This is a genomic window from Shewanella sp. Koi 1, assembly GCF_052907445.1.
Genome location: NZ_JBREJM010000001.1, coordinates 1,899,466 through 2,130,151 on the forward strand (window position 1 = coordinate 1,899,466; position 230,686 = coordinate 2,130,151).

The window sequence follows — 230,686 nt, forward strand, 5'->3', positions numbered from 1 at the left end:
TTTTGGTGAGCTTTGACCTTATCGATTTGGTTAAAGCGCAAAACCAAGCGCTAAAAGGGCCTACCAGTGCGACAGAGTTTTTGATGGATAGTCGCCAAACGGTGATTTCTGCGGCGCAGTTCCGTCAATATGGCCACCGTATCAGCGATATCGTCTATGAGAAACTGACGGGTATTCGTGGTGCTTTCTTAACCCGTATTTCCTACGTGGTGGTTAACCACAGCCAGAAAGCGGCTTATTCACTGATGATCGCCGACTATGACGGTTACAACGAGCAGATGTTACTGCGCTCTCCAGAGCCGCTGATGTCTCCTTCTTGGTCTCCCGATGGCCGTCGTTTAGCTTATGTGAGCTTTGAAAACAAAAAGGCTGAGATTTTTGTTCAGGATCTTTACACCCAAGTACGTACTAAGGTGAGTAGCTTCCCTGGCATTAACGGTGCACCGACATTCTCGCCCGATGGTAAATCCTTAGCAGTGACCCTCTCAAAGGATGGTCAACCTGAGATTTACGTTATCGATATCGCCACTAAGGCAGCAAAACGTATTACCAACCACTATTCCATCGATACTGAGCCATCTTGGTATCCCGATGGCAAGTCATTGTTGTTTACCTCCGAGCGCGGTGGTAGACCACAGTTATATCGTGTAGATTTAAATTCAGGCAAAGTGACCCGTGAAACCTTTGAAGGTGAATGGAATTTAGGTGGTTCAATTACCCCTGATGGTCGCAGCATGATTTTTGTGAATCGCACAAACGGTAAATTTAATATTGCACGTATGGATTTAAGTACGCGCTTTATGCAGGTGCTGACATCGACACGTTTGGACGAATCTCCAAGTGTGGCCCCTAATGGTACTATGGTGATTTATGGCACTACGTATCAAGGCAAGCAAGTTTTAGCAGCTGTTTCTACGGACGGACGCTTTAAAGCGAGATTACCGGTAGGTCAGGGCGAGGTGAAATCACCTTCTTGGTCTCCGTTTCTCTAATGTATTAGCTAGATTTATTCACATTTAATTTTATAAGGAACAGATAATGGATCTGAACAAGTTGTTAAAAGCTATGTTGGTAGCACTTCCAATTATGGCTATTAGTGCGTGTAGCTCAACTTCTGAATCAGAAACTGATGCAATGGGCTCTACAAACGGTTCTGGTAGCGAACTGAATGGTGGTGGCGTTCAAACTGGCGGTATTGGTGGAATGTTGTCACCTGAAGAGCAACAACGTCAGCAACTCGAGCAGTTGAGAAAAGAACACATCATTTACTTCGACTTCGACCGCAGTGAAGTTCAAACTGAATATGCCGCTGTACTCGAAGCACACGGTACTTATTTAGTTGAGCACCCAAGCGTACGCGTATTGATTGAAGGTCATGCCGACGAACGTGGCACGCCAGAATACAACATCGCATTGGGTGAGCGTCGTGCTAAAGCTGTTGCTAAATACTTACAAGGCATGGGTGTACAACCTAGCCAAATGAGCATCGTAAGCTATGGCGAAGAGAAGCCACTTGACTTCACTCGTACCGATGAAGGTTTTGCTAAAAACCGTCGTGCAGTTTTAGTTTACTAAGATTGAATTACGGAGAGTAACTAGATGAAACGTGCCGTCTTAATTACGGCAATGTTCTTCGGCGCAGGAGCTGCAGTGGCAGCTCCTGCTCCTGTTGAAGATATTGCTGGTGGTTCAGGTGATGACAGACTTGCTCGTTTAGAGCGCATTGTAAAATCGAGACAACAAAGCGAAATTGATATGCAGCGCCGTCTGGATACTTTGCAGCAAGAAGTTCTCGACTTACGTGGTTTGACCGAACAACAGAATTATCAAATAGAGCAGATGCAACAACGTCAGCGTCAGCTTTACGATGAAATTGCCAATTTATCCTCCAAAGCCGCTGCCGCGCCAGCAGCTTCTACTCCTGCAACGCCCGCTGCTGCCGCAGCAAGTGCCAATGCTGCCGCCAGTAGCTTAAGTGAAACGGCCAGCTACGAAGGTGCGGTGAACTTAGTGCTGAAAGAGCGCAAGTATGACGATGCTATCCCAGCGTTTCGCGCCTTCATTAAACAGTATCCAGATTCCGTTTATGCTGCCAATGCCAACTATTGGTTAGGACAGTTACTGTTTAACAAGAGTGAATTTGCTGAAGCCAAACAAGCCTTCAATACCGTCGTGACCCGTTTTAGTGATTCTAACAAACGCGGTGACAGTCTAGTGAAGCTTGGCATGATCGCAGAGAAAACCGGTGATAAAGCCGGTGCGACTCAATACTACCAACAAGTAGTAAAAGACTACGCGAACAGCGCTGCAGCACGCATTGCCCAACAACAATTGGCTGCAATTAAAGCATAATTAACTAAAAAACATACTCTTAGTCTGTTTTTCATGCAAACGACAAAAAATTGGGAATTTACGCTTGCATGGGAAAATGAAAAAGGTATTATAGGCGCCCTCGGAACGGCGAGGTCGTTCGGGGCGCAAAATACCAGTAAATGGGTCGTTAGCTCAGTCGGTAGAGCAGTTGGCTTTTAACCAATTGGTCGAAGGTTCGAATCCTTCACGACCCACCACTTACTCTAGTAAATAGAATAAGTTAGCGGTATTTGAAGTGTTGTAAATAAGATGGGTCGTTAGCTCAGTCGGTAGAGCAGTTGGCTTTTAACCAATTGGTCGAAGGTTCGAATCCTTCACGACCCACCACTTTTCTGACAGTGTAAAATTCAGAATCCTTAGATGGGTCGTTAGCTCAGTCGGTAGAGCAGTTGGCTTTTAACCAATTGGTCGAAGGTTCGAATCCTTCACGACCCACCACTTTACTGAAAGTGAATAAATCAGCGCAAAAACAGATGGGTCGTTAGCTCAGTCGGTAGAGCAGTTGGCTTTTAACCAATTGGTCGAAGGTTCGAATCCTTCACGACCCACCACTTTACTGAAAGTGAATAAATCAGCGCCAAAATAGACGGGTCGTTAGCTCAGTCGCTTTTTTTATAAAGCTAGGGCAGTTGGCATTTAACCAATCAGTCGAATGGTTTAAATCCTTCACGATTCGCCACTTTTCTGAGAGTGTAAAATTCAGAGTCCTAGATGGGTCGTTAGCTCAGTCGGTAGAGCAGTTGGCTTTTAACCAATTGGTCGAAGGTTCGAATCCTTCACGACCCACCACTTTACTGAAAGTGAATAAATCAGTGCAAAAACAGATGGGTCGTTAGCTCACTCGCTTTTTTTATAAAGCTAGGGCAGTTGGCTTTTAACCAATCAGTCGAATGGTTTAAATCCTTCACGATTCGCCACTTTTCTGGAAGTGTAAAATTCAGAGTCCTAGATGGGTCGTTAGCTCAGTCGGTAGAGCAGTTGGCTTTTAACCAATTGGTCGAAGGTTCGAATCCTTCACGACCCACCACTTTTCTGAGAGTGTAAAATTCAGAGTCCTTAAATGGGTCGTTAGCTCAGTCGGTAGAGCAGTTGGCTTTTAACCAATTGGTCGAAGGTTCGAATCCTTCACGACCCACCACTCTTAAATTCCCCTAGTAAACTCTTCCTCATCTTGTAATCACAAAGTATTTTCGCTTTATTTTTAGCATTTTCTACTTTTGTCTCATAGACTTATTGCCAATGTTGCTCGCTTGTTAAATTGTCCATATTGGCTGCGGACAAATAATAACAACTGGGGAAACATAAAATGAAACAAGCAAAACTTAGCTTGCTTTACTCTGCAACCTTATTGGCATTTATGGGCTCTGCCAATGCGGCTTCTTTAAAAAATACTGACGTTGAATTTGGTGGCTATATCAAGGCGGACGTAATGTTCAGCGATTATGGCAATGGGGCACCAGATTCGGGGGATTTATCCCGTCAGTTTTATGTACCGGGTACCATTTACGGTAAAGAAGGCAATGGTAACCAAGTGGTGGATTTCCAAGCCCGTGAGACGCGATTCAATTTCAAAGCGGCAACGGATCTTGATGGCCATAGCTTATCGGGCTTTATTGAGCTGGATTTTATGACCCACACAGATGGTAATGAGCGGGTGTCTAACAGCTATTCACCACGTATCCGCCATGCCTATGTGTCCTATGATAATTGGACCGTAGGTCAAACCTGGACCACATTTCAAAACCCTGCTGCCTTGCCTGAAAACCTCGACTTTGTGGGTGCTGCAGATGGTACGCCCTTTGTGCGCCAATCGTTACTGCGTTATACCCATGGTAATTTCCAATTTGCGATAGAAAACCCTGAAACAACGGTAACACCGAACCAAGGTGGTGCACGCATCACCAGTGGTAATGGTGTCGTGCCTGATGTGGTGGCGAGATACAATCTCAAGACGGACGGTGGTGCTTCATTCTCGTTTGCGGGTATTGCTCGTCAACTCAATTTAGAAACCAAAATCGGTACGACCCAAATCGATAGTTCGAGCTTCGGTTACGGCGCCAGTGTGGCGGGGATTATTCCCATTGGTAAAGATGATCTGCGCTTTACCGCAACCTATGGTGACGGTTTAGGGCGTTATATGGCGCTTAACTATATTAATGCCGGCGTGTTAGACGCGAGCGGTGATATTGAATCCATTCGTACCTTCGGTGGCTTTGTGTCCTACCGTCATTGGTGGAACGAACAGTGGCGCACCAGTGTGACATTCTCTGGCATGCAAGCGGATAATGATGTGGCTTTAACAGGCACAGGGGTGAATAAGGATGCCTATTCTGGCTATATCAACCTGTTGTATTCCCCGAGCAAACCACTGACCTTTGGCGTGGAATATATGTACGCCCAGAATAGTAAAGAGAATGGTGATGATGGTGATTTAAGCCGGATCATCTTCTCGGCGAAGTATGTGCTCTAAGGTTTTATATAGATAAATAAAAGGAGACCTCAGGTCTCCTTTTACATCACATTAGGATTAACCTAACAGATTGTTATCGCGAACATATTGTTCGAAATCGGTGCAACCACCTACGTGTTTTTCATCAACGAAGATCTGTGGCACAGTTTCGACTGGCTTGCCGACAGTCTTCTCGAGATCCGCTTTAGAAATCCCTTCGGCGTGGATATCCACGTATCTAAATTTAAAGTCATCACGTTTTTCAACGAGTTGCTCTGACAGTTGTACTGCTCGCACGCAATAAGGACAGCCAGGACGGCCAAAAATAACAACGTACATAATAGCTCCTTAGGATTACTTTAAGCGTTTTATACCATAGCGCTAACCGAATTGATAATGTCAGATGTGTTTATTTTCAGTTTGATAGCGCCCTTGGTAATCGAAATAGCTTTCGAGCAGATCCCAGCCTTTTTTATGCTTTTTCAGCAGTAACAGATCTGGCATCCGAAAGGCGGCACTATCGGCAATCACCTCAGACACTTTTTTGTATTGCTTAGGTTTTAGGCCCGGCGTGCGGCTATGGGGGAAAATAAATAGCGCATACAAGGCTCGCCATTGGGCGGGTGTTTGCAGTTTAAAGCGCCGATTAAACTCGTTTCCTTCAATATCCAGATATTGCACCTTAAGATCGCCCGCATCATCCATTAACGTCATATGCTGGCAGCGGAACAGATGATGGTGTTGCTTATTCAATACTTGCTTAAGGCGTTTATCGGGATCGATTAAGGTCGACTGGCAATGCTGGCAAATACGCGCTGCTATGTCGTTCTCTTGTCCGCAATCGGGACAGGATTTAGATCTAAATCGAAAGTCACATTGCTGCTTTTGCCCATGATGCTCGACTATGCCCTGACAGCGACGGCCAAAGTGTTCGATAATATCGCCATCATTGTCAGTTAATCCCCAAAAGATATTAGCAAACTGGCAGAGAGGGCAGTGCACTTGTACCGGAACCGACTTGCTATTGGGTTTGGCTTGACCTACTTCTGGAAAATACAAATCATAGCCATTGGCAGCGTAATCAATCACTAAACAATCTTTTTTACCTTCACAGATCCTAAGACCGCGGCCAATCATTTGTTGAAACAAACTCACCGATGCGGTGGGGCGTAAAATCGCAATCAAATCCACATGGGGCGCATCGAATCCGGTGGTCAATACCGCGACGTTGACAAGGAACTTAAGTTCTCTGGCTTTAAAGCGCTCGATAAGTTCATCACGTTCATTATCTGGCGTTTGCGCCGTGACGATTGCCGTTTCCTCGCTGTGCTCCTTGTTAAGCTGGCTGACAATTTCTTCTGCATGGCGCACTGTTGCCGCAAAAATAATGATCCCCTGGCGATGGTGACTCAGTTCAATCAGTTGTTTCACAATCGCCGTTGTCGCACGCCCAGCGTGATTCAGCAGCGCATTGACTTGGGCCTCGGGATATTCGCCATTTTCATTGGGCTTGATTTGGCTGAAGTCATATTGGGCGCTTAAACCATCAAATAAAGTGGGCGCGGTTAAATAGCCTTGTTTAATCAGCGGACGGATGGGGAGCTCGAAAATACACTGATCGAAGATCCCAAGTTCAGGCGAGCCGACTTTGCCGTGGTAGTGGCGTTTGTAAATCCAACCAGTCCCTAGCCGATAGGGAGTGGCCGTCAGGCCTAATAATTTGAGCTTGGGGTTACGCTCTTGTAAATGACTTAAGAGTTGCTGATATTGGCTGGTTTTTTCGAGGCTGACTCTGTGGCACTCATCGATAATCACTAACGAGAAGAGCTCATCGAATTGAGTTAAGGCGCGCGCGGCGGATTGGATACTGGCCACGACGGTTTTGCCGTCAGTCGATTTTTGATTTAACCCAGCGGAGTAAATGCTGGCCTCAGTCGTCAGTAATCCGACCTTTTGTGCGTTTTGGGCAACCAGTTCCTTCACATGGGTTAAAACCAGCACTCGTCCTCTGGCGATGCGGGCCAGCTCGGCAATAACGATACTTTTTCCGGCACCCGTTGGTAGCACTAACACGGCGGAATCGGTGCTTTTTTTAAAATGCGCGATGGCGGCATCGACGGCTTGTTGCTGATAATCCCTGAGGGTAACGCTTGGGCTGGAATTAACTGACACGCTGCTAGATATTCTTGGTCGACTGAGTTTGGCGCCAAGCTTAACACAGAACCAAAAAAATGCCCCTTGGTTGGAGGGGCAACTAAGAGAAAGGGGCAATCAGGCACTTTCTCAACAGGGTTTGCTTCATTTAAAGGAACCAGTACTCGACGGAGTCAGGTTCAAACGTACAGGAGCTAAAGCAGCGCTTAACCGCGATAAATCACGATTAAGCGCGGGATAACGATTACTCGTTACGATTCAAGCGAGTTTCAATCAAGGTCTCAATCACGGCTGGATCGGCCAGTGTTGACGCATCACCTAAGTTGGTCACTTCGTTTGCGGCAATCTTACGCAGGAAGCGGCGCATGATTTTGCCAGAACGGGTCTTAGGTAATCCTGTTGCCCACTGGATAAGATCCGGTGTGGCTAGGGCGCCAATTTCTTTGCGAACCCATTGGCGCAGCTCTTGGCGAAGTTCTTCACTCTCTTCTGTGCCACGGGTTAAGGTCACATAAGCGTAAATACCTTGGCCTTTAATATCATGGGGATAGCCCACAACTGCGGCTTCAGCGACCAGTTCGTGTGATACCAGTGCACTTTCTACTTCAGCGGTACCTAATCTGTGGCCGGAGACGTTAATCACATCGTCCACACGGCCAGTGATCCAGTAGTAACCGTCTTCATCCCGGCGCGCGCCGTCACCGGTAAAGTACATGCCACGGAAGGTTTTGAAGTAGGTCAGTACGAAGCGTTCATGGTCGCCATAAACGGTACGCATTTGGCCTGGCCATGAGTCGAGCAGCACTAAGTTACCTTCGGTTGCGCCTTCTAAAATGTTACCCATGTTGTCCACGAGCGCCGGTTGTACCCCAAAGAAAGGGCGAGTTGCCGAGCCGGGTTTGGTATCGGTTGCGCCGGGTAATGGCGTAATCAAAATGCCGCCAGTTTCGGTTTGCCACCAGGTATCGACAATCGGGCAATGTTCATGGCCGATGACCTCGTGGTACCAGCGCCAAGCTTCTGGGTTGATAGGTTCACCCACTGAGCCCATGATGCGCAGCGAGCTGCCATCATACTTGTCAAAATGCTGTTTACCTTCGGCCATCAGTGCACGGATAAGTGTCGGCGCGGTATAGAGAATATTCACCTTGTGACGGTCAATCATCTCGCCTAAACGCGCAGGGCTTGGGTAATTAGGGATCCCCTCGTGGATAAGCACGGTCGCACCGTTCGCGAGTGGGCCGTACACCATGTAGGAATGACCCGTGATCCAACCCACGTCTGCGGTACACCAGTAAATCTCACCGGGTTTGTAATCAAACACATACTCGTGGGTCATAGAGGCATACACCATATAACCGCCGGTGGTGTGTAATACGCCCTTGGGATTACCGGTTGAGCCTGAGGTATAAAGTAAGAAGAGTGGATCTTCGGCGCCCATTTCTTCAATGGCGCAGTGCTCGGATGCGGTTTCAACTAGTGAGTGCCACCACACATCGCGGCCTTCTACCCAATCAACCTTGCCGCCAGTACGTTTAAGTACGATTACCTTCTCAACGCTAGTGACATCGGGATGCTTGAGCGCATCGTCGATGTTGCGCTTGAGTGGGATCGCACGACCACCACGCATACCTTCGTCGGCGGTGATAACCACTTTAGATTTACCGTCGATGACCCGTGAAGCGATAGAATCGGGTGAGAAGCCACCAAAGACCACCGAGTGCACGGCACCGATGCGGGCACAGGCCAACATAGCCACCGCCGCTTCTGGCACCATTGGCATATAAATGGTCACAATATCGCCACGACGCACGCCTTGGCTGCGTAGGGCGTTGGCAAACTTACACACTTGAGTGTGCAGCTCACCGTAAGTGATTTTACGTTGTTCGCTGGCGTTATCGCCTTCCCAAATGATGGCAACGCGGTCGCTGTGTTCTGCTAGATGGCGATCTAAGCAGTTGGCCGAGGCGTTTAGGGTGCCGTCGTAGAACCAGTTAATCGATAAGTTATGATCGTCAAAAGTGGTTTTTTTGATTTTAGTGTATGGCTTTATCCAATCGATCCGTTTGCCGTGCTCTCTCCAGAAACCCTCTGGATTGACAATCGACTCTTGGTACATTTTTTTATATTGATCGTTATTTACAAGTGCATTGGCAGCGATATTGCCGGAGACTTTGTAGAGAGACTGCGAGCTCATAGGGCTTCCCTTTCTAAAAATTGCGTAGTCTGAGTATGGTATGCAAGGGGCTGGCAACTCCATTAGACCTTGGTCTAGTTTTAAAATTTCCTTTATATTTAGGCTGTTGCACTCGAAAATCTGGCTAGATTTCAGCCATTATTTATCGCACAATAATGGAAAAAAAGAGCAAAATATGAATCTAACCTTAGTCGTCGCCGTTATTGCTATTTGTTATGTCTCACTTTTATTCCTTTTAGCCTGGGGCGCGGAGCGTTGGTTTAGCGGCGTGACCAAGAAGCTGCAGGTCGGCATTTATGGTTTAAGTCTGGCGGTTTATTGTTCTTCCTGGAGCTTTTTAGGCACGGTTGGGCAGTCGGCTAATGATTTTTGGTCCTTCATCCCGATTTTTATCGGCCCAATTATTATTTTCACCTTAGGTTTTGGCATGCTGCGCAAGATGGTCCTCGTGTCCAAGGCGCAAAATATTACCTCGGTCGCCGACTTTATCGCCGCCCGTTACGGTAAGTCACAAACCTTAGCGGCCATTGTTACCCTCATCGCGCTATTTGGCATCATGCCCTACATTGCCCTGCAACTTAAGGCGATGGTGTTTAGCCTTAACTTGTTTCAGCCAGCAGACGATCCTTTAAACGGCATTACTATTCCTTTACTTATCACAGCATTGCTGGCGATTTTTGCCATTCTATTTGGAACGCGTAAGCTCGACGCCACCGAGCATAACCCCGGCATGATGCTGGCGATTGCCTTTGAATCGTTAGTCAAACTGGCGGCGTTTTTGCTGGTGGGGATTGTGATTAGCTTTGGCGTGTTCGACGGTTTTGGTGATATCTGGCAGCAGGCTAGCGAAAAGGCATTAATTAATTACCCAAATCCTCGAATCGAAGCCTTAATGCCTGAGCTGCTCGTCGGCATGGCGGCGTTTTTATGTATGCCGCGGCAATTCCACGTGATGGTGGTGGAGTGTGCCGATGAGTCGGTGTTGTCCAAGGGGCGCTGGTTATTTCCGCTGTATTTAGCCTTATTTGGCTTATTCGTTGGGCCACTGGCTTTGGCGGGAAAAGTAATCCTCGGTGATAGCGTTGCCGCCGATACTTATGTGATCAATTTACCGCTTGCCTTAGATCATCCATTGCTCGCCGTCATTGCGCTGTTAGGCACTTTATCTGCGGCAACCGGCATGGTGATTGTGGCGGTAGTGACGATAAGCGTGATGGTGAGTAACGAGTGGTTGGTGCCAGTGATGCTGCGCACGGGTAATATCCGTGAGAAAAACTTTAGCCAGTTTTCACAGATGCTGTTAAATGCGCGCCGCCTTGCCATCGTCATTATCCTTGGTTTGGGGTATGGCAGTTATCTGGCGCTCGCCGACAGTGACTCGCTATCACACCTTGGGATGTTATCCTTCGGGGCGTTTGCCCAATTAGCGCCAGCGCTGGTGGGTGGGCTCTATTGGAAACACGGTAATCGCGCCGGGGTGTTTTTAGGCTTGAGTGTGGGTTTTGGCCTGTGGTTTTACATCATGCTAAGCGGCATGAATGACGGCCAAAATGTGGCGACCTTATTGTCGAGTAATATCGATCTGTTAGATGCCATTACCCCCAATGTGCGCGATGCCCTCACTGCCTTGTTCGCCAATATTGCCTGCTATATCTTAGGCTCGATTTGGTTTAGGGCAGGAGTGGCCGAGCGTATTCAAGCCAGTGCCTTTGTCAGCCCGGGTAAGCTTAAAAATAATGCCAATAAGAAAAATGGCCCTATCTCCCAGCAGGATCTGCTGATCTTAGCCAGCCGCTTTGTTAGCCCAACCCGCGCCTATGAAAGCTTTAGCCGATTCTCCACCGAGGCGGTTAAGAGTGACAGCTGGCACAAGGCTGCGACACCTGAGCTTATCGCCCACACCGAACGTTTACTCGCCGGTGTGCTTGGCGCTTCCAGTGCCTCCTTGGTGATGGACTCGGTGTTACAGGGGCGCGACTTGGCCTTGGATGAAGTCTTTAGCCTAGTGGATGAAGCCTCATCCAAAATCATGCTCAGCCAAGATATGCTGCGCGGGGCTATCGAGCATGCCTATGAAGGGATGAGCGTTATCGACAGCGACCTCAACTTGGTGGCATGGAACTACAAATACGTCGAGCTGTATCAATATCCTGAAGGATTTTTACAGCAAGGCATGCCGATTGGCGAAGTGATCCGCTTTAACGCGGCGCGGGGATATTGCGGCGAGGGGGATATTGAGTCGCAGGTCGAAAAACGCGTGCAGCATATGCGTAACGGCACGCCGCATACCTCAGAGCGGCAACGTAAAGACGGCAAAGTGATTAAAATTCAAGGTAATCCTATGCCCGATGGCGGCTTTGTGATGACCTTTACCGACATTACTCAATACCGTGAGCAGGAGCGCGCTTTGCTTGAGGCCAATGAAACCCTCGAATCACGCGTCAAAGAGCGTACCTACGAGTTAGCCATGCTAAACAGTGAGTTACTTGAGGCCAAGGCGCAGGAAGAAATGGCGAACGCTTCTAAGAGTCGTTTCTTAGCGGCGGTAGGGCACGACTTAATGCAACCCTTGAATGCGGCGAGATTGTTTACCGCATCTTTGTCCCAGTATCCTAATTTGGACCGCGAGGCGCGCACCACCTTATCCCATGTGAATAGCTCGCTCAAAACCGCAGGTGAGTTACTTACTGACTTATTGGATATTTCGAAGCTGGATTCCGGCATGGTGGAAGTCAATCGCCGCGATTTTGCCATATCCGAGCTGCTCAATGGTCTGTCAGTCGAATTTGAGGCGATGGCGGCGGACAATCAAATTCGCTTTAAGATGATCCCCTGTAGCGCGACGGTTAACTCCGATCCTTCGCTACTGCGGCGCGTGCTGCAAAACTTCTTAACCAATGCTTACCGTTATGCCCGTGGTGGACGGGTGCTGTTTGGCTGTCGCCATCGTGGCAGTGAGTTAGAGATCCAAGTATTGGACACGGGCTGCGGGATTGATGAGCACGAAACCCGCGAAATTTTCAAAGAGTTTAAGCGCTTAAATAATCCACGTAGTAAAAGCGTCAGCGGCCTCGGCCTAGGGCTGGCGATTGCCGATAGGATCAGCCGGGTGCTGAATCACGGGATCCAAGTGTCGTCGCAATTGGGACGAGGCTCAGTGTTTTCTATCTGCGTGCCCCTAGGGGAAACCGTGCGTCAGCCGCAGGTGAAGGCTTTGCCATCTCTATTGCAACCTTTGTCAGGGATTAAAGTCCTGTGTATCGACAACGAAGAAGCTATTTTAGCGGGGCTTGAGAGTCTACTCAGCCGCTGGCAGTGCGAGGTGATATGCGCCAAAGACTTGTCCGATGCGCGAATAAAACTAGGCCTGAAAGGGGTGGCGCCAGACATAGTGTTAGCGGATTTCCACTTGGACGATGGCCAAAACGGCGTCGATGCGATGGATGGGATCCGGGCGCTCTATGGCAAAGAGTTACCAGGGATTTTAATCACCGCCAATACTCGTAAAGAGTTGGTGGAGGATGTGCAGCGCCGCGGTTATCACTACATGGCGAAAATGATTAAACCGGCGGCGCTGCGAGCCTTGATCTCAAGCCTTGTCAAAAAGGCTTAATGACCAATGTGTTAGCCACATTTAACCGTGGCTGATGGTGATGCTTTCATTCGCAAGTACCTCGGTTTGAGCGGCCTGTGGCGGCGTAATCGTCGCTGCCACTTGCTTCATCGCCCGAGTCAGTTGTGTCAGCTGCTCGGGGCTTATCACATAGGGCGGCATAATATAAATTAGGTTGGCAAAGGGGCGCACCCATACGCCTAAGTCAACAAATTGCTGCTGCAGCGCCGCGGTATTGACCGCTTGGTGCATTTCGAGCACGCCGACCGCGCCGAGCACGCGCACCTCTTTCACGCTGGGAATATCGATGGCATCGGCAAGCTCGCGCTGCATTTGCTGCTCGATGGCGGCAACCAGCGCTGGCCACTCCTGCTGATTGATCAGATCTAAGCTTGCGCAGGCGGCAGCGCAGGCGAGGGGATTGCCCATAAATGTCGGGCCATGCATAAAGACACCTGCGGGCGATTGGCTAATGCCTTGGGCGACGTTATCTGTGCATAAGGTGGCGGCAAGGCTGATATAACCCCCCGTTAAGGCTTTGCCTAGGCAGAGAATGTCGGGCATGATATCGGCATGTTCATAGGCAAATAACTTACCGGTTCGGCCAAAACCCGTGGCGATTTCATCGAGGATAAGCAGCACATTATATTCATCACACAGGGCACGCAGGCCGCGTAAATATTCGCTGCTGTAGAATCGCATTCCCCCTGCGCCCTGCATAATCGGCTCGATAATCACGGCGGCAATCTCTTGATGTTGCTCGCGTAAAATACGCTGCATTGGCGCTAAATCATCTTGGCCTAATGGCTCGCCGAAGGGCGTTTGCGGCGCGTCGACAAAACACTGTTTCGTTACAGCCTCGCCAAACATGGTATGCATGCCCCCTTCGGGATCGCAGACACTCATGGCGGCAAAGGTATCGCCATGGTATCCCTTTTTCACCGTGAGAATGCGCTGTTTTTGGGCCTTTTGCGCTAAAGGCAAATCTTGCCCCTGCCAATATTGCAGCGCCATTTTGATGGCAACTTCAACGGCAATTGAGCCCGAGTCGCACAGAAAGACTTTAGTAAGGGGCTCGCAGGTCATCGCCAGCAGTTTTTTACAGAGTGTAATGGCGGGCTTGTGGGTAATGCCGCCAAACATGACATGGCTGAGTTGCTGCAGTTGCTGCTCCATCGCCGCTAATATCGCCGGGTGTCCATAACCATGTACGCAGGCCCACCATGAGCTGGTGCCATCGATAAGCTTACGGCCATCGACCAATTCCAGCTCGCAGCCTTGGGCACTGTGTACCCCAAAAACAGGAAGTGCGTGGGTCATTGAAGTATAAGGATGCCAAATATGGGCGCTATCAAAATCAAAATCGAGTAAATTGCGCATAAAAGCTCACAGTGTTGATTAAAAAATAATCAGTGGTAAACCTGTATCACTGGTTGGCGTTGACAGTTTAAGGGCTGAGGTTATCCTAGCCAAGGTAAAATACAAAAATAAAAGGGTGTTCAATGTCGCAGTTGCAAGTTCGTCATGATTGGAAGCGGGAAGAAATCGAAGCCTTATTTGCGCTGCCGATGAATGACTTATTATTTAAAGCACACAGTATCCACCGTGAAGTGTACGATCCTAACGAAGTGCAGATCAGCCGCTTATTGTCGATCAAAACCGGTGCTTGTCCTGAGGATTGTAAATATTGTCCGCAGAGTGCGCGTTACGACACTGGCCTTGAAAAAGAGCGCCTATTGGCGATGGAAACCGTATTGACCGAAGCGCGCAGTGCTAAAGCCGCGGGCGCTTCTCGTTTCTGTATGGGCGCCGCTTGGCGTAACCCGAAAGATAAAGACATGCCATACCTCAAGCAAATGGTGCAAGAGGTGAAAGCCCTCGGCATGGAAACCTGCATGACCTTAGGCATGCTTAGTGCCGAGCAAGCCAATGAGCTGGCCGATGCCGGCCTTGATTATTACAACCACAATTTAGATACCTCGCCTGAATATTACGGCGATGTGATCACCACCCGTACCTATCAAAACCGTTTAGATACCTTAAGCCACGTGCGCGCATCGGGCATGAAAGTCTGCTCTGGCGGTATTGTTGGCATGGGCGAAAAGGCCACAGACAGAGCGGGTTTATTGCAACAACTGGCGAATTTGCCTCAGCATCCTGATTCTGTGCCCATTAACATGTTGGTCAAAGTGGCGGGCACTCCCTTCGAAAAACTCGATGATTTAGATCCGCTGGAGTTTGTCCGTACCATCGCCGTGGCGCGTATTTTAATGCCTAAGTCCCGAGTGCGTTTATCGGCGGGCCGTGAAAACATGACTGACGAACTGCAGGCCATGTGTTTCTTTGCGGGGGCGAACTCGATTTTCTACGGCTGCAAGTTACTGACGACGCCAAACCCTGAAGAAAGTGATGATATGGGCCTGTTCCGCCGTCTGGGCTTACGCCCTGAGCAGGGCGCTGCTGCAACTATCGATGATGAACAAGCGGTCTTAGCCAAAGCTGCGGCCCACCAAGATAAAGCCTCGGCACCTTTTTATGATGCGGCGGCGCTGTAACTAAGACTTATCGCTTCAGTAAAACTCGCTCTTTGGACTTGTGCTTCGTTAAGCGGCGAAGCGCAGGCCCCAAAGAGGATGTGGGCGGCGAGACTCTGCGAGAATTTAGCCGTCGTTATGCCAGAGGCTAAGCGAATAACGAGTCAAGACGCCGAGTAAACCTGCAAAGTAAAATGCACAGCAAGACAAGTTGAGCAAGATAAAGTTGAGTAAGAAAAATGAGTTCACCACTCACCTCTAAACTGGAGGCAAAAATCCTCGCCCGTCAGCAGGCGTTAGCCGAGCAAGGCTTACTTAGGCAGCGTCAGGCACTGTCGTGCGCGGCAGCACTCAGTGAGGATGGCCCTCAGTTTGACTTAGCGGATCGGCACTATCTTAACTTCAGCAGCAATGATTACTTAGGGCTATCCCGTGCTCCCGAATTGGCCGAGGCGCTGCACCTTGGCGCTAAGCAATATGGCGTTGGTAGCGGCGCATCACCGCTGGTGACGGGCTACAGCGAGGCGCATTTGGCGCTAGAAACTAAGCTGTGCCAGATGACGGGATTTGAGGCGGCACTACTCTTTAGCTCAGGGTTTAGCGCCAATACCACCTTGTGTAAGACCTTATTCGATAAGCAGGATGTGGTGCTGGCCGATAAACTGGTCCATGCATCGATTATCGATGGATTGCGCGACAGCGGTGCGGATTTTAAGCGTTTTTTGCATAACGCCACCGATAGCGCCGAGCGCCTATTAGCGAAAAACGCCGTTTCAGCCTTGATCACTGAGAGTGTGTTCAGCATGGATGGCGATATCGCGCCGATTCCGGCGTTATCCGCACTTTGCCGAGCACATAAGGCTTGGTTAATTGTCGATGATGCCCATGGTTTTGGCGTGGTGGATGCTGTGAGTGCTCAAGTTGAGTCGACTTTAGCTTCCAACCTTATCGATATCCAGATAGTGACCTTTGGTAAGGCGTTAGGTTGTCAGGGAGCCGCGATCCTCGGGAGTCGGCAGTTGATTGAATTTCTCGTAAGCAATGCGCGGGAATATATCTATTCCACCGCCTTGTCGCCCGCCAATGCGGCCCTTGCCTTGGCCGCTGTTGAATACGCAGAGGCCCATCCTGAGCTTAAGCAAAAATTGCAGAGCAATATCTTATTGTTCAAGCAGTTGTGCCAAGATGCTGACATTCCACTCTTAGGTAGCGACACTGCGATTCAACCTTTGATAATTGGGGATGCGGCGCAAACCTTGCTGGTGGCGGAAAAGCTTAAAGCATTAGGCATTTGGGTCGGCGCCATTCGTCCACCCACAGTGCCCGTCGGCTCGGCAAGATTGCGCATTACCTTAAGTGCATCCCATAGCGAGGCGGCAATACGGCGCTGCGTCAATGGGATTGCCACTGTGCTGGCCGAGTGCGTACTGCCGAGGGTTTCTGAGCGGCCTGAACGGTAAGCCAGTGTTTGATTCAGAATATCCGGTGAATGGCAGGGCACTTCAATGCTCGAGTATTGAGAGCTTGAAGATAAGAGCTTGATGATAAGAGTCTGAAAGTAAGAGCTTGAACGTAAAAGCTTATAAGTAAAAGTTTGATGTTAAAGTGAGAATAATCTGTGATGTCTATGCCGCTTGGCGTGAGTGTTAATTCCCATCAATCTGCCAGTCAGGTCGAGCATATTGCCGATAGGTTTTCTGCTGCGGCTAAGCACTATCAAGAGCATGACTGTTTACAGCGTTTAAGCGGCGCGAGTTTGTTGCAGGGATTTGCTGCCAAAGGCGCAATTCTTGATATTGGCGCAGGGCCGGGAACCGATTTCGCTAACCGAGCAATTGGCGAGGAGATGAGGGTTTATGCCCTCGATATCGCCCTGGGGATGCTGCAACAACTTCAAGCGACTTTTGCTAGCTACCTATGCGTGTGCGGTAATGCCGAGCAACTCCCCTTTGCCGATGGCAGTATCGATAGTATTTACTCCAATTTAGCCCTGCAGTGGTGCCAGGATTTTCCGGCTGCGACCCGCGAAATGGCTAGAGTCTTAAAATCCGGTGGAGAAGCGCATCTGAGTATCGTGGCCGAAGGCAGTCTGGCGCAGTTATCCCATCTTGGTTTGAGGGTGAACGGTTTTCTCTCCCTTGAAAGCTTAAAAGCGGCCTTTGATACCTCTGAGTGGCAGTTGTTTGATGTCCAACTTGTGCCAATGACCGTCTATTTTCACGACCTTAAAACCTTGCTCTATTCCATTAAAGGTGTGGGCGCATCGGTACAATCCTTTGCCCAATCATCTATAGAGCCATCAATGTCAGCAGAGCAGGGGAGTGATATATCAGTATCTGGCTCCCACTCCCACTTAGGCAAATTGCGTGGCCGTCGCGATTGGCAGGCTTTACAGCAACGTGCTGAGCAGTTTCGTGAAACACAGGGCCTGCCTTTAACTTATCAAATTGCCCAATTTCGTGTACGTCGCCAAGGCGGCTCGGTATAAGACGCTAGGCCATGACTTGGCGCGTTATTGGTACAGCTTTACAAGGAAAAATCATGTTTTTTGTAACGGGAACAGATACCGACAGCGGTAAAACCTTAGTGTCGACGACGCTTTTAACCGCATTCAATCGTGAAGCTGCTCGTACAGGTGCTGCACACTTAAGCCTTGGGGTAAAACCTGTTGCATCGGGTTGTGAAACCACAGAGCTGGGTTTACGTAACAGTGATGCGTTGAAACTGATGTCGGCCTCATCTTTAAAGCTTAACTATGAGCAGGTCAACCCAGTGAGTTTTGAGCCTGCCATCGCACCGCATATAGCGGCAAAACAGCTGGGGATTAACATATCGCCAGAGGCGATTTTGGCAAAACTCGACAGACAAGCCTTTGAACAGGCTGATTTTTGCTTGATAGAAGGTGCGGGCGGCTGGCGTTTACCCTTAGGGGACGGACGCTATTTATCGGAATTAGTGCAGCAGCTTAATTTAGAGGTGATCTTGGTCGTGGGGATGAAACTTGGCTGCCTAAATCATGCCTTATTAACCCAAGAGGCGATAATAGCCGATGGCTTAACCGTTGCGGGTTGGGTGGCAAACTGTGTCGATCCCAATATGAGCGTGTTCGATGAAAACTTAGCATCGCTCAAAGAGATGATGACAGCACCATTTCTTGGTTGTATTCCTCATCTTACACAAGCGGATGCGGAACATGCCGCCAACTTTATCGATATCCAGCCCTTATTGCTGAAATAAGCTTATTCAACTAATAAGTTTGATATAAAAACAGAGGCTATATCGCCTCTGTTTTTGTTAGCATAGCTTTAAAATATTGTGATTATAATTTAACGCGATACCCAATATTAAAGGCAATGTCAGTGCTGTTATCCATATTGAAATAATTTTCAACGATGGCGAACTCTATTGCACTATTGTCTAAGTAATAGCGGTAGCCGAGTAATATCTCATTTGAGGCTTTTGAAAAATCATTTTCGGTTTCGAGTAACCCTTGGTAATGATGCAGTTCAATTAACCAACCATGGCGCCCCGTGATATATTCATAGCCTAAATTAACAGTATAAGCATGATTATCGTAGCGGATCCCTGAAAGCACCTCATTCCCCTGCCTAAAACTGACGGCAGCGGTGGAGTGAAAATAATGATTGGCATAGCGGAAACTGTAATTAAGCTGCAGTGCTTGTTCAAAGGCCTCATTTTCAAAGGGGCCAGTGTCGACATAGTTATAATATAAACTGCCGCCAAGAGATAAGCCGTGGTGTGAGTTCTCAAATAATTGATAGCCAAGATAAAGCGTTATCGCATTATTTAAGGTTTCCCCCGAAATGTTTTGCTGATTAATTCCATCCTTGGAGAAGATTTGATTCTGATGTTTAGCGGCATCTTCGCGGCCATTTTGGCTAAATCCAAATGCATCATGGAACCACATAGTCACTGAGTCTAAGTGATTATCACCACTAAAGCGCCAGTGATAGCTTGTGTCTAACAGCCATTTATCGTTGATTTGCCAGGAGAGCCCGCCTTCGAGGGTGTTATGGTAATAATCGGCAAAGTAATCATCGGTTTCAGCCCAGACGCTGGCGGCACTGGCGGAGAGGTGTAACTCTTTTTGTCCTTCGGGTAAGGAGAATCCCGAGCGTAACATTGGGGTCAAACTGCCCGCTTGGGTCGGAGATTGCGCATAGCTGCGTAGTGGGCCGTAATCGTGATAATCGACAGTGTTAGCAAAGGCATTAGGCACCAGCAGCAACGAAAGCGCGAGTGTTGGTTTTAGAGGTAACAATGGCATAGCGTAAATATCCACCCACTTTATTAAAAATAGAGTCGGTTCGATGGTTGATGAAACTGAATATTGCGAGCAAAGAAAGTGCGCACGCAATAGAAATTAAAATGTTAATTATTGTGGCGAAATTAACATTTTAATTTCATTTAGAGCAGTGTGTAGCAAAGTAATACGATCGCAAGCCAAATAACACGCCCCAGCATGGGGAGTGAATACAGGGCGAGTAATACACTCATAATTAACAATATTGTTGTTGGCTTACGCAAATATGCAGCCGTTAATATGGGTAACTTCATTTTATCTCTGACATATTCATGATGCGAAATATAACAAAAACTGAATATGGTGAGCGCAATAGATAGATATCTTATAAAAACGTGATTTGTGCAAGTATTCAGTTGCTTTGAGGGGCTAATATAACGCCGTAGGATTGGGGAGTAAATCTTATGAGCCGTGAAATAGGATTCAAAAACTGGAACTGAAAATCCCTATTTTTGTTAGATAAAAATAATCCTATTTATTCCGCAAAATACTGTGATAAGTCAGCGGAAATATTAAACCGCTTAACTGTAAGGTTATTAACTGAGTATTGCAATATCAATTTTCCCCATAAAAAACGCCGGACTTCCGGCGTTTTTTATGGTGTTAAGTAAAGCGATAATCGAGTGTTAGCTTATTAGCCTAGGGCCAATCATCACTGTTCCAGCGATACAACCAAGTAGCGGCAAGGGGCTTTTCATCTTTACGCAGTTGAATTCTGAGCTCTGCCACATTGGTGCTTTCAGGTTCAAAGGTCACGAAAACGCGAGCACCATTGATATCGGGATGAGCCACTATGCGGGAAGACAGAATTTTGCCTTTGCTGATACTGGCATCAATGGCAATTTTTTCAATCTCTTGCGGCTTGATATTGCTGTAATCGATCAGCAACTCTTTACCTTTCGCTTGTTTTTGTCCCTTAGAGCTGCGAACCACTCGAGCCTTAGTGTTGGCACTAGGGCTATCGTTAGACGCCGTGATGCGATAGGAATAGCGATAGGGCTCGCCTTGCTTTAAGCCGCCCTGAGGCTCCCAGTAGGTGACGATATTGTCGTTGGTTTCGGCGCTCGATGGGATTTCCAGCAGCACTAACTGGCCTTTACCCCAATCGTTTAGCGGTTCAATCCAAGCGGAAGGACGTTGCTGATAGTTTGCGCTCAGATCTTCATAGTAATCGAAGTTACGATGACGTTGGATTAAGCCAAAACCTTTGATGTCCTCGTCGCCAAAGGCGCTGATCTGCAATTTATTTGGGTTATTAAGTGGGCGCCATAAGCGCTCGCCATTTCCGCGATCGATTTGTAATCCTTCGGAGTTATGTACCGCAGGACGATAGTCTGGCTTATCTGAAGTATCTAACCCGCCATAGAGGAACATCGAGGTCAGCGGTGCGAGGCCCACATGGGCGATGTCTCTGCGTGGGAATAGCGTGACATCCACTTCGACCCGCGTTGGCGCGCCAGGGTAAATACCAAAGCGGTAGGCCCCAGTAACGCTCTGACTGTCTAACAGCGCATGCACCACAATGGCGGTTTGATACTTAGAGGGGCGCTCTACCCAAAAACGCTTGAATAATGGATATTCTTCACCTTTGGGCTGGGCCACATCGATAGCCAGCCCACGGTTAGATAAGCCATAAATTTGTCCTTTAGACAGCGCTCTAAAATAGCTCGCGCCTTGGAACATGATGAACTCGTCTTTTACCTCATCGTCATTGATAGGGTAGTGCAGACGCACGCCCGCATATTGGCCAACCTGAGTGAGTAATTTTTCAATGGCGCCATTAGGGACACTAAAGGAATACTCAGTTAGCTCGATGGGCAAGGCTTGGCTGTTTTCAACTACATCGATATCCACGAGGTTTTTGTATAAAAAACCGGGGGCAAAGAGTTGTACCGAAAACTTAGTGGGAGTGCCGCCCCAAATCGCGGCGTTTTCTTGATAATTAATTTTGCCGTAGGTGGCGTAATCAAGATCAATGAGCTCTTTGGGGGCTTTTCTTGCTTCTTTAAACGGTTTTTGTGCCAGTTGCTGAGCCAGTTCAATGACAGTGTCATGGGAGAAGGCCTTGGCTTTTTTCTCTGGGGTCGAGTCGGCACCATAGGCAGGGATTAAACTGCTGATGCCCACCATACAAGCGAGTAAAGAACCGAGAAAAAACCGCGGTTGGCTCGTTTTTCGCTGTGTGATAGGGGCTAAATGATTGATTGTTGAATGCAGTCGCAAAATAGGAACTCCTCACTTCAATGGGCTAAGGTGCAAGATTGGCACCCGTAACGTGCCCAAAACTCCCGATTTATAAATCACTTAGAATGCATTAGTTCGGGAAGTGCTTAGGGGTGGATAAAAATTTAATCTTGTTAATCAAAGTGTTCGACAACGAAATTAGAGCAGTTACTTAAGTGGTGCAAGTATTTTCTCCCGCAGGATAAGTGCTGACCTTATCGGTTAAAGCATCAGGTAGCTTGGGTGTTAACTTGGGATATTACTGCTATCCGGTTTCACCGCACGAGGTATAGAGGCCTCTTTTATATGATATTTTGCGGCATTTTATCGGCCAGCAAGTCTGATGACAAACTCACACTCGGTGGCCGATATTAGCAGATTAGCTGAGGCAATGCCGCCGAATAGATCTTATTTCAGTAAATGGGATAAATCGCTTCCTACAGGGATAGGGATCTCTTGCTGCTCACCACTGAATAAATAGGCTGGGTTGTCACCGAGCAGGGATAAAGTGTCTCCTTGACGCCAGAGTGCGCTGCCTTCGACGATACCAACAACTGGGGTGATAGGATCGACACGGGTGAATTCGAGTAAGCGCTGGGCGCGGGTTTCGCCGTTATGTCCCGGAGCGCGGTAGTTCGAATAATGTGGATTTAACTGAAACGGCACAATATTTAACGCGGTAAACGACGGCGGCTCGATAATCGGCATATCGTTGGTGGTGCGAATGCTCAATCCAGAGACGTTAGAGCCCGCGCTCCAACCAATATAAGGTTTACCATTCAGAACTTCTTCACGGATAAGATGCACTAAATCGTACTTATAGAGCTCGTGTAATAAATGGAAGGTGTTGCCGCCACCGATCAAAATGCCGTCGGCATCTTTAATCGCTTGGCGCGGATCAGGATGTTGATGAATGCCGCTGATATCGAGCCTGAGTTCGCTTAATCCCGCCACGACTGAGGCCAAATAAGTGTCGTAACTCATGCTGACACCGGCATAGGGGATAAAGATCCATTTTTGGGCGTTAGCGGTGAGCGGTTTGATAAAGGGAATCGCATGGGAAAGGTAAGGCGTATCACCGACGCGAGAACTGCTCAGTAGTAGGGCATTGACTGTCATTTTTTTATCCTGAAATCTCGGAATGTGCTGGCATGTTAACAAAGTTTAATCGCGATAAACATAGATAAACACACATGAATTTGGCTGTAATGCTGACAGAGCCTAGATTTAAGCTTGGATTAATATACTGTCCCTAGACTCACGAGCCATGAAAGGCAATGTCTAAATTGAGAGAAAAATTAGCGAGTAGAAAAACTCTTATCTTTACCCCTTGAATTTCGATTAATTGGACATATTATGTCTTTGAGCAAAGTTAAATGGCATGTGTTTGCCGTAAAGGAGCTGAAATGAAGCGTATTTTTTTATTGATTGCGACTAACCTAGCCGTGTTGCTGGTAGCCTCAATTGTGATGTCTATTCTGGGCGTGAATACGTCTACTATGGGTGGACTACTTGTGTTCGCTGCGATTTTTGGATTCGGCGGAGCCTTCATCAGCTTAGCCATTTCAAAATGGATGGCGAAAAAGACTATGGGTTGTGAAGTGATCACCACGCCACGTGATAGCACTGAGCGTTGGTTATTAGACACTGTTGCCCGCCAAGCGCAGCAAGCTGGAATTAAAATGCCAGAAGTGGCAATTTACCAATCGCCAGAGATGAACGCTTTTGCCACAGGCCCAAGTAAAGACAACTCATTAGTTGCCGTGAGTACCGGTCTGTTGTACGGCATGAGCCAAGATGAAGTTGAAGGGGTACTTGCCCACGAAGTGAGCCACGTTGCTAACGGCGATATGGTGACACTGACCTTAATTCAAGGCGTGGTGAACACCTTTGTTATCTTTGCTGCGCGTGTTGTTGCGGGCATTATCAATAACTTCGTCTCGAGCAACGACGAAGAAGGTGAAGGTTTAGGCATGTTCGCTTATATGGCGGTCGTGTTTGTCCTCGACATGTTGTTTGGTATCTTGGCCTCGATTATCGTGGCTTACTTCTCACGCATCCGTGAATACCGCGCAGACGAAGGTGCAGCACGTTTAGCGGGTAAGCATAAGATGATTGCAGCGCTTGAGCGTTTACGCCAAGGCCCTGAAAGCTCAGCAATGCCTGCGCAAATGTCTGCCTTCGGTATTAACGGCAAGCGTTCAATGGCAGAGCTGATGATGAGCCACCCGCCATTAGAGAAGCGTATCGCCGCTTTACAGACCCGTTAATTGAGGCTGTAAGATCAAAAAAGGAGACCTAGCGTCTCCTTTTTTATTGGGGCTTTTCTTTTTCTACGGATTAGGCTAGGGCCGTTTTTAGTTGTGAGCGATAGGTTAAGTCAATGTAAAACTCTTATATAAGCATGTGGTTACATGATGCAGCGCACATTTTACCCCTTGGTATATTGATAAAGTTACTTTGCATTAAGATTGGGTTGCTTATTGCTCAATCCTTAGCTAAGTTAAATCGAGTCGTGCTATTTACATTGGTTGCGAGATGGAAGTCACCCTGACAAGAATTTCCACTGTCAATCGCCATTGGAGGATACAATTGTGAGCAAAAAACTATTAAGTGCGCTTTTCGGGGCAAGTCTTGCAGCGCTGGCGCTGTCACCAACCGCATTTGCCGCGGATCAAAAATTATCAGACTTCCATGCTGAGTCAGGTGGTTGTGAAAGCTGTCATAAGGATGGTACGCCTTCTGCTGATGGTGCTTTCGAATTTGAACAATGTCAAAGCTGCCACGGCTCTTTGGCTGAAATGGACGCAGTACATAAGCCACACGATGGCAACTTAGTTTGTGCTGACTGCCACGCTCCTCATGATATGAACGTAGGTCAAAAACCTACCTGTGAAAGCTGCCATGATGATGGTCGTACTCCAGACTCTATCCTGAAGAAGTAATCACTACTTCGGTATAAGCTTGATAAAAAACGCCAGCAATTGCTGGCGTTTTTTTATATGCATGATTTATCTCACTCGTCCTTGGGTTGCCCTTGGATCAGTTTTTTGCCGGAAAACATGGCCGAAATGATCCCAGGTTGACGTTTGATTTCGGTATAGACCACCGCAAATACATGCAGCACGATCAGGAGCATTAATAAATACACTGCGTATACGTGGACTTCACCGGCCAGCCCCTTCATGGGCTTGATGGCATTGGCTTTATCGGTATCTACGCCCGTGGCATCGTAGGGTTTTAAACTACTCGGGTCGACATTCGCTGCCGCTAAATACTGTTGTACTGTGCTGCCGAGCGGTGGATAGTAAATATCAGTGCCAGCGCGGATCAGGCCAGTAAACATTATAGTGACCAATAAGAGCATGATGGCGAGCACGGCAAATTTTCCCTTAGGATTGTGGCCTAGGTATTGGGGATTTTTACCCGCAGCAAGCTCTGTTTTATAGGTTTGTAACTCGGCCTTGCTATTGGCATTGGGGAACATATGGCTAAAGCGGGCGTATTTATTGCCCATAAACCCCCACACTAAGCGGATAAGTAAATTAATCGCAAAGCCATAGCCAATGATGACATGCAGGGTTTTAAGCCCGATTTTGCCGGAGAGTTCGGTTATGCCTAAATCGCTGCGAAACATCATCATGCCACCCACAATCAGTAGGGCGAGCACGAGGAGCAGATTGATCCAATGAAACAGGCGGGTCGGTCTGTCCCATACCCGATATGATTTCATTTCGACTGGGATTGGTTGTTGATTTGACATAATATTTCCTTATTATTTATGTTGATTTATCTTACGCCTTTCAATCATGAATAGCGCATTATTTTCAGTTTAGATTCAGCCTTCTGATTGACAATACTCAATGCTAAAGTTGCAGAAGTTTTTGATTTGCGTACGGTAAATATTTTTATCGTAAGTCTTTTGAATCTGTTTTATCTAATGCTAATATCGTGTGCACGGTAGACTTGGAAGTCTATTGAACGGATGTTGAAGTGGTATTGAGAGATGTTTCTCCTCTCAAAATGAATAATCGTTAACCAGACAGGGAGTGAGCAGGATGTTCAAAATATTACATTGGATTGTAGTGTCAAGATCGCAAGTTCTGATGGAATTACTGGCCGGACGCTGGCCGCAGGAGTTTCTCGTTAAGCTGTCCCAAGTCAGCCCAGACGAGATGTGCGATCAAATCAAAGATAACCAAGCTTCCATGGTGGTGATTGACCTTTCCACCGTCGATCTTCAAAAAGCCTATCAATTTCAACGCTTGCTTGCCCGCGAACACCCGAGTGTGCGAGTCGTTTATATCCAGTTCCCTAAACAGGTTGATGCCCGTTTCTTAATGCAAGCCTCGACTACGGCAGGGGTGTTTTATCTGGATGCAGGACTGACTGAAATCAGCCTTGGCCTCTCCAACATCCTGCGTGGACACAGAGTGATCCCTATCCAATTGGTGAATGGGGTGAATGATGACTTTGGACTGTTCGAAGATACCGAGCCATTAACTATCCGTGAGCGCGAAGTGTTACAAGCCCTGCTGTCTGGCAGCACTAACCTCGATATCGCCAATCAATTGTTTGTGAGTGAAAGCACCATTAAGACTCACTTGTACCGTGTCTTCCGTAAGATTGGTGTGTCGAGCCGTGGTCAAGCCATCGCTTGGGCGCAAACCTATTTACACGATGTGGTGGTGTAACCCATTGTTGATGGGTCGCTAAGCTAATATTCAATTGCACAAACAAAGAAACAAATAGAAAGGGGCAATCGTCGATACGATTGCCCCTTTTGTGCTTTATGGATTAAGACTAATGCACTAAAAACTAGTGCATTAAAGACTATTGCATTAAATATAAATGCATTAAAAATTAGCGACCTAACCAAGCCTGCAGTTTGTCTTTATCTGTGATGCTTAAGGCAACCGTATCCTTTGGCGCCTCGGCAATAATCAGTTCTCCCGTCATCAATTCATCGCGTCTAAACCAATGCAGGGTTAAGTGTTGTCCGAGTGGGTATTGCTGAAGCTGCGCTTCAAATTGACCTGTCACCTGCAGATTATCCGCCGCAATTAAGATATCTCCGGCGCTTAAGCCCGCAAGGTGCGCAGGGCTGCCTTGGGCGACCGTGGTTACTTTAAGGCCGATTGGTGCGGCTTGCGTCTTAGCGCCAAAGGCAATCTCATACCCTTTGGCCGAGCCACCGCCGACATCCTGCGCGCCTTGGCTCGCTCTCAGGGTCAATTCAACGCCAAACTCGGCCAGTAGCGGTGCCAGCGGGATATCGTCGGTGTTGTCTAAATAGGCGAAGAGATCTTGGCAATCGCGCCCCAATAAGCGTTCAACAATCCTTTGATGACATTCATCTGTGGTGCCGCGATTTTGCAGGGCATATTCCTGCCACAGAATGGTCATTAGATCGTCGAGGTTGTATTTTCCTTGAGTCTCGCTTCTGAGGGTTAAATCGAGATACAGAGCAAACAGTGCGCCCTTAGTGTAATAACTGATAATGGCGTTTTGGGCGTTTTCATCCTGTTTGTAGAACTTAGTCCAAGCGTTAAAGCTCGAGTCCTTAATGCTTTGTTTAAAGCGGCCTTGACTGCGATACACCCTTGTAAAGGTTTCGCTCAGCATATCTAGGTAGCTTTGCTCATCGACTAAGCCTGCGCGATAGGTAAGGAAATCATCATAATAGGAGGTGATGCCCTCATAGGCCCACAGTTGCGGAGTATAGGTTTCCGCCTCGAGTTGATAGGGTAAGAAGCATTCTGGCTTGATGCGCTTGACATTCCAGCTGTGGAAATATTCATGGCTGCAGAGCGATAAATAGGTGCGGTAGTCGTTATTAATCGGTGCATCCATCGACAGCGGCAAATCTTTGCGCGAGCACATGAGTGCTGTCGATGCCCTATGTTCTAAACCACCAAAGCCATTGTCGAGCACTGTTGTCATAAACAGATAACGTTCAAAGGGCGCTGGTGTGCCAAACAGCTTGATTTGATATTCGCAAATCGCCTTTAAATCTTGGCAGAGTCTCGGCATATGGGCGCGGTGGCGACCGTTTAATACAATATCGTGTCTCACGCCACAGGCTTCAAAACTGGCGTGGGTGAATAGCCCCATCTCAACTGGATGATCGATAAGTTCGTCATAGCTTTGTGCGCAAAATTCACCAAAGGCAAATTCATCACCGCTTTGACGTGTCATGCGAGTCGCGAGTCGCCATTCGCTTAGGCTCGGCTCGGTCGGCGCCGCCATCGTTACTGTGTGTAAGCCTGCCTCAAAGCCGTGGGCGGCTAAAAATACACTGCTGCCGTTAAAGAAACCGTGGGTCATATCGAGGTGCGCGGTGCGTACCGACAAGTCCCAAGCATACACTTGATAGGTTAAGGTGAGTTGGGTGCTTTGATGTTCGACCGACCAGGTTTGTTTATCCAGCTGAGTGAGCTTAAGCGGCTCGCCGTTATCGCCCGTGGCTTTAAGATCGATAATATTCTTGGCAAAATCCCGCACCATATAACTGCCGGGAAGCCACGCGGGAAGGCTAAAAACTTGTTTAGGGTGAGGCTTTTGTACCGTCATGGTGACGGCGAACAAGTGCGCCTTGGGATCGACGGGAATGATGTGATAGTGGATCATAATTTATCCTGTAAAACCGATGCGTTTTAATGGGCGTCATGCTGCCAAAAATGCGCACAACAGGCAAATGAAACGCAAAATATCTGGAGACACAAAGCGTTGAATTGCTAGTATACTATCCCAATTAACCCAAGGAGGACTCCCCATGGCCGAAGAAACCATTTTCAGCAAAATTATCCGCCGCGAAATTCCCGCCGACATTCTGTATCAAGACGAGCTGGTGACCGCATTTAGAGACATCTCACCAAAGGCGCCAACCCATATTCTGATTGTGCCGAATCATTTGATCCCAACTGCAAATGATATGAAAGCTTCGGATGAGCCTGCACTCGGCCGGATGATGACAGTGGCGGCCAAATTGGCGGCAGAGGCGGGGATTGCCAAAGATGGTTATCGTTTGATCATGAACTGCAACAAACATGGCGGACAGGAAGTGTACCATATCCATATTCATCTCGTTGGCGGAGAGCCATTGGGACCCATGCTGAGCCAAGGTCAATGAAGGTAAATCCTGATTTTTTTCCGCTGACTCAAATGGCGCAGCGATTTGTCGATCAGCTCGCCCAGTGCCGTCGCTTAGGGTTAACCGTGCTCGAAGCCAGTGAGCACCATGTACTGATTGAGTTGCCCTATAGCACTGAGTTAATTGGTTATCCCGATACGGGGGTTATCCACGGCGGGGTGATCACCACCTTGATGGACACCGCCTGTGGCAGCGCGGTAGTGAGTGCGATTTTTCAAAAATATCAATCCTTAGAAATTTCGCCGACCCTCGACTTACGGGTCGATTATATGAAGCCCGCGCAGCCCCATAAGCCAGTTTATGGCTTCGCCGAGTGCTATAAGTTGTCATCTAATATTGCCTTTACCCGCGCCATCGCCTATCAGGACAGCATTGATGATCCTATCGCCCATGCGGTGGGCTCTTTTATGCGGATCAGCCCCGAAATGGTGGGCGATGCCTTTAGACAAGCCTTGATGGGAGAAGCCGTGCCGCCCTTAGGAGAGACAGATGAACTCAAATAAGCCGACCGAGCAGAAAACCCTCGATGTGCAGGGAATTGTAAAACGCGCCACCGAGCTGAACGACTTTGGTCATCTACTCGAACATGTACCTTATGCTAAGTTTATTGGCATGAAGGTCGAGCGTTTTGGCGACGAGCTGATTTTTAAACTCCCCGCTAAGGACGACAATATCGGTAATCCCATCCTGCCCGCGATTCATGGTGGAGTGATTGCTGGTTTTATGGAAATGTCAGCCATAGTGCAGTTAATGGTGTTTATGCAAACGGCAAAAGTACCAAAAGTAGTTGATTTCTCGATTGATTACCTGCGTGCTGGCCTACATAAGGACAGCTTCGCCGAATGTCGTATCACCCGTCAGGGTCGACGGGTCGCCAATGTGAATATCAATTGTTGGCAAACCAATCGTAAGCAGTTGATCGCTACCGCAAGGGCGCACTTTTTAATCGATTAATCGCGAGGCTAGGGCAGGATGAGTACGTTAAGCATAAGTTCAGCTGGCGTAGTGTCATTGCCCATCCGTTGTTCGGCACCTAGGTTTTTGTGAGTGAGGGAAAACAAAATGAAAGCAATTTACAGTGGATTAATCTTGGCTGCAGCACTGACACTCGGTGCCTGTACTAATACGGCGGGCATTTCGGTGAACTCACTGGGAGAAACCCGCGTCGATAGCAAAAGTTTTGCCCGTGATATCAGTGTTGAAGGGGTTGAGGCGCGCCGTGTTGGCGATCTTATCCAAGGTTCGGCGTTGATTGTCAGCAAGTCCTCAAGCGATATGCGAGTGCAATATAAGTTTACTTGGTACGACGCCAGCGGCTTTACCATCGAAGATGAAGCCACCAGTTGGAAATCGGTGAAATTACACGGTAAACAACAGCTGCAAGTATCGGCCGTGGCCCCAAATGCACAAGTGGCGAAATTCGATGTCTATGTGCGCGAGACTTATTCAAACTAACGTTTTGCGAGTGTTAGTGTGAATGTGAGTGTGGGCTAAAGAATACAGCGGTATTTCGTTACGCTAACACCCAGTCGATATCGATTAAACGGCCATTAAGCCAAAAAATGCCAGCAATGCTGGCATTTTTCATTTCAAAGTGTCGTTCTTTCCTGCTTGTCATGTATACTTAGCGCCGCCAAGGGGTGTTTGCCAATAAAGTGGCAGACTGAGATGTCATCAGACGAACCCTTAGAACCTGATCCGGCTAATACCGGCGTAGGAATGGGCCAATCAACAGCACACTTCTGAATCGCTTATTCGTTGCCGGATCTCAAACATGTATTTGAGGTCCTATGTCTAACAAAAAGTCTACCAAGAGTTCCACCTTCTCCTTATCGTTAACGCGTGCGCCATTGGCGCTGGCCATTTCGGCGGCGTTAAGCACGGCCGCATGGGCGCAAACCGATGCTATCGATAAACCTGAGCCTAGCAATGATATGGAAATCATGGTGGTGACTGCAGATTTTCGCAGTGCCAGCTTAGAAAAAATGCCATCGAGCATTACCGTTATCGATGCCCAGCAAATTCAAGATGAAAGTGCCCAGCACTTTGAAGATGTGATGAATTCCATCGCCAACTTTAACTGGTCGGGTGGCAGCTCACGTCCTAAGTATTTCCAGATCCGCGGTGTGGGTGAACAGGAACAATATCAAGGCGCGCCTAACTCATCTGTAGGTTATATCATTGATGATATAGATTTATCTGGTATCGGCATGGTGTCGAGTATGTACGATCTGCAGCAGGTCGAAGTGTTACGCGGCCCGCAGGGTACCCGCTATGGCGCCAATGCGTTAGCGGGCTTGATTTACCTTAAGAGTAATGACCCGACCGATGTGTTTGAACATGGCGCCGAGGTCTCTTTAGGCAATGACGATTTGCAAACCTTCAGCGGTTTTAGCTCAGGGCCGTTAACCGATTCGGGTAAATTGTTGTACCGCGTGTCGCTGCAGCAACATCAACAAAACGGTTATCGCGATAATCTGTATTTAAATAAAGAAGATACCAATGGTCGTGATGAATTTACTGGTCGCGCTAAATTACGCTGGTATGCCACCGACAATCTGCAACTCGATTTAACTCTGCTGCATGCCGATTTTGATAACGGCTACGATGCCTGGAGCTTAACCAACGATCCTAAACATACTATTTCGGATCAGCCGGGTGTCGATAGCCAGCGCACCACGGGCGCAGGATTTAAAGCAACTTACTCGGGCGCTGAGTCGTTTGAGTTAACCTCGCTGACTTCATTTGCCAATACCGATCACCATTATAGTTACGATGGCGATTGGGCGAACCCTGAATATTGGGCCTCCAAGCAATGTGAGGATGAGGGCAATCTCGCCCCTTGTCAGTACGATTACTTCTGGGACAAAACCGGTCAGCGTAAGACCTTATCCCAAGAGTTCCGCTTAAGCTCGACCGACCAAGGCCGTATTTTTGCCGGCTCAACCGACTGGTTACTTGGGGTTTATGCAATGAACCTTAAAGAAGATAACCAACTGTATTCTGAATATAATACTTGGCCCGATGAGGTATTAGATTCTGAATATGAAGCAACCAATTACGCCGTATTTGGTCAGCTGGATACGGATTTAGGTGCCGATTATGCCTTGTCTGTGGGACTGCGTGTCGAGCGTCGCAATAGCCATTACTCAGACACCAACAATGATAATTTTGACCCGAGCGAAACCATGTGGGGCGGCCATATTGCGCTGAGCAAAGTGCTGAATGAGTCCCATAATGTGTACGCCCGTGTGGCGCGCGGTTACAAGGCGGGCGGTTTTAACATGACTTTGCCAGTCGAACTCAATGATAAAAAAGAGTTTGATACCGAAACCCTATACAACTACGAAATCGGTCTTAAATCCCATTGGTTTGAAGGGCTTATCGATACGAATCTGGCGCTGTTCTATATGGACAGACAGGATCAGCAAGTGGCCGCATCCCAGCAAGATCCTAACAAGCCACAACGCTTTATCCTCTACACTGAAAATGCGGGTAGCTCACACAACTACGGTGCCGAGTTGGACGCCACTTGGTATGCCACCGATAATCTCCAGTTTTACTCAAGCCTAGGTTGGTTAGAGACGGCGTACGGCGATTACCAGTACCAAGATAAATACGGTAGCGATGTGGACTTAACGGGTCGCGATTTGGCCCATTCACCACACTTGACCTACAGCTTAGGCGGTACGTATCGTGCGAACTCGGGTTGGTTTGCCAACGTCAACATGAGTGGTAAGAGTGAGTTTTACTACTCAGACAGCAACGACTCGCGCTCTGAGCCATACACCATTGTGAATGCGCGCTTAGGTTACGAGGCGAGTGCTTGGTCGGCGTATTTATGGGGCCGCAACCTGTTCGATGAAGAATATGGCGTGCGTGGTTTCTATTTTGGTAATGAGCCGGATAACGGCTGGGCGGAAAAGCAATATATCCGTTACGGCGACCCTCGCCAAATTGGGGTGACACTAAACGTTAAGTTTATGTAATCCCAGAAGAATGAGACATCAGATGTCAGGCTGTGCTCGCTCATTGCGTCACCGCCTGACGATTGCATTATTAGCATTTGACCCAAGGAGTGAAGATGAAACTCACCGCCGAAATTAGCATGTATCCCTTTAATGAAAATTATCTTGACCCGATCAAATGGTTTATCCATCGCTTGGATAATTACCCAAGGATTCAACGTGTTACCAATGCCATGGCGACGCAAGTGTGCGGCGACTATCAAGACGTGATGGCAATGCTCGCGACCGAGATGCAAGCCGCCCATGAAAAATGGGGCAAAGCCGTGTTTGTATGTAAGTTTATTGGTGGTGAGCTGAATTTAGCCCACAGCGAGTAACGCCCTAAGTTAACTTGAACGCTAAAGCGAAGTGATTCAAGCAAGCGATATTGAATGAGAGTAAGGCAATGACAGAATTATGGTTAACGCTGGTCAATAGTGTTAATGCGGCCCTAGGGGAAGTCCATGTGATGACAGCATGGGAAGCCTTAGCCGTGGTATTGGCCATGGCCTATTTGCTTCTGGCCATGAAGGCAAGCGTTTGGTGCTGGGCGGCGGCATTTACCAGCACGGCCATTTACACTGTCTTGTTTTGGAAAGTAGCACTGCTGATGGAGTCGGTGCTGAATATCTATTATATGGCCATGGCCCTCTATGGTTACTGGCTCTGGACCCAAGGTGGCGATAAACATCAAGGGGTGAAAGTGACTACTTGGCCGCTGAAAACCCATTTAAAGTTGATTGTTGCGACGGGTATTGTTTCCCTTGGTGTTGGCCATGGGATGGCAACTTTTACCCAGGCTTCCTTTCCCTATCTCGATGCGGCCACTACTTGTTTTGCGGTGATGACGACCTATTTAGTCGCTAAAAAAGTGTTGGAGAATTGGCTGTATTGGGTGGTTATCGATCTGGTGTCGATTTACCTTTATCTCAGTAAGGGACTGATGCTGACTTCATTATTATTTGTGCTCTATGTTGGCCTGGCGGTTGTAGGCTATTTCCTGTGGCGCGCTGCCCTTGCCGATAGCCGCAATCCCCATCTGGAGTCGAGCGCCGCAAAACTACTCGGCTAACGGTGGCAGATATCAACAGATGATGGCCAATACACAAGGGCTGCGAATGCCTAATACGCTATTTAACATGATTGTTCTGGTAAGCCACTAATGCCGCCCATTGTTGATCAGGACAAAGATACGCTGCTTGCGGTATTAGCGCAGGCAGGGCTTACTGATATCCGCCAAATCCAGCCGTTAGCGGATGGATTAAGTAACCACAACTATCATATCGAGACACCGATGGCGCATTATGTCTTGCGTGAAAACGCCGATGCCGCCGACAGCTTTTGTTCGCGGGAGCAAGAGTTGTTCTATTGGCGCCATCTTGCCAAGGCAAAGCTTGCCCCCGAGTTACTGTGGGTGAGTGGCGATCAGCGTTATTACCTAAGCGAGTTTATCTTTGCGCAATCTCTCCCAAGCCTTCCTATAGCATCTCAGTTTGCGCCGCTGATGGAGGATATTGAGGGCAGGGCAAATCTGCTTACCGAAGAGCCTATTGCGGCAAGTGGTATTGATCGACTTGATAACCTAGTGCCACGCGAGCCAAGTATGGCATCAGGTTATCAAGAACAGAGCCTGCCAAACTTAAGCCTGCCAAACTTAAGCTCGAAAGAACTAAGCTCGAAAGAATTTAGCTGGAAAGAATTAGAGTCTCAATGCTGTGCGGCGACCTTTTGCCAAGGTGAAGCGCATATTGAGGCTTGGTTGCAATCTCATGCCGATATCAAGGGCGCAGCAGACAAGCTGGCTTGGTATCCGTCCGAACGGCTCGCCCTATTGGAAGCCATAACGCCGAATTGCGCCCACAGCCTGTTACTGCAATTGCTGCAACAGCTTCGCGAGCAAGCGACTGGGCCGTACCACATCAGTATCACTGAGCAATGGCAGGAATATCACACGCAGTTGTTAGCCTTTGCCGCAGCGGATAAGGGTGAGGCGTGGCAGAGCCGATTGGCGCAATTGCTCAGCATTCAAAGGCCGATCCATGGCTGGACGGCAACCTTAGCCGATTGTTTAGTCAAACCGCAGTTTTGCCATCGCGACTTAAATCCCCATAATCTGCTGCTTAAAGATAACCAGTTGTATTGCATCGATTTTGAGTATACAACCGCTTCCCATCCACTGTGTGAACTGGCCGTTGTGCTCGCCACGCACCTATTAACACCTGCGCAGCGGCATCTGTTAGTGCGACAGTATCTGGCAGGACACCCCGGTTTAACCTCGGATGCCATCAAGGCGATACCCGCTGCCATCGAGATGTATTGGGTGTTTGCCGTGTATTGGGCATTATTAATGGCGGCGCACACCCATGGCGAGCGGCAGCAGGAATACTTCAACTGGTTCGATCATTTTTGGCCACTTATCAGCCAAGCATCTTAAGTATTTTGTTTCTCACCGCCTCGGCTTGGTAAAGGTTGCTGTGTTAAAAAAATAAACTTTCTATTAACCTCAGTGTCATAGGATGACCAAGGCTGAACGGATGCAAATTGATGAAAAAAGGTGTGTTGTTACTGGTGTTGCTGTTTGGCTTAACGGCCTGCTCGACCAAATTTAGTTATCATTTTCTCGACTGGGCCATAGGTTGGGAGCTGGATGACTATGTCAGCCTTGATAAAAACCAGCAAAAGGTCGTTGATGGGCTTATCGACAAGTTTGTACTTTGGCACCAATCCGAAGAACTCGGCTATTATGTGGCGCAGCTAACCGAAGTTGAGCAGCAGATCCAAACCAATACCTTAACACCCGCATTGTGGGCCGAGCAGGTCACACTCGCCAAACGGCATTGGTTTCGGTTATTTGAGTTTGCGCTGCCGGAAATGTTGCCGATCATCTCATCGTTAACCGATGAACAGGTGAAGCAAATTCTTGCCCAGTCGCGAAAAGACGAGCAGGAATTGATTAAGGAATTTGCCGGTAAAACCCCCGAGCAGTTACAGCAAGAGGCCGATGAGAATCTTATTGAGCAATTTGATGACTGGCTGGGTAGCGTAACGGATGAGCAAAAAACGCTTATTCATCAATATAATCAGCAGCGACTGTCGACTTTAGATATGTGGCTCGATTACCGCCACGAATGGCTGCGCCAATTTGAAGTTGCCCTTGGGCAGCGCAGCGATATTCCGCTGCTGACCGAACGATTGACCCTGCTGATGACGCGCCCTGACGAGCTTAAGTCGGAAAAACATCGCGCCATTTTAAGGCAAAACACCGAAGCCTTCGGCGGCTTGTTACTCACGATCAATGCCAGTCTGTCATCGAAGCAGTCCAAGCATTTTTATAAAAAGCTGAATAAGCTTATTCAAGATCTTCGTGAATTAAATCAAGAGGGGATCGAAAAAGTGGCAGAAGTCACGAAAGATTAATCCCTAAGCCAAGGTCTATTGGGCAACTCCATCTAATGTTGAGATTGCCCATGTCCCTTGTGAAAATTTATCAAAAATTCCTCAATGCGAGCCGTTATGCTGAGGGGCTTGCTCCCTTAGCCCTTAGGCTTTATCTCGCGCCAGTGCTAATGCAAGCTGGCTATAACAAACTTGCGCACTTTGAAGACACTGTGACTTGGTTTGCTAATCCCGATTGGGGATTGGGTTTACCTATGCCGACGTTAATGGCGGCGCTGGCAGCGGGCACTGAGTTTTTTGGCGCGTTTTTGTTACTCGTTGGCTTAGCGACGCGGCTGATTTCTATCCCTTTGATGATAACCATGCTGGTGGCGGCGTTTACTGTGCATTGGCCTAATGGTTGGCTGGCGATTGCCGATGGCAGTTCATGGCTCGCCAATGAGCGGGTGCTTGAGGCGGGTGATAAGCTGGATAAGGCCAAATCCCTGTTGCAGGAATACGGCAATTACGATTGGTTGACCAGCTCGGGTAACTTGGTGGTGCTGAATAATGGTATTGAGTTCGCAGCGACCTATTTTATTATGTTGCTGGCACTCTTAAGCCTAGGAGGCGGGCGTTATGCCAGTCTCGATTACTTTATTGCGAAGCGTTATAGCGTAAAGTAATCCAAGTGACTTTGCTTGTAACACTTTCAATCCCACTTTTGCGTGGGATTTTTTGTACCTCTTTAGCCGCAATTTGCTATGCTTGAGCCAATTTACACGCACCTATTTTTCAGAACAGGGATAATCACTTGGACGCTATCGAACTTTTACTCACCCGCCAATCCACTCCAAGATTAACCGCGCCAGCGCCCAACGATCATGAGCTTAAAATCATTTTAGATGCGGCGATTCGAGTGCCAGATCATGGTGCCTTAGCACCGTGGGAATTTATTATTGCCACAGGCCAAGGGTTAGACACCTTAGCAGATATCTATGTTAACGCGGCCAAAGCCAGCGGCGCCGATGAAGATTTTATCAATAAAGCCAAAGGGATGCCGATGCGCGCTCCTATGGTGATTACCGTTGTGGCGAAAACCCAACAACACCCTAAAGTGCCAGTGCTTGAGCAGCAAATCGCGGCGGGCTGCGCCACGATGGCGATGCAGCAAGCGGCATTCGCGCTAGGATTAGGCGCTGTGTGGCGCACCGGGGATTTTGCCTTCGACGCCAACGTGAATGCGGCATTAGGCTTAGCGCCAGAGGATCAAATCGTTGGCTTTTTATACGTGGGCACCCCAGCGGTAGCCGCACCGAAAAAACCGCAAAAGGATGGCAGCCAGTACGCCCGCTACCTATAACCTAGTTTATCCCCTCTGAATGGGAGTCCTTAGTATGCAAGTTGCCCACACCCCAAGATTGCTGCTTCGGCAGTTAACGCCCGATGATGCGTCATTTATTTTGGTCTTACTCAACACCCAAGGATTTATCGACAATATCGGTGATAAGGGTGTACGTAGTTTGCAAGATGCCAAGGACTATATCGCCAATGGACCCGCGATTAGCTATCGCGAGCATGGTTTTGGCTTGTTTGCCGTGGTGCTGGCCGAAAATGGTTTTCCGATTGGCATTTGCGGCCTGATTAAACGGCCAACGCTGGCGGATGTGGACTTAGGCTATGCCTTTTTGCCGCAGTATTGGGGTAAAGGTTATGCGTTTGAAGCCGCTAAGGCCTCACTGGAGTTTGCTAAAACCTTAGGGATTGAACGGATTGTCGCGATCGTCAGCCCGCATAATCAGGCCTCTAAGTCGCTGCTGAATAAATTAGGCATGTCGTTTGAAACCCAGTTGCAGCTTACCCCTAACGATGCGCCGGTGGAGCTGTTTAGCTAAGCAGTGGTTTTATGTGCGAGTGAGTGCGTCTACGCGCAATAAAATGGGGAGCTTAGCTCCCCATTTTTATCTCTTTTGCTTTTCCCTTAGGGGATGAGATTAATCCGCTAACAGACCACGGCTACGCAGCAACGGCTCAATGCCAGCTTCTTTACCACGGAAGTTTTTATACATCAGCATAGGGTCGTCACTGCCACCCTTAGACAAGATGTTGTTACGGAAGGCATCGGCCGTCGCTTTATCGAAAATGCCATTTTCTTTAAAGGCTTCGAAGGCATCGGCACCTAAAATATCTGACCAGAGGTAGCTGTAGTAACCTGCTGAATAACCGCCCGCGAAGATATGCGAGAAGTAAGTGCTGCGGTAACGTGGGCTGATCTCATTAATCAATCCCATGGCAGCTAAGGAGTCGGCCTCAAACTTGGCGGCATCCTTAGGCGTGGTATCGGTCAGGGTGTGCCAATCTAAATCGAGCTTAGTGGCGGCCATATATTCAACGGTCGCAAAGCCTTGGTTGAATTTGCTGGCGGCTTGGATTTTTTTGACCAGTTCCTGCGGGATTACTTCACCAGTTTTGTAGTGCTTAGCAAATTGCGCGAGCACTTCAGGCTGAGTCATCCAGTTTTCGTTGACCTGTGAAGGGAACTCTACATAGTCGCGAGGTACTGCCGTTCCGCCTTGAGAGCGATATTCGACATTGGATAACATGCCGTGGAGCGCATGGCCAAACTCATGGAACAGGGTGCTGGCTTCATCGAAGGTGAGTAACGCAGGCTCATTACCCGCTGGGCGAGGGTAGTTCAACACGTTAACAATAATGGGTTTAGAATCGACACCGTTCATATGGTATTGCTTGCGGAACGAGTTCATCCAAGCGCCGCCGCGTTTGCTATCACGGGTAAAATAGTCACCCATAAAGATGGCCATAAGCTTGCCGTCTTTATCGTACACTTCCCAAGTACGCACTTCTGGGTTGTATTTGGGTAAGTCGGTGCGTTCTTTAAAGGTTAAGCCATAGAGGCGATTGGCTGTGTAGAACACGCCTTTTAGGGTGCTGTCGAGGGAGAAGTAAGGGCGAGTTTGCTGCTCGTTAAAGCTGTACTTCGCGACACGGATTTTGTCGGCATAGTAATCCCAATCCCAAGCTTGCAGCTTAAACTTACCGCCTTGGCTGTCGATTAATGCCTGCATATCCGCAACTTCGGCCTTGGCTTGAGCAAGGGCTGCTGGCCAGACTTTATTGAGTAAGCCATAGACATTTTCTGGTGTCTTGGCGGTGCGCTCTTCTAACACAAAATCCGCATGGGTTTTATAGCCCATGAGCTGTGCACGTTCGGCGCGCAACGCGGCAATTTTTGCCAGAATGACTTTGTTATCATTGGCATTATTGTTGTTACCGCGCTCGATATAACCCTTATAGAGCTTTTCGCGTAGTTCGCGATTATCGGCATACGTTAAAAACGGCGTGATAGATGGGCGTGAGGTGGTAAATACCCATTTGCCTTCATGACCACGCTTTTTCGCGGTTTCGGCGGCAGTGGCAATCACATCAGCGGGTAAACCAGACAGGTCAGCTTGCTTATCAATCACCAGCTCGAAGGCATTGGTTTCTGCTAACAGATTGTCACCAAAGGCTAAGTTAAGCTTGCCGATTTCTTCATTCAGGGCGCGCAGCTTGGTTTTATCCTGCTCGCTGAGGTTAGCACCGCCACGGGTGAACGACTTATAGGTGTCTTCCAATAATTTGGCCTGCGCCGTGTTGAGCTTTAGGCTGTCTTTGCTGTTATAGACGGCTTTAACACGTTGAAACAGTTTATCGTTCAATAAGATATCGTCTTCGGCGGACGATAACATTGGCGAGATTTCCTTGGAAATTGCTTGCAGCTCAGGAGTGGTATCAGCGCCAGTTAAGTTAAAGAAGACGTTGGATACGCGGGTGACGAGATCGCCTGAAAACTCCATCGCTTCGATGGTATTGGCAAAGGTAGGCTTGTCTTTGTTATCGACAATCGCTTGAATTTCTTCGTGTTGCTGGGCGATACCCGCCTTAAATGCAGGGAGGAAATGCTCTGGCTTAATCTTGTCGAAGGCCGGAATTTCCATAAATGTATCATAGGGTTTAAAGAATGGGTTGCTGGCATTTTGGCTGATGATTTGCGCCGACATCGCATTCGGTGCGACTGTCGCCTGCGCCGCAGTATCGCTGTGCTGTGCGCTGCAGCCACTTAAGGCGAGGGCGAGTGTGATGGCGCTAAAGGTCAGTTTAATAGCGCGTGGTTTGAGTGTGCGCGCGTTAAGGGCCTGTGATTTTAGGCTTAGTCCCTTCATGTCAATTCCCCGTTAGGTGATTATTATTCTGTTGGATTAATGGTACTGCAGACCATTAATGTTATTTTAAGGTGACTGTTTAGCATGTATCCGACTAAGGGTTCCATCGATTTTGTGTTTTGTTTGTAACAAATGGTTAGTCTGCGGTTTTTAACGGAAGAACTATGGCAAACTGAGGCCCGCACTAAAGCAATATTAGGTAAAGGATAAAGCCATTGCTTGGGTGCGTTTTAATGTAAGTCCCTAATCATACAAATAATAAATAGGACCTCTATGGAATTGCCTCAGTTTAACTATACGAGCCTTTGTCGTCGTTTTTCTTATTCCCTATTAGCCGCTGCGCTGTGGACATCGACGCAAGCTGCAGCGTCGCCAATCACGCTTAGCCAAGATGCGCTTAAGGTGGCCGATTATGCGGTGAGCACCTATGACGCGCAGATGGTCGAGAGTCTGGCGCATTTAATCAGTTTTAATACCCAAGCGGTGGAAGGGCAGACACCCGATACCAACCCTGCCTTTATTGGTTTTAAGTCGAGTTTAAAAAGCTTGAGCCAAGAACTCGGGCTCGATTATGCAGACCACGGTTATGTGGTGCTGATTGGCCTCGATGCCAATGTTGTCGATGCCCAACGCTCACAGGTTGAGAAATTGGGCATCGTCACCCACGGCGATGTGCAACCCGCCAATCCCGCGCTCTGGGCCAAGAGCCCCTATGTGCTGGATACCGAGTCTGAACCTGGCAAGCTGATAGGTCGTGGCACCGAAGATGATAAAGGCGCTATTGTCACCGCCATGTATGCGATGAAGGCCATCAAAGATAAACAACTCAAACGGGAAAAACGCATTGAGCTGTTGGTGTATTTAGCCGAAGAGTCCGATTGGGATCCGCTAAAGGCCTTTTAGCCCATTACACCCCAGCGCAGATGAATATCACCATAGATGCTGAGTATCCTGTGGTTACCGCCGAAAAGGGTTGGAGTAAGATTGGGTTTACTGTACCGAATCTCGAGCCAACGCAGGAGCAGGGGACTGCTGCGAATGTCCCTAGCCTAACGGCATTCTCAGGCGGCTATTTTGCTAGCCAAGTGCCACAGCAAGCCGAGGCGAAAATTCATGCCATCACCCCAAGCTTATTGGCACAGTTACAGGCGAGCGCTGCCAACCAACAGGGGATGAAGTATCGATTCGAGCGAACTTGCGAGCAGGCCGTGTGCGACTTGCATATTTTTGCCGACGGTAAGGCGGCCCATTCCTCCACACCAGAAGATGGGGTGAATGCTGTGACGCATTTGGCCGCGTTACTGCAGCCATATACTTGGCCTAAAACTACGGCGGCACTCACTGTGGCTGCTATGAATGAGTTAGTGGGGTTAGGGATTTATGCCGAACAGTTTGGCGAGCTGGCCTATAAAGATGATTTCATGGGCGCGTTAACGCTGGCTCCCACAGTCGTTGCGCAAACGAGTAAAGGGACGGAAGTCACCATTAATCTACGTCGCCCAGTGGGCAAAACGCCTGAGTTACTCTCCGCCCAAGCCAAGGATGCACTGAACAAATGGCAAGCTGATCATCAAGTGACACTCATCGACGTAGAAAGTTATTGGGGCGAACCTATGGTGATGAAAGATGCACCGCATCAGCAGACCTTACTCGATGTATTTGCCCACTTTACTGGCATAGCATCACCCAAACCTGTGGCCATTGGCGGCTCAACCAACAGTAAGTTATTCCCCAACGCCTTAAGTTTTGGTCCAGCCATGCCGGGCGTGGAATACACTGGCCACACGGAGAAAGAATTTATTACCCATAAACAGTTTATGCTGAATCTGAAAATGTACACCGCCGCCTTTATTGAGTTAACTGCGGCAAAATAGTGCGTTTTTAGCCAAGCCTTTTACACCGATTCACAAAGCGTTATATTTTTATTCACTCAACAATTATAGAGTCTGCCATGCGTACCTTAATCACTTGTGTTTTACTATTTTTTACAGCGGTTCCAGTTCTCGCAGTCGATGATGGTGAACCGGTCGTCATTGCAAAATCCTATACATTAAACTCAAAAATTCTTAAAGAGACTCGTCGCTTTAACGTCATGTTACCGCCGGGATATGAGGAAGGTAAGGAGCTATACCCGCTGCTGATTTTGCTTGATGGTGGGGCCAATGAGGACTTCCATCATTTATCCGGCATAGTACAAGTGTCTATCGGTAATGGCTCAATGCACCCCTTTATTGTTGTTGGGATCGAAAATACACAACGTCGCCGTGATTTTACGCCGCCAACAGATGACCCACGAGATCGACAAGTTGCACCCATCGTTGGTGGTGCTAACGAGTTTCGCCGATTTCTTGCAGAAGAACTGTTGCCGAAAATCAGTCACGACTACCGTACGTCAAAAGAAGTTGCTATTGCCGGTGAGTCATTTGCAGGTCTATTTATCATCGATACTCTGTTGCACCAGCCGGAGCTTTTCGATGACTACATTGCGGTGAGTCCTAGTCTCTGGTGGAATAATGAGTATTTGATCCGCGAAGGCGCCAACCTTCTGGCGGGGAAATCACTGAAAGGAAAGAAAGTTTTTCTGACCATGGCTGATAAAACAGAAGGTATGCAAGAATCCGTTGCTCAAATGGCCACTTTACTTAAAGACCAAACGACGCTGTTTTATTATCCCATGCCGGAGGAAAGTCATGCCACGATTCTGCATGGTGCCGCGTTGAAAGCATTCAGGCTATTGTTGGCACCTGATGCGAAATAAGCACAGAATCGGCCATCGTAATAGACATGCAAAATATAACGATTCGTTCAAGAGGACTGCCTTGATGCGCCTTCATTTGCTGTGCAATCTAATCGCATCAGGCTAAGCCTCGCTTGTACGGGGAGCGACTCATACGTTACCCACAGAAACTTGAATTTAAAATCTTTTCAGAGTATTTGCCTCTGTATTTCTGCTTAATACCTTTACCTAATGCCTAAGGTATTGTTTCTTTTTATCCCTTTATTTCTACTGAAAGCTGAATATTCGCTGTCAATCGACATATTCGAGTTACAGGACTGCATTTTTTGCTGCTATTGTTATCACCAATAGTTCATTTTTCTGTATGAAAAAAGCGTGTTAGGTTGGGTTAATAAAGACCACTCCATGCCAACTAAAGGAAGTTATATGGTTGAAAAAATCACTGGGATGTTAGCACTTATCGGGGTGCTTTCGTTATTTTGTCAATGGGTTGGTTGGAAGCTTAGGTTACCTGCAATTTTACCGTTATTACTCTGTGGTTTGATGTTAGGCCCAGCATTTGGGGTACTCAATCCCGATGAAATCTTTGGGGATTTATTGTTTCCTATCATTTCACTCGGTGTCGCCGTGATCCTGTTTGAGGGGGCATTGACCCTCAATTTTAAAGAGATTAAAGACCATGGCCGCATGGTGACCCACTTAGTGAGCATCGGCATGGTGATCACCTGGGGCTGTATCAGTGTCGCGACCTTTTATTTGCTCAATTTTAGCTGGGAGGTCGCATTGTTATTTGGCGCCCTCGTTGTGGTCACGGGGCCGACCGTGATTGTCCCTATGCTGCGCAGCGTACGGCCAAAGTCGCAACTGGCGAGTATTTTACGCTGGGAAGGGATTGTGATTGACCCCATTGGTGCGCTACTTGCTGTATTAGTATTTGAATACATTACGGTATCCGGTGACCCCACTAGCCATGTGCTCTATGCACTAGGCTCCATGCTCACGCTTGGCTTAGGCTTAGGCGCGGCGTCAGGTTACCTCATTGGCCAAGTCATCCGCCGCAATTTATTGCCGCATTATTTACGTAATACCGCAGTATTAACCCTTATGCTGGGGATTTTTGTCGGCTCCAACCTACTGCAGGAAGAGTCTGGATTACTCACAGTGACTGTGATGGGGATTTGGCTGGCGAATATGCGCGGTGTGGATATTGCTGAAATCCTTGAATTTAAAGAAACGCTAACAGTGCTGTTGATTTCAGCATTGTTTATCTTGTTAGCCGCAAGACTCGATTCGAGTGCGATGATGGATTTAGGCTGGGGCGGCGTAGGAGTGCTCGCCGTGACTATGCTGATTGCACGGCCGCTCAGTATTTGGGTGTCAGGCATTGGGACGTCACTCTCAAGAGCCGATAAATGGTTCCTATGTTGGATTGCCCCGCGGGGGATTGTGGCGGCGGCCGTATCTTCCTTATTCGCCATTAAGTTAGAGGCAACCAATGTGCAGGGCGCCGATGCCATAGTGCCCTTGGTATTTTTAATCATTATCGGCACTGTCGTTATTCAAAGTTTAACCGCGGGCCGCTGGGCGAAATACCTTGGAGTGACATCGGGTTCGGCGCAAGGATTATTAATTTTCGGAGCCTCGAAGTTTTCCCGCGAACTGGCAAAAATCTTAAAAAGCAAAGATGTCAAAGTGCTGTTGGCCGACAGCAACTGGGATAACATTCGCCTTGCGCGGATGGATAATATTCCGGTCTATTTTGGTAACCCTGCCTCAGAACATGCTGAAACCTATATGGATTTAACTGGGATTGGTCGAGTGCTGATCATGTCGCCTTATAAGCAGTTAAACCCGCTGGTGACTTTTTATTTTCAAGATGTGTTAGGTTCTAAAAAGGTCTTCGGCCTTAATAATGCCGAGCAAGGCAGCGCGCGCCATCAATTATCTGAGACTTACAAACAGCGATTATGTTTGTTTGGTGATGCGGTGTCCTACGCCAAAATTGCCAGTCAAATGGCGAAAGGGGCGCAGCTTAAAGTCACTAACTTAACTGAAAACTTCACCTTCGAGCATTTCCGTAAACGTTATGGCGAAACGGCATTGCCGTTAGTGTATCTGACCAAAGAGGGCAAAGTGGTGATTGTTTCAGGCAATGATACCCAATTCCCCAATGGCATAGAGTTAATCAGCCTATTGCCCGTTGAGGCGCTTGAAGAAGCAAAAATCCAGCAGGCGATTGCCGAGCAAGAGGCGATAGCTGCACAGGCCAAAGCGGCGGAAGAAGCGGCCCTTGCGAAAGCCAAGGCCGAGGAGGAAGCTGAAGCTGAGCGCCAACAGCTTGAGCAGCAAGCGAAAATCAATGCTGATGAACCATCACAAGCTGAGGTTGACGAACAAGATAACATCAACACCGCGGATGAAACGTTGGCGAAGGGATAATGGCGAGGCCAAGGTTAGCTAAGATGAGCTTGGCATTTGCGAAGAGATAAGCCTGTTAAGTGAGACGAAAGTAAACATGTGATGAACTTCTGTAATCGCCCATGTTTCTCGTTTCCTCTTACTTGTGGTGAATAAGAAGGTCTCTTTTAACATGGGCGTTATTCAGGCTATAGCCTTAAGGGACAATCACCACCGCCAGAGGCGGTGGTTTTGGGATGACAATAAAAAAGGCACTACTATGTAGTGCCTTTTTGTTTATTAAGAGGGGCTTAGCAGTACAGCTTAGCGATTAAGCGGCGCGTTCCTGTGATGTCGTTGCGACGACTTCAGGGCGCAGCTCTGCTGGGTCAAAGTCATCCACATTGATAGACTTCATACGGCCGATTTCGGCACGTTCCAACAGTTGTACTTCGCTGTCACTCAATACACCTAAGGCTTTACCTTCAGCGGCGACTTTATCTAACCACATGAAAGGTAAACGCTTGCCACTGGCCTTACAGACTTTATCGAATAAAGGTTCGGCAGCCAGAATATCCTTCAACGTTTGCTCTTGGATACCCACAGCATTGTGCTCAGAGTTAGTCCAGAATTGGCCTTTACCTAAACGATCACGGCTTTCACAAGGGGTTTGCATGATCTTAGCTACTTTATGGTCTAACACATCGCTTGGACGTTTTAGTGGACGGCCGAATGGGAACATGATGGCGCGTAGTACGCCGCCTAGACCCATAGGGAAATTATCCAGTAAATCGTCTAATGAAGCCTGTAACTTGTACAGTGCATCTTCAACCGCCCATTGTACCAGTGGCAGATCGTCGGTTTGACGGCCTTCATCTTGGTAACGTTTTAAAGTCGCAGAAGCGAGGTATAACTGGCTTAACAGATCGCCTAAGCGGGCAGAAATACGCTCTTTACGTTTTAAGTTACCGCCTAAGGTTGCCATGGCTAAGTCTGAAAGCAGGGCTAAGTTGGCACTGAAACGGTTCATATGTTGATAATAACGCTTGGTTTTATCTGAGTAAGGCGCGTTAGAGAAACGGCTTGATGTCAGACCTAACCAGAAGCTACGGACAAAGTTACTGGTCGCAAAACCAATGTGACCGAAGATGGCCGCATCGAAGTTGGCTAAACCTTGGCCAGACTCAGTGTCAAACGCTGACTCCATTTCGGCCAATACATAAGGATGACAACGGATTGCACCTTGACCATAGATGATCATCGAACGTGTCAGGATGTTTGCGCCTTCAACGGTAATCGCAATCGGAGCCGCTTGATAGCCACGGCCTAAGTAGTTGTTAGGGCCTAAACACACACCTTTACCACCGTGGATATCCATGGCGTCGATAACGCATTTCTGCATACGATCGGTCAGGTGATATTTCACGATAGCCGAGATAACCGAAGGTTTTTCACCTAAGTCGATACCTGTGGTAGTTAATGAGGTCACTGCATCCATCAGGTAGGCGTTACCACCGATGCGTGCCATTGGCTCTTCAATCCCTTCTAACTTACCAATCGGCAGTTTGAATTGACGACGAATACGTGCATAGGCACCCGTTGCAAGCGCGGCTGTTTTCACGCCACCGGCAGAGTTTGATGGTAGCGTGATACCACGGCCAACAGACAAACACTCAACCAACATACGCCAGCCTTGGCCAGCCATTTTCGGACCACCGATGATAAAGCTTAAAGGTACGAATACGTCTTTACCGCGAGTAGGACCGTTTTGGAACATACAGTTCAGCGGGAAGTGACGACGACCCGTTTCAACGCCTTCAACGTCAGTTGGGATCAGCGCACAGGTAATGCCCAGCTCTTCTTTATCGCCTAACAGGTGATCAGGGTCACGCAGTTTAAACGCCAGACCTAATACAGTCGCAACTGGCGCTAGGGTGATATAACGCTTGTTCCAGGTTAAGCGCATACCTAAGACTTCTTCGCCTTCCCATTGACCTTTACACACGATACCAAAGTCAGGGATAGAACCCGCGTCGCTACCAGCCTCTGGGCTAGTTAATGCGAAACAAGGGACTTCTAAACCTTTGGCTAAACGCGGCAGGTAATGGTTTTGCTGCTCAGGCGTACCATAGTGTTGTAACAGTTCGCCAGGGCCTAAGGAGTTAGGCACACCTACAGTAGATGCCAGCTCGCTGCTTAAACCAGCAAGCTTTTGTAGCACGCGTGATTGGGCGTAGGCTGAGTACTCTAAACCGCCGTATTTTTTCTTGATGATCATGGCGAAGAAGCCGTGATCTTTCAGGTATTGCCATACTTCAGCAGGCAAATCAGCCAGTTGATGTGATACTTGGTGTTGGTTCACCATGCGGCACACTTCTTCAACTGGACCGTCTAAGAAGGCTTGCTCATCGGCACTTAAACGAGCGACAGGGTAATTGTGGAGTTTTTTCCAGTTTGGGTTACCCGCAAACAGATCGGCTTCCCACCAAGTGGTACCTGCTTCAATCGCTTCTTTTTCGGTAGAAGACATTTCGGGCATGATGCCTCGGTACATCTTCATCAGTGGGCGACTGATAACATTTTGTCTAAATGCACTGATATTGAGGGGCAGCGCGATCACGAGGAAGATAATCCAAGAGATAGGGCCAACAACATCGAGTGTCCATCCGGCTGTCATCACAACAGCGGCTGCAATAGTGGCAGTGAGCAAAGATACCCGAAGGTAAGCTAGGGCTCCTAGCACTAAGATCATGGCGATGATCCAAAGTAGGGTAGTCACTGTATTTCTCCTTAAGTATGACCGAGTGCCAATCACAGGTCATAACGAGTTTTGTTGATTGCGATCACAATTATAGTTTGTGGTCTGACCTGTGTCGCATAAAAGTTAAACCTAAGGCAGTTTTAATACAAGTATTTTTCAAACAATTGTTTAAATTTTTTGTCACCTTTGATCATTCCACAAATGTCATCAACTAGTTACAATGCAAAACCGTGGATATTTGGATTGAGAAAGGCGAGAAATATGTGTGAGTTACTGGCGATGAGCGCCAATGTGCCGACCGATATAGTGTTTAGTTTTACGGGTTTAGCACAGCGTGGTGGCGTCACTGGGCCCCATGTCGACGGTTGGGGGATCACTTTCTATGAGGGCCGTGGTAGCCGTACGTTTAAAGATGCCTGCCCAAGTAGTGAGTCGCACATTGCAAAATTAATCAAATCCTATCCGATTAAAAGCGAAGTGGTGATAAGCCATATTCGTCAGGCCAATCGTGGTTGTGTTTCCCTTGAAAATACTCATCCTTTTACCCGTGAGTTGTGGGGCCGTTATTGGACCTATGCCCATAATGGTCAGTTAAGCGACTATCAGGCGAAGTTTCAGGTGTCCCGTTATCAGAGTGTTGGTGATACCGACAGCGAGCTAGCTTTTTGCTGGATATTGGAGCAAGTCGCGGCCAAGTTTGGCGACCGCCGCCCAGAGGATATGCAAGCGGTGTTTCGATTTGTGGCTACGCTTGCCGAACAAATCCGCGCCCTTGGGGTGTTTAATATGATCCTCAGCGATGGTGAATACTTGATAAGCTATTGCAGTAATAATCTGTGTTACATCACCCGCAGGGCGCCGTTTGGCAAGGCAAAATTAATTGATACCGATGTCGTGATTGATTTTGATAAAGAAACCACGCCACACGATGTAGTGACTGTCATTGCCACTCGGCCGCTTACCGAAAACGAAGACTGGCAGGTGATGCAGCCTGGCAATTGGAAGTTGTTCCGCTTAGGTGAGCTGCTTATCGATTTGTAATTGGGGTGCTGTCGTAGTCATTCCACTTTGACGGAATTAAATCAGAAACAAAAAGGCCAAACGGAGTCACTCACGTTCGGCCTTTTGTGTTATGTGCTGCGCTGTTACGGCATCTTAGCAACAGCACTCAATCCGTCTTACACCAGCGATAACGGTATATCAGACTTAATTCGCGCCTGTGCCGAGGAGTTTAGGTACTTTCTGCTCCGTCGCAACATCTTTTTCAACGGTAGCGGCTTCAACGGCTGCGGGTACGGCTTCAACTGGCACATCGTCGAAATGATAATTCAGCAGTTTGATATCCAACTGTTTACTGCCTTTTTCAAAGTGCGTTAGACGAACGGGGAGGTAGGCTAAATCCGGCGCCATCCAGAAGAAGGTTTGGCGTTTATTATTGTCCCGCACGACCTCAATTTTGACTGTATCGTAACTGCCGCTCTCAATTGTCATCCGTTCCTTACCTATCACATGGAACTTATACTCATCGAGTTCGTTAGATTTAATCATCTTATAATCAAGAACTTCTTTACCAGCGCTGATATCTAGACGAAACTGCAGCTGCACCATTAACGGATCGAAAATATCGCCTTCGAAGGGGAATTTACCTTTTTCATCCTTATAACGGGTGTGGATCATCCCTTGTCCCTTGGCAAAGGCGGTTTGCTCGATAAAATTCGGGCCGACACCTTGGCGCTCATGCAAATAGCGTAGGGGTAATAATTGATTGCCATCCTGAGCAAATTCACTCAGCACATGGCGCACATCGGTGAGTAATAACAGGCTAAGATCGCTGTCGAAGCGATATTTGTAGATCCCATCCTCCATGGCGGGCAGTTGATACTTGGCCTTACCCAACTCAATATCACCATAATTAACTTGATATTCAGCAGTTTGAGGCGTTAAAGGCGTTGGCGCCGCCATCGCAAATACGCTGTGGGTGAGTGCGAGACTCACGAATAACGTTGGAATTGTGCGCAATTAATGCTCCTTTATATCGCAAACAGATTTCGGCTAACACCGCTTATCTCATTGGCTGAACTGCCAAGCTTAATTGTTTATAGCTGAGGCCATATCGGGTGTAAACAGTTTATAGATCAATATATTAAACTAGAAGGGGATTGACATCACTAAGGTTGCCATATCCGGTTGCCACTCAAACTCAGACAAGTCTACTTTGCCACAGTTCACTGTAACGCCTTCAATACGCAATAATTCCATCTGTTCCTGAAAGGAGACTGAATGCTTTTCGAAGGAAATTTTCCCTTGGCTGTTGAGTACTCTATGCCAAGGAAGTGACAAATGTTCGGGGGCTGATTTGAGCGCCTTTGACACATAGCGGGCGCGCCCGGGTAAACCGGCAAAATCGGCCACTTTGCCATAACTGCTGACTTTGCCTGGTGGGATCATCGCGACAATATGCCAAATCTTCGCCATCGGCGAGAGGGTGTTTTGTGTCTCTTGTGTGCTGTTTGTTTCGTCTGGCGTAATGGCCTTATCTTGCTCTAAGTAGCGATAAAGTGGGGATTTATCTTTTGCAAACCGCATGATGATGCCAAATAAAACCATGAAAGAGGTGAGCCAGTGTAGCGTTAATTTCCGCTTAAGTGAAACAGAGGACGGTTGATACTGCTGCAATTTAAATCTAAAAAATCGATTGTAATGATTTTTATTAAACTATTTAGTTTTGAATATTGAGAAAACACAGGAATAGTTCATAATAGCGCCAAATTTTTTGACTCACTAAGAGATGAAACAGGCATGGCTGTACTCGATATTCTGACAATTCCCGATGAGCGTCTAAAGCGCAAAGCACAACCCGTAAAAGACATTGAAGCGATTCAGGGATTTATCGACGATTTAATCGAAACCATGTACCACACCGACGATGGTATCGGTCTGGCCTCGACCCAAGTGGGCAGCACAGATGCGGTGATTGTGATCGATTTATCCGAAAATCGCGATCAACCCTTAGTGCTGATTAATCCAGAGATTGTTGAGAAGTCAGGTGAATACGTGGGTGAAGAAGGCTGTCTTTCTATCCCAGGTTACCGCGCCAAAGTGAGCCGTTTTGAAAAGGTTAAAGTCACCGCCTTAGACAGACAGGGCAAAGCGATTGAAATCGAAACCGATGACTTTTTAGCCATTGTTTTACAACATGAAATCGACCATTTACATGGTAAAGTGTTTATCGAACATTTATCGACCTTAAAGCAGCAAATCGCGTTGAAAAAAGTGCGTAAATACGCCTAAGTAGATGAATTTGCGCGACTGATTGTCGTCTTTATCTAAGTCAAAGCCGCATTCCGATGCGGCTTTGTTGTTTCTAAGCATTTAAAAAGCCAAACAAAAGCGCGATATGTGAAGTTAACGGCTTGTTTTTACAGCAGTGACTCGCTAAGGTAGCGGCAATATGCACGGGTTGCATGGCCTGTGCGCAGTAAGGATACGGTAGGGAAACAAATGAAGACAAAATTCATAGCGCTTGTGGGTGCGCTGGCATCGATTAGCATCTTGCTTGGTGGTTGCAGTGCTTTTTTTAACGGTAACACCACTGAAAAAAACGTAGTTTCCAGCAGTCTGGTTGAATATATCTATCCCGATGATAAACAACGCGAGGCTCAGCAACCCAGTATTCCGGTTTTGCGTCTTCCCATCACGGTTGGCATCGCCTTTTTACCTTCCACCCATTGGCAATTCGAAGCCCTCGATAGCAGCTCGCAAATCGCATTGCTGGATAAAGTGAAACAATCCTTTGTTAAATATGACTTTATTGATCGTATCGAATTAATCCCCAGCACTTACCTTAAAAATGGCAAAGGTTTTAGTACCTTGCAGCAGGTCGCCCGCTTACACGATGTCGATGTGATGGCACTGGTGTCTTACGATCAACTGTTACAAAGCAGCGAGAATAAGGCGTCACTGCTGTATTGGACCATAGTCGGCATGTATATGGTTCCCGGCAATGAAAACGCGATCCAAACCTTTGTCGATACCGCCGTATTTGATATGCGCAGCCAAAAGATGCTGTTTAGGGCGCCCGGCATCAACCAACTTACTGATACTTCAACCGCGGTGAGCGTCACAAACGTGTTACGTGAAAAATCCGCCGAAGGCTTTGAACTAGCGGTAAACGATATGATCACTAACTTAGACGCCGAATTAGCCCGCTTTAAAACCCGCGTAAAAGAAGAACATATTGCGACCATTGAACATAAACAAGGTTATAGCGGCGGTGGCAGTTTATCCCTATTAATCCTTTCGCTACTGGGCATATTTGCGCTTCGCCGTTTAACTATCTGCAGAGAATAATTGAGTTGATTGGGTTTAGGCTTATTTACTGAGATAGGGAAGGTGATTTAGGATAACTCTATTAATTGAGCGTATATGCTCTGGTTGGCAAGGATAACTAGCGCATGTTGTCGGATTGGTTTTCCGTTGCGCTTCAAACTAAGCGCAAATGCAAGCATTAATAGGCACATTATGAATCGAGTAGGCCTTTTACTCTCCACTATATTTCTCATATTTGGATGTTCAAATGAGCCTCAATAATTGACATCAGAAATGCGAGAGCAAGCTATGGCTACCGTGGTTAAATATCTAAATGGTCACAACCTTCCGAATGAAAATCTAGAAGTTTCAATCTCTCAAAATAGAGATATTGCTGACTTCTCTTTTATGTATAAAGGCGGTGGCCGATGCATAAACTTTATTGTTAAGTGTTATGGTAGCACTTGCTCCGAACTCCAGTCTTATCCCTATGATAGACATGGCGAAAAGTGCCTATAACAAGTGTTTTTATCTTCGCAAACAAAGCTTGCCGGATTCACTGCGTTCAAACATAAACAAGCATTAAGAGGCCTATAATGTATCAAGCGTTTCGAGAAATGCCGACGCTGCTAAAATTCATAACTGTCCATGCCCTGATCTGCTTTGTCTTCTTTTTGGCTGTTGTAATCCCTGATATGCCGATAATGGTTAATGGTGAGGTAATGGAGTCATCCGAGCTCTGGTCAAGAGGGTTAGGTATGCTGCCAGCTGTTGGCCTAGCTCTGCCTGTAGTTGGTGTGCAAATTCTTAAGCGCTGGCCATATTCACGGCAACTTTATACTCTAATTCTAGTATCGGTGCTGGTTGCGCCCTACCTCGTACGGCTGCAGCTAGTACTAGCGCTGTTTGGGGTTGTACTATCATGTGCAATCATTAGCTACCTTTTCATTAATGAGAAGGCTCGTGCGTACTTCAGCTCTTAACATCGCAGGTTCCGCGATGGTTTTGCGTTGCGACTTAGCTTTCTCTACAAAACCGCACGTGCTGCGGGCGTTAAATTAACCAATTATCATCGGAGAGACCTATCATCAAAAAGGTAATCTATTTAGTAGTTTTGACTCTATTGTTTGGGTGCTCTGATACAGAGCAATGGCAGCCAAAAATAGAGAGGATGGTTGCAGATTCTCCGACCAAAGCACAAGTTGTACCTTTCAGCCGTGGTGCTTGTTACGGCACTTGTCCAATTTATGATTTTTATATTTTTCCTGATGATAACTTTGTGTTTATTGGTAGGGCTCACGTAAAAAAAATGGGAGCTTATAGGGGCGCTCTTGAGGCAGGTACATTCAAAAGTTTAATCAACTTGGTTGATAACAATAACTTTCTCAAATTGTCTCGAATTGGATATTACGGAAAATCCAATTCAGAGGGGGCAACATTCAAGTGTGGTTCATATGAAACAGACCATCCGACAGTATCTATTGGTGTTCAGCTTCAAGAGACGGAGTTAACAGTAGCCCATAATTTGGGATGCTCAAATTTCCCCGATGAACAGGTATTACTAAAAATGTTTGCCACATTTGAGCAAGTAGTTGTGTTAAACAGCAAGGGGTTAATATAACAAGCGGCTAAATTTCGTTCCGGCAATAAAAAGAGCAGCCTACATGGTGTTTTGGCAGCCCATTAGCAAGGCATTATCTCCATAGAGGTTATAATCCGAAACTCAAAAATTAGAGATTCAAAATCTACCATGTTTTTGTCCCAAAGCGAGTCAAGTATCTTCTTTAGAATCGACATCTGAAAATGACAGTTGAAACTAACACAATCCCAACAGTCTCCTGATGAGTGCTACTGACTAAAAGCGTATTGCGGCTATATGTTCGCTCTAAATTAACTGTTGAAATAAATCTAGGTCGGTTAACCGCATTTTAGCTAGAGCAGGCTATTATCCTTGGGGCATGCTTGGGGTTGTGATGTCGGCTTTTAGCACTAAGACAATCAAAAAAATAACACCTAATAACGGAAACAATCCCAATACTGCGCCTAGCATCCCTGTGAGCTTAGGGTTCGTGGTCTTTTTGCGACCGAGCGAATAACTCAACATACCGAAAAACATCATGCTAGCTAAGAGCAATAGCAAAATCAGCGATACTATTGACACAATAAATTCCTTTTCAATTTGTATGTTAGAGCTGGATACTATAGAGCGAGTTAATGCTGAGTCAATCCATTCCCCTCCAGAAAGACATTCAGTTACATTTTATCTTTTTCATTGAGTAAACCACGTTAAAGCTAAACTCACTTTACCTGTTTGATAGCTTAGCATCTGTTCTGCTTACAGTTTCGTGTTGGGATAGCGGTATTATCATCTTGATATCTCGACCGTAGCGCGGTCGAAGATGGTAAAGACTGAATGGTGTGACTGGGCTAGGCTTTTATCTCAAAGAGTAAAAAGCCCTGCGTATACAGTGGTGTATAGCAGGGCTTGTTGAACCGGCTAACTCTTCCTGAACGATTCTATATCGCGGCTTAGCTTGAATGCTCAATATCGAGCTGCTTGGCAATTAGCCTTATCACTCCTATCCATACCATTTACATAGCGCTTGTATGCCAATCAGTGATTAGTAACCGACGGCTTCGCTACCCGAATGACGGGGATCGGTGGCACCAAAAATCCCTTGGTCAGTCACCATAATGGATTGAGTGCTGCCCATGGCCGATTGTACTTTCACCTTATGCCCTTTGGCTTCGAGTAACGAAATAGTATCGCGGTTCAGGCTGGTTTCGACCCTAAGCTCATCGGGGAGCCATTGGTGGTGTACCCGCGCGGCATTGCTGGCTTCGGCAATGTTTAAGCCGTGATCAATCACATTCATAATGATTTGCAGCGTGGTGGTAATGATGCGTGAACCGCCTGGGCTGCCCGTCACTAAGAAAGGTTTGCCGTCTTTCATCACTATGGTGGGGCTCATTGAACTCAACGGGCGTTTATTACCTTCCACCGCGTTGGCATCGCCACCCACTAGGCCATAACCGTTAGGTGTGCCGGGTTTAGCGGAAAAATCATCCATTTCGTTATTGAGTAAAATCCCCGTGCCTTTGGCAACTAAACCCGAGCCGTAGCTAAAGTTTAAGGTGTAAGTGTTAGACACCGCATTGCCCCATTTATCGACCACCGAGAAGTGGGTGGTTTGGTCACTCTCATAGGGTGCTAGATTACCGGGTTTGATTTCGGTACTAGGCGTGGTTTTGTTTAGCGCAATTTGGCTGGCAATCTTTTGGGCGTAATGCTTATCGGTTAACTGCTGGGCGGGCACCTTATAAAAATCGGGATCGCCTAAATACTCGCTGCGATCGGCGTAGGCATGCTTCATGGTTTCGGCCATCACATGAATGGTTTGCGCCGTATTGTGGCCAAATTGATCTATAGGGAACTGCTGCAACACATTAAGCATTTCGATAATGTGCACGCCACCTGAGGACGGCGGTGGCATAGAAACCACCTCATATCCACGGTATTGACCGCGAACGGGTTCACGCTCGACGGCTTTGTAGTGTTTTAGATCTTCTAAGGTCATGATACCGCCAGCGTCTTGCACGGCCTTAACTAGCTTTTCTGCGGTTTCACCTTCATAGAACCCTTTGGTGCCTTTCTCGGCGATGAGTTGCAGGGAGTGGGCAAGTTCTGGCTGCTTTAAAATATCATCTACTTGGTAGTCGCTACCGTCGGCCTTATAGAAGATAGCCGCCGTGCTTGGCCATTGGCTCATGCGGCGTTTTAAACCTGCAAGGGATACCGCCAAATCTGGGCTAACGCTAATCCCTTCCTGCGCCATTTTGATGGCGGGCGCAGTGACTTGCGCCATGGTCATAGTGCCATATTTTTCAAGGGCTAAACTCATGCCCATTACCGTGCCGGGTACGCCGACAGCCAGGCCATGCTCACGGCTTAATTTAGTCACCGCATCGCCATTCTCATCGAGGAAAATATCTTTTTTCGCTTTCGAAGGTGCCATTTCGCGGTAATCGATGGCAATGGTTTTATTTTCTTTGGCTAGATGGACAAGCATAAATCCGCCGCCGCCAATATTGCCCGCGCGGGGTAGAGTGACGGCTAAACTGAATGCGACCGCCACCGCAGCATCGACGGCATTACCGCCTTGTTTCAAGATCTCAACCCCTGTGCGACTGGCCAACATTTCTTGGCTGGCGACCATACCATGTTTTGCCCATACGGGTTGTGCCGTGGCCATTTGGCTAAAAATCGAAGGCTCATCAGCATGGAGAGTGGGCGATGACAACAAAGGCAGTGCCATGGCGATGGCGAGAATAAGAGGTCTAAAAGGTACTGCGCGGCGCATATTCAATCCTGAATTTATTTTCATTTTGACTATGCAATGTGCCGAGAATTAGGCTTAATTGCAACCTTGGATCTTGGCTTAGTGTGTTTAACGGATAAGAATTCAACGAATGAGACAACTGATATTGGCCTTTGCCAGCGCAGCGCAGAGTATTGACGCTAACAGCTGGGATCGATTGATGGGGAAGGACAATCCCTTTTGCCAGCATGCTTATTTCCTCAGCTTAGAGCAGAGTTTGTCGGCCTGTGCCGCGACGGGCTGGCGGCCACATCATTTGTGTGTTTACGACGCCACTGGCAGTGAATTTGCGCAAGAGTTTGAGGCCGATATCATCATTAGTCCAAAAGATGCTGCAGATTTTATGGCTTTACCGCTACTGGCTTTGATGCCGCTCTATCAAAAATCCCACTCCTATGGTGAATATGTGTTTGATTGGGCATGGGGGCAGGCCTATGAGCGCCATGGCCTTGAATATTATCCTAAATTGTTAAATGCCATTCCGTTTACGCCGGTGCAGGGGCGGCGGTTGGGGTTATCGCCTACGCTTTTGGCAGAGGAAGCGCAGCAGCTAAGTCGCGTCGTATTTACGTGTTTAAATGAGCAATTAGCCAATGCGGATGCGCCTATGTCTTCTTGGCATAGTTTATTTGTCTCGTCTTCGCAGCAAGCGCTATTTGCAGAGGCATCTAATCACACTTCCCTTAAGCGTTTAAGTACCCAGTTCCATTGGCATAATCGTGGCTATAAAGATTTTGAAGCGTTTTTAGCGGCGCTCACCTCCCGTAAGCGTAAAAACATCCTTAAGGAGCGCGCCCAGCTACAGCCCTATGGTTTTCAATATGAGTTTGTCGCGGGAGCGGATATTAGCCGTGAGCAATGGCAGCATTTTATTGAATGTTATCAATTAACCTACCTTAAACGCTCCGGCCATCGTGGCTATTTAACCCCAACATTTTTTAACATGATTGCCGAACGGTTGGCTGAGCAAATTGTCTTGCTCGTCGTAAGTGACGCGAAAGGGCAGATGTTAGCGGGCGCGCTGTATTTTACGGGCCGCAACGAGCAAGGGCAGACATGTCTGTTTGGTCGTTACTGGGGCAGTACTGTCGAGCTTGAGGGATTACACTTTGAGGCCTGTTATTATCAGGGGATTGAATACTGTATCGCCCACGGAATTGATATCTTTGATGCAGGCGCTCAGGGCGAACATAAAGTACTGCGCGGCTTCGAGCCTGTGGCGCTTTATTCTTACCACAATATTGCTCATCCCGACTTTAAGCGAGCCATAGCGCATTTTACCGAGGAGGAAGCTGCACAAATGCAAGTGTATATGCAGCAGATGCGCGAGGTGTTGCCCTATAAAAAGGGCTAATAACCACCATAAACGTAGAGCGTCGCGTCAACAAATACGTTGGCTCGACGCGAATGGGTTTACACAAAAGAGTGATGTACTAAGCACATATCACTCAAGACAGCATGTTTAACTAGCTCACCGCTAACCAGATGCCAACGCCAATCATAAGGCTGCCGGCGATACGATTTAGCCAACGAATATTATCGCCACGACTTAAAAATATTCTCAGACTCTTACCGCCACTGGCGTAGGCCAACATAGAAGTAAACTCTGTCACCATAATAATGCTAAGTAGGGCTAGGAGTTGCGGCGCAACCTCGCGCTCGGCATTAATAAATGGCGGTAATAGCGACACCATAAACGCCCAACCCTTAGGGTTAGCAATGGCGGTAATAAACCCCTGTGAAATCAGCGTAAAGTTACTGGCTCTTGGGTTAGTGTCATCATCGCTGAGCATGGCCATCTTGCCTCGTGCGCGCCACATCTGCACGCCGATATAGCCTAAGTAAATGCCACCAACCCATTTAAATACCTGAAAAACCTCAGGGTAGTTAAGCATAATGCTGGCCACTCCCATGACCGCAGCGGTCGCGACCAAGGCTACCCCAACAAGCTCGCCGAGCATCATCCACAGGGTACGGCGCACACCAATGCTCATCCCAAGCGTCATGGCAAGTGTCATACACATACCGGGGGTGATAGAAACAAAGAAAAAAGTCGGAATAAAAACAGCAAGTAAGGCAAAGTCTGGCATGTTTTTGGCGCTCGGTGTGAAATAACTGGAACGCTAGTGTAATCAAAATGACTGATTTAGCAACGGATCAGTGCTCAGGCTTTCTTTCGATTATGTTACTTACTGTTACAAACGGCTGTAAGCATAAGGGTAATATGCTGAAATTGATCAAAGCAATGATAGTTAAATCAATAACTGAGTAATTACAGGTTCGCATTCTGTATCAATTAAATAAACTGTCTCTTGGCCAATAATATAATAACTATATAAATTTTGATAAATATGCTCACCTAACTGCCCATAACAATGTAGCCTTGCATTTTTTACCGACTTCCATGCTGGCCAAGGCAAACTAAAGTCATCACGCTTGATAAAATCAATATTTAACTCTTGCTCTAAAGGGAATGCTGTTTCGTTATTATTGAGTTGATGACAATAGGTTTGATAGCTGGACTCATCAATGATTTGAAGCCCTGCGATAGTTGGAAAATAAATTTCCATGGCTAGAGGCATGCCGCTTTGTCCTTGCCAACTAAGTGTTAACGATAAGTTATTGAGTTGGCAGTTAATCAGAGGATAAGGGCTTAGGCTGCGCTCAAGGGGAAACCAAGGTTGGTAGCGGGTTGATACCATAGATTTATCCTCCATTAATTATAAAGGTTTTTGATAAAAACTGTTTATATTCCCAGATAACATTAGGCCGAATACGTTAAATAGTGCCTCTGATAAAGCAGCATAACCTATTTTTTAAGGATTCATCCATGGCGATTATCTAATAATTTTTGAAACTCATATCAGTAAAGCGTGGCTTATCAAAATTTTGAGCCAGGTTATGCTTAATCATCATGACACTTTTTACTGTGAGTTGATCTTATTATGCAAAAATTTTCAATTGGTTATTCGATTAAATATTCACTAGTGGCAACAGTGATTATTTTTAATATGGCCAGTATTAATGCGGAAGCTAACGCGACTGAAACAACCTTATTAGAGAGTTCGCAAACCCCGTTTAACTTAAAAAGTAATTTAACAGCTAACGAGTTAATTCCTGCCGATTATTATTGGAATAACTTTGGCTGTTCAGGCGCAAATATCGCACCTTCTTTAACTTGGGAAAATGCCCCTAAGGGCACCCAAAGTTTTGCGATGACTTTTTATGATAAAGATGCCCCAACGGGCAGTGGTTTTTGGCATCGTGTGGTCTACAACATTCCAAAACAAATCAATATATTAGCCGGTGGTGTCAATGGCGGTGAATTGCCTGCTGGTGCTGTTGAAGCTAATACGGATTTAGGTAAGCCGGGATTTTTTGGACCTTGCCCACCTAAAGGTCGTGAGCATAGATATGTGTGGACTGTTCATGCTTTAGATGTGGCCAAATTACCGATAGATGCCAATGCTACTCCCGCTTTAGTTGGGTTTTATCTGTGGCAGCATAGACTAGGTGAAGCCAGTTTGACCTTCTTAGCTGGTTCGAAAGAGGGTTAAACCAATGAACAAATATGCATTACGTTCTTACAATAAAACCTTTGTGCTTAATCTGTTATTAGTAAGCCAAGTGTTGGTTGCATCACAAGTAATAGCACAGCAGCCTGATCAACAGGCCATTGCTCAAGTTCAACCTGAGGTTTATGCCAGCCTCGATGGTGCCGTAGGTGGCATTAGTTTTACCTCAACCGATAGGCTTATCTTTAGTTACCATCCTTTCTATCAACCTAATATCAAGGTGGGGGAATTGCTGGCTAACGGTAAGGTCACTCCCTTTCCGAACTCAGATTGGCAGCAATGTCATGATCCTCAAGGTAAACCCAAAGATCCCGATACCTGCTTGAATTGGGTTTTAGGGCTGCGCACCGACAATCAAGATAAAGTATGGCTGCTTGACTCGGGTCAAGCAGAGCCTCGAATCGAACCTAAGTTGGTGGCGTGGGATACCCGTAAAAATCAGTTAGATCGGATTATTCATCTGCCTTTTCCCGTATCGATCCCTGAGTCACAGCACAATGACTTTGTGATTTCATCTCGCCATCAAGCCATCATCATCGCGGACGAAGGCATTGCGACGGGTCCTATTGGTGATAAAGCTGCGTTAGTCGTAGTCGATCTCACCACGGGTAAGAGTCGCCGGGTATTGCAAGGTGATAACAGTGTGATGCCTGATTTGCAGCGGCCACTTATTATCGATAGCCACAGCGCCAAACCTAAACAAATTGACGTATATGTTGGCGCTGATGGTATCGCTTTAGATAGCGCTCAGCATTGGCTTTACTTTGCACCAATGAACAAGGACAAAGTTTACCGAGTCGCAATGGAGGATTTGCTCAATCCGGATTTAAGCACTCAAGCTTTATCTGCCAAGGTGGAAGCCTACGCCGACAAACCCAACAACGGTGGCCTCAGCATTGATGCTGCTAATAATCTTTACCTTACCGAAGTGGGTGAGCGTGCTATTGGCATCATCCCCGCGAACACGCGCCAGTATCAAACCTATGCCTATGACGAGCGTATGGTTTGGCCCGATGGCGTGAGCTTTGGCAAAGACGGCTACCTGTATTCGGGCGCAGCACAATTACCTCTATCCGCGGCGTTGAATCATGGCAAAGCAGAAAACTACCCGCCGTATTATATCTTTCGTTTTAAACCCTTAGCTGCTGGTGTGCCTGGCAATTAACACTCACAGGGAGAAAGTCATATGAACATTGTTGGATTAGATCATTTTACCATCCGTACCCCGAAGTTGGCCGAAACCGTCGCGTTTTTTCAAGATGTGTTGGGTTTAACACTGGGATGGCGACCTCGGTTTGGCTTTCCTGGACATTGGCTCTATGCGGCAGATAAACCCGTGCTGCATTTAGTGGAGGTTGGTAGCCGTGCCTTGGATGCCTATTTAGGAGAAAGTCTAGTCCAGTTTGGTTCTGGTCGAGTCGATCATTTATCGTTTCGAGGGACAGATCTTGCGCAAATGCAGCAGCATTTATGCCAACTAAAATACCCGTTTAGGGAGCGAATTGTTCCAGAAATTTTTGAGCATCAATTATTTATCGAAGATCCAAACGGTATCACTGTGGAAATGATTTTTCTTTACTCTAGGGATAATGCTGTGGTCGGGATTGCAATGGAAAGGCTCGCGATTCTACCTGAGGATGAAGTCTAATACCAATCGTATTAAATATCTGTTCATTCAGCGGGAGTTAAACGGGCTTTAGACAAGGCGAAGGGTTGAAGGCATAGTGGTGCTCTGTCGAAAGCCTTAAACGCAGTATAAAGCCCGTTCAACCCCGCCCTGCGGGAGCCTCACAGGCATCTCACTCCCGTGTTACATTGACTTAAAAGGGAATAACCATTTCTTCGTCAATGCGCCTTGGATTGAGATGCCTGTGAGGCTCTGAACTGATTAGATATTTAATGTGATTGGTATAAATGACAGCAATCGACCCAAAGCGTCGACAATTATTACAGGCACTAAGTGTCGGCAGCATGGCCTCATCTAGTTTATTAAGCCTCGGAGCGATAGCGATGAATTTACCGAATATCAATCAAGAAAATCAATATGAACATGGTCAAAAGCCTCAGATGCAGGCCTCAGGGCAACTGATCCAGTTAGGCGTTACAGATCTAAGTTTTCATCGAGTAACGGCGGCAGTTGTTGCCCACGTAATGCGGTTAATGGGCAAACAAGTTGAAATAAGTTATGCGTTGCACGAGGCAAATTTTCATCGGCTCAAGCTTGGGCAGATAGATTTGTTGAGCTCAGCTTGGTTGCCTCACAGTCATGGCGTTTATCAGCAGGATGTTGAGACCCAGGTCGCAACGCGAGAATTGGGACTACATTATGAGCCGTACGCACTCTGGGGAGTACCAGATTATGTACCAGAGGATGCGATTTCTCGCATCGAAGATCTGCTAAAACCTGAGGTAAAACAACGGATGCGGCCGATGATTCAAGGTATTGGTGAGGGGGCGGGTATTACCCGTTTCTCTAAAAATATCATGCGTGAATACCAATTAACCGCAGCGGGCTATCAGTTTAGAACGGGTACTCAAGCTGATTGCGTCGCGGCATTTGAGTCAGCTGTGTCGGTAAAAGAGTGGGTCGTTGTGCCACTCTGGCATCCACAATTTTTACATCACCAATATGCAATTCGTGAGCTTAAGGATGTTAAGGGATTGCTTGGGGGCAAAGACAGAGCCGTATTGCTCGCAAGGGAGGATAAGTTAATCGAGCACTTTACTCCTGAACAAATTACCGTGTTAGATAACATAACACTGTCTAATCAAATTGTTGCCGAGTTAGATTATGGTGTGAACCGTTTAGGATTAAGCGAAGATCAAGTTGCATCACAGTTTTTAACGAACAATCCCGCAGTATTGACGGCTTGGCTTACGCCACTGTTAACGCAGATGATAAAGAAGGCCACACTATGAGCAAGCCTAATCATTGTACACCAGAGACTAGGCTTGCAGAGGCTGGGATTGCTTTGCCCGAAGTCGCCAATGCCCTGGGGCATTATGAACCCTATGTGATTGTTGGCTCGCAACTGATGACCTCTGGGCAGTTTCCTTACTTAAATGGTGAGCTGATGTATAAAGGGCAGCTTGGGCGCGACCATACCTTGCTTGAAGGTTATGCGGCCTGCCGGCTTGCGGCGCTCAATGCTATTGCTCAGCTTAAACAGGCGTGCGGTGAGTTGTCGCGGATCAAGCAAATTTATCGTTTGGAGGGGGTATTAAGTGTCCACGAATTCTGTGGTGAGCATCCACAAGCATTAGATGGTGCTTCTGATTTGCTACTGCAAGTGTTTGGCGAGGCTGGGCGACATAGCCGGATGATTTGGACTAATCCTGTGATGCCCTTAAACAGCTTATGTTTAGTCTATTTATTTGCTGAGTTGTATGCCGACTAACGCTTTACGCTGGGCGGCGCTTTCAGTCGCCTTTGACTCATTTTTGTCCGCAGTTGTTATGTTTCTTGAATTTTTGCTGGTCGATTGTTAGGGTTGCGTCATTATTACAAGCAGTTAGTGTTGAAACTTGATAACAGAAAAGCAAAAAATGTTGGCGGGCCAACCCTATATCGCCTCAGATGAAACCTTATTAGCTGAAAGAATGCAGGCTAAATTGATGTGTCATCGATTCAATCATGCCGATCCTACGCAGCTTGAGGCACGCATGGCCTATTTACGGGAATTGTTGCTCATCCCGAATTGCGGCCATATCGAACCTAACTTCTTTTGTGATTACGGTTATAACATTCAAATCGGTAAGCAATTTTACGCTAACCATAACTTAACCATACTCGATGTTTGCCAAGTGACCATTGGCGACCATGTGATGTTTGGTCCCAATGTGTTGCTCTCTACCGCAACACATCCTATTGAACCCAGTGCACGCCTCACAACTGAATACGGTAAGCCTGTTCAGATTGGCCACCATGTATGGCTAGGAGGTAATGTCTGCGTGTTGCCCGGCGTGACCATTGGTGATAATTGTGTGATCGGTGCGGGGAGTGTGGTGAATAAAGATATTCCCGCTAACAGTGTCGCCGTAGGTAATCCTTGTAAAGTGATTAAACAGATCCACGATACGGTTTAAGTGCGCCTTCAGCGGTAAATCGGGGTGGCGAATAGGCGTGTTAAAGCAAAAAGCCTTTTATCTATTACACTTAGCCTAGACTGTTGCGCCTAATACATTTTATGGTGTCGCGCATTTGCGTTTAGTTAGCTCTATTCAGATTAATAGCCTTATCACTTTGCAGGGTTGATGACGGATTGAAGACACTTTTTACGCCATTTTTTCCACTTCGACAGAGCAATGCTGCGCTGCTATTGGCGTCGGTGATCTATTGGATGACGGGCGCTTGGGGGCAAACTTTATTTAGTTTACAGCCCGCGAATATCACCTTGATTTGGCTACCATCGGGCGTGGCATTAGTCATGCTGTTAATCTGGGGGCGTAAGGCGTTGGCGCTTATCTTCCTGGCAAGCTTTATGCTGAATTATCAAGGAATGACGCAGGATACTTCGCTGATTCTCTCGATAGCCCATACGGCGATAGCGGCGTTGATTGATATGCTTTCTCCCGCTATGTCTATGTATTTGCTACGACGTTTCTTACCCCTTGGGACTCGCAGTGCAAACGATTTGATGAAGTTTGTGGTTGTAGCGTGCATAGTGCCTATTTTAGGCTCGAGCGCCCTGTTATCGGGAAATTTAGTATTAGGCGGCTATATTCCCTCGAGTGCATTTTGGCGGATGGGACAAATGTTCTTATTTGCCGATATTCTAGGCATAGTGTTGGTGTATCAGCTTTATGCAGGTTGGGTAGAACCGAATGCACTGAATATTACTAAAAAGCGTCATCTCCTTTTGCCTTTGATTGGTCTGCCACTATTTTGTTTGATTGGCGTAAATTTTGACTTAGGTTGGTTGTTTTACATTATCCCACCGTTATTAATCGTCCTGTCCTTTGAGGTGACGCGCTTTTACCTTGCACTCTTTAGTAGCGCCTCCATGCTGTTTATGATTATAGCGACGGCGCAGGGGTATGGTCCTTTTATTAATCCCACACCATTTCAAACCAATACCGAAATGATGGCCTTTGTATTGTCATCTGCATTGACCATTTTTGGGGTGTCACTACAAAGAGCGCAGTTGCGCCGCACCGAGCAGGACAAACAAACGGCAGAGCAAGAAGCCCTGTATGATCCACTCTCTGGTTTATTAAATCGTCGTGGTTTTATGCCACAACTAGTGGATCTGGATACATCAACGACGTCTTATTCGGTCGCAATGTTGGATCTCGATAACTTTAAGATGATTAATGACACCTATGGTCACAGCGTGGGCGATAGGGTCATCCAGCTGTTGGCGCAGTTGATACACAATCACAGCCGCAGCCAAGATATTGCTGCGCGTCTAGGCGGTGAAGAGTTCGCCCTTGTACTTAGGGATATCGATGCAGCGCAGGTGCAGCCTGTACTTGAGCGTATTAGAAAATCCTTTGCAGAGATGTCGATAGCGGCCGAGGAGCACACGATTTACTGCACTGTCAGCATTGGTTGGGTGGAGTATCAGCAAGGCATCGCTGGCGAGTCGTTGCTGCATTTGGCGGACAAGGCCTTGTATCAAGCCAAGGCAAAGGGCAAAAACACGATTGTAAAGTATCAAGCTTAAGCGCAATGCCAATAGGTGTTGTTCGAATTGGTGATGCTCAAGCGGTTTATAGCCAAGGGGGCAAGGGGCGATACTCAAAAGGCCGTGAGCGAAAGACAATAATTGAAAGGCCATCCGACAAGAGTGACAAACAAGGGATGACAATAGGACATAAAAAAACGGTACGCAGAGCGTACCGTTTTTGTTTCTTATGTATTAAAGGCTGCGATTACAGCACGCCGCGGCGCATTTGATCCCGCTCAATCGATTGGAACAGGGCGGTAAAGTTACCTTCACCAAAACCTAAGTTGTTCTTACGTTGAATGATTTCGATAAAGATCGGGCCGAACAGGTTCTTAGTGAAGATCTGTAATAAATAGCCTGATTCGTCGCCATCCACCAAAATTTGGTGATGCTTGATACGCTCACGGTTTTCAGTCACTTGCGGGACTTTATCGAAAATGGTGTCGTAATATTCGGGAATAATATCCAAGCATTGAATAGAGCTGCCTTCCATCGCATCCAAGGATTTTACGATATCACGGCTTCTAAAGGCTAAGTGTTGTACGCCAGGACCATTGTATTCCTTCAGGTATTCATCGATTTGGTTCTTATCGTTGCCTTTACCTTCGTTAATCGGAATGCAGAAGCTGCCATCGGGTGAGCGCAGGGCGTAAGACACCAATGCGGTTTGTACGCCGCTGATGTCGAAGTAGCGGACTTCGGTAAAACCAAAGATGTTTTTGTAGAAGTTGGCCCAATGTTCCATGGTGCCTTTATAGACGTTATTGGTTAAGTGGTCGACTTCGATAAAGCCTTTCTCTTGGGTGATAACTTGTTCACTTAAGTCTTCAAAGTCAGTGGCATAGATATTGTTGTCGGCACCGAAGGTGTCGATAAAATAAATTAAGCTATCGCCAATACCATAAATTGCAGGATAGGGCAGATCCTTGGCCGAATCGGCTACGGCTTTGGCGCCGCGCTCTACCGCCACACGGTGAGCAAAGCCGGCATCTTCTACACGCCAGCCCATAGAGCAAATTGCAGGACCGTGGGATTTGGCAAATTCTGCCGAAAACCCTTCGCGCTCGTTGTTGAGCAGGAAGTTAATATCATTTTGTTTGTAGTACAAAATGTCTTTATTCTTGGCTTTTTTCAGCAGTGAAAAACCAAAGTCGATAAACACTTTGTGCATAAAATCGCTGTCGGGGCTGGCGAATTCGGTGAATTCGATACCGAGTAAGCCCAGTGGATTGAGTTCGCTTGCCATGATCTGTTCCTCTTGATTAATTCAACACGCAGTCACTCTTGTTGCTTTGTACACTGTGGTGACTTACGGCTAGTCGGTTTAGTAAAGCCATTTACTCATGCTGCTGTGCAGCGTTAGTTTTCTAGCCAAGAGCGGTTGTAGTCTTTACTCATGCAATTTTGCACATGTTCGGTTAGTTTCAGTGGGGCGAAGGTGTCCACCATCACTGCATATTCATAGGTTTCTTTTTTGCCAATCGAGGCTTCGGTGCGGCCAGGTTGTGGGCCGTGTGCCACCCCTTTTTGGTGTAGGGTGATGTAGCCTGCTTCAATCCCGGTGCGACTCATAAAGTCACCATCAACGTAGTACAGCACTTCGTCACTATCGATATTGTTGTGATAGTAAGGTGCAGGAATGGCGCGCTCGTGGAAGTCGTAAGGACGCGGTACAAAGTTACACACCACAAAGTTGTGGGCGGTAAACACTAAGTGATCCGAAGGCGGTAAGTGAATTTTGCCGACTTTCGGCGCGTATTCGGTGATGTTAAATGCCCAAGGGTAAACACAGCCGTCCCAACCCACAAGGTCAAAGGGATGCCACTCTAAGGTGGTCAGTTGGTACTTATCACCAAATTTACATACCAGCGGGAAGGCGCCGCGTTGAACTACGGCATCTTGCAATACGGGCGTGCGTAGATCGCGTTCACAATAGGGCGCTGACTCGAGTAATTGACCGTATTCATTACGGAAATGCTTTGGCACTTCCACCATTGAAAAGGCTTCAATCACAAATAAGCGCACATTACTGTAATCGTTAAATTTGAGCTGATGTGTGGTGCCGCGTGGGATCACTAAGTAGTCCCATTTTTTAATCTCTAGGGTGCCATATTCACTGTAGAGCGTGCCTTCACCTTCGTGCACAAATACCACTTCATCAGCGTATGCATTGCGGTAAAACTCAGCGGTGTCTTGGGTGACTTTTGCGGTGTAAATGGCCACATCATTGTTATAGAAGATTTTGTTGCGGGCGCTAAAAAAGTTGCCTTCACGATCGGCCGTGCGAGAGTCCAATTTATAGTTTTGAACTAAAGAATCTTCCCATTGGGCACCGTGACCGAGGTGGTAGGGCGCCACTTCCAGCGCCTTCGTCGGCATATTGTGATGATATTTATTGGAATAAATATTGGAAAAACCATGGGTTGAAAACAGCTCTTCACGATATAGTTCGCCGTTTTCCTTCTCAAATGCGATATGGCGCTTATGGGGGACTTGGCCTTGTTTCACATAAAATGGCATGGTGGATCCTTGAGTTTTATGCGCTGTGAGTGGGGCTCTACAGGGCTTATTGTTATGTTGCAAGTTGCATTACTGTGATCTTCTTATCAATTTAGTTGCTTAGATGAACAAAAAAAAGAATAATAAATCTGTCATCTCAATCTAAAAAATAGATGGTATTAGCTGCTTTACGCTTCGTAGCGTTTGCGTGACATTTATATTCGCGCCAAGGAGTCCCCATGCGCATCGATATTGATGCTTTTAATGTGTTGCAAGTGTTAGTGGAAGAGGGCAGTTTTGCTAAGGCTGCCGAGCGTTTACATAAGGCGCAATCGGCGGTCAGCTATCAGGTCAAAAAGCTAGAGGAACATTTAGGTGTGCAACTTTTTAGCCGTGACCAATACCGCGCCGAGCTGACGAGTGAAGGGCGGGTGATCTTGGCCGAGGGGCAAAGACTGTTACAACACCTTGCCAATATTGAACATCTTGCCAGTCGTTTTAGTGAAGGTTGGGAACCAAAACTGGAGTTAGTGATCGATGGCGCCTTGCCGATGGAGCCGATTATGACGGCGCTTAAACGAATGGCTGAGCATCAAATCCCGACGAAAATTCAGCTCAACATGGAGTTTCTCGGCGGTGTGCAGCACAGATTTGAACGTGATAATGCGGATCTGATGTTGGTTAAAGACTACCGCACCGGCCCCTATTATCACCCACAGCCGCTGCCAGCGATTACTAGCGTGCTGGTGACGAGTGCTTCACATCCGCTGGCACTATTAAAAAAAATCAGTCTGCCTGAGTTACAGCAGCATGTTGAGCTGACCATCGAAGATTCCTCCCCCAATAAAACCTATCGAGATGAGCTGCAATTCGGTGGCGATAAAGTGTTTTATCTTTCTGGTTTTATTATGAAAAAAAACGCGTTATTAAAAGGATTGGGCTTTGGCTGGTTGCCAGATTTTTTAGTGCAGGAGGAGTTATTGAGAGGTGAGCTTGTGGAGGTCGATTTTGTCGGTGGCAGTCGTTATACCTTTATTCCCCAATTAGTGTCGACCCTTGAGCGCCCCCTGGGCCGTGCGGGTAAGCTGTTTACTGAGTTGATCCTAGAGGAATTTGCTAAAGCAGAGCAGTTTAATGGAGTGGGTTTAGGTTAATCCGCTGCTACTTGTCATGTTTTGAAACAATTTTCTGCTGCAACATTGAGATAAAAATAATCGCATTCTGACATTTTATGTCATAGAGTAAGTCCTAAATCGAACTATGTTTTACGACTTATCAAATCAATAAGGACTGACAGAGTAAAGGGGAATTGTATGTCTAGACGTTGCCATGAAGTGGACTATGAAATTATCGGCCACAGTATGCAGTTGGTTGAAGTGGAGCTCGACCCTAATGAGACTGTGATCGCTGAAGCTGGTGCTATGAATTATTTGGAGCAGGACATCAGCTTTGAGGCCAAAATGGGTGATGGCTCCGAGCCGGAGTCAGGCTTTTTTGGCAAGTTGATGGGGGCCGGTAAACGTGTGCTGACGGGTGAGAGCATCTTTATGACGCACTTTACGAACCTCGGGCATCAAAAACGCAAAGTCGCCTTTGCAGCGCCTTATCCCGGTACGATTTTGGCGATAGATCTTGCCCAATATGGTGGCGAGCTGATTTGCCAGAAAGACAGTTTTCTCGCTGCAGCCCTTGGAACTCGCGTTAGCATGAAGTTTAATCGCCGTTTAGGTACAGGCTTTTTTGGCGGTGAAGGGTTTATTCTGCAGAGTTTACAAGGCGATGGCATGGCGTTTATCCATGCGGGAGGCACTTTAGTTAAGAAAGAACTAAAAGGTGAAACCTTGCGTGTCGACACAGGTTGTTTGGTCGGTTTTACCCCTGGTATTGATTACGATATCGAGCGCGCTGGTTCATTGAAGTCGATGGTGTTTGGCGGAGAAGGGCTGTTTTTAGCGACCTTAAAAGGCCATGGCACTGTGTGGCTGCAGAGTCTACCCTTCTCGCGGATGGCGGATCGCATTATTGCTCACGCTCCTTCTGCTGGTGGTAGCGACCGCGGCGAAGGTTCAGTCCTCGGCGGGCTTGGCCGTATGCTTGATGGGCGCTAAGTGTGTGCAGGTTTATGCTATAACATCAAGGTAAAAAAAGTGACATATCGAAATTGAAGATATGTCACTTTGAATGGGAGATCTTAATTAAAGCTAATTAAAACTTATAGTTAACACCAACGGTAATACGTTGACCTAGGATGTCATAGTATGCACCTTGGTTGTAAACACTTGGTTGACGTGGTGGGGTTTCATCAAACATGTTTAGGATACCTGCACGTACTTGTAGTGCATCAGTAATGTTGTAACGTGTCGTTAAATCAAACGTCATATACGATGGAATATCGTTGTAATTGTTTTGATTCGGTGACCAGTCATTACTGAGGACTGTGCTGCTACGGTAGTTTGCGGTTAACACTGCAGAAAAATCTTCATAGGTATAGTCTGTAGTGAAACGATGACGCCAACGTGGTCTTTCCTGCTCACCCGTTTCTTTGACTTCGTCTTCAGCAAAACCTGTAGAGTTGAACGAGCGTTCTTCTAGGTAAGTACTGAATAAACGGAAGCCCCAATCACCAAAGCTCGTTTCTAAGGTGTAGTTAGCTTCGATATCAAAACCTGAAGTTTTGCTGGTGGCTGAGTTAACTGGTTTCTCGTAGTAGTTAACGATCTCATGAGTATTAGGATCACGTTCAAGCAGAGGACAGAATGGGTTGTTCAATGTACTTGATTGATAACAATATTTTACTACTTCCTGACCTGTGAAACTGTTGATGACATTTTTCATGTCAAACGTCCAGTAGTCCACTGTAAAGCTAAGATTTTCAATATAGCTTGGGGTGTAAACGAAGCCGATTGTGATGTCATCTGCTACTTCGTTCTTCAGATCTTCGTTACCTACAATGAATCCAGGACGTGTAGAGCCATACCAATCCTGTGAAGGTTCGAAATCAGCAGGGATACCCTGAGCCGCACAGTTTGCTAGCACATTATCTAAATAGTCAGGATTGATTTGATTACGGTAACTTGCAGCACAGTAATCTCTCATCGTTCTGAATGTTTGCCCTGGTGGGTTATACAACTCACCAATATTCGGAGCTCTAACAGACTTAGAACGGTTGAAACGCAGTCTTAAATCATCATAAACAGCCCAGTTCAAACCAACTTTCCAAGCTGTATCAGAGCCTGAGGTAGAGTAATCCATGTAGCGGTATGCTGTTTCTAACGTTAAGTCTTGCACTAAAGTCACATCACTTAACAATGGAATAGAAAACTCTGCAGAAGCTTCTGTTACGTCAAACTCACCTTCTAATGGTTGAGATTGGTTGTTGAATAGCAAACCTTCTCGCATTGCTGGATCGGGTAACGTGTCAGCTTTCTCTTTTCTATATTCAACACTGAATGCACTTGATACAAAACCAGCGGGTAATTCGAATAAGTCACCACTTACTGATGCGCCTAATGCAGATTGAGTGATTGACGAACGACGAATTGCGTCAGTGCTAACCCAGTCGTAGGCATCTTGGTCGAAAATACCTCGGCCAAAGACGTTTAAAGGCAAGCAGCCATTATCTCTGGCGCTTTCGCTACGACAAACAACATTACCATTAGCATCTTTTACAGTATCAACAGCATCGTAGAAGCGTTGTTCAAACATTTCACCATACCATTCGGTATCCGCTTGGACATGACCAATGGTAGCGTAGGTATCATATGACCAGTGTTCAGATAAAGAACCCTCGAATCCTAATGCTATTCGGGCTGTTGTTCGTTCTTGACTATATTTGCGGTTACCGAAGTCAGATGCTAAGTAACCAACATTCACACCTTTGCCTGGACCCGATTGACCAGCACTAACAAGTGCTGACGCCTCTGGAGATAAGAAGCCGTTATCTTCGTATAATCTGAAGTTTAAAAACGCAGGAGAGCTTTCACCATAAGCGTCTGATTTGCTTAAAGTCGCTTCCATTGTCATTTTATGGTTGTCATTGATGTCGTAGCTCATTACTGAGAAGAAGTTGATACGATCCAATGGGGTTTTGATGAATGAGTTTTCGGCAAAGTTATAACCCTCACCGCCCAAATAATCCACGCGGCCAGAAGTTAGCGGTGGTAAAGGCTCACCGAGTTGCATTGGACGAACATTGCCATTTTCATCAAATGTATAGCGCGTACCGTTAGAAACAAAAGTACCCGTTTTGCTATATGAAGCAAGTACTTGCTGACCATATCCCCAAACAACCGCTTGTGGATCATCTGGACCTGTTGCATTTTGGTTTCTGACAACAATAGGAGCGTCACGTAAGAACTCTCTGTCCATATAAGACAATTGGCCTTGACGTGCCCAGCTCAAGTTTGTCACAAAGCTTGCTTTGCCAATCTCCGAACCGAATGTGATCGAGGCGTATTCTTCTTCGCCACCATCTTCTGTCGGCTGAGTGGTTGACACGTCTACAGCAATGCCATCAAAACTCTTCTTCGTGATAATGTTTACTACACCCGCAATAGCATCGGAACCATAGACTGCTGAGGCGCCACCTGTGGTAATTTCGATACGCTCGACCATCGCAGTTGGAATATTGTTAAGGTCTACGGCGCCTGAACCTGGTGCACCTGCAACAAATCGACGTCCGTTAACGAGCACGAGGGTACGGTCAGAACCTAAACCCCTAAGGTCAGTGTTATTTAAACCGCTAGCAAATACGGTATTGTTGGTCGTTTCAGGTGATAAACCAACTAAGGTATTTGGCATTTTGTGTAATAAGTCGGCAACGTTTACAACGCCTGCATCAACTAAGCCATCACCAGTAATGACGGTAACTGGAGTCGGTGCAAGTTCACCAATACGCTTAATTTTTGAGCCAGTGACTTCAATACGTTCAATTGTTTCAGCTTGTTCTTCAGCTTGAGCATAAACTAAGTTTGAAGCTGTTAAGCTTGCTGCGGCAAATATGCCGTAGCGAACTGCTTTTGCCGTCAGAGACAACGAGTTCATACATTTCTCCTTTATATTTATATTTCTAATTGGTTAATTGTTTTTCTTTTGTGAAATCGGTTGTTAACAATTTCATCAATATATTTATTTGTTGATTACATTAATGTCAATACGGAGAAGATAAACGGAGTGGAACATAGTCAATAATTAAGATTAAATTAAGCTATAAGTTACAAATTAAACAAAAAAATAACTATATTTTAACAAAATTTGATAGGTTATGTTTTTGTTGTTTATCTAACCTATTGTTATTAAGTGAATATTTTTAATGTAATTGATTTTGATTTTTTTGTGTCTTTAATTTGTAACTTATTGTTATTGGCGTTTGTTAGGAGTGATCTTATGGGGCGCCGTTCTGCATATACTTTTATAAAGTAGAGCAAAAGTTGTATTTACTTTTCATTTTTAAATAGAATTTATGCTGTGTGTTTGTTTCTAATTGTTGCGGCTTGAGTGACTTTACCCTTCGTTATGTTGATCGTTAGATGAGCCTCATCAGTGAGTAGTGCTTAGGGTGTTTTTTGTGTTTTTTAAATAACGCTGAATTTCTGATTTATCAATTTGGATGTTTGGATGTGAGAAACGGAGGGAAATTGAGTTAAATTATGCTATTGGTATGATTTTAAAAAAGGTTAAAAATGGTGGAAAGCTTAAGTATTCTTGGTTTTACTAAAGCGCACATAATACAATTTAAATGTGCGCTTTTATTTCATCTTAATCTGTAATGATATTTACAATATCAAGGATCTTGCGGCTTTTTTCATCGAGTTTGATGATAGAACCTTCAATTTGAATACTTATCTCACCGTCTTTATCTAGCGAAACTACCACGCGACCACGGTTGTAAATATCGTAATCTAGGATATCGCCACGGTGCAGTTTTTTCTGCCATCCAGGCGGGAGAGGTTGGCCGTTATCGACTTTCTTCTGTAAGCCTGGAGGTAAGTCTTTGTCCTTTTTATCATTATCGTGTTTTGCCAAAGCGTTTATCGGGGCGATTAAGCTGAAAACGACTCCGCCAATCAGTGAAGTGGTGAATTTATTCATACTTGCGCTCTGTTAAATTCAACCTCGTATGGATGAATTTTGAGCTCAACATAAGCTGTTATCGAATGAGCATCAGTACGGCTTGCCATTGCTCGGCGGTAACGGGTTGAATACTCAGCCTTGAACCTTTGGATACTAAGTACATATCAGCTAATTGTGGCAAGCTTTTAATCAAACTCAATGGAATGATTTGCTTAAATTGTTCCACAAAGCGAATATCGACCCTGAGCCATCTTGGGTTGCTAGGATCTGACTTAGGATCAAAATAGGTTGATTCGGGATCAAAGGCAGTGCTGTCAGGATAAGCATTTGTTACCACTTCAGCAATGCCGACAATACCAGGGACTTTGCAGCTTGAATGGTAAAAAAATATCTTATCACCAATTTGCATCGCGTCGCGCATATAGTTACGCGCTTGGTAGTTACGGATCCCAAACCAAGCTTCGGTTTGATTGGGGCAAGCCTTAAGATCGTCGATACTAAATTCGTCGGGCTCTGATTTCATCAGCCAGTAGTTCATCTTTTATCCTTCACAAAAACAGCCAGTCTCTTCGAGTTAATGCATTGAGTTTATCTTACTTTTTGTTTGCCCCACAATTAACCGTACTCTGAGCAGATTATTGAGAGCGTTAAGTCAGCGTTCAGTTAACACCGCTTACCCTGTCATCTCTATCGAGTCTGGTATGCCTCATGCACTGGTGCTATGACGCCGCAAATAGATGCAATGTAGGCAGATTTAGGTCCCAATCCAAGCCTTATTTCAATACCCGACTTATATGAGTGATGTTGAGACAGTGAGGTGTGCTATGGAAACTTCAGCAATGACCACAGACAGTGGCCTATTCACTAAATACCTTAAAGATTTCACCGCGGGTGATGTGAGCCTGCACCGCGATCGCATGTTGGAATTTGTCAGCGATTTAACTACTCAGGGCTGGTTACTTGCTAATTTCACTTGGGATTACTGGTATAACAACAGTTACTTAGTTGATAAACCTGCTTATATCCGTGATGCCAGTGTCGCTCAATGCCGTCTGTTATTAACTGCGATGACTCGCCTCGAAGTGTTCAGTCCTGGGGTGTTAGAGAATATGCGCCGCCAAGGGGTATTGCTGGCGATTATGGAGCGTTTGCAGCGTTTAGAGGTGTTAACCACTGATAAACAGGTGGCGTTTATTACCCGTTAATCAAGATGTTCGAGTAATAGAACATCCTTACTCTTTAGTCTAATACCGTGCTTTTTTACTTGTGAGATGTTCCGAGGTTTGGTTAGTTTTAATCCCGCTAACCATAATAAAAAAGCACGGAGGCCTTAATGTCTGTTTCAACGACTCAAGCAACAAACCCACTTAAGTACAGTGAGTTCCGGGGACCAAATTCCCCGGAGCTTGTTGAAAAAACGATAGGACAGTACCTTAACGATATCGCTAACACTTATCCCGAACAGTTAGCCGTTGTCGTGAATCATCAAGATATCCGCTGGAATTATCGCCAATACCTTGCGCAAATTGATGCCTTGGCCACAGGCTTACTTAAACTGGGCATAGGTCCTGGAGATCGCGTCGGCATTTGGTCGCCCAATAATATTGAGTGGTGTCTAACCCAATTCGCCACCGCCAAAATTGGCGCCATTATGGTGTGTATCAACCCCGCTTATCGACCTGAAGAATTACAATATGCCCTGACTAACGTGGGCTGTAGAGCGGTGATCTGCGCCGATAAATTCAAGTCCAGTAATTACTTGCAGATGCTCTACGAGTTAGCGCCAGAGCTTAAGGTGTGCGCCGCAGGGCAATTACAGGCCAAGGCGTTGCCCGAGTTACAATTTGTGATCCGCATGGGGGCTGAAAAGTCTCCCGGCATGTTGAACTTTGATGATTTATTGGTTGAAGTGACGGCCGATGACAAGACTGCGCTCGAGCAAATCGCCGAATCACTTAGCCCTTTTGATGCGATTAATATTCAATTTACCTCTGGCACTACGGGTAGCCCAAAGGGTGCGACCTTATCGCACCACAACATCCTGAATAATGGCTACTTAGTGGCCGAGGCGATGAAGTTTACCTGTGAAGATAAGCTCTGCATTCCAGTACCTTTATACCATTGTTTTGGGATGGTGCTCGGTAACCTTGTGTGCCTCGCTAAGGGGGCCGCGGCGGTCTTTCCAGGAGATTCCTTCGATCCGCTGACCACCTTAGAGGTGGTTGAGCGTGAACGCTGCACCGCATTGCACGGTGTACCCACTATGTTTATCGCCGAGTTAGAGCACCCCGAATTTAAACGCTTTGACTTAAGCTCGCTGCGTACCGGTGTTATGGCGGGAGCGACTTGTCCTGAAGAAGTGATGCGCCGGGTACAAAACCTGATGTATATGCAGGAAGTGTTAATTGGGTATGGGCAAACCGAGTGTAGCCCGCTGAACCACATTACTGAAATCGACTCACCAGTTGAGAAACGTGTGCTTACCGTTGGCCGTGCTTTACCTCATACCGAAGTGAAAATCGTCGATGAATTTGGTGAAGTGCTGCCTATCAATACGCCCGGTGAAGTCTGTAGCCGTGGCTATTGCATCATGCAGTGTTATTGGAATGATCCTGAAAAAACGGCGGCAACTATCGACAGTGAAGGCTGGCTACATTCTGGCGATATTGGGCAAATGGATGAGCAAGGTTATGTGCAAATCGTTGGCCGTATTAAAGATATGATTATTCGCGGTGGCGAGAATATCTATCCCCGTGAAATTGAAGAGAAACTCTATACCCATAAAGATGTGCAAGATGCAGCAGTGTTTGGGGTTCATAGTGATAAATACGGCGAAGAAGTGTGCGCGTGGATCAAGATTCGCAGTGGCGCCACGATTTCAGAGGAGGATATTCGGCATTTCCTCACCGAAAAGTTCGCCTACTTTAAAGTGCCTCGCTACATCAAGTTTGTGGAGCAATACCCCATGACAGTCACGGGCAAAATCCAAAAATTTAAAATGCGTGAGCTGATGTATCAAGAGCTATATGAGGATATTAATGCCTAAGGCATGATGACGTTTTGAGATGAAATCCTTCGGGCAGCGTTTAGCTAGCGTTTCTGCTGCGTTATCGTCCGTTTATGTGGAATCACTACACAGCACGGACTCTGCCTTGCATAAATGTCAGCCATATCGCTGCAAAAATTCCCCTAAAACGTCATTACGCCCAAGGGCATATTAAGATAAATCAACCCAAGTTCGAGTGCTTGGGTTGATATTTAGGTGGAGACTCAAGATTATCGGCGGAGACGCCGAATTTGATTGTCGAGCCAAGCCGCACTCTTACTTAATTGTCGCTGGCTTAGGCGCAGCCAACGCTTTGCCCAAGGATACTGAGTACTCAAGAGGGTTAGTCCTATCAGGATAAAGAGCAGTCCCGGTCCGGGTAAGAGTAAAAATATCCCTCCGACTAAGGTAAAACATGCACCTATCACGGTAATGACGGTTCGAGTCATCGCGGGGTGCATAAAATTCAACTTACTGTCTTTGAAAGAAATTGGCATATCGCGTCCCCCATGTTGACCTCATCAGGTTGGCCTCATCTTCCACTTTAGCCGCAAGAATGACGAACAGTGAATATCGATGCAAATTCAGTCTACTCCTATCATTTCTGCTTAAGCTAGGTTCCCGCCGGTTAAATATGTAACAAATATTCACTGTACCTTGAGGGATGGCTGATTATACTGAAAAGAGTTTAACCGCTGAGCATGTGATGAATTGTTTGTTTTTCAATCCATTAAAACAGATGATCCTTTGAGGGAGGTGTTATGATCCGCTGGTGCCCACTGATGCTCTGTTGCCTTTTCACTATGGCCAATAGCGCATTTGCCGACACGCTCAAGCTTACCTCATTACTCTGGCCGCCTTATTCCGGTCAGCAGTTGGCACAACAGGGGGCCAGTGTCGCGGTCGCTCAAGCCGCCTTCGAGCGCATGGAGCAACAACTTGTTGTCGATTTTTATCCGTGGAGCCGAGCGATAAAATTGGCAGCCATGCCCAGCTCCGATTACATCGGCTATTTTCCAGAATATTATTTTGAAACAGACAAATTTGTTTTTTCAAAACCAATAGGGATCAGTACATTAGGTATTGTTGAGCAAAAATCTCATCCCATTAGTTGGCATTATTTAGCCGATTTGAACCGCTATACCTTAGGGGTTGTAAAGGACTATGTGAATACCGACTCGCTGGATTTGATGATTGCTTCTGGTTCGCAGCCCGTCGAGGCCGTGACCTCCGATGAACAAAATATCAAGAAGGTGGCAGCTGGTCGCATCGATGGCGCAGTGATTGATGTCAACGTACTTTATTTCCTGTTAAAGCAACCTCATTTGCAGCCATTGGCGGATAAATTACAGGTGAATAAACAACTGCTTGCCAATAAACAGCTCTATGTTGCGTTTCGTAATACTGAGGAGGGGCGCCATTGGCGGGATGTTTTCGACCAGGGCTTAGCTCAACTGGATATTGAAAGCATTATGGGGGAGTTGCTGTTTCAGGAGGAAGTCACACGCCACTAAAGTGAGCTTGGCTGTGGCTTAATCTGTTGTCATAAATTTGTCGTGGTTCGCCATTAATATCGTCCTAAGGCTATGAGTCGATGCTCATTTCACTTTCTAGGATGATATGAATAACATTCCATTCGAGTTAGATACACTATCACAACTCATTGATACTCATCATCTTAAACTCAAATATCAGGTTCTTGCGGACATTCCATTTCGGCACCAACATTTTCCGCTCTACAGTGTCGAGTTAGGCGTGACCGAACGTCCATGTCCGACCGTATTATTCGTTGGTGGTGTGCATGGGGTGGAGCGGATTGGCTCCCAGGTGATTTTAGCTTTGCTTAACAGCCTGTTGCAGCGCCTTGCGTGGGACAAACACCTACAACAGTTGTTAACGGACATCCGCTTAGCCTTTGTCCCGGTGGTGAATCCTGTCGGGTTACTGCTGGGCAGTCGCGGTAATGGCAATCAGGTCGACTTGATGCGCAACGCGCCGATAGAGTCCCGGGAAAAAGTGTCTTTTATGGTTGGAGGGCAGCGGCTCTCTTCCAAGCTGCCTTGGTTTCGTGGCCTTGGCGGCATGGAGCTTGAAACAGCGGGACTGGTGGCCTATGTGCAACAACTGCTTAGACAAAGCACCAGTCTTATTTCCCTCGATGCGCATTCTGGCTTTGGTTTGACGGATCATATCTGGTTTCCCTATGCCCACACGCGCGCGTCCTTTGAAAATGCCCACTTCATTTATCACCTAAAACAGTTATTTGAAGCGAGCTATCCCCATCATGGTCATTATCGGCTTGCGCCCCAGAGCCAGTTTTATCGCACCCATGGTGATATTTGGGATTACTTGTACCGCCAGCATCATACCCATGATCCTCAAGCCAATATTCCATTCTTACCTTTGACCTTAGAGATGGGCTCATGGGCATGGATTAAGAAAAATCCAAGGCAAATATTTAATTTTGCGGGCTTCTTTAATCCGCAAAAAACACACAGGCACCACAGGATTTTACGCCGGCACACAGTACTGATGCAGTTCTTGATGGAGGCGGCGTACGCACGGGAGTTAGAGGGGCTGACGCCCGAACATCTCATACAACTGGCGCAGAGTGCGCAGCAGTTTTGGTATCGGGAGCGTTTTTGATGACAACGTGGGTATTACTCAGAGGCTTGATGCGCGATCAACGCCATTGGAATGGCTTTGATCAGAGATTAAGGCAAAGGGGCTGCACCGTTTTTACCCCAGACTTGCCCGGTAATGGGATCCTCACTCACCAAGTCAGCCCTTTAACTATCCCTGAATATGCCAGCTCGATATGGCAACAATTGGATGAGCATTTAGCGGGACAAGCCTTTTATCTGCTGGGCTTATCGATGGGCGGTATGCTCGCCATGGAAATGGCTAAGCAGCGCCCCGAGCAGATAAAACACGTTTTTGTGCTGAATAGTAGCGCGGCTAACTTATCACCTTGGTATCAGCGATTTAATGGATTGAATGCCCTGAGTGCTTGGGTCAAACGTTGCCGTGGTCGACAGCTTAATTCTATTGAATCGACGATTGTGCGCTTAACCAGCTATCGCCATCGGCGCGATGTCGCCTTGATTGCACGTTGGAGCCACTATCGCCACGAGTCGACACCGCATATTAGTAATGCGTGTCGTCAGTTGTGGGCGGCGTTTCGTTATCGCTGCCCAGCGTCTTTGCCTGTTCCAGTCAGTATTTTATCGGGTGATCGTGATGCCTTAGTGAATATTCAAACCAGCAGGGCATTAGCACAACATTTTAATGTCGACTTAGTTGTCTTGGCCTATTGTGGTCATGACATCACCATAGATGCGCCAGCCAAACTGGCGCATTATCTATTCGAAATGATAAGTCTAGAACAAGGGGAAGTGAGTGAGCCATTTGCTGATTACACTGATTTACTCGATGAAGAAAGGGACTATCACGAAGCAAGATTAGTGCAATCACTGCCTAACTATACATCAGCACTACCCAGTGATGCAGAGTAGTGCTGAGTGATCCGACTTAGGCTTTAGCGACTATGTTTATTACGCTTTAGCTACTGTGATTATTACGCTTTAGCTACTATGGTTTGCCCAATCGGTGTCAGGCTTAATAGCGCCAGCTTGATATGTTGGATCCCAAAGGGGATACCAATAATCGTCACAAAGCAGGCGAGGGCATGGGCCAAATGGCCTATGGCCAACCAAATCCCAAACAGCAAGAACCAAATAATATTGCCCACCATACCAAAGGCGCCTGTGCCTAAATCTTCACGTCCGGTTAAATGGCGACGATTCATTTGCTCTTGTCCAAAGGGCCAGAAGGTCAATTCGCCAATGACAAAGCAGGCGCGGCCGAAGGGAATACCGATAATACTGATAAAACACAAAATCCCCGCGAGCCACCAGGCGAGTCCCATCACAAATCCACCAAGGACAAACCAAGCAATATTGAAAATTAACCGTAAAAGTGACATTGAATACTCCTTAACTCATTTTAAATCTGTGTTGGCATTACCTTGGCCAACACACAGAATCATTAATTGATACTTAAATGGAGTAAGCGAGAATTGTGCCAAAATATTTTTCCTTATTTATCAGTGGAATATTTATCTTGGCGACGGTATGACGTTGTAAAAAAGGCTAGATTTTCGCGAAAATGCTTAATAATTACGGACGATGTAGGCAAGCTCGCGGTACACTAACGGCCTTGTTTCCTTCGAGTGTATCCATGTTAGCCAAAAGCCTGCTCTCTGACAGTCCTGTAGAGTCTTTTTCCTTTGCCGGACGCAAGATATTTCTCAAACGAGACGATTTATTGCATCCTGCGTTTAGTGGCAATAAAGCGCGTAAGTTTGCCTATTTTCTAGACCATGATTTTGCTGAGGTGACTAAGCTGATTGGTTATGGCTCCGCGCAGGCTAACTCGTTGTATTCACTGTCGGCGCTCGCCAAGCTGAAGGGCTGGCAGTGCGATTTTTATGTGGATCATATTGCCAGCCATATCCGCACCTTGCCGACGGGTAATTATGCCGCTGCCATCGGCAATGGTACGCGTGTCATTGATTTATCTAGCCTGATTACAAGCAATCCTTCTCTCCACCGTGAGCCTAATTGGACTTGCCAGGATTATATTGAGCAACAAGTCTTGCCGGCTGAACCTAACGCTTTGTTTATTCCTGAAGGCGGGCGCTGCCAGTATGCGCAATATGGTGTTAGTCAGTTAGCCGCTGAAATAGTTGCTTGGGCCGAGTCACAGCAAATTTCCGATCTCAAGGTGTTTTTACCTGCAGGTACAGGAACAACGGCACTCTTTTTAAATCAATATTTTGTGCGTCAGCAATTGAATATTCGAGTGCTTACCTGCGCCGTTGTCGGCGGCGATGAGTATTTAATGCAGCAGTTTTATGAGTTAAATCCCAACTCTGCTGAACATCCGCAGATTTTGAATGTGGGGAAGAAATACCATTTTGGGAAACTCTATCCTGAGTTTTATGCCATGTGGCAACGACTCAGTGCCAGCGGTGTGCAATTTGAATTACTCTACGATCCCTTAGGCTTTATTGTGTTAGAGGATTATTTACAGTGCGAGCAACATGCCTCCATCCTCTATATTCATCAGGGGGGGCTATTAGGAAATCAAACCATGTTGCCAAGATATAGACGAAAATACGGTGAGGGCGACGCAGGATAGCGTTTAGCCAACTAACTTATTACGCTTTAATATTTTGTGGGTGCGTGTGGCTATCTTTTCAAGATGTTTAAGATCTTTCAATCCCGGCGTATCGGTTGAATATTGCCAATAGCTTATTTCACCATCCAACATTTCCAGCATTTTTTTAGAACAGCCTAAACACTCACCTTGGCACATTTGTGCTTCATCTAAGTTAAGCGGAATAACCTGTTTAATCTGGGTTATTAAGGTCAGCATAGCCGTTTTAGTATCGGGTTTTGACATAGAAAATACATTCACAAATTGAGTGAGTGATTATATTAGCAGGGACAAATACAGATTAATTTGATCTAGGTTAGTGGAATACACATTTGGTTCGGCACGTATCTGTGTGAGCTAGATACCGCCTGAACCAAACGAGTTCGTCATTCGACGTAAGGGGATAGCAAATCGTGATATTGGGCTATCTATTTCGGTCATTAGGTTTCGGTATGGCGAGGAAAATGGGAACCGAATAAACCTAAACACCGTTTTTAGTACTCTAAGGAGTACACAATCAGACTTATTTATTTGCCGACAATAGCCATTTCATAAAGTTTAAGGCTTCGGTACGCTTTGAAAAAGTCTGCTTGTTTTTACCTTGTCTATCGGTAAAAGCAATGGATGTTTTGTTAACTGAAATAGAGTCTACAGGGAAGTTCACTGTGATTTCATGTCCGTTAATTTTGTATGACATAGGCCACACTCCTTTTAATTCAATTCACCCTTAGGTGAGTAAGTTGTAACAATAAAATATCCTTAGCATAATTGCGAAAGATGATACCAATGAGTCTTGAGGTTACCCATTCCATGATCATTAATCAAGAGATGCCTTATTGATAACTAATGCATATCAGCGATTATGTCAATGGAATATCTCAATTAGCCCAGTTGACCATAGCAAAGTGACAATACTATGACATGGGTTTAATTAAATAGTTCACTGTTTTTGAGTCGATGCAGAAAATCACTAACTCATTATTTTTGTGGGACTTACTTGTAGTAGGCTTTCTTCGTGAGGATCGTGTTTGTCATTGCTTGCGCGAATGTACAAATCGATATAAAAAGGATAACGACAAGATACTTCTCAAAACGGCGGGCAGTATAACAGCAAAATTCCCGCTGGCAAGTTTATTTTTTACTCAGCGGGAAAAAGGCTTGTTGGTATTTTGTTGTAAATTTGCGTTTATCGGTTATTCACTCTGCCAGCTTATTTTAAATGTCAGCGAGATTAATAAATCAGCTCACCAATGGGATTCAATAATTTACTGAGCCCTTTGGTAAAATATAACGGCGCATCTAAAACTGTGTAGCAGAGGCAGCCTGACTGGGTCTTAGGTGAATGATGTGTGTTGCCATCTAAGATGATGAAATCGCCGGGAACATACTGCCCGTTGAGGTCCGAAAATTCCCCCGCCAATAATAGGGTCAGCTCGTATCCCTTATGGGTGTGCTGCGGGATTTCACCTAAGGCGTCGATATGTAATAGGCTGGCGCGGGTATGGCTTTCATCCACATCGAAACGCATTCGGCTGACTTTACCAATCTGCTGCCATGGATGAGCAATATGTTGGCGAAATACTGTCGGGATCTCATAGCGAACATGCTTATGATTAAGGGAAACCGTCGCTTTGGCGGGATAGTCGCTTTCAGCTGGCGTTGCTTCGGGCAAGTCCATAATATGCGACAACATTTGCTGCCAAGCGTCGTCTTGTGCTGAATCGGTTTCGTTGATTAAAGCTTGTTCAGTGATGTTGCTCGGCGCTAAAAAGGCCTGTTCTGCAGCTTGTTCAGTAAAGCGGCTAACTTGCGATTGGCATTCGTGGCAAAGGGCACAATGGGCCGCAATGGCAATTGACATAGACAACGGCAGCTCGCCTTGAGCATGGGCTAACAGCAAATCGGTATGGGGATGATGTTTAATCATGTTGCGTCTCCAAAAAGCTTTTCAGCTTTTCTAACCCCAATCTGAGTCGCGATTTTATCGTACCAATCGGGACTTTTAAGGCATCGGCTAATTCTTGTTGCGTGAGTTCTTGCATATAGATCCCTTGAACCACTTGGCGTTGAGGCAGGGGCAAAGCATCTAAGTGCGCGAGTAGCTTGGCGGTGAGTTTATGATCTGGGCCGCCTTCTTGACTGACGGCCACATCGTAAATAGGCCAAATATCATCTCCGAAGGCATCTTCACGGTTATGTTGGATGCGCCTAAGCATGTCGAAACACTGGTTGCGCATAATGGTAAATACCCAAGTCGCCACCGAGCCTTTGTCGGCATTGTACAAATGGGCTTTGGTCCACACTAAGGACATGGTTTCTTGCACCAGATCCATGGCCAGCCCTTGCTGATTTAAGCGTTGCAGACCGAATGCACGAATTTTGGGCATAAAATGGCTGAACAATTCTGCAAAGGCGGCTTTATCCCGTTGATTTGCGACTCTGATAATGGCGCGCGTCAAAGGATCCGCATCTGTGATTGGCTCATTAGCAGTTGAAATAGTGCTATCGTTTTCCATAGCCATATCGATAGGGGATGATAACTGCCTATCATAGCGATTTTGCGCTAAATGTGATTGAAAATTTTCCATTATTGAGCTCTTTACTTAAGGTTCAATCCAGTCTGAACATCACAAAAGATGGTACGTCAGGGCTGACAGTCGATAAGCATACAGAGCAATACGTAGTGCGCGGGAAGTTGGATCACTCAAGCGGATTGAATGACAGTATGTAATAAGTCCTGTGTCAGTTGATGATCTAACGCATTGATGCAAGAGTATTTCTCTGCTGCTTGCACTGGCAGAATTTCTAACCAGCGTTGGCACACCCAAGCGATATCTTCAAATTGTTCCACCTGATAATGTTGCAGGTGCTGGGGGAACTCCTTGAGTATGTTTTGCAGCATCTCACTCAAGTAACGCTCATTGTCTTCAATCGGTGTACTCGGCCAATTATCGATAAGCTTCACCTCGGCGCGTTTTAATCCGTCCGACTCTATGCTGATATCGCCGAATGTGAAGCGTTGTTTTCCTTGAATGCTGATTCCGAGCATTCCATCGGGTAAGGTTTCAAAATCGATGATATGCACCAGCGTTCCGATGGGATAAAGGGTTTTGCCATCTTCCGATGTCATACACAGGCCAAAGCCATCCGCCGATTTTAGGGATTCAGCGACTAAGCGTTTATACCTAGGTTCAAAAATGCGCAACTGAGTATATCCCTCTGGTAATAAACAGATTGGCAAAGGAAAAAGAGGTAATTTCATAGTGGCCTCAAGTGAACTTATGTCTATATCATTACGTACCATATACAGAATTTGATCAGTGTACCAAGCAATAACCGATTCATTTAAGGGGATGAGATGAAGTTAAATCCATTCGAGAAAAAGTTAGTCCAGCATCCGCTGCGTTTTTGGTTGCAAAACCATGTTGAAGCGCCATTACTGACATCTATGATGCCCAAACCTCTTCCTTATCTACGTCACGCCCTCGAAATTGGTTGTGGTTTTGGTAACGGAGTTCAGCTGATCCGCGATCATTTTGGGGCCGAGCAAGTGACGGCCGTCGATCTTGATCCTGAGATGGTCGCAGCCGCTAAAGCGCGCTGGCATGATTCACCCCATGGGTTAAGCCAATTGGCATTCAGTGTTGCCGATGCTACTGCATTGCCTTTTGCAAATGCCCAGTTTGATGTGGTGTTCAATTTCGCCGTGTTTCACCATATTCCCGATTGGCAAGCGGCGGTTGCCGAGGTGGCAAGGGTGCTAAAACCCAACGGTTACTTTGTGGTGGAAGATTTATACCGCGCCGCCATTTGCAATCCCTTGAGTCGACGGTTGTTTGAGCATCCACAACAGAATCGATTTAACCATCAAGAATGGTTAACAGGACTGAGCCAAGGGGGATTTGAGATCCTCTGCGAGAGAAATCTTCTCAATCTTTCGGGCATGCTGTTGGCCCAAAAACGCATGGCATAAAGGGGATAAATTGCGGCGATAGCCGTAAGCGAATCATTTATTTATTGGGGCGCTTGCGAAGGATAAAGGATTGCCGAGTGATTGTAATTTTTAGATAAAATCGACTTATCGCATGGTTCTCATGGTGAGTTTACCGCTATAATTTAGCTTAATCCGTCACTGGTGAGGAAAGCTGTTCCTCCAAAGTAGAGAAGTCGCATTATGGCAAACGTGCTTGCAACCGTAGATCAACGAACCAAACTCGTCGGTGAAAATCGGCTCGAACTGCTGCTGTTTCGAATTAACTCTACCCAGTTATTTGCGATTAACGTCTTTAAAGTCAAAGAAGTCGTCAAGTTACCGCCATTAAATTCTATGCCCGGTAGTCATCCCCATATTTTTGGGGTGGCGAATATTCGCGGCATGTCGATTCCCGTGATTGATTTGCGTTCGGCTATCGGTTTTAAACCCGTGCCTCCGGGAGATGATGCCAATATGATCATCACCGAATATAACCGCAGTGTGCAGGGCTTCTTAGTCGGTAAGGTAGAGCACATTATCAACATGACCTGGAGCGATATTATGCCGCCGCCTAAAACGGCTGGGCGTAATAATTACCTCACGGCCATCACCCGCATTGAATACCAAGGTCAGTCGCAACTGGTGTCGATTATCGATGTCGAGAAGGTATTAGCGGAAATCGTCCATTACGATATTCGTCTCTCCGAAGGGGTGTTAGATGAGAGCCTGTTAGACAAGATGCCCGGTAAGAAGGTGTTGATTGTCGATGACTCTTCAACCGCAAGGCGCCAAGTGCGCGAGACCTTAGGCCAACTCGGGATTGAAATTATCGAAGCCTCCGATGGCTTGCAGGCATTGCATTTACTGCAAAAATGGCGCGATGAAGGCAAGAATGTCGCCCAAGAGCTTTTGATGATGATAACCGATGCCGAAATGCCGGAGATGGACGGCTACAAACTGACCTATGAAGTGCGTAACGATAAGGCCATGTCGGACTTATTTATCACCTTAAATACTTCACTCAGTGGCAGCTTTAATAATGCAATGGTCGAAAAGGTAGGCTGCGACAGGTTTATTTCTAAGTTCCAGCCCGACTTGTTGGTAGAAGTGGTGCAGGACAGATTAAAACAAGTTATTGGCAAATAACGCCACTGATTTAACCGATTATTCAATAACAGGTTTGAACCCCATAGGCCGCCCTAGCAACCTGCGATTGGCGGCCTTGTTATTTTCAGTACTCGATTTGAGTATTTCACTTGTGACTCGTACTATTGTCGTAACTCGGGTTATTTGCAGTGATGTAGACGACTTACCGCGATACGGTTTATTGGCTGAGTTCGGCTTTAACATCGGCAAGGACTTGGCGCTTCATCTCTTTGGCTGCGGCGATATGGATCCGCGCAAGCCTTAGGGCATAGTTAAATCTCTGCCTACCGACTAATCGGATAAGCTCGGCAAAAAATACTGGATCCAAGCAGAATTGTTGGCTGTAGTAGTGAATAGCCGCGGGTAAAGAGGTGTAAGTCACCCCATCAAACTCAAAGCGGGTACTGTCTAACTGGCATTCGAGTTCGACCCCTTCAAGCTGTATCGGCCAGCCCGGAAAGTTAATCCTGTCGCGGGCGATTTGATACATCATCCAAGCGCTTTTTTTAAAACCTTCAAACACTTTGCAGGAAAATTCAGACTCGGCTAGCTCTTCCTCTGTCCAATTAATCCCAATGGCTAAGTGCTTGGCATAAATGCTCATAAGGGCATCTTTAACCGCCACACGGCAATCCCAGATAGAGGTTAAGGTATGTTTTTGGGCCAATTTTAAGCATTCAGCGCAGCAAGGGACGGCCAATGCTGGGTGGGGCGTGTGTGACTCGGCTTGATAATCCAATCGGTCTTTGCAGGGCTCGCCGCAAAACCAACAGAGGTGACGTTTATCGAAGGGAATGTCGATACAAGGGAAAGCGGACATCAAGAGCTAAATACCTCAGCCCTTGATGCCTTAAACTTGCTGTTTGGGTTGATGGAATTAAACCTCTTCAACATCAACTAAATCTTTCGCCAGAACGATAGGATCTAACTCTAAGCAGTCTTCATCGCTCTGCCAATCAACACCAATCAACACACCATCATCGTTAAGATCCGATACCCAGTACTCGAGGAATTCTTCGAGGCTAATGGCCACCGCTTGGTAGTCTTTCCATTCTTCGGTGCAGTGAGATTTCGCCTGCGCTTCACTCGACCATAAAGGCATAACATCAGTATCTTCGAACTCGCCCGAGTCACAAACGACCCAGCCTTCGCCAGTTTCATCCATCAAACCCCAGAGTGTTTGATGTTCTTTTACGTTTTCGATAAAGCCAGCCAACGCCGCGTTGATTTCAGTCATGATAGGTCTCTTTGAAGTATGCTGTTAACTTGTCCATTATACGGCAACGGATAGATAGTCCAAGGGATTCTTTGCTAAGATTTTTTCGCTGTTGGTTAACTGAGCAATAAGTGAATTTATCTGGCGATTTGTGGTGATAAGCATTGTGTTAGCGGGCGCTATGGGTCAGGATGTGCCGAGCAGAGGCACCGATAATGATGAGTGATTGTTGGTGAGTATCTGGCTCGATTTTCTGGGGGAGAAAATAATTTCGTGGATGTTTGGCCGTTGCCCTGTTTGTTGTCCCATCAACACAGCGGCAACCTGTTTATGGCTAAATATCGTATCTCTCTTGGCTTGGGGTTATTCACCTCTTGCCTCGCTCAGCTAAGATAAACTCTTAGCACTGACTGTAGGAGTAATTGATTTGATCAAACTGAAAGGAATGTCCTATCTTGCCGCCAGTATCGCCGCGTGTGTGAGCTTAAGTGCGTGCTCGAGCGCGCCAACCTCGAGCGGTAATAGTCAAACCGCGATCGCCGAGACGCAGGCCGCCGTGCAAGAAATGCCACTCAGTGACACCATCGCCGCCCATGCCGCGGCATTTCCGACCTGTGTGGCTAACCTACAGGAGCGCGCACGTACCGAAGGCTTATCCGAAGCCACCATCCAAGACACAGTTGCTAGTTTGCAGTTTGTGCCTAAAGTGATTGAGCTTGACCAAGCTCAGCCCGAGTTTAGTCAAACCTTCAACAACTATTTTACCAAGCGGGCGACCGATTGGCGGGTGAATGAAGGCCGCCGTTTACTGAAAAAACACCGCGCGCTGCTCGATAAATTGGCGCAGGAATACGGTGTACCACCACAATATATTCTGTCTTTCTGGGGACTTGAGACTAACTACGGTTCCTACAAAGGCAAAATGTCCGTGTTAGATTCCCTTGCTACCTTGGCCTGTGAGCCGCGTCGCAGTGGCTATTTTACGACTGAGCTGATGCAAGCGCTTAAGTTAAAAGAAAAATACGGCTTTGATAAGAGCACTATGGTGGGCTCTTGGGCCGGCGCCATGGGGCACACCCAGTTTATGCCCTCGGCCTATGCAAAATATGCCATCGATGGGGATGGCGACGGTAAGGCCGATTTGTGGAATAGCACCGAAGATGCACTCACTTCGGCGGCGAATTTTTTGCAGCACTTAGGCTGGCAACGCAATGAGCGTTGGGGGCGTGAAGTGATATTGCCGCGCAATTTCAACTATGAAAACCTTGGCGCTAAACAGGCGCAGCCGCTATCCCAATGGGCGGCGCAATCCGTAGTGCAAAGTAATGGACTGCCTTTACCCGCTATCGATATGAAGGCGGCGCTGTATTTGCCCTCGGGTCATACTGGTCCCGCGTTTTAGGCTATGAAAACTTCAATGTGATCATGCGTTGGAACCGCTCTGAGTTTTACGCCATTACCGTTGGTCATTTGGCCGATAGAATTAATGGTGGCGAACCATTAAAAGTGGCACCGCCCGAGCAGCCACGTTTGAGTCGTGAGCAAATCAAACAGTTACAAACCAAGTTGAATGAATCAGGCTTCGATGTCGGTAAACCCGACGGCGTACTTGGGCGTAACTCTTCGGCGGGGATCCAAGCATTCCAGCGCAGTAAGAATATGATTGCCGACGGTTTCCCAAGCCATGAAGTCTTTAGCGCATTGGGGATTTCGCTCTAAAGTCTTTACGTAGTGTCGTACTGCCTGCGAATATTGCCGCAAGTGGCCTATGGTTTACTCAACCTATGCCACTTTAGACGCTGTGCTTGCTGATCCGCAGCCGCTTAAGCGTTGGTGATGTATCGCAGGGATAAAACAGTGGAGTGCAAAGGCCAGTTTTGTTAAGCTCGGCCGACATTTGAAATCGAAGCAAATCAAAGGATATTCGATGAGCATTAAAGACGATATGGTTGTGCAGTTTAACTACACCCTGCGCGACGAAAAAGGCGAAGTGATCGAGACGAACGAAGGTCGCGAGCCGATTGCTTACTTACACGGCCATGACAACATGATGCCAGGTGTTGAGAATGCGATTAATGGTAAAGCAATTGGTGAAAAGTTCACTGTTACTCTGCCATGCACTGAAACCTATGGTCAACGTATCGAAGGTGAAGCGGCGCAGCAACGTGTGTCTGTGAAGCACCTGTTAGGCGCTAGCGTGTGGAAGCCAGGCATGACGGCTGTGGTTCACACTGATCAGGGTCAACGTCAAGTGACTATCGTCAAAGTGGGTAAGTTTATGGCGACTGTGGATGTTAACCATCCATTAGCGGGCCGTGACTTAACCTTCGATATCGAAGTGGTTGGTGCCCGTGATGCGACCGATGAAGAAATCGCCCACGGTCATGCCCACGGTGTAGGCGGTCACCACCACTAATCTGTGTGGTTCTCCCATCAATATTCTGCTACAGCAGGGGTGCTCGGGAGTAATGACCAGATAAGTAAACAAAAGCCCAAACCTAGGTTTGGGCTTTTTTGTGCGCTAATGCTTTGTTTTGCAAGCCATGTTTTGTAATCAAAGTCTCGTACTCAACATCGTGGTTTTTGGTGCAAAGGATTCACCGCTAAACTTATGCCCTCTTTTCAGGGAGAGGCTTGAGCACAGGCTATCCTGCGCCAATCCCAAACATGCACACCGCTTAATGAACATGCTCCATCGGTTTATCACTAAACATCATATCGAGACTCGCTTGGGTCTGAGGGTGGTAACCACTGCGAGCCGCCAAGTAAACGGTTTTTGCCCAGTCATAGTGCTCGCTGCTCGCCAGTTTTTGATATAAAGGCACAATCAGTCTGCGCCGGCCAATCTCGGTTAAATGTTGTTTCAGTGCCGGCAAGACACTGTAGTAACCGTTATCGAGGGCGAGGGCATACCAAGCAAAGGCGATTTCATTATTGTGGGTGCCAGTAAAATGAAAGGCCTTATCTAACTCGGCTAATTGCTGCTCAGTGAGATTTAGCCTTGGCATTTCATTAATAAAGCGTAGCCATTGATGCACTGTCCAGCCCTGAGTGTTTAGGGCGCTGGCGGCACGTTTGCCTTCTAACCACGCTTGGCGCTGGGCATCAATATCATCGAAGGCGTGTGAGTTGGGTGGCACTAAAAAGCTGGGTAAACCTTGTCCCTTCACCCAAGTATCCACTTCGGACTCGCTGACGATATTGGGATATTTTTGCAATAACTGCTGCGTGAGGTAATTGCGGAACTGCTCCGTGGTAATGCTTTGAAACGCAAAGTGATCGAAGTAGCTTTTCACAAAGGTGTCGAACCGCTCGCGGCCAAATTTTTGCTCGAGGAAGCGCAAAAATAATTGTCCTTTCACATAGGGGACGCCGCTAAAGGCATCGTCGGGATCGCGCTCGCCTAAGTCAATATGCAGTACAGAATCACCGGCGGGCAACTCGGCTAATTCGGCCAATAGCTCAGAGTAACCAATGGTTTGCTCCATCAGGGCGCGGTCGCGGCCATAGAGATCTTCCATAATGCGGTTTTCCACATAAGTGGTAAAACCTTCGTTAAGCCAGAGATCGCGCCAGGTGGCGTTAGTGACTAAATTGCCCGACCAAGAATGGGCCAGCTCGTGGGCGATTAAGCTCACTAGGCTTTTATCTCCTGCGATCACCGTGGGGGTAATAAAGGATAATCGCGGGTTTTCCATCCCGCCGAAGGGAAAACTCGGCGGAAGGATCAGTAAATCGTATCGACCCCAACGGTAATCGCCGTAGCGTTTGGCGGCGATGGCAATCATCTCCGGCGTATCGGCAAATTCTTTGCTGGCCTTGTCGAGCATTTCGGGCTCGGCCCAAATGCCTGAGGTGTCGTCTAAGGCGGCAAATTGCAGGTGTCCTGCGGCAATGGCAATCAAGTAAGCAGGAATCGCCTGCCGCATAGTGAATTGGGTTTGCGTCGCAGACACGCTCTCTCGGTCGGCACTCATCACGACACTAATGCCTTGCTTGGCTGTGACGGTGGCGCTGTAGGTTTGGCGCACTGCGGGCGTATCTTGCAGAGGGATCCAGCTTCTGGCATGGATGGCTTGGCTCTGGCTAAACATAAATGGCCATTGCTTACCTTGGGTTTGCTCTGGGGTGAGCCATTGAATGCCTGATGGATTCTTGGATGTATGATAATTAATTTTGACCTTGGCGACTCGTTCTTGAGGCAGATTGATGGTGAGTGCGGCGCCTTTGACCTTATCGGTCGCACCTAAACTAAAGGGCACGGATTGCCATTGGCCATTTGCATTTAACATGCTGACACTGTTAATCGTCAGGTCACGGGTATCGAGCACGAGTAGTTTTCCGGCCTGATGCCAATCCAGCTCGAGAATCGCATCCCCCGCGAGTTGCTGCTGCGCAAAATCTACCTTTAATGCCAATGCGATGTGATGAATGCTCACTTGCTGGTAATTGGCAAAGGTCAGCTCATCGGTGACAGAGTGCATTTGGCTTGCAGTGGTGCTTGCCAGGTTGGTATTCGGTAAGGTATTGGCCGCATTGGCATACTGTACTAATGGCAGCAGCATTAAGAGTGCGCTGCTAATGAGGGTACGACGGGATAAAAACATATAACCACCCAGTGTTGTGATTCTTGTTATGGTGTAAAACGCGTTAGCCGTGAGCGGGCTGTCATCGCTGATGCGGGATTTTACTCGAACTGCTCTGGTTTGGGGCAATTTAGCTGACACTAAAATGTAATTAAACTTTATCTAGACTCTCGGATTGCCTTGCTAAAACGCAGGGTTAACAGCCTATGCCGAGTGCGCAGGACTTGAGGTAAGCGCACTCAATACCGAGCGATGTAGATTTGCTGTCGATGTGTAAATCTAAGCTTTTTCAACCTATGGCGTGTCTGTCATCAGCGGTAATGCGAGTTTAAAAGTTCATCCTTAGCGATATAACTTTGCTATTATGGCGCGTTTTAAGAGTGGTTCATCACGAGAGCGGAATTGCTATGCTAGTGGAATTTTCTCAGGGTAAGTTGATTGCCACTGAATTTGAAGTGCAGATCCGGCTGAACATGGCCAATGTGGTGCTTCAAGCTGCGGCCGAAGACATCAGCCTTAGGCTGGAGCCGCCAATGATCATCGCCAATGGCGGTGGCGTGCGTTGGAGCATTAAATTAGATAACACCAACCAGCTCGACGCATTGCAAGCTCTCCTTGGTATTGATTATCTGTAAAACGCTCGCAGGGCGAGCATAATAACTTTTGATTTATAAGGGATTTGTCAGTATGACACTTGAACGTATTGTGATTGAGCCTCAAGTTAAGGCGACGGCTGCGGTGATTTGGTTACACGGTTTAGGGGACTCGGGCGCAGGATTTGCACCTGTGGTTCCAGCATTAGGCTTGCCAGCGGGACACTGCATTCGCTTTATCTTCCCCCATGCGCCAGAGCAAGCGGTGACCATCAACGGCGGTTACATTATGCGCGCTTGGTATGACATTAAAAGCATGGATTTGCACGATAGAGCCGATATGCAGGGCGTGATGGCCTCGGAGCTGAGTGTACAGGCCTTGATTGACGAACAAATCGCCGCGGGGATCCCCAGTGAGCGCATCGTCTTAGCCGGATTTAGCCAAGGTGGGGTGATGAGTTTATTTACCGGATTACGTTATCCCAAAAAACTCGCAGGCATTATGGCGCTGTCCTGTTATTTACCGACGGGTGATGTATTACCCAGCCAATTAAGTGCAGCCAATGCGAAAACGCCTATTTTACATCAGCACGGTGAACAGGATGATGTAGTGCCATTATCCGCAGGTTTATTAGCGAAAGACGCGTTAATGGCCGGAGGATATTCGGTGCAATGGCAAACCTACCCGATGCCGCATTCGGTTATCCCGGTACAATTAAAAGCAATAAGCACTTGGTTACAACAGTGTTTTGAAATGTAGAAAAATCTAAATGCTGATAAAAACACCATGCGGTAAATTAAATTTTGGCTGCATGGTGTTTTATATAGAGAACAATCCATTATATTGCCAGCGCTATCTAAGTTGCTTAAATTAAAGCGTTAAATCTTTTCTTTTTAAATGCCTTCCCCATTTAATTGTGAAATACAAAATAAGTCGTTTAGCTTATTTTTTATTTGAAACAAATCTGTCTTAAAACTCATTAAAGATCCCACATTAAAGTCACGTTTATTAATAAAAATGACACAATTCGTCTTTACTCTTTGTTATTATGCGTGGCGCGAGAGTCGATGGTACTCGCACAATCTATCTATGATAAAATAATTAAAATCAAGGGGTTGATGTAATGACAAATAAGCTTATTAAAGGATTAATTGCGACTGCAGTGCTTGCTGCGCTAGCAGGTTGTAATAGTGATGATGATAATACTAAAGTACCAACAACCTGTGCCGAAGCGGGCAGCGCTTGTAAAACATTTACCGTATTACACACCAACGATAACCATGGCCGTTTCTGGGAAAACAGTGATGGCGAATATGGTATGGCGGCTCGTAAAGCCCTAGTCGATCAAATTCGTGCTGAAGTCAGCAAGAATGGCGGCCAAACATTATTATTGTCTGGCGGTGATATTAACACCGGCGTACCAGAATCTGATTTACAAGATGCGATTCCTGACTTTACTGGTATGAACAAAATTGGTTACGACGCAATGGCAGTTGGTAACCATGAATTCGATAACCCATTATCTGTTTTAGATATGCAGCGTCGTTTAGCCGAATTCCCAATGCTGGCGGCAAACATTTACCGTAAAAACGCTGAGGGTGGTCAAGGTGAGCGTTATTTCGAGCCTTACAAAGTGTTCGATATTAACGGTCTTAAAGTGGCTGTGATTGGTTTAACCACCGAAGACACTGCAAAAATTGGTAACCCAGAATTTATCAGCGATTTGATTTTCACCGATCCTAAAGTGGAAGTGGCGAAAGTTATCAAAGAAATTAAAGACGCCAAAGCGGCTGATGTGATCTTCGCAACGACTCACATGGGTCACTATGCCGATGGTCAAAACGGTAGCAACGCTCCTGGCGACGTCGCAATGGCGCGTGCGTTAACTAAAGGCGACTTACAAGTTGTTATCGGTGGTCACTCACAAAACCCAGTGTGTATGGAACCGGGTACTGACAACAAGTCTTACGCCGACTTCAAACCTGGTGATGATTGCGCGCCAGACCAACAAAACGGCACTTGGATCATGCAAGCCCACGAATGGGGTAAGTATGTTGGCCGTGCGGATTTCGAATACTTCAATGGCGAACTGCACTTAGCTAGCTACAAGCTGATCCCTGTGAACATGCGTAAGCTGGACGAAGCAGGCAAGAAAACCACTGAGCTGGCTGGCACTAAGATTGAGCCAGATGCTGAGTTAAAAGAGCTGCTGTCTTACTACCAAGAGAAAGGCCAAGCTAAGTTAGACGAAGTGATTGCGACTACCGATGCGTTGCTCGACGGTGAACGTGCAAACGTACGTAACAAGCAAACCAACTTAGGCCGTATGTTAGCCATGGCGCAAAGCGGTAAAGTGTCTGCTGACTTTGGTGTAATGAACTCAGGTGGTGTGCGCGCTTCTATCCAAGCGGGCGACATTACTTACCGTGACGTGCTGACGGTTCAACCTTTCGGCAACATGGTGACCCTGAACGAAATGACAGGTACTGAAGTCGCGGCTTACTTAGGCGCTGTGGGCAGTATCCAAATCGGTTCGGGTGGTTATGCGCAGATCACTGGCGTGAAAATGACCATCGACTGTGTGGCTAAGACGGCTAATATCAGTGAAATCAACGGCAAAGAGTTCAGCGCAACGGCAAACTATAAGTTCACCGTACCTAGCTTTAACGCTGCAGGTGGTGACGGTTATCCAAAACTGGCTAGCCCAATCCAAACAGGTTATGTGGATGCGGACTTACTCTATTCATTCCTGAAAGAGAAACAAGCTATCGTTGCTGCAGACTACAACCCAGTGGGCGACATTGTTTACGAAAACTCAAACAGTGTTGAAGGCTGTCAGCTGTAATCACACGCGATAAATTATCGTAAAAAATGCCACTCATTTGAGTGGCATTTTTATTGGTGAACTGACTGAGTGAACAGATAAAGTCTTAAGCTGTTAATGGCTTAGTCTAAGCTCATGGCGATGCTCATGCTGATAATGCTCGGCGCAGCTGCTGCAACGTTGCTCGGTGGGATCTTGAGTTAAACGCTCGGCTTCGATTTCGGTTTCGCAATCTGAGCATAGGCCATATAAGCCTAAGTCGAGTTGACAGAAGGCGGCATCGAGGCGGTTTAAACGACAAAATAGCGGATGTTCTGCGAGGTGACTCTGTGCCAGGCGGTCAATTAACTCGCCTAAGCTGAGATTGGCATAATGCGCCCCAAGTATTTCAATAAACTGAGGGAGCGCGCCGATTTCCTTCCTTAGATTAGCTTCAAGCTCTGACAATTCTTGTCTGATATGGGTGGTGCTCACGTAAAATCGCCTGTTTTATCTGACTCTGGACATTCAGTCTAATAGTTCCACTATCAACGACTATGATAAAGATCAAGTATCTGTCCGATTTGCAGGGATTTAGTGGTGTTTTAAATAAAAATTCACCACTTTCTCATGGGATTATCCTATGCGCTTTACGTGGCTATTCGCCAAGGCGTTGCTGCGCCTCTTCCAGCACTCGCACAATTTCCTCTGTGGTCTTATAGATGCGTAGCTCCCTAAACAGGGTGTCTGCCTCGGGGTATTGGCGATTCAAATAACTAAACCACTGCTTAATTCGCGCCGGATAATAATCACTTTTACGGCCGCTTAGCTCGCGTTGGGTGTAGCTTAGCATCAAGCCTAAGGTATCAGCCCAGCTGTAAGGCGCCGCGCCAGCCTTAATCGTGTCGGCAAGATTGGGTAGCGAAATGGCGCCGCGACCTATCATAATACTGTCGCAGCCCGTCACCGCCATACAACGCTCGGCATCTTCGCGGTTCCAAATCTCACCATTAGCAATCACTGGAATGGGCAAACGCTCGCGCACTTCGGTGATGTATTCCCAGTAGGCGGGCGGTTTGTAACCATCGACCTTACTGCGGGCATGGATAGCCAGCTCAGTCGCGCCTGCTTCATAAACGGCCAGCGCATTTTCCATAAACAGGGATTTGTCTTCGTAGCCTAACCGAATTTTCGCCGTCACTGGATGCTCGGCGGGCACGGCTTGGCGCATGGCGCGCACAATGTCGTGAATCGTATTAGGGTATTGCAGCAACACCGCGCCGCCATTACTGCGGTTCACCATCTTAGCGGGGCAACCAAAGTTTGCATCAACGCCGTGGGAGCCAAGCTCAATCGCGCGCATCGCGTTTTCGGCCATGCAGTTGGGCTCTTGCCCTAAAAGCTGTACACGAACCGGCGTGCCCGAGGGGGTAAAGCCGCCTTTGAGCAGTTCTGGGCAGAGTTTGAGAAACACTTTTTCGGGTAAGAGTTGGTCAACCACGCGCACAAATTCGGTGACGAGCAAATCGTAGGGATTAATTGAAGACAAAATATCTCGCATTAAGTCGTCAACCACGCCTTCCATCGGAGCCAAAATTACGCGCACTGCAACAAACCCATATCCAGTTTCAAAGGGCGTGCATTCTATCCTATTGGACTGTGGTTACAAAGCATTGCGAGGGAAGGGTAAGAGCTGTTTTTGGGGATTTTTACGACTAAATTCTGTTTCCTATCAGCATATTTTGATTATTTCTGTGATTTGGTGATATTTTTTGAAATGAAACCGAGATGGGGCGGGTCTTTTGCAGTAAGCCAGCTACAACACTGTTGTTGGCCACCATTCATCAAATAAAAGGAAGAAATATATGAAGTCTGTTAAGCAAACAGCCGTTGCAGTTGCGTTAGGTACAGTGGTGGTCGGTTCTGCGTTCGCCGTGAATGCGCAAACCAACCCATTCGGATTTGAAACCATGGAAGCGGGTTATCAAATCGTCGGTTCAGAAGGTAAATGCGGCGAAGGCAAATGTGGTGGCGATATGAAAAAAGCCGCAGCCGAAAAAGCCAAAGAAGGTAAATGTGGCGAAGCCAAATGTGGCGCTGATATGAAAAAAGCCGCAGCCGATAAAGCCCACGAAGGCAAATGCGGTGAAGCTAAATGTGGCGCCGACATGAAAAAAGCCGCAGCCGATAAAGCCCACGAAGGTAAATGTGGTGAAGCTAAATGCGGTGGCGATATGAAGAAAACCGCTGAAAAAGTCGAAGCTAAGGCCGATGCAGTCAAAAAAGAAATGAAATAAGCGCGAGTCGATACTATCGAGCTTCAGCTCTACACTTGGCCAGCCTCAGCTGGCCTTTGTTTAGCAGCATTCGAGTGTGGGCTTGCCAGAACGAAAAGGTAATCTCGACACGTCAACACGCCCTAGGTAAGAGGTGAAAGCAATGCAAGAGAGTGGATTGGTTGGATTAGGCTTACGGCGTGAAATGCTCAGTGAGTTTTGCCAAGCGCTGCCAACGGCTATCGATTTTTTAGAGGTCGCCCCTGAAAACTGGATGACGCTCGGTGGAAAATACGGCAAGCAATTTAGGCAGCTTACTGAGCAACATACTTTTTTCTGCCATGGTCTATCACTCTCTATCGGCAGTCCAGCCCCCTTAGATTTGGAATTTGTCCGCCAAGTGAAGGCGTTTATGGATCTGCACCAAATCGACGTCTATTCGGAGCATTTAAGTTATTGCTCGGGTGGTGGTCATTTATACGATCTCATGCCCATTCCCTTTACCTATGACGCCGTTAAGCATGTGGCGAGGCGGGTAAAACAGGTAGAGGATATTTTAGAGCGGCCTTTGATCCTCGAGAATATTTCCTTTTATGCCGCGCCGAGCGCGCAGATGAGTGAGCAGGCGTTTTTGACCGCAGTGTTAGAAGAGGCCGACTGTAAGCTGCTGTTAGATGTGAATAATATCTATGTGAACTCGGTAAATCATCAATACGATGCCGAGGCTTATTTAAAGGCCATGCCAACGGAGCGCATCGCCTATTTGCATATCGCAGGGCATTACCAACAGTCTGAAACCTTGCTGATCGACACCCATGGCCGCGACATCAACGATCCGGTTTGGGCACTGTTGGATAAGTGCTATGCCCAGCATGGCGTCTTGCCGACACTGCTCGAGCGTGACTTTAATCTGCCTGAAACGGTGCAGTTATTGGATGAGATTAATCAAATCCATGCCTATCAAGCGCGGGCGAAAAATCGTTTAGACAAGAGGATTGCCTGATGGATTTTACGCAAGTACAACAGTCTTTTATCGATTATATTCGCGATCCCCAAAATCCTGTGCCGAGCGGTGTGCCCTTTGAGCGGATGCAGGTTTATCGAGAGCTATTCTTTAATAATGTGATGGGCTTTGTGTCTAATGCCTTTCCCGTTCTTAAAAGTCTTTATAGCCATGCACAGTGGCAAGCCTTAGTGCAGGCTTTTTTCAGTCAACATGATTGTAAGTCCCCAATTTTTATTGATATTGCAGGAGAATTTTTACAATTCCTGCAATTTGAATATTCACCAGCAGAAAGTGATCCGCCCTTTATGTTGGAGCTGGCGCACTATGAATGGCTCGAGCTGCGAGTGGCAACGGCGCAACAAGTTGACCAGCAAGAGAGACTGTCCAGCGCAGATATTTTGCAGCGTAATTTGTGTTTAGCGGCAACGGCGAGTGTGGCCCAGTACCAATATCCTGTGCAGCAGATCCGCCAAGATTATCGCCCGACAGCGCCGCTGCCGCAGCCAGTGTTTTTTTGCCTCTATCAGGATGAGGCGGGCGAGGTGGGTTTCTTGCAATTAACACCGTTAAGTGCGCAAGTGCTGGGATATTTGGTAGAACAAGGGCAGAGTCGCCTCGATGACATACTGAACTGGTTGCAAGGGATTTATCCGCAAATGCAACCGGAGATCTTAACCCAAGGCTGTATTCAGTTACTCGAACAGCTCGCCGTTAAAGGGATAGTGCGCGGAATTTAAGCTGCATGTTGCTAAAATCAGCAAAATAAATGCAATAACCTTACATAAAAAGGGTTTTTGTTGATTTGACAAACCGCTACAATGGCGCCCGTTTTGTGATCTTAATCACTGTACGATTCCTGCGCACTTATCTTTGCACACATTTGAGGAGCTGTAATGAGCAGTCAGCCATTTAAAGACCCATTTAACTTTATGTATTTTATTGGTTTTATTTTAGTCTTACTGTTGCCGACGCTACCAGCAAGCCTGACTTGGTTAAAGCAATTAGGCTTAATTTAAGCAGGTTTTAATCTCAAATTGAGTATACTACTGGCCACTCTTTGAGTGGCTTTTGTTTTTCAGGTTTGAGGCATCTACATACTATGATCATTTACAAACTATGATATTGAAACGCGGTTTGTTTTTATTGATAGGTTGCTTGGCGTTGGGCCTTGGACTGCTGGGTATCGTATTGCCTCTACTACCGACTGTGCCGTTTATTCTATTGGCGGCTTTTTGTTTTGCCCGCTCAAGCGAGCGCTTACACCAGTGGTTGATGACACACCCTTGGTTTGCCGATGCGCTGACCCAATGGCAACAACACAGGGCGATGCGCCCCGGCCTTAAACGCCGAGCGATGTTGCTCACGGGACTCAGTTTTAGCGTTAGCATTCTGGTGGTCCCGATAGTATGGGTGAAGTTGCTGCTGCTCACCATGGCTTGCGGATTACTTTGGTATCTTAAAACCATTCCTGAAATCGAATCCTAAGCACATTTGATCTAAGGCACAAATTGGTAACCAATTCGTCACTTGAATACGCTGCTTATTGCAACTCAAACCAAAGCGGCATAAGCTTTGTGCGAATTATTAAAGCTCGTCCACACTCGCTGTGGACGTTTTGTTTTTACCGCCAGCAGTTACGCGTGGCGAAACGATTAAGTTAAATTAAATGGCTATGAATACAGAAACCTTATCCTTGATAAAGCAAAGCATTAAAACGATTCCTAATTATCCTAAGGAAGGGATTCTATTTCGCGATGTGACCAGTCTGCTGGAAAATGCCGCAGCCTATAAAGCGACTATCGATTTATTAGTTGAGCAATATCGCAATAAAGGCTTTACCAAGATTGTGGGCACCGAAGCCCGTGGTTTCTTGTTTGGTGCGCCTTTAGCACTGGAATTAGGCATTGGTTTTGTGCCTGTTCGTAAGCCAGGTAAGTTGCCACGTGCGACCATTAGCCAAAGCTATGAGCTGGAATATGGCCACGATAGCCTTGAAATCCATACCGATGCGATTACCGCGAATGACAAAGTATTGGTGGTTGACGATTTGCTGGCCACTGGCGGCACTATCGAAGCCACAGTCAAACTTATCCGCCAACTGGGTGGTGAAGTGCAAGATGCGGCCTTTGTGATTTCATTACCCGATCTCGGTGGCGAAGCCCGTTTAACGGCCTTAGGTCTTGAGTTGGTTAAACTTTGTGAGTTTGAAGGCGAATAATTCTTCAGCCAAAGGCGCCTAGGGATAGTTTAATGGCATGTCGTTAATTGACATGTTATCTTGCAACTATCTCGGGGCGCGATCCCCTTTTTTGTACCAACATTCTTGTCATGCGCATTGGGGAGTTCCATGTCATATCAGGTGTTAGCCAGAAAATGGCGCCCTGCCACATTCGAACAGATGGTCGGCCAAAGCCACGTGTTGCACGCGCTCACGAATGCGTTAACGCAACAACGTTTACACCATGCTTATCTTTTTACGGGTACACGCGGTGTGGGCAAGACCAGTTTGGCGCGCCTGTTCGCCAAAGGCCTCAACTGTGAAAAGGGCGTAACGGCTTCCCCCTGTGGTGTGTGTGGCAGCTGTGTCGAAATTGCCCAAGGCCGCTTTGTTGACTTGATCGAAGTCGATGCCGCCTCGCGCACTAAAGTCGATGACACCCGTGAACTCTTAGATAATGTGCAATATCGCCCGACCCGTGGCCGTTTTAAGGTCTACCTGATTGACGAAGTGCACATGCTCTCCCGCAGCAGTTTTAATGCGCTGCTAAAAACCCTCGAAGAACCGCCAGAGCATGTGAAATTTTTACTGGCGACGACCGATCCGCAAAAGCTGCCGGTGACTGTGTTATCCCGCTGTCTGCAATTTAATTTAAAGAGCTTAACCCAGCAGGAAATTGGCACTCAGCTTCAGCATATTTTAACCCAAGAGCAATTACCCTTTGAGCACGAAGCCTTAACTCTGCTCGCCAAAGCGGCCAATGGCAGTATGCGCGATGCCTTAAGTTTGACCGATCAGGCCATTGCCTTTGGTGGTGGCACGGTAATGCTCAACCAAGTGCAATCTATGCTGGGCAGCATCGATGAGCAGCATGTGCTGCACTTACTCAAAGCCTTAACTGATGCCGATATTGGGGCTTTAATGCAAAGCTGCGCACAGGTGCTCGCCTATGGCGCGGACGCCCAAGAAGTGCTGCGCAGTTTACTGGAATTATTGCATCAAATTACCCTGACGCAATTTGCACCTGCCGCCGCGCAGCAATCCCTTTATAGCGCACAAATCCAGGCCTTTGCCGAGCAGTTAGCACCGGAACAAGTGCAGCTGTATTACCAGATTTTACTGACTGGCCGTAAAGACTTACCCCATGCGCCGGATCCTAAATCGGGCCTCGAAATGGCGTTGCTCCGAGCGGTGGCATTTGTTCCCGAAAAGCCCGTGAAACGTTGGCAGGTTGAAGACGCTGCTAAGGTGAGTTTGCCAGCTCAGCAGCCAATGTCAGCGACGCCCGCACCAAATATGCCCGCGGCGGAACTAGCAGTAAATCAAGCAGTGGCTGAAAAAAAAACTCCGCTAACCGCAGAGCGTGACTCACAGGCTCTGCCACAAGCTGCAATCTCTGAGTCTATGGCTCAATCTCAGGAATCTTCAGCTTTTCAAGCCGAAGCCGCGCAGCAAGCTGTATCCGAGGATGCTTTAGTTGACGAGGATGCACTTGATGAAGAATCTACACTCAACGCCGCATTGATTGCCGAGCAGCAAGTGATCTTAAGTCAAGCCCAAAGCCAAGGCTTTGGCGCAAGTACCGAGACGGTATCGCGTACTGAGGCCGTCTTAATTTCAGAATCAAGCCCTGAATCGAACTCAGTATCTACGCCTGCATCGAATCTTTATGCTGAGCATAATCAAGCGGCGATGGTGGATCCCGAAAGCTCTGGCCAGAAACCTTCTCCTGCGGTGTTAACAGAACCCGTTGCCTTATCTCATGATGATATCGAGGACGATACTCAAGCGAGTGTTAATCAGAGTGCAGATGCGCTAGCGCCAGATGAATATTCTGCAGAGGATTTCGGACAATACGATTATGCCGCCGCGCCGCTCGATGCCTATCAGGATGATTATTCGCAATTTATAGCTGAGGAGCAGGGCGGGTTCTCTGGCATGGAAGATAGCTCCTTGATGAGCGACAGTGCTCAGTCTATCGACCACACGGATGTTGTGCATGAGTCCGCCGCTGACCCCAAATCGCCGTCTTTTGCCGACAATTCAGCTTCAACAACACCTCCGGTTTCAACAGCTACAGTGTCCCTCGAGGATGACGATATTTTATCGGCGGTATTAGCAGCGCGCGACTCCTTACTCTCCGATCTCGATGCGCTCAGCACCAAGGATGGTGATGGAAAAAAGCAGGCAGCGGAAGTTAAGCTTAAAACTCCGAGCCAGAGTGCGCATTCCGCGCCAGTCTCTAACACGACTTCACATAACACGTCCTCAGTTGATGCATCTATCGAGCCGCAAGTCGCTAAAAACGCGTCTGATAACGACTTTGAGCTGCCCTTTGATGATGATTTCGAGGCCGAGCTCCTTCTTGAGTCACAGTCAAATGTTACGCCAACTCAGCCGCTTGATCCGAACGATCGCCCGCCATGGGAAGAGGCGCCCGTCGCGGCGATGGATGATGCCAATGCGTCGGCTGCAAGTGTTAACCTACAGACTGAAACCCCTGTCGCGCCGCAAACAGCTGTTGAGGATTTAGGCGCTGCGCCCGTCGCCGCTCAAACATCGCCAACGGATAACGAGCCGACACGGGTTGTGCAAGCGTTAGAGCAAGCGGCAGTACAAGACAGCGAGCCTGCTGCGCAAAGCCTTGAGCTGAATTCGACGCCGCAGCCTCAGGCGCAGGAACTTACACAACCAAAAACTCAACCACAAACTCAGCAGCTAATTCAGCAACCGATTCAGCAGTTAACTCAGCAACCAGCATCGGTGCAGTCACAGCCAAATAAGACGGTACAACCAACGTCATCCACCGCATTAACGCTGGCGCAATCGATTACCGGTCATCCCTTAGACTTGCACTGGTATAAGCTTATGGCGAGCCTAGAGATTGGCGGCCGTGTGCGTCAGTTGGCGGTAAACTCGATTTGTCAGCTGCAGGCTAACCCCTTGCCGTTGCTGCTTAAACCCGACCAAAAACACTTGGCGGCGCCCGTGGCGATTGAGCAGCTCGAGCAGGCATTGACAGCCGCATTGGGGAACCCGAGGCAGGTTGAGGTGGTCATAGGAAGCGATCCTTCGCGCGAAACGCCCTTAGAGATGCGCAAACGTTTTCACCAAGAGTTACTGCAACAGGCACGTCAATCGCTAATGATGGACGATAATGTGCAATGGTTGATTAACCGTTTTGGTGCCGAGCTGGATCAGGATACCTTACTTTATCCACCAGAGTTGTTAGCTCAGCGTAGTGGGCTCATTCCCGCACTGCCTGAGCCCGAGTAATATTTCCTCTGTGCATATGCTGCGTGGAGTGGCAGAGTTTGTTAAAAACTCGCTATCAAGATCATAAGTTTAGCGATGGGATATCGGCATTGATTGCCAATCCCATTTATTTCAGTAAGATTAGCCAGCTTAAAAGCTTGCGACTAACCCTAATAGAAGAGAAATGACTATGTTTGGAAAAGGCGGTATGGGCAATCTGATGAAACAAGCCCAGATGATGCAAGAAAGAATGGCAAAAATGCAGGAAGAAATTGCCCGCATGGAAATGGTCGGTGAATCGGGTGCAGGTCTGGTTAAAGTGACCATGACTGGCTCACACACAGTACGTAAAGTCGAAATCGATCCAAGCTTGATGGAAGACGATAAAGAGATGTTAGAAGATTTGATTGCAGCAGCGTGTAACGATGCCGCGCGTCGTATCGAAGAAAACCAAAAAGCCAAAATGGCCGAAGTGACTGGCGGTATGCAATTACCACCAGGCATGAAAATGCCATTTTAATTGAGATAGACAATGAAATTTAGTCCCCTGCTTGACGAGTTAATTCAGTCTCTGCGTTGTTTGCCAGGGGTTGGGCCTAAATCGGCTCAACGTATGGCGTTTCAATTGCTTGAGCGCGATAGAAAAGCCGGGCTTAAATTAGCCTCAGCGCTGTCGAGTGCCATGAGCGATATCGGTCATTGTCAGTCTTGCCGAACCTACACTGAAGAAAGCCTCTGTCCGATTTGTGCTAGCCATAAACGCGGGTCTTCGTCGACGATTTGTGTGGTCGAAACGCCGGCCGATGTGTTAGCCATTGAAGCGGGTGGACATTTTACCGGTCGCTACTTTGTATTGCTGGGCCATTTATCACCGCTCGATGGGGTGGGACCTGAGGAGTTAGGTTTGGCGCTATTAGAGCGTCACTTAGCCTCGGGCGATGTTGCCGAGCTTATCCTCGCGACCAATCCAACGGTAGAAGGTGAGGCCACCGCCCACTTTATTGCCGATATGGCACGGCGCCATAAGGTGGTGATCAGCCGTATCGCCCACGGCGTCCCCGTGGGTGGTGAGCTGGAATATGTCGACAGCACCACCTTAGCGCTGTCCTTCAATGGGCGTATCCCGCTGTAGCGTGTGATGGTCTAAAGAGAAAACCCGCCAGCCCAGTGCTCGCGGGTTTTTCTTTTATAGGTGCAGGATGATGTGAATAAAGAGTATTGAGCAGTGCTCTTACGTGTTGTTGTTCGCCGCGTTAGCCTCCCTCGTTCACGACTGACTTCCCAAATATCTCGGCCATTGACCGTGTTTTCGCCTCAGATTGCCTTATTTTTCGCCATTTGATCTGTGATTTTATCTCCCCCCTTGAAAAGTGGATTTACAGCCCCATTTTATTAATCACTAAGCGTTTGCTTTAACCAAATTGCGTAACAAATAAGGAAAATTTCATGTCACAACAAGAAACTCATGGTTTTCAAACTGAAGTCAAACAGCTGTTGCATTTGATGATCCATTCTTTGTATTCCAACAAAGAAATTTTCTTGCGTGAACTGGTCTCCAACGCTGCGGATGCGGCCGATAAGCTGCGTTACCTTGCGTTGACCAACGACGCACTATACGAAGGTGACGGTGAGCTCCGTGTGCGTATCAGCGCAGACAAAGAAAAAGGCACTGTGACCATCGAAGACAACGGTGTGGGTATGACCCGCGATGGCGTGATTGAGCATTTAGGCACGATCGCCAAATCGGGCACCGCCGAATTCTTTAAAAACCTCTCAGGCGAAGCCTCAAAGGATTCGCAGCTGATTGGTCAATTCGGTGTGGGCTTCTATTCCGCCTTTATCGTGGCGAAAAAAGTCACAGTACGCACCCGTGCCGCAGGCCATAAGGCCAATGAAGCCGTATTGTGGGAATCGGAAGGTGAGGGCAGTTTCACCGTCGATACCATCACTAAGGCGAGCCGTGGTACTGAGATCACCCTGCACCTGCGTGATGAAGAGAAAGAGTTTGCCGATGAGTGGCGCCTGCGTTCCATCATCACTAAATACTCAGATCATATCTCCGTACCCGTTGAAATGTGGCAGGAAGGCACCCCTGAGCGCGATGGCCCAGACGGTGAAAAAATCCCCGCTACCGAAGGTTACTGGAAGGTCATGAACAAGGCGACTGCGCTGTGGATGCGCAATAAGTCTGAGATCAGTGACGAAGAGTACCAAGAATTTTATAAGCACATTTCCCACGACTACACAGACGCACTGCTGTGGAGCCATAACCGCGTAGAAGGTAAACAGGAATACACTAACCTGTTGTATATCCCTTCAAAAGCGCCTTGGGATCTGTGGAACCGCGACCGTAAGCATGGCCTGAAACTCTTTGTTCAGCGCGTGTTTATTATGGATGATGCTGAGCAGTTTATGCCATCTTACCTGCGCTTTGTACAGGGTTTGATTGACTCTAACGATCTGCCGCTGAACGTGTCTCGCGAGATTTTGCAGGACAACCACATCACCAAGGCGATGCGCACTGGTATCACTAAGCGCGTGCTGGGTATGTTGGAAAAATTGGCAAAAGACGATGCGGAAAAATACCAACAATTCTGGGCCGAATTTGGTCAAGTGTTGAAGGAAGGCCCTGCGGAAGACTTTGCAAATCGTGAACGTATTGCTGGCTTACTGCGTTTTGCGTCTACCCATACTGGCAGCGCGGCCCCAACTGTGTCACTCGATGATTACATTAGCCGCATGAAGGAAGGCCAAAACAAGATTTACTATATCGTTGCCGACAGCCACGAAGCCGCGGCTAACAGCCCACACTTAGAACTGCTGCGTAAGAAAGGCATCGAAGTGTTGCTGATGTCAGAACGTATCGACGAGTGGTTAATCAATCACTTAACCGAATACAAAGAGAAGCAGCTGCACTCAGTGACCCGTGGCGAGCTGGAATTAGGTGAGCTGGAAGATGCGGCCGAGAAGGAAGCGCAGGAGAAACTCGCCGAAGAGTCTGCACCTTTGGTTGAACGCATTAAAGCGGCATTAGGCGCTAGCGTGGCAGATGTGAAAGTCACTTCACGCTTAACCGATACCCCAGCCTGTGTGGTGACGGGTGAAGGTGAGATGTCGAGCCAGATGATCAAACTGATGCAGGCTGCGGGTCAGCCAGTGCCAGAGGTCAAGCCGACGTTTGAGGTAAACCCAGCGCACCCATTAGTGTCGCGCTTAAACGATCTACAAGATGAAGCCGCCTTCGCCGATTGGTCGAATCTGTTATTGCAACAGGCGCAATTGTCGGAGAAGGGCAGCCTAGCGGATCCATCGGCCTTTATTAAGCTGATGAACCAAATGCTATTGGCGAGCCTGAAGTAAGACATTCGGGGCACTTGAGTCGAGACTCAAGTGCCCCGATTCCGTTTTAGGCACCGCAAAGAGCATTATCCTAGGGCATTTCCCCGTAGAGGTGCCAGTTTGGGAGTAAGGAAAACCATGGACAATATCCTCGATCTAACGAAAGACAATATTCAGCAAGTGGTTGATGCTTCGATGCAGCAACTGGTGGTGATGGTGTTTTGGGCCCAGCCACAGCCGCAGAGTGTTGCCATGGTGCAAACACTCGAGCAACTTGCCGCGCAACATGCTGGCCGTTTTGTGCTGGCGAAAGTGAACTGCGAAACCGAGCTGGAAATCGCTAACTATTTCCGCATTCAAGCACTGCCGACCACCTTAGTGCTTGATAAGGGCCAGCCAATAGATGGCTTTGCGGGCATGCAAGAGGTAGCGCAGGTCAACGCTATGCTGGAGAAACACTTGCCACCCTTATGGCAATTACAGCTTGAGCAAGCCAAAGCCCTGTTAGCCTTAAGCCAAGTATCGGCGGAAGATTTATCCACGGCGGCCGTGTTACTGAAAGACGCCTACAGCGCCTCCAATCAGGCGGCCGAGGTGAGTTTAGTGCTTGCCGATGTGTATTTGATGCAAGGTGAACTCGCCCAAGCGCAGCTGCTACTCGAGCAGATTGGCCTTGCCGACCAAGATGGTTATTACCAGAGCTTAAAGGCGAAATTAACCCTTGCCTTGGATGCGGCGGACACGCCAGAAATTCGTGATTTGCAGCAGAAGTTCGAGCATAATCCGCAGGATTTAGTGTTATTACTCGAACTTTGTAAGGCCTTGCATTCGGCCCACAGAGACGAAGAAGCGCTCGCACATTTATACAGTGTCTTATCTAAAGACTTAACCGCTGAAAATGGCAAAGTAAAACAAGTCTTTATGGAGATTTTAACGGCGCTTGGGCAAGGCAATAGTCTGGCGAATCAGTATCGCCGTAAGCTCTATACCTTGCTCTATTAAGGATTAAATTGGCCGCAAAACTGCGATTTATTTGCGGTTTCTGAGGCTAAAGTCGAAGCTAAAAGCCTTCTCAATGGCGGCCAGATGTGCGAAGATCGCCGCCCTAAGAAGAATATCAATGCGAAAAAGAGGACTCTTGAGATGCGCATTATCCTATTGGGCGCCCCAGGTGCCGGTAAAGGTACCCAGGCCCAGTTCATTATGGAACAGTATGGTATCCCACAAATTTCTACTGGCGACATGTTACGTGCTGCCGTTAAAGCCGGTACTCCGCTGGGTTTAGAAGCGAAGAAAGTGATGGATGCAGGCCAACTGGTTTCTGATGATCTGATCATTGGACTGGTTAAAGAGCGTATCGCACAGGACGACTGTGTTAAAGGTTTCCTGTTAGACGGTTTCCCACGCACTATCCCACAAGCGGATGCGATGGCGGCAAACGGTATCAGCATTGATCACGTGATCGAAATCGATGTGCCAGACGAAGAAATTGTTAAGCGCATGAGCGGTCGTCGCGTTCACCCAGGTTCTGGCCGTGTTTACCACGTGGTATTCAATCCACCTAAAGTGGAAGGCAAGGACGATGTAACAGGCGAAGACTTAGCGATTCGTCCAGATGACGAAGAAGCCACAGTGCGTAAGCGTTTAGGCATTTACCACGAGCAAACTAAGCCATTGGTTGAATACTATGGCAAAGTGGCTGCGGCGGGTAACACTCAATACCACAAGTTTGATGGTACTCAGTCGGTAGCGGCTGTGAGTGCACAATTAGCCAGCGTGCTGAAATAAGCATCATTGCTAAATTCGAGAACAAGTTCTCATATTAAGAAAAAGCCTGCTATTGCAGGCTTTTTTTATTGGCGATCGAATGTTAGCCTGCCGAGGTATTTGGCTGATAAAAGGTACCACATTGACTTCTCCCTCTCCTGCATTTGGCGTGTTATTGGTCAATCTCGGCACGCCCGATGAACCCACTCCCAAAGCGGTTAAGCGATTCCTCAAACAGTTTTTAAGTGATCCTCGGGTCGTCGATTTGTCCCCTTGGCTGTGGCAGCCGATTTTGCAGGGGATAATCCTTAACACCCGACCCGCCAAGGTGGCCAAGCTTTATCAGAGCGTGTGGACGGAGCAGGGCTCGCCGCTGATGGTGATAAGCGAGCAGCAGGCGCAAAAGTTAGCTACGGATCTGAGCGCGACCTTTAATCAAACCATTCCGGTGGAACTGGGCATGAGCTATGGCAATCCTTCGATTGAGAGCGGCTTTGCCAAACTTAAGGCCCAAGGCGCCGAACGTATCGTGGTACTGCCGCTGTATCCGCAATATTCCTGCTCGACCGTCGCCAGTGTGTTCGATGCGGTGGCGCAGTATTTTACCCAAGTGCGTGACATTCCTGAGCTGCGTTTCAGCAAACAGTATTTTGACCATGACGCCTATATCGAGGCTTTAGCGCATTCGGTTAAGCGCCATTGGAAAACCCATGGGCAGGCCGACAAGTTGATTTTATCCTTCCACGGTATTCCGCTGCGTTATGCCACCGAAGGCGATCCCTATCCTGAGCAGTGCCGTACGACGGCTAAGTTATTGGCGCAGGCGCTGGAGTTAACCGAAGGACAATGGCAGGTGTGTTTCCAATCCCGTTTCGGTAAAGAAGAGTGGTTAACCCCCTATGCCGATGAGCTGCTGGCCGATTTACCCCGCCAAGGCGTGAAAAGTGTCGATGTCATTTGCCCAGCCTTTGCCACCGATTGCCTTGAAACCTTAGAAGAAATTTCCATTGGCGGTAAAGAGACTTTCCTGCATGCGGGCGGCGAGGCCTATCACTTTATTCCCTGTTTAAATGATGATGAGCTCCATATCGAGCTGCTCAGGCAACTGGTGCAAGAACAAGCTCAACCTTGGATACGCGCAGAGTGACGGTAAATTTCTCCCGTTGAAACCGAAAGACGGCCTAGTTTCATGCTGATTTTATGGTAGAATCTGCGCCCTTTGTGGCTCGGGAGTGGATTTTTTATCTCTCTAGCCTAGACTCATTATTTTTAGGACACGATGAGCGCAGGCTCATTGTAATGCCCATTAGCATGGACGCCAGGAAAAGAGAGCCACTATGAAGTTTCCCGGTCAGCGCAAATCGAAACATTATTTTCCGGTCAAAACCCGTGACCCATTGCTTGAGCAATTAACGCAGCAACCTCAACCCTTTTCGACTTATGTCAGCGGTATCGATCAAACCCTAGTGGATATCGAAGCCAAGGTAGAGGATGAGTTGCTCGGCCGTTATGGTTTACCTAAGGGCAATTCGACGCTTATCAATGACGAGCAAGCGCATGCTCTGTATACCGAGCTGAAACAAAACGGTTTGATCAGCGATGAGTTTGCGGGCGGCACTATTGGTAACACAGTGCACAATTATTCTATTTTGGCCGATGACCGCTCAGTGTTGTTTGGGGTGATGAGCCAAAATATCGAAGTCGGCAGTTACGCCTACCGTTATCTTTGCAACACCTCCTCTAAGGTTGACCTTAACTTCCTGCAACCCGTCGATGGTCCTATCGGCCGTTGTTTCACTCTGATTTCGGATTGCGGTGAGCGTACCTTTGCGATCAGTAAAGGCGCGATGGACAAGTTAACCCCAGAATACATTGATAAAGACGTAGTGCAGGGCAGCTCTGCCTTGGTATTAACCGCCTATTTAATGCGTGCCAGCGGTGGCGACAGGATCACCGATGCGGCCATGTGCGCGATTGAATATGCCAAAGCGGCCGAAGTCCCCGTGGTATTGACCTTAGGCACACGCTTCTTAATCGAAGAAGATCCGGTCTGGTGGCAAAACTTTATCCAAGAGCATGTGACCATTTTGGCGATGAACGAAGATGAAGGTGAGGCCTTAACCGGATTTCGCGATCCGCTGCTGGCCAGCGAAAAAGCCCTCGAGTGGTGTGATATGGTGTTAACTACTGCTGGCCCAATCGGGCTTTACACCGCAGGTTATACCGATGATGCCGAAAAGCGCGAAACCACCCATACACTGTTGCCCGGTGCTATCCCCGAATTTAACCGTTATGAGTTCTCGCGTCCAAAGCTTAAGCGTGACTGCGAAAACCCAATTAAAGTGTTTGCGCATATTTCGCCTTACATGGGCGGCCCAGAGAAAATCGGTAACACCAATGGTGCAGGTGATGGCGCGTTGTCGGCGTTGTTGCACGACTTGGCGGCCAATACCTTCCACAAGACCAATGTGCCTGGCTCAAGCAAGCACAAGCGTGATGGTCTGTGTTATTCGTCATTCTCCCAAATTTGTAAGTATGCTAACCGCGTGGCTTACGAGGTGTTGGCGCAGCACAGTCCGCGTCTCTCCCGCGGTTTGCCTGAGCGTGAAGACAGCTTAGAAGAATCCTACTGGGAAAGATAAGCCTACATAGGTTTAAGTATATAAGGGCAATAGCGGCAAACCGTTATTGCCCTTATTGTTTTTGGAACAGACGAAAACTTGAGCCAATGACGTTTTCTCAACAATTAACCCTGTGGATGTTAATTTTTGCTACAGGCAGACCCGAATAAATGATAACGTTAGCCGAATCACTGCTCCCAATAACAGCGAATATTAAGGTGGAATTTTCGGTGAAAGCGCAGATCTTAACAGAAATGAAGGTACTCAAGACAATCGATCCTGAGTTCGAAGTGCAGCGCCGTGTGGCGTTTATAAAATCTAAACTGCAAGCAGCCCGCAGCAAAGCCTTGGTCCTTGGGATCAGCGGTGGTGTGGATTCGTCCACGGCAGGGCGTTTATGCCAGTTGGCCGTTGATAGCCTCAATAGCGAGCATCCAGACGGCGGCTATCAGTTTATTGCGGTGCGCTTACCCTATCAAATTCAAAAAGATGAGCACGAAGCTCAGCAGGCTTGCCAATTTATTCAGCCGACCAAATTAGTTACCATCAATGTGCATCAAGGGGTTGATGGTGTGCATCAAGCCACCTTAACGGCCTTTGTCGAAGCGGGATTGCACTCACCGGATGCGGCGAAAGTCGATTTTATTAAAGGTAACGTGAAAGCGCGGATGCGCATGATTGCCCAGTATGAGTTAGCCGGTTTAGTGGGTGGCTTAGTGGTGGGTACAGATCATAGCGCCGAGAATATCACGGGTTTTTATACTAAATGGGGCGATGGCGCCTGCGATCTGGCGCCTTTATTTGGCCTCAACAAACGCCAAGTGCGTCAGATAGCGGCGTATTTGGGCGCACCAGAGTCCTTAGTCTATAAAGCACCAACCGCGGATTTGGAAGACAATCAACCGCTACTCGAAGATGAAGTGGCGCTCGGACTGACCTACGAGCAAATCGATGATTTCCTTGAAGGAAAAGCCGTCGATAAAGCCGTGGAAGAGAAACTTATCAATATCTACAAGGCTACGCAGCATAAGCGTCAACCTATCCCCACTATTTACGATTGATTTAAAATGTTTACCGTCTAAAAATTAATGAAAAAGCACCCTAGTTGGGTGCTTTTTTATGTGCGAATGCTTAATGCTATCTCGCTAAGTGTCTCGATTCGAACTTAATCACATTGTGCTTAACCGCATTCCTTTAGCTGTGCTTCGCTTGAAGGTGGCAACGCGTCAGGGCAATCAAAGCGTTTGAGTATTGGCGATAGTCTAAATAGGGCGTGAGCAGTATACAGCTTGAGTGTGGGGATTGTGCATGCAGCATCGCTGTGACGTCTTGCAGTTTAGCTTGCGAGTCTTGCATCAATTGTAGCTCGGTTGTTTGCTGCGCGTTTGTTTGCTGTGAGTGAGTGGCGATGTGGCTATCGGCTGCAATCTCTAATGCCGTGGCGGCGGCTTGCCCACAGACAATATGAATATTGGCATGTGGCGAGAGGGCATTGGCACCTATCAATAATATTTGCTGCTGTTTGAGTAACTGGTTGTCGCGATAATTGCGCCAATCCTCACTGGGGGCGCAAATTTTTGCCATAATTGTGAATATCTTACGCCAATGATTACCATTTAAGGCGATAAGCTCTGCTATCGCATTATCCTGCGACCAATGCCAATCTTCGGGGAAGAGTGGGGGATTGGGGAGATAAAACGCATAGGTGGCTGCGGGTGGGCCAATGTGCATAAAAGTCGAAAATGAGTGGCAAAGTGGGGCGGATCTTACCCTAACTTAGGCGCGCTGCCGAAACTAAATGGCTGCGAGATCAAATCTTAAACATGAAAGTTGAGGTTTTTTTTTATCTAACCTTATAATCTGATTGCGCATTTTATGGGATCCAAGGGACGAGAATGAAAGCCATCATCATAGGCTCAACCAAGCATTTATTTTTCGCGGCATTTTATGCCTGTTTGGGGATTGCCGTCGCCCTGTTGGTGACAGGCATCCACTTTCTCAATGCTAGGCCCGATCTCTCCCTCTGGCACACTACAGAACTTAAAAACGAATTTCGCTACAACACCAAATTAGACAAATTCAGTGATTACATCGCCTTAGAAGATAAGTTATTTGCCGAAGTGGAGAATAAAGTCCTCAGAAAAGTCTCGGCGACGGATGCATCACCCGTGAATCGTTATGTTAAAAATAGCCTGTCGGATCCCGCCCGTTGGCCCCATAACTGGAATCGCACCTTCGAGTGGCCTAAGGCCAATGCGCCCTTTGGCGTGCTTCTTCTCCATGGTATGTCGGATTCGCCCTATGCCATGTCAAATGTGGCGGCACATTTTAAGGGTAAAGCCCATGTGCTCGGATTAAGACTCCCTGGCCATGGCACTATTCCGAGTGGTTTGACAAGCCTGTACTGGCAGGACTTAGCCGCCGCGATGAATTTGGCGACGGCGCATATGAAACAAGAGCTTAAAGGTAAGCCGCTGTTTGTGATTGGCTTTTCAACGGGCGCCGCAGTAGCGCTTAACCATGAACTTGAGCTCATCAATCAAGAAAAAGCGCCCGATTACGCAGGGATGATTTTTATGTCGCCCGCCATCGGGCTTGCACCGATTGCGGCTGCGGCCCGTTGGCAAAGCTGGATTGGCCGTTTACTCGACTTAGATAAGTTGCAGTGGAACAGTATTCAAATGGAATACGATCCCTTTAAATACACTTCTTTTGCGGTAAACGCGGGTGATGTGGTTTACCAATTAGCGCTGCGTAATCAGAGCCTATTGAGTGGCTTAACGCCTTCGCAGCGTGGGCAGATCCCTGACATTTTAACCTTTCAATCCGTCGCCGATGCAACTGTCTCAAGTGCCGCCGTGGTGGATTTGCTTTACCAAGTTCTGCCCGAGAAGGGCCATGAATTAGTACTGTTTGATATGAACCGAACCGTGATTAACAGTAAGTTGATGGTCAATGATCCGCTGCCGAGCTTATTACCGACGTCGCGCGATAGTATCCATTACCGTGGCACCTTGATTGAAAATCAAGACAGCGAGACTACGCAGGTTCAAGCGCGGGAGTTTGGGGTTATGCCGCAGGATAACAGCGAGCCAGAGGTGGAGTCGTTATCCTTGCACTGGCCTGCGGGCGTGTATTCCTTGTCCCATGTGGCCTTGCCATTCGATGAGGATGATGGGCTGTATGGCATTAAAAATAATGAAAAATTACTCAGGATCCAAATTGGCGCGGCTGCATCCCGTGGCGAGCGTGGGGTGTATAGCGTGCCCGCCTCGGAAATGTTACGCCAAAAATGGAATCCGTTTTTCCCCTACATGTTAACGCGGATTGACCAGTATCGCGCCGCGCACATGCCGAACTAAGCACTCATAAGGGTGCAAACCACGCAGTTGCGCCCTTGCTCCTTAGCCTTATACAGGTTCTCATCCGCCTGCTTTAACCAGACTTCAAGCGTTGAGCTGTAGGCTGCATCGGCAATGATGGCGCCTATGCTTACGGTGACGCTAAAGGTTACTTGATCGGCCGGGTTAGTAATCACCACGCTAGCGAGTTTCTCACGGAAATCATTAAGATGTTGCTCAACTTTTAAGGTATTACACATAGGTAATATCAACACGAACTCTTCACCACCGTAACGGCAGAGCAAATCGACATCGCGCTTAAAGTGACTCGATAATACTTCCGCCATCACCCGCAGGCATTCATCGCCGGCAAGGTGGCCGTAGGTATCATTCACTTTTTTGAAGAAGTCGAGATCCAGTAGCACCACGGCAATCGCATCTTGGCCACGCTCGCACAGATCTTGGATATGCAGGAACTGTTTCTCGGTATAACGGCGGTTATACAGATTGGTGAGTGAATCGCGCTCCGCCATGTCTTTGAGTTTGCGATTCGCGATTTCCAAGTCCATGGTGCGCTGTTTGACTTTATCCTCTAACTCGAGTTGATAACTGAGCAGTGCTTGTTGATTGGCTTCTAAGCTCTCGTACAGGCTGTAGATTTCTTTAGGGGTACTATTATCTAACAGCTCATGCTCAAACTTTTCTTCATTAAAACTGCCATCTTTGGTCTGGCTAAAGTGCTGTGCGAGTAAGGCGAGGGGCGTCGTGGTTAAGCGACTGATCGCCTTAGCGATAATCACGGCACCTAACATACTAAGCAAGAGCAGTACTATGGTCTTGGTATACTGTTCCTGAGCCAAGGTGAGTAGCGGGACAAACGGCTCAACCACATACAGATGCCAGCCATTATTTAGTTGATGGTGAGCATAAATATACTCAGGGGTATCCGCCTCGGTTTGATTGATATCCATCAGTTTTAATCGCGTGCGGTATTCAGTGCTGCCGGTGACGAAATTAAAGGGGGCTAATGGGGTGAGTCCGAGCCTTTCTGAGGCATAAACGATATTTTTCTTCTCATCTAATAAGATGATGGACTGCGTCTCATGGTGTTGATTTTGTTTATCAATACTCGAGAAAAAGCTTAAGTCGAGACTGCCTTGCACTATGCCTACGGTGTCGTTTGTGCCTTCTTTGAAAATCGGTGCACTGATGGCAATGATAATTTCTTTGCCAATAAATCGCCCCACAAATACTGGCGACACAAAGGTGTTGTGATGATTAAAGGATTGGATAAAGTAGTCCCTATCCTTCACTGTAAACATTTTTCCCATTTGCTTTAATTGCTGAAACTTTTCGATTGGGCTACCTGCGACTATCTCACCCCGTTCATTGGCAATAAACATGGTGGTAAAGCTTTGCGTGAGTCCTTGCACACTGCTAAGTGTGGTTTGCCACTGTTCAAAGGGAATGCCAGAATCACTGATAAATTTACCGACACTGGCAATGGTTCGGGTGTTGACCGCGATATAGCTCTCGGTGGCATGCCCGAGAGATATGCCTGTGTCATCGAGATTCCGATTAATTAACACCTGTTGTTTATCCATAAAATAATGGTTAAACACTAAAGATGAGGTCAGTAAGCTGATGGTAGTGATCAAAATAAACAGATAGCTAAGCTGCGCACTCATAGTGCGGCGAGTGTGATTCACTAACTTATCTTTTAAATGCCACAAACTGGGAAGCGCCACCACGCAAAGCTCGCCGAGAGTGGTGTAAAAAATCCCATTAAAGGCTTGTTTTATCGTGGTGAAGGGGATGTGGTAACTCGGCATGCCGGTAATTAACCACAGGTACAAACTCATCAATGGCAAGCCGAGCAGTAACCAATAACCTATGCTGGCATACAAGATAGGCACATCTTTGCGCCGAGCAAACCCTAACCACAGCGCTTCGAGCAAAAACACCAGATACACGTGGGCACTGGACCAGGCCAACATCAAGCCCGTTGCCGTAAATAAGGCGGTAAACAGGGCATACCAAGGCCCAAGCAGAATGGCCACTATCACCACCGCCGCATTACCTAAAATAAGCTGGACGTTGGCAAAGAGCGGAATAGGGTAGATGTTAAGTACTAAACCCAGTAGGCCGAGGAAGGTGGCTAACTTTAAATGGGCGCTATTCACAGCAGGTAGACGCAATGATAATTCCTTTTCATCAAAAATTTATGCTTAAAAAGCAATCTATTGCACTGAAACGATTAATGATAACTAGCTTAGCAGATGTTTCTTAATTTGATATTGAATGCGAAAACTTAAGTTTCGCCTCAGGTCACAGTCTGGGCCTCTCCGCCGCATTTAGGGGCAAAAGAGGCGATGGTTCTTGTAAAAACTCACCATTCAGACCAGAAACTAAGCAGTTGGTCAAACTCATTTCACTAAGCACTTGCGTTGATGCAATCCACTTGATAAAGTCTGCGTCACTTAAGGTGAACCCCACTCGATAGCATCTTAAGTAACAAGTGCTTAAGCTTAACCAAGTCAGTTTATTTAAGCACGAAAATTTTCGGTATGTAGCGCAGCCCGGTAGCGCACTGTCATGGGGTGTCAGGGGTCGGAGGTTCGAATCCTCTCATACCGACCAAATTAAACGCTTGATTACTAAGGTTATTAAGCTAAGTCAAAGGCCCGTTATTTAGCACAGCTAGAACGGGCTTTTACTTTTTTATAGCACATTTGTAGCTCCAGATTTAAAGCCTGTGGGTTTGTGAATTTACTTCGTAACAGCCTGCCGTATTGGCAAGACTTATGGATAACTTTGGGATCGACAAGCAGCCCGCGCAGTTAGTTCACAGCAGTTGGCAACTCTCGTGACCTGATCCACTAAGTCCATATGTCCAAGACTATAATCAATTTGGATCTCTGCTCTTACAACGGACAGCTTTAGAGATGGGGGATATATAGAAAGACAGCGATTGTCCTCTTGTAGACAAAATGGTTCTAATTGCGTTTGTCTAGTTGACGTTATTAATTCTTGCCAGTAACGCCTAACTGTTCTTACACTGTACTTAACCGCTTCAGCTAATGTTTTCTGCGTGACCTTTTCGCTAGTCTGTTTCAGAGATACATAGCCATTGTATAGCTTTTTAAATGTACCTGTTTTACGTGTATTAGCGGTATGCTTTGCAGCTTCAGATTGACGCCGCTTGATTTCATCTTTCTCCAATGGAATACGTACAGCTTGATAGAGAAAGCTGCTATCCATCTGCAAGTTATCTTCTAAATAGTCAGCAATCGTCTTTTTTAGATATTTGTATTGTGTTTTTGACGCCATTTCTAGGCCGCGTAGTTCTGCAGCACTCCATCCAACTAACTCGTTATTTAGCTTTTTTAATCGCTCGAAAGCTTTCTGTGGACATTTATTGATATATCTTAAAGCAACATAGTTGATGTATAAAAAGTGATTTCGCATGCCTACAGGTACGAAACCTTGCCGCCGAAAATGACTACAAATATGTAAGTGGATTTTGAACCACCATTGACCAATAGTGTGTTTTCCGGAGTAATTATGTTGGGGCTGATGGGTATGGTACTTTTCAGATTTTTTGGGTTTCAAGCGGTTTTTACTGGCGGGTTCCAGCATGCCGTCACGAATTCCAAGTGATGCTGCAAGTTGCTCGAATCGATATAGTTGACCACCTGTGTAAGCTAGGACTGAACAACTGGTTTGGCTGTGCCAGGTGCCAGGCAAACGTAGTAATCCTGCAGGGCGTTTACTTGCATTAGCGTCAAGTTGCCAAATTCTCTTTTGCTGTTTTTTTAACGGGCGACATAAAGCCTCGGCAACCATTCGCCATATACGGACAGTTTGTGGGTAAGCGTTAACCGCCGTATATACCCAATAAAGGTGAATACCGCCTGAACCTGAGGATACATAGCCTGTGGGGGGAGGTATTTGAGCGTCAATAAGCAGCTCGCTTACTTCAGAGAACACCTTTTTAGCAATATTTGTTATAACTTCCCGAGTTACCTTTTTCTGGTCACCCTTTGTCGATTTGATGATATCAACTTCGATCCAATTTGCGTGCAGTGACGCTAGATTGGATGTTTTTCTCCATACAAAAAATTCGTTTGGCGTGAAATAGCAATCTGTTGAACTTCGAGTTTCACCTGAGATTGTATGCTTAACTTGTGATTTGAGTTTGAAGTCGTACCAGTCACCAAGTTGCTTAGTTGGGGGCGACGATTTCAAATGCTTAAAGCCGAGTAAGCAGTGTGTTTTAAGTTTGAATTTACCGTTCTTACTACTTGCATTCCACCACAGCACCCGTGTATAGGTTTCCTTGTTGAAATCAAGTAGTGATAAAAAATGATTTGGAGCTGCGAGTGTATAGCTAGGCCAACGATCGCAGCCTGATTCTAAATATGGCTTAAGCATATTTTGCACTTAAATTTAGATGGTTATGTGATTTGACTGGGGCTCTGAGTTATTGAACGTTATTGCTGAAACTGGCTAACCACTGCTCAAATTGCCGTGCAGGAAATAGCCTAATCTTACCAATCTTAAAAGATGGAGGGACGAGTTTAGCCGCGGCCTCGATAGCTTCGGGGTTTGCGGACAACATGGCTCTATTTTGTGCGGAAATGCGGTTCTGAAGTGTTCTTTTTTCGATGTGTAGCAGAGATGCGACTTCTTGGGCGTTGTAGTTTTTGATCATAGTAGTTGCCTTTTACAGTACGTGAGGAATCGTTGAAATAGATATTGGGACTCAACTTAATCAACCCGTTAGGGGTTCCTCGTTACGTGTAAAAGGCAGCTCGTGAGCGCCTGTTTTAAAATTACCTCACAGGATTAATGCTAGAGTTTATTATCGAGTGCGTCAATGCATGATTGTGATTTATCATGTTGTTTTATAAGTTTTATTACCAATAAAAAAATTTTTTTACGAATAAAAATTTTTTTGCAAAAAAAATCAGATCTAAATTCACTCAGATAACTGTCATTTCACTGATGTACATTAGTTTCATTAGGTATAGTTCTAATCAAAAAAAGCTTAAATTTCTGTGGTTCTCCACAAAGCCCCAAAAATTGGCTTGAGTAATTTCATAGCGCTTAATTTTGTTATATAAACCCCAGCGATAAACCCTTCATTTTTTTTTAAATTGATTGTAAGAACTAATTGGACGAAGAGGTTTTTCGCTGTTTTTTGCAAAAATCGTTATTCTAGGTGGGGAAAGGCATTTAATTTTGGCATGCCAAAAAATAAATGCCTTAAGAGAGGCTAACAGCTATTCCACTATTTTTTTCTACGGAAGAGGGCTGTGACGCTGAGTAAAAGTATCCCTAAGCTGTCCAGATTTCCGCCGCTACTTTCGTTAGAGTCATTGCCATTCTGACCGTTGTTAGCTGAATCATCATCGGTGATTGTGAGCGTTATTGATGGTGTGCTGATGGTGGCTTCACCTACAAGATTAATCGTGAATGTACGACTACCATCAACAGATGAATTGCCGATAATGCCGACGGATAGTGTTTTACTGGTTTCACCATCAGCAAAACTTACGTCTTGAGCCAGAGCTTGATAATCGGTTCCAGCCTTAGCTGTGCCGTCTTGTGTCAAAACACGCATTAAAACTGCGCCGCTAATTCCGTCTGTCCGTGTGATAGTCAGGGTGATACTGCCAGCAGATTCTGAAATGGATGATGTACTAATTGATAGTGTAAATATGCCTTGAGCTGTGGGGGCAGGATCATTATCAATGATAGTGATAGGTAACTCTTGAACATCGTATTCAGCGTTATCGCTAGCGGCAGTGATAATGAGTTTTAACGCTTTAAAAGATTTGTATTCTATATCATCAATGGTGTTGAGTGTCACCGTGGCGCTGGTTTGGCCTTCTGCAAACAGTACGTTTTGATTTAGGTCGACATAATCGTTGCCAGCAGTAGCTGTACCACTCACAGCTTTAATGTTTACTGCTACTTCGCCAGTGCCGCCAACACGAGTGATCACAAATTGGGCGCTTTCGCCTTCATTTATTACAGATGCACCATCAATTGAGAATAAACCTGCATAACCGGTTTGATTTCCATCTTGGAGCTTTACTTGTGCGGTCGCTGTATCTGCGGTCAGTTTGTAGGGAAACTGTAAGTTAAGGGTAAAATCCTCTATACCTTCGCTCAGTGTGTCCTTCACAATAGGGTATGTAACTGTGCTGGTATCTGAGCCAACAGCAAAGTGAGCAATAATATGAGACTCCAAAAAATCGCTGCCCCAGATAGCGCTACCATTTTCGGCAAATATCTTAACAGAAGCAGCTTGAGTTAAATCACCATCTCGAATTAGCGTGACGTTGATGCCATCTGTTTCATTTCCAGAAAATACCGTATTAGCAAATCTGACTTTACCAATAGATGCCACTCCTTCTCGGCGAGTGGTAATTGAAGGAAAGTTTTCTTTTAAGATCCGAGCATTATCGGCTAGTTTGCCATCTCCACATGCCATGCCGCCATTAAAGAGTTCTGGTGAAGAGTAGTGAAGTAAGGTCGTTGACGCGGATGAGGAAGAGTACATGATAGTTTGCTTGCCTCCACACTTCCAAGCTCGGGCATAGTCAGGACCTATATTAGCTTTAGCTGCCTCATGGTTCATCCCGATATTGTGCCCAATCTCGTGCGCTAGTGCAGTGAATTGTTGCGGCAATCGTCCATCATCAAGTACGCTAGACATCTCCCCACCAATGCTTGCTCGGCCAAGTACAGTGTCATTGGGGCGCATCTCTCGGACATACACGACCAAATCACCCTTCCATTTTGTTTGATAGGCGGCATATTCCGCAGAGCCCGCATTTAATACTGCTAAGGAAAATAAATACTCTGCGCCATCTTGGATGATCTTACCATTAGCATCAGTGACATCATCAAAGGGGATATCATCCCCAATAGATTCAACGGGAAGCACATCGGCGATGTTGAGTCTAAAGTTTGTACCGTGGGCCTTATAGCTTTCATTGGCGATATCAAACCAAGCCTCAATTCGTTTTAATGCTGCATATTCACCATACTTTGCATAAAACGAGGGTTGGTAAAACACGACAACATCGGCAACGGTATCTGCGTTGTTGCTAGTTGCAATAGGAGACAAGATTTGGTTATGGACTTCATTGACGGCAAGAGGGCGAATATCAGTAGCTTTTGCGGATAACACGACAAAGGGTAAAGCTAATGCGATATAACGTTGATTCATTTTATTTCTCCATAGTTATCATCAACTAAATACTGGAACTGCCGAACTTCAGACAAAAGACTCCCTTTGCGCTTTGCCTAAGCAAAACACATGCATAAATATTTTCAGGCTTTAAAGTGGTAAGTATTTTGGCATGCCAAAATACTTACTTAATCACGCTGACTTGCTTTAAAAAATGCATAATGCGAATGCTTGTATTCGTGATTAACCAACCACATATAACAATCGAAAATATGCTAAATGTCGTCATGACTTCCTCCTGTTTTGGCATGCCAAAATTCAATGTTGTTGAGTGGACGCTAAAGCGGTACTTTCCCAATCACATAGCGTGATAACCCACATGCTAAACGAGGCCAAGACAGCATTATTGTTATTAAGTGGTTGAATAATAGCCTCTGTATTTCTTGCACAAAAATCCAGATATGACTCCCGCTGAATATCCCAAAACTCACCATTTACAGCTTGATATTGGTGTTTTAGAAAATCCATTTGAAGAAGTGCAACCAATAATTCTTCCTCTTTCATTCCTGGCAATTCAGATAAAAAGGCAAGCTGAGTATCATGTGGCGGAATAAGCCCTTCAAGCCTAGAAAGGATGATATGGAGTGCAGGAAGGAATGGTCGAATTTCAGAAGGAAGCGATTTATTTGCACTGAAATAACTGTCCAAGTTCATCATTAGTAAAATTCCCCACGGTCATAGGCATCACTGGCTTCACTACCTGTATAGCTTTTACCATAGTGATTAATGTTACCTAGTCCATCGCCATGTTCTTCCATAAAGCGTTTTTTATCACCTTCTTTATCTTCATGAAGCAACACTTCAGCCGCAACCCATCCGACAACTTTTAGTGCTTTAAGCAGCATAGCGACTCTCTCTAAAATAAAGCTACGAAATACGTAGTATCTGAAAGTCATTAAAACGAACAATATCCTTGTTTTCAAGTAAATTTTTGGTTTTGAATGAAAACGAGTGGCTACAGCCCCTTTCCGACACGAATGAAAGAAGCGAGACGGTTGAGTGGTTTGTCGCAAAAGCAGTTAGGTCTTCAGATTGGACTAGATGCATTTGTGGCATCGACACGAATGAATCGCTACGAGAAAGGTGTGCATTTCCCTGACTATGGCACCGCTAGAGCTATTGCAGCGGTACTTAATGTCCCCACGGCTTATCTTTTTTGTGAAGACGATGACTTAGCGCTAAAAATTTTAGAATGGAGTAAGCAGCAGTAAGCTCATTTTGGCATGCCAAAATAGTTAACTGCCAAGGTAGGTATAACTGATACTAAAGCGTTCATGTCCTAGTTCCCGGCTAATGATAAGCCTGACTTCAACATCCCTAGCTAGCTCTGTTTCAGACAAAGATTTTCGGCTTGTACCGCCATCTGCAGGGCATTTCCATCCTGTTAATGCTAAATACCGTTCTCTTGCATAATGATGCCGTAACCCGTGATTTTTGTTTAATCCTGCATTTGCGGTTTCTCGTTCATATTTCCCTAGTTGTTGTTTGTAGTTATTCTGAGCTGGGATAAGAGAACCACCTTTGGTAAACGCTCTAATATCATTGATTAGCTGCCGTTGTGCGTTTGTGGTAATTGGCACTTCTCGGTATTTGCCGCCTTTAGTCCAAGAACCTTTGAGACGAATATACTCGCCTTGGTCCGCATATGCTACGTTGAACTTGATTGCTTCTTCGCGTCTTAGGCCGAAAGCTTGTTGAAGTCTCAAGGAATGTTGTACGTAGGGGCAGGTGACGTTGTTGAGTTTTTGGAGATCTAATTCTTTTGATTTACCTACAGGGTTACTTTTGATCTTACCAATGCTATACGCTGAGTTATCTCGCGCTACAATGTTAGGTTTGCCGATAGTTCGTGACCACCACCGTAATTCTGAAAGGCGGTTTTTAAGTGTTTTGTCAGCAATACCTTCTGCTTTCCATTGGTTGACGAGGACTTCAATATGCTTTGGTTTTAAGCCTGATGGATCACGTAGTTTAAAGCCTGCCGCAAGCAGTTGTTTTGCACATAGGTTTAATATATTTTTGCGTGTACTTCTTGTTGAATAACTGTCTTGCTTAAAATCTTTGACTAACTTGCCTAATTTGAAGCCAAGCTGACTCATAGCTGTTTTCTCGCACGTAAAAAGAATGAATAGATCAAATGAGAAAAGCCGAAGGTCATAACATTAATAAATAAGCGAGATCAGGGGGCGTAAGCCGAATTTGGTGAGTTTTAAAGCCGCAATTCATAGCCTTGACTATGAATGCTGTCAGAATTAACTAACACAGGGGCTAAACTGATCTAAAGCGAATAAGCTGAGCTGCACGTTCCTGTGGGAATACATGACAGTCTACTGTGCTTATTTATTGGTCTGATATGACCCAAAGACTATTGAGGGGAATTTCGTGATAGCTGCAAACACAGCCCTCTTTACGTGTTGTAGGCAGTCAAACGACGCCTGTTTTGAATGCTCTTTAAGAGCTATTTACAGAATTTATGTTATCAAACTGATCAATTATTACAAGTCTTTTTGCAACATATCTCAAAACTCATTTAGGGGCATTTTCGAGTTAAAGCCTTAACTCTAACTCGTCAGTTTCGGATAAAAATATCTATGGGTTAACGATAAAGCTCACTGGCAGGGATGGCGCGCAGCGGAATCTCTGTCCAGTGCAGCGCCTTGTCGGGCGCATCACATTTCTATGGTCAAATCAAAGAATAGATTCTCGTAACAAGTAGCCATGTATAGAACCTCGTTCAATCATGAAATCAAGAATCGGAATAACTTTGTTTTTCAATCTTATTTCTTCCTTTATATTTTTTCTATTAATGAAAATAAATTTCCTTAAAAATTTCTCTAAGTAGTATAATGTATTTGATTCTAAATCATTAAGACTTAAAGAGCTATTGGTTGATACAATTGTATGAATCCAATCAATACCTTCATCTTTAAAGTTAGCTCCAATTGTATTCAGAACTCTTACAATAGAATACAATACTGCAGGAATGCTTCCTAATTCTTTAGAAGCATTAGTATATAGGGATAAATTCTCGCTTCTTAAGCTATGCCATGCTTCAATACCTTCGCGCCACCAAGGCCATGCTAATAAATAATTTATTATGATTTCTTTTAAATAATAGTTACGAGGATTAATGTCTAATTCCTTTATTTTCAGAAATAAGCTATCCCAAATATACCAAAATTGTTCGTATTTGTTAAGTGAATCTTCCGCAATTACAAGTTCTTCAATAAAAGAAGCTGTTTCTTCTGTTGATGAAAAAGAATTAAGAAATGGTTCAAGAAAGGTGTTAATTTCGGTTATATCTCTATGTAAGATAAAGTGAGCAAATTTTTTGAAAACATGTAAACGTAATGAATAAATATTAGATTCGTCTCCTGAATCGTCTTTGTAACTTCTTCTGTTTTTCAACAACTGTGAAGCCAAGGATGGCAATGATCTTGCGTAAATGTTTAAGTGAATTATATTTTTCGTGTCAGAAGGAATTAGCTGGAGAACTATTTCCAAACCATGAATGACAAGTGAGTCAACATCATCGATATCAAATGATATATTTTTAAAAGTGAAATCAGTATTTATCTCATATAACTTTTCTATTATTGTCCTTTTAGAAATACGCCCCCAACCTTGTTCTTTCCTTATTTCTGCAATAATTGTACTGTAAATAGGCTTGAGTTTTACATATCCGAACAAAACTGATTGAGCAACATTTTCATTTTGTTTCCACAATTTTGATTTATGAATTGATTCTATGACATAATCGCATATTCTTTTGTAATGTCCAATTGGTGTTTCATCCAGAAGGATCAAAACCATTAATGAAATATAATTTTCTGCTTCTTCAGGATATTCATTCACTAATGATGGAATCGCATGGACAGACGCCTCAACTCCGTCACTTATTTGGTAGGCGTAATCATCGTAAAAAAGATTAGATATTGTTGAAAGAACGATTTCTTTGCAAAAATCCTTATCTTCTATTGATAGTTTATCTTTGTGTTCAATCAATAATTTAGAACACGAAAACGCAGGTATGGAATAATCAAGCATACCTATTCCGTTGCGTCCCGATTTCAGGTCTTCAAGAAGTTTTTTCGTGTCTGATAAAGCTATAAGAGGATCGTTGTCATATTCCTCCTGTTTTTTGCTTTTATTTTGGATTCTATCACCAATCAAAAAATCTGACCAAACCCTTAGAGAGGAATATTTCAACATTTCTTGGTATTGATTCTGTGCTTGTTCGCTTTCTTTTCTATGCTCATCTGAAAGTTCTTTTGGACTAAATTCTATTAGAAGATGGTTTTCGTCTTGTTTCGATACTTTAGGATTAAGATTTCTTCTATCCATTCTTGCCAGCAATATTCCGAATGATTTACTTTTTGAAGCATTGGATTTGTGTTGGTCAATTATCCCATACAATTTTTCGATGAATTCCGTATTCTGTTCCTCCGTAAAACCTTTTACACCGAAAAACTGATAATTAATAAACAATGATTCTAAATTTAATTCTCTATGCTTATCTTCGCATGATTTTAATCTTTCATCTGCGTATAAAACATCTCTAATTTTATTAATGCCATATCCAATTGAATATAACGATTTAGCCTGAAACTCATTTGTGCTTCTGATAGTATCCATATGAAATAATTCAATCGTTTTAAATAGTATTAAAGCTATATCATAGAATTTATCAGGGTTTGCAAGCACAACACTGCAAACAACCGAAGTAAGAGAGGTTGATTTTGATTGAATGAGAATTTTAAGAAGTATTTTCTGAATGATTTCGGACTTTATTATTTGCGAAAACTCTAAAAGAATACTTTCTAATGCCATGTGCATGGATTGTAGTACACTTGGAACAACAGGGCTTCCATTACCACGATACATACTCCAAATAGCCCAACTCAAATGCTGTGTTATTTCTTTTTCATTTATATATAATGTGATTTTCACAACATCTTCTTTCCCATAGTTGGACTGACTATAAGATTCAACAGCTCTATTTGTAAAATCAATAATAAAATCAAGTGTTTCATGGAAGGCTATTTGCAATAACCACTTTACTGGAGTTTGATTAGCGCTTGAGGGGAAATAATTGAAGCTATGTTTTTCTGTTAAGCCATAACAGATTTCCATACTATCTCTATAATATCCAAATCTATCATGCTTTCCCGGCTGTTTTCGCCAAAACAAGTCGCACAATCGGATAACAGATAATGGAAGTGTTTTAATTAATTCCGTTGCTATGTATGGTTTCTCTAATATCTTTGAACAAAGCCCTTCGTATGGGTCTCCATGGCCTATCCATTTATTAGTAATGACCTTATCGAATATTTCCTTTAATTCTGACTGTAGTTCATTGGCAGCATTGAAAACCACTTTTAAAATATTTTCTTCTGCAACATTGTCAAAGTAAAATTTTACATCAGTTTCAGTTTTTTGTATTACACTCAATGCTAGTAAACCAGAGTATTTTGTTGTTGCTCCGTTTTTTTTGAAATCGCACCAATCTGTTAAAATGGGTAAAACTATTTTTAGATTGTTATCAAAAAAAATGGATTTGTGTTTGTAAATAACAGCAATTATTTCTTCCCAACCTTTACCTTTTGGTTTAATTACATCAATGCTTGCAATTGAAGAAATATCAGTGCATGCAATTCTTAATAAGAATAAAATGCGTTTTAATATTTTAAAATCATTTGCAATGATTTCATTCTCGAAAGACTTAAAAAACGTCTCCGAATAATCTGACAATAGAACAGAAATTAAAATCTCATCTTTCCAAAATTGTGTGGTTTCATCATTTGCAAATGCTCCCTGGATAAAAACTTTTATCTCTTTACTATCTTCAAATAAGTGGTCAGATAACCATAATCTAAACGCTCTTCGTATAGGAAGCGAATCTCCTAATTCGTCGAAAAATTGTTTTGTATTTGAATGATTTAAAAAACTGCGAGAGACAATTTTATCCAAAGTCCATTCTTCATAAATGTCATGAGTGATAAAGTATCCGTCATGGGCATCATCATAACCAATAATTTCGTCTTGTTTTAATTGAAACAATGCTGATTGTGGTAAATCATCTGCATTTATATAAAACCGCCCAGTTCTACATCTTTGTTTTGCGATATTAATAATGCACTTCTCTCTTTCAAGATGTAGGTTGTCTTTTTGAATAAAATTGTTTTGTATTCGCTTTTTCCAAAGTAGGTCAATAAACCCCTTGAAGTTTTCTTGTTTGTCAATGTTCAAATATTGCTGAATATATTCACGTAGATAAAATAGGTTTCTAAGTCTTTCTACAAACTTTTGGTTGGAGGGGAGTGAAAACTTAAATTCTGCTGATATTGACTTTAGCTCATCAACACTAATTAATGAAATGTCATTAACTTCAAATGATAAATGATAATTCTCTTTAATGTGAAATGTTAAATCATTAAGATAAGCATAGCGTGTTGTGAAGATGATATTCCAAGCATGCTCTTTTAATTTTATAATTAGTGTTGTTAGAATGTCGTTATTTGAAATTTCTGCAAGTTTTTCTGCTGAATCAATTACAAAAATTTTAATAGGTTCATCTTTAAAAATATTGAGAAATTGTTTAAATGTAAATTTTTTTTCAAATTTAAATATGTCATTAACATGATTAACTTTAAGTTCGTTTGCTTTAAAGACACAAATTGGTATTTTCTTAACGTTAGAATTATAAAATTCCTTGAGAATTGCGGTTTTACCGCAACCACCTTCGCCGGAAATAATGATATTATTTCTCTTTTCAAAAGAATTTGCTATTGCTTCAATAATAGGTATTCTGTCAATTTTAATTTTGTTATCACCAAAGGGTATTTCAGTCTGTATTGCTTGTAAAATATTTTCGTTATGTTTATAAACCTCATCAAGTAAATCTCCTTCGTTTGGGTCAAGACTGAAAAAAATGTCATTTATGTATTTATTTTCAGGCAAAGACAATTGTAGTTCAAAATGGCTTGGGACTCGCCACTCAATATCTATTCCAGTTTCCTCGGCGGATTTTTCAATGTCTAATTGGTATTGAGGTTTCTTCTTCGTTTTATAAGTGCTTTCAGAATGTTCTTGGTTGACGTATAGAAGTAATACGTCTAATTTTTTATTTTTGGATTTGGCTTTTTTTATTGAGTCTATTATGTCGTTTTTATTTACAGAAATTGAGGTTGTGTAGTATTTAGCTTGAAATCCATATAGTTTTCCGTCTTTTTCAAACGGTTCTGTCTCAATTCCAGTTTGATTCTTGTATCGAAATAGTCCAATTCTATTGTTAAACTCTGCACAAAAAAGCAAATAAGACATTTGTTCAAATGCCCATGTCTCTTGTTTATCGTATTTTAAATCAAAAATTTTCCAATTCATTTATACAACCTTACTTCTATCAAATACTATAGTAAACTGATTGGCAAATCATTCCTATTAGCGCCGAGGAGGTCCACCGCCCAACAGTTTATTAGTGCGCATGCGCGTTTATCTCATTAGACCAGTAAAAATGCACACGGTTAGCTAATTGTATTGCAAAGAAGTTATCACCTTTTTAGCAAATACACTATCCAGCGAAACGCGCATGCGTGTTTTTCAAACCCATTATCTAACCCATGAGAATTATAACAATATGATTTTATAAGTGTTTATTTGGAATAGAATGTGGAAACGCGCATAAAATTAGGATAAAATCGCCATAATTCTAATATAACTGTATGCCTGCCCAGCTATTAGACATGTCCAAGAATAAAAATATTTGAATAAAATGGATGAAAATTTGTAGGCGAGAAAGTCGGCGTTTAACTGCGCCTCAAACAACCAGCTAACTCGTTTTGGGGCATAACTGTTTTACAAATGCGTTGCCATCATCATTACGTTCGAGATTTATCTATACCGAAATCTTCGCTCGGGAACTCTTGATCTTTATCGAACATAATGGTGCTTCGTCTAAGCTCGCGTAGTGACGATACAGCGTATCTAAAGCAAGCTTCACATAAATCTAAGTGGTATGCTGTGCCATCTTCTTTCGAGCCATAACCCCAGTGAGCTTTTAGTTCGCCAACCTCTTCATACTTATGGCCGTTAACGTCAATCATGACACTGTTACCGCAGACGTCACATACCCGATCCACGACAGTATTCACTAGCTGCTTTTCGTAAAGTTTCATTCTGTTCCTAGCGGTGTCTCATCTCATACTGTAATCCAACATGATACATTGTGATTATCCCGTCAACATTATCTCGCGTCGTACGAATCAAAAGTGTAGGTATTGGCATGACGAGTAGCTAAATACGATGCGTTTTCCCCTCTTATCTAAGATCTTTTTCTCACAGATTTTATTGTTTAAAAAAATCCGTCCCTTTACTGTCCCTTAGATTTTTTCTGTGCTGGTTTGTACACAGGCATCACGAGCAATGGCCTGTGTTGGCGACTCTGCGAGTCGTCCCTACCTCTTTGAGTAGGGACGACTCGAAGCAATAATGCTGCACAGAAAACCCCCGTTAAATTTACCTGTGCTTTTCGCCGTAAAAAATTTGCTCTTTATGAGAGACTGAAACTTGGCAGCGCATGCCGCGATTGGTTGCCGATAGCAATCGGCCCACAGCTAGGCGCTCTTGGGTGATGGTGCATTCGGGGTCGCCCCGAGAGGGACGTAATCCCACCTGACGTTATGGGTTTACCGTCAGAGCCTCTGAGGATAGTCTACTGAATATACGCGCGGAGCCTTTAGTTACTCCTTTTAGTTTGCAATGGTATGCGCTGTCATTCAAAACAACTTCCACTCATTCCAATCCCATCAAATGCTAAATCGGAACCCCAAAGGGGCCCCCCGCTTTGCGCCCCATAGAGCGGGGCGATTTAGCATCTTGACCGTCTTGTTCATTCGTAGAGCCGCTGTCGTTAGCGGTAAAGCGCACCACCTCAGGCAAACAGCGCCTGAGTATCTGGCTTACCACTGAACGAGGATATTAAGAATGAATAGATCAACTACACATCAAGACACCATCACATATTACTTTGCTACAGCAAAGGATGTCGATTACAGCCTTTTAGCCAAAGCGAAGACAAAGACGGTAGATATAACACTAAAGGACTTAATCATTACAGATAAGTTTTATCGTGTGCGTTCTGGCCGTTGTTGGCAGCTATGGGTTATGCGTAATGGCTTTGCTATACCTGTAATGCAGAAGAGGGGAGGCTGCTTTGTGGTGAGTCTTGAATTAAATGATTTTTAGATCCGAAATAACATTGGTTTACTTAAGATGATCATTTAGAATCAATTATTTAATAATATGCGGATGAATTACAATAATGGAACACAGAAATTCTTTGAGAACTTTAAAATATGAAGAAATTTTCGAAAGAAGTCGGTTTTTCAAAATACTTAGTTTGATTTCAGATTTTATGTCGAAAACTTTAACAGTAATAACACCAATAATAAGTGCAACCGGAGTATTTCTTGTCCTGTTTTACTTAAAGAAAGTTGGCCTAGAAAGAGAGTTTATTTCAGTTATAAGTTCGCCTACAGTGTTGATTGCTATAGCGTTGTATTCTATTTTTATTGCAATATTTTTTGCGCTACTTTTACTCTTGCCTGGCACGCTTGTGTTTTTAGGAAGTCTGCAGTGGGAATCTGAAAAATATTCAAAATCAAAAGGGGATTTGTTAATTCTTATATCATTTTTATTTATGTTCTCGTTACTGACTTTAACCTTGTCATTATATTTTTCTGATGTAAAAACGCATGAAAGGTTAGGTTTGTTGATTATAGCTTTAGTCTTTTGTTTAGGGTTGCTTATTTCAAGCCGACAAAGCTGGCTTTATGAAAAAAGACCTCTTAAACTTAAGGGGTTGATAATTGTTAATAAATGTAATGCAAAGTCATTTTTTATATCCGCAGTATCAACATCTTTAGGAATTAGTATTTTACTATTCTCAATTTTTTTGATGTTAAAAGCAATGCATTTTTTAATTGGTAATGATGGGGTTGTTTTTTGGGTAACACTTTCAGCGGTGTATTTATTTTATAGCATACTAGTTGCATCTGTTATCAGTTTTAGAGACTCGCTTTTTTTTGCGTATTTATTTTTTTTGATATCTAGTGTCATTTCATTACTGTTTCAGTCGGAAGTGTCATCAAATGTGGTATCGCAGCTAGGACTTGGTAATTTTTCATCGTCTTACACCGTTAGAACAGAAAGTATTAGCAATATAAAAAAAGATATGTGGAAAAATAAAGACGGCGAGTATCTAATACAATCTATTGATAATGTAGCTGAGTTAAAAAATATTTGGGTCTTACTTTCGTTAAAAGACAAAGTTATTATCTCACCATCAAACTCGAGTGAAGTTTGGGTTTCAATTCCGACATCCGCTATTGTGAATGAAGGAGCATTATAATCCGCTTAAATGAATGCTCAAGCATTTCATTGCCTCTTTTCTTTTATCCATATATTGATGGCGGTTGTAGACCGCCATTACTCCCATTAATTCATGGTTAAGTATCTTTTCAACCACGATAGGATCAACACCTAATTCACTCAACATAGTTGCGGTTGTTCGGCGTAAATCGTGTGGCGTGAATGGCTCAACACCTAGCTCTTCAATATGGCGTTTCACAGCCCTTGCTACTGAACGTTTATCTATGGGCTTAATACCTGGTGCAACAGTTGTGCAAGATAGGCTTGGGAACACGTATTCAGAATTTAAGTAAGCGTAGGCCTTTTTTGCTTCATCAAGCAATGCAATTAGGTGATCGTTCAGCGGAACGTAATGCTCCTTTTCTTTGCCTTTTTTGGCTTTTACATTTTCTTTAGGGATTGTCCAAAGTTGATTATCAAAATCAAATTCCCGCCACTTTGCGGAGGCTACTTCATTGACTCGACAACCGGTTAGCAGTATGAGCTTTAAAATGGTAATAACCTGATGGGAAACACCTAATTGTGGAAGCCTTTCAAAAACCGTTTTAACCTCAGTTAAAGATAGGTGCCTATCTCTTGAGCTTTCATTCCCGCCAATCACTTGTCGTTTAGTGCCAGTCAAAGGATTATTGTCTAGCCAACCACGTTGAATACCAAAGTCAAACATTTGCTTTAAAACAGAGAGTGTCTTATTCGCTTGAACTTTAGAACCACGTTCTAAAATAGGATCTAACGTTTTAGAAATGACCAAGCGTCTGTCGAGTTGACTCAGCTTAATTTTCCCTAACGTTGGTAATATATCTGCATCCATCATGCGCTGGACTTCTTCAGGTCGTCTACGATGTTGATTAATGTAGATATCCATAAATTCTTTAGCGAGTAATGCGACTTTAGGCTCTGTTTTAGATTTTGCTATTGCAGCATGGGCGTCTTTTCTGGTTAAAAACACATCTTCACCAATAGCAACCCTACCTTTAAGCCTTGTCGCCTCTTTTCGGGCCTCTGAGGCAGTAAGCACATTGGCATTGCCAATAGGGTAACGCCGCTGAATTCCGCTACGGCCTCCGATTCGGTAGTACAGATAGTAAGTGAACGAACGAGTACCATTAGGTGAACGTTCGCCGATCTGTACGTAAAAGCCAGATAGCTCAGTGTCATTGATACGGCTCACCTCTTCAGGTACTTGCTTGACAATGGAATCAGTTATCTTTATTTTCACGCTCTTCATTTTTAGCACCATTACTCAATAGCCTGCTATTTGTAGCACCCTGTGTAGCACGGCACTTCAAATCAACACTCAAATTCACTCTGATGCATTAAGACTAACTTTTGGTATAACTATATGTCAATTATAAGTTTATTTTGATTTCATTATTGCGCATTATCATGCGTTCTTGCACATTAATACATATAAAAATATTTATGGGGTGTCAGGGGTCGGAGGTTCGAATCCTCTCATACCGACCAAATTCATAAACAATAAAGCCTGCAATCTTAATCAGTTGCGGGCTTTTTTGTGTCTGTAATTTGGCTTTTTACTGCTATCTTGAGATTGAAAGGAAGTCATAGGTTTAACCTGTAAGGCGATAAACTTAGCAACAACTTTAAGTAATCGAGTGCGACTTTCAACTTTAGCTAGGTGCTGTATCACTGAAGGTTGCTGAATACGAAGCAGCTCCTGTGTCCTGACTGTTTTTACAGGATCACCAATTCCCCAGTTTGTGTTATGCCACATGGCCACACGCCACTATTATATAATGCTAAAATTGCTACCCACTTTCCTGGCTGATTGGAAATGACCTCTTTGGCTGCGTGTTTGCAAGCGAACAGCGCGCTACCTTTCATTGCCTCAGTGTAGTTATGGGGGCCATCGACGAGTTTAGGATGAGCCTTACCAACGCTTCGCAACGATCTCAACGCGGCTTTATAAACCATTTTCTCAGCCTCTTTGTCGTAGATCTGTTCGTCTGGTTTAGTTGGATATGTTCCTTCGAAAGGATCGGATTGATCTCTGCTGCTCGGCAACCAATCCCATTCAATTTGTAATTGAGAAATCGCTAAGATGTGCTCTGCTTGGCTTAGCCAGTCAGTATTTTCTATTTGTTTAATTAGTGCTTTGATGTCCATTAGCTTTTACGCCTGAGTCGGTTCTAGGTTTGCAAAAATAAAGTCATAACACTCATTTGGATTAACCTCTGTTACCCTTGGAAAGCGATAGCAAATTTGGCGATGAGCACAAGTGGTTTTCAACTCTGTTGGGGCGTCTTGGAGCACCCAAGGGCTAAGGCTAACGGTCATTTTGAGCGCGAGATAGGGATATCGAGCTGGTAGTTTAACATGGACGTTTTTGATAGGACGAGCAGTCCTCCTAGGTCGACTCTTGATTATAAATCAGTGGGGAAGCCCCACGATTTTGATTAAAGCATTCAAACTACAAAAAAGATGGAATGTATAACTTCTAAGTTGAACCATCAACTTTTTTACAGGCAAAACGTTACTTGGCCAATACCCTTTGAACTGCAAAACACACTTTGGGGTATTCCTGATGTAAATAGAAAATATCAATGAAATACAGCAAGTTAAGTGGATGCAGTAATGCTTAGTATGAGATGTTATGGCGCTGCACTATTACTGGCTATCCGGTTGGAGCAATCGATGCCGTTATCAATGGATGAGTCCATTGCAATGACGTAGCTAATTTCAAACAAAACAATATATTATGCGACGTTACAAGACATTTAACGTCGTCTTAACTCGGTCTAACGCCACTATGGTTCTGAACCATTTAACATTCGGATTGTTGTGGAACATTTGATCACAAAGTGCTTGGAAACGTTGCATGTGCGGTACTAGCAGTACCAGCATAAAATCGGCATCCCCAGTAACGTAGTAGCATTGCTGAACTTCTGGACCAGAAAAGTCTTGTTTCAATTGCCTTAGCGCATTGATATCGGTTTTCTCAACCTGAACTTCTACAAAAATGGTTATGACTTTATTAAGTTTATCGGGGTTTAAAATAGCGACTGTAGATTGGATATAACCCTCGTCTTTCAGCTTTTGAATGCGCCGCTGAACTGAAGCCGTAGACAAGTGAACGGATTCTGCCAACTCTCGTAACGAAGTTTGACAGTTCACTTGCAGCAAGGCTAGAAGAGCATGATCGTATTTATCGAGCGACATATTGGCATCCAAGTGAGAAATTTTATCGAAAATAGCATCAATTTAGAGAAATAATCCCTAAGTTAACACAATAAAATACCACTCAATTACCCATTTTCTGTTGGACGTTATGAAATCAGCTCCCAATACTTTGCTCGGTGTCAGCTTAAATGTGGCCGCTTCGGCGCTCTTTGCGATAATGTTTGCTTACACGGCTCTGCTCGACGCGCTCAGTGGTGAAGAAATATATGGTTGGCGCATTTTATTCACCATGCCAATGTTAACCCTCTTCATTCTTGTTCGGGGCTACTGGTCGCAAGTCATCGTTATTTATCAGCGAGTCATTCACGAAAAACACTTTTGGTTAACTCGAATCGCATCCAGCTTTTTAATCGGCATTCAACTTTGGTTATTTATGTGGGCTCCTGGCAATGGGTACGGCTTAGCTGTATCACTGGGATATTTTATTATGCCTATTACCATGGTGTTGGTTGGCCGATTCGCCTTTAATGACAAGATGTCTAAAATGCAGTGGATCGCCTGCCTGTTAGCTTTACTTGGGGTTATGAATCAGGTTGGTATTTCTCAAACCTTGACTTGGCCAACACTGGCTATCTGCTTAGGATATCCAATCTATTTTTGGCTAAGGCACAAAACCGATACCAATAATATTGGTGGCGTCTGGTTTGATATGCTGCTCAGCGTACCATTCTGCATTTACTTCATCTTAAATGGCGGCTGCGTGATTGGCAGCTTTGGCGAGAGTAGCTTGCCGCTGTGGTTAGCCATAGGTTTAGGTGCCATCAGTGCTTTAGCTCTTGGATTGCAATCCTTATCTGCACCGCACTTGAATCTGAGCCTGTTCGGGTTACTTATCTATGTTGAACCCTTATTGTTACTCGTTGTTGCAATCATGCTTGGCGAGACAATTAGCCGAAGTGAATGGCCGACTTATATCGGTATTTGGTTTGCCGTTATTGTATTGATGCTAGAAGGTGGGCTTAAGATCTTTAAATCAAGAAACTTTTAGAGCTGGATCATGAGCTAAATAAGGGCTATTCCTTGCGACGACTTTAGATTTAGTTGATTACGCACCAGCGCAATGGAGACAAGCTTTTAAGCCGTTTAGCCATGCTTTGGGGTCTTAAACTGAACCCAATGGCGGCCAAAACGGCTTTATTGGTCATCAAGTGAAAGCTTTTTATCTCATCACGTGTCTTACAGCGTCTTAAATGGCTTAACTTCCTTAACTTCCTTGCAAAGGACATGTTTGCAATGGACATGTTTGCAATAGGTCAAGCCGCATCACAGACTTGATTCCTACCAGCGCGCTTGGCTTGCATCATGGCCTGATCGGCATTATTGAAAAGGGTCTCTAACAGGGTTTGTGCCTCATCGGGATGATTGACTTGAGGCAAGCTTAAGGATGCAATGCCAAAACTTGCGGTGCAGTGAATGCTGTGGCCGTCAAGCTGCAGTGGCTGCGTATCAAACCCGTGGCGAATTGACTCTGCCACTTGCCATGCTTGCTCAAGGTGAGTGTTGGGTAAAATCAGGCCAAATTCTTCGCCCCCGAGGCGGGCGAGAATATCCTGAGATCTCAGTTTGGTTTGCGTCAATTTTGCGATATGGATAAGCGCTGCATCCCCCATCGCATGGCCCCAGTGGTCGTTAATTCGCTTAAAATGGTCAATATCGAACATGATAAAGGCCAGCGGTTGTTGGGCTTGCTGCGCGATTTGACGACCGAGATTGAAAAAAGCCCGGCGATTATAGAGCTGGGTCAGTTCGTCAGTATCGGCAAGGCGTTCGGCTATGGATTTTGCCTCTATTAGCGCTTGCTCCATCTGCTTGCGTTCGGTGATATCGGTGGCGATTTCTATTCTTACTAATCGGCCATCGGTCCAACGAATGGCTTGATCGCGACATTGGTACCAACGCTTATTTTGCGTATTTTGAAACTCCCACACATGGACGCCAGCAGGATCCCCTTTGTCATCCAGCAGCTTAGGGTTAGTACAAAATTGACAAGGTGAACTTTGCCCCGATTGCAGCACTTGATAGCATTTTTTACCTTTTGCCTCACCCCAAGCTGATACACCGTAGTCATTGAGATAGAGCAGATCATAGGTCGCCAAATCAGAGACATAAACCAATGCATCGAGGCTATTCAAAATAGTATCAATGGCCTGACTATGGTTGGAATCGGGACCCGCTTCTGTGTGTTGTGGGGCATTTTTTGTCATGGATCGCAGCCGTGCAATGAATGAGTTCTAACAACATGGGGTACTCTTTATGGTTGTTAATATAACTCATTAAAATAAATCTGTCCGATATTCAATTAATTATGTTGCTCTAAAATGGCTAGTTTTTTATTGCTAGGCGTTCAGTTTGCCGGTTTAACGCCTTTCGCCGTGGCGTTTCTATCTCTCTGTTTTTGGTTAAATCTGGCTTTTTAAGTAAGCGATGGCCGTTTGTGCCCGGCGAGACAAAGGCCACTCGGCTCTGTGGATCAGCCAAATGGTGTCCACCACTGGGCTGCCACACTCAACCACATAGATTTCATCTTGTCGTTCAAAGGCTTTACGGGCATAGCGAGGGATCACGGTAAAGCCGAGCCCCTTGGCGACGGGCTCGAGAATTAAGCTGATCTGATTAATAAACCCTTTACAAGGGATCTCTTGAATGCCTGGACTCCCTGGATATTTGCGGCTTAATAAACGGGTGGCCATGGCTTCGCCATCGGGGTGGGAGATAAATCCGAGGCGCTGCAAATCTTGCCAGCTGGTAATTTTATGCCCTGCAGGCACAACCAGCTCGAGGGGTTCTTCAGTAAAATGGCTGCTGCTGATACAAGGATCCGACGGTTTAAAGGTCACCATCCCTAGCTCATGTTGATTAGCAAGAATGGCTGAGAGGATTTCATTATCGGGGGCAAAACGATGATGAATTTTTAGCTGCGAAAACTCCGTTTGTAGCTGTAATAGTAACGGGTAGAGCGTTAAGCCAATACTGCCTGGGGTGATAAGGCTTATCTCGCCAATATGGGCATCGTCTTGAATGAGTTTTTGCTGTAATCGCTTCTGTGCGCAGTTTATGTCTTTGACGTAACTCAACAAATGCTCACCAACGGGCGTGATTTCGAGTTGGCGGCTACGGCGCAAAAAGAGAGTGCCGTATTCTTCCTCTAAGCGACTGATATGTTGGCTGACCGCTGCTTGGGTGATACCTATGGCTTCGGCCGTGCGGGTAAAGTTTCCCTTTTCCACTAACACTGCAAAGGTATTGAGCCATTGTGGGTTTATCATAATGAAATCTTATAGAACCTATAATATGGTGATGCTTTTAATTATGGCACGTTCGTTTTAGTCTGTCCTCATCATAGTTAACCCATGGTTAGGACTGTCAGATGACCCAGCTATTTTCTCCTTTCAGATTAAAAGATATCACGCTTAAAAACCGCATTGCCGTGGCACCTATGTGCCAGTATCAGGCTCACGACGGGCTGAGTAACGATTGGCATCAAGTACATTACACTAGCTTAGCTCGCGGCGGCGCAGGTTTAGTGGTGGTTGAGGCGACAGCCGTATCGCCAGAGGGGCGGATCACTCCGCGCTGCTTAGGATTGTGGAACGAGGAACAAGCAGCAGGTTTAGCCAACATCGCCTCGGCGATTAAAGGGGCTGGTGCGGTGGCGGGGATCCAAATCGCCCATGCTGGTCGTAAAGCCAGTGCTAACATTCCTTGGGAAGGGGATGACCATATTGAGGGGGAGCAAGGCTGGCAAACGCTGTCGCCATCGGCCGTGGCATTTGGCGCTAACCTTGGCAAAGTACCGACAGCCATGACGATTGATGATATTCAGCGCGTGAAAGCCGATTTTGTGGCGGCGGCCAAGCGGGCGCTCGACGCTGGGTTTGAATGGTTAGAGCTGCATTTTGCCCACGGCTATTTAGCGCAAAGCTTCTTCTCTACCTATGCCAACCAAAGAACCGATGAATACGGTGGTGATGCCGAAGGACGAGGCCGTTTCCTTATCGAGACAGTGGAGGCGGTGAGGGCGGTTTGGCCTGAGCATTTGCCGTTAACGGCGCGCTTTGGTGTGATTGAATTTGATGATAAAGACGAGCAAACCCTGAGTGAATCCATCGCCTTGGTAAAGCAATTTAAGCGCGCGGGCCTCGATATGCTTAACGTCAGTATTTGTTTTTCAACCCCCATGGCCAATATTCCTTGGCGCCCGGCCTTTTTGGCGCCTATTGCCGAGCGAGTGCGTCGAGAAGTAGGTTTCCCGGTCGCAACGTCATGGGGCATGGATAATCCTCACCATGCGGAGCAAGCGATTCAAGATCAGCAAATGGATATAGTGATGATAGGTAAAGCGTTTTTAGCTAACCCTCACTGGCCTTATCAAGCGGCGCAAACCTTAAAGGTCTCGCGTCCATCTTGGGTGTTACCTTCATCCTACGCCCATTGGTTAGAACGTTATTCCACCGTGAAAGCGGAATCATCCATAGATTGAGATGAGTTGTTCGCCAAATAAAAAGCCCCACGATTAAGGTGGGGCTTTTTGTTTATTCTTGTCTAGTCCTGAAATACGTTGACATAAAGAGGACTTCTTTATGACAACATCAATTAACTCAAGCCGTAAGCGCACACAACGAGATTACACCTTAGCCTTTAAATTAGGCGTTGTAGAGCGTGTTGAAAAAGGCGAAATGACGTACAAACAAGCCCAAGCCCATTTTGGTATTCAAGGCCGTTCAACGGTACTCGTCTGGCTTAGAAAACATGGTAGACTCGATTGGTCGAAACTTTTTCAGCATCCCCTTATGACTAAGTCAAAAGAAACACCTGCCGAAACGATCAAGCGCCTTGAACGTGAGTTAGCAGAAGATAAACTGCGTAACCAAATCCTCAATGGCATGGTTGATATCATGGACAATGAATATGGAGCAGGCCTCAGAAAAAAGTACTTATCCGGTACGTCTGGCAAGCAAAAGGCAACGGAGAAATAAACCTCGCTGCCGCATGTCGTGCTGCGGGTATGTCGAGGCAAGGTATTTATCAGGCAGTTGCTCGAATGGAAAGTCGTAGAGCTGAGCTATCGGTTATCAAAGACTGGGTCCAGTACTGGCGTAAATATATGCCAAGGTTAGGGGCCCGTAAGCTCTACACGTTGATAAAATCCAAGCTGGTTGAGCACGATATTAAACTCGGGCGAGATGGGTTCTTTACCTATTTGAGAAGTGAAGGTTTACTGGTTAAACCGAAGAAAAGCTACACAAAAACCACGTTCAGCAAACACTGGATGAAGAAGCATCCTAATCTGCTGAAAGAGGAGGGACTGCACGATGCAGGGCATGTACTGGTCAGCGATATCACCTATCTTGAGTCAGACCAAGGTGTGCACTACCTGTCACTGATCACCGATGCCAGTTCTCGTAAAATAGTCGGTCATCACGTGAGTAAAGACATGAAAGCCGAGAGTGTGGTGAAAGCGTTAAAAATGGCCATCAAAGATAAGCGCTATATCGGCAACGCGGTGCATCACTCAGACAGAGGCTTACAGTACTGCTCAGCCGTTTATCAGAATGCGCTTCAGGCGAGCCAAATCCAGCCGTCAATGACGGATGGTTATGATTGCTACCAAAATGCATTAGCAGAAAGAGTAAATGGCATACTGAAGCAGGAGTTTTTACTGCACCGATGTAGGACATTTGCGGAGCTGAAGATACTTGTTAGAGAATCGATAGCAATATACAACAATATGAGACCGCATCTGAGTTTGAATATGGACTCCCCTAATCAGGTGCACAATAGAAAAGGCCAGCTACTGGAGCTGGCCTAAAAACTGTCAACCTATCTTAGGACGAGACATCTCGCTTTAACGCAAACTTTTACAGGGGCGATATCGGCCAGCAACGATTGCTCGCTTAGTGACGCTTTACTTAATGATTGTAGAGGCGACGGCCCTCTCGCATCACTTGGATAAGCTCAGGCGCACTCATCTTCTTATGCAGTCTGTGTTCAAAGTTCTCATCGTATATGCGGTATTTACCATGGCGGTCGATGACGGTGATTTCTGACTGTTGGTAAATGGCAAATATGCGACTGTCACCGATGTAAATCCAGGTCTCTTGGCTTGGTTGCAACAGGCTACGGCCCGCGCTGTAGTCCGTGGTGTTATTGGTGCACCCTAAGATATGGGTCATCAAGGTAGGCACTACGCCATAGTGGCTCGTGCGGTATTTAACCTTACTGGCGCCGACATTAGGCCAATGAATGACCATAGGCACTCTGACACTCTCGGGAGACAGATTGCGCTGGGCTTCATCGCTGTTGCTGGTGAAAATTTTGCCATTAACGCCGGTGATTACCACTAAGGTATCGCTCGGCAACTCACTCACTATCGCTTGGATTTGCTTATCAATAAAATTCAACGATTGGCGATATTGGTTAAACAGCACCTTTTGCGCTGGTTTCAAATTCGCATCGGCCTTGACGGTTTCGATGCCAAGGAAGCCGACTGGAGTGTCAAAATTCTCCGGCGCCTTTAGATTGACGAGGGCAAACCATGGGCTCTGCTGCACGCTTTGCCATTGCTTAAAGTGGCCTACGCTGCGTAAATCGGCATCGGCACTGCCATTGGTTTCTTTGGCGATGACGGGGGTAAAGTCATTAAACATGGCCTGCGCCGAGCGTAAATTCAGATTGGTTTCGGGGATAAATAAGCCAAGCTGATAACCCGCCTGTCTAAAGCTTTGGGTCATGATTGGGCTAGTGCTATTGAAGATGCGCGCATCGCCATAGCTGCCTTGTAAGCCATAGAGTAGGGAGAACATGCCGGTTCTAAATTGATTACCGCCACTGTAATGCTGAGTAAAGCTCTGATTCTGCTCAGTGTATTGATGCAAAAACGGCATGGTCTTAGCGTCCACCATGTCGGCACGTAAGCTATCGATGGTCAGCATTAACACATTGGGTTTGCTGTCGGCTTGGCATTGTAGTGGCTGTGCGGGATAACTGAGCGTGCTGGTCGCATGATTGGCTTCATCATCCGATTGCGAAGAACCATCGATCCCATGGCTTTCCATAAAAGAGCGAGCTGTGGCGGGGTATGACAACGGATAAGTATCATCGAAACGGGTAATTTCGGTGATATCGGCGGCATCGGCCCAAATGTGGATCAAATGACTGCTGACAAAACACACCCCAATCAGGGTAATAACCTTATTGCCAAGATTTAGCTTTTGGATTTTCTCAATCCGTTTCCACAGGAAGTTGGCCGCCGTTAGCTCAATCACCAAAATGGCAATCGGCGTCACAATATAAGAGGTACCGTGGAGCAGGGCATTTAAATCGGCCCAGGCTAAGTCGAAGGCGAAGGGGCTCAAGTGCATGCCATAATCGGCATACACTATGGTGTCATACAATAAGATACACAGGCTTAAGGTGGCGATAACCGCCGCTAAGCCCCTTAAAATCTTGGAATAAGGTAAGATTAAGGTCAGCGGGAATAGGCAGATCAAGTAGGCGATAAAAGCAAGAAAACTGAACTGGCCAATGGTGCTGACGGCGAGGTAGCCCCAGCCAAACCAAGTTTCGGGATAACCCACACTGCTCAGATAGCGTGTGCCGACAATCATGGCCAACAGGCCATTAAAGAAGGCGAACCAATGTCCCCAGTTGATGAGTCGTGACACGCGATCGCGGCTCATTTGCTTTTTTCGCTCGACCATAGTGATCCGCTTATTCCTAAAAGACGTTGTATCTTATGTTGTTTTAACGATTGTTACTCGACTAACTTAATTGGATTTCACCGATTGTGCGAGTGCTTTTGCAAATTGTTCAGCGACTGCTTGGCGAGATTCGCTTGGCACTTTGCGCTCGAGCAGGTGAGTGACACAGTTGCCCAGTGCCATCAGGCTTAAGTCAGTAGGGGCTTTGTGCTTGTCGAGTACCGCTAAAATCTCGGCGATTAATGATTCAACTTGTGCGTTTGAGTATTTCGATTGGATTGCCATAATCAAAAAATGTTTCACTTTGGAATGGATTAGCGGCATATAATAGCGGATTTATTCCAGCATCACTATCAGGGCTTATGAGTATTAACATCGAACAAGCAATTATTCACGAGATTTCCCAGGACAGTCAGGGGCAATTACGCTGCCGTTTACGTCCTCAACCTCTGCTGAACAGTCAGGCTGTCGAGATGATGCTGGAAGAATTGCATCAGACCTATACCAGCAAATCCGGCAAAGGATTTGGTTATTTTGGTATCCACGGTGATGACGGTGAAGCCAATCCTGCGTTTTCTAATGCGTTGCAGGAATACCGTGCAGGGGATTTAGGCTTTGTCGAATTTACCGGTCAAGCCAGTAAGTTGTTACAGGAAGAGTTGGCAAAATATGATTTTAGCCAAGGCGGATTCCTGTTGATGTCCTGCTATACCAGCATGGCGAGTGACTTTTTGTTTGTGGCGTTGCTGAGTGCCAAGTCGTCGATGACGGTTCTTGACGATATGGAGCTGTCGCAAAACAACCATTTGGATTTAAACAATATTCAATTAGCGGCGCGTATTGACCTTACCGAATGGCAGGCCGACAAGGACTCCCGCAAGTACATCTCCTTTATCCGCGGTCGAGCTGGCCGTAAGGTGGCGGACTTTTTCCTCGACTTTATGGGTTGTGTCGAAGGCGTAAATACAAAAGCGCAAAATAAGACCCTAATGAATGCGGTGGAAGATTTTGTTGCCAGCAGCGATCTGACCAAAGAAGAACGTCAGCAATGCCGTAACAAAGTGTTTGAGTATTGCTCCGAGCGTTTTGACGAAGGTGCCGACATTGAGATCAAAGATTTAGCGGATGAACTCGCCGACCAAGGTATGGAGTCTTTCTATGACTTTGCCCGTGGCGGCAGTTATGAGCTGGATGAAGAATTCCCCGCCGACAAATCGACTTTAAGACAATTGAAGAAGTTTTCAGGGACCGGTGGCGGCGTCACCATTAGCTTCGATGGCGGCCATTTAGGTCAGCGAGTGATTTACGATCCAATTTCCGACACGCTCTTGATTAAAGGCGTGCCCGCTAACTTAAAAGATCAGTTAGATAGACGTCTTAAGGGCGAATAATTCACTTTGGATTAGATCGCTTAAGCTTTAGGCGTCCGCTTTTTAAGCATCAAATATTAAACAAAAAGGCCGAGGATGAATCCTCGGCCTTTAACTTTTGCGCGTAAGCGACTTATCTGAAGTGCCGTTTAGCTCGACCTACTTGGTCGCTGCCGCAAATGGCACAGGGCGCGGTGTTGCTTTATTCGACGGTGGCAGAATTGGCAGGGTGATCTGCGGCTGTTCACCTGTTAGCGAATTTAAAAACGACACCATTTCCTTAGTTTCTTTGTCGGTGAGCTTTTGTCCTAACTGAATATCCGCCATGGTATTGACCGCTTCTTCAAGCGTCCATACGCTGCCATCGTGGAAGTAGGGATAAGTGAGCTCGATATTACGCAGCGTCGGTACTTTAAACACATATTTATCGGCTTCTTTGCCCGTCACACCTTTACGCCCTTCGGCAGGATTATTGGTGTGGAATGGTTTGATGAGGCCCATCTTCATAAACATAGTGCCACCGACCGCGGGGCCATTGTGGCAGCTGACACAACCTTTGTCCTTAAACAGTTGGTAACCGGCTTTGGCTTCGCTACTAATCGCATCCTGTTTACCTAATAAATATTGATCGAATGGACTATTCGGCGTGACTAAGGTTTTTTCGAAGGCGGCAATGGCATCGGTTAAACGATCGATATCGACTTTATCATCGCCATAAACCTTAGCGAAGCGGGCACGGTATGCGGGCATTGAGGCAATGGTTTCGGTGGCAAGTTCATGGGTAAAGCCCATTTCCTTTGGATTGGCAATCGGTCCTGCGGCTTGCTCTTTTAAGTCGCTGGCGCGGCCATCCCAGAATTGCGCCAGCATAAAGTCGGCGTTCAGCACGGTTGGGGAGTTAATTGGACCTTCTTGCCAATGGTGGCCAATCGATGTGGGCAGGGCATCCACGCCGCCAGTAGAAAGATTGTGGCAAGAATTACAGGAGATAAAGCCTGATTTCGACAGTCTGGGTTCGAAAAACAGCATCTTACCCAGCTCGACTTTTTCTGGCTCGGTGATTTTAGCTGGGGTAATTACTTCAATCGGTTCGGCAGCAACAGCGTAGTGTCCGCCTAACATGGCCATAATACTGATCGCGATAGCGGTGAGTTTTATCATCTGGTCTCTCCCTTATTAACCTTGCTTTATGTATGGTTTATAGGGCGATACTAACGGCTTAATCGCCTTAGGGATAACGCCTTGTTTCGATTGGGTCTATCGCAGTTGTGGATTAGGTTTTTGTGAGCTAATTCGCTGTTTTTGTTTGATTATCTCGGTAGGGTGAATGGTGTTTCGTTTAGCAATTCATCTGCTAATCGCGAGTATCTATTAAGCAGTCTGTATTTGTTCTTTACCCAGCTCGACTTTTTCTGGCTCGGTGATTTTAGCTGGGGTAATTACTTCAATCGGTTCGGCAGCAACAGCGTAGTGTCCGCCTAACATGGCCATAATACTGATCGCGATAGCGGTGAGTTTTATCATCTGGTCTCTCCCTTATTAACCTTGCTTTATGTATGGTTTATAGGGCGATACTAACGGCTTAATCGCCTTAGGGATAACGCCTTGTTTCGATTGGGTCTATCGCAGTTGTGGATTAGGTTTTTGTGAGCTAATTCGCTGTTTTTGTTTGATTATCTCGGTAGGGTGAATGGTGTTTCGTTTAGCAATTCATCTGCTAATCGCGAGTATCTATTAAGCAGTCTGTATTTGTTCTCGTCTATTCATCGCTATTGGCTCAGTGGTGACATCCTTGACGCCGTTATCGAGATTTTTCCGCGTTGTTGGGCGGGGCGAGTAGCATAAGTGCATTTTGCGTTTTGCTTACTCAGTCATTGAATGAGCCAGCGAATTGGCTAACTCATACGCGATGCTTGTGCATTTGTTGTGTCATCCAGATAAAAAGCGCCTAACAGCGGATTCATTTGTCGCGGGGCGAGGCAGAATTGATTAGAATCCTTATTTACTGTTTGGGTAAGCTTGGTTATGGCCAAGTGAGCGTGCTCGGCCATCGCTAAGTGGCGCAATCCCTATTAAGGCGGACTGTTTTTCTGCCGAGGAGAGTCAATGCAACTGTTTGTAAAAGATTTAACCGTGATCGATTTTTCCTATCTTTGCCCCAAGCGTGGCATGGTAGGGGAAAGCTGGATTGTCGATGTGGTATTAGAAGGCGGCCTAGACGAGCAAAATATGGTGCTCGATTTCGCTAAAGTGAAACGAACCATCAAGCAGACTATAGATGCGGTGGCCGATCATCGTTTATTGGTACCGACCGCCTACAGTGGTGTGCGTTGGCAGCAACAGGGCGATCGGGTATGGATGGATTTCGATAGCGCGCTCGGTGAGATCCACTTAGCTTGTCCTTCCCAAGCCTTTGCACTCGTTCCATCTGAACAGATTGATATTCCAAGCGTTAACGCCTTTTTACAAAAAGCACTGCGGGAAACTCTGCCCGATAATGTTGAAGGTATTAGCCTCACTTTAAGGCATGAGATCCTCAATTCGCCTTACTATCATTACAGCCATGGTTTACGTAAACACGATGGCAATTGCCAGCGGATTGCCCATGGTCATCGCAGTCCGGTGCAAGTGTTTGAAAACGGTATTCCGGCACCGAAATGGGATGAATATTGGGCCAAGCGTTGGCACGATATCTACCTCGGTAGCGAGGAGGATTTAGTGTCAGTGAAGACCCTTAACCTATCGCCGCAAACGCGGATCAGTGATGACAGCCATTATGGTTTCCACTATCAAGCGCCGCAGGGGGATTTCCAACTGGCCATGCCCAAGGAATGTTGTGATTTGATCCCGCACGATACCACGGTCGAATTGCTGGCCGACTATATGGCAACCACCTTAGTGGCAAAAGTGCCTTCAAGCCAATTTACTGTGATCGCCTATGAAGGCGTGGGTAAAGGTGCCATAGTGAGCAAAGGCAATTAAGCCCGTCGATTTTTTATAACGCCCTAATCTTTAGGGCGTTATTGTTTGAATAAGGATTTTTGAGAAGATGCTAAACGCTTTACCTAATGCCCTGCCTAAGTTGTTAAAAACTTTACCGAACACACCATCACTCAGTTGTAAGGCGGCAGTCTTGTCGTTCTTAACTCTGTTTAGCTTATCGACTCAGGCACAGGTGAGCTTTGAAGGGCAATTTCAGCAAGGCGCGTTAATTCGTGGTAAAGCGCCGGCGGGCACGCAGGTAAGTCTTAACGGTGAGGCATTAAAAGTGACACCAGACGGCCATTTTGCCTTTGGTTTTGATCGGGATGCGCAGCTGAGCCAAGAACTACGCTTGGTCTATCCCGATGGCTTAACCGAAGTCAAACCGCTCAGTGTCACTAAGCGCGAATACAATATTCAAAGCGTTAAGGGCATCAGCAATAAGATCATGAAACCCGATCCCGTAGCGCAGGAGCGAGCGGCCAAAGATACGGCGCAGGTGAAAGCGGCCCGTGGCACTTTTAGCGAGCAAACGGCATTTTTACAGTCGTTTATTTGGCCATTAACCGGCAGGATCTCGGGTGTCTATGGTAGTCAGCGGATTTATAACGATGTGCCTGGCAACCCTCATTTTGGGGTGGATGTCGCTGCGAAAACTGGTACTGTGGTAGTGGCGCCAGCCGATGGCGTGATTAGCCTGTCGGTTCCCGATATGTTTTATTCGGGCGGTACTATGATCATCGACCATGGTTATGGCGTGAGTTCAAGCTTTTTGCACTTAAGCAAACTCTATGTCAATGCGGGCGAAACCGTTAAGCAGGGCCAAGCCGTAGCAGAAGTCGGCGCGACAGGGCGAGCGAATGGCCCACATTTAGATTGGCGCGTGAATTGGTTTCAAATGCGCCTCGATCCGACAACCATAGTGCCATCTATGGCGACTGTGCTGGCGGCGGAAAAAGCACAGAAAGTCGCTAAGTAACTCCCGCGTCTATCTCTTATTTCCATACAGGGCGCCCAATCATTGGCGCCCTGTTTTTATGCTTGGGGCTTATTGCAATAACGGGTGATCAGTCGGCAAATGGCGGATGATCCACAGTACCAGCTTGTGCTTCATATTCGGGCCATCCTCCTTATCTTTGGCTAAGGGTTGGATCAAATTATCGGTCACTAACAGCCGATAAATACATTCCACTTTATCCTTGGGCGACACACCTTTGTCAAAGTCATCAAAACCGCGTTTTTTGGCGTAGCCGATACCAATCTCCAAGGCGAGTTTGAGTAGCTGTGCTTCATGCTTGTGGGGTTTCATGCGCTGCGTCCTTATGGATATCACGGGAAGCCCGCTGGCATTCCCGCGGTCGATAACACAAAACTCGATAAAACCTAATGGCGAATCAAAGCGTTAATAATCACAAACTAGACTATTTCCACCTTTATTGTTGCTGACTTTTTCTCAAACTGCCTGCTTTGTGCAAGCGATTGTCAGTAATTGGTATGGGGCTCACACTCCCTGCGAGAAGGAGCGCACATAGATTGCTGTTTCCGTTAGTCCTGTTCGCTGGCGATAACTGCTTTAATGCTGTGCGGATGGATTTTGATACAGACATCGGCTTGTTTAAAGGCAATGGTAGGGTTGGCTAAGCGTTCTTTATTACCCTTGGGCGAGCTGAATTTCACTTTTATCGGCGCTTCGGTTAAGGATGCCGCTTGCCCTTGGAGTAAGGGCACAAGTGATGGGCTCAACTGAGCCAGCTCTTGGCTTAGACCGTCGCAGTCCTGTGCCGTCGATGGCAGTACCAGTTCGATATGCTCCCAGCCTTCTTGGGGATAGAGGGTATCGCCGGGATAGGGCAGCTCGACGCAGTCAATGCTAAAGCTGCCTAATTTTAGGGGCTTATCCAGTTCGATGATAAGGATCGTACGGCCATTAATTTGATTATCCGAGATGATCCGCCCGCGTGCACTAAAGGCCTGCTTGAGCGCATCGGCAGCTGCGATGCTGTTCACTCGCAAGGCGACATGATCACAATGCAGCGCCTTGTCCGCTAAGCCTAATTTGCCAAGAAACGTGAGGATCTTCGCCTCAAACTCTGGCCATGTTTGTTCTAAGGTGGCGTAGCTGAATACCGCAGCCTCTGTCGTGATTGTTGACATAAAACATCCTTAAAGCGGGGAATACAAATAAAAACGCCCATTTGACTGGGCGTTGAGTCGCATAGGCTAATCAAGCTTAGTGCTTAGTGCTTAGCGCTTAGGGCCAAATCTCGATGGGTGTGCCTTCATCGACGGCTTTCCACACTTCATCCATCTCGGCGTTGGTAATGGCGATACAACCGTCGGTCCAGTTGTACTGCTGTGCCTGCTCGGGCGAGAGAGGTGAACGTGGGTTCTGGCCGTGGATCATGATCATGCCGCCCGGGCGGATCCCCAGCGCCTTGGCTCTTAACTTATCTTCTTCATTTGGATAAGAAATGTGGATCGATTTGTAATAGGCGCTATCGGATTTTTTATAGTCCAGAATATAACGGCCCTGCGGCGTACGTTGGTCGCCTTCAGTTAACTTGTGGCCCGTCGGCAAGTCACCCATGGCAATACGATATTGCTTGAGGATTTTGCCGTCCCTTAACAGCGCCATATTGGACTCAGACTTAGTGATCACCACTAAATCGACTTTACCTATACCCGATGAGGCGAGCACTTGGGGTGAAATCAGTGCGGCGAGAGTCATGGCCACAGTAATTGTTTTAGTGAGTAGGGGTACGCGCATGTCTTCCTCTAAAAATGACGCAGATATAGGTTTTTCGCGCATCATACCGCAATTTTATGTCTATGTGAGTAGATAATTTTGAGCTAGTGGCAATTGCATGGCAGACTTTGGGGATTTGGAAAAGATAACGCTTTTTATCGCAAGGAAGTTTTCCCTTATGTCAGATCTGTCGCCTGAAAAACCAGACACCGAAAGCCCATTAAAACGCCAGCTACGCACTATTATTTTTGGCACAGATACGCCCGCAGGGCGCTACTTCGATATCGGCTTAATGGTCTGTATTGTGCTGAGTGTTGCGCTGGTGTTCCTCGATACGGTCGAAGCGGTTCACCAAGATTATGGGCACATCATTCGCGTTTTAGAGTGGGTGTTTACGCTGATTTTTACCATTGAATATGGTTTAAGGTTGTACTGCGCGACCCATCCTGTGCTGTATGCCCGCAGCTTTTACGGTTTAGTGGATTTATTGTCGGTACTACCGAGTTATCTGGCACTGTTTATTCCAGGGGCGAATTTCACCTTAGTGATCAGGGTGCTGCGTCTCTTTAGGATCTTTAGGGTACTGAAATTACTGCGTTATTTAAGCGAAGGTAATCTGCTGCTCAAGGCCATGTTGCAGTCGAGCCGCAAGGTGTTTTTGTTTTTCTTCTCGGTGAGTTTAATCATCATGGTGTTAAGCGCCGTGATGTATGTGGTCGAAGGCCCTGAGAATGGTTTTAGCTCTATTCCCAAATCCGTCTACTGGACCATTGTGACAATCACGACTGTAGGTTACGGCGATATCACGCCGAAAACCGAATTAGGTCAAGCGATTGCGGCTTTTACTATGTTGCTGGGTTATTCGATTATTGCGATCCCAACGGGGATTTTAACGGCGGAAATTTCCCAAGAAGTGGGCCGTCATAGGGATCTGCGCTCCTGCAATCAATGCCATAAGATGGGCCACGATCTCGATGCCACCTATTGTAATCGTTGCGGTTGTGAGCTGGATAAGCTAGAAGCGCCCCACGGGAAAGGGGACAAGTAATTGGAGAGTTTTCTTCCCTTAGTGCGTTAACGGCACTAAGGGATGAAGGGGCGAAGAGATGAGAAAGGACGAACAGATTAGCTGGCGACGGCGTTCAATGTGTCGTCTTTTACCTCGAGATTTTTATCCTGATTCAGCCCAAGGCTAGAGACTAAACGCAGCTGCATCCCTAAAGCCGCCATCTGTTTTTGTTCACGCTGCAAATCTTTCATAAACAAACTGATTTTACGTTTATGGCTGGGTAGCACTAGCATGAGGCCATCTGGAACCACTTGGATTTTCTCAAGCACCAAGGCTTTGGCAATTCGACCTAAATGCACTAACACCGCCAAACGCAGCAGACAGGCGAGACGAATGAGGGTGAGCTTGTGGCCTGGCTCTAATTCAGCCAGTAGCAATTCATTGGGTTTCTTACGGTGGTTAGCAATCAGTCTGGCTAAATCCTGTTGCAGCGCCTCGCTAAAACCGGGTAAGTCGCTGTTACTAATGATATAAGCGCCGTGTTTATGCAATGCCTTTGAGTTAATGTGCAGCCCTATCTCATGCAAGGTGGCGGCGTAGGAGAGCAAACGCGCATGGGGTCTTAATCCCCATTCATCGGCGACCTGCTCAAACAGCGCCATGGCGGTGTCCCGCACTTTGGCCGCATGGGGCATATCCACATGATAAAGCTGGGCGATGCTTTCAACTGTACGGTGGCGAATATCTTGATATTGGCCGATTTTCGCTAATTCGTAGAGTACGCCTTCGCGCAGGGCGCCCGGGCTAAACTCCAATTGCTCAATGGGTAAGCGCCTAAAAAAGCTGATTAATATTGCAAGACCTGCGGGTACGAGTGGCGTGCGTTTATCATCGACATTAGCAAATTGCACTTGGCTGATGTGTCCGCACTTAATCAGTTTCAGCTTTAATTGTTTGAGACGGGCGAGTGTGACGATTTCATCGCCATGATCTTCCTGAATCGCTTCGCAAATGGCTTTGACTGTGCCTGAGCTACCAAGCACTAAGTCCCAATCGCTGCTGAAATATTCCTTTGAGAGCGAGGCAAATTGTTTATCGGCGGCGCTTTGGGCTCCGCGAAATGAGGCTGGCGTGATTTGGCCATCGATAAAAAAGCGCTCGTTAAAACTCACGCAGCCACAACGCAGGCTAGATAAATGGGTGGGGGTATTTTTTTGCCCGAGGACCACTTCGGTCGAGCCGCCACCAATGTCGATCACTATATTGCGTTTGCCAAGCACTTGGCTTTGGGCAATGCCGTTATAGATGAGGCGCGCTTCCTCGTGGCCAGAAATCACCTCCACCGGGTAGGGCATGATGCTGAGCGCCGCTTCAATAAACTGCTCACGGTTTTTGGCCACCCTTAGGGTGTGGGTGGCGACTAAACGCACTTGGGCTTGGTCGAGGTTGGAAAAACGCTGATTAAAGTCCCGCAGGCAATTGAGGCCGCGCTCGATAGCATCCACGCTGAGGATGTTCTGCGCATTGAGGCCTGTCGCTAACTGAACTTGTTGTTTTTCTTTGTGCAATATTTGCAAGCTGCCGTCTTGCTCACGGGCGATAACCAGATGAAAACTGTTTGAGCCCATGTCGATAGCGACAAAGTGTCGCGGTTGTGAATGTGTGGCAACCAATCGGATTATCCTTAGGCAATCGAGACGATGATAAAGCCAGCATTAGCTGGCTTTGGCCTGTAATTCTGGATTGTGGGCAAGTTCCGCCGCGTGCTCCGCTTCAAGCTTTGCGGCTTCGCGCTGGGCGCTAAATTCTTGCTGCAACCGCTTCTCATAATTAATCAGATATTGATAAATGGCAATTTGAGAACGCACTTTACGTTTATTACCGCGGTTACGATAAGGATTGCTCTGTTCCTTATTGATGATGCGCGCCTTAGTGTTGTCATTGAACTGTAACGATAAAATATCCATCACCATTTGTTTTAGACGCGGATCATAAATAGGCACACTTACTTCGACGCGGTTATCTATGTTGCGGCTCATCCAATCGGCGGAGCTGATAAATAATTTATTCTCACCACCGGCGTGGAACAGCATCACCCGTGAATGTTCTAAAAATCGGTCGACAATACTGTAGATCTCGATGTTGTCGCTGATCCCCGGAATTTGTGGAATAAGCGAACACATACCGCGGATCAACAGTTTGATTTTGACCCCCGCAGCCGAGGCCTCGTAAAGTTTTTGGACTAAGGACTCATCGAGCAGGTTGTTCAATTTTAAGGTAATCGCCGCCTTAATATGGCTCTGGGCATTGACGATTTCGTTATCAATCAAATGGGTCAGTTTTTGTCTCGCATCATAGGGCGACACAATCAAATGCTGGAAGTTATCGCGGCGGTAAGGATGTTCAATCAAGTCGAACACTTGCTCCACTTCGCGGGCGATTTCCTGATTGGCAGTAAACAGCGATAAGTCGGTATAGACCCGCGCCGTGCCTTCGTTAAAGTTGCCTGACCCCACGTGGCAATAGAGTTTCATCTCGCCTTGCTCTTCGCGGCCAATCAAACACAACTTAGAGTGTACTTTTAAGCTGGTGATCCCATGGTGGACCTTCACCCCCGCCTCGGCGAGCACCCGTGTCCACTCAATATTAGATTGCTCGTCAAAGCGTGCCCGCAGCTCAATCACGGCGGTAACTTGTTTGCCATTTTTCACCGCATCGATAAGCGATTGCATCACATGGGATTTTTTCGCAACACGGTAAAGGTTGATCCGAATAAAACGCACCGCAGGATCGTAGGCGGCCTGACGCACCATTTCGGTAAAGTGGGAGAACTTATGGTACGGGTAGTTGACCATAATATCGCCCATCTTGATCGCATCGAAACTGTTGGCGCTGCGGCCAAAGCCCGAGCTATTGAGCGCGGGCAATTTTTCGTTTTCGAGGTAATCACGACTAGGGTTAGGGAAGCCGATAAAGTCCTTAAAGCTATGGTAACGCCCGCCGGGGATCAAACACTCAGTCGAGCTGATGTTTAAATTTTCTTTTAGCATTTCGAGCATGTGCTCGGGCATTTCTTTGTCATACACCAAACGCACGGGTTCGGCGGTCAGGCGTTTTTTCAAACCCTTAGTCATTTTCTCGAGCTGGGTTTGTTCAAGTTCGTCGGTAATATCGAACTCGGCGTCGCGGGTCAGTTTCATCGAATAGACTTCAATCGCTTCGTACTCGAAGAAGGGACCAAAGAGGTCATCCACACAGTGGCGAATAATGTTATCCAGCAGGATCAAGTATTTTTTCGCCTTCGATTTTTCGGCGGGTAACTCGATGAAACGCGGCACATTTTTGGTTGGCACTTCCACGAGGGCATATTGTCTGCGGGATTTAGTGAATAAACATACACACAGATAGGTGGCGTCGTCGTTGATATGCTTCACTAGGTCGCGATTGTTGTTGACGATAAGCGGCGCGATATGGCGTTTAAAGTGATCGCGAAAATGCTTTTTAAGCCAGTTACTGTGGAACTCGCTTAATTGTTTTTCGTTGATTAACAAAATATTGCGGCGGACTAACTCACGCATCAGCTCGACGTAAATACTGTCAAAACGTTCCTGCAATGCTATCACTTTGGTCTGAATTTTGGCCATTAGATGGCGGCTATTGCTGCGACCTTCCTGCAGCGCGGAGAGCAGAATTGAGCGTCTGACCGCGGCCACCCGCACCCGGAAGAACTCATCCATATTATTGGAGAATATGCCTAAAAAGCGCACCCGCTCCACGATAGGCACATTGGGATCACAGGCCTCCTGCAGCACCCGCTCGTTGAATGACAACCAAGAGATTTCTTTATCGATCGACAGTTTATCGGTATTCGGGGACACTGCACAGCTCCTTTAAGCAAGCGTCATGGCGCAATATACAATAGCATTCATCCATCGGAGTGCAATCAGATTTGCTACTGAAAAATGAAGGGATTTACAGACCATTTCCCCTTCAGGCGAAAGTGATATGCGCTCAAAGATACGAGCTGAATATGTCAGATTGATGACAAGTGTGACAGAAATGTGACTTTAAAATGAACTTGCATTTAGCCGCAAATTTACAAGGTAAAGCAGGGGAACTGTGCGGGGCTTCCTTTGGGATTGGGGCAAACTGTGTTACCTTGCTCGGCTTTTTGATTGTGGTTTGACTGTAGGGGTAAGCGGATGTTTGTCGGATTTGATTATGGCAGTGCCAACTGTGCCGTTGGGATCATGCAGGGAGATGAAGTTTCACTGTTACCCTTATCGAGCGATTCAGCTTATTTACCTTCCACTGTGTATGCAATGGATAGAGAGCTTATTGCCGAGGCCGTTTACCGTGGCTTGCCACAGGCGTTGAAAGCGGATTATGCCAAGAAGCGTGCCGCGCAATTGAGCCGCGCCCGTATGGTGCGCCATGAATTAGATCTCGATGCCGAAACCCAAGCGGTGTTTGTGGGTGAGGAGGCCGTGGCAGCTTATCTTGAAATGCCGGAAGAAGGTTTTTATGTCCGTTCACCAAAATCCTTCTTAGGGGCAACGGGCCTGAGACCCGAACAAGTCGCCCTGTTTGAAGACATAGTCACCTTAATGATGCAGCATATTAAAGTGCGCGCCGAAGCCGTACTCGCTGAAAAGGACGTCACATCAGAGGGAGAGACAAGCATTACCCATGCGGTGATTGGTCGCCCAGTGAACTTTCAAGGCATTGGTGGTGAAGAGAGCAACCGCCAAGCCGAGGCCATTTTAACCTTAGCCGCGAAACGGGCGGGGTTTGTTGATGTAGCATTTCTGTTCGAACCACTGGCCGCGGGGATGGATTATGAGGCGAGTCTCAGTGCCGACCAAACCGTGCTGGTGGTCGATGTGGGTGGCGGTACGACCGACTGCTCTGTGGTCAAAATGGGGCCAAAGCATCAGGCAAGTTTCGATCGCAGTGCCGATTGCCTCGGCCACAGCGGCCAGCGGATTGGCGGGAATGATTTGGATATCGCGCTGGCGATGAATGCCTTTATGCCGCACTTTGGTTTAGGTTCGCTAATGAGCAACGGTAAGCCAATGCCGAGCAATCCCTTTTGGAATGCCGTCGCCGTCAACGATATTAGCGCTCAGCGTGAGTTTGCCACCCTAAGCACTCGCAAGCTGATCGATGAACTCATTAAAGAGGCCGAGCAGCCGCAGCTGCTAAAAAGATTGCTCAAAGTGCAGCAACAACAGTTAAGCTACCAAATTGTACGACTCGCCGAGCGCGCCAAAATTGCCCTGTCTGAAGCGCAAACGACTGAGAGTGCGCTGGACTTTATTGAAGCATCACTTCAGGCAGAAGTGAGCCGCACGGGGTTTGAAACGGCGATTGAGCCTTCGCTCACCAAGGTTGAGGCGTTGATGCACCAAGCGCTGACTCAGGCGGCAAAGAGTCTTGCAGGCAATGGTTTAGCGCCAGAGGAGCTGTCCGTGGATGCCGATAGTCTAGAGTGCAAACCCGATGTGATTTATGTGACGGGCGGCACCGCGCGCAGCCCCGCGATTTACGCTAAAATCACTAGCCTTTATCCCGATACCCCAGTGGTCGTCGGTGACCACTTTGGTTCGGTGACGGCGGGATTAACGCGCTGGGCACAAAAGTGTTTTGCTCAATAGGGAAGGATGATGAATAAGGATAAACAGATGAAAAGAGTCAATAAGGCTTTAATGTCTTTGCTGGCGGTGACGCTGGCGGGGACTCTGCTCACAGGCTGCGGCGATGACGTAGGTAAAGTGAGCCTTGGGTTATTTACCACTAAAGATGTGATTATCGATGCCAAGCAGGATCCAAAAATCCCTGGGGTGACTTGCCATATTAGCCGTATCGAAGCGAACCTCGATTTTGCCGATCCTTCGGATATGGGCATCAGTTGTCGTCAAACCGGGCCGATTTCCGCCGCCGATATCGCCAACATCGATAAGAGCAAACACGGCGAAGTGGTCTTTACCGAATCCTTAAGTATCTTATTTAAGAGCTTAAAAGTGCGCCGAATTTACGATGCGCCTAATCAAACCCTGCTGTATTTATCCTATTCGACCAAAGAGACCAATGGCAGCCACAAACATGCCTTATCGACCGTGCCTTTGTACGGTTCTCAGGCGTGGATTGACCCCGCAATAAGTGCGGCGCAGCCCAAATAGCAAAGGTGAATTGAAGGTTCACTCGCGACGAATGTAGAACAAAACGAAGGCAGGGCAAAATAAAGGCGAGTAAGCTCCCGCCTTCGTTGTTTTCACATAATTTGTTTAAGCTTTATTTAGCCTTGGCGGCGAGTACGGCATTAAAGCGATCGAAGCCTGCGCTGAGATCGGCAATTAAATCATCGGGATCTTCGAGGCCAATATGCACACGGATCAATGGCTTGCTTGCATCCCACTGAGTGGCACTGCGGATTTTTTCAATCCCGAAAATCCCTAGGATCAGACTCTCATAACCGCCCCAAGAAAACCCCATTTTAAAATGCTGCATATTTTCAACGAGCGCGGTCACCGCCTCCTGATCCCCTTGCTTTAACACGAAGGAGAACAGACCGTTGGCTGCGCTAAAGTCGCGTTTAAAGAACTCATGTCCCGGGCAGGTATCGAAGGCGGGGTGACGTAAATGGTCAACCTCGGGGCGAGTTTTCAACCAGTTAGCCACTTTAAGAGCATTTTTCTCATGTTGCGCCATGCGCACGCCAAGGGTGCGTAATCCGCGCGTAGCGAGATACACATCGTCGGGGGAAGTCGTTTGCCCCAATAAATAACTGCGTTCACGCAGCTGCGGCCAGTGCTTTTCGTTGGCAGTCGCGGTGCCAATCATCACATCAGAGTGACCGACGATATATTTGGTCGCGGCTTGAATCGACACATCGACACCCATCTCGAATGGCTTGCTATTGATTGGCGAGGCCCAAGTGTTGTCGAGAATAGTCACTAATCCATGTTCATGGGCGATACGGCACAGGGTCGGGACGTCCTGCACTTCCATGGTGATGGAGCCGGGAGACTCTAAAAACAGCACCTTAGTATTGGGGCGAATAAGCGCGCGAATACCTTCACCAATCAGGGGATCGTAATAGGTGGTCTCAATATTAAAGCCCGCCAGAATATGGCTACAGAGATCGCGGGTTGGCTCGTACACACTGTCGACCATCAGCAGGTGATCGCCCGCCTGTAAAAACGATAACAAAGCCGCGCTAATCGCCGCCGCACCCGAGGGATACAGCGCCGTACCTGCGCCACCTTCGAGCTCACTGATCGCCGCCTGAAACGCAAAATGGGTCGGGGTGCCACGGCGGCCATAAAACATTTCGCCATTGGTTTTGTTTTTGGCGGCGTGACGCATATCTTCCATTGTGTCGAAGACGATAGTCGATGCGCGAAATACGGGTGGGTTAATCACACCCTTGGTCCATTTTTTATCTCGACCGACGCTGACGATTTGGGTGGCTAGCTGATGTTTATCTGTCATAGGGCTTACCTTGGCGAGTCAGTTTTTATGTTGTTATCCATTGTGATGGCCGTCATCTTAGCATCTGCCCGTGAAAATGGCAGGAGGCAAACAGATGAGTTTGCCTCAAGTTGCAGAGCGTGGATTAGCTCAGCGGTAGGGTGACCAGAATATCGACCCCATCGTTTTCGCTGCGGTTGCGAGCCAAAATTTTACCCTGATGGAACTCGGTCACGAGCCGCGCAATATACAAACCTAAGCCTAGGTGAGGTTTGTCTTGGGCTTGATTGATCCGCACCGAAACCATGGAGTCGAAGATCTGCTCCGACATATCCACTGGCAACTGTGGTCCTAAGTTACTGATAAGCAAAGTGGCTTGTTTGCCAACTTGGGTGAGGGTGACTTCAATCGCACTGCCTTGATGGCAAAATTCGATGGCGTTGGCGATAAGTTTGTCCATCAATTGGGCGATGTATTCGGGCACGCCCTGCATCATCAAAGGTTGCTCGGGCACTTTGACGCTAAATTGCTGCTCAGGGTAGGTCATTTGATAGCCCTGCATACAGCCGCTCACCACTTGGGACAGTGGGAACTTAGCCACATCGGCCTGAGTAAGGCTCTGCTCAAGGCGCGTTGCCTCACTCATGTTGTTTAAAATCATGCTTAATCGGCTCACCCCTTCTTGGGCGCGGTCGACGTACTTTTGGGTGTCTTTATCTAAGGTTTGCAGATTTAAGTGCTCTAAAGAGGAGCGCACTACGGCCACCGGGGTGCGTAGCTCATGGGACAGGCGCGACGACATATTCTCTAGATAATGGGTGTATTGACCCAAACGGCCGACAATACTGGCAAAGCTGCGGGATAAGTCGCCAATCTCGTCCCGTGCCTTAGAGGGTTTTAAATGGTTACGCACACGACCTTGGCTGTCGATGGCATTTTCGGCTTCATCACGCAGTTTGCGGATACGATTCGAAATACTCGAGGCGAAGAAAAACAGCGCTAAGGTGCCCATGCTCATAATGGTCAGGATCACGTTAAACAGTTTTTCCAGCGCGCGGTTACGCAGGGTGCGAATACCGTGGGTGGTTTCTTCGGCCACCACGGCGCCCATCACATTGTTATCTATCCAAATGGGGCTGGCGGCCGCAAGCACCACAGCCTTATTGTCTGGCGTCAGTCGCCAGGTCGAGCTTTGTTGTCCCGCGAGCGCCTTTTGAATATGGCTGCCGTCGAGTTCGGTCGAGTCCTGCAGGGAATCGATAAAATCCTTAGGTGGTTTAGTGAGGATTTTATAATAGAGCGGGTGCAGGTAGTCGCGCTGAAAACGTTGCCACATAGAATTGCTGTTTTCATCATCGAGGGTGCGCGTCCATACACTGTTGCTATCACGGATATCGCCAGACTTCGCGAGCACACGGCCGTGTTTGTCGACCACCCAAATCCGTGAGCTGTAGTGGCTCATCCCTTTGATAATATTTTCAATTTCGGGTGATGGCACTAGGACTGTACCCAGTTTATCGACGGTATCTAAGGCGGAGGTGCCGACAACGGCAGTGATATCGCGGTACTTGCTGTCGTTGACATCGGAAATTGCAAACCCCAGTTTGCTGCCCACCATGTCTAAGGGGATACGCAATTCGATATTGTAGCCCACATCCGTGGTGGCCCATTGTCCTTGAATTCGGACTTCGGGCGTCACGGGCACGGTTTGCTTAGGGTTGGCGGGCAGCTCGAAGGCACTGATCCAGCCAGGCTGAGTCGTGGCCACGATATAGCGTTTAAATTTATTGTCGGGGGCAAGGGTCGCAATCGACAGGTGATCGTTTCTATCGACGCTTAAGGCATTTTTGCCCCGAAACACCACATTGGGATCGACCACCTGAAAAAAGGCATACAGATAACCATCGTACTGACCCACCATATGGGTAAAACTCAAGGTGAGCGGCGTGCTGGGATCGGCGCGCATGATAAGATTCGCCTCGCCGTACTGGATAAATCTGTGCTGATATTCCTGCCATTCATTGAGTTTACCATCGAGCAGGATCGCGCCCGCGAGGGGGTAAGCATAGAGATCGCGACTCTTTTCAACCTGCTTTAAAAAGCTGGCCTGACCGTCGAATAGCTTGGGACGCTCGTGTAAGGCGGTCGCTAAGGCTTGAGTAGTGCCCTCTAAGGTGCGTTCCTGACCGTGGCGCAGGTATTTTTCCATCTCCCACACATATTGGTACCCCAACCAAGGTAGGCAGAGTAAAAACAGGCTGAGGCCAATAACTTTAGTGCGAAGACCGAAGGGAAAACGTGTCATAGAATGCTGGCTAATCTGCTACATGGTTTAGGCTAGGCTGTCCCAGCGATAGCCCATGCCATAAACGGTATCGATACAATCAAATTCGGGCGCGGCGGCCATAAACTTCTTACGGATGCGCTTCACATGGGAAGTAATAGTGCTGTCATCGACAAAAATCTTCGCCTCTTGCATCAGCTCATGACGGCTACGGACATGCCCCGGGTGTTTGGCCAGGGCGTGCACCATCCAAAATTCGGTAACTGTGAGTTCAATCGGGATCTGGTTCCAAGAAACCTGCATCCGATTGGCGTCGATGGTGAGCGGCCCGCGCTCCAGTAAATTTTCCTGCGGCGTTTGACTGGTGGCTAACTCAGAGCGGCGAAACAGCGCGGCTAAGCGAGCGGTCAAATGGGGGAAACTCACTTCTTTGCTCAGGTAATCATCGGCGCCTAAACGCAGGCCGCACACAGTATCAAAATCGCTATCCCGCGCGGTTAAGAAGATGATCGGCAGAGTGTTCGACATGGCGCGCAGGGACTGACACAGCATAAAACCGCCGTCAATTTCATTGCCAAGGCCTATATCGATAATGGCTAAATCCGGCAGACGGGTATTAAACGCCAACATGGCCGATGGCCTGTCGGCATAGGTTTGCACACTGTAACCGTGTTGCTGCAACACATCCTTGTAATTTTCGCGAATGGCCGCTTCATCTTCCACAATGGCGATACGTTTCATTAGCCATCTTCCTATTGACTGCTGGGACTAAGTGTCTGGGGATAAGTTTTCGTGACTATACAGGAATTTATTTCTGAGAAAAGCTCCCAAATGCAATTGCCATTTTGTTGCCACAATTGATAGTCGCATTGCCATTTTCCATCCCCGCTTATGCCATGGCGCTTGTGTTTAATAAGCTCATTCCGTTTTACCCGTCGCGCTAATGACTTAGGTGGGTAAGCGCAGCACAAATCAAAAGGAATGAGATGATGAAAAAGACGCTGATTAATATCTTGGTACTGAGTGTATTCGCCGCGCCCATCGCTAGCGTATCGGCAAGGGTATCCCTGCAAAATCAGCCCGTGCTCTCAGAGCCACAGACTGAGATGCTTGAGCAAGATGAGGATGATGGTGAAGCGCTGATAGGTCTTGGCGGCGGAGCGTTACTTGGCGCCCTAGTGGGGGGCCCTGTTGGCGCCATTATCGGCGGATTTACCGGCACCTTAATCGGTCAATCGGTCTCCGATACCGACACGGTTAAAACCCAGCAACAGCATATTGCCCTGCAGCGCCAACAACTGGCGAGCTTATCGGCTAAACAACAGGCCAGCGAGCAACGCGCCGCCGAATACGCCTTAACCCAAAAGCAACTCGATGAACTGCTCGCCGAGCAACAACAACTGTTAAGTGAGTTGGCACTGGGCATGAATGTGCAGTTCCGTACGGGTTCGTCGGAGCTTGAAAGCCATTTTTTGCCCCAATTAGACAATGTCGCCAAGGTGATGAAGCGCTCGAGCGAGTCCAATCTCGAGCTGAAAGGTTATGCCGACCGTCGCGGTGATCTGGCCTACAACCAAGCGCTCTCGGAGCAACGTTTGTTAGAAGTGCGGGGCTACTTGATTAAGCAAGGCGTTGCCCCCGAGCGGATCACCACCCAAGCCTTCGGCGCCAGAATGCCACTCAATGATCAGCAAGATAGTGAATCCGATGTGTTCGACCGCCGAGTCACTCTGACCATGCAGCCTAACCAAGGGCTGATGGCGAGCCGCGTGACCGAATAGTTCAACAATATCAATCGTATTCAATCAAGAGCAGGAGCCTTTGTGATGATCACAGGGAAAAGGGTAAAAGAAGTTTGTCAAACACTGGCGATGCTAGTGATCGGCGCCTCCATTTGTTGGGGGCTACCATTTGCGGTGTTAGCCTCACCGAACAGTGTGGGCACCTTATCGGCACCGCAAAATATTGCCGCGACCTTCGATGAACACACGGCGAGCACATTGCCCCCCTTCAGTTTCGACGATATCACCCAAGGGATGTTGGTGTATCAAACCGCCAGCGGCCGTTTAATGCCGTCCTTACCCGTGGACACGCAAGTGTCGATGCAGGTCTCGGGGTTAGCCAATAGGGTGAGCGTAAAGCAGGTTTTCAGTAATCAAACGGGATTTGTCCTCAATGGCCGCTATCTGTTCCCTTTACCCAATGAGGCGGCGGTGGACTCACTGCGTTTGCACATTGGTGAGCGGATCATCGAAGGTCAAATTCACCCGAAACAGCTGGCAAAACAGATTTTTGAACAGGCCAAAGCCGAAGGGAAACGTGCCAGTCTAGTCAGCCAAGAACGGCCCAATATGTTCACGACCGAAGTCGCCAACCTCGCTCCCGATGAGCAGTTGGTGGTTGAAATCAGTTATCAAGAAACCATTCATTATGAAGATGGTCTCTTTAGCCTACGTTTTCCGCTAGTGGTGGCTCCGCGCTATATTCCAGGCCTAACACTGGGTGGGAATAATGGTGAGCGCGTGACCAGCAGCCAAGTCTTCGATGCCGACCGGATTATTGCCCCCATCCGCGATGCCAATAGCGAGGCAGACCCTGTGCTTAAGGCCGATATTAAGGTCAAACTCGGTGAAGGCGTGGACAAATCAGCCGTGGTGAGTCCGTATCATCCCATTAAGATAGAGGAAAAACAGGGCCAACTGACGGCCGCTTTGGCCAATCGCGTGCCCGCTAATAGTGACTTTGTGCTGCAATGGCGTCTTAAGCAGGGCACGAGTCCCGTGGCTTGGGTATTCAACCAAGCGGGCAAAACCCATGTGTCACAGGACGACAATGCAAGTGCGGATACAGGTTCAACTGACAATAGTAGCAATACAGATAACTACAGCTTAGTGATGGTTCTGCCGCCCAAAGTCGAGGCGAGTGAACAACTTAACTTGCCCCGTGAGCTTATTTTAGTGATTGATACTTCGGGGTCGATGGCGGGGGATTCCATCATTCAGGCGAAAAATGCCCTGCGTTATGCGCTGCGTGGTTTAAGGCCACAGGATAGTTTTAACCTTATCGAATTTAACTCCGATGTGTCTTTATTATCGTCAACACCACTGCCCGCAACTGCGAGTAATCTGGACAAGGCTCGTCAGTTTGTGAATCGTTTACAGGCCGATGGCGGCACCGAGATGGCGCAGGCTTTAAATGCCGCGCTGCCAAGACAGGCGTTTAACACAGCGTCGAGTGAGCAGAAGTCGTTAAGACAAGTGATCTTTATGACCGATGGTTCCGTCGGCAATGAGGCGGCGTTATTTGAGTTAATCCGGAATCAAATCGGCGACAACCGTCTTTTCACCGTAGGCATTGGCTCGGCGCCGAACTCGCATTTTATGCAGCGTGCGGCTGAACTTGGACGTGGCACTTTTACTTACATTGGTGATGTGGATGAGGTGGAACAAAAGATCAGTCAATTGCTGGGCAAAATCCAGTATCCGGTACTCACCGATTTGCAGGTGCGCTTTGACGATGGCTCAGTGCCTGACTACTGGCCAGCGCCTATTCCCGATCTTTACCGCGGTGAACCGGTGTTGATTAGCCTAAAGCGTCACCCACGAGAGCCTCAGGAACTCGTGATCTCCGGTCGTCAGGGCCATAAAAACTGGCAACAGTCATTATCTTTACAAGCCAATGACGCAAGCCATTCTGCAACTGAGGTAGCGCAACCAGCAGCTGGGCTCGATTTACTCTGGGCGCGCAAACAGATTGCGGCATTAGAGCTGAGTAAAAACGGCGCTAACGATGACAAGGTCAAGCAACAGGTCACGGCGCTGTCGCTGAACTACCACTTAGTCAGCCCTTATACCAGCTTGGTTGCGGTGGATTTAACCCCCATCACCAGCAATGCCATGAGCCGCGATGCGGTGGTGCGCCAGCATTTGCCCTTGGGGTGGCAGCCTATGGGGGTTCTACCACAAACATCGACCTCGAGCCGTTTCGACATGCTCTTAGGGGGCGCAGTGTTACTGCTTACCTTGATGTTGGCGCTGTCGATTCGTCGCCAGCAGCGGCAGCAACGCGCGCTGTCATTAGCGCTGAATACTTGAGTCATGTCCATGAGCATGCGCATGACTCAACAGATACAAATAGGGTTGCTGGTGGGATTGGTATTACTCGGCATCACGTTGTTTGGAAAAGGATTCTATATGCAAGCGAAAGCACACTTTGCCCAATATTTGATTGAACAAGCCTGGGCTAAAACCTTAATCGATGGTCAGTCCCATAAACCTTGGTCCTGGGCCGATACCTATCCCGTAGCTAAGCTCTCCATCGAGCAAGCTAAAAGACCGAATCACTTCGATGGTCCGGCATCCAACGATAGCTTATATGTACTGGCGGGCGCATCTGGTCGTAATTTGGCCTTCGGGCCAGCCTTAGTGCTATCGAGTGCGCCCGCTGGCGCGCAAGGCAACACTGTGATTGCAGGGCACAGGGATACGCATTTCGCGATGTTAAATGGCATCAGTGTTGGACGCCGCTTGGCGCTGCAAACTGCGACGGGCAAAGAAATTGTTTACCAAGTGGTGGCGACCGAAGTGGTGCATGAATCGCAAACTGAGTGGATGGCGCCAAGTGAGGGTAATCGCTTAACGCTGATCACTTGCTATCCCTTCGATGCGCTGCAAGGCGGTGCCGAACTGCGTTTTGTGGTGCAGGCTATTCCGGTCGAGCCCGAACCTGCTGCGGTGCAATCCGCTGAAACGATTGTTACTCAGGCGAGGGTTCAAAAGGTTGCGTAGCGAGCAAGAATTTATTAAGGCGTGATAAACAAAAAGGCAGAACCTGAGTTCTGCCTTTTTATTCGAGCTAGTTGCTCATCGGCATCACCCGATTTCGACCTAAGCGTTTGGCTTCGTAAAGTAACATATCCGCTCTTTCAATCAGTTGGATCGCCACTTGTTTTTCCTGCCACTGGGCGACGCCAAAGGAGGCGGTGATATTTTCAATGCGTTGGTCTCTACGCCTATCCTTAAGACTGAGTTTTTCAAGCCCACGGCGCATGGCCTCAGCCAGTTGCCTTGTTATACGTAGTTGGCTTTTGGGCACCAAAATAGCAAACTCTTCACCGCCAAAACGGTACAGTTTACTGCCATCTCTGCAGGCTTCTTGTAGGCGCTTGGCAACGGCTTTTAATACTTGGTCTCCCAGTTGGTGGCCATAGTTGTCATTAAAGGCCTTAAAGTGATCGATATCGACCAAGATAAGGCAGGTGCCTTCGGGGGCCTGCGCCAACATGCCAGCTATATCGGCATCGAATGCGCGGCGGTTTAAACAGCCAGTGAGCGCATCGTAAAGTACATCTTTCTCTGTTTTTTCAAGCTTTTGTTTTAACGCATCAATCTCAGTCTGCGCTTTTTGTAACTGAGTAGTGAAATACTCAGTGCTCGAGCGAATATTTTCGGATTCCTTCACCAAATTACGCACTAAATCGAGCACTTGCTCAACGCTGAGTGCACCTTCTTCGATGCCATTGAGTTTGGCAAAATTGTCGTTGATACAGGTTTGGAACTCAGTCGCATCGAGATTCGTATCCCGAATCGATTGCGACAGCTCGGTGGACATGGCCTCAAGGTTAAGTCGCATATCGCGCACATCCAACTCAACCGGATCGGCGACATACTGGCGGAACAACAACTCGCTGCTCACGGGTGGGCAAGTGTTGTAGTGGGCGATAACCGTATCGAGCTGGGCGTTTAACGCTGGGTTTTGTTCGCCCACGTAGGTATACCACAGGGCATAATTGATTGGCGTGGTGGGAATTTGATGCTTGAGCATTAAAGGCACCGCTTTTTTAAGATTCAAGGCTGCGGTTTGTAATAAATCTCGTGACATGGATACATCCCAATAAAAATAACTCGATAAACTTGGTATACCACATTTGGGTAAACAGTTTTGCTCGTTAAATCCCGTTACAACTAATGCCCAAATGCAGGCTGAATTACCTGCCAAAAGCGTTGGGGGATATGATAGAGTTTATCGCTAAAATTAAATAATGATAATAACTTGGGAGAAAGTCTTGAAAAATTTCATCCTTGCCGGTGCCCTAGGTTCCTTACTGTCACTGCCTACTATGGCCGCATCTTCCCTCAGTGACAGCCTGGATCTCGGCCAGTATCGCACCGACGTCAAAACCTTAGCCAGTGATGCCTTCGGCGGTCGCGCGCCCTTATCTGAAGGTGAGCAACTGACGATTGATTACCTTGAGAAAGCCTTTAAAGAGATAGGGCTTAAGCCGGGGTTTGGCGACAGCTATTTGCAGGCAGTGCCGCTGGCGAAAATCACCGCCGATCAAAACATGCAACTCGATATCGGTGGACTTAAGTTTGCCAATGGCAGTGAATTTACCGCCAGAACTCAGAGAATTAGCGATAAAGTCAACCTTAATAATAGCGATGTGGTGTTTGTCGGTTATGGCATAAATGCGCCTGAATATGGCTGGAATGACTACCAAGGCCTCGATGTAAAAGGCAAAACCGTGATTGTGTTAGTCAATGACCCAGGTTTTGCAACTCAAGACCCCCAGGTCTTTAAAGGCAATGCCATGACCTACTATGGCCGCTGGACTTACAAATACGAAGAGGCCGCGCGTCAAGGCGCCGAAGCTGTATTTATTGTCCATGAGACGGCACCTGCCGCCTATGGCTGGGGAGTAGTGCAAAACTCCAATACAGGCACTAAATTCACCTTGGTCGATGCCAATAATAATCAAGGGCAGGTGGGCGTGATGGGTTGGGTGCAACATGATGTTGCCAATAAGATTTTTGCCAAGGCGGGCATGGACTTCGATACCTTAAAGCAACAAGCCGCCAAGCCAAACTTTAAGGCCATTCCCTTAAAGCTCAAGGCCAATGTCAGTTTAAACAATACGATTGAACGCGCCGAATCCCACAATGTGGCGGCCCTGTTGCCGGGCAAGAGCCGCCCCGATGAAGTGGTGATGATGCACGCCCATTGGGATCATCTTGGTACAGTGATTGAAGATGGCAAGCCAGAGATCATCAATGGCGCCGTGGATAACGCCAGTGGTGTGGCGGGCGTGTTGGCGCTGGCGCGTTACTTTGCCAAACAAGCGCAAACCGCGCCGCTTGAGCGTTCAATCCTGTTTAGTGCCTTTACTGCCGAAGAAACCGGCTTGATTGGTGCCCAGCACTTTGCTCAGCATCCGAGTGTGCCGACTAAAAACATCGTCGCCTTTTTGAATATCGACGGCATGAATATGAACCAAGGTGTGGATTATATTCTGCGCTATGGTGAGGGCGTGTCTGAGTTAGAAACCTATTTGGACAAGGCCGCTAAGGCGCAGGGGCGGGTGGTGAAGGGCGATCCAAGACCACAAAATGGTTTGATGTTTAGATCGGACCACTTCGCACTGGCCCAACAAGGTGTGCCTGGCTTGTTATTTATGAGCCTTGGGGATACGGATCCTGACTATATTGCCCATAAATACCACAAGGGCGCCGATGATTATGATCCTAACTGGACACTCGAAGGGGTGAAGCAGGATTTAGATCTGATGGCCAGCATGCTCACTATTTTAGCGAATGGAAAAGATTGGCCCCATTGGTTAGAGGCTTCGGACTTTAAGACCAAGCGTGAGCAAGACGGTCGTAAAAAGTAATTATATAAAATGCAAAAAGGACGCTAAGGCGTCCTTTTTTATGCTTATCAATCCGTTAGAAAGTATAACTGACCGAAAGCATAGGGCCGATAAAACTGTAGTAAATGTTGTAGTCGGCGATTTGGGTATCTTTATTCGGTGATTTTTGGGCGATATCCACATCGACCTTGTAGTAGTTATAGGCCACGCTCATGCGCCAGTTGTCGGTGATATTGGCATCGATGCCGAGTTTAACGTCTACCAACTCACCCTTTACATCATTGAGTTTAATGTAGAAATACTGGGCGTGAGTCGTCAGCTTCCAGCCTGGGATAAATTCATAGTTGGCATAGACGCCAAAATCCGGCAAAGGTGCGGTGACATTTTCATCGACGATGCGGGGAATGGCTTGGCTACCACAGACATTGTTTAGTAGCTCAGAGGCATGACAGACACCGATAACGCCTTCAAAACCCGTTTTGATAAACATAGTATGCAAACCGAGGGAGAAGCCCACATCGTAATCGCTACCCTGGATTGCATCATAACCGTAACCCACGCGCAGAATATCAATATTTAAGGTGGAGTTGAGTCGGCCACCAGCCTTGATATCGTAAATGGTGTCGTTGATTTCAATTTGAAAGGGTTTGGATAAGGCTTGCGTTTCGGCGTCGCGGTGCAGCTGTTTCCAGTCGAGGTAAATATTATGCCGCTCGTTAAAGTGATAATTGACTTCAACAAAGGGTAAAAACTCATTCTCGGCCAGTTGTAGATCGGATTCATAGTCTAAGGTGAAGTTGTTCCCCGTGTTCGGGTTTGTCACCTCCATATTGGTATCCGACTGTGAATAAAATCCCCCTAGCTCAAGGCTCAATTCGCCCGCCAGCACAGGGCTGCTGCCGAGTAGGGCGATCACTAGGGGTGTTAGACGAGTGGAAATCAACGTTACTCCAGTATTCTTCTTATTATATCCAGCGATAACATCAGACTTTAGTGCCATAAGCTATGGACATTTGGAGTGTAACAGCAAATTTCAAAATGTGAATAAAATGTTTTAAAAAATGCGTTGTTTCGTGATTTAAAACAAAAGTAGTACGGCTATTTGGCTTGGTATGGCGAGCTTGTGGGAGAGATCACGGTAATTTGCATCTTGGTGATTTGTGAAGAAAATGTATGGTTCAGCCAAAAAAACGGCCCAGTAGAGACTGGGCCGCAGATAAGAGCTTAAGGATAGAGTATCAATTGCTGTACTAGTTAGTCGCAGATTTGGGCTCAGACGTACTGACGTCTGCCGCGCTGACCTCGGACCCCAGCGCTTGAACTGGCTGTGGCTCGCTAGCTTTATCATCCTTGTTAAACATGCCTAAACGGATGCGGATAAAGTGCAGGATTTGCGCCGCAATATCCACGTTTAAGCAGGATTCCAGGCCTTCGAAACCGGGGGATGAGTTGGCTTCACAAATTTTGTAGTGGCCGTTATCGAATAACAAATCGATACCCGCCACATCTAAATCGAGAATATTGGCGGTTTGTGTTGCCAACCATTCGATTTCAGGTGTGATCTCGAAGGGGCGCGCCGAACCTCCCGCGCTGACATTGGCTTTAAAGCTGTCTTCTTGGCCACGGCGCTCATAGCAGCCGGCCACGCGTCCACCAATGGTAAATACCCTGAGATCGCGGCCGTGACTGTTGGCGATAAACTCCTGCAAAATAATGTTGGCGTTTTTATTGGTCGCTTCGATTAATTGCATTAAATCATCAAATTCGCGGGCCTTATGGGACAAAAATACGCCGCTACCCTGTGAACCCGAAAGGGTTTTAATCACCACGGGAAAACCTAGGTGACGTTCAACCAGTTCGATATCGACGGGGAACTTCACCAACATAGTTTTGGGCGTGGGTAAATTCTTCTCGGCCAGTAATTGCTGGGAAAAGAGCTTATCTTTAACGATTTCAATGGCTTTTGATGGATTTAAGCAGTACACCCCTAAACGTTCTAAATGGCGAATGATCGCCAACGCAAAGTAAGTGGTGCCGGAGCCCATTCTCGGGATGATAAAATCTGGTAATTCAACGGGTTGGCCGTTTAACAAAATACTCTTGTTGTCTTCTCTCGTCACGGTGAGATCGAACTCATCCGGAGCATACACTTCTAACTCAATATTGTCGGCCTTGGCTGCTGCCAATAGACGTTCAATTTCATACAATTCAGGTTTTAGCTGAGTCGCGGTTTCTTTATATAAAATCCACCCACGCATTTAATCGCAAACCTTCATTTTCATTCTTTATCCTCGGGTTCAGCTTCATCCTGAACATCATCGTCAATTTCGACATCCACATCGAATGCCGCTTCGGGCTCGGCCTCAGGCTTAGTGGGGGGCAAATGTACTGTGCCAACCACTGCATAAAAGGGTTTACCTAGGGCGAGTTTGCGGTACTTTAACCAGATCTGCTCTAACAAGCTACTGGGAGCGATGTTTCCTTTGATGACTTCGACAAATTGCGCTTCATCGGCGGTGACGGGGAGTGTCTTGCCTTCGTCGAGATTTTTCATGGCATGGCCATGTATTTCAAGCAGTTCGGCTTCTTTACTGGTGAAGTCGCCACTGCGCTTAAAACCTTTCGGGAAATTGGCATCGTCATAAAAACGTTTATGGGATACAAAGCTGGCAGCTGAGCCGTTCACCGTCTCAGAACCCTTGTTAGCGTTTGAAAAAGACTGTTCAGACATGGCTGTTACCTTCTAGTTTTTGATATACAAAGATTTGCAACTGGAGTATTGGCTAGTATTATTGATTTATAAATCAAAAAAATTTGCCAATGTTGGTCAAGAATTTTTATGGATACCGATTTACTTAAGACCTTTTTGGAAGTCTCCCGTACCCGTCATTTTGGCAAGGCCGCGGAAAATCTTTACCTTACCCGCAGCGCGGTAAGCTTTCGGGTAAAACAGCTCGAAAGTATTCTAGGCGTGGCCTTATTTGAGCGCCAACGCAACAATATTCAGCCCACTCCGGCGGGCGAACGTATGCTTGGACATGCTGAAGCGGTATTAACCGCTTGGGAGCGTGCCAAGCAGGATGTCTCTCTCAGTCAGTTACAATCGACTCAACTCGCCATTGGCGCAGGCCCCAATATTTGGGACGCCTATTTGCAGAGGCATTTACAGCATTTGCATGTGGGATTGCCCGGTGTTGCCCTGCGGACCGAAGTGCTGCCATTAACTGTGATGACACGGCAATTGATGGACCGCACCCTCGATTTGGCGATTTCCTTCGACCCACCTAAACTGGACCAATTCGAACTGGTGCAATTAGGCCAAATCAATTTATTGCTGGTGTCCAAGACCATGGATGTGGCGGTGAACGCGGTGCAGGCAGGGCAATATGTCAAAGTGGATTGGGGTACGGCCTTTAATATCCTGCATGCCCAGGAATATGCTGCTTTACCCGTGCCGACCTTACACACTAGCTCGGCCCGTATCGCCTTGGATTTTATCTTGAATAACGGTGGCTGCGCGTTTTTACCCGAGCATTTGGTTCAGCCACTGCTGAACCGCGGCGAGCTGCATTTAGTTGCGGGAGCGAGCCCCATTTCGCGTAGTGTGTATGTTGCCTATTGGGCCGAGAATGACCGCTTAGAGCAAATCAAACAGGCGATTGGCTTTTTAGCCGATACGTCAGCTGAAATACGCTAATCTGTAACAACTGCATATAAAAAACGCCTTTGGGAGATATCTCAAAGGCGTTTTTTTAGAGCAGAACAATCAGTTAAGAAGTAACACTTAGCTTTGTTAGATAAATGCGCTCGTTAAAGACTGCGCTACATAACAGGCATAAAATCAACAGCGTATTAAATAAATAGCGGTAGCAGTACAACAAGCCAAGTAATACCGCAAAGCGCTAGACTCATAAACACAGCGGCGGAGGCGATATCTTTTGCTTGCCCACTGAGGTGATGGATTTCACTGCCAACACGGTCAACCACGGCTTCAATCGCCGAATTTAATAGCTCCACAATCAACACGATAAACAAGGTTAAGATCAGCATCAGCCGTTCCAAGGTGCTGATATCGACCAACAGGGCGATTGGCAGCATGACCACGGCCAGCATCAATTCCTGTCTAAAAGCGGCTTCGTGGATCCAAGCGGCTTTTAAGCCCTTCATCGAAAATCCCGTCGCTCTAAAGATGCGTTTAATACCGTGGTTGTTTGCTGGTTTCATAATAATTCCATCGACTTGGGCGATTGTTCGCGAAGCTTTTACCCGTTCAAATCGCCTACGACTCGCGTGTTAACATTTGAACGAGCTTAAAAAAGAGGCCGCAGTATAGCCCGATAACCCCAGCGTATAAATAGCTAGGCCGACAAATTCGCAGTCCTGCTAGGGTGTTAGTGGGACATTGCAGGGTTCGCCGTCGCGCAGGCTTACGGCTAAGCTTGAAATTCCATACCGCTTTATTGAAGAGGCAAAGGAATGACTCTTACAACTCGCTTACCTTTTTTAACATTTGCATTTGTGCTGTGTTTCGCTGTTTTCTTCGGGCTTTACTGCGGAATTTGCGGTTTATTCATGGCCGTGAGTTACGCCAATCCCCAAGTGCCGAATATTCAATTAGCGACTGAGTTCTCAAAGGTGAATAGTGCCCATATTAGTGATTTTCTCGTCAGCGAAAAACTCGATGGTGTGCGCGGTTATTGGGATGGAAAACGTTTAGTGACTCGTCAGGGGAATCCCATCTTAGCGCCAAGTTGGTTTACTGCGGATTTTCCGCCAACCCCAATGGACGGCGAGTTATGGCTCGGGCGAGGACGATTTGAAGCCATATCGGGCCTTATCCGCCAAGCATCAGCGAATGAGAGCGAGTGGCAGAATGTGCGTTTTATGGTGTTTGATTTACCCAAGGCGCAAGGAAGCTTTGAAGCGCGGTATCAGCAGATGCAAACCTTGCTTGCAGGTAAATCGGTTTACCTGCAAGTGATTGAGCAAGTGAGCGTAGAAAGTGTCGAGGCGCTCTACCAGAAATTAGACACCACAATAGCGCAAGGCGGTGAAGGCTTAATCTTGCATCGACGCACGGCGTTATATACGCCGGGTCGTAATCCTAACGTAATGAAGTTAAAGCCCTATTTAGATGCCGAGGCCAAAGTGATTGGGCATATTGCGGGTAAAGGGCAATTTGCCGGGCAACTGGGCGCATTGAGAGTGCAAACCGCAGATGGCCGTGTCTTTAGTATTGGCACGGGTTTTAGCTTGGCCGAGCGTCAGCATCCGCCCGCAATAGGCACGATTATCACTTACAAATATCTTGGATTAACCGTCAATGGCTTACCGCGCTTTGCGAGCTTCCTGCGGATAAGAAGCGACATACCGCCAGAGGATAAAGAATAGGTTGCGAAATTGTTGAATTTTGATAAAAATCGAACACTTAACATTCGTTTTGCCGAGTATCGTATTGATTATTAATGGGCAATCATATCAAGGAGTGAGTTTTGGTCGACAGTCAACATGGATTAACCCTTTGGAAGCAGCGTGTGCAGCAAGCCTTGACTGTGCCTAAATGGCTTAAACATCCATTCGTGACACTTAAGCAATTTTGGTTAAGCTTAAATCTTGCCCAGCGTTGTTACTTGTTAGCGTTACTGGCGTTAATGTTATTCCAGCCCGAAATTTGGATTGCTGCCATCATCACCGCTGTTGCCTTGATTATTGAGTTTTGGCCCAGATTTGCCATGGCTTGGCATACGTTGGCGGGCAAAGCTATTTTCCTGCTGTTTTATGCGGTTATCGCAAACTTCGCCCTCGCGGCCAGCGGTAGTGTCGTGAACGAAATCACCGGTGTATCGGCCTCGCATTTGTCCTACACCCATAACTTTGCCATTCTGCTGTATCTGCCGATTTGGTTTGTGTGTATCTCAATCCTCGCCTTACTCCTGCTGCAATTGGTGATCCCTTGCTATTTGTTTTTCCATATCGGATTGCGGATTTTAGGACTCGAAGCCAAGCAGCAAGGCAGTAAAAAACGATTTGTGGTGACAACTTCTCTGGTGCGTATGATTCTGTCTGTGGTGTTGTTATTAAACCTAGTTGCGATTACCGATGGTGAAAACTGGGTAGGGGATTTAGCCAAGACTACCCAAGGGATAAAAGGCGATATGCTTGAAGTTAAAGTTGTGGATGAAGGCGAAACCATTCTCAAAGCCGAGGATAGTATTGAACAAACGGGAACTGAACTCACGCAGCAACCTAATCAAACCGACACAACCGAGACACTTAAGGCCTTTGGTCATAGCTATTACAAAGGGATCCGCGATTTAATTGCCTTATTTGCCTATAAATTTGAAGCCGATGGTCGCAGTCGGTGTGATAAATTAGCCGACTCAGTGGTGATTGAGCTAAATGACTATGAAATATTGGAAATTACCGAGTCTGCCAATGAGCAGTATGGTTACCATTTTGAAGTCAAAAAATGTATTTCCCCCGCCTTTGGTCAGATGGCATCAACACCTAAGTAACAGTACGAGAGGATGTTAAGTTGTTAGAAGATAAAGCGTTAGCAAAAGATCAGCATGTACGACGCATCTTAATGGTCTGTATGGGCAATATTTGTCGTTCGCCCACTGCCGAGGCCGTTTGCCGCGCTAAAATTCGCGATCGCCGTCTTAATATCGAAGTCGATTCGGCGGGCACTATTGGTTATCACCAAGGGGATTCCCCCGACAGTCGCTCGATGGCGGCAGGTAAAAAACGCGGTTTGAGTTTCGACGGCATGCGTGCAAGACAAGTAATTGATGCCGATTTTGAGCATTTCGATCTTATTTTAGCGGCAGATAATAGCAACCTCGCGGATTTACGCCGCCGCTGCCCACCCGAATATCAATACAAATTAAAGCTGATGTTGTCCTACGGTGATTGCGACACGGATGAAGTGCCCGATCCCTACTACGGCGGTACGCGAGGATTCGAATTAGTCCTCGATCTACTCGAACAGAGTATGGATGCCTTATTAGATCAGTTAACTGGAAAAACAAATTAGCCAGCAACAAATGCGTCGATAAGGATTTAAGGCTTAAGTACGGTTGGATGCAGTGCAATTAATCGAAGCCAGAAAGCGTAATTCTTTATCGCGTGATAAGCATGGGCAGAGTTAACCCTGTGACACGCCATAAACTCATCCCAGAGGGCTCGACGGCGGCATCCATGCCGCCAACGGTCACTGTTGCAACAATGGCAATTTTAATGACCATTGAACTGTTCATTTGGCAAAAAAGCTAATGCCCCATTCCTCGTTAGCAAAGTGACATCTAGCGAACTCCAACATCAGAACATTGACCCAATTTTAGTAATGCCCCCTAGTTCTGGCCTTAATCCGTTATCCAACCGAAATTACGTTAGCCAATGAGAAAAGGTGGTACGAGTTTCAACCGGAATGCGAGGCCAAAATGCTGTCAATCAAGAACAATAATTAATCAGGTGTGAGCGTAAAAGAATGAGAAAGCTAAAACGATATCAAGTAATTACCCATCAAACTGTATAAAAAACCGCTACCGCAAAAAAGAAAATTCCTATAGCATCATTTATACCCCCATTTACACGGATGTGGCAGCGGCCAAGTCCAACAAGCGATTTATGCCTTGCAAACAGCGCAGCGCATAAATACTAAGACGTTATGTCTTAATACATAGGGAAATCTGATTGAAAAATATTAGTGCTCATTTACAAGTTATTAGAGAGGCTACAGTTTTTGCCAGATACAAGTGCATGAATCATGACAATTTACTGATGATTCATGATCTGATGGATGCTATTCATAATACGACTGAGCACATCGAGAAAGATTATTGGAAGGATGAAGAGTATATCGCAATGTACTACCTACCTTATGATAAACAATGGGGTTCTAAAGGGCTTGTTTTAATCGATATTTATAAAAAAGCCTGCCCCCCCAATAGACATAACAATGCGTGGCACTTTGCGGCCTTCGGCCGCAGCGACGCTCACCAAGGTTCGCGCCGTGCGCTTATAGTTATGTGGAAATCGTTGAGTAACGAGCATGGATGAACATTCCAAAATCGAAAAGTACATTGTGGCAAGTGATGTTAGCTCAGGTCGGGATGGGATCGGAATAGAGGTTTATTCTGGCAACGACTTGCTTCTGGAAGTCTTTCGCGATGACACTAAAAAAACCAGAGAAGTAACCCTTTACAAAATGGAACTCGATCTTGAGCTTGTAGAGCAAGCAATTGCGCTATTTAAAAAGGAAATCCCATGGGAATTTCAAGAATAACATCATCTTACGACTCGTCACTTAACAAGATCCGGCAGCACGCAGCCTTTGGCTGCTGGACTCGCTACGATCGCCGCTGCGGGCAACGTTATCTCCACAGAAATTTTAATCCGAAACCTACAAATTAGAGCTTAGATTCTAGCTAGCTTCTGTCCCTATACGTGTCAGAGGAATGAAGCTGACACGTTCGTGCCCCATTCCAATTTAGCACTCGTTTGTTCATTCGGGGCTTTACGAAAGAGTTTCCTTACAAAATCTCATCTATTAGCTCCCAATTTTTGTGCTTCTCTATAACAGCTAGATACTGGGTAAATACGGCTCTTCGTTGTTATTGGTGGAACCCCATATCCAGCTTTCCAAAGTGAAAGAGGATGGCACGTTGAAATCGCTCTGAATTTCGATACCCCATAGCCTTTACTCTGAGCTGTCTAACTTGGCTATTGATTGCTTCTGCCAAACCGTTTGATAGACCAAAGCGCATGGCATTAAGTATGCCCCAGAGTTTGTTCTCGATTGTATCTGCCACCGCCATTAAGGGTTTGAGACCGCTGGCTTTAGCTAAAGCTATCCAATCTTTCCATCGCTGCTTTGTTCCTCGAACACTATTGCCATGCCAGATGTTCCGAGCCTGGTCTTTAAAATACCATGCAAGAGCCGTATTCATCATTGCCGGGATGAGTCTATTGACCCTCTCTCGGTCGGGTTCGCTGAGATTATCTCGTCGCTTTAACCAGTAAAAACGTGTGCGATGTGCCTCTTGCCGCATTGACGGCGCCAACCTGAATAACTCGTCTTTGCGGATCCGGTTAACCGCCTCCGTTAGCATCTTGGCTACATGGAAGTGATCAAATGCGATTTTCCTCTCTGCATTGGGCAGCGCTTTCTTTGCTGCTTTAATGTAAGCAGGGCTCATATCCATACAGATAGACTGAGTTTGACGTAATGCATCTGCAGGCAGCTGTGTTAGGCAGGCATCAAAACTTGCAGCTGAACGTCCCTCTGAAACCGCTAAAACTTGTCCTTCATGATTAGAGAGCAGCGTGACATATTCATGCCCCTTTTTAAGAGCGGTTTCATCGACCAATAAATAATCGGTATTAATCAGTTTGCGTTTTGCCAGTCCACGATAAACAGCGCGCGCCATAATCCTATCTATGGCTCCCCAGCTCAGTTTAAAGAACCGACTGACGGCATTAAGAGAACTCATCGCAAGCAAGGTTAATACACGCATCTCAAACAATTCAGTGTAACGACTGCTGCCACTGGCCCATGGGACTTGGAGGGTTTGATAACCGTGTGAGGTACAGTGTACTCGTGGCACGTTAGCTTGAATGAGCGTTTGATACTGGCAGGTATCCAAGTGACGCCATTTTCGTAAACGGGAATCGTAATGGCGACTCGCATTGTGGCATATAGGGCATTTAAAGCCTGCTTGAGAAGCGTAGGCGATGGTAACAATTATGCTCTGACGTGGTTCATCGAGTTGAACACTGGATACGACCCAAGGTGCCTTTAACCCCAAGATATGTTGATATAAAGCAGCTTCACTCATCACTGAAATTTAAGAGGAATTTGGCTAGAACTATACCTACTCCACCATGTTCAGAGAAGAGCCGTAAATACACAGTCATATCTGAAATAGGCTTATTTTGAGGTTTTTAGTGCAATATCCGTGCGCATTTTTCCAATGATAACAATTTAAAGTCATTTAAAATCAGTACGATAGAAACTGCTAAGATTAGATAATAGGTTTGGAAAACGCGCATGCGCGTTTTTACGGATGGTATATTTAATAAAAAACTGATAACTTCTTTACATACAGATAGTTAACTATGCGCGTTTTTACTGGTCCAACGTGATAAACGCGCATGCGCACTAATAAAATAATGAAATGGACACCCCTTCTATACTGAGGAAGTCAGTTTAAAAGGAGACCGTCATGAGTGATATTTATACAATCGGAATTGATCTAGCAAAGTCTGTTTTTCAATTATGTGCGTTTGATAAGACAGGGAAAAAACTGATTAATAGATCACTAAAAAGAAATCAAGTCATTAAATTTTTGAGCAATATTGCTCCTTGTCTGATTGGAATGGAAGCATGTTCTAGTTCTCATTATTGGGCACGAGAAATAAAAAAGCTGGGTCATGAAGTCAAACTCATGCCACCTCAGTATGTTAAGCCTTATGTAAATACAAATAAGAACGATATGGCTGATGCTGAAGCGATTTGCGAAGCGGTTCGCCGCCCCACGATGCGATTTGTTTCTGTTAAAAGTGAAGAGCAACAAGCTTTATTGCTGCTTCATCGAGAAAGAGAAGGCGTAATCAGAGACCGTACCGCATTAATCAATAGAATCAGGGCAAGCCTTCAAGAATTTGGTGTTAGTGTTCCTGCAGGAAGATTTCAGCTAAGAAAATGGTTTAGAGAAGGTTTTAGCTTGGTCGAGCATAAGTTGCCAAAGCTGCTAGTTGAGCACATTAGTTTAATGCAAACACGTTTGAGGGAGCTCGAACAGTATGCAGAATATTTGGATAAGCAGATAGATCTCACGAGTGAAGTCAGTGATGAGTGTCAGAAAGTAAGACAGATCCCAGGTGTTGGTCGCTTAACATCATCCGCATTAATTGCCAGTATTGGTGATGCAAAAGCGTTTTCATCAGGGCGTCAGTTATCCGCTTGGATGGGGTTAGTACCAAGCCAGCACTCTAGCGGAGGTAAGTCACTACTGCTAGGTATCAGTAAGCGAGGAGATACCTACTTAAGACGCATGTTTATCCATGGTGCTAGAGCGGTGATTAGGCATTTAAAAGAAGGAAAACCGTTCTTTGAATGGGTAACCTCGTTGCTCAAGAGAATGAATAAAAACAAAGTGATAGTGGCATTAGCAAATAAACTGGTTCGTATCTCTTGGGCCATATTAGCCAAAGAAGAAAGTTTTAGCGCAGGACGAACCTATTAAGTAAATAAAAGTACATCCAGTTTTGCTAAGTGAAAGCAAGTGATGACAAGACAGGTTAGACCGTGACTTGGAAACTCTGTGCCTAACATCGTTTCTTAGAAAACGATAAAATGATTAGAGCCAAGTCAGCGAAGTTCATCGGGGATCAAGAGCGAGTCTCTTACAAGGAATCCGAATAGATGGCTGCAAAACCACATTTGTTATCGGTTGATTTTTCTTGCAAAAAATGGGGTGTCCATAGATGTTATGCTTCAAAACTAGCAAGGAAGTAAATCATGGGTATGTGTTTAGCACTTCATAGTGTATCAGATGCAAATATTAAAAAAATATTAGAGCGACCCGAGCTTATCTGGAGGCTTATTGCTTCAGATGATCCAGAAATATATGAAGAAACGGTTAAGGAAAAAAATCAAGTTGGCTTTCTCTCAAAGCTGTTCGGAAAGAAAGCTACAACGGGCACCGAAATACCAAATTTAATTTTTGTCGAAGGTGAGAACGTCGATGACGACTTAGATAAGTCGTGGCAAGGAATTCACTACTGCATAAATAAAACCGCATATGAAGCGGAACCTCCAATGGATTTCATTACTGTAGGTGGAGAAGTCGCTGGTGATATTGACGTAGGCTACGGACCTGCGCGTTTGTTCAATAGCGAGACGGTAAAAGAAATCCATTCACGCCTTTCAAACATAACTGATGCAGACCTGTCAGCGAACTACGATCCACAGGATATGGACAAGCTAGACATATACCCAAACATATGGAGCAGAGATGGCGACGAAGGCTTGGAGTATATTACGGAATACTTTGTAAATCTTAAAAGCTTCGTTGCTAATTGTGCCAATAATAATCTGGGTATGGCTGTGTATATATGCTAAGCATAACAAACGGCTCCACGCAGACGCCCAAACCTACGCTGCTTTTGTGGGTTACGCTGCGCTACACTTTACCACAAAAGCCCCTCCAGTTTGGGCGCTGGTGAGCCGGGCGTTATGTTTCAGGAGAGTTAAGTGGCAGCCTGGCAAATTCCAATTGAGTTCGTCCCTGCCAAATGGGCTGAAGAACATAATTTTGAGGTTGAACTTCTTTATGGAGAGGATGGCTTTGATACTACTTGTGCGTGGGTTGACAACCAGCCAACCAAAGACTTTGACGCAATACTTTCATCTATACTGCCCAAAGCAGACTCATGGTCTGAGAAATTATTACTCTGGGGCAATGAAAAGACACATGATATAAGTGTATGGCACGAAGACGGCGATATACTTTCAATTGGATTCAGGATCGACCTTAGAGAAAACATCACAAACTTTATGTCTACTCTCTGCAAAGCAGCAATCACACTAAATTGCGTGCTGTTTATTCCTGGACAAAAAGCAATGCTTAACCCAAATATTTTTGAGCTCAAGCAGTATATTCTCAAATCAAATGCAGCCAAGTTCGTTAAAGACCCAGAGAGCTTTCTCAAAGAATTTGGCGAGTGAAATATAACAATTGGTTCAAGTCGTTCGCTTCGCTCACTCGGGACCGGCTAAAGCCGGCCCCTTAACCAAGCGTTATATACCTAGGGATAGCCTGAGTTAAATGGATGCATTGAGCAAGCTTCAAGAAAAAAATAAAATCCACTCTAAGCATCAGCGTAATGCTAGCTGGAGCACTGTTTGGATGTTTTGTCTATTGAGTCCTTTGCTATTTAGCTATGGCTACGAATTTTATTTTTCAGTGATAAAAAGCATTAAAATTGAGATTATTCACCCATCTATAGCCTTATTTGGTTCGCTAGGTTTTGGTTTACCTTTAGCGGCTATGGGTGACTTAATGCTTTTTAAGCGTGTTAATAAATTATTCCTATTAATGATCGTGGAAGCGTGGTTTATCTGGTTTTGGGTTGTTACTCCATTATCTTGGTTAGCGTTTTTACCATTGATTCCTGCATTTGTTATATTGCAAGTGCAACTGTCTAAAATAAAGGCAGGTAAGTAAAAGGTATATAACAAGGCAATTATGTGTGGGACGTCTAAAGCTTGGCTGGCGCTCATTCTTCGCTAATTTTAGCCAAGCTTAATACGCCCCATATTGCGGCGCTGGGGGATCCCCTCATAATTGAGGTCTTCCAGCGTCATGAACTAAGTTTATATATTCGACTAATGCCCAGCGAAAAATTGTCTCCTTTACCGGATATTTGTCTCTTTTACGTACTTCTTTTCCAAGTCTAACAATTGATAGCACTGCCCGCTGTTTCACTGTATTGGCTTGAAAATATCTTTGCCATCCAAGGTGTTGTGCCGCTAACCCAATACACCACAACACGATTTCAGCGAGCATAGCGATGAGCAGCAATACATCATATCGCTTTGGACAACGGCTGCGGCTTTGTCTGAGGCCCATGCCATATTGCGGACTTTTTAAATCGCGGAAGGTTTCTTCAATTTGCATTCGTTTAGCATACAAATCGACGACCTTCGAAGGGCCAAAGTAATCTGGAGGTAGATTGGTGGCGAGTAGCCAAGGCTCTTTACTTCCTAAGCTGTAACGCTTTTGTGCGGTGTGATTTCGTCCAGCCTTAGAAGAGCGTTTATCATTACGCAGCTTAGGTTTAGCTTTAAACAAGTGCAGGCAACATTGTAGTGGAGACTTGCGTGCTAACTTGACGCTACCTATGTATTTCGCGGTTGAATTCGCTTTAGGATAGAGGGATTTATTTGACTGCCATGATGTTTGGCCGTTGAGCATAAAACTGACGTCACCGCGAACTCTCCCTAGCCAAAACCAACCATGGCGTTCGACTTCCCTAAACCAAGTATTGCGATAACCAATAAAACATTAATTAAAACATAGACACCCAGCCTTAATAGCGCGGAAGTAAACCTCCTACTATGCTTTGGTTAAGCATTGAACAAGGAGGTTTGTATGCCGCGCCCTCGCCGAACTCAGATAAGTCTTGAAGACACACCTTATTACCATTGCTGTAGCCGCGTTGTTCGGCGGGCATTTTTATGTGGTGATGATAGTTACTCGGGTAAAAACTACGACCATCGCCGCGCTTGGGTAGAATCGCTACTGTTTGAACTTGAAGCGGTTTTTGCTATTGATGTGGCAGCCTTTGCTGTGATGTCGAATCATCTGCATGTGGTGCTGCGAGTCGATATCGAGACTGCCAATCGTTGGACTGACCGCGAAGTGCTTGAGCAATGGCATAAGTTGTTTAAAGGCGATGAGTTAACGCACAAATTCGCTAAAGGTGAGTTAGTTGAAGCGCATGAGGTGAACAGATTAAAGCATTCAATCGCCCTTTATCGCAGTCGTTTGTGTGATATCTCATGGTTTATGCGCTGCCTCAACGAACCGATTGCAAGACAAGCAAATCAAGAGGATAACTGTACAGGTCGTTTCTGGGAGGGGCGATTCAAATCGCAAGCCCTACTCGATGAAACTGCGGTATTAGCCTGTATGACTTACGTTGATTTAAATCCGATTAGAGCCCAACTCGCTGATACACCAGAACAATCCGACCATACCAGTATTCAACTACGTATTCGGGCCGCATTAAAAGGTGAGCAACCCAGCAATCTCCTGCCTTTTATTGGTAACGAGTGCGATAACCAAGCCAATGGCATTGCGTTTTCATTAATTGATTATCTTCAATTGGTAGATGATACAGGCCACATTATTCGCAACGATAAACGTGGATTCATAAGTGAAAATAGCGCCAAGATACTGACAAAATTAAATATCCCCCATGAAAATTGGCTCAAGCTGACTACAGATTTTGGCAAGCTATTTCATGGCCCAGTAGGTACATTGCAAGCACTAACCGATTATTGCGAACATCTCGAAAAGCGACGACGGCACTTTGCGGCAAGCTGCCAGCACTTTAACAGTAACTGATTACTGCTTATGTCACTTCAAAAGTCCCACCCAGAACATATCCCAAGCACTAAGGGATGACTTACCTCGTCTGAAATACTCCATTTTTTAAGGAATTAGCGTAATTTTTTGCCTTAGATGCTGTCTCCGCGATTGTTGATGGTCCCTATTTAAACCATTTTAACTCGGACAAGTTGTAGGCAAACATAAAGTGCATTATGTTATTGATTTATATTGGGTGGCTAAATTTATTTTAAACTGATTAACGGTAGTGATGTCGAAACATATGTGAAGATAACAAATAACAGTTCTGTTGAAGAGTATTTAGTTGAAACAGTTTCTTCAGTCTCTAAAGAATTACTTAGCCGTAGCAAAAATATTTACATACCTGTCAAAGATGAGGAATCCTTATCTGGATATTCTAGTCAGCCAGCAAACGAAGACCGAATTAATCAATGGTTTTGTAGTCTTTTTAACATGAGAGAAAAAAGCTCTCCACTTCACATTTCGGATCAAAGTCAAATAGGCAGTTCATCTTCAGGTAAAAGCTATGGTGAGGTGGATGGTGTCATAGTAGATAATAATAAAAGTAGACGTATTGCGTTATTTGAAGCGTTTCGTCTTCTAAAATGGGGTACTACCGATATCAATGAGCATATGGATAAGTTGGCGGGGTATGCTCAAGAGGGCTTTAATACGATATTTGTTGTCGTATATGCATTCGATAAAGATTTTGTCACCCTATTGGAGAAGTATAAGAACCACATAAAACAACGTCAGCACAAAGGTTTTACCAAAGCAAATGGTTATGCTCTTGAAACTGTAAATGCTGAAGATTCAGATACCTTTTGGATGGGAAAAGAAGAACTCCAGCGTGGTAGGTAACGTTACTGTTTCAATTTATCACGTCGTCATTAGCTTTTACTGTGAAAAAAGTATTGAACCATAAACTTGTTCAATGTGGTTAATTTTTTCCATACATTTTCTCATGCAAACTGGGATTTTGTTGTTTCTATTCGTAACACGAAATTGTCCCATTTCATGCTGATGGATTTATCTACAATGGGTGATCTGCTTTAGTGTTTTCATCCCAATGTGGTATTGGCGCCAATGGGTTTTATCCGTATCTTGTTTTGGATATTTGGCTCATTCTAAGGGAGGTATTATGGCTGAAATTAATGCGATATCTGAGGAAATACAGAAAGAACTCGAACAGTTAGCCGAAAAAGGGCTCGCATTGCTCAGTTTGTCTGAGACGACTCCGCCGCAGGAGATAGTGGCGGCCATTACGGAACTGACGCGTGACTATCGGGCAAATCAACGAGTGATGGATGATGATGTGCTGTACGCACTCGGTGCCTTGCTTGGCTGGCAATATGTGAGAGGGCTCAATTGGCACTGGGGCTCAGTCGTTTGGGACTTTGATGAAGCCAACGGCGCCATTGGGGTATTAAATCACGATAACTCCTTGTTTAATAATCCGATTGGCTGGATGGATAATATTATGGCCTCGGAGAGTGGAGTGCCCTTTATGTTGAGTTACAACATGATAGCGGCAGGCCAAGCCCCAGTGTTCGAAGCCAATAGTGCTTCTGGTTTGTATTAATGGAATAGCCACTAAGCATAAATGGCTTAAGGCTTATATTGTCGCGAATAGATGCCTACCCACTTCGCAGTTAATTTTGCTGTAGATTGAGTGAGATTGCTTAGCGAACCATAAATACGTGGGAGTAAATAAAAAGCCAGCGCTGAGATGGCGCTGGCTTATCAGTTAAACTGAGGGCTGTGAATACATTCTGCTGTGCGGTAATTCTTAATATAAATAATGACTTTTAATTTAAATCATCACTTTTAATCTAAATCATCACTTTAATGAGTCACTTTAGCCCGTTATTGACGGGCAAAGTGATTAAACACAGCGCTTAAACGTTATGTCGTTTACCTGAGCGTTTCAGTTTTTCCGCTTCTAGCTTAGCGGCTTTTTCGGCGGCTTTTTCAGCCAGAATGCGTTCCACTTCGGCTTTCTCGATTTCGGCCATCGCTGGGGTTTCGAGGGATAACAGGCCAATTCGACCAGAGCGATAGTCGTGTAACACGACTTCCGAAGCTTTATGTAAATCGATGCGACCACCGGGACGCAGGGCACCGCGTTTACGACCGATTTCTTCGAGTAACGCCATATCATCCTTAGGTAATTCACTGATGTTATAACGCTCGCAAATTTCCTTCGGGTACGCCTTTAAGAAATAACCTGCGGCAAACAGTGCCACATCTTCGTACTCCATGGCGGTATCTTTAATGGCACCCGTGACGGCGAGACGATAGCTACTGGCTTCGTTATCGACTTTAGGCCATAAAATCCCTGGCGTGTCCGAGAGCACAATGCCATTACGTAGGTTAATACGTTGCTGGCTTTTAGTGACGGCGGGTTCGTTACCGGTTTTGGCGATAACACGACCGGCTAAGGTATTGATAATGGTGGACTTACCCACGTTAGGGATCCCCATAATCATAGTGCGAATGTCCTTTTCGGTCTTATCACGACTCGGCACTAACTTACGGCAAAGATCCGGCAGCATTTTCAACATACCCGGTTGCAGTGTGGTAATCGCAGTGGCTTTTACCCCTTGTTCACGCTCAAGGTATTCAATCCATTGGGCGGTGATCTCAGGATCGGCTAAGTCGGATTTATTCAGTAGCTTAATACAAGGTTTGTCGCCGCGAAGCTTTGACACCATGGGGTTTTCACTACTGTAGGGAATACGGGCGTCCAGCACCTCAATCACCAGATCGACCTGAGGCATAGCCTCTTCGATCTCTTTGCGTGCCTTGTGCATGTGCCCCGGATACCATTGAATTGCCATGATAGCGCCTTGTTCTTAATGACCTAAAGACGGCTATTCTACCTTGAAGGCGACGAATGTCATAAAAAAAGCGCCCGAAGGCGCTTAATTGCTTAATCTTGATGCGAATTTGAGCTTATCACTCATTTCGCTAACGCGTAGTTGAAATTACAGGACGCCCAGCTCGCGCAATCTTTCCATTAAGTAGCTGTCGGCGGTATAACGCTCAGACAGCACTACCGAAGGCTTAGGATGTAAGAATAGGGGCAGTGAAATACGCGACTTAGTCTTATCCGTGCCTTCTGGGTTAATCACGCGGTGTGAGGTCGATGGGAAGTAACCGCCCGAGGCTTCCTGCAACATATCACCAATGTTGATGATAATATTGCCAAAATCGCTTGGTACATCTAACCAAGAACCGTCTTTGGCTTTGACTTGCAGCCCTGGCTCGTTGGCTGCGGGCAGCACAGTGATAAGGTTAATATCTTCGTGGGCCGCCGCGCGGATAGCGCCCATTTCTTCATCGCCCGTCATCGGTGGATAATGCAGAATGCGCAGCAGAGTTTTGTGGCTGTCGGCAATCATTTCTGGCAGCGGGATAGAGAATTTGGCTTTAACTTCGTCTGGTGAATAGGTTTCAATCCACTCTAACAGTTCAGAGGCCAGCGCATTGGCTTTTTCATAGTAGGCCAGAATATTGGTACGCAAAGAATCTGGAATACGACCCCAAGGGTACACGTGGTAATACTCTTTGATGTCTTTAACCGTGTGACCTTTTGCGGTTTCAGAAATCGACGCGGGGAAGAAGCCATCGTGGGTTTCACGATTGAACATAAACTCGTTCTTAGCGTCAGAATTGAAAAAGGCTTGCCACTCAGCGTAAATGTTTTCGACCAGCTCTTTATCGATAGGGTGGTTAGAGAGCACACCAAAGCCCGTTTCACGTAGGGATTCGACAAAGCGTTTGGCGCTATCGGCTGCGCGATAATCAATGGTTTCTAATTTCATATTGTTTCTACTTGTTATATATGGTTGTTAACCAAACACTTTCTAAGGATAAAGGTAAGGAGTCATTGCCACTTATCTCATTATCGGTATGGTGCGCTAAGCCCTAGTGCAAAGCGGCCAAAATAGAAAGCATTTGGGTAGAGAATTGACCCGCAGCAAGTGTAGCTTTGCACTCTGTTTGGTGCAAACACTCAAGACGATGGACTGAGATTACTGCTGAATTTTCCTCCAGTTATTTAAGCAATGGCTCAATCAACAGGATTTTATCGACTAAAGCGGCTACTATGCCAAAAAGCCAATTCAGGCCGAGGCGCAATAAACCTGAGGAATAAACGGTCTTATGCAGGTGAATACCTTAGGAGCTAAAGGAGACTTTTATGAACAAACTGACTGATTTTGAACGCTATGTCATAGAAGAAAAGGGCACTGAACGTCCCTTTAGCGGAGAGTACTATAAACATGACGCCAAAGGCGTGTATTTGTGCAAAAAATGCCATGCGCCTTTGTATCGCTCAGAAGATAAGTTTAATGCCCACTGTGGTTGGCCAGCCTTCGATGATGAAATTCCGGGGGCGGTGAGTCGTCATGTCGACGCCGATGGTCGCCGTACCGAAATCGTCTGTAGCCAGTGTGGCGGCCATTTAGGCCATGTGTTTGAAGGGGAATATTTAACGCCGAAGAATATTCGTCACTGCGTTAACTCTGTCTCCATGGTGTTTCAAGCGGCCGATGAGGCGGCTGCATCGACGCATAACACAGCCTTTGCCACCTTTGGTGCGGGCTGTTTTTGGTGTGTTGAAGCGATTTTTAAGAGCCTTAAGGGCGTGCTGAACGTCAGCTCAGGTTACGCGGGCGGCGAGGCGAGCGATGCCGATTATAAGTCGGTGTGTTCGGGATTAACTGGGCATGCCGAAGTGGTGCACATCGAGTTTGACCCCGCGCAAATCAGCTTTACGACGCTGCTGCAGGTGTTATTTGAGAGTCACGATCCCACCACGCTTAATCGCCAAGGCAATGATAAAGGGCCGCAGTATCGCTCCGTCGTCTTTGCCCACGATGCGGCGCAGATTGAAGAGACCAATGCCATGATTGCCAAATTAACCGAGGCAAGGGTATTTGATGCGCCGATAGTGACCCAAGTGGTGGCTTTTGAGTCATTTTATCCCGCTGAGGATTACCACAATGACTACTTCGCCCTGCATGGTGAGCAGCCCTATTGCCAGATTGTGGTGCGACCAAAGGTTGAAAAGGTAAGAGCCCTCTTTGCCGAGCTACAAGCATAGGCTTAATGTGCGGGCAAATTGATGGATAAAAAACGCCACCGATAGGGTGGCGTTTTCGTTAATTGCTTGCCTGATAGGCTGAAGACTCAGTGCATTAACGGGATTGCGCTAACCACTCGGCATATTGTTTTGCGTAATAACTGACAATTAAATCGGCGCCGGCACGCTTTAACCCTATAAAGGTTTCGGTGACGACGGCGCGCTCATCGAGGGCGCCCGCCAGTGCGGCAAACTTAATGCCGGCATATTCGCCGCCGACTTGATAAGCCGCTAAGGGAAGGTGGGTTTCCTGTCTTAGGCGACTTAACACATCCAAATAGGGCGTGCCGGGTTTCACCATCAATATATCCGCGCCTTCTTCTTCATCGAGCAACGCTTCGAGCAAGGCTTGGCGACCATTGGCGTAATCGAGTTGGTAGCCCTTACGGTTTCCGCTAAGTTCACAATCCACCGCGGCCCTAAAAGGCCCATAGAAGGAGGAGGCGAATTTGGCTGCATGGGCCAAAATGGCAATGTGCTCAAAGTCTGCCTCATCCAGCCCTTGGCGAATGGCTTTAATCTGGCCGTCCATCATCGCCGATGGCGCCAGCATATCGGCTCCGGCTTTGGCGGCGGTAATGGATTGTTTGACTAAGTTAGCCACGGTTTGATCGTTACAGACTTCGTCATGGTGCAATACGCCGCAGTGTCCGTGGTCGGTATATTCACAAAAACAAATATCGGGGATCACCATCATCTCTGGCGCGGCGGTTTTGATGGTGCGGATCATTCGTGCGAGCAAGCCATTGTCATCCCAAGTGTCGCTGCCCTGTGCATCTTTGGTGTGGGAAATACCAAAGGGCATCACATAACGGATCCCTAATGCGTAAAGCCTTTGAATTTCATCGGCAAGCGTACTCTCGGGCAGACGGCTGATCCCCGGCAAGGTTGAAATGGGCACTGCTTGGCTGATGTGTTCTTCGATGAAAAGTGGGTGAACCAAGTCGCTTAGGGAAATCTGGGTTTCACGCACGAGGTCACGCATGGCCTCGGTGCGGCGCAGGCGTCTTAAACGGCGAAGGGGTTTAAGGGTATTTTCTTGTGTACTGCTCATTGAATTTCCTTATTAACGGTGTGAAAGCATCACGCGAAGCTTCGTGTAAGTGGGAGAGAGTAAAAACGATGCTTAGGACCTGCTTAGCTGGTGTTTTGCAGTTGCATAGAGGTGCTAAGTGACGTGAGACAAAAGCTTCAGCACTGTTTGCTCTGACCTAAAATAGGGCAAAAGTTTCCCAATATTTGGCCAAAGGCTGAAGAGGTTGTTGAGTTAGTGATGGCGATCACAAACCCAGCGCTAAGCTAATCGAGTCATTAGCCGCTGTTTTTAAGCCTTTGCTTTCGATTATTTGATGTTATCATTTGCGCCAATTTACACTTGGTATAGTGCAGGATTTCGATAAGTCACTTTTTCAGTCCAACTATGCCCACAGCGCGGTTTTTATATGACAACACCCCAAGACTCTGTTTGTATTCTCGCCCTCGACACTTGTACCGAAGCTTGTTCGGCTGCCCTGTATTATCAAGGACAGGTTTTTGCTGAGTTAGCCGATGCGCCTCGGGAGCATAGTCAGCGTTTATTGCCTATGGTGGAAGCAGTATTAAAACAAGCCAATGTCGGCTTAGATAAACTGGATGCCATTGCCTACGGCCGTGGGCCAGGCAGTTTTACGGGGATCCGTATTTGTACCAGCATGACCCAAGGTTTAGCCCTAGGGTTAGACTTACCCGTTATCGGCATTTCAACCTTAGCGGCCATGGCACAAATGGCGATTGCTGAGCACGCTGCCGAGCAAGTACTCTGCTGTATCGATGCGCGCATGGGAGAAGTGTACTGGGGGCAATTCGTTGCCGTCGATGGTATTGCCACCTTAGTCGGTAAAGAGGTAGTGAGTGCGCCAGAGCAGGTTGAGCTGGCATTCGATCTTAATAAAACCATTGTCGGCTGTGGCACTGGGTTTGATGCTTATCCCGAGTTATTAGCGTTAGGCAGCGGCATTACCTCCTTAGCGGCGGTGAAGTATCCCGATGCCCGTGCCATGTTAGCGTTAGCCGAAGCGGGTATCAAAGCGGGATTAACCACCAGTGTCGATGAACTCGAACCTGTGTACCTACGTGATACTGTGACATGGAAAAAGTTACCGGGACGTGAATAAACTGTTCATTCTTCCCCGTGATACGTTAGAATCTAAACTGTCTGCATGGATTCTCGATGCAGACATTAATTCCTAGTTAGGTACTCGTCACAACCGCCTAACAAGGTTAACTAGGCAAATAGGATATAAACTGGGCATTTCGATGCAGGTAAATTCGCTTCAAACGAGTTTGACACAAGCGGTTGCGAGTAATCGCCCCGCAGTCATGCAGGGAATGTCGCCCACTGAAGCGCCGCGCCCTGTGCTTGAGCTCGATGCGGTTTCTGCCTTAGCCTTTGATGATACCGCGGAAGGATCATCACAAAACCTACAATCCAGACTCGGTGCCCAGCTCGAATACGAACAAAGCACCCGAGGTCATCAAGGGGCTATCGCCCAATACCTACAAACGCAACATGCTGCCAAACGTGAAGAAATTCAGCAGATGGTCGGTGTGGATATTTATGCCTGATAGTGTGCCCGTGTCTTCTCAATCCCGTTTAACTCCTCGTTTAACTGGCGGTCTTCCTAGCCGCGGTTTGTTTATCATCGAACTGATGCTGGCACTCATATTGACGCGCATTCCTTATCTAAGCGTGCCTTTTAAGTGGTTAGAGAGTTATTTCCACGAGTTGTCCCATGGGATAGCGACAGTGCTCAGTGGCGGCATAGTGAGTCATATACAACTCTTTCCCAATGGTGCGGGTTTTTGCTTTAGCCAAGGTGGCTCGCCACTGGTGATTGGATTTGCGGGCTATTTTGGCGCAGCCTGTTGGGGATACCTTATTTATCTATTGGCAACGTGGCCTAAGGGCATTCGCCTAAGCTTTGCGTTTTTAGGCGGTTTAGTGGTGTTAAGCGGCCTGCTGTGGGGGCGAGATTTACTGACCTTAGCCATTTTAGCTGTGCTGACGATAGTGTTATTACTGCCGCTAAAACTCAGCAAAAATATAATCCTCACGCAATTTTTACGCATTATTGGCCTGATGATCATGCTCAATGCGCTGGCAAGCCCGACGGTATTGCTCGGGCTCGAAGGGCAGGGCGATGCGGTACTGTTGGCCGAGCGTTCATGGATCCCAGCATGGATTTGGGTCGCCATTTGGCTATTTTGCAGTATCTGCGCCTTGTTTATGGCTTGGCGCCGGGTGGACTCCGCTACCTCTCGCTGATCTATGGCGACATCATGCCGCTGTGACATCACAAATATTTACAGCCTAAATAGTCAACTTGTGCGGCTAATTCTTGGATTTTTTTATATAGACTGCTAGCTTAAGTCTTCGGTATCCAAGGAGAATTATTATGAAAAAAGTCACACTCGTCGCCAGTATGCTGATTGCTGGTTTATGTTCAGGTATGGCCTATGCCGATGAAGGCTTGGATAAGGCCATTAAGAGCGAATTTCGCCAAGCGAAAAACGCCAGCCGCGATATTTATCGTCATCCCGCAGAAACCCTCACATTTTTTGGTATCACCCCGACACAAACCGTCATTGAACTCTGGCCCGGCAATGGCTGGTACACTGAAATTCTTGCCCCTTATCTTGCGCCTAAGGGGCAGTATATTGCCGCCAGTTTCGAAACGACCCCCAGCACCGACACCCCAGGTAATCGCTATCGCGCCAATGCGGGCGTGAAATTCGATACTTGGATGACGGCCAATAAAGCCTTATTTGGTAATGCGAAAATGGTGGTTCTCGACCCTCCGGCCAAGATGAATTTAGGCGCCGATGGCAGTGCGGACTTGGTATTAACCTTCCGTAACTTACATAACTGGGCCTCAAGCGATCAGCTCGAAAACGTGTTTGCCGCCTCCTATAAAGTGCTGAAAGATGGCGGTGTGTTTGGCGTGGTCGAACATAGAGCCAATAAAGGCATGAATATGAGCACGGGCTACATGGACCAAGACGAGATGATCGCGCTGGCCAAAAAAGTGGGTTTTACCTTAGCCGAAAGCTCCGAAATCAACGCTAATCCGAAAGACACTAAGGACTACGCCAAGGGCGTCTGGACGCTGCCACCTTCGTTTGCCTTGGGCGATACCGATAAGGAAAAATACCAAGCAATTGGTGAGAGCGATCGCATGACGCTCAAATTTATCAAAAAATCGCGCTAATCACCTGACATTAGAGGCAATATGTGGCAATCTTTCGCCCCCAAAAATCAAGTCGAGTTTGTGTTACCCCATATCAAGCTGAGTGGTCGATTGTGGGGAGCGAAAGATAAGCCGTTATTGCTCGCGTTGCATGGCTGGTTAGATAATGCGAACAGCTTTGAGCCTATCGCTGAGTATTTGCCTCATTATCAGATACTTGCCATAGATTGGCCCGGTCATGGCTTTTCAGCGCATCGGCCGGGACATTATCCATTGCATTGGATTGACTATTTATACGATCTCGATGCGTTACTGGCGATGTTGCCGCAAAAGCCGTTGGCCATCATAGGGCATTCGTTAGGGGGCATTATTGCCTCGGCATACACCGCAACCTTTCCTGAAAAGGTCAACAAACTGATTTTGATTGAGGCGTTAAGCCCATTGTTTGAGTCAGCGACTCAAGCGAAAACGCGGCTGCGAAAGAGTTTTTATCAGCACGAGAAGTTTTTAGCGCAAAAGCATAAACAGCTAAAAGTCTACGACAACATGGACACCGCAGTAAAAGCCAGAGTGCACTTAACGGGGCTGGCGGAGCCTTGGTGCCGCTTGTTACTCGAGCGCAATATGCAACCTACCACCGATGGTGTTGCGTGGCGCAGTGATCCAAGATTAAGGCTCGACTCGCCCATGCGGCTGACCTTTGAGCAGGTCGATGCATTGATGCAGCATATTTCGGTCTCGACCTTATTAATCTGCGGTAAACAGGGCTTTAGCCAGTTGCAGGCGGCGCTGCCTAAGGCGAGGAAATGGTTCACACATTTGTCTGAGCATATGCTCGAGGGCGACCACCATGTGCACATGGATAACGCCAAAGGGGTCGCGCACTTGATCCAGCAGTTTGTCGAATAATCGCTTTTGCTTACATAAAAAAGACGCTAGGTTTTTTGTTTTTTTTATGTGATGATGATCAAAATTAAAACGCCCGTATGATTTATGCGGGTCAATCAATAACAATAAAATGTAAGTCGGTATTTTAACTCGGTATTTGTCGAGTATTGACGGTAGTAGGGATACCGTGTCCGCAGTTGTGGGGATTTAGGAGAAAGTAGTGGATCAGCCTTGGATTAATCATTTGCCAAAAGATGTACCTGCTGAGATTAATGCGGATCAGTATTCATCGCTCGTCGATATGTTCGAGACGGCGGTGGCCAAATATGCAGATCAACCGGCATTTATCAACATGGGTGCCACGCTAACTTACCGTAAACTTGAAGAACGCAGCCGTGCGTTTGCCGCTTATCTGCAAAATGAATTAAAGCTACAAAAGGGTGACCGTGTCGCCCTGATGATGCCGAACCTGCTGCAATATCCCATTGCGCTATTTGGTATTTTACGTGCGGGCATGGTGGTGGTGAACGTTAACCCGCTTTACACTCCCCGCGAATTAAAGCACCAATTAGTCGACTCTGGCGCTAAGGCCATTGTTGTCGTATCAAACTTTGCCCGTACCTTGGAAGAAGTTGTCGACCAGACACCAGTTAAAAGTGTGATTATCACCGGGCTTGGGGATCTGCTGAGCGCGCCAAAACGCACCTTAGTTAACTTTGTGGTCAAGTACATCAAAAAACTGGTGCCTAAATACGATTTACCCCATGCACTTTCAATGCGCGAAACTCTCTCAAGAGGGCGCAGAATGCAGTATGTCAAACCCGTTATTACGGGCGATGACTTAGCCTTTTTGCAATACACAGGTGGAACGACAGGGGTGTCAAAGGGCGCCATGTTGACCCACAGAAACGTGGTCGCAAACGTTTTACAGGCCAATGGTGCCTATTCACCTGCACTGCGTGATGGCAACGAATTTGTGGTAACAGCCTTGCCGCTTTACCATATTTTTGCCTTAACAGTGAACTGCTTACTGTTCTTACATAAGGGCAGTCAAAATCTGTTAATCACCAATCCGCGGGATATTCCAGGCTTTGTGGCCGAACTGAAAAAATATCCTTTTACCGCGCTGACAGGTGTCAACACCCTGTTCAATGCGTTAGTGAACAGTAGCGATTTTGCGGAACTGGATTTTTCTCGCCTAAAATTATCCATTGGTGGCGGGATGGCAGTACAAAAAGCCGTAGCCGACAAATGGCAAAGCATCACAAAAACCCGTTTACTCGAAGGTTACGGTTTAACCGAAGCGTCGCCGCTACTCACGTGCTGCCCCTATAACTTAGATGGCTACAATGGTTCTATCGGTTTCCCTGCGCCATCAACCTTAATTCAAGTGCGTGATGATGCGGGTAATGTGTTGCCGCAGGGCGAGACAGGTGAGCTATTTGGTAAAGGGCCACAGATCATGAAAGGCTACTGGCAGCGTCCAGAGGAAACGGCCAAAGTGATTGATAAAGACGGCTGGCTTGCCACCGGTGATATCGGCAATATGGATGAACAAGGTTTCTTCTATATCGTCGACCGTAAGAAAGACATGATTTTGGTTTCGGGCTTCAACGTCTTCCCCAATGAAGTCGAAGAAGTCGTCGCGTTACATCCTAAAGTGATTGAAGTGGCTGCGGTTGGCGTGCCAAATGACGCCAGCGGTGAATTAGTGAAGGTGTTTGTGGTGGCAAAAGATAAATCTTTAACCGCTGATGACATCATTAAGCATTGCCGTGCGCATTTAACGGGATATAAAGTACCGAAGCTGGTAGAATTTAGGGACGAGTTACCTAAAACCAACGTGGGTAAGATCTTGCGACGAGAACTTCGAGACGAAGTGAAGCGTGCGTAAGATTGAAGCCGGCAATGAGCCGGCTTTTGTTTTTATGGACTGTGCTTAACCCACAGGAACTGGAGAAGAATTTGTCAGTGTTTCAGTATGTGAGCGACGAAGCGAGCCTCAATGCCCTCGTCGCTCAATATCAACAGAGTCCGCTGCTCGTATTAGATACCGAGTTTGTGCGCACACGTACCTACTACGCTAAGCTTGGCCTCATTCAAGCCTATGATGGTAAAACCTTAGCCTTAATTGACCCGGTTGCGCTGCCAGATCTCAGTGCATTCTGGTCTTTGCTGGATAATCCCAACATCATCAAGCTAGTGCATTCCTGCAGCGAGGACTTAGAAGTTTTTGCCCACTATGGTCAGCGTCAACCTACGCCTTTGTTCGATAGCCAAATCGCAGCCTCTTTATGTGGCATGGGCCATGGCCTAGGTTATGCCAAGTTAGTTGAAACCTGCTTAGGTGAAGTGATTGATAAAGGTGAGTCGCGCACCGACTGGATGCGCCGCCCCTTGAGTGAGGCGCAGCTGAGCTACGCCGCCAACGATGTGTTGTATCTGTATCAACTCTATCCGCAACTTGCCGACAAGCTTAAGGCGCAAGATCGCTTAGGCTGGCTGTATGAAGAAGGCGAGCGAATGACTGAAGGGCGCTTAGCTGTGCCTGATGTTGAGACTGCGTACCTGAGAGTGAAGAATGCCTTTCAGCTTACTGAGCATCAGTTGGCTTACCTTAAAGTGTTGGCGAAGTGGCGCTTAGAAAAAGCCTTAGCGCGGGATTTAGCCTTAGGGTTTGTGATTAAAGATCACGGCCTGATCGCGCTAGCGAAGAAGCAGCCTAAGAGCATGGGCGATTTGCTAAAACTGAACGATTTGACCGAGCAAGAGAAACGCATTCACGGTAAAGATATTTTACGGGTGATGCAGACCGCGGATTTAAGCAATCCACCCGAATTAGTGGATGTCTTAGCGCTCAAACCTGGTTACAAATCGGCCTTTAAGAATATTAAAACCTGCTTAACTGAACTGTGCGAGCAGCATGCCATCCCGATGGAGATGCTGGGCTCTAAACGTCATATTCATGAGTATTTACAATGGCGTTGGGATAAACAGCAGGGTGAGTTACCGACGGTCTTAAGTGGCTGGCGTGGACAAATCGCCGCCGAGTCGTTGGCAAAGCTTGAAGTCTAATTTGAGCTGATTAATACATAATCTGCAGTAATATTAAGGTCTTGGCGCGTTGTTAAGGCCTTTATCTGTTATATCAAGGCTTAGCTTATTTCGCTTAAAATTCGACAAACACGCAGCAGAAAGCGTCATCCCCGTGATGAGGATGACGCCAACGCTCGACTTATCTGTCAGGCAATGTGACGTTAAGTTCGAGTACCGACAGGTTATCGTCGTTCTGATCTAACTGCACAGAAACTTGATCATCAGAAATATGCACATATTTGCGGATAACGGCGATAATTTCTTGTTTCATCTGTGGAAAATAATCCGGGGTATCCCGTTGTCCACGTTGATGGGCCACAATAATTTGTAGTCGCTCTTTTGCCATTACCGCAGTGCTAGGCTTTTTCTTGCTTTTGAAATAGTCGAGTAAAGACATAATTAGCTACCAAATATCCGTTGTAAGAAACCTTTTTTCTCTTCCGTAATGAAGCGTACTGGCACATCTTCACCCAGTAAACGCGCGACCGTATCACTGTAAGCCGCACCTGCATCACTCTCTTGATCGATAATCACAGGCACACCCGAGTTAGAGGCCTTGAGTACAGATTGTGATTCAGGGATAACACCAAGTAATTCAATGGCAAGGATTTCTTTTACATCGTCAACACTTAACATTTCGCCCGATTTTACCCGACTCGGCGAATAACGAGTCAGCAGTAAGTACTCTTTTATCGGCTCTAAATTCAGTTCGGCACGGCGTGACTTACTCTGCAGCATGCCCAGAATACGGTCAGAGTCGCGAACCGAGCTCACTTCAGGGTTGGTGGTCACAATAGCGATATCGGCAAAGTACAGTGCCATCATTGCGCCTTGCTCAATCCCTGCGGGTGAGTCACAAATAATAAAATCAAATTCTTTCGCTAAATCATCGAGCACACGACCCACGCCTTCTTTGGTCAGTGCATCTTTATCGCGGGTTTGCGATGCAGGCAGTACAAACAGTTTTTCACAGCGTTTGTCTTTAATCAGTGCCTGATTTAAATTGGCTTCACCGTTGATCACATTGACAAAGTCATAGACGACGCGGCGCTCGCAGCCCATGATCAAATCTAAGTTACGTAAACCAATATCGAAATCGATAACAACAGTTTTATGCCCTTGTATTGCAAGTCCAGTTGCAATCGCCGCACTGGATGTGGTTTTACCAACACCACCTTTACCTGAAGTGACAACAATAATTTGTGCCATGTTTCTCTCTATCCTTTTTTATGCCATTTAGAGGGGCAATGATTCAACGATAAGCGACTCGCCATTTAAGCGAATGCAGCCGCTTTTATCTGAGCTATGTTGTTGTAGATTTTCAGCGAGCCAATATTGCCCTGCTATTGAAACTAATTCAGCCTCGAGGGAATGGGCGATGATCACCGCGCTGCTGTCGCCGGCCGCGCCCGCCATGGCTTTTCCTCGTAATGCGCCATAAATATGAATGCTACCATCGGCGATGACTTCAGCGCCATTACCTACGGCACCAAATATGATTAAATCGCCATTTTTTGCATAGACCTGCTGGCCTGAGCGGATATTTTGCTTCAAAACCTTCGTTTGACGCGGCGCAGGAGGAGGCGTCACGCTTTGTTTGCCGGCTTTGACGATGGCAAGTCCTAGGGTTTTGGCTTGATTACTGAGAGCGATGGTTGCCCCGGTGATCCCCACGATAACTAACTGACGGGAAAGTAATAACTCTTTTAAGCCGTGTAAATTGAAATCGTTATCTTGGATGGCGCTGAGGTTGACGACTAAAGGGGCACCCAGAAAAAATTGAGGGGCTTGTGCCAATTTGCTATCTAATTCAGCCATGACAGCATTTAAGTCGCTGCTATTGATATGAAGCACTGAAAGAGTAAAAGAAGCGCCTTTTAACTCTAAGCTAGGTTTTGACATCCCGGCACTATTCTCCAGAAATCATCAGTCGGTTCGCTGATTTTACAATTAAATTACTAGGCGACCATGTTATAGTGTGCCCCATTGACTGGCAAGTTTGAACTATTGGATATTTATACTCTTATGCTATGTGCGGTTTATAAAAGTAGTCGAAAGGCTGAAACTTATTTATTTGTGAACAAAAGGGACTGCTTTGATGATGTTCCCCAAGCGCTGTTGGATATGTTTGGCGTGCCTCAGTTAGTGATGGTGTTCCCCATCGCTAAGCGTGAATCCCTCGGTATCGCCGATATTCAAAAGGTCAGAGCAGCACTCGAGGAAAAGGGTTTTTATTTACAAATTCCGCCACCGCAGGTTAATTTATTGGCCGAACACAGAGAAAGTCTTGGGATTAAAGACTAGCCCATAAACTGCGGACAAAGGTATATGCCAAAGACCCTCCTTAAACGCGTTGCAGCATGTACATTGATTTTCTTGCCCTTGATAAGCCATAGCGCGCGAGGGCAAGACGCTTCCTTCAACGATTACCTCCTTAAGCTAAAACAAGAGGCAAGTGCCCAAGGCATTAGCCAAGCGACGATCAACGCCGCTTTCCCGCAGATAAAACGCTTTAAAAAAGCCAATGTGGCCGCAGCGCCAAGCCAATCTAAAACCCTTGAAACCTATTTGCCAGAAGTCGTTCCAGAATGGAAGGTGGATACGGCGCGCGTGCTCTTTAACGAGCATGAGGTGCTATTGAGCAATATTGCTGATAAGTATCAAGTGCAGCCGCGGTTTTTAGTGGCGCTCTGGAGCTTAGTGTCTAACTTTGGTGATGCGTCGGGGGATTATCCTGTGCTGTCTGTGATGGCGTCGTTAGCCTTTACGGACGAAGATACGGCGCGTTACCAGCGGGAGTTTATGGCTGCGCTTTCCATCATGGATAAAGAGCATCTTAAGTTTGAAGATCTTAAAAGCAATGACAAAGGCTTTATGGGGCAAACCCAATTGCTTCCGAGTGAATATTTAGCCTACGGCCAAGATGGCGACGGTGATGGCAAAAAAGACATTTGGCACAATGTGGCCGATGCCTTTGCCTCTGCCGCGAACCTGCTTAAGCAGCAGGGCTGGAATGGGGAGGATACCTGGGGACGTCAGGTTCAAGCACCGGTGGATCTGAAGGCCGAGTTTATCGGACTCAATCAATCCCAAACCTTAGCCAAGTGGCAGCAGCTAGGTGTCAGGCGTTTCGATAATACGGATTTACCGAATCGTGAGGATATTCACGCTTCGCTTATCATGCCCGACGGTGCCAAGGGCCGAAAATATTTGGTCTATGGCAATTACCGCGCCTTAATGCACTGGCAAGCGGTGAATTATTTAGGCGAGGGCGATTATTTTGGCATCTCTGTGGTGCATTTATCGGAGAGAATTAAGACTCCCCAGTAAATTGGTGTAAAATGGCCCGCATTAAGCGGGTTTTTTATTATGAAGATAAGCGTAAACATGGCATTTTGGCAGAATAAAGCGTTAACCGAGTTGACATCGCAGGAGTGGGAGTCCCTCTGCGATGGTTGTGGTAAGTGTTGTTTAAACAAGTTGATCGATGATGAAACTGAGGAGTTGTATTACACCAATGCAGCTTGCCTACTGCTCGATCATCAAAGTGCCAGCTGCAAGCATTATAGTGACCGTTTTAGCCATGTTCCCCAATGTACTGTGATCACACCGCAAAACGTCCATGAACTGACGTGGTTACCCGATAGCTGTGCCTATCGTCGTTTAGCCGCCGGTCGAGACTTGCCAAGCTGGCATCCATTACTCACGGGCTCTAAAGAGGCCATGCACCTGGCGGGCATGTCGATTCAAGGCAAAGTGGTGGATGAGCGCAGGGTTAAAGATATTGAAGATCATATCGTGCTGTGGCCGCTGAAAGATCTAGATTAACGCTATTACAGCAGCTTTTGTCTCTAATAACTGACGTTAATAAACAGCCAGACGTTAATAAACAAAAAGGAGCAACTAACTATTGGGTTGAGTGCTCCTTTTTTTCTATCTAGGCTTCAAAGAAAAATTTTTATCTATCAATGGATTGTGGTGTTATTACTGGTCACAGCTAAGTAACGCCACACTATTCCTCGATTAGATAAAGTAACTTATTCAACGATAATGACTATTTTTCAACAATAGTTACTTTTTCGATAATAATCGGCTCACGGGGCACGTCTTCATGGCCTGCAACACGGGTGGTTTTTACGCCTTCAATTTGCAGCACGACCTCGAGTCCCGCGGTGACTTTACCAAATACCGCATAACCCCAACCGTTGTTCGTGGTTGCCGTGTGGTCGAGGAACTCATTGTTGGCCGTATTGATAAAAAACTGCGCGGTCGCCGAGTGCGGTGCATCGGTACGGGCCATAGCGATAGTGCCAAACACATTCGATAGGCCTTTGTTGGCTTCGTTGACAATCGGCTCGTGGGTGGGCTTTTCTTTCATTTTGGCGGTAAAGCCTCCGCCTTGAATCATAAAGCCTTTGATCACTCGATGGAAAATCGTGTGTTCATAAAAACCTTCTTGGCAGTAGCGGATAAAGTTTTTGGCGGTAACGGGCGCGCGCTCCATATCGAGTTCGATACTGATATCACCGAGGTTGGTTGTAAAAATAATCGTCATATTTGCTTCTGCTATTTTGAGTTAATTCGTTAATAAGCTGCTAATTCACTTAGTGCTTTTGTGCCAAGGATTTGCTTGGGGTTCGCTATCGCCCTGCGGCTTAATGCTGTTTTGCCATGGATTACCTTGCAGAGGGTTTGCAGGGCGGCTATCTGAACGAGTATCCGTCCCTGTCTTTGGGGCCTTAGGCGCAGGAGTCGCTTTGGCACTACGATGTTTCTTGGCTTGTGTCGCCTCAAAGGTGCCCGGCTTGCCACTCGAATAGGGGCGGGGTTGAGCACTTGTGTCGGCGGATTTATGGGGTTTACGCTCTGTTGTCGATGCCGATTTAGGCACAAAATCGAGTATAGAAATCGGCACAACTTTTTTCGGCTCAAAGCCTGCTATCTCCCTGCGCACGATAACATGACCCAAGCGACGCTCGATGGCGCATAGGTTTCTGAAATCATCCTTAGAAACAAAGGAAATCGCTTCACCTTGATTACCCGCACGTCCGGTACGGCCAATGCGGTGAATATAGTCGTCGGCTTCATCGGGTAAGTCGTAGTTAATCACCCGCGCTAAGGCATCGATATCAATGCCACGTGAGGCCACGCCCGTGGCGACCAAGAAGGAGACTTTACCCGCTTTAAAATCGATCAGCAGTTGCTCGCGCACCGCTTGGCTGCGGCCACTGTGAAAAGCCTCTGCAACAATGCCACGCTTTTCTAACTGGCTAACCAATTTGGCTGCGCCGTGTTTGGTTTGGATAAAAATTAACGCCTGTGACCAGTTATTTTCTTGGATCAAATGACTCAGCAACGCTGACTTTTTATCTTTATCGACTGTGGTCAACCATTGGTCAATATGAGTCGACGCCGCGCTCTTACGGCTGATTTCAATTTCGATGGCGTCCGGAATAGCGGATTTCGCCAGCGCTTTCACCTGTTTCGATAAGGTGGCTGAAAATAAGAGGTTTTGTCTCTGCTCGGGCAGCTTTTCGATGATGCTATTAATATCTTCGATAAAGCCCATATCGAGCATGCGGTCGGCTTCGTCGAGCACCAATACTGAGACTTCATCGAATCGAATAGCCCTTTGGGTATACATGTCGAGCAAACGCCCAGGTGTGGCCACCAGTAAATCCACGCCTTCAATCAGCCGTTTCTTTTGCGGCGCGGCGTCGACACCACCGTACATGGCCATGGCTGTTAAAGGTAAATACTTGGCATATTGGTTGATATTTTCTTCGACCTGAAGCGCTAACTCACGTGTCGGGGTGAGTATGATGGCGCGCACTCGCTTAGGGCGGATCTTGGGGGCATCGGCGAATCTGTGTAGCAGCGGCAGCACAAAACTGGCGGTTTTACCTGTGCCCGTTTGCGCTGCGGCAAGCACATTCTTGCCCGCTAAAATGCTGGGTATGGCCTTTGTCTGTATCGGCGTGGGGTTCGTGTAACCCAGTTCAGTCACCGCTTTGACAAGCGCGCTGTGTAATCCAAGTTGGGAGAATGGCATTGAGAGTCTCAACTAAATGATTTATTGGCAAACTGTAGGCCTGAGGCGAACAGCGAAGCAGGTCGCTATTATAGCAGTAGCAATAGTGGAATAGGGGATTATCTCACGCAGGTTGATAGCTGAGCGCTATCGGCACTCGAGCTTACAAATTTGTAACTGGGCATGTATTCGCTTGCAACACAGCTGCAATTAGGCGGCTGATATGATTAACTTAAGTCCTTTTATTGGCGTCTGATGAGTTAAGTTTTAGACGCTTACGGTCGCCTCGAGGCACTGGAATTAACGCATAAATATAAAAAGGACGAAAAAGAATGAAGAAAACCGCCATCTCTCTTGCGATCTTGTTATCGCTCACTAGCCTTGCGGGTTGCCAATCGCAATCAACTCAAGCGTCAGCCGATACCGCCAAATCAAGCGTGGTCGGTGCTGATGTGAAGACCAGCCCCTTTGCACAATTTAGCCAGACCTTTATCGATGATTTGTGGCAATTAGCGCCAACCTGGGCGCTCTACAGCGGCAAACATGTTAATGATGGCTATTTAGAAATCCCCAATGAAGCCAGCCGTGTTAAGACGCTTGCCTTTGTAAAAACTCAGCAGGCAAAGCTGAAACAGTTTGAACTTAAGTCACTGAGCTCTAACGAAACCATCGATTATCACTTAATTGATAACCTACTAAACAGCATGGCGTGGGAAATCACCGACTTTAAATCTTGGCAATGGGATCCCTCGAGCTATAACGTAGCGGGCGGTTTTGCACAAATCATCAATGAAAACTTTGCGCCACTGGATGGCAGATTACGCTCCGTATTGGCCAGAATGGAAAACATCCCTGCCTATTACGCCGCGGCGCGCAGCAATATTCAGCGGCCAACGCTAGAACACACTGAATTGGCTGTGATGCAAAACCAAGGTGCGTTTTCGGTCTTTTCCGATGATTTATTGAAGCAAGTGGCGGATTCGGGTCTGTCAGATGCGGAAAAATCGCTGTTTAAATCCCGTTTCGACACGGCAACGAAAGCGATTAACGAACATATTACTTGGTTAAATGCACAGGTCAGCCAATTGAAAAAAGACGGCGCTCGCAGTTTTAGAATTGGTGAAGAATTATACGAGCAAAAGTTTGCCTTTGATATCCAAGCGGGCATGACAGCAAAACAGCTTTATCAAAAAGCCATGGCGGATAAAGAAAGAGTGCAAGGTGAAATGGCGAAGATCACCGACAAGCTGTGGCCAAAATATTTCACTACGCCAAAACCTGCCGACAATAAAATCGCGATTCGCCAATTGATTGATAAATTATCGACAGAGCACGTTAAGCGTGATGACTTTGTGAGCGAAGTGCGTAAACAAATTCCTGAGTTGATTGAATTTGTAAATCAAAAAGACTTAGTGACCTTAGATCCTAAAAAACCATTAGTCGTGCGTGAAACCCCTGAGTATATGCGTGGTTATGCGGGAGCTTCGATTAGTGCCCCTGGCCCCTATGATAAATTAGGCAATACCTATTATAACGTCACGCCACTCGATGGTATGAGTGATGAATCCGCAGAAAGCTATTTACGCGAATATAACCACTGGATATTACAGATTTTAAATATCCATGAGGCGATTCCTGGACACTACACCCAATTAGTTTATTCCAATGAGTCACCAAGCTTAGTGAAAAGCTTATTTGGTAATGGCGCTATGGTCGAAGGTTGGGCCGTTTATACCGAACGCATGATGCTCGAAGAGGGTTATGGTAATTTCGAGCCTGAAATGTGGTTGATGTATTACAAGTGGAATTTACGTGTTATCTGTAACACCATCTTAGACTACAGCATTCATGTTAAAGGCATGACTGAAGAGCAAGCCATTAGTCTGATGATGGATGAAGCGTTCCAGCAACGTGCTGAGGCGGAAGGTAAATGGCGCCGTGCCACCCTAAGCCAAGTGCAGCTGACCAGTTACTACTCGGGTTACCGCGAAATTTACGATTTCCGCGAAGAATATAAGCAGCTCAAAGGCAAGGATTTTGACCTAAAAGCATTCCATGAGAAGTTTTTAAGTTATGGTAGCGCGCCGGTGAAATATATTCGCCAATTAATGTTAGAGCAGTAATCCATCACCCAGATATAAGGCGCTAACTGAGCGCCTTATATCTGTTCTCTAAACGTCATTCGCTAACATCATGCATTAATCATGAATGATATTTCATGATGTCCTTAAGATCGCAAAATCACTCAAGCAAAAATCCTGATATTCCGTATTGAATCGAGATGTTCGCAGACAAAGGGAGATGTGCTGATTATCGAAGGGGGTTATTTCTTAGTGCTAGACTCTGCCATGATGGCTAAAACTTCTTCGTAGGAAAGGTTTAATTCGCGAGAGAGGTTGATGATTTTGGTTTTATAGGTTTGAATGTTTTCTTGTTGTGCGAGCTGATGTTTCTTTTCTTCTACTAATTCGTTAACAGTTTCTTGCAATATCAATAATCGACGTAAACTGTAGTCTAGGGATTTGATATATTTCCCCATTTGTTGTTTATTACGGGCTTGCTCAAGATCCGTTGAGGCTTTTTTCTCATATCCATATTCATCGAGCGCGGCAATAGCGCTTTGCAAATCAAGATCTGTTGTCATTTGGTGTTCACTTTATTACAAGAAGTTGAGAAGCTAAATAATGAATTAACGTACCCAAGCGGGTGTCATAGGAGGTTAACTATCGCAGATTATCATGTTTATGCCAATGCTCATAAACTATTTAAAGTGTAAACCTCATTAAAAAGTCGAGTTTCGCATTGGGCTTGTAGGGGTCTACAATAATGGTTAGTCTAAACTTTTCACTTCGCGGAGATCCAAATGCTTGATCTATTGCCTGATTTGTTCGATCACTACCCTACAAAACTGTCGCTGTTACCGCTCAAATTTCGCAGTTTTGGTGGTAAGCGTTTGTTTTGGGGTGAAGTTGTAACGGTCAAATGTTTTGAAGATAACTCCAAAGTGAAAGAAGTGCTGGCCCAGCCCGGTCATGGAAAAGTATTGGTGGTTGATGGCGGCGGCTCACCCCGGCGGGCGTTATTAGGGGATTTGATTGCGCAAAGTGCCCTCGATAACGGTTGGCAAGGTGTGGTGATTAATGGCTATGTCCGTGATGTGGCAAGGCTTTCTACTTTTAATCTTGGCGTCTATGCATTAGGGGCAATGCCCATCAAGACCGAAAAATTAAACCAAGGCCAAATCGATGTGCCGATTGAGTTTGGCGCTGTGACAGTAAAACCCGGCATGATGCTTTATGCCGATGAGAATGGCATTGCCGTGAGCGAGGCGTCATTAAATTTTGCCTTTCTAAGTTAAGTGTTATCAAAAATTCAAGATGTTATTGATAAGGATGTTTCTATGAAATTCATTAAGTGGCTTTTAGCTCTTCTGGTGACCTTAGTGGTTGCAGTCACCTTATATCTCACCGTATTTTTCGACCCTAATGATTTTAAACCAGAAATTGTCAACGCCGTTAAAAAGCAGACAGGGCGTGAGCTTGTCATCGGTGATGATTTGTCGTGGACATTTTTCCCGACGGTTGGGATTAATCTAGGGGGGATTTCACTCTCTAATCCCGAGGGATTTACACCCAAAGCGATGCTTGAAGTGAATAAGGCTGTGGCAGAAGTTGAGCTTATGCCACTGTTTAGCAAGCAAATTGAAATTGCGCAGCTAAGCCTTGATGGTGCAAAAATCAATCTGGTCACCCGTAAAAATGGCAGTTCGAGCCTCGATGGCTTAACTGGCAAGGGCGCTGAAAAACCAACAACGCCTGCCGAGCCAAGCGCCAAAGCACAATTAACGAGCATTGATGTGGGCGGCGTTTCGATTACCAATACCGAAATCAATTTGATTGATGAAGCCAAGGGACAAACCCAAACCTTAACCTTGAAGCAATTTACGCTGGGGGCATTTTCACTCGATAAATTTGCGCCTATGGCCTACGAATTTGCCGCGACCCTGCCGGATATGACAGTGAGCAGCAAAGGCGAAGGACAAATCAAGTTAAGCCATGATTTTAATCAGCTGGTGATTGAGAAGCTGGATATTGAGACTCAAGTTGAAGGCGAGGGGATCCCCAATAAAAAATTGACTGCTGAGGTTAGCCTAAACAGCCAAATCGCATTAGATAAAAAGCAGTTGTCGGCAGACATCAGTAAATTAACGGCGATGGATATCAATGCAGCGGGTAAGTTGGCGGTGAATTACGGCGGTAAAGTGCCGCAAATTAACGCAGATTTCCAGCTGGGTGACATTGACCTCGATGCCTTATTGCCAAAATCTGATACGACCGAAAAGCAAGCTGCTGCCACGCCTTCACAGGCTCAGGCGGTAGAGCCCGACCTGACCGCGCTCAATGGCTTAGATGCCAAACTGACATTAGCGGTCAAATCCATCAAGGTGGCGAACTTATCAACGCAAAACTGGTTGATGGATTTAGGCATTAAGAATGGTGTGGTTGACCTTAAGCAACTGACTGCGGATCTTTACCAAGGTAAGTTGATGCTGAATGCGCAGGTTGATGCCCGCTCAAAAGTTGCCAGTTACCAATTTGATAAGCAAATTTCGGGTGTTCAGATCCGTCCATTACTAAAAGATGCCGCCGAGCTGGAAATTCTGGCCGGTACAGCCAATTTCAACGTTAAGGGTAAAGGTAAGAGTTTAATTCCAGAGCAGTTGAAGAAAAACCTACTTGCTAATGGCCGTTTTGATATTACCGACGGTGCCCTTTACGGGGTGAATATTCCGCAAATGATCCGTAGCGCTCAGGCCAAGTTAAAGGGGGATATGTCCGCCGACACCAAAGAAGAGCGTAAAACCGACTTCTCGAGCCTGACGGGTAACTTCAGCCTGGAGAACGGTGTAGCGACAAATCCTGATCTTGCCATGTCATCACCGCTATTACGGGTAGCGGGTAAGGGCAGTGCAAACCTGCTGACCGAAGGCTTGGATTACCGATTGACCACGACCTTAGTGAACTCCCTCAAAGGTCAGGGCGGTAGCGAGAAAAATGCCTTGGCTGGCATTGATATTCCACTTGCGATCACCGGTACCTTCCAAAAACCTGAATATGCTTTAGATACCCAAGCGCTGCTGAACAATCAGTTGAAGGAAGAAACGGATAAAGCCAAGGATAAATTAAAGGACTCCCTACTGAAAAAACTCGGTGGTTTTTAGGCATGGGAAAACACACCGCTAAGCAAGTGTCCGGGAGCAAGCTTCAACCTAAGCAGGCATTAACGCGCATTGCGCGCCCGCTTGGGATGGCATTGGTGGCGGGGCAGCTGTTTGGCTGCTTTGCCCCGCAAGCCCAGACGAATGTGCCAAAAACCGATATTCGTACCGAGGCGGCTAAACAACCTGAAGTGGTACAGACCGCCGATTTAGCGGCGAAACTACAGGGAATTGAAGCAAAATCCAGCTTAAAAGTGGAACAGGTATCGAACAAACCGTCTCAGGCTTTGCTCACGGGTACGCTTTCCCTCGATGCTTTTGTGGATTTTAAACAACCGCTTAAGGCAACATTAACGGTTCGCAATCCCTCGACTCAGGCGGTTGCACTGCGTTATCACTCGGGTATGACTGCCGATTTGCTACTGACCACAGTGCAAGGAAAGCGTCTTTGGGCTTGGTCTGACGATATGATGTTTACTCAAGCCCTGCGTGATACTCAGTTAGCCGCAGGTGAGGAGCTGGTGGTCAGGTTTGCGATCCCGCCAAAAGCCTTGGCAGGGATCCCAAATGAAGGAGCCCATCTTGAGGCGCAATTTGCCGCTAAGGCGCTGGAGAGCGAATTGCCAGCAATGGCGCCCGTCGTGTACTTGCTAACCCTTGAGTAACGCGAGCTAAAGATTACGTGATTCCTTCAAACTGCAGTGTATTTAACATTGCAGATTGAAAGGTAGCGGTTTTCAAAGGACAAGCCTCGAGGCAATTTAGTCTGGATCCTTGCGAATAAAAAAGGCAGTAACCCAGGGTTACTGCCTTTTTGTTTGCCATTATTACAAATGGCTTAAGTGTGAAGGCTTGTGGCTCTTTCGCCGATGAGTCAGACTTAACTCAATATCTAAGTCGTTTTCAAACTCAGCATTAGGCATTTAAATTGCTTTCATCCACAACCAGCTTTAACACTTGGCCGGGTTGAATGTATTGCGATGAGGTTAAGCTGTTCCACTCGAGCAGCTCGGCAACCGTGACTTTAAACTTGCTAGCAATACGCGCTAAGGAGTCGCCAGATTTCACCTTGTAGCTGACGGTGCGAATTTGCTCCGCTTCCGCTTGGGTTGACGGCGCAACTATGGTCAGTTTTTGGCCCATCTGCAATTTACTGTCTTTGCTTAAATGGTTCCAAGCGGTGAGTTGCTTCACCGATACCTTATGATTTTGTGCGATTTGCCACAGGGTATCGCCGGATTTCACTTGGTAAGTCAACTTATTACCAGAGGTGGAAGTTGCCGCTTTTTTAGGTAACTTCTGGCTGGTCGACATCGCATACAGCTGTTTATCGTCGGCAGAGACCGGAATAATTAGGTGCCTACCCGCAACAATATTGTTACTTTTCATACCATTAGCCGCACGGATCGCATTGACTGTGGTATGGTGTTTCTTGGCAATGGCGCCGATACTGTCACCGGATTTAATGGTGTATCTGAGCCAACTTACACGGGCTTCACTCTCGGTTTCGGCCAGTGCTTTTTTAAACTCTTCTGACTTATCAATCGGCAATACCAGCGTATGGGGTCCCGTCGGTGCAGTGGCCCAGCGGTTGTATCCAGGATTGAGTTTTAATAGCTCATGGGTCGTCATATTGGCGAGCCCAGCCGCCATGGCCAAGTCAATTTGGCTATCGATATCAACCACTTCAATAGAAGGGCTGTTGTCAATTGGCGCTAGTGTAATGCCGTACTCGTCGGCATGTTTAATCACTTCGGCGAGGGCCAACAATTGTGGCACATAACGCTCTGTCTCTTTTGGCAGATCCAGTGACCAAAAGTCGGTTTTAAGGCCTTTATCTTCATTGCGTTTAATCGCATTGAGGACGCGAGACTCACCCGAGTTGTAAGCTGCAATCGCATAAAGCCAATTATTATTGGTTTTGTCGTACAGGTATTCGAGCATGTCCAACGCGGCCACCGTGGAGGCGGGCACATCACGACGGCCGTCGTACCACCAGTTCATCTCTAACCCAAAATGGCTGGCCATTGGGGTTGTAAATTGCCAAAGCCCTGAGGCGGCACTGGCAGAGGACGCACTGGGATCGAAGGCGCTTTCGATAATCGGCAGCAACGCGATCTCAATGGGGAGATGGCGCTTTTCAAGCTCTTCGACGATCAAATACATGTAAGGCGCCGCACGCTCAGAAATCACTTCGAGATGTTTAGGGTTCTTGATGTACCAATCGCGATAATAATTAACTAATTTTTTGTCAGGAACTGGGAGTTGCATTCCTTGACGAATTCGCTCCCACACATCAGTAATTTGCGCCGACTCGGGTTCGGTTGCGAGATAATACTGTGGGACGGTATTTTCGGTTGTGACGGTTTCAGCTTCAGGTTTGGTCACCTGATGGTTGTCTAAAGTCTGACAACCTGTGAGTAGGGCAAATCCCCCTACTACAACATAAAGTGATACTCTCATGGAAAACGATAGTCCTCTGTTAGTGCATTGCCACTGCACAATCTCATCGAGCCTCGTTGAGCTAACAAATTGATTATTATGTAAATAGTGGCAACACAGAGCGCAAAGTATTCACGCAAAAACGAGCCATTCTATGGGATCTTTTTGATCTTGTCCCTAAATTATCGTACATCTTGTAGGGTCACTTTTGATTTACATCATCAAAAATGGAAAAAACTGTATAAATTTCAGCCATAAATAGATCGTTTTTTACTAAAAAATATCTTTCCACTGCCTGAGTAGGGTAAAACAGGTCAGTTCGTCTGCTTTAGTCAGATCTTGATCACAAAACTGATTTTTTATGCTGTTGACTATGGTGGGCGCCAACGGTCTAAGGAAGGGATTAATGGCTCGCTCTAATCCGATCGTGGAAGGAATGGTGGCTTTGCCTTGCGCGCGAAGGGTGCTTGCTTGCTCCACATAGGCGTTGAGCGCTTCATTATCTGCATCGACCGTTTGGGCAAATTTCAGGTTGGCGAGGGTGTACTCATGGGCGCAATACACTCGGGTTTTATCGGGCAGCGCCGCGAGCAGGCTTAAGGATTGCCACATTTGGCTTGGTGTGCCCTCAAATAAGCGGCCGCAGCCTGCGCTAAAGAGCGTATCACCGCAAAATAGTGCGTCATCAACCAGATAGGCGATATGCCCAGCCGTATGCCCGGGAACGGACAGGATACGTACGGGCGAATCAATAAAAGGTAGGACGAGCGTATCACTCAGCGTTGGGTCAATTGGCTGATTGATGCCGTGAATATCTTCACTTTGTGGACCATAAACGGCTAAGGCATGGCCTGTGGTCTGCTTAACATGGGCCGCGAGGGCGGGGATCCCACCCGTGTGATCCCTGTGGTGATGGGTGATCAAAATACCCGCTAGTGAGAGTTGCTGGGCGCACAAGTAGTCGAGTACGACATTGGCATCGCCCGGGTCAACCACATATACGGCTTGCTGGGAGTCTTGTCGCAACACCCAGATATAATTGTCATTAAAGGCATTAATCGCTGTTATAGTGAGCATAGCACCGCCGATTGCTGTATTTCGTTTTGAAGATAAGGTTATTATCCATAAGAGGGGCTCACTTGGCGACAGTGCATGATAATTGCTCATGACATACGCTAAAGACAACGCTATGGTGGCAAAGAGCAAGATGGGTGATTGCATCCACCATTAAGTTAAGAGTAACGGGAAGGGAGGAGACTTGTGTCGTATAACAGTGCTATGCGCAAACCCGAGCAATGGGACGATTTGCCCAATGGTCCTGCACTCCAACAAGCCGTTGCCGATAAGCTTGCCGATTGGTGGCCAAGGGTGTTTGGCTACCACTTACTCAAACTTGGCCCCTTAAGCGCCGATCTTTCGAGTATGGCATCCCCCGTTGCCCACCATTTCTCTCTGTGCTCAGAACCTAATGCCTCGTTAATTGGTGATTTTTGCCATTTACCCCTACAGAATGGGGTGATCGATGCCGTGCTGATGAGTCTGTTGCTCGAATTTGAAGCAGATCCCTACCGTATCCTGCGGGAAACCGACAGGGTGCTGATCGCCGGCGGATACTTATTTATTGTGGGTTTTAATCCCTTAAGCCCAGTGTTTCTCGGTAAGTTATGGCCAAAATATCAGGACAATCTACCCTGGTGTGGGCGTTTTTTTATGCCGTCTCGAGTACGAGACTGGTTAGGACTATTGGGCTATCAAGTGGTCAGCGATGAACGTTTAGTCTATCACCCGTTAATTGGTGAGTTTAATGACGGCCGTTTTATGCAGCAAACCTTGGCCTCATGGCTACCCAGTGCGGGCAGCTTATATTTGATTGTGGCGCGTAAATTAGAGTCGCCATTAACGCCTATCCGCGACAAACGTAAAGTGTTACAGCCAAATTGGACCACGGCCCCGAGCGCGGGTCGAACTGGGCATTTATCCGAACATACCAAATAATTTCATTCATTAATGAGTCTGTTATGCGAATAACCTTAAGGCAACTTGCGGTATTTGAAGCCGTTGCACGCAGTGGACAAGTAGCAAAAGCGGCGGAGCAAGTTAATCTATCGCCGCCTGCGACCTCCATGGCCTTGGCCGAATTAGAAAAGCAGCTCAACGCTCGTTTATTTGAGCGGATTGGCAATCGATTACAGCTCAACTCCCAAGGGAATTTGTTACTGCCACTGGCGACGGACTTGTTACATAGAGTCGAGCAAATCGAGCAGGCGTTCACGCGCCAAGACGGCGATTTAGTCGGGCATTTAAGCGTGAGCGCCAGTTCCACGATTGGTAACTATTTGTTAGCAAAAGCGGCGGTGGCCTTTTGTCAGCAACATACGCAAACCCATGTGGATGTGGCCATTACCAATACCCAAGAAGTGATCCAATCGGTCGCACAATTTCGCGCCGAAATGGGGTTTATCGAAGGACATTGCACCGATAATCGCTTGAATATTGAGCCTTGGCATAAGGACAGACTATTAGTCTTTTGTCATCCGGCGCATCCCCTCGCGGGGCAGACGGTTAAACCCGCAGCGGTCAAAGGCCAATCTTGGGTATTAAGGGAAGAAGGCTCCGGCACGCGTGAATATTTTGTCAATGCAGCCAATGAATTAGGTATGCAGCCCGAGGCAAAATTTTGTTTTACCACGCCCGATGCCATTAAGCTTGCGGTTAAACAAGGCGCTGGATTGGGCGTGCTCTCGGAACTGGCACTGGATAAAGATATCAGCCGAAAAGAGCTGGCACTGGTAACCATCGAAGGCCTAGTGCTGGAGCGACAGTTTTATCGCATTACTCACAAGAGCCGCCAAGCCACATCATTAGGTCTAGCCTTTGTGCAGTTTTGCGGTAATTTTTTCCATTTATCTCGGGAATAAACGGCGCAACGTTCAGCGGCGAAATGAATGCAGGTATTAGGACTCTGCCTGATAGCCTTCATCGACTTGGGTAGGGCTTGCTTCAGCGGCGGCGCGAGCGAGTTGATCGCAGCGCTCGTTTTCGGCGTGACCCGCGTGGCCTTTAACCCAACGCCAATCAATTTGATGCAGCTGGGCGGCTTTGTCTAACCGTTTCCAGAGGTCGACATTTTTCACTGGTGTACGATTCGAGGTCATCCAGCCTTTTTTCTTCCAGCCATGGATCCAAGTGGTGATCCCTTGGCGCATATATTGGCTATCGCTGGTTAAAATGACCTTGCAAGGCTCTTTTAACGCCTCGAGGGCAACGATGGGGGCTAATAATTCCATGCGATTATTGGTCGTCAGGGCAAAACCATCGGACATCTCCTTTGTATGGCCCTTATAATTCATTACAATGCCATAGCCACCGGGGCCAGGGTTGCCTAAGCAAGAGCCATCGGTGAAGATGTGGATCAGTTTTAGTTCAGTCATCAAATGGTTATCCGCAGCGTAAATACCGGCCGAGTATAACCAAAAAATGTCATAAGAAGCGCATAAAAGTATGAATATTATCTCAAACGCAAGCCGTCAGGTTATTTTGGATACTGAAACCACGGGTATGAACCAAGGCAGTGGTGCAGTGTATTTAGGCCACAGAATTATTGAGATAGGGTGTGTTGAGGTGATCAACCGCCGTTTAACGGGCCGTTATTTCCATCAATATATCAATCCCGGCCAAGCGATTGACCCAGAAGCGATTGCGGTTCACGGCATTACCGATGAGCGTGTCGCCAATGAGCCTAGATTCCATCAGATAGCGCAAGAGTTTATCGATTTTATCAGTGGCGCCGAAATTGTGGCCCATAACGCAAACTTCGACGTGAGCTTTATGGACCATGAATTTTCGCTGCTGCAGCCATTAGGGCCAAAGACCAGTGAAATCTGTGAGATCTTAGACTCCCTCGATATCGCAAAATTTTTGCATCCCGGCCAAAAGAACAACTTAGACGCCCTGTGTAAGCGCTACGGTATCGATAACTCCCGCCGCCTGTACCACGGAGCATTACTCGACGCCGAGATCTTAGCCGATGTGTATTTGGCGATGACAGGCGGACAGACCAAGTTCAATCTCTCCAACGATGAAGTCGGTCAAGAGGCGGGGGGCATCCAACGCTTTGATCCCGCATCACTTAATCTTAAAGTGATCAGCGCATCGGCCGATGAACTCGTTATGCATGAAAAGCGTCTTGATTTAGTCGCAAAATCAGGAAAATGCCTCTGGAGAGGATAATTTATTGCCTATGACGATGTCGCTGCGAAAATCCCTACGAAATACCACATTAGTGCTCGGCGGCCTCTGCTTGAGCACCTCTTTGCTGGCGGCCGATGCCGAACCTGCCGTTAATACCGCTCAGTCGCCCGCCAATATGGCGTCAAAGGCCCAAGAGGCGCAGCCCAGTGCCGCTAAACCCAATGATGCTCAAGTCAGTGCATCTAAGGTTAGTGAGCTCAAAGTCAGTGAGCCAAAAGTCACTGAGGCTAAAACGAGTGCAGATAAACCCGCTGACGTGAAAGCGAGCGCCGAAAAGCCAGTTGATGCTAAGCCGAGTCAAACCACTCAAGCCAAGCCGACCAAGCCTGCTACTCGAAAAGTGGTGCCCGTCGATACCGCCTCTGAGCTTAAAAATCGCTTTCGGGTGGATCATATGGTCAGCAGCATGACGCTGTTGATCCAGCGGGAGTACGGCTCTGCGCCAGTGGTCATCGTATTGCCCGACGGCAGCAAGTGGTACTCCAACCGTCACCCTGAAACGGTTAAATGGGTCGATGGCATTACTGGCGACATTATATATATCGAGTCGCCTCAGCCAGGCCCTTGGCAGCTGGTGGGTAAGGTCGTGCCGGGCTCGCAACTTAAGCGGGTTTCTAAACTTGAGATTGAAGTGCAGCAACTGCCGCAGCCGTTATTCCAAGGTGAAGAAACCAAAGTCGTTGCTCAACTGATGGGAGATGCGGAGCGGGTGCGCATGCCGGGGCTCGATTATCTTGTCGAGTGGACCGCGCATTTTGTCAGTAAACATCGCGCTGGGGATGAAAACTTTGCCGCCGGTGACATTATCGTCGGCTCTTACAAAGATAATGGCGAAAAGTTCGATGAAAGACCCGACGATGGCATGTTTACCAGCGATATCAATCTAAAACAGCCCTGGGGTGAGTACGACTTTGTGGTCCAAGCCCGTAATAATGTGTTTGAACGACAGGTTTCTTTTCCCTTTACCTTATCGCCACGCCCTGTGAATGCCGAGGTGATCACCCCTGATGATCCGTTAACGGGGCGATGGAAAATAATGCTGCACGCCGATAGCAGTGTGCTGCAACTGGCTGAAACCCATTTTTCATTCGAGCTTGTTGGACCGGCAGGTTTGCAACTTCCCCTCGTCGTTCATGGGCTTAAAGAGAGCGACACTGAACTGCCGATACCGCCTGTGACCGAGTTTGGCAGTTATCGAATTAAAGGCACTGTGGCGACCACCACAGTCACAGGCCGTGAAATCCTGCTCGATTTGCCAGAACTCTTCTTTAACTTAGTGCAGCCACCCGAACCGCCGCCGAGTGCCGAGGAGTTAGCTGCGGTTGCAGCGCAAAAGGCCGCAGAAGAAGAAGCCGTGGCAAAACAGGATGCGCTGTTTTGGATCATCACCATCAATGCTGTGTTACTACTGCTTGGGGTTGTGGGGCTGATAGTTTGGCGTAAGCGTCAAAGTCTCGCGCAGGCACTGGCCGCCGCAGAGCAACGGATGTTAGATGAGGCAGGGCAGAATAAGCCAGAGGCGCCATCGCTCGATGAGATTGATTTGACCATGCCAGACGAGCCGGATCATCGCCGCTAAATCAATGGCCAACAGTCAGGCGTTTTAGACGCCAGTTTGAAGATATTTTGTTCATTTATCATGGGGTTTTGTTAAGTTTGGTGAAATTTTAACTAAACGATGCAATTGAGTGAAAAAAACGGTTGACGCTTCGAACGCTCAACCGTATTATTCACCGCAACTTGAGTGGAGCGGTAGTTCAGTTGGTTAGAATACCGGCCTGTCACGCCGGGGGTCGCGGGTTCGAGTCCCGTCCGCTCCGCCAGTCAAGTTGTTGAAAGTTAATATTATAGTGCTCTAGTAGCGGTATAATAAAAGTTTGGAGCGGTAGTTCAGTTGGTTAGAATACCGGCCTGTCACGCCGGGGGTCGCGGGTTCGAGTCCCGTCCGCTCCGCCAACATTCATGAAGCCCATGCTATTAAATAGCATGGGCTTTTTGATTTTAGTCTGACCCGTCCTAAATAGCGTTGACACTTTTCAAACTCATTTTGGAGAGTGTAATGACTTCAACAATTAAACGAACTCAACGTGATTATTCCCTCGCTTTTAAATTGGCGGTTGTCGACCAAGTGGAAAAAGGCGAACTGACCTATAAGCAGGCGCAAGACAAGTACGGTATTCAAGGGTGCTCCACCGTGTTAGTGTGGTTACGCAAGCACGGCAAACTGGACTGGTCCCTAGGGACGCCGCCTACATCAATGCGAGGACAGTTGATGACTGAACCCACCGAGCTTACCCCGAGCAAAAGATAAAAGCCCTCGAAGCTGAACTTGAAGATACCCGCATGAAAGCGGCGTTCTTCGAAGCCATTGTCGAAAAACTCAGAACTGACTACGGGATATCCGTCGTAAAAAGCCACCCGCGAAACGCTCCAAGAAAAAACGACCGTAGGTTATCGCGTCACTCAATACTGTCGTTACCTTGGCATCAGTCGCCAGGCGTATTATCAGCAATGCCAGCGGCAAACAGAATGGGAGCAAAGGGAGCGACAGGTGGTGCAAACGGTGCAATATGAACGGTTATTTCAACCGCGAGTCGGTACGCGTAAACTGCAGTATTTACTCAACAAAATGCATCAAATAGTGATAGGACGAGACCGGTTATTTCGCTGTCTTAGGACGCATCGTTTGTTGGTCACGCCGAAACGGGCGTACCATAAAACGACCCATAGCCATCATCGATTCAGGTGTCATCCCAACTTGCTTAAGCCCAGTGAGCAGCAAGTGGACATCAGCCGCTCAGAGCAAGTCTGGGTGGCTGATATTACCTATCTACCACTGCAAGATAATGAAGCCTATTTAAGCTTGGTGACCGATGCCTGGTCACGAAAAATTGTGGGCTATCATGTTGATGATAATCTTAAAACAGACGGGGTGCTCACGGCCTACAAACGGGCGCTGAAGCAGCGACAAGATAAAAGTAAACCGCTGATACACCACTCAGACCGAGGGATACAGTACTGCTCAAACGCGTATCAAGCGGTTCACGCACATCATGGCGTGACATGTTCAATGACAGACGGATATGACTGCTATCAAAATGCCTTAGCAGAGCGAGTAAACGGCATATTGAAGCAGGAGTTTTTAACACATAAGCCCGCAACGCTGGAGGAGGCGCGACAAATGGTGGCAGAAGCCGTTGCCATCTATAATCAACGGCGGCCACATTTGGCCTTAAAGTACAAAACGCCCGATGAGGTACATCAGGCGTTTTAGGTGGAAATAAGTGTCAACTTATTTCAGGACGAGACACTTTCACTCAATTATTTTATCTTTTCCCATCTTTCACTCCTACTTCTGGTTTAGATTGTTTCTACTACCCCAAATCATATTCTTACAACATAGGGAAGTGCGATAAGGGCGATGCCGATGGCGATAAGTAGCGCGAGATTGGTGACAAAATAAGGGTAAATCATCAGGGTGAGGCCGACGGCCAGAGGGATGGGGGCGGCTTGGCGTTTGCCGTAGGTGAAAAAGCCAAGACCAAAGAGGCCAAAGACTAAACTCCATAACAATATTGCTGGATTATCAAACACCTTAAGTTCCTCAATGATTAGCGCTTGGTAAGCGCAGCCCTGTTACTGTGCCGTATTGGTCAAACGATGAGCTAGTGCTGCGCCGCTGAATTGAGTCTACTGCTAAATATCCCTTTGCGTAATTAAGCTTTATTCATCTTATTCGTTGCGTGAATCCACTATTTTAGTGCACTGTTTTATTTATATTTTTAATACAGTGAGGATTCTGGTTATAGCTCATATAACTCTAGGGGTAAGCCGTCGGGATCGCTAAAGAAGGTGAACTTTTTGCCTGTGTATTCGTCGATGCGGACGGGTTCGACTGCGACATCATGGGCCGTAAGATGCTCGATCGCCGTTTCAATCGATGCGACGCGAAAGGCGAGATGCCTAAGGCCGCAGGCTTCGGGATAGCTTGGGCGTTTGGGAGGATTGTCGAAGGAAAACAACTCGATTTGACTCATATCCGGCAGTTGTAAATCGAGTTTGTAGGACTGGCGTGCCTCACGATAATGCTCTGCAAGCACGCTAAGGCCAAGAATAGTCACATAAAAGTGTTTGGACTTTTGATAGTCACTGCAAATAATCGCTGCATGGTGAATGCCGAGTAACATGGCTTGCCTCTGTACTGTTTAACTGATGTTTACGCTAGTGTGTTTTAAAAAAGCCAGAGTCACAACTAAGTGTGACTCTGGCGCTAACCTAAGATTTTTTCTTACTTCGCTAGAGGGCTAATGGACGAGTTCAAATATCGCGGAGGAGAGAGGTGCAAGCTGCAACTGAACTTGTCCTTCACCTCGCTCGACAATTAACTGCGCCGTATGGTCTTCCAGTAAATCCTTAAGGGGATAGTTTGTATCGGTTAACTGCCATTGCGCAATCAGAGATCGGGGCAGTTTAAGGGAGAATGACTTGGCTTGGGTTTGACTAAAGTTACTGACAATAATCAGCTTTTGACCTTTGAAATCGTCGGCATTGGCCTCAAAGCGGACAAAGGCGAAGGTTGAGTCATCATAACCCGTTGCGCTGCCATTGTTGGTCTTATTATTAGTCTTATTGCTAGCATTTGCGGCTGATACCGCGCTGCGGTTAGTTTCATCCAGCGAGAAATATTGCCCCAAGAGTGCAGGCGTATTTTTCCCCGTGCTGAGGTTCAATAATTTTTGATAATAGGTGCGCAGCGCGACTTCTGTGGCGGTTGATTGGCCACCATCAAACTTACCTTGATTCATCCAGCGCTGATGGGCGGGAACACCCGCATAATCAAAAATACTGGTGCGTGACGCATGGCCAAAGCCTAGGTTTTGCGTCGCCGCTTCTCCTACTTCTTGACCGAAATAAAGCAAGGTGGGTGAGGCACTTAAGGTTGCTGACACCACCATTGCAGGCAGGGCGTAGCGGGGAGCGACCGCATCTGTTGAGGTGTTACCAGTTAAGGCGCCTAAAAAGGCGGCATTGGCGATGCGCTGTTCGTCGTGGTTTTCTAAAAAGTGCAGCATATGCGAGTCGATATCTTGCACTTTGGCCTGATCCGCGGCGATCTGCGCGGTACTTTTTTGCCCTGCCATAATGGCTTTGAGGGTGTCGTAAAGATCGACCTTGTCGTAGAGGTAATCCATTTTGCCGAGCTGAATATAGTCGCAATACAGCGCTGGGTTGTAGACCTCAGCTAAGATAAAGGTTTCGGGATGGCTATGTTTTATATGGCTATTTAAATAGCTCCAAAACTCGACTGGCACCATTTCGGCCATATCGTAACGAAATCCATCGACTCCCATCGCTAACCAATACTGGGCAATTTGATTGAACTTGATCCAAGAGTTCGGTAATTCACGGGTTCGTTGCTGCCAAAAAGCATAGTGCTGCTCGGCGCCGAGTGTGGCATAGCGTGGCGGCAGTGCGGGGAAATCATGGCTGCCATCGGGGCGGACACCGTAATTGATTTTAACGGTTTCATACCAGTCGTTCATATCCGGCTTGGCCAGGCGTGAGCCGTTGCCCGTCCATTTGGCGGGGATCTCTTCAAATTGACCATCACTTAGGGGATGCGACTCGCCGCCTAACGGTTTGAGACTCTCTGGCAAATCGGGCACTTGGAAGCCAGAGGATTGCTTTTTATCAGTCACATAGTAAAAGTTATTATGCTTTGCATATTCAAGGGTTTGATTATCGACTTCACCAAAATCACGCACGCCCTCGGGCTTAGTGATGGAATGGTAATTACGCGCCACATGGTTAGGGACTATATCGATAATCACCTTTAAGCCTTGCTTGTGGGTGCGCTCGATAAGTGCCTGAAACTCCTGTAAGCGCTTTGCGGGATCGACGGCTAAATCGGGGTTTACGTTGTAATAATCTTTAACCGCATAGGGCGAACCGGCGCGGCCCTTAACCACATCGGGATCATCGTGACTGACGCCAATCGCACTGTAATCGCCAATTAAGGCGTGGTGGGGCACACCCGTATACCATACATGGGTAACGCCTAAGTCTTTGATACTTTTGAGCGCTGTGTCATCAATATCATTAAATTTACCCACACCGTTTTCGCTAATCGTGCCCCAAGGTTTATTGGTGGTGTTTTTATTGCCATAGAGTCGGGTAAAAATTTGATAAATAACGGGCTTAAACTTGTCTGCTTGCTCGCCATTGTGATGGGCTGGCAGGATTTTTCCTTCGGCCACATTTGGATTGGCAGCCATAGTTTTAGCCGCCCCTGCTTGTAACGCCGTTGCTTGAGTGATGATTGCTGGTTCGGCCATGGTGCAAAAGGTGCTAATGCTGCTGAGGGCCAGTAAGCTAAATCCCTGTTGCCAGCGATAAGCGCGACGTTTGCTGCTGTTAGATAATAGAAAATTCAACCTAGATTCCTTTACTGACTTGGCGGCCAAACGGTGGTTTGGCCGCGCTGTTAGCTAAGTATGTTTAGCTGTTTGATTGAGTATGGGTTATTGATGATTGAGTTCAAGCAGCATAACGCCAGCATGTGGCAGAGTAACTGATTGATTAAGCTTGAACTTATCACCTGTGAAGACTGAGTTTGCCGAGCTATTGCCCGCCAATACCTTACTAAAGCGGCTTAAATCCAGCGTTTGTGCTTGGTCATTCTTGTTGTAAATCACCATCACTTTATCCGCATCGGTTTGGTAGCAGGCATTGTCCGCGGCGGCATGTTTAGCGACGCATCGAAATTGCACATAAATGCCGTTTTGTGGCACAAAGTGCAGTAAATCGCCCGTTTGCAGCGCGGCTGAATGCTTACGGTAATTAAGCAGGGTGCGAATAAATGCTTGGGCTTGTTGCTGTTTTTCGTTTAGCCCTTTACCGCTAAAAGCGTTGACTTTGCTATTAGCAAATCCCCCCGGAAAATCACTACGCACGACACCGTCGTGGCGATCTTTGGTCGGGCTGGTCATCAACACTTCTGTGCCGTAAAACAGCTGTGGAATGCGTTTGGCTGTCATTACATAGGTGAGGGCCATTTGATACAACGGCAGGTTTTCTTTTAGCAGGCTATAAATCCGATTTGTGTCGTGGTTGCCTTCAAAGAGGACTAACTGGCTTGGGTTTGCATACACCACATCATTCGCTAACATCTCGTAAAGCTTGATAAAACCAGTATCCCAGCCTTCTGGCTCATTTAGGCTTTCAAGTAGCTTTTCATAGAGCGGAAAGTCCATCAGGCTAGGTAAATCTGAGGTATAGCCATCGGCATTGATTTTGCCTTTTTGCCAATAGGAGACGGTAATGGGATTGGCGGTCCACTCTTCGCCGACAATATTAAAATGTGGGTATTCGGCCATTAAGGCCTTTGACCATTGGGCTAAAAAGGTTTTATCGGCGTAGGAATAGGTGTCTTCGCGAATGCCCGAAAGCCCTGCGTATTCCACCCACCAAATGCTGTTTTGAATTAGATAAGTCGCAAGTTTTGGGTTGCTCTGATTGAGATCGGGCATCGAATCGACAAACCAACCGTCGACAAAGTCACTTTTATCCTGTGTGTCGGCGTAGGGATCTTGCACTGTGGTGCGTCTATGACTGGTAAAGCTCGGGCTGGTAGAACTAGGGCTGGTAGAACTGGCGGCTGGAGCCGTTTTGGCGTCAGTTGTATTGGGCTTTAGTGGGTAATTGAGCCAGTCACTGCTCGGTAAATCCTTTAACCACCAATGGTTTGAGCCAATATGGTTAAGTACTACGTCTTTAATCACCCCAAGGCCATGCTGTTTGGCCTCTGTGACTAACTTTTGGTAATCCTGATTGCTGCCAAAACGCGGGTCGACCCGATACAGATTGGTAATGGCGTAACCATGATAGGAGTATTGGGCTTGGTTATTTTCAAGCAGTGGGTTGATCCACAGCTGAGTGACACCTAATTTGGCTAAGTAATCTAAGTGCTGGCGTATACCTTCGATATCGCCGCCATGGCGACCATCGGAATTATCAGGCGCCGCATGCTCGAGCATATCGGCCTGATTATCATTGCTTGGGTTGCCATTGGCGAATCGGTCTGGGGTGATAAGGTAAATCACATCTTTATTGCTAAAGCCTTGGCGTTCGCGGCTGCCATCAGCTCGAGCAGCTAAAGTGTAGGGCAGTTGGAAGAGCTGCTTATCGCCAGCGAGAATGCGGATATCAAAGGTCTGCGGCTTGGCTTTGCGCAAGTCTAAATTGATAAACAAATAATGGGGATTATCCGTCTGCTCTATTCCTTCAAACACCACATCTTGGCCAGTAATCTCAACCTTAAGTTGCGTAGCATCCGCGGGCAGTGCATTGCTGTGGAGCATCAGTTGCAACTTAGGATTATGCATGCCCGCCCACCAAGAAAGTGGTTCGATTGTTAAAGGTGCCGTTGAGCTCTCTTCTGTAGGAATAAGGTTTGCTGATAATAAAGCTGCAGAACCAATAGTATCTGCTTGTGTATTCCAGCTAAATAGCAGACTAATGCTAAGTAAAAGATGTTGTCGTTTTAAGATCATAAGTGTTCCTTACTTCCCTAACAAGTTGAGAATGCGTAGTACCCTTCAAGTAAATGTTAACCGTATGGCATTAAACCAACTGTGCGAGATATTGCTCATGAGTTGGCATTTTACTGACGCTATTATTTATTATTACTCTGATATTACTAAAAAATTCAGCTAAGTCTTGTTGTTCAATCGTGTGAGCTAATGGATTAAAATCCTGGGGAATAATCCCTTGACCTAGCATGACTTGAGCCCAAGCCACTTCCGTGAAGAGTTCTTCTTTATGCCTGAAAATTGAGCCGGTTTGATTAAATAAGGTAATTTTTTGCTGCAAACTTTCAGGGACTTGCATCCGTTGACAGGCGTGCCAAAGAGAGTCTTGATTCGATACTGATCTTTGATTGAGATGATAGTGCAGGATAATAAAATCCCGGATTTGTTCGAATTCGAGTTGAGATTGGCGATTAAACTCATCCACATTGGCTTGCTCCACACCTTGGTGGGGAAAGAGTTTCGTTAATCGAATGATGGCCGATTGCACTAAATGAATACTTGTAGATTCAAGGGGCTCTAAAAAGCCACTCGATAGACCAATCGCTACACAATTATGTTGCCACTGCTTTAACCTACGCCCAGGAATAAATGATATTTTTTTGGGTTCACAGAGTGGCTTGCCATCAAGCGTCGACAGTAACTTTGCTTTTGCTTCGTCATCACTCATGTAGCGACTAGAGTAGACAATGCCATTTCCCGTTCTATGTTGCAGTGGGATCCGCCATTGCCATCCCGCCTCATGGGCTATGGCTCGTGTGTAAGGGGGGATCTCAGCGACTTTTTCACTGGGTACCGCGAAAGCACTGTCACACAGTAGCCAATCTTGGTAACTCTCATAGCCAACATTAAGTGTTTTTCCAATCAAAAGGGCGGCAAAGCCTGAGCAATCGATAAAGAAGTCGCCCTGGACTTCTACGCCAGAGATTAGACTGAGGCTAGCGATATGGCCATTTTCACTGCGGTTGACAGTTTCAACTTTACCTTCAACGCGTTTTACACCCGCTTTTTCACTATATTGTCGCAGTAACTGAGCGTAGCAAGCGGCATCAAAATGATACGCATGAGTGATCCCCGCTAAAGGTGAGTGGGGAATATGTTCAATAGCTTGAAATTTATGGTTTATTGCAGCCTGGTAATTGAGCGAGTAATCCCAAAATGCGCTGATAGTTTGGGGTTTTGTACTTAGCCAATAGTGGTGGAATTGAGTAAACCCTATGTCTTTGCCAAAGTTACCAAAGGCATGCATATAGCTATCACCCTGATTCCCCCAGTGCTCAAATTGAATACCGAGTTTAAAGGTGGCATGGGTTGCTTTGATAAATTCGTTTTCGGGGATCCCTAGAACACTGTTGAATAATTGCAGTGGTGGAATAGTGGCCTCACCTACACCAATGGTGCCAATATCTTCTGACTCTACGAGAGTAATGCTAAGGGTATGTTTAAATAATTTTGCTAATAATGCGGCCGTCATCCAACCCGAAGTGCCGCCACCTACAATGACAATATCTTTGATTTGACTCATGATCTAAGCCCTTTAGTTGATGTTTAAGGCTGATGACTCAATGGGAAATTACTGATAATTGAACAATAAAGAGAAAAGCCTCTGCATTAGATTGCAGAGGCTTGGTACGTAAACGATTAGAACTTGTAGTTAGCGCCTAACATAAAGTTACGACCATAGTTTTGATAATCACGCACTAAACGTTGATCAGAACCGAAGTAAGACGTAAAGGGTTCATTGGTTAAGTTGTTGACTTGGAAAAGAACTGACAGACCATACAATGATTCAATTCCACTTTCGCTAAAGTCATAGCTGACTTGGGCATCGACCACTGTTTCCGCTTTAATGTTGACGTTTTCACGTTGCAGACTGATCTTAGTTACTTCACCGAGGAAGTCACTGCGGTAACGTGAGCTGATACGCGCTTCAAAGCCTGAGTTTTCATAATAAACTGTGGCGTTAAAGGTTTTTTCAGACAAGCCAGGCAGGGTTGTGGGTTCGCTCGTTGGTGTTTCTTTCACTTCACTGTCATTGTATGAACCACTCAGTACAGTACCAAAGCCACCGAGCACATCAGCGAACATGCCAAAATCTACTGAAACGGCAGCCTCAATTCCTTGAACATAACCTCCTTCACCATTTTGAGGTTGGTCGATATTACCAATCGGGTTGTCTGTTGGCTTTTGTGGGAATAGGGTGCTGAAATCAAATTCGGTAAATTGATTGTAAACGTAGTTTTCAAGATCCTTATAGAATACGGCGACCGAGAAATACCCTTGATCACTGAAGTAGTTTTCATAACCTAAATCATATTGACGGGCTAACCAGGGACGAAGTTCAGGGTTACCCGCGTTACCATTCCAGTTAAGATTGCCACTACTTGGATTGGCTGTATAACTGTAGTTCAGGTTGGCATTCATTTTATCCATACGTGAACGGGTTAGTGTACGCGCAGCTGCAAAACGCACCACTTGGCTATCGGCCACTTCAAAACTTAAGTTCAAGCTTGGCAGCCATTCAACGTAGGAGTCACCCGCGGTGCGTGGTGTTAAAATTACTTTGCCGGCTTCTACAGTGGAAACAGTCCCATCCGACGACTGATCAGTATGAACTGCCTGAAGGCCGGCGTTACCCGTGAATGGAATACCAAAGACTTCAGATTCAAGATTTGCTAATACGTAACCCGTAGTAACTTTTTCCTGTACCGCCCAAGAATTAGTCGCGCGGCTTAAATCCACACCGGCGACGTCTGTTTCGATATAGTTGCCATCGTTGTAGAACGCTAAAGAGTCATAACTTAGCACATTGCCCATGCCAAAGAAGGCGAGGGAGGTCGGATCGAGTAAATACTTATCGGGTACTGTCATGGTGTAATCGGCAGAACCATCATAGCCTTTGAGCGTTAAATAATAACCTTTGTCGACTTTGGTTTTATCACGATCGGTCCGGTTTACACCAAATTCTATACTGCGAACTGCGCCACCATCGAGAATGTATTCGGCACTGAGACGCAAAGAGGTGAGTTCATCTTCAATTTCAGGCTTGTTAATAAAACCATCCTGAGTATTGGCGCCAAGCGGGCTGCCCCAACCGAGAGGGTCACCAAGTTTGATTAGGTTTTTATCTGCATAATCAAGATTATGATCAAAAACATATCCGCCTTTACCATTGTAGGCAAAGCTTAAGTCATCAACAGCGCCAACACCTGTACCGCGACCAGTGCCTGAGTAGCTCTCCATACCGATGTCGGTACGATTTGCCTTAGAGAGTGACACGTCAGCTTCAAGGTTCCAACTATCATTGACGCTGAATTTGTTGTTCCAACCGAGGGATAAAGAGTCCGCGTCACGTTTGTTGACATCGTTACGTACAACCACTTCAGCGCCTTTGATTACACCTTCAGTCACCAGACCATCGACAGTCGTAGTGGCAACAACGCCGCCATTGGTGCCCCAAGCAGCAGGGATTTCAATACCACGCAAACGTTGGTCATCTACAAATTTTGAGTAATAGACATCCAATGTAGAATGGAATCGGTCGTTTGGTGCATACTCAACCACAGCCAGTAGGCCATCACGCTCTAATTCACTCGAGCGAACAAAGGGTTTTGCACCACCTAATACACTGTCACCATTAGCATTATCTGGATAACCCCAGGCTTGCCAACGTTCTTCTTGGTTGGGAGACATCATGCGGGCATAACCAATGGCGACACCTAAGGTATCATCGGCAAATTGGTCAATATAAGAAATACTTCCGCGGTAACCTTTGTCGTCGGAGCCACTGTTGAGTGCGCCCAGGTCGTTCATTTCACCGCGCACTGCTACTGCAATCGTTTGTTCACCATGTGAAAGAGGGCTAATGGTTTGCATATCAACGGTACCGCCAATAGCTTGTGCCATTACCGATGCATCTGGTGTTTTGTACACGACGACACGGTTAAGTAATTCGGATGGATATTGGTCAAACTCAACACTGCGGTTATCGTTAACTGAGGCTTGTTCACGACCATTGAGTGTTGCTGTGGTAAAATCGGGTCCCATTCCGCGAATCGAAATCACGTTTGCACGACCATCTAAACGTTGGGCTGAGACGCCTGGCAGACGGGCAAGCGATTCGGCA

General features: G+C 46.6%; 201 protein-coding genes, 12 tRNA genes, 5 pseudogenes and 1 riboswitch (2 of these 219 running past the window's edge). Of the genes and pseudogenes, 131 read left to right on the top strand and 87 right to left on the bottom strand.

From position 1 onward, the window contains the following. The 13 genes from tolB to ACUZ8J_RS08405 all read left to right on the top strand — a co-directional run. Positions 1-992, top strand: partial view of a Tol-Pal system beta propeller repeat protein TolB gene (gene tolB / locus ACUZ8J_RS08345; protein WP_011623128.1) — the 3' portion only. The gene continues 337 nt to the left of window position 1, outside the view; only the last 992 of its 1,329 coding nucleotides appear in the window; the start codon falls outside the window, past its left edge; it ends in the stop codon at positions 990-992. Positions 993-1,038: 46 nt separating this feature from the next. After that, on the top strand, positions 1,039-1,575 hold the full coding sequence (gene pal / locus ACUZ8J_RS08350; RefSeq protein WP_055648392.1) for a peptidoglycan-associated lipoprotein Pal: 537 nt from the start codon (positions 1,039-1,041) through the stop codon (positions 1,573-1,575). Between the two features lie 24 nt (positions 1,576-1,599). Beyond that, entirely contained in the window at positions 1,600-2,352 is a 753-nt protein-coding gene (gene ybgF / locus ACUZ8J_RS08355) for a tol-pal system protein YbgF (protein ID WP_089067564.1), read from the top strand. A gap of 142 nt (positions 2,353-2,494) precedes the next feature. Further along, positions 2,495-2,570 (top strand) — tRNA-Lys (locus tag ACUZ8J_RS08360). A 54-nt stretch (positions 2,571-2,624) separates the two neighbouring features. Continuing rightward, positions 2,625-2,700, top strand: a tRNA-Lys gene (locus tag ACUZ8J_RS08365). A 35-nt stretch (positions 2,701-2,735) separates the two neighbouring features. Further along, positions 2,736-2,811: transfer RNA gene (locus ACUZ8J_RS08370), tRNA-Lys, on the top strand. Positions 2,812-2,848: 37 nt separating this feature from the next. Continuing rightward, positions 2,849-2,924 (top strand) — tRNA-Lys (locus ACUZ8J_RS08375). 37 nt (positions 2,925-2,961) lie between these two features. After that, a tRNA-Lys gene (locus ACUZ8J_RS08380) sits at positions 2,962-3,052 on the top strand. Between the two features lie 34 nt (positions 3,053-3,086). Continuing rightward, positions 3,087-3,162: transfer RNA gene (locus ACUZ8J_RS08385), tRNA-Lys, on the top strand. Positions 3,163-3,199: 37 nt separating this feature from the next. Continuing rightward, positions 3,200-3,290: transfer RNA gene (locus tag ACUZ8J_RS08390), tRNA-Lys, on the top strand. A gap of 34 nt (positions 3,291-3,324) precedes the next feature. Then, positions 3,325-3,400 (top strand) — tRNA-Lys (locus ACUZ8J_RS08395). A gap of 35 nt (positions 3,401-3,435) precedes the next feature. After that, a tRNA-Lys gene (locus ACUZ8J_RS08400) sits at positions 3,436-3,511 on the top strand. A 168-nt stretch (positions 3,512-3,679) separates the two neighbouring features. Next, positions 3,680-4,843, top strand: a complete 1,164-nt coding sequence (locus tag ACUZ8J_RS08405; protein ID WP_374919503.1) for a DcaP family trimeric outer membrane transporter — start codon at positions 3,680-3,682, stop codon at positions 4,841-4,843. 57 nt (positions 4,844-4,900) lie between these two features. Here the strand turns inward: ACUZ8J_RS08405 and ACUZ8J_RS08410 are convergent, their stop codons facing one another. The 3 genes from ACUZ8J_RS08410 to acs all read right to left on the bottom strand — a co-directional run bounded on the left by ACUZ8J_RS08410 (position 4,901) and on the right by acs (position 9,173). After that, positions 4,901-5,161 carry a GrxA family glutaredoxin gene (locus tag ACUZ8J_RS08410; RefSeq protein ID WP_011072684.1) on the bottom strand — a complete coding sequence of 87 codons (261 nt, stop codon included), beginning with the start codon at positions 5,159-5,161 and terminating at the stop codon, positions 4,901-4,903. A gap of 60 nt (positions 5,162-5,221) precedes the next feature. Further along, the gene (locus ACUZ8J_RS08415) at positions 5,222-6,994 is read right to left on the bottom strand and encodes a DEAD/DEAH box helicase family protein (protein ID WP_446693559.1); all 1,773 of its coding nucleotides are present in this window, start codon (positions 6,992-6,994) and stop codon (positions 5,222-5,224) included. A gap of 226 nt (positions 6,995-7,220) precedes the next feature. Further along, a complete protein-coding gene (gene acs / locus ACUZ8J_RS08420) occupies positions 7,221-9,173 on the bottom strand; it encodes an acetate--CoA ligase (RefSeq protein ID WP_086902146.1) in 1,953 nt (650 codons plus the stop codon). Positions 9,174-9,348: 175 nt separating this feature from the next. Between acs and ACUZ8J_RS08425 the strand changes: the two genes are divergently transcribed. Beyond that, entirely contained in the window at positions 9,349-12,786 is a 3,438-nt protein-coding gene (locus ACUZ8J_RS08425) for a hybrid sensor histidine kinase/response regulator (RefSeq protein WP_446693560.1), read from the top strand. A 21-nt stretch (positions 12,787-12,807) separates the two neighbouring features. Here the strand turns inward: ACUZ8J_RS08425 and bioA are convergent, their stop codons facing one another. After that, a complete protein-coding gene (gene bioA, locus ACUZ8J_RS08430; protein ID WP_446693561.1) occupies positions 12,808-14,166 on the bottom strand; it encodes an adenosylmethionine--8-amino-7-oxononanoate transaminase in 1,359 nt (452 codons plus the stop codon). 122 nt (positions 14,167-14,288) lie between these two features. Between bioA and bioB the strand changes: the two genes are divergently transcribed. From bioB to bioD, 4 genes are all read left to right on the top strand, one after another. Further along, entirely contained in the window at positions 14,289-15,341 is a 1,053-nt protein-coding gene (gene bioB, locus ACUZ8J_RS08435; RefSeq protein ID WP_011623120.1) for a biotin synthase BioB, read from the top strand. 218 nt (positions 15,342-15,559) lie between these two features. Further along, a complete protein-coding gene (locus ACUZ8J_RS08440; protein ID WP_446693562.1) occupies positions 15,560-16,780 on the top strand; it encodes an aminotransferase class I/II-fold pyridoxal phosphate-dependent enzyme in 1,221 nt (406 codons plus the stop codon). 161 nt (positions 16,781-16,941) lie between these two features. Further along, positions 16,942-17,808, top strand: a complete 867-nt coding sequence (gene bioC / locus ACUZ8J_RS08445) for a malonyl-ACP O-methyltransferase BioC (protein WP_446694920.1) — start codon at positions 16,942-16,944, stop codon at positions 17,806-17,808. A 53-nt stretch (positions 17,809-17,861) separates the two neighbouring features. Next, a complete protein-coding gene (gene bioD, locus ACUZ8J_RS08450; RefSeq protein ID WP_446693563.1) occupies positions 17,862-18,557 on the top strand; it encodes a dethiobiotin synthase in 696 nt (231 codons plus the stop codon). 82 nt (positions 18,558-18,639) lie between these two features. Here bioD and ACUZ8J_RS08455 read toward each other — a convergent pair whose 3' ends face one another. The 3 genes from ACUZ8J_RS08455 to pepE form a co-directional block, all read right to left on the bottom strand. Further along, the gene (locus ACUZ8J_RS08455; protein ID WP_086902139.1) at positions 18,640-19,608 is read right to left on the bottom strand and encodes a DUF3187 family protein; all 969 of its coding nucleotides are present in this window, start codon (positions 19,606-19,608) and stop codon (positions 18,640-18,642) included. 675 nt (positions 19,609-20,283) lie between these two features. Next, complete coding sequence (locus ACUZ8J_RS08460) at positions 20,284-21,867, bottom strand: glucan biosynthesis protein G (protein ID WP_109285688.1); 1,584 nt, start codon at positions 21,865-21,867, stop codon at positions 20,284-20,286. A 408-nt stretch (positions 21,868-22,275) separates the two neighbouring features. Then, the gene (pepE, locus tag ACUZ8J_RS08465) at positions 22,276-22,986 is read right to left on the bottom strand and encodes a dipeptidase PepE (RefSeq protein ID WP_086902137.1); all 711 of its coding nucleotides are present in this window, start codon (positions 22,984-22,986) and stop codon (positions 22,276-22,278) included. Positions 22,987-23,273: 287 nt separating this feature from the next. On the opposite strand from pepE, the gene htpX reads away from it, so the two are divergent. Together htpX and cctA are read left to right on the top strand one after the other, a co-directional pair. After that, positions 23,274-24,137: a protease HtpX gene (gene htpX, locus ACUZ8J_RS08470; RefSeq protein ID WP_011717429.1), complete on the top strand. Its 864-nt coding sequence runs from the start codon at positions 23,274-23,276 to the stop codon at positions 24,135-24,137. 324 nt (positions 24,138-24,461) lie between these two features. Next, a complete protein-coding gene (gene cctA, locus ACUZ8J_RS08475; RefSeq protein ID WP_086902136.1) occupies positions 24,462-24,812 on the top strand; it encodes a tetraheme c-type cytochrome CctA in 351 nt (116 codons plus the stop codon). Between the two features lie 71 nt (positions 24,813-24,883). Here the strand turns inward: cctA and ACUZ8J_RS08480 are convergent, their stop codons facing one another. Next, on the bottom strand, positions 24,884-25,630 hold the full coding sequence (locus ACUZ8J_RS08480) for a cytochrome b/b6 domain-containing protein (protein ID WP_446693564.1): 747 nt from the start codon (positions 25,628-25,630) through the stop codon (positions 24,884-24,886). A 295-nt stretch (positions 25,631-25,925) separates the two neighbouring features. Between ACUZ8J_RS08480 and ACUZ8J_RS08485 the strand changes: the two genes are divergently transcribed. Next, the gene (locus ACUZ8J_RS08485; protein WP_011717426.1) at positions 25,926-26,561 is read left to right on the top strand and encodes a LuxR C-terminal-related transcriptional regulator; all 636 of its coding nucleotides are present in this window, start codon (positions 25,926-25,928) and stop codon (positions 26,559-26,561) included. A 169-nt stretch (positions 26,562-26,730) separates the two neighbouring features. On the opposite strand, the gene ACUZ8J_RS08490 is transcribed toward ACUZ8J_RS08485, so the two are convergent. Next, entirely contained in the window at positions 26,731-28,497 is a 1,767-nt protein-coding gene (locus tag ACUZ8J_RS08490; RefSeq protein WP_446693565.1) for a M61 family metallopeptidase, read from the bottom strand. 145 nt (positions 28,498-28,642) lie between these two features. Between ACUZ8J_RS08490 and hinT the strand changes: the two genes are divergently transcribed. The 12 genes from hinT to ACUZ8J_RS08550 all read left to right on the top strand — a co-directional run bounded on the left by hinT (position 28,643) and on the right by ACUZ8J_RS08550 (position 38,297). Next, positions 28,643-28,999: a purine nucleoside phosphoramidase gene (gene hinT, locus ACUZ8J_RS08495; protein WP_011623075.1), complete on the top strand. Its 357-nt coding sequence runs from the start codon at positions 28,643-28,645 to the stop codon at positions 28,997-28,999. Next, a complete protein-coding gene (locus ACUZ8J_RS08500) occupies positions 28,996-29,523 on the top strand; it encodes a PaaI family thioesterase (RefSeq protein ID WP_011623074.1) in 528 nt (175 codons plus the stop codon). Before hinT ends, ACUZ8J_RS08500 begins: the two co-directional genes overlap by 4 nt. Further along, on the top strand, positions 29,510-29,974 hold the full coding sequence (locus ACUZ8J_RS08505) for a PaaI family thioesterase (protein WP_011623073.1): 465 nt from the start codon (positions 29,510-29,512) through the stop codon (positions 29,972-29,974). Before ACUZ8J_RS08500 ends, ACUZ8J_RS08505 begins: the two co-directional genes overlap by 14 nt. A 108-nt stretch (positions 29,975-30,082) precedes the next feature. Beyond that, positions 30,083-30,475, top strand: a complete 393-nt coding sequence (locus ACUZ8J_RS08510) for a YcfL family protein (protein ID WP_011623072.1) — start codon at positions 30,083-30,085, stop codon at positions 30,473-30,475. A 171-nt stretch (positions 30,476-30,646) separates the two neighbouring features. After that, positions 30,647-30,757, top strand: a riboswitch (TPP riboswitch). Positions 30,758-30,810: 53 nt separating this feature from the next. After that, positions 30,811-33,009 carry a TonB-dependent receptor gene (locus tag ACUZ8J_RS08515; protein ID WP_089067577.1) on the top strand — a complete coding sequence of 733 codons (2,199 nt, stop codon included), beginning with the start codon at positions 30,811-30,813 and terminating at the stop codon, positions 33,007-33,009. A gap of 95 nt (positions 33,010-33,104) precedes the next feature. After that, positions 33,105-33,365 (top strand): YkoF family thiamine/hydroxymethylpyrimidine-binding protein, encoded by a 261-nt coding sequence (locus tag ACUZ8J_RS08520; RefSeq protein ID WP_446693566.1) that lies wholly within the window; start codon positions 33,105-33,107, stop codon positions 33,363-33,365. A gap of 68 nt (positions 33,366-33,433) precedes the next feature. Continuing rightward, complete coding sequence (gene pnuC / locus ACUZ8J_RS08525; RefSeq protein ID WP_039978502.1) at positions 33,434-34,099, top strand: nicotinamide riboside transporter PnuC; 666 nt, start codon at positions 33,434-33,436, stop codon at positions 34,097-34,099. A gap of 90 nt (positions 34,100-34,189) precedes the next feature. Further along, the gene (locus ACUZ8J_RS08530; RefSeq protein WP_446693567.1) at positions 34,190-35,461 is read left to right on the top strand and encodes a phosphotransferase; all 1,272 of its coding nucleotides are present in this window, start codon (positions 34,190-34,192) and stop codon (positions 35,459-35,461) included. A gap of 110 nt (positions 35,462-35,571) precedes the next feature. After that, positions 35,572-36,444 carry a DUF6279 family lipoprotein gene (locus ACUZ8J_RS08535; protein ID WP_446693568.1) on the top strand — a complete coding sequence of 291 codons (873 nt, stop codon included), beginning with the start codon at positions 35,572-35,574 and terminating at the stop codon, positions 36,442-36,444. Between the two features lie 50 nt (positions 36,445-36,494). Further along, positions 36,495-37,088 carry an HvfX family Cu-binding RiPP maturation protein gene (locus tag ACUZ8J_RS08540; RefSeq protein ID WP_446693569.1) on the top strand — a complete coding sequence of 198 codons (594 nt, stop codon included), beginning with the start codon at positions 36,495-36,497 and terminating at the stop codon, positions 37,086-37,088. A gap of 128 nt (positions 37,089-37,216) precedes the next feature. Beyond that, a complete protein-coding gene (locus tag ACUZ8J_RS08545; protein ID WP_446693570.1) occupies positions 37,217-37,765 on the top strand; it encodes an NAD(P)H nitroreductase in 549 nt (182 codons plus the stop codon). Between the two features lie 34 nt (positions 37,766-37,799). After that, positions 37,800-38,297 (top strand): GNAT family N-acetyltransferase, encoded by a 498-nt coding sequence (locus ACUZ8J_RS08550; protein WP_446693571.1) that lies wholly within the window; start codon positions 37,800-37,802, stop codon positions 38,295-38,297. 99 nt (positions 38,298-38,396) lie between these two features. On the opposite strand, the gene ACUZ8J_RS08555 is transcribed toward ACUZ8J_RS08550, so the two are convergent. Continuing rightward, a complete protein-coding gene (locus tag ACUZ8J_RS08555; RefSeq protein WP_446693572.1) occupies positions 38,397-40,625 on the bottom strand; it encodes a M3 family metallopeptidase in 2,229 nt (742 codons plus the stop codon). A 273-nt stretch (positions 40,626-40,898) separates the two neighbouring features. Here ACUZ8J_RS08555 and ACUZ8J_RS08560 point away from each other — a divergent pair. The 3 genes and pseudogenes from ACUZ8J_RS08560 (at position 40,899) to ACUZ8J_RS08570 (ending at position 45,801) form a co-directional block, all read left to right on the top strand. Continuing rightward, positions 40,899-42,499, top strand: a pseudogene (locus ACUZ8J_RS08560) (dipeptidase). A 77-nt stretch (positions 42,500-42,576) separates the two neighbouring features. Next, complete coding sequence (locus ACUZ8J_RS08565) at positions 42,577-43,383, top strand: alpha/beta hydrolase (protein ID WP_446693573.1); 807 nt, start codon at positions 42,577-42,579, stop codon at positions 43,381-43,383. 405 nt (positions 43,384-43,788) lie between these two features. Continuing rightward, positions 43,789-45,801 (top strand): cation:proton antiporter, encoded by a 2,013-nt coding sequence (locus tag ACUZ8J_RS08570; protein WP_446693574.1) that lies wholly within the window; start codon positions 43,789-43,791, stop codon positions 45,799-45,801. Between the two features lie 289 nt (positions 45,802-46,090). On the opposite strand, the gene fadE is transcribed toward ACUZ8J_RS08570, so the two are convergent. Next, positions 46,091-48,538: an acyl-CoA dehydrogenase FadE gene (gene fadE, locus ACUZ8J_RS08575; RefSeq protein ID WP_248968403.1), complete on the bottom strand. Its 2,448-nt coding sequence runs from the start codon at positions 48,536-48,538 to the stop codon at positions 46,091-46,093. 243 nt (positions 48,539-48,781) lie between these two features. Here fadE and ACUZ8J_RS08580 point away from each other — a divergent pair, with 243 nt between their 5' ends. Continuing rightward, positions 48,782-49,561, top strand: coding sequence for a class II glutamine amidotransferase (locus ACUZ8J_RS08580; protein ID WP_446693575.1), 780 nt, complete (start codon positions 48,782-48,784; stop codon positions 49,559-49,561). Between the two features lie 165 nt (positions 49,562-49,726). On the opposite strand, the gene ACUZ8J_RS08585 is transcribed toward ACUZ8J_RS08580, so the two are convergent. After that, positions 49,727-50,539 carry a DUF3108 domain-containing protein gene (locus tag ACUZ8J_RS08585; RefSeq protein WP_446693576.1) on the bottom strand — a complete coding sequence of 271 codons (813 nt, stop codon included), beginning with the start codon at positions 50,537-50,539 and terminating at the stop codon, positions 49,727-49,729. 129 nt (positions 50,540-50,668) lie between these two features. Continuing rightward, a complete protein-coding gene (locus ACUZ8J_RS08590; protein WP_109286028.1) occupies positions 50,669-51,109 on the bottom strand; it encodes an MGMT family protein in 441 nt (146 codons plus the stop codon). A gap of 210 nt (positions 51,110-51,319) precedes the next feature. Here ACUZ8J_RS08590 and def point away from each other — a divergent pair, with 210 nt between their 5' ends. The 3 genes from def (at position 51,320) to ACUZ8J_RS08605 (ending at position 54,449) form a co-directional block, all read left to right on the top strand. Then, the gene (gene def, locus ACUZ8J_RS08595) at positions 51,320-51,811 is read left to right on the top strand and encodes a peptide deformylase (protein ID WP_011626351.1); all 492 of its coding nucleotides are present in this window, start codon (positions 51,320-51,322) and stop codon (positions 51,809-51,811) included. Positions 51,812-52,021: 210 nt separating this feature from the next. Next, positions 52,022-52,870 carry a rhombotarget lipoprotein gene (gene rhlP, locus ACUZ8J_RS08600; RefSeq protein WP_446693577.1) on the top strand — a complete coding sequence of 283 codons (849 nt, stop codon included), beginning with the start codon at positions 52,022-52,024 and terminating at the stop codon, positions 52,868-52,870. 1,129 nt (positions 52,871-53,999) lie between these two features. Then, positions 54,000-54,449, top strand: a complete 450-nt coding sequence (locus ACUZ8J_RS08605; RefSeq protein WP_446693578.1) for a DUF6438 domain-containing protein — start codon at positions 54,000-54,002, stop codon at positions 54,447-54,449. A gap of 324 nt (positions 54,450-54,773) precedes the next feature. On the opposite strand, the gene ACUZ8J_RS08610 is transcribed toward ACUZ8J_RS08605, so the two are convergent. Continuing rightward, positions 54,774-54,989, bottom strand: coding sequence for a hypothetical protein (locus ACUZ8J_RS08610; protein ID WP_041416880.1), 216 nt, complete (start codon positions 54,987-54,989; stop codon positions 54,774-54,776). A 460-nt stretch (positions 54,990-55,449) separates the two neighbouring features. Further along, positions 55,450-57,189 carry a gamma-glutamyltransferase gene (gene ggt / locus ACUZ8J_RS08615; RefSeq protein ID WP_446693579.1) on the bottom strand — a complete coding sequence of 580 codons (1,740 nt, stop codon included), beginning with the start codon at positions 57,187-57,189 and terminating at the stop codon, positions 55,450-55,452. Positions 57,190-57,298: 109 nt separating this feature from the next. On the opposite strand from ggt, the gene ACUZ8J_RS08620 reads away from it, so the two are divergent. Then, on the top strand, positions 57,299-58,561 hold the full coding sequence (locus ACUZ8J_RS08620; RefSeq protein WP_446693580.1) for a GNAT family N-acetyltransferase: 1,263 nt from the start codon (positions 57,299-57,301) through the stop codon (positions 58,559-58,561). A gap of 112 nt (positions 58,562-58,673) precedes the next feature. Here the strand turns inward: ACUZ8J_RS08620 and ACUZ8J_RS08625 are convergent, their stop codons facing one another. Both ACUZ8J_RS08625 and ACUZ8J_RS08630 read right to left on the bottom strand, forming a co-directional pair. Further along, complete coding sequence (locus tag ACUZ8J_RS08625) at positions 58,674-59,297, bottom strand: LysE family translocator (RefSeq protein WP_011626464.1); 624 nt, start codon at positions 59,295-59,297, stop codon at positions 58,674-58,676. A gap of 162 nt (positions 59,298-59,459) precedes the next feature. Beyond that, positions 59,460-59,909, bottom strand: coding sequence for a hypothetical protein (locus ACUZ8J_RS08630; protein ID WP_446693581.1), 450 nt, complete (start codon positions 59,907-59,909; stop codon positions 59,460-59,462). A gap of 243 nt (positions 59,910-60,152) precedes the next feature. On the opposite strand from ACUZ8J_RS08630, the gene ACUZ8J_RS08635 reads away from it, so the two are divergent. The 7 genes from ACUZ8J_RS08635 to ACUZ8J_RS08665 all read left to right on the top strand — a co-directional run bounded on the left by ACUZ8J_RS08635 (position 60,153) and on the right by ACUZ8J_RS08665 (position 66,448). Then, entirely contained in the window at positions 60,153-60,764 is a 612-nt protein-coding gene (locus tag ACUZ8J_RS08635; RefSeq protein WP_446693582.1) for a YbhB/YbcL family Raf kinase inhibitor-like protein, read from the top strand. A gap of 4 nt (positions 60,765-60,768) precedes the next feature. Beyond that, on the top strand, positions 60,769-61,947 hold the full coding sequence (locus tag ACUZ8J_RS08640; RefSeq protein ID WP_446693583.1) for an L-dopachrome tautomerase-related protein: 1,179 nt from the start codon (positions 60,769-60,771) through the stop codon (positions 61,945-61,947). Between the two features lie 21 nt (positions 61,948-61,968). After that, positions 61,969-62,430, top strand: a complete 462-nt coding sequence (locus tag ACUZ8J_RS08645; protein ID WP_446693584.1) for a VOC family protein — start codon at positions 61,969-61,971, stop codon at positions 62,428-62,430. Between the two features lie 266 nt (positions 62,431-62,696). Continuing rightward, positions 62,697-63,701, top strand: a complete 1,005-nt coding sequence (locus ACUZ8J_RS08650) for a glycine betaine ABC transporter substrate-binding protein (protein ID WP_446693585.1) — start codon at positions 62,697-62,699, stop codon at positions 63,699-63,701. Next, positions 63,698-64,180: an Atu1372/SO_1960 family protein gene (locus tag ACUZ8J_RS08655; RefSeq protein ID WP_446693586.1), complete on the top strand. Its 483-nt coding sequence runs from the start codon at positions 63,698-63,700 to the stop codon at positions 64,178-64,180. The genes ACUZ8J_RS08650 and ACUZ8J_RS08655 overlap by 4 nt, the downstream gene beginning before the upstream one ends. Before the next feature lie 148 nt (positions 64,181-64,328). Next, positions 64,329-64,868 carry a sugar O-acetyltransferase gene (locus ACUZ8J_RS08660; RefSeq protein ID WP_446694921.1) on the top strand — a complete coding sequence of 180 codons (540 nt, stop codon included), beginning with the start codon at positions 64,329-64,331 and terminating at the stop codon, positions 64,866-64,868. 176 nt (positions 64,869-65,044) lie between these two features. Next, the gene (locus tag ACUZ8J_RS08665) at positions 65,045-66,448 is read left to right on the top strand and encodes a diguanylate cyclase domain-containing protein (protein WP_446693587.1); all 1,404 of its coding nucleotides are present in this window, start codon (positions 65,045-65,047) and stop codon (positions 66,446-66,448) included. Between the two features lie 208 nt (positions 66,449-66,656). On the opposite strand, the gene hppD is transcribed toward ACUZ8J_RS08665, so the two are convergent. Both hppD and ACUZ8J_RS08675 read right to left on the bottom strand, forming a co-directional pair. Beyond that, a complete protein-coding gene (hppD, locus tag ACUZ8J_RS08670) occupies positions 66,657-67,697 on the bottom strand; it encodes a 4-hydroxyphenylpyruvate dioxygenase (RefSeq protein WP_446693588.1) in 1,041 nt (346 codons plus the stop codon). A gap of 113 nt (positions 67,698-67,810) precedes the next feature. Beyond that, positions 67,811-68,971, bottom strand: a complete 1,161-nt coding sequence (locus tag ACUZ8J_RS08675; RefSeq protein WP_446693589.1) for a homogentisate 1,2-dioxygenase — start codon at positions 68,969-68,971, stop codon at positions 67,811-67,813. A gap of 218 nt (positions 68,972-69,189) precedes the next feature. On the opposite strand from ACUZ8J_RS08675, the gene ACUZ8J_RS08680 reads away from it, so the two are divergent. Next, positions 69,190-70,104, top strand: a complete 915-nt coding sequence (locus tag ACUZ8J_RS08680) for a LysR family transcriptional regulator (protein ID WP_446693590.1) — start codon at positions 69,190-69,192, stop codon at positions 70,102-70,104. Between the two features lie 159 nt (positions 70,105-70,263). Continuing rightward, positions 70,264-71,058, top strand: coding sequence for a TIGR00266 family protein (locus ACUZ8J_RS08685; protein WP_023265690.1), 795 nt, complete (start codon positions 70,264-70,266; stop codon positions 71,056-71,058). Positions 71,059-71,155: 97 nt separating this feature from the next. Here ACUZ8J_RS08685 and ACUZ8J_RS08690 read toward each other — a convergent pair whose 3' ends face one another. From ACUZ8J_RS08690 to ACUZ8J_RS08700, 3 genes are all read right to left on the bottom strand, one after another. Next, positions 71,156-73,993 (bottom strand): TonB-dependent receptor domain-containing protein, encoded by a 2,838-nt coding sequence (locus ACUZ8J_RS08690; protein ID WP_208659108.1) that lies wholly within the window; start codon positions 73,991-73,993, stop codon positions 71,156-71,158. Positions 73,994-74,707: 714 nt separating this feature from the next. Next, positions 74,708-75,040 (bottom strand): hypothetical protein, encoded by a 333-nt coding sequence (locus ACUZ8J_RS08695; RefSeq protein WP_446693591.1) that lies wholly within the window; start codon positions 75,038-75,040, stop codon positions 74,708-74,710. A 58-nt stretch (positions 75,041-75,098) separates the two neighbouring features. Continuing rightward, complete coding sequence (locus tag ACUZ8J_RS08700; RefSeq protein ID WP_446693592.1) at positions 75,099-75,560, bottom strand: EVE domain-containing protein; 462 nt, start codon at positions 75,558-75,560, stop codon at positions 75,099-75,101. Between the two features lie 286 nt (positions 75,561-75,846). On the opposite strand from ACUZ8J_RS08700, the gene ACUZ8J_RS08705 reads away from it, so the two are divergent. Together ACUZ8J_RS08705 and ACUZ8J_RS08710 are read left to right on the top strand one after the other, a co-directional pair. Next, complete coding sequence (locus tag ACUZ8J_RS08705) at positions 75,847-76,227, top strand: DUF6508 domain-containing protein (protein ID WP_023265694.1); 381 nt, start codon at positions 75,847-75,849, stop codon at positions 76,225-76,227. Between the two features lie 128 nt (positions 76,228-76,355). Next, a complete protein-coding gene (locus ACUZ8J_RS08710) occupies positions 76,356-78,068 on the top strand; it encodes an AMP-binding protein (protein WP_446693593.1) in 1,713 nt (570 codons plus the stop codon). 230 nt (positions 78,069-78,298) lie between these two features. Here ACUZ8J_RS08710 and ACUZ8J_RS08715 read toward each other — a convergent pair whose 3' ends face one another. After that, positions 78,299-78,565, bottom strand: coding sequence for a PGPGW domain-containing protein (locus tag ACUZ8J_RS08715; protein WP_089067595.1), 267 nt, complete (start codon positions 78,563-78,565; stop codon positions 78,299-78,301). A 264-nt stretch (positions 78,566-78,829) separates the two neighbouring features. On the opposite strand from ACUZ8J_RS08715, the gene ACUZ8J_RS08720 reads away from it, so the two are divergent. The 3 genes from ACUZ8J_RS08720 to ACUZ8J_RS08730 all read left to right on the top strand — a co-directional run bounded on the left by ACUZ8J_RS08720 (position 78,830) and on the right by ACUZ8J_RS08730 (position 81,583). Beyond that, positions 78,830-79,582, top strand: a complete 753-nt coding sequence (locus ACUZ8J_RS08720; protein WP_446693594.1) for a substrate-binding periplasmic protein — start codon at positions 78,830-78,832, stop codon at positions 79,580-79,582. A gap of 106 nt (positions 79,583-79,688) precedes the next feature. After that, a complete protein-coding gene (locus ACUZ8J_RS08725) occupies positions 79,689-80,714 on the top strand; it encodes a M14 family metallopeptidase (protein ID WP_446693595.1) in 1,026 nt (341 codons plus the stop codon). Continuing rightward, complete coding sequence (locus ACUZ8J_RS08730) at positions 80,714-81,583, top strand: alpha/beta fold hydrolase (protein WP_446693596.1); 870 nt, start codon at positions 80,714-80,716, stop codon at positions 81,581-81,583. The genes ACUZ8J_RS08725 and ACUZ8J_RS08730 overlap by 1 nt, the downstream gene beginning before the upstream one ends. A 62-nt stretch (positions 81,584-81,645) precedes the next feature. On the opposite strand, the gene ACUZ8J_RS08735 is transcribed toward ACUZ8J_RS08730, so the two are convergent. Next, positions 81,646-82,053 (bottom strand): YccF domain-containing protein, encoded by a 408-nt coding sequence (locus tag ACUZ8J_RS08735; RefSeq protein WP_011626453.1) that lies wholly within the window; start codon positions 82,051-82,053, stop codon positions 81,646-81,648. A 269-nt stretch (positions 82,054-82,322) separates the two neighbouring features. On the opposite strand from ACUZ8J_RS08735, the gene ACUZ8J_RS08740 reads away from it, so the two are divergent. Next, complete coding sequence (locus tag ACUZ8J_RS08740) at positions 82,323-83,270, top strand: 1-aminocyclopropane-1-carboxylate deaminase/D-cysteine desulfhydrase (RefSeq protein ID WP_446694922.1); 948 nt, start codon at positions 82,323-82,325, stop codon at positions 83,268-83,270. Positions 83,271-83,273: 3 nt separating this feature from the next. Here ACUZ8J_RS08740 and ACUZ8J_RS08745 read toward each other — a convergent pair whose 3' ends face one another. The 5 genes from ACUZ8J_RS08745 to ACUZ8J_RS08765 all read right to left on the bottom strand — a co-directional run bounded on the left by ACUZ8J_RS08745 (position 83,274) and on the right by ACUZ8J_RS08765 (position 86,550). Continuing rightward, positions 83,274-83,534: a hypothetical protein gene (locus ACUZ8J_RS08745; RefSeq protein WP_446693597.1), complete on the bottom strand. Its 261-nt coding sequence runs from the start codon at positions 83,532-83,534 to the stop codon at positions 83,274-83,276. 277 nt (positions 83,535-83,811) lie between these two features. Further along, positions 83,812-83,985 (bottom strand): hypothetical protein, encoded by a 174-nt coding sequence (locus ACUZ8J_RS08750; RefSeq protein ID WP_023265706.1) that lies wholly within the window; start codon positions 83,983-83,985, stop codon positions 83,812-83,814. 534 nt (positions 83,986-84,519) lie between these two features. After that, positions 84,520-85,215, bottom strand: coding sequence for a ChrR family anti-sigma-E factor (locus ACUZ8J_RS08755; protein ID WP_086904384.1), 696 nt, complete (start codon positions 85,213-85,215; stop codon positions 84,520-84,522). After that, on the bottom strand, positions 85,208-85,876 hold the full coding sequence (locus tag ACUZ8J_RS08760; protein WP_446693598.1) for a sigma-70 family RNA polymerase sigma factor: 669 nt from the start codon (positions 85,874-85,876) through the stop codon (positions 85,208-85,210). The genes ACUZ8J_RS08755 and ACUZ8J_RS08760 overlap by 8 nt, the downstream gene beginning before the upstream one ends. Positions 85,877-85,992: 116 nt before the next feature. After that, the gene (locus tag ACUZ8J_RS08765; RefSeq protein ID WP_279768880.1) at positions 85,993-86,550 is read right to left on the bottom strand and encodes an LON peptidase substrate-binding domain-containing protein; all 558 of its coding nucleotides are present in this window, start codon (positions 86,548-86,550) and stop codon (positions 85,993-85,995) included. A gap of 96 nt (positions 86,551-86,646) precedes the next feature. On the opposite strand from ACUZ8J_RS08765, the gene ACUZ8J_RS08770 reads away from it, so the two are divergent. Together ACUZ8J_RS08770 and ACUZ8J_RS08775 are read left to right on the top strand one after the other, a co-directional pair. Next, positions 86,647-87,261, top strand: a complete 615-nt coding sequence (locus ACUZ8J_RS08770) for a class I SAM-dependent methyltransferase (RefSeq protein WP_446693599.1) — start codon at positions 86,647-86,649, stop codon at positions 87,259-87,261. Positions 87,262-87,462: 201 nt separating this feature from the next. Continuing rightward, entirely contained in the window at positions 87,463-88,407 is a 945-nt protein-coding gene (locus ACUZ8J_RS08775; protein WP_011717385.1) for a chemotaxis protein CheV, read from the top strand. 178 nt (positions 88,408-88,585) lie between these two features. Here ACUZ8J_RS08775 and ACUZ8J_RS08780 read toward each other — a convergent pair whose 3' ends face one another. After that, positions 88,586-89,227: a hypothetical protein gene (locus ACUZ8J_RS08780; protein ID WP_446693600.1), complete on the bottom strand. Its 642-nt coding sequence runs from the start codon at positions 89,225-89,227 to the stop codon at positions 88,586-88,588. Positions 89,228-89,284: 57 nt separating this feature from the next. After that, on the bottom strand, positions 89,285-89,644 hold the full coding sequence (locus ACUZ8J_RS08785) for a DUF2750 domain-containing protein (protein WP_011072081.1): 360 nt from the start codon (positions 89,642-89,644) through the stop codon (positions 89,285-89,287). Positions 89,645-90,068: 424 nt separating this feature from the next. On the opposite strand from ACUZ8J_RS08785, the pseudogene ACUZ8J_RS08790 reads away from it, so the two are divergent. Together ACUZ8J_RS08790 and ACUZ8J_RS08795 are read left to right on the top strand one after the other, a co-directional pair. Then, positions 90,069-91,342, top strand: a pseudogene (locus ACUZ8J_RS08790) (lytic murein transglycosylase). 208 nt (positions 91,343-91,550) lie between these two features. After that, a complete protein-coding gene (locus ACUZ8J_RS08795) occupies positions 91,551-92,039 on the top strand; it encodes an FKBP-type peptidyl-prolyl cis-trans isomerase (RefSeq protein WP_011623029.1) in 489 nt (162 codons plus the stop codon). Positions 92,040-92,301: 262 nt separating this feature from the next. Here ACUZ8J_RS08795 and ACUZ8J_RS08800 read toward each other — a convergent pair whose 3' ends face one another. Beyond that, positions 92,302-94,230: a M1 family metallopeptidase gene (locus tag ACUZ8J_RS08800; protein WP_446693601.1), complete on the bottom strand. Its 1,929-nt coding sequence runs from the start codon at positions 94,228-94,230 to the stop codon at positions 92,302-92,304. Positions 94,231-94,616: 386 nt separating this feature from the next. Between ACUZ8J_RS08800 and ACUZ8J_RS08805 the strand changes: the two genes are divergently transcribed. From ACUZ8J_RS08805 to ushA, 3 genes are all read left to right on the top strand, one after another. Beyond that, positions 94,617-94,844: a DUF3389 domain-containing protein gene (locus tag ACUZ8J_RS08805; RefSeq protein ID WP_039977262.1), complete on the top strand. Its 228-nt coding sequence runs from the start codon at positions 94,617-94,619 to the stop codon at positions 94,842-94,844. Positions 94,845-94,896: 52 nt separating this feature from the next. Further along, positions 94,897-95,562, top strand: a complete 666-nt coding sequence (locus ACUZ8J_RS08810) for an alpha/beta hydrolase (protein WP_446693602.1) — start codon at positions 94,897-94,899, stop codon at positions 95,560-95,562. A 364-nt stretch (positions 95,563-95,926) separates the two neighbouring features. Beyond that, on the top strand, positions 95,927-97,648 hold the full coding sequence (gene ushA, locus ACUZ8J_RS08815; protein ID WP_446693603.1) for a bifunctional UDP-sugar hydrolase/5'-nucleotidase UshA: 1,722 nt from the start codon (positions 95,927-95,929) through the stop codon (positions 97,646-97,648). A gap of 93 nt (positions 97,649-97,741) precedes the next feature. Here the strand turns inward: ushA and ACUZ8J_RS08820 are convergent, their stop codons facing one another. After that, positions 97,742-98,101, bottom strand: coding sequence for a TraR/DksA C4-type zinc finger protein (locus ACUZ8J_RS08820; protein ID WP_011717378.1), 360 nt, complete (start codon positions 98,099-98,101; stop codon positions 97,742-97,744). 163 nt (positions 98,102-98,264) lie between these two features. Next, positions 98,265-99,212, bottom strand: coding sequence for a tRNA-dihydrouridine synthase (locus tag ACUZ8J_RS08825; protein WP_446693604.1), 948 nt, complete (start codon positions 99,210-99,212; stop codon positions 98,265-98,267). Positions 99,213-99,471: 259 nt separating this feature from the next. Here ACUZ8J_RS08825 and ACUZ8J_RS08830 point away from each other — a divergent pair, with 259 nt between their 5' ends. The 15 genes from ACUZ8J_RS08830 (at position 99,472) to nadE (ending at position 115,149) form a co-directional block, all read left to right on the top strand. Beyond that, entirely contained in the window at positions 99,472-99,903 is a 432-nt protein-coding gene (locus tag ACUZ8J_RS08830; RefSeq protein ID WP_086904622.1) for an HvfA family oxazolone/thioamide-modified RiPP metallophore, read from the top strand. A 142-nt stretch (positions 99,904-100,045) separates the two neighbouring features. Beyond that, positions 100,046-100,885 (top strand): HvfB family MNIO-type RiPP peptide maturase, encoded by an 840-nt coding sequence (locus tag ACUZ8J_RS08835; protein WP_446693605.1) that lies wholly within the window; start codon positions 100,046-100,048, stop codon positions 100,883-100,885. Further along, entirely contained in the window at positions 100,885-101,625 is a 741-nt protein-coding gene (locus ACUZ8J_RS08840; RefSeq protein ID WP_446693606.1) for an HvfC family RiPP maturation protein, read from the top strand. Before ACUZ8J_RS08835 ends, ACUZ8J_RS08840 begins: the two co-directional genes overlap by 1 nt. 156 nt (positions 101,626-101,781) lie before the next feature. Further along, positions 101,782-101,904 carry a hypothetical protein gene (locus ACUZ8J_RS08845; protein ID WP_011623018.1) on the top strand — a complete coding sequence of 41 codons (123 nt, stop codon included), beginning with the start codon at positions 101,782-101,784 and terminating at the stop codon, positions 101,902-101,904. A gap of 100 nt (positions 101,905-102,004) precedes the next feature. Further along, positions 102,005-102,373: a YbaN family protein gene (locus ACUZ8J_RS08850; protein ID WP_011626436.1), complete on the top strand. Its 369-nt coding sequence runs from the start codon at positions 102,005-102,007 to the stop codon at positions 102,371-102,373. A 181-nt stretch (positions 102,374-102,554) separates the two neighbouring features. Beyond that, on the top strand, positions 102,555-103,106 hold the full coding sequence (apt, locus tag ACUZ8J_RS08855; RefSeq protein WP_011623016.1) for an adenine phosphoribosyltransferase: 552 nt from the start codon (positions 102,555-102,557) through the stop codon (positions 103,104-103,106). Between the two features lie 129 nt (positions 103,107-103,235). Continuing rightward, a complete protein-coding gene (dnaX, locus tag ACUZ8J_RS08860; RefSeq protein WP_446693607.1) occupies positions 103,236-106,382 on the top strand; it encodes a DNA polymerase III subunit gamma/tau in 3,147 nt (1,048 codons plus the stop codon). 169 nt (positions 106,383-106,551) lie between these two features. Next, positions 106,552-106,881 (top strand): YbaB/EbfC family nucleoid-associated protein, encoded by a 330-nt coding sequence (locus tag ACUZ8J_RS08865; RefSeq protein WP_047540411.1) that lies wholly within the window; start codon positions 106,552-106,554, stop codon positions 106,879-106,881. Between the two features lie 12 nt (positions 106,882-106,893). Further along, positions 106,894-107,493, top strand: coding sequence for a recombination mediator RecR (recR, locus tag ACUZ8J_RS08870; RefSeq protein ID WP_023265729.1), 600 nt, complete (start codon positions 106,894-106,896; stop codon positions 107,491-107,493). Positions 107,494-107,807: 314 nt separating this feature from the next. Then, a complete protein-coding gene (gene htpG, locus ACUZ8J_RS08875; protein ID WP_446693608.1) occupies positions 107,808-109,721 on the top strand; it encodes a molecular chaperone HtpG in 1,914 nt (637 codons plus the stop codon). Positions 109,722-109,838: 117 nt separating this feature from the next. Further along, on the top strand, positions 109,839-110,702 hold the full coding sequence (locus ACUZ8J_RS08880; RefSeq protein ID WP_089067610.1) for a co-chaperone YbbN: 864 nt from the start codon (positions 109,839-109,841) through the stop codon (positions 110,700-110,702). Positions 110,703-110,843: 141 nt separating this feature from the next. Further along, complete coding sequence (gene adk / locus ACUZ8J_RS08885; protein ID WP_011623010.1) at positions 110,844-111,488, top strand: adenylate kinase; 645 nt, start codon at positions 110,844-110,846, stop codon at positions 111,486-111,488. A gap of 79 nt (positions 111,489-111,567) precedes the next feature. After that, positions 111,568-112,614 carry a ferrochelatase gene (gene hemH, locus ACUZ8J_RS08890; protein ID WP_446693609.1) on the top strand — a complete coding sequence of 349 codons (1,047 nt, stop codon included), beginning with the start codon at positions 111,568-111,570 and terminating at the stop codon, positions 112,612-112,614. A 190-nt stretch (positions 112,615-112,804) separates the two neighbouring features. Next, positions 112,805-114,109, top strand: coding sequence for an inosine/guanosine kinase (locus ACUZ8J_RS08895; RefSeq protein WP_011623008.1), 1,305 nt, complete (start codon positions 112,805-112,807; stop codon positions 114,107-114,109). A gap of 209 nt (positions 114,110-114,318) precedes the next feature. After that, positions 114,319-115,149: an ammonia-dependent NAD(+) synthetase gene (gene nadE / locus ACUZ8J_RS08900; protein ID WP_446693610.1), complete on the top strand. Its 831-nt coding sequence runs from the start codon at positions 114,319-114,321 to the stop codon at positions 115,147-115,149. A gap of 133 nt (positions 115,150-115,282) precedes the next feature. On the opposite strand, the gene ACUZ8J_RS08905 is transcribed toward nadE, so the two are convergent. Next, complete coding sequence (locus ACUZ8J_RS08905) at positions 115,283-115,819, bottom strand: DUF6942 family protein (RefSeq protein ID WP_446693611.1); 537 nt, start codon at positions 115,817-115,819, stop codon at positions 115,283-115,285. 164 nt (positions 115,820-115,983) lie between these two features. Here ACUZ8J_RS08905 and ACUZ8J_RS08910 point away from each other — a divergent pair, with 164 nt between their 5' ends. Further along, positions 115,984-117,450 carry an alpha/beta hydrolase gene (locus ACUZ8J_RS08910; RefSeq protein WP_446693612.1) on the top strand — a complete coding sequence of 489 codons (1,467 nt, stop codon included), beginning with the start codon at positions 115,984-115,986 and terminating at the stop codon, positions 117,448-117,450. Here the strand turns inward: ACUZ8J_RS08910 and ACUZ8J_RS08915 are convergent. Beyond that, positions 117,447-119,627, bottom strand: a complete 2,181-nt coding sequence (locus tag ACUZ8J_RS08915) for a sensor domain-containing diguanylate cyclase (protein ID WP_089067613.1) — start codon at positions 119,625-119,627, stop codon at positions 117,447-117,449. The two genes, ACUZ8J_RS08910 and ACUZ8J_RS08915, sit on opposite strands and share 4 nt — an antisense overlap. 365 nt (positions 119,628-119,992) lie before the next feature. Between ACUZ8J_RS08915 and ACUZ8J_RS08920 the strand changes: the two genes are divergently transcribed. Then, positions 119,993-120,069 (top strand) — tRNA-Pro (locus ACUZ8J_RS08920). A 162-nt stretch (positions 120,070-120,231) separates the two neighbouring features. On the opposite strand, the gene ACUZ8J_RS08925 is transcribed toward ACUZ8J_RS08920, so the two are convergent. The 5 genes from ACUZ8J_RS08925 to ACUZ8J_RS08945 all read right to left on the bottom strand — a co-directional run bounded on the left by ACUZ8J_RS08925 (position 120,232) and on the right by ACUZ8J_RS08945 (position 125,538). Then, positions 120,232-121,863 carry a hypothetical protein gene (locus tag ACUZ8J_RS08925; RefSeq protein ID WP_446693613.1) on the bottom strand — a complete coding sequence of 544 codons (1,632 nt, stop codon included), beginning with the start codon at positions 121,861-121,863 and terminating at the stop codon, positions 120,232-120,234. Positions 121,864-121,912: 49 nt separating this feature from the next. Then, positions 121,913-122,143, bottom strand: a complete 231-nt coding sequence (locus ACUZ8J_RS08930; RefSeq protein WP_446693614.1) for a hypothetical protein — start codon at positions 122,141-122,143, stop codon at positions 121,913-121,915. Positions 122,144-122,722: 579 nt separating this feature from the next. Then, entirely contained in the window at positions 122,723-124,672 is a 1,950-nt protein-coding gene (locus tag ACUZ8J_RS08935; RefSeq protein WP_446693615.1) for a Calx-beta domain-containing protein, read from the bottom strand. A gap of 279 nt (positions 124,673-124,951) precedes the next feature. Beyond that, on the bottom strand, positions 124,952-125,350 hold the full coding sequence (locus tag ACUZ8J_RS08940; RefSeq protein WP_446693616.1) for a hypothetical protein: 399 nt from the start codon (positions 125,348-125,350) through the stop codon (positions 124,952-124,954). After that, entirely contained in the window at positions 125,350-125,538 is a 189-nt protein-coding gene (locus ACUZ8J_RS08945) for a hypothetical protein (protein ID WP_374904449.1), read from the bottom strand. Before ACUZ8J_RS08945 ends, ACUZ8J_RS08940 begins: the two co-directional genes overlap by 1 nt. Positions 125,539-125,634: 96 nt before the next feature. On the opposite strand from ACUZ8J_RS08945, the gene ACUZ8J_RS08950 reads away from it, so the two are divergent. After that, on the top strand, positions 125,635-125,904 hold the full coding sequence (locus ACUZ8J_RS08950) for a helix-turn-helix domain-containing protein (protein WP_446693617.1): 270 nt from the start codon (positions 125,635-125,637) through the stop codon (positions 125,902-125,904). 24 nt (positions 125,905-125,928) lie between these two features. Here ACUZ8J_RS08950 and ACUZ8J_RS08955 read toward each other — a convergent pair whose 3' ends face one another. The 3 genes from ACUZ8J_RS08955 to ACUZ8J_RS08965 all read right to left on the bottom strand — a co-directional run bounded on the left by ACUZ8J_RS08955 (position 125,929) and on the right by ACUZ8J_RS08965 (position 132,867). Continuing rightward, complete coding sequence (locus tag ACUZ8J_RS08955; protein ID WP_446693618.1) at positions 125,929-126,792, bottom strand: phage integrase N-terminal domain-containing protein; 864 nt, start codon at positions 126,790-126,792, stop codon at positions 125,929-125,931. 589 nt (positions 126,793-127,381) lie between these two features. Further along, entirely contained in the window at positions 127,382-132,076 is a 4,695-nt protein-coding gene (avs4, locus tag ACUZ8J_RS08960) for an AVAST type 4 anti-phage nuclease Avs4 (RefSeq protein WP_446693620.1), read from the bottom strand. Positions 132,077-132,570: 494 nt separating this feature from the next. Continuing rightward, a complete protein-coding gene (locus tag ACUZ8J_RS08965) occupies positions 132,571-132,867 on the bottom strand; it encodes a hypothetical protein (protein WP_446693621.1) in 297 nt (98 codons plus the stop codon). Between the two features lie 808 nt (positions 132,868-133,675). On the opposite strand from ACUZ8J_RS08965, the gene ACUZ8J_RS08970 reads away from it, so the two are divergent. After that, a complete protein-coding gene (locus ACUZ8J_RS08970) occupies positions 133,676-133,936 on the top strand; it encodes a hypothetical protein (RefSeq protein ID WP_446693622.1) in 261 nt (86 codons plus the stop codon). Between the two features lie 76 nt (positions 133,937-134,012). Beyond that, positions 134,013-135,101 carry a hypothetical protein gene (locus tag ACUZ8J_RS08975; protein WP_446693623.1) on the top strand — a complete coding sequence of 363 codons (1,089 nt, stop codon included), beginning with the start codon at positions 134,013-134,015 and terminating at the stop codon, positions 135,099-135,101. Here the strand turns inward: ACUZ8J_RS08975 and ACUZ8J_RS08980 are convergent. From ACUZ8J_RS08980 to ACUZ8J_RS08990, 3 genes are all read right to left on the bottom strand, one after another. Continuing rightward, complete coding sequence (locus ACUZ8J_RS08980) at positions 135,096-136,349, bottom strand: tyrosine-type recombinase/integrase (protein WP_446693624.1); 1,254 nt, start codon at positions 136,347-136,349, stop codon at positions 135,096-135,098. The genes ACUZ8J_RS08975 and ACUZ8J_RS08980 overlap by 6 nt on opposite strands. Positions 136,350-136,816: 467 nt before the next feature. Further along, on the bottom strand, positions 136,817-137,248 hold the full coding sequence (locus tag ACUZ8J_RS08985; protein ID WP_446693625.1) for a hypothetical protein: 432 nt from the start codon (positions 137,246-137,248) through the stop codon (positions 136,817-136,819). 600 nt (positions 137,249-137,848) lie between these two features. After that, positions 137,849-138,301 carry an Lrp/AsnC family transcriptional regulator gene (locus tag ACUZ8J_RS08990; protein ID WP_126511500.1) on the bottom strand — a complete coding sequence of 151 codons (453 nt, stop codon included), beginning with the start codon at positions 138,299-138,301 and terminating at the stop codon, positions 137,849-137,851. 109 nt (positions 138,302-138,410) lie between these two features. Between ACUZ8J_RS08990 and rarD the strand changes: the two genes are divergently transcribed. Next, positions 138,411-139,310: an EamA family transporter RarD gene (gene rarD, locus ACUZ8J_RS08995; protein ID WP_446693626.1), complete on the top strand. Its 900-nt coding sequence runs from the start codon at positions 138,411-138,413 to the stop codon at positions 139,308-139,310. A gap of 265 nt (positions 139,311-139,575) precedes the next feature. On the opposite strand, the gene ACUZ8J_RS09000 is transcribed toward rarD, so the two are convergent. Both ACUZ8J_RS09000 and ACUZ8J_RS09005 read right to left on the bottom strand, forming a co-directional pair. Next, positions 139,576-140,526 carry a diguanylate cyclase gene (locus ACUZ8J_RS09000; RefSeq protein WP_446693627.1) on the bottom strand — a complete coding sequence of 317 codons (951 nt, stop codon included), beginning with the start codon at positions 140,524-140,526 and terminating at the stop codon, positions 139,576-139,578. Positions 140,527-140,721: 195 nt separating this feature from the next. Continuing rightward, on the bottom strand, positions 140,722-141,588 hold the full coding sequence (locus ACUZ8J_RS09005; RefSeq protein WP_446693628.1) for a LysR family transcriptional regulator: 867 nt from the start codon (positions 141,586-141,588) through the stop codon (positions 140,722-140,724). A 101-nt stretch (positions 141,589-141,689) separates the two neighbouring features. Between ACUZ8J_RS09005 and ACUZ8J_RS09010 the strand changes: the two genes are divergently transcribed. Further along, on the top strand, positions 141,690-142,802 hold the full coding sequence (locus ACUZ8J_RS09010; protein ID WP_446693629.1) for an NADH:flavin oxidoreductase/NADH oxidase: 1,113 nt from the start codon (positions 141,690-141,692) through the stop codon (positions 142,800-142,802). Positions 142,803-142,902: 100 nt separating this feature from the next. Continuing rightward, positions 142,903-144,131, top strand: a protein-coding gene (locus ACUZ8J_RS09015; protein WP_446693630.1) for an IS3 family transposase whose coding sequence is annotated in 2 segments (ribosomal slippage) — positions 142,903-143,254 and positions 143,254-144,131 — 1,230 coding nt in all. Because the reading frame shifts where the segments join, the coding sequence is not laid out codon by codon here. Positions 144,132-144,231: 100 nt separating this feature from the next. On the opposite strand, the gene ACUZ8J_RS09020 is transcribed toward ACUZ8J_RS09015, so the two are convergent. Together ACUZ8J_RS09020 and ACUZ8J_RS09025 are read right to left on the bottom strand one after the other, a co-directional pair. After that, the gene (locus tag ACUZ8J_RS09020) at positions 144,232-146,022 is read right to left on the bottom strand and encodes a DUF3413 domain-containing protein (RefSeq protein ID WP_446693631.1); all 1,791 of its coding nucleotides are present in this window, start codon (positions 146,020-146,022) and stop codon (positions 144,232-144,234) included. A gap of 66 nt (positions 146,023-146,088) precedes the next feature. After that, on the bottom strand, positions 146,089-146,307 hold the full coding sequence (locus ACUZ8J_RS09025; protein ID WP_446693632.1) for a YejL family protein: 219 nt from the start codon (positions 146,305-146,307) through the stop codon (positions 146,089-146,091). Between the two features lie 77 nt (positions 146,308-146,384). Here ACUZ8J_RS09025 and yejK point away from each other — a divergent pair, with 77 nt between their 5' ends. Further along, entirely contained in the window at positions 146,385-147,413 is a 1,029-nt protein-coding gene (gene yejK / locus ACUZ8J_RS09030; protein ID WP_023268261.1) for a nucleoid-associated protein YejK, read from the top strand. 138 nt (positions 147,414-147,551) lie between these two features. Here yejK and ACUZ8J_RS09035 read toward each other — a convergent pair whose 3' ends face one another. Both ACUZ8J_RS09035 and ACUZ8J_RS09040 read right to left on the bottom strand, forming a co-directional pair. Further along, positions 147,552-148,553 (bottom strand): cytochrome-c peroxidase, encoded by a 1,002-nt coding sequence (locus ACUZ8J_RS09035; protein ID WP_011717354.1) that lies wholly within the window; start codon positions 148,551-148,553, stop codon positions 147,552-147,554. A 231-nt stretch (positions 148,554-148,784) separates the two neighbouring features. Next, positions 148,785-148,916, bottom strand: a pseudogene (locus tag ACUZ8J_RS09040) (cytochrome C biogenesis protein CcsA); the annotation flags it as partial. A gap of 582 nt (positions 148,917-149,498) precedes the next feature. Between ACUZ8J_RS09040 and ACUZ8J_RS09045 the strand changes: the two are divergent. Both ACUZ8J_RS09045 and ACUZ8J_RS09050 read left to right on the top strand, forming a co-directional pair. Continuing rightward, a complete protein-coding gene (locus ACUZ8J_RS09045) occupies positions 149,499-150,374 on the top strand; it encodes a 6-pyruvoyl trahydropterin synthase family protein (protein ID WP_086904215.1) in 876 nt (291 codons plus the stop codon). Positions 150,375-150,441: 67 nt separating this feature from the next. Beyond that, entirely contained in the window at positions 150,442-151,353 is a 912-nt protein-coding gene (locus ACUZ8J_RS09050; protein WP_446693633.1) for a M23 family metallopeptidase, read from the top strand. A gap of 69 nt (positions 151,354-151,422) precedes the next feature. Here the strand turns inward: ACUZ8J_RS09050 and ACUZ8J_RS09055 are convergent, their stop codons facing one another. From ACUZ8J_RS09055 to ACUZ8J_RS09065, 3 genes are all read right to left on the bottom strand, one after another. Beyond that, the gene (locus ACUZ8J_RS09055) at positions 151,423-151,683 is read right to left on the bottom strand and encodes a DUF5062 family protein (RefSeq protein WP_011626406.1); all 261 of its coding nucleotides are present in this window, start codon (positions 151,681-151,683) and stop codon (positions 151,423-151,425) included. A 236-nt stretch (positions 151,684-151,919) separates the two neighbouring features. After that, positions 151,920-152,528: a VOC family protein gene (locus tag ACUZ8J_RS09060; protein WP_446693634.1), complete on the bottom strand. Its 609-nt coding sequence runs from the start codon at positions 152,526-152,528 to the stop codon at positions 151,920-151,922. A gap of 97 nt (positions 152,529-152,625) precedes the next feature. Beyond that, positions 152,626-153,141 (bottom strand): L,D-transpeptidase family protein, encoded by a 516-nt coding sequence (locus ACUZ8J_RS09065; protein WP_086904218.1) that lies wholly within the window; start codon positions 153,139-153,141, stop codon positions 152,626-152,628. A 157-nt stretch (positions 153,142-153,298) separates the two neighbouring features. On the opposite strand from ACUZ8J_RS09065, the gene ACUZ8J_RS09070 reads away from it, so the two are divergent. Beyond that, complete coding sequence (locus ACUZ8J_RS09070) at positions 153,299-154,168, top strand: ion transporter (RefSeq protein ID WP_109285798.1); 870 nt, start codon at positions 153,299-153,301, stop codon at positions 154,166-154,168. 77 nt (positions 154,169-154,245) lie between these two features. Here the strand turns inward: ACUZ8J_RS09070 and ppx are convergent, their stop codons facing one another. Together ppx and ppk1 are read right to left on the bottom strand one after the other, a co-directional pair. Then, on the bottom strand, positions 154,246-155,802 hold the full coding sequence (ppx, locus tag ACUZ8J_RS09075; RefSeq protein ID WP_446693635.1) for an exopolyphosphatase: 1,557 nt from the start codon (positions 155,800-155,802) through the stop codon (positions 154,246-154,248). A 42-nt stretch (positions 155,803-155,844) separates the two neighbouring features. After that, positions 155,845-158,007: a polyphosphate kinase 1 gene (ppk1, locus tag ACUZ8J_RS09080; RefSeq protein WP_446693636.1), complete on the bottom strand. Its 2,163-nt coding sequence runs from the start codon at positions 158,005-158,007 to the stop codon at positions 155,845-155,847. Positions 158,008-158,331: 324 nt separating this feature from the next. Here ppk1 and yegD point away from each other — a divergent pair, with 324 nt between their 5' ends. Then, the gene (yegD, locus tag ACUZ8J_RS09085) at positions 158,332-159,786 is read left to right on the top strand and encodes a molecular chaperone (RefSeq protein WP_446693637.1); all 1,455 of its coding nucleotides are present in this window, start codon (positions 158,332-158,334) and stop codon (positions 159,784-159,786) included. A gap of 27 nt (positions 159,787-159,813) precedes the next feature. Further along, positions 159,814-160,311 (top strand): CreA family protein, encoded by a 498-nt coding sequence (locus tag ACUZ8J_RS09090; protein ID WP_083757983.1) that lies wholly within the window; start codon positions 159,814-159,816, stop codon positions 160,309-160,311. A gap of 112 nt (positions 160,312-160,423) precedes the next feature. Here the strand turns inward: ACUZ8J_RS09090 and ACUZ8J_RS09095 are convergent, their stop codons facing one another. From ACUZ8J_RS09095 to pdsR, 3 genes are all read right to left on the bottom strand, one after another. Further along, positions 160,424-161,623 (bottom strand): cystathionine beta-lyase, encoded by a 1,200-nt coding sequence (locus ACUZ8J_RS09095; RefSeq protein WP_248966980.1) that lies wholly within the window; start codon positions 161,621-161,623, stop codon positions 160,424-160,426. A gap of 124 nt (positions 161,624-161,747) precedes the next feature. Continuing rightward, a complete protein-coding gene (pdsS, locus tag ACUZ8J_RS09100) occupies positions 161,748-163,907 on the bottom strand; it encodes a proteobacterial dedicated sortase system histidine kinase (protein WP_011717342.1) in 2,160 nt (719 codons plus the stop codon). A 27-nt stretch (positions 163,908-163,934) separates the two neighbouring features. Then, the gene (gene pdsR, locus ACUZ8J_RS09105; protein ID WP_011622965.1) at positions 163,935-164,627 is read right to left on the bottom strand and encodes a proteobacterial dedicated sortase system response regulator; all 693 of its coding nucleotides are present in this window, start codon (positions 164,625-164,627) and stop codon (positions 163,935-163,937) included. Between the two features lie 245 nt (positions 164,628-164,872). On the opposite strand from pdsR, the gene pdsO reads away from it, so the two are divergent. From pdsO to ACUZ8J_RS09120, 3 genes are read left to right on the top strand one after another with little or no spacing between them, the layout of a single operon-like run. Then, positions 164,873-165,667: a sortase-associated OmpA-like protein PdsO gene (pdsO, locus tag ACUZ8J_RS09110; protein WP_392448829.1), complete on the top strand. Its 795-nt coding sequence runs from the start codon at positions 164,873-164,875 to the stop codon at positions 165,665-165,667. A gap of 45 nt (positions 165,668-165,712) precedes the next feature. Next, the gene (locus tag ACUZ8J_RS09115) at positions 165,713-167,980 is read left to right on the top strand and encodes a marine proteobacterial sortase target protein (RefSeq protein WP_446693638.1); all 2,268 of its coding nucleotides are present in this window, start codon (positions 165,713-165,715) and stop codon (positions 167,978-167,980) included. Between the two features lie 3 nt (positions 167,981-167,983). Next, complete coding sequence (locus tag ACUZ8J_RS09120) at positions 167,984-168,673, top strand: class GN sortase (RefSeq protein ID WP_446693639.1); 690 nt, start codon at positions 167,984-167,986, stop codon at positions 168,671-168,673. 67 nt (positions 168,674-168,740) lie between these two features. On the opposite strand, the gene ACUZ8J_RS09125 is transcribed toward ACUZ8J_RS09120, so the two are convergent. Beyond that, on the bottom strand, positions 168,741-169,766 hold the full coding sequence (locus ACUZ8J_RS09125; RefSeq protein ID WP_342200821.1) for a diguanylate cyclase domain-containing protein: 1,026 nt from the start codon (positions 169,764-169,766) through the stop codon (positions 168,741-168,743). Between the two features lie 160 nt (positions 169,767-169,926). Between ACUZ8J_RS09125 and ACUZ8J_RS09130 the strand changes: the two genes are divergently transcribed. Beyond that, positions 169,927-171,552 carry a M28 family metallopeptidase gene (locus ACUZ8J_RS09130; protein ID WP_446693640.1) on the top strand — a complete coding sequence of 542 codons (1,626 nt, stop codon included), beginning with the start codon at positions 169,927-169,929 and terminating at the stop codon, positions 171,550-171,552. 55 nt (positions 171,553-171,607) lie between these two features. Here the strand turns inward: ACUZ8J_RS09130 and ACUZ8J_RS09135 are convergent, their stop codons facing one another. The 3 genes from ACUZ8J_RS09135 to ACUZ8J_RS09145 all read right to left on the bottom strand — a co-directional run bounded on the left by ACUZ8J_RS09135 (position 171,608) and on the right by ACUZ8J_RS09145 (position 174,262). Continuing rightward, positions 171,608-172,471 (bottom strand): DUF481 domain-containing protein, encoded by an 864-nt coding sequence (locus tag ACUZ8J_RS09135; protein ID WP_088211452.1) that lies wholly within the window; start codon positions 172,469-172,471, stop codon positions 171,608-171,610. Positions 172,472-172,781: 310 nt separating this feature from the next. Then, complete coding sequence (locus ACUZ8J_RS09140; RefSeq protein ID WP_220055327.1) at positions 172,782-173,789, bottom strand: ATP-grasp domain-containing protein; 1,008 nt, start codon at positions 173,787-173,789, stop codon at positions 172,782-172,784. A gap of 20 nt (positions 173,790-173,809) precedes the next feature. Further along, positions 173,810-174,262, bottom strand: a complete 453-nt coding sequence (locus tag ACUZ8J_RS09145; protein WP_011717333.1) for a DUF413 domain-containing protein — start codon at positions 174,260-174,262, stop codon at positions 173,810-173,812. A gap of 108 nt (positions 174,263-174,370) precedes the next feature. Between ACUZ8J_RS09145 and hdfR the strand changes: the two genes are divergently transcribed. After that, positions 174,371-175,228 carry an HTH-type transcriptional regulator HdfR gene (gene hdfR, locus ACUZ8J_RS09150; RefSeq protein WP_446693641.1) on the top strand — a complete coding sequence of 286 codons (858 nt, stop codon included), beginning with the start codon at positions 174,371-174,373 and terminating at the stop codon, positions 175,226-175,228. A 155-nt stretch (positions 175,229-175,383) separates the two neighbouring features. On the opposite strand, the gene ACUZ8J_RS09155 is transcribed toward hdfR, so the two are convergent. Further along, positions 175,384-175,755: a diacylglycerol kinase gene (locus ACUZ8J_RS09155; RefSeq protein ID WP_446693642.1), complete on the bottom strand. Its 372-nt coding sequence runs from the start codon at positions 175,753-175,755 to the stop codon at positions 175,384-175,386. Between the two features lie 252 nt (positions 175,756-176,007). On the opposite strand from ACUZ8J_RS09155, the gene ACUZ8J_RS09160 reads away from it, so the two are divergent. The 3 genes from ACUZ8J_RS09160 to ACUZ8J_RS09170 all read left to right on the top strand — a co-directional run bounded on the left by ACUZ8J_RS09160 (position 176,008) and on the right by ACUZ8J_RS09170 (position 178,567). After that, the gene (locus ACUZ8J_RS09160) at positions 176,008-176,922 is read left to right on the top strand and encodes a DNA ligase (RefSeq protein WP_446693643.1); all 915 of its coding nucleotides are present in this window, start codon (positions 176,008-176,010) and stop codon (positions 176,920-176,922) included. A gap of 101 nt (positions 176,923-177,023) precedes the next feature. Continuing rightward, on the top strand, positions 177,024-178,046 hold the full coding sequence (locus ACUZ8J_RS09165; protein WP_446693644.1) for a hypothetical protein: 1,023 nt from the start codon (positions 177,024-177,026) through the stop codon (positions 178,044-178,046). A 71-nt stretch (positions 178,047-178,117) separates the two neighbouring features. Beyond that, the gene (locus tag ACUZ8J_RS09170; RefSeq protein WP_446694923.1) at positions 178,118-178,567 is read left to right on the top strand and encodes a low molecular weight protein-tyrosine-phosphatase; all 450 of its coding nucleotides are present in this window, start codon (positions 178,118-178,120) and stop codon (positions 178,565-178,567) included. 85 nt (positions 178,568-178,652) lie between these two features. On the opposite strand, the gene ACUZ8J_RS09175 is transcribed toward ACUZ8J_RS09170, so the two are convergent. Further along, a complete protein-coding gene (locus tag ACUZ8J_RS09175; RefSeq protein WP_446693645.1) occupies positions 178,653-178,778 on the bottom strand; it encodes a hypothetical protein in 126 nt (41 codons plus the stop codon). 448 nt (positions 178,779-179,226) lie between these two features. Between ACUZ8J_RS09175 and ACUZ8J_RS09180 the strand changes: the two genes are divergently transcribed. Both ACUZ8J_RS09180 and ACUZ8J_RS09185 read left to right on the top strand, forming a co-directional pair. Then, positions 179,227-179,592, top strand: a complete 366-nt coding sequence (locus ACUZ8J_RS09180; RefSeq protein ID WP_446693646.1) for a hypothetical protein — start codon at positions 179,227-179,229, stop codon at positions 179,590-179,592. Beyond that, positions 179,585-179,818 carry a hypothetical protein gene (locus ACUZ8J_RS09185; RefSeq protein ID WP_446693647.1) on the top strand — a complete coding sequence of 78 codons (234 nt, stop codon included), beginning with the start codon at positions 179,585-179,587 and terminating at the stop codon, positions 179,816-179,818. Before ACUZ8J_RS09180 ends, ACUZ8J_RS09185 begins: the two co-directional genes overlap by 8 nt. A 328-nt stretch (positions 179,819-180,146) precedes the next feature. Here the strand turns inward: ACUZ8J_RS09185 and ACUZ8J_RS09190 are convergent, their stop codons facing one another. Next, a complete protein-coding gene (locus ACUZ8J_RS09190) occupies positions 180,147-181,370 on the bottom strand; it encodes an ISL3-like element ISShes3 family transposase (protein ID WP_446693648.1) in 1,224 nt (407 codons plus the stop codon). Positions 181,371-181,757: 387 nt separating this feature from the next. Here ACUZ8J_RS09190 and ACUZ8J_RS09195 point away from each other — a divergent pair, with 387 nt between their 5' ends. From ACUZ8J_RS09195 to ACUZ8J_RS09210, 4 genes are all read left to right on the top strand, one after another. Continuing rightward, positions 181,758-182,780 carry an IS110 family transposase gene (locus ACUZ8J_RS09195; RefSeq protein WP_446693649.1) on the top strand — a complete coding sequence of 341 codons (1,023 nt, stop codon included), beginning with the start codon at positions 181,758-181,760 and terminating at the stop codon, positions 182,778-182,780. A 275-nt stretch (positions 182,781-183,055) separates the two neighbouring features. Beyond that, positions 183,056-183,658: a YfbM family protein gene (locus tag ACUZ8J_RS09200; RefSeq protein ID WP_446693650.1), complete on the top strand. Its 603-nt coding sequence runs from the start codon at positions 183,056-183,058 to the stop codon at positions 183,656-183,658. A gap of 132 nt (positions 183,659-183,790) precedes the next feature. Further along, positions 183,791-184,264, top strand: a complete 474-nt coding sequence (locus ACUZ8J_RS09205; protein WP_446693651.1) for a hypothetical protein — start codon at positions 183,791-183,793, stop codon at positions 184,262-184,264. Between the two features lie 100 nt (positions 184,265-184,364). Next, positions 184,365-184,763, top strand: a complete 399-nt coding sequence (locus ACUZ8J_RS09210; protein ID WP_446693652.1) for a hypothetical protein — start codon at positions 184,365-184,367, stop codon at positions 184,761-184,763. A 114-nt stretch (positions 184,764-184,877) separates the two neighbouring features. Here ACUZ8J_RS09210 and ACUZ8J_RS09215 read toward each other — a convergent pair. Then, positions 184,878-185,594 (bottom strand): annotated as a pseudogene (locus tag ACUZ8J_RS09215) (IS4 family transposase); the annotation flags it as partial. A 96-nt stretch (positions 185,595-185,690) separates the two neighbouring features. On the opposite strand from ACUZ8J_RS09215, the gene ACUZ8J_RS09220 reads away from it, so the two are divergent. The 3 genes from ACUZ8J_RS09220 to ACUZ8J_RS09230 all read left to right on the top strand — a co-directional run bounded on the left by ACUZ8J_RS09220 (position 185,691) and on the right by ACUZ8J_RS09230 (position 188,253). After that, a complete protein-coding gene (locus ACUZ8J_RS09220; RefSeq protein ID WP_446693653.1) occupies positions 185,691-186,668 on the top strand; it encodes a transposase in 978 nt (325 codons plus the stop codon). A gap of 267 nt (positions 186,669-186,935) precedes the next feature. Then, on the top strand, positions 186,936-187,532 hold the full coding sequence (locus ACUZ8J_RS09225) for a hypothetical protein (protein ID WP_446693654.1): 597 nt from the start codon (positions 186,936-186,938) through the stop codon (positions 187,530-187,532). A 280-nt stretch (positions 187,533-187,812) separates the two neighbouring features. After that, entirely contained in the window at positions 187,813-188,253 is a 441-nt protein-coding gene (locus ACUZ8J_RS09230; RefSeq protein WP_446693655.1) for a hypothetical protein, read from the top strand. A 316-nt stretch (positions 188,254-188,569) separates the two neighbouring features. Here the strand turns inward: ACUZ8J_RS09230 and ylqF are convergent, their stop codons facing one another. Continuing rightward, complete coding sequence (ylqF, locus tag ACUZ8J_RS09235; RefSeq protein WP_011717324.1) at positions 188,570-189,511, bottom strand: ribosome biogenesis GTPase YlqF; 942 nt, start codon at positions 189,509-189,511, stop codon at positions 188,570-188,572. Positions 189,512-189,658: 147 nt separating this feature from the next. Next, positions 189,659-190,498: an isopenicillin N synthase family dioxygenase gene (locus ACUZ8J_RS09240; RefSeq protein ID WP_188871195.1), complete on the bottom strand. Its 840-nt coding sequence runs from the start codon at positions 190,496-190,498 to the stop codon at positions 189,659-189,661. A gap of 377 nt (positions 190,499-190,875) precedes the next feature. Here ACUZ8J_RS09240 and ACUZ8J_RS09245 point away from each other — a divergent pair, with 377 nt between their 5' ends. Then, positions 190,876-191,781 carry a bifunctional methionine sulfoxide reductase B/A protein gene (locus ACUZ8J_RS09245; protein WP_446693656.1) on the top strand — a complete coding sequence of 302 codons (906 nt, stop codon included), beginning with the start codon at positions 190,876-190,878 and terminating at the stop codon, positions 191,779-191,781. Positions 191,782-191,875: 94 nt separating this feature from the next. Here ACUZ8J_RS09245 and hemB read toward each other — a convergent pair whose 3' ends face one another. Next, on the bottom strand, positions 191,876-192,874 hold the full coding sequence (gene hemB / locus ACUZ8J_RS09250) for a porphobilinogen synthase (RefSeq protein WP_446693657.1): 999 nt from the start codon (positions 192,872-192,874) through the stop codon (positions 191,876-191,878). Positions 192,875-193,262: 388 nt separating this feature from the next. On the opposite strand from hemB, the gene tsaB reads away from it, so the two are divergent. From tsaB to rnd, 7 genes are all read left to right on the top strand, one after another. Continuing rightward, positions 193,263-193,973: a tRNA (adenosine(37)-N6)-threonylcarbamoyltransferase complex dimerization subunit type 1 TsaB gene (tsaB, locus tag ACUZ8J_RS09255; RefSeq protein ID WP_446693658.1), complete on the top strand. Its 711-nt coding sequence runs from the start codon at positions 193,263-193,265 to the stop codon at positions 193,971-193,973. A gap of 142 nt (positions 193,974-194,115) precedes the next feature. Beyond that, positions 194,116-194,424, top strand: a complete 309-nt coding sequence (locus ACUZ8J_RS09260) for a hypothetical protein (RefSeq protein ID WP_446693659.1) — start codon at positions 194,116-194,118, stop codon at positions 194,422-194,424. Beyond that, positions 194,417-195,124, top strand: a complete 708-nt coding sequence (locus ACUZ8J_RS09265; RefSeq protein WP_446693660.1) for a M50 family metallopeptidase — start codon at positions 194,417-194,419, stop codon at positions 195,122-195,124. Before ACUZ8J_RS09260 ends, ACUZ8J_RS09265 begins: the two co-directional genes overlap by 8 nt. A 130-nt stretch (positions 195,125-195,254) precedes the next feature. Next, complete coding sequence (locus ACUZ8J_RS09270; RefSeq protein WP_011717317.1) at positions 195,255-196,067, top strand: class I SAM-dependent methyltransferase; 813 nt, start codon at positions 195,255-195,257, stop codon at positions 196,065-196,067. A 21-nt stretch (positions 196,068-196,088) separates the two neighbouring features. Beyond that, entirely contained in the window at positions 196,089-196,955 is an 867-nt protein-coding gene (locus ACUZ8J_RS09275) for an alpha/beta hydrolase (protein WP_279768771.1), read from the top strand. Between the two features lie 199 nt (positions 196,956-197,154). Beyond that, positions 197,155-198,828, top strand: coding sequence for a long-chain-fatty-acid--CoA ligase FadD (gene fadD / locus ACUZ8J_RS09280; protein ID WP_086904114.1), 1,674 nt, complete (start codon positions 197,155-197,157; stop codon positions 198,826-198,828). Between the two features lie 71 nt (positions 198,829-198,899). Then, positions 198,900-200,009: a ribonuclease D gene (rnd, locus tag ACUZ8J_RS09285; protein WP_446694924.1), complete on the top strand. Its 1,110-nt coding sequence runs from the start codon at positions 198,900-198,902 to the stop codon at positions 200,007-200,009. A 160-nt stretch (positions 200,010-200,169) separates the two neighbouring features. Here the strand turns inward: rnd and minE are convergent, their stop codons facing one another. Genes minE through minC form a run of 3 tightly spaced genes read right to left on the bottom strand, consistent with a single transcriptional unit; the run spans position 200,170 to position 201,932 of the window. Further along, positions 200,170-200,427 (bottom strand): cell division topological specificity factor MinE, encoded by a 258-nt coding sequence (gene minE, locus ACUZ8J_RS09290; protein ID WP_011622938.1) that lies wholly within the window; start codon positions 200,425-200,427, stop codon positions 200,170-200,172. 2 nt (positions 200,428-200,429) lie between these two features. Continuing rightward, complete coding sequence (gene minD, locus ACUZ8J_RS09295; protein ID WP_011717313.1) at positions 200,430-201,239, bottom strand: septum site-determining protein MinD; 810 nt, start codon at positions 201,237-201,239, stop codon at positions 200,430-200,432. Between the two features lie 27 nt (positions 201,240-201,266). After that, positions 201,267-201,932, bottom strand: coding sequence for a septum site-determining protein MinC (gene minC, locus ACUZ8J_RS09300; protein ID WP_011622936.1), 666 nt, complete (start codon positions 201,930-201,932; stop codon positions 201,267-201,269). A gap of 123 nt (positions 201,933-202,055) precedes the next feature. On the opposite strand from minC, the gene ACUZ8J_RS09305 reads away from it, so the two are divergent. Genes ACUZ8J_RS09305 through ACUZ8J_RS09315 form a run of 3 tightly spaced genes read left to right on the top strand, consistent with a single transcriptional unit; the run spans position 202,056 to position 203,858 of the window. Next, entirely contained in the window at positions 202,056-202,334 is a 279-nt protein-coding gene (locus ACUZ8J_RS09305; protein ID WP_089067656.1) for a YcgL domain-containing protein, read from the top strand. 24 nt (positions 202,335-202,358) lie between these two features. Further along, positions 202,359-203,360, top strand: a complete 1,002-nt coding sequence (locus ACUZ8J_RS09310; protein WP_089067657.1) for a lytic murein transglycosylase — start codon at positions 202,359-202,361, stop codon at positions 203,358-203,360. Positions 203,361-203,417: 57 nt separating this feature from the next. Then, a complete protein-coding gene (locus ACUZ8J_RS09315) occupies positions 203,418-203,858 on the top strand; it encodes a YcgN family cysteine cluster protein (RefSeq protein WP_249556595.1) in 441 nt (146 codons plus the stop codon). A gap of 226 nt (positions 203,859-204,084) precedes the next feature. Here ACUZ8J_RS09315 and ACUZ8J_RS09320 read toward each other — a convergent pair whose 3' ends face one another. Both ACUZ8J_RS09320 and ACUZ8J_RS09325 read right to left on the bottom strand, forming a co-directional pair. Then, the gene (locus ACUZ8J_RS09320) at positions 204,085-204,585 is read right to left on the bottom strand and encodes a peptidylprolyl isomerase (protein WP_086904117.1); all 501 of its coding nucleotides are present in this window, start codon (positions 204,583-204,585) and stop codon (positions 204,085-204,087) included. Positions 204,586-204,630: 45 nt separating this feature from the next. Continuing rightward, complete coding sequence (locus tag ACUZ8J_RS09325; protein ID WP_446693661.1) at positions 204,631-206,082, bottom strand: DEAD/DEAH box helicase; 1,452 nt, start codon at positions 206,080-206,082, stop codon at positions 204,631-204,633. A gap of 311 nt (positions 206,083-206,393) precedes the next feature. Here ACUZ8J_RS09325 and ACUZ8J_RS09330 point away from each other — a divergent pair, with 311 nt between their 5' ends. After that, positions 206,394-208,184 (top strand): DUF885 domain-containing protein, encoded by a 1,791-nt coding sequence (locus ACUZ8J_RS09330; protein WP_446693662.1) that lies wholly within the window; start codon positions 206,394-206,396, stop codon positions 208,182-208,184. A 200-nt stretch (positions 208,185-208,384) separates the two neighbouring features. On the opposite strand, the gene ACUZ8J_RS09335 is transcribed toward ACUZ8J_RS09330, so the two are convergent. Next, positions 208,385-208,705: a hypothetical protein gene (locus ACUZ8J_RS09335; protein ID WP_086904120.1), complete on the bottom strand. Its 321-nt coding sequence runs from the start codon at positions 208,703-208,705 to the stop codon at positions 208,385-208,387. Between the two features lie 219 nt (positions 208,706-208,924). On the opposite strand from ACUZ8J_RS09335, the gene ACUZ8J_RS09340 reads away from it, so the two are divergent. From ACUZ8J_RS09340 to ACUZ8J_RS09350, 3 genes are read left to right on the top strand one after another with little or no spacing between them, the layout of a single operon-like run. Next, the gene (locus ACUZ8J_RS09340; protein WP_446693663.1) at positions 208,925-209,419 is read left to right on the top strand and encodes a putative 4-hydroxy-4-methyl-2-oxoglutarate aldolase; all 495 of its coding nucleotides are present in this window, start codon (positions 208,925-208,927) and stop codon (positions 209,417-209,419) included. Between the two features lie 42 nt (positions 209,420-209,461). Next, positions 209,462-211,282 (top strand): AsmA family protein, encoded by a 1,821-nt coding sequence (locus ACUZ8J_RS09345; RefSeq protein ID WP_446693664.1) that lies wholly within the window; start codon positions 209,462-209,464, stop codon positions 211,280-211,282. Between the two features lie 2 nt (positions 211,283-211,284). Next, positions 211,285-211,944, top strand: coding sequence for a BsuPI-related putative proteinase inhibitor (locus ACUZ8J_RS09350; protein WP_446693665.1), 660 nt, complete (start codon positions 211,285-211,287; stop codon positions 211,942-211,944). A gap of 250 nt (positions 211,945-212,194) precedes the next feature. Here ACUZ8J_RS09350 and ACUZ8J_RS09355 read toward each other — a convergent pair whose 3' ends face one another. Continuing rightward, positions 212,195-213,742: a LysM peptidoglycan-binding domain-containing protein gene (locus ACUZ8J_RS09355; protein ID WP_446693666.1), complete on the bottom strand. Its 1,548-nt coding sequence runs from the start codon at positions 213,740-213,742 to the stop codon at positions 212,195-212,197. 252 nt (positions 213,743-213,994) lie between these two features. Further along, entirely contained in the window at positions 213,995-214,798 is an 804-nt protein-coding gene (gene gloB, locus ACUZ8J_RS09360) for a hydroxyacylglutathione hydrolase (RefSeq protein ID WP_446693667.1), read from the bottom strand. Between the two features lie 183 nt (positions 214,799-214,981). Between gloB and ACUZ8J_RS09365 the strand changes: the two genes are divergently transcribed. Both ACUZ8J_RS09365 and ACUZ8J_RS09370 read left to right on the top strand, forming a co-directional pair. Beyond that, positions 214,982-215,716 (top strand): class I SAM-dependent methyltransferase, encoded by a 735-nt coding sequence (locus ACUZ8J_RS09365; RefSeq protein ID WP_088211290.1) that lies wholly within the window; start codon positions 214,982-214,984, stop codon positions 215,714-215,716. 23 nt (positions 215,717-215,739) lie between these two features. After that, the gene (locus ACUZ8J_RS09370; RefSeq protein ID WP_011717298.1) at positions 215,740-216,639 is read left to right on the top strand and encodes a LysR substrate-binding domain-containing protein; all 900 of its coding nucleotides are present in this window, start codon (positions 215,740-215,742) and stop codon (positions 216,637-216,639) included. A 36-nt stretch (positions 216,640-216,675) separates the two neighbouring features. On the opposite strand, the gene rnhA is transcribed toward ACUZ8J_RS09370, so the two are convergent. Beyond that, a complete protein-coding gene (rnhA, locus tag ACUZ8J_RS09375) occupies positions 216,676-217,152 on the bottom strand; it encodes a ribonuclease HI (protein WP_109285850.1) in 477 nt (158 codons plus the stop codon). A 70-nt stretch (positions 217,153-217,222) separates the two neighbouring features. Between rnhA and dnaQ the strand changes: the two genes are divergently transcribed. The 5 genes and pseudogenes from dnaQ to ACUZ8J_RS09400 all read left to right on the top strand — a co-directional run bounded on the left by dnaQ (position 217,223) and on the right by ACUZ8J_RS09400 (position 221,246). Further along, entirely contained in the window at positions 217,223-217,951 is a 729-nt protein-coding gene (dnaQ, locus tag ACUZ8J_RS09380; protein ID WP_011717296.1) for a DNA polymerase III subunit epsilon, read from the top strand. 136 nt (positions 217,952-218,087) lie between these two features. Next, positions 218,088-219,551 carry a TIGR03503 family protein gene (locus ACUZ8J_RS09385; protein WP_446694925.1) on the top strand — a complete coding sequence of 488 codons (1,464 nt, stop codon included), beginning with the start codon at positions 218,088-218,090 and terminating at the stop codon, positions 219,549-219,551. Positions 219,552-219,718: 167 nt separating this feature from the next. After that, a tRNA-Asp gene (locus ACUZ8J_RS09390) sits at positions 219,719-219,795 on the top strand. A 56-nt stretch (positions 219,796-219,851) separates the two neighbouring features. Continuing rightward, positions 219,852-219,928 (top strand) — tRNA-Asp (locus ACUZ8J_RS09395). 103 nt (positions 219,929-220,031) lie between these two features. Further along, positions 220,032-221,246, top strand: a pseudogene (locus ACUZ8J_RS09400) (IS3 family transposase). 110 nt (positions 221,247-221,356) lie between these two features. Here the strand turns inward: ACUZ8J_RS09400 and ACUZ8J_RS09405 are convergent. The 6 genes from ACUZ8J_RS09405 to ACUZ8J_RS09430 all read right to left on the bottom strand — a co-directional run. After that, positions 221,357-221,566 carry a hypothetical protein gene (locus tag ACUZ8J_RS09405; protein WP_446693668.1) on the bottom strand — a complete coding sequence of 70 codons (210 nt, stop codon included), beginning with the start codon at positions 221,564-221,566 and terminating at the stop codon, positions 221,357-221,359. Between the two features lie 209 nt (positions 221,567-221,775). Next, entirely contained in the window at positions 221,776-222,159 is a 384-nt protein-coding gene (gloA2, locus tag ACUZ8J_RS09410; RefSeq protein WP_446693669.1) for an SMU1112c/YaeR family gloxylase I-like metalloprotein, read from the bottom strand. 117 nt (positions 222,160-222,276) lie between these two features. Further along, positions 222,277-224,406, bottom strand: coding sequence for an alpha-amylase family protein (locus ACUZ8J_RS09415; RefSeq protein WP_446693670.1), 2,130 nt, complete (start codon positions 224,404-224,406; stop codon positions 222,277-222,279). An 87-nt stretch (positions 224,407-224,493) separates the two neighbouring features. Further along, entirely contained in the window at positions 224,494-226,524 is a 2,031-nt protein-coding gene (locus ACUZ8J_RS09420; RefSeq protein WP_446693671.1) for a glycoside hydrolase family 13 protein, read from the bottom strand. Positions 226,525-226,594: 70 nt separating this feature from the next. Beyond that, positions 226,595-228,085 (bottom strand): tryptophan halogenase family protein, encoded by a 1,491-nt coding sequence (locus ACUZ8J_RS09425; RefSeq protein WP_446693672.1) that lies wholly within the window; start codon positions 228,083-228,085, stop codon positions 226,595-226,597. Positions 228,086-228,201: 116 nt separating this feature from the next. Beyond that, a protein-coding gene (locus ACUZ8J_RS09430; RefSeq protein ID WP_446693673.1) for a TonB-dependent receptor crosses the window boundary here: on the bottom strand, positions 228,202-230,686 show its 3' portion. 245 nt of this gene lie beyond the right edge of the window; only the last 2,485 of its 2,730 coding nucleotides appear in the window; its start codon lies off the right edge, out of view; the stop codon is at positions 228,202-228,204.

Coding starts and splice junctions, on each gene's coding strand:
- ACUZ8J_RS08755 (WP_086904384.1), bottom strand. CDS start 85,215: ATGATTAAACATCATCCCCATACCGATTTGCTGTTAGCCCATGCTCAA.
- ACUZ8J_RS08685 (WP_023265690.1), top strand. CDS start 70,264: ATGTCTAGACGTTGCCATGAAGTGGACTATGAAATTATCGGCCACAGT.
- ACUZ8J_RS08485 (WP_011717426.1), top strand. CDS start 25,926: ATGTTCAAAATATTACATTGGATTGTAGTGTCAAGATCGCAAGTTCTG.
- ACUZ8J_RS08930 (WP_446693614.1), bottom strand. CDS start 122,143: ATGATCAAAAACTACAACGCCCAAGAAGTCGCATCTCTGCTACACATC.
- ACUZ8J_RS08955 (WP_446693618.1), bottom strand. CDS start 126,792: ATGAGTCAGCTTGGCTTCAAATTAGGCAAGTTAGTCAAAGATTTTAAG.
- ACUZ8J_RS09275 (WP_279768771.1), top strand. CDS start 196,089: ATGTGGCAATCTTTCGCCCCCAAAAATCAAGTCGAGTTTGTGTTACCC.
- ACUZ8J_RS09125 (WP_342200821.1), bottom strand. CDS start 169,766: ATGTCACGAGATTTATTACAAACCGCAGCCTTGAATCTTAAAAAAGCG.
- ACUZ8J_RS08530 (WP_446693567.1), top strand. CDS start 34,190: ATGCCGCCCATTGTTGATCAGGACAAAGATACGCTGCTTGCGGTATTA.
- hppD (WP_446693588.1), bottom strand. CDS start 67,697: ATGGCAAGCGAACTCAATCCACTGGGCTTACTCGGTATCGAATTCACC.
- ACUZ8J_RS09230 (WP_446693655.1), top strand. CDS start 187,813: ATGGCTGAAATTAATGCGATATCTGAGGAAATACAGAAAGAACTCGAA.
- ACUZ8J_RS08655 (WP_446693586.1), top strand. CDS start 63,698: ATGAGCAAGCCTAATCATTGTACACCAGAGACTAGGCTTGCAGAGGCT.
- ACUZ8J_RS09090 (WP_083757983.1), top strand. CDS start 159,814: ATGAAAAGAGTCAATAAGGCTTTAATGTCTTTGCTGGCGGTGACGCTG.
- ACUZ8J_RS08785 (WP_011072081.1), bottom strand. CDS start 89,644: ATGACTGAAATCAACGCGGCGTTGGCTGGCTTTATCGAAAACGTAAAA.
- ACUZ8J_RS09345 (WP_446693664.1), top strand. CDS start 209,462: ATGAAATTCATTAAGTGGCTTTTAGCTCTTCTGGTGACCTTAGTGGTT.
- ACUZ8J_RS09220 (WP_446693653.1), top strand. CDS start 185,691: ATGCCGCGCCCTCGCCGAACTCAGATAAGTCTTGAAGACACACCTTAT.
- hdfR (WP_446693641.1), top strand. CDS start 174,371: ATGGATACCGATTTACTTAAGACCTTTTTGGAAGTCTCCCGTACCCGT.
- ACUZ8J_RS08535 (WP_446693568.1), top strand. CDS start 35,572: ATGAAAAAAGGTGTGTTGTTACTGGTGTTGCTGTTTGGCTTAACGGCC.
- ACUZ8J_RS08620 (WP_446693580.1), top strand. CDS start 57,299: ATGAGACAACTGATATTGGCCTTTGCCAGCGCAGCGCAGAGTATTGAC.
- ACUZ8J_RS08760 (WP_446693598.1), bottom strand. CDS start 85,876: ATGGAAAATTTTCAATCACATTTAGCGCAAAATCGCTATGATAGGCAG.
- ACUZ8J_RS08570 (WP_446693574.1), top strand. CDS start 43,789: ATGGTTGAAAAAATCACTGGGATGTTAGCACTTATCGGGGTGCTTTCG.
- ACUZ8J_RS08710 (WP_446693593.1), top strand. CDS start 76,356: ATGTCTGTTTCAACGACTCAAGCAACAAACCCACTTAAGTACAGTGAG.
- ACUZ8J_RS09145 (WP_011717333.1), bottom strand. CDS start 174,262: ATGTCTGAACAGTCTTTTTCAAACGCTAACAAGGGTTCTGAGACGGTG.
- ACUZ8J_RS08635 (WP_446693582.1), top strand. CDS start 60,153: ATGCAAAAATTTTCAATTGGTTATTCGATTAAATATTCACTAGTGGCA.
- ACUZ8J_RS08490 (WP_446693565.1), bottom strand. CDS start 28,497: ATGATCCACTATCACATCATTCCCGTCGATCCCAAGGCGCACTTGTTC.
- ACUZ8J_RS08990 (WP_126511500.1), bottom strand. CDS start 138,301: ATGTCGCTCGATAAATACGATCATGCTCTTCTAGCCTTGCTGCAAGTG.
- htpX (WP_011717429.1), top strand. CDS start 23,274: ATGAAGCGTATTTTTTTATTGATTGCGACTAACCTAGCCGTGTTGCTG.
- ACUZ8J_RS08880 (WP_089067610.1), top strand. CDS start 109,839: ATGGACAATATCCTCGATCTAACGAAAGACAATATTCAGCAAGTGGTT.
- ACUZ8J_RS08980 (WP_446693624.1), bottom strand. CDS start 136,349: ATGAAGAGCGTGAAAATAAAGATAACTGATTCCATTGTCAAGCAAGTA.
- ACUZ8J_RS09260 (WP_446693659.1), top strand. CDS start 194,116: ATGCAGGTAAATTCGCTTCAAACGAGTTTGACACAAGCGGTTGCGAGT.
- ACUZ8J_RS09340 (WP_446693663.1), top strand. CDS start 208,925: ATGCTTGATCTATTGCCTGATTTGTTCGATCACTACCCTACAAAACTG.
- tsaB (WP_446693658.1), top strand. CDS start 193,263: ATGACAACACCCCAAGACTCTGTTTGTATTCTCGCCCTCGACACTTGT.
- ACUZ8J_RS08725 (WP_446693595.1), top strand. CDS start 79,689: ATGAATAACATTCCATTCGAGTTAGATACACTATCACAACTCATTGAT.
- ACUZ8J_RS08540 (WP_446693569.1), top strand. CDS start 36,495: ATGTCCCTTGTGAAAATTTATCAAAAATTCCTCAATGCGAGCCGTTAT.
- ACUZ8J_RS08505 (WP_011623073.1), top strand. CDS start 29,510: ATGAACTCAAATAAGCCGACCGAGCAGAAAACCCTCGATGTGCAGGGA.
- acs (WP_086902146.1), bottom strand. CDS start 9,173: ATGAGCTCGCAGTCTCTCTACAAAGTCTCCGGCAATATCGCTGCCAAT.
- rarD (WP_446693626.1), top strand. CDS start 138,411: ATGAAATCAGCTCCCAATACTTTGCTCGGTGTCAGCTTAAATGTGGCC.
- ACUZ8J_RS09065 (WP_086904218.1), bottom strand. CDS start 153,141: ATGCGCGTACCCCTACTCACTAAAACAATTACTGTGGCCATGACTCTC.
- ACUZ8J_RS08515 (WP_089067577.1), top strand. CDS start 30,811: ATGTCTAACAAAAAGTCTACCAAGAGTTCCACCTTCTCCTTATCGTTA.
- pal (WP_055648392.1), top strand. CDS start 1,039: ATGGATCTGAACAAGTTGTTAAAAGCTATGTTGGTAGCACTTCCAATT.
- ACUZ8J_RS08895 (WP_011623008.1), top strand. CDS start 112,805: ATGAAGTTTCCCGGTCAGCGCAAATCGAAACATTATTTTCCGGTCAAA.
- ACUZ8J_RS08700 (WP_446693592.1), bottom strand. CDS start 75,560: ATGAACTACTGGCTGATGAAATCAGAGCCCGACGAATTTAGTATCGAC.
- ACUZ8J_RS08425 (WP_446693560.1), top strand. CDS start 9,349: ATGAATCTAACCTTAGTCGTCGCCGTTATTGCTATTTGTTATGTCTCA.
- ACUZ8J_RS08845 (WP_011623018.1), top strand. CDS start 101,782: ATGAGCAGTCAGCCATTTAAAGACCCATTTAACTTTATGTATTTTATT.
- hinT (WP_011623075.1), top strand. CDS start 28,643: ATGGCCGAAGAAACCATTTTCAGCAAAATTATCCGCCGCGAAATTCCC.
- ACUZ8J_RS08715 (WP_089067595.1), bottom strand. CDS start 78,565: ATGCCAATTTCTTTCAAAGACAGTAAGTTGAATTTTATGCACCCCGCG.
- ACUZ8J_RS08405 (WP_374919503.1), top strand. CDS start 3,680: ATGAAACAAGCAAAACTTAGCTTGCTTTACTCTGCAACCTTATTGGCA.
- gloB (WP_446693667.1), bottom strand. CDS start 214,798: ATGCTCACTATAACAGCGATTAATGCCTTTAATGACAATTATATCTGG.
- ACUZ8J_RS08645 (WP_446693584.1), top strand. CDS start 61,969: ATGAACATTGTTGGATTAGATCATTTTACCATCCGTACCCCGAAGTTG.
- adk (WP_011623010.1), top strand. CDS start 110,844: ATGCGCATTATCCTATTGGGCGCCCCAGGTGCCGGTAAAGGTACCCAG.
- ylqF (WP_011717324.1), bottom strand. CDS start 189,511: ATGGCAATTCAATGGTATCCGGGGCACATGCACAAGGCACGCAAAGAG.
- ACUZ8J_RS09330 (WP_446693662.1), top strand. CDS start 206,394: ATGAAGAAAACCGCCATCTCTCTTGCGATCTTGTTATCGCTCACTAGC.
- ACUZ8J_RS08565 (WP_446693573.1), top strand. CDS start 42,577: ATGCGTACCTTAATCACTTGTGTTTTACTATTTTTTACAGCGGTTCCA.
- bioA (WP_446693561.1), bottom strand. CDS start 14,166: ATGCGCAATTTACTCGATTTTGATTTTGATAGCGCCCATATTTGGCAT.
- recR (WP_023265729.1), top strand. CDS start 106,894: ATGAAATTTAGTCCCCTGCTTGACGAGTTAATTCAGTCTCTGCGTTGT.
- ACUZ8J_RS08455 (WP_086902139.1), bottom strand. CDS start 19,608: ATGCCATTGTTACCTCTAAAACCAACACTCGCGCTTTCGTTGCTGCTG.
- ACUZ8J_RS09265 (WP_446693660.1), top strand. CDS start 194,417: ATGCCTGATAGTGTGCCCGTGTCTTCTCAATCCCGTTTAACTCCTCGT.
- pdsS (WP_011717342.1), bottom strand. CDS start 163,907: ATGACACGTTTTCCCTTCGGTCTTCGCACTAAAGTTATTGGCCTCAGC.
- ACUZ8J_RS08830 (WP_086904622.1), top strand. CDS start 99,472: ATGAAGTCTGTTAAGCAAACAGCCGTTGCAGTTGCGTTAGGTACAGTG.
- ACUZ8J_RS08705 (WP_023265694.1), top strand. CDS start 75,847: ATGGAAACTTCAGCAATGACCACAGACAGTGGCCTATTCACTAAATAC.
- ACUZ8J_RS08925 (WP_446693613.1), bottom strand. CDS start 121,863: ATGCTTAAGCCATATTTAGAATCAGGCTGCGATCGTTGGCCTAGCTAT.
- ACUZ8J_RS09355 (WP_446693666.1), bottom strand. CDS start 213,742: ATGAGAGTATCACTTTATGTTGTAGTAGGGGGATTTGCCCTACTCACA.
- ACUZ8J_RS09010 (WP_446693629.1), top strand. CDS start 141,690: ATGACCCAGCTATTTTCTCCTTTCAGATTAAAAGATATCACGCTTAAA.
- ACUZ8J_RS09050 (WP_446693633.1), top strand. CDS start 150,442: ATGCTAAACGCTTTACCTAATGCCCTGCCTAAGTTGTTAAAAACTTTA.
- avs4 (WP_446693620.1), bottom strand. CDS start 132,076: ATGAATTGGAAAATTTTTGATTTAAAATACGATAAACAAGAGACATGG.
- ACUZ8J_RS09120 (WP_446693639.1), top strand. CDS start 167,984: ATGTCCATGAGCATGCGCATGACTCAACAGATACAAATAGGGTTGCTG.
- apt (WP_011623016.1), top strand. CDS start 102,555: ATGGCTATGAATACAGAAACCTTATCCTTGATAAAGCAAAGCATTAAA.
- minC (WP_011622936.1), bottom strand. CDS start 201,932: ATGTCAAAACCTAGCTTAGAGTTAAAAGGCGCTTCTTTTACTCTTTCA.
- ACUZ8J_RS09055 (WP_011626406.1), bottom strand. CDS start 151,683: ATGAAACCCCACAAGCATGAAGCACAGCTACTCAAACTCGCCTTGGAG.
- ACUZ8J_RS08970 (WP_446693622.1), top strand. CDS start 133,676: ATGAATAGATCAACTACACATCAAGACACCATCACATATTACTTTGCT.
- ACUZ8J_RS09420 (WP_446693671.1), bottom strand. CDS start 226,524: ATGATCTTAAAACGACAACATCTTTTACTTAGCATTAGTCTGCTATTT.
- gloA2 (WP_446693669.1), bottom strand. CDS start 222,159: ATGTTACTCGGCATTCACCATGCAGCGATTATTTGCAGTGACTATCAA.
- ACUZ8J_RS08805 (WP_039977262.1), top strand. CDS start 94,617: ATGCTAGTGGAATTTTCTCAGGGTAAGTTGATTGCCACTGAATTTGAA.
- ACUZ8J_RS08935 (WP_446693615.1), bottom strand. CDS start 124,672: ATGAATCAACGTTATATCGCATTAGCTTTACCCTTTGTCGTGTTATCC.
- ACUZ8J_RS08695 (WP_446693591.1), bottom strand. CDS start 75,040: ATGAATAAATTCACCACTTCACTGATTGGCGGAGTCGTTTTCAGCTTA.
- minE (WP_011622938.1), bottom strand. CDS start 200,427: ATGTCTTTACTCGACTATTTCAAAAGCAAGAAAAAGCCTAGCACTGCG.
- ACUZ8J_RS08910 (WP_446693612.1), top strand. CDS start 115,984: ATGAAAGCCATCATCATAGGCTCAACCAAGCATTTATTTTTCGCGGCA.
- ACUZ8J_RS09245 (WP_446693656.1), top strand. CDS start 190,876: ATGAACAAACTGACTGATTTTGAACGCTATGTCATAGAAGAAAAGGGC.
- ACUZ8J_RS08940 (WP_446693616.1), bottom strand. CDS start 125,350: ATGATGAACTTGGACAGTTATTTCAGTGCAAATAAATCGCTTCCTTCT.
- ACUZ8J_RS09185 (WP_446693647.1), top strand. CDS start 179,585: ATGGATGAACATTCCAAAATCGAAAAGTACATTGTGGCAAGTGATGTT.
- ACUZ8J_RS09170 (WP_446694923.1), top strand. CDS start 178,118: ATGGTCTGTATGGGCAATATTTGTCGTTCGCCCACTGCCGAGGCCGTT.
- hemH (WP_446693609.1), top strand. CDS start 111,568: ATGTTAGCCTGCCGAGGTATTTGGCTGATAAAAGGTACCACATTGACT.
- ACUZ8J_RS08480 (WP_446693564.1), bottom strand. CDS start 25,630: ATGTCAAATCAACAACCAATCCCAGTCGAAATGAAATCATATCGGGTA.
- ggt (WP_446693579.1), bottom strand. CDS start 57,189: ATGCGCCGCGCAGTACCTTTTAGACCTCTTATTCTCGCCATCGCCATG.
- ACUZ8J_RS09200 (WP_446693650.1), top strand. CDS start 183,056: ATGGGTATGTGTTTAGCACTTCATAGTGTATCAGATGCAAATATTAAA.
- bioD (WP_446693563.1), top strand. CDS start 17,862: ATGTTTTTTGTAACGGGAACAGATACCGACAGCGGTAAAACCTTAGTG.
- ACUZ8J_RS08770 (WP_446693599.1), top strand. CDS start 86,647: ATGAAGTTAAATCCATTCGAGAAAAAGTTAGTCCAGCATCCGCTGCGT.
- ACUZ8J_RS09175 (WP_446693645.1), bottom strand. CDS start 178,778: ATGGTCATTAAAATTGCCATTGTTGCAACAGTGACCGTTGGCGGCATG.
- hemB (WP_446693657.1), bottom strand. CDS start 192,874: ATGAGCAGTACACAAGAAAATACCCTTAAACCCCTTCGCCGTTTAAGA.
- ACUZ8J_RS08965 (WP_446693621.1), bottom strand. CDS start 132,867: ATGAAACTTTACGAAAAGCAGCTAGTGAATACTGTCGTGGATCGGGTA.
- ACUZ8J_RS09160 (WP_446693643.1), top strand. CDS start 176,008: ATGACTCTTACAACTCGCTTACCTTTTTTAACATTTGCATTTGTGCTG.
- ACUZ8J_RS09000 (WP_446693627.1), bottom strand. CDS start 140,526: ATGACAAAAAATGCCCCACAACACACAGAAGCGGGTCCCGATTCCAAC.
- ACUZ8J_RS08945 (WP_374904449.1), bottom strand. CDS start 125,538: ATGCTGCTTAAAGCACTAAAAGTTGTCGGATGGGTTGCGGCTGAAGTG.
- ACUZ8J_RS09190 (WP_446693648.1), bottom strand. CDS start 181,370: ATGAGTGAAGCTGCTTTATATCAACATATCTTGGGGTTAAAGGCACCT.
- ACUZ8J_RS09035 (WP_011717354.1), bottom strand. CDS start 148,553: ATGATAAAACTCACCGCTATCGCGATCAGTATTATGGCCATGTTAGGC.
- ACUZ8J_RS09025 (WP_446693632.1), bottom strand. CDS start 146,307: ATGGCAATCCAATCGAAATACTCAAACGCACAAGTTGAATCATTAATC.
- ACUZ8J_RS08640 (WP_446693583.1), top strand. CDS start 60,769: ATGAACAAATATGCATTACGTTCTTACAATAAAACCTTTGTGCTTAAT.
- ACUZ8J_RS08775 (WP_011717385.1), top strand. CDS start 87,463: ATGGCAAACGTGCTTGCAACCGTAGATCAACGAACCAAACTCGTCGGT.
- ACUZ8J_RS08840 (WP_446693606.1), top strand. CDS start 100,885: ATGGATTTTACGCAAGTACAACAGTCTTTTATCGATTATATTCGCGAT.
- bioC (WP_446694920.1), top strand. CDS start 16,942: ATGTCTATGCCGCTTGGCGTGAGTGTTAATTCCCATCAATCTGCCAGT.
- dnaQ (WP_011717296.1), top strand. CDS start 217,223: ATGAATATTATCTCAAACGCAAGCCGTCAGGTTATTTTGGATACTGAA.
- ACUZ8J_RS08735 (WP_011626453.1), bottom strand. CDS start 82,053: ATGTCACTTTTACGGTTAATTTTCAATATTGCTTGGTTTGTCCTTGGT.
- ACUZ8J_RS09270 (WP_011717317.1), top strand. CDS start 195,255: ATGAAAAAAGTCACACTCGTCGCCAGTATGCTGATTGCTGGTTTATGT.
- ACUZ8J_RS08660 (WP_446694921.1), top strand. CDS start 64,329: ATGTTGGCGGGCCAACCCTATATCGCCTCAGATGAAACCTTATTAGCT.
- pdsO (WP_392448829.1), top strand. CDS start 164,873: ATGATGAAAAAGACGCTGATTAATATCTTGGTACTGAGTGTATTCGCC.
- ACUZ8J_RS09240 (WP_188871195.1), bottom strand. CDS start 190,498: ATGAAATTAGAAACCATTGATTATCGCGCAGCCGATAGCGCCAAACGC.
- ACUZ8J_RS08750 (WP_023265706.1), bottom strand. CDS start 83,985: ATGTCATACAAAATTAACGGACATGAAATCACAGTGAACTTCCCTGTA.
- ushA (WP_446693603.1), top strand. CDS start 95,927: ATGACAAATAAGCTTATTAAAGGATTAATTGCGACTGCAGTGCTTGCT.
- ACUZ8J_RS09315 (WP_249556595.1), top strand. CDS start 203,418: ATGGCATTTTGGCAGAATAAAGCGTTAACCGAGTTGACATCGCAGGAG.
- ACUZ8J_RS08800 (WP_446693601.1), bottom strand. CDS start 94,230: ATGTTTTTATCCCGTCGTACCCTCATTAGCAGCGCACTCTTAATGCTG.
- ACUZ8J_RS08680 (WP_446693590.1), top strand. CDS start 69,190: ATGCGCATCGATATTGATGCTTTTAATGTGTTGCAAGTGTTAGTGGAA.
- ACUZ8J_RS08520 (WP_446693566.1), top strand. CDS start 33,105: ATGAAACTCACCGCCGAAATTAGCATGTATCCCTTTAATGAAAATTAT.
- ACUZ8J_RS09425 (WP_446693672.1), bottom strand. CDS start 228,085: ATGAGTCAAATCAAAGATATTGTCATTGTAGGTGGCGGCACTTCGGGT.
- ACUZ8J_RS09115 (WP_446693638.1), top strand. CDS start 165,713: ATGATCACAGGGAAAAGGGTAAAAGAAGTTTGTCAAACACTGGCGATG.
- ACUZ8J_RS09095 (WP_248966980.1), bottom strand. CDS start 161,623: ATGACAGATAAACATCAGCTAGCCACCCAAATCGTCAGCGTCGGTCGA.
- ACUZ8J_RS08730 (WP_446693596.1), top strand. CDS start 80,714: ATGACAACGTGGGTATTACTCAGAGGCTTGATGCGCGATCAACGCCAT.
- ACUZ8J_RS08580 (WP_446693575.1), top strand. CDS start 48,782: ATGTGTGAGTTACTGGCGATGAGCGCCAATGTGCCGACCGATATAGTG.
- ACUZ8J_RS09325 (WP_446693661.1), bottom strand. CDS start 206,082: ATGCCATTCTCCCAACTTGGATTACACAGCGCGCTTGTCAAAGCGGTG.
- ACUZ8J_RS09130 (WP_446693640.1), top strand. CDS start 169,927: ATGATAATAACTTGGGAGAAAGTCTTGAAAAATTTCATCCTTGCCGGT.
- ACUZ8J_RS09305 (WP_089067656.1), top strand. CDS start 202,056: ATGCTATGTGCGGTTTATAAAAGTAGTCGAAAGGCTGAAACTTATTTA.
- ACUZ8J_RS08975 (WP_446693623.1), top strand. CDS start 134,013: ATGGAACACAGAAATTCTTTGAGAACTTTAAAATATGAAGAAATTTTC.
- ACUZ8J_RS08745 (WP_446693597.1), bottom strand. CDS start 83,534: ATGTCAAAACCCGATACTAAAACGGCTATGCTGACCTTAATAACCCAG.
- ACUZ8J_RS09070 (WP_109285798.1), top strand. CDS start 153,299: ATGTCAGATCTGTCGCCTGAAAAACCAGACACCGAAAGCCCATTAAAA.
- ACUZ8J_RS08650 (WP_446693585.1), top strand. CDS start 62,697: ATGACAGCAATCGACCCAAAGCGTCGACAATTATTACAGGCACTAAGT.
- pnuC (WP_039978502.1), top strand. CDS start 33,434: ATGACAGAATTATGGTTAACGCTGGTCAATAGTGTTAATGCGGCCCTA.
- ACUZ8J_RS08555 (WP_446693572.1), bottom strand. CDS start 40,625: ATGAAGGGACTAAGCCTAAAATCACAGGCCCTTAACGCGCGCACACTC.
- yegD (WP_446693637.1), top strand. CDS start 158,332: ATGTTTGTCGGATTTGATTATGGCAGTGCCAACTGTGCCGTTGGGATC.
- ACUZ8J_RS09335 (WP_086904120.1), bottom strand. CDS start 208,705: ATGACAACAGATCTTGATTTGCAAAGCGCTATTGCCGCGCTCGATGAA.
- pdsR (WP_011622965.1), bottom strand. CDS start 164,627: ATGAAACGTATCGCCATTGTGGAAGATGAAGCGGCCATTCGCGAAAAT.
- ACUZ8J_RS08780 (WP_446693600.1), bottom strand. CDS start 89,227: ATGTCCGCTTTCCCTTGTATCGACATTCCCTTCGATAAACGTCACCTC.
- ACUZ8J_RS08950 (WP_446693617.1), top strand. CDS start 125,635: ATGAAAACGAGTGGCTACAGCCCCTTTCCGACACGAATGAAAGAAGCG.
- ACUZ8J_RS08605 (WP_446693578.1), top strand. CDS start 54,000: ATGGTTGCAGATTCTCCGACCAAAGCACAAGTTGTACCTTTCAGCCGT.
- ACUZ8J_RS08720 (WP_446693594.1), top strand. CDS start 78,830: ATGATCCGCTGGTGCCCACTGATGCTCTGTTGCCTTTTCACTATGGCC.
- rnhA (WP_109285850.1), bottom strand. CDS start 217,152: ATGACTGAACTAAAACTGATCCACATCTTCACCGATGGCTCTTGCTTA.
- ACUZ8J_RS09195 (WP_446693649.1), top strand. CDS start 181,758: ATGAGTGATATTTATACAATCGGAATTGATCTAGCAAAGTCTGTTTTT.
- htpG (WP_446693608.1), top strand. CDS start 107,808: ATGTCACAACAAGAAACTCATGGTTTTCAAACTGAAGTCAAACAGCTG.
- ACUZ8J_RS08905 (WP_446693611.1), bottom strand. CDS start 115,819: ATGCACATTGGCCCACCCGCAGCCACCTATGCGTTTTATCTCCCCAAT.
- pepE (WP_086902137.1), bottom strand. CDS start 22,986: ATGACAGTCAATGCCCTACTACTGAGCAGTTCTCGCGTCGGTGATACG.
- ACUZ8J_RS09060 (WP_446693634.1), bottom strand. CDS start 152,528: ATGTCAACAATCACGACAGAGGCTGCGGTATTCAGCTACGCCACCTTA.
- minD (WP_011717313.1), bottom strand. CDS start 201,239: ATGGCACAAATTATTGTTGTCACTTCAGGTAAAGGTGGTGTTGGTAAA.
- ACUZ8J_RS08795 (WP_011623029.1), top strand. CDS start 91,551: ATGAGCATTAAAGACGATATGGTTGTGCAGTTTAACTACACCCTGCGC.
- ACUZ8J_RS09310 (WP_089067657.1), top strand. CDS start 202,359: ATGCCAAAGACCCTCCTTAAACGCGTTGCAGCATGTACATTGATTTTC.
- ACUZ8J_RS09045 (WP_086904215.1), top strand. CDS start 149,499: ATGCAACTGTTTGTAAAAGATTTAACCGTGATCGATTTTTCCTATCTT.
- rhlP (WP_446693577.1), top strand. CDS start 52,022: ATGAAGACAAAATTCATAGCGCTTGTGGGTGCGCTGGCATCGATTAGC.
- ACUZ8J_RS08850 (WP_011626436.1), top strand. CDS start 102,005: ATGATATTGAAACGCGGTTTGTTTTTATTGATAGGTTGCTTGGCGTTG.
- ACUZ8J_RS08510 (WP_011623072.1), top strand. CDS start 30,083: ATGAAAGCAATTTACAGTGGATTAATCTTGGCTGCAGCACTGACACTC.
- ACUZ8J_RS08410 (WP_011072684.1), bottom strand. CDS start 5,161: ATGTACGTTGTTATTTTTGGCCGTCCTGGCTGTCCTTATTGCGTGCGA.
- dnaX (WP_446693607.1), top strand. CDS start 103,236: ATGTCATATCAGGTGTTAGCCAGAAAATGGCGCCCTGCCACATTCGAA.
- yejK (WP_023268261.1), top strand. CDS start 146,385: ATGAGTATTAACATCGAACAAGCAATTATTCACGAGATTTCCCAGGAC.
- ACUZ8J_RS08865 (WP_047540411.1), top strand. CDS start 106,552: ATGTTTGGAAAAGGCGGTATGGGCAATCTGATGAAACAAGCCCAGATG.
- ACUZ8J_RS08835 (WP_446693605.1), top strand. CDS start 100,046: ATGCAAGAGAGTGGATTGGTTGGATTAGGCTTACGGCGTGAAATGCTC.
- ACUZ8J_RS09385 (WP_446694925.1), top strand. CDS start 218,088: ATGGCGTCAAAGGCCCAAGAGGCGCAGCCCAGTGCCGCTAAACCCAAT.
- ACUZ8J_RS08630 (WP_446693581.1), bottom strand. CDS start 59,909: ATGGTATCAACCCGCTACCAACCTTGGTTTCCCCTTGAGCGCAGCCTA.
- ACUZ8J_RS08550 (WP_446693571.1), top strand. CDS start 37,800: ATGCAAGTTGCCCACACCCCAAGATTGCTGCTTCGGCAGTTAACGCCC.
- ACUZ8J_RS08690 (WP_208659108.1), bottom strand. CDS start 73,993: ATGAACTCGTTGTCTCTGACGGCAAAAGCAGTTCGCTACGGCATATTT.
- ACUZ8J_RS09320 (WP_086904117.1), bottom strand. CDS start 204,585: ATGACGATTATTTTTACAACCAACCTCGGTGATATCAGTATCGAACTC.
- bioB (WP_011623120.1), top strand. CDS start 14,289: ATGTCGCAGTTGCAAGTTCGTCATGATTGGAAGCGGGAAGAAATCGAA.
- ACUZ8J_RS08765 (WP_279768880.1), bottom strand. CDS start 86,550: ATGAAATTACCTCTTTTTCCTTTGCCAATCTGTTTATTACCAGAGGGA.
- ACUZ8J_RS08440 (WP_446693562.1), top strand. CDS start 15,560: ATGAGTTCACCACTCACCTCTAAACTGGAGGCAAAAATCCTCGCCCGT.
- def (WP_011626351.1), top strand. CDS start 51,320: ATGGCTGTACTCGATATTCTGACAATTCCCGATGAGCGTCTAAAGCGC.
- ACUZ8J_RS09370 (WP_011717298.1), top strand. CDS start 215,740: ATGCGAATAACCTTAAGGCAACTTGCGGTATTTGAAGCCGTTGCACGC.
- ACUZ8J_RS08625 (WP_011626464.1), bottom strand. CDS start 59,297: ATGCCAGACTTTGCCTTACTTGCTGTTTTTATTCCGACTTTTTTCTTT.
- ACUZ8J_RS09350 (WP_446693665.1), top strand. CDS start 211,285: ATGGGAAAACACACCGCTAAGCAAGTGTCCGGGAGCAAGCTTCAACCT.
- ACUZ8J_RS08675 (WP_446693589.1), bottom strand. CDS start 68,971: ATGCCATTTTATGTGAAACAAGGCCAAGTCCCCCATAAGCGCCATATC.
- ACUZ8J_RS09140 (WP_220055327.1), bottom strand. CDS start 173,789: ATGCGTGGGTGGATTTTATATAAAGAAACCGCGACTCAGCTAAAACCT.
- ACUZ8J_RS08500 (WP_011623074.1), top strand. CDS start 28,996: ATGAAGGTAAATCCTGATTTTTTTCCGCTGACTCAAATGGCGCAGCGA.
- ACUZ8J_RS08985 (WP_446693625.1), bottom strand. CDS start 137,248: ATGGACATCAAAGCACTAATTAAACAAATAGAAAATACTGACTGGCTA.
- ACUZ8J_RS09005 (WP_446693628.1), bottom strand. CDS start 141,588: ATGATAAACCCACAATGGCTCAATACCTTTGCAGTGTTAGTGGAAAAG.
- ACUZ8J_RS09020 (WP_446693631.1), bottom strand. CDS start 146,022: ATGGTCGAGCGAAAAAAGCAAATGAGCCGCGATCGCGTGTCACGACTC.
- ACUZ8J_RS09210 (WP_446693652.1), top strand. CDS start 184,365: ATGGATGCATTGAGCAAGCTTCAAGAAAAAAATAAAATCCACTCTAAG.
- ACUZ8J_RS09155 (WP_446693642.1), bottom strand. CDS start 175,755: ATGAAACCAGCAAACAACCACGGTATTAAACGCATCTTTAGAGCGACG.
- ACUZ8J_RS08810 (WP_446693602.1), top strand. CDS start 94,897: ATGACACTTGAACGTATTGTGATTGAGCCTCAAGTTAAGGCGACGGCT.
- ybgF (WP_089067564.1), top strand. CDS start 1,600: ATGAAACGTGCCGTCTTAATTACGGCAATGTTCTTCGGCGCAGGAGCT.